Consider the following 230,686-nt stretch of genomic DNA (forward strand, 5'->3'; position numbering starts at 1 on the left):
CGCGATGCGCTCCGGGGCCGACCGTTGATCTTCCACTTCCACAAGCAGTTCGTCCATGGCGCCCCGCTTGCGAGCCGTGAGGCGATACTCGACCACTTCCGGGAAACTGCGAAGAATCTCCTCGACGGCCGACGGAAAGATGTTCACGCCGCGGATGATCATCATCTGATCAGCACGACCGAGCACGCCGCCCTCCAGCAACACGAACCGATTGCCGCCGCTACCGCGCCACGACGGCCGCACCAAATCGCCCGTCTGGTAGCGGATGATCGGCAATCCGTATCGACCAAGCGACGTGAGCAGCAGGCGAGCCAGCTCGCCCTCGCCGGCAGGCCGACCGGTTTCGACCGACTGGAACTCGGCGATGAATTCGCTTTCCAGCACATGGACGCCGCGCCGCTCGGCGTCGGCATACCCCCACGGCCCGACCTCGCTGGCGCCGGCATGGTCGACGACGCGCGCTTGCCAAGCTGCTTCGATCCGCTCCCGCACTGCCGGAATCGATCCTCCCGGTTCGCCGGCGACGATGATCCGCGTGACCGATGACGACGCCAAATCGAACCCGCACTCCGCGGCGACTTCAACGAGGTGCAACGCATAGGTCGGCGTGCAGAGCAGAATCGTCGGCCGGGTTCGTTCGATGAGATCGAGCCGCGCCCGCGAATTCATCCCGCCGCCGGGAATGACGAGCGCTCCGCGCGCGACGAGCGCATCGTGAGCGCTCCAGAATCCGATGAACGGCCCGAACGAAAACGCCAACATCGCGCGATCGGCAACGGTCGTCTCCGCGGCGTCGAGCACGAACTGCCAGCAGCCGATCCACCACCGCCAGTCCTCGGCCGTGTCGTACACCGGCATCGGCCGGCCGTGCGTTCCCGACGTTTGGTGGAAGCGGACGTAACGTTCGATCGGCCAAGTGCGATTGGCGGGCAACTCGTCCGGTTCGCAGTCGGCGATCAGTTCCGCTTTCGCCGTCGTCGGCAGCGCGGCCAGATCCGCCAGCGAACCGAGCGGAAGCGAAACGCCCGCTAACTTATGAGCGTAAAACGAGTTCTCTGCTACGGCGCGAGCGAGCGTTGTGTTCAGCCGATCGAGTTGCAGCATTTCGAGCGACGCGCGATCGAGCGATTCCACCTCTCGCCGTTGTTCAAAATTCAATTCCATGGCCCATTCGCGAGAGTGGTCGATGAATCACTCCGCAGGCAAGCAGGCGAGCGAAGATTCAGTCCGTAGAAACATCTTACCCTGATGAATGGCCGGCGTCGCATGGGAGGCTTGCCCGAGCTGTGAGCGCCCCAGCAGCTTGAACTCGTCGGCCGCGGCGATGCAGACGACCTCTCCCTCGGCGTCAACGCAATAAATACGCTCGCCCGCCGCCACCGGCGACCCGTAGTAGTTGCCGCCGATCCGTTTCGTCCAGGCCGGCTCGCCGTCGACGGCGGAGTAGCACGCCACGACGCCCCGGTCGCTCCACACGAACAGCTTGTCGCCGATCGCAAGCGGCGTCGGCACCTGCGGCAGGCTCTTTTTCAACTCATACGCAATCTCGGGCTCATCGCCATCGCCGGTCGCCGGGCGCACGGCGGTGAGTTGCTTGCCGTTCCCCCCTTCCCCGCTGCCGCTCAGAATCATTCCCGCAGCGAGGAACGGCGAGTTCACGCAGCGAGCCGCGTAGAATTCAGGCAGCTGCCAGACCACGGCTCCATCGGCCGGCGCGAGCGCGGCGATCCCGTCGGCCGAACTGCAGACGACGATCTGCGGCTCGCCGTTCGCGGCTTCGTATACGAGCGGCGTGGCGTACGATTCGGTCCCCGCTTGTCGCGGCCGTCGCCAGCGTTCGTTGCCGGTCGCTGCGTCCAGCCCCGCAATGAAGCTCTCACCCATGTGGTCGTTTGCTACGATCAGCAGATCATCCAGCAAAATCGGCGAGTTACCGGAGCCATGCTTGTAGTCGGCGGCGCCGAGCTCCCGCTGCCACGCCGGCTCGCCCGCATGCGTCACGGCAGCTGCATGGAGCACGCCATCTGCGGTCCACGTGACGTAGATGCGTTCATCGTCGACGGTCGGCGTGCCGGAAGCGTAGCTATTGGCGGCGTGGAGCGAATGCGCTGAAGCGGCGAACTCGCGCTTCCACAGCGTCTCGCCGCTCGCTGCGTCGATGGCGAGCAGCGTCATCGCTCCGGTGGTCGGATCGCCGGCGGTGACAAAGATCTTGTCGCCCCAGCCAACCGGACTGCTATGCCCCTTGCCCGGCAGATCAACGCGCCAAAGGTAGGCTTCCTCGCTCCACTCGACGGGGAACGTCACGTCGGACGCCACGCCCGAGCCGTTCGGTCCGCGGAATCGCGTCCAGTTCTCGCCAGCCTGCGTTCTGCCGCCTAGCGGACCGAAAACCGCCGCTCCGAGCGCGAGCGCTACGACGGCGCGGCCAGCACATCGACTCCAGCTACCGCTCGATCCCATAAAGTTCGATCTTTCGATAGAGAGTCGCCCGACCGATTGCGAGCAGCTTAGCCGCATCAGGGACGTTGCCGTCGCAGCGGCGGAGCGCCTCGAGAATCAACTTCTTTTCCCAAACATCAATCTGCAGCGAATCAAGCTGATCGCCTCCCGAGTCGCGGAGGCCGAGGTCGCGGGGCAGGATTTCATCTTCGTCTGCGAGCACCACGGCGCTGTCGAGCACATTCCGCAGCTGCCTGACGTTGCCCGGCCAGCGATAGCTCAGCAACTTGGCGCGTGCGGCGTCGCTCATCTGCAAATGCGGCCGACCGCGCTCCCGGCGATAGTAGCTGAGGAAGAAATCGATCAGCAGCTCGATGTCTCCCTCGCGATCGCGCAACGGCGGGATGTAGAGCTCGAAGACGCTCAGCCGGTAGTAAAGATCTTCGCGGAACTTTTTCTCGCGGACGTACGTCTGCAGGTCTTGGTTCGTCGCGGCGATCACCCGCACGTCCACGCGAACTTCCTGCGTGGCGCCGACCGGCAGGAAAGGATGGCCTTCCAAAATCCGCAGCAACTTGGCTTGCCCTTCGAGCGGCAGTTCGCCAACTTCGTCGAGGAACAACGTGCCCAGGTCGGCCTGCTGAAAGAAGCCGATGTGGTCGCGATCGGCGCTCGTGAACGAACCCGCCTTATGCCCGAAGAGCTGGCTCTCCATCAGGTCGGCGGGGATTGCAGCGCAGTTCACCGAGATCATCTGCCGATCGGCGCGATGGCTGCCGCGATGAATCGCCCGCGCGACGAGTTCCTTGCCGGAACCGCTCTCGCCGCGCACCAACACGCAGCCCGGCGCGCGGCTGACGCGTTCGATCTTACCCTTGAGCGTCCGCATCGGCTTGCTCTCGCCGATGAGCTCATCGTAGCCCGGCGACGAGCGGACGAGCTGCTTGTAGTCGCTCTGCAGCGAAATGTGGGCTCGCGCCCGCACGAGCGCGATTACCACCAGATTCGCCACCGCAATGATGAAATCAAAATCGGACTGCCTGAAGCGGCCCGCTTCGAGGTAAACGTGAATGGCGCCAACCGTCTGCCGTTCGCCGTCGCGGCTCTTCCGCACGAGCGGCGCGCACACCGCGTCCGCGAAGTGCTCGACCTTCTTCGCCTCGCCGCCCGCCGCTTGGTTGGCAACCCACACGGCATGGCCCTGGCTCAGCACCAATTCGGTGAGATTTTTGTTAAGCGTCACGCGATCGGCCGCTCCGACCGGAATCACCAGCTTCGGCTTGAGTTGATCTTCGTCATCGACCCACAAGAACCCCACGACCGCTGCCTGCGTGCGAACCTTCAGCAGTTCGAGCGAAACGCGAATCACCTCGTCGGGATCGTCGCAGCCCAGGAGCCGAATCGACAACTGGTAGAGCAGCATCAGCTCCTGCACCTGCTCCGGCGTCGGCAGCGCGGCCAACACCTCTTCATTGCTCTGGCGCACGGCGATCGGCAGGTCTTGCACGATCGTCTGCGTCTGCCCGCCGCCGTCGCCCTGCGCCGTCGCCGGTTCGTCGGAGAGGCGGAACTCAAACTCGTTGCTGCCAAGCTTGATCTGGTTCCCGTCCGCCAGCGTCGCATCGGTAATCTTCTGCCCATTGACCATCGTGCCGTTGCGGCTGCCTTGGTCGTCGATCACCCACCGTTCGCCATCCTCGTAATGGATGATGGCGTGGACCCGCGAGCAGAGCGGGTCGGTGAGCGAAATATGGCAGTCGGTGCCGCGGCCGAGGAGCGTGTCGCGCGAGGGATCGAGCGGGAAGTTCGTTCCCGAGTGCTTGCCGGTAAGGATGGTCAGATAAGCGTACACAGCGAAGCCACGCATTCCGTGCGGCGGGAAGAAATTGCCTGCGTCAATCGTAACGGACCGGCGGGGCGTTGGAAACGCAGCGGCCGCGGCGATTCGGGCCGAAAACAGCCGCGAAAAGGCGTTGGAGAAGCGGCGGGAATTCATCGAATCAGCCGACTCAGCCCGCCTTGTGGGAGTCGGCCCTCTCCAGTAAACTCGGTAGCTTCCCTACGGTTCGCCACGGCGAACCAGGATCGGGCTGTAGCTCAGCTTGGCTAGAGCGCTGCGTTCGGGACGCAGAGGTCGAAGGTTCAAATCCTTTCAGCCCGACTCTCTTAAATCTCGCCGAAATAAGAGTTTCTGTTACCTGCCGACGTTCGGCAGTGCGGCGTTTCCCTCAGCCAAAAACGGTAAATACCGTTTGTGGCTCGCTCTAAGGGAGATCCGCATCATGCCGTGGCCAGCTAACCACCTGCCCAAGTACCGCAAGCATCGCGCGAGCGGCCAAGCCGTCGTCACCCTAAGCGGCCGCGATCACTACCTCGGCCCCCACGGGACGAAGGCAAGCAGAGACTTTTACGACCGGCTGATCGCTGAATGGCTTCAGCATCAACGCCAGCCAGTGCCGGAAGGCTCAGACACGATTACCGTCGTCGAACTCTGTGCGCGCTACCTGAAGTTCGCCCAGGCCTACTACCAGAAAGACGGACGCTGCACCAAGGTGACGCCAGCCGTGAAAGCGTGCATCAAATACCTGCGTGCTTGGTACGGTCGAGAACCTGCCACGGAGTTCGGGCCGTTGGCTCTAAAGTCGGTTCGCCAACGAATGGTCGCCGATGGTTTGTCTCGACGATACGTCAACGATCACGTCGCTCGTATCAAGCGAATGTTTAAATGGGCCGTCGCCGAGGAACTGGTGCCGCCCGCAACCTACCAAGCCCTAACGGCCGTCTCCGGCCTGAAACGGGGAAGAACTGAGGCGCGCGAGCCTGCCCCGATCCTCCCGGTAGACGATGCGGCAGTCGAAGCAACGCTGGAACATCTCCCCGAAGTCGTGGCTGATATGGTGCGACTTCAGAGCGTTACGGGGATGCGTCCGGCTGAAGTGTGCATTGTTCGCCCCTGCGACATCGACCGCTCGGCAGACGTTTGGCTCTACCGACCGGCATCGCACAAGACGCAGCATCGCGGGCGAGAGCGAACCGTTTTCTTGGGGAAGACCGCGCAGGCCGTCTTGCTCAAGTACCTGGCCCGTGCAGCAGAAACCTACTGCTTCCGCCCCTGCGACAGCGAGCAAAAGCGCCTGGCCGTTGCTCATGCGAACCGCAAAACCCCGCTCACAGCGGGAAATCGTCCCGGCACTAACCGCAGCGCCAATCCGGCACGGAAGCCAGGCGAGCGGTACGCCGTAGACGCCTATCGCCGCGCAATAACCAGAGCCTGCGAGGTCGCGGAGATTGAGCATTGGGCGCCCAATCGCCTCCGCCACTCGTACGCAACGCGGGTCAGAAAGGAATGCGGCCTCGAAGCGGCGCAAGTCGCACTTGGCCACAGTTCGGCAGATGTGACGCAAATCTACGCAGAACGGGATTTGAACTACGGAATCGAGGTTGCACGACGCATCGGCTGAAATCGCGTCAATTCGGGTAGGGAAAGGCTGCACTCAAGCAGGCGATCTATGGCATCGAAAAAGCGTAAAAAGTCGGACAATGCGCAAGGCATCTACCCCAAGAATATTGAGCTGGCGCCGGAAGTTTTCAGCGAGTTTCGCCGGAAGTTCGCCAGAAAGTCAGCCTTTCCTAACCCGTTAGTTCGCATCAGCGACGATCTCAAACTACTAATCGAAGCCTCTCGGACTGACGACGACGAAGAGTGGCGAGCCTACGCCGCAGCGTCACATGGCCTAACCGCGGCCGATGCCGCAGATCCTGACGTTGTCGCCGACGCAAATCAGGCTTGGGCGCTCTGTCGGGAATCTGCGAGTTTCGCCGAATTGGAATTTCCGCCGGCCGTCGTCGATCAACGAAAACTGTTTGAGTTACTGGAAAAGACGCTGCGATTGGGACGATTGCTGGAGAAATTGCACGTGCGAGCATTTGAAGATGCCGTGCGAGAGAGCAACTCAAGAAAACCGGGACAACGGCGCGCAGCCGCGATCACGAACTCAGCCCATGTCGAGCAACACGACAAGTATCAGCCGCTGGTCAATGAAGCGATGCGAGCCAATGGCATCAAATATACGCCTGCCGCTGAACAGGTCGCCCGCCAGCTAGGCGTCTCCGCGAAAACCGTCTTGCGCCATACGACGAACCCGAATACCCAATCTGCCCCCCGCCCGGAGTAGGTCACCGCTGGGCGTTGTCCTATTTCCTGCCCACTCAATCGATTGCAATCCTCCTTATTCAGTCTTGCGAATAAGAGGCCTGCAAATGTCCGATTACCTGAACGAGACCCGAGTTTCACTTTCTGAACTTGCCACGCGCGAAGGCGTGAATGTCTCCACCGTCTGGCGGTGGACGCTTCGCGGCGTGCGTGGCGTGACTCTGGAAAGCTTCGCCGTCGGGGGCCGGCGCTTCACCACGCTCCAAGCGTTTGAGCGGTTCGTCGAAAAGAGCACCGCTGCATCGCCTAGTCTCGCCAGCGCGGCCCCCAGGCCCTCCACTCACTCGTCTCAGCGCGAAGCCGCCATCCAGGCGGCCGAGAACGAACTCGACAACGCCGGCGTCTAGAGATGCCTCCGACGACAATTTGAGGGAGAGCCGATCGCCCTAGCGCCGGTCATTGCGACGCGGCCAAGGATCGCAGTGAGTCACCGGAGCAGGTGCAGCGTTTTCCGGATGACCGCAGCGGTAGAGTGACGACGAACAAACGCTGAGACCGGCCCGGCGTCGTGGGGGAACCTGCACGCGACGTGAAACCAAGGTGCAGGCGAGTGTCGAGGGCTAAGGGCGGCAACGTCGCTCGATGAGAACCTTGGCCTCCAGCAGCATATCGAACTGCTCTCGCGCCAACAGTTCGTCGCGCAGCTTGCCGTTGAAGCTTTCAACGTAGCCGTTCTCCCAAGGGCTGCCCGGCTCGATGAACAGCGTCTTCACGCCGACCCGAGCCAACCATTCCCGCACCTTCGCCGCCGTGAACTCCGCTCCGTTGTCGCTGCGGATGTAGGTCGGCACTCCGCGGCGGACGAATAGGTCGCTGAGTCGCTCAAGCACGTCTTCGCTCTTAAGGCTGCGAGCCACGTCGATCGCCAGGCACTCGCGAGTATGCTCGTCGATCAGCGTCAGCATGCGGATTGGTCGGCGGTGGCTGGTCCGATCGGCGACGAAGTCGTAGCTCCAGACGTGATCCTTATAGGCAGGGCGCAGCCGCACGCACGATCCGTCGGCCAGCCACAGTCGCTTGCGTTTGGAGTGCTTCTGCGGCACTTTCAGCCCCTCCTGACGCCAAAGACGTTCGACCCGTTTGTGATTGACCGCCCAGCCCTCGCGTCGCAACAGCGCCGTCACCCGACGATAGCCGTACCGGCCGTAGTCGCTTGCCAGTTCGACGATCCGCTTCAGCAGCCGCGGTTCGTCGCTGGGAACGTGCCGCTTCCGCCGCTGCGTGCTGCGATGTTGGCTCAGCACCTGGCAAGCCCGACGCTCCGACACCCGGACGCGTCCAAGAGAATCTCGAACGTGCTCGACCGCCCGGCGTCGTTTCGTCGGGCTCAGAAGTTTCCCGAGGCGGCTTCTTTCAAGATCGCCTTGTCAGGCTCCGCGTCGGCTAGCAGACGCTTCAGCCGGGCGTTCTCTTTCTCTAGCTCTTTGAGACGCTTCGCCTGGTTCATCCGCAGGCCGTCGTGCTCTTCCTTCCAGCGATAGTACGTCTGCTCCGTCACCCCGATCTGCTTGCAGACTTCGGGAATCTTCTTCCCGCGAGCCAGTTCGACTTCGGCCTCACGCAGCTTCGAGATGATCTCTTCCGGCTTGAACTTAGTTCCTCGCGGCATCGGACTGCTCTCCTTCGACTTGCGCCCCAGACCTTGGATTCTCGCTCCAAGCGTGGGCTCTTTTGAAGGGGGCACGTCAGGCCGCACCGGCAAGAATAAAGTGGTCGTATTTCCCGGACAACCCCTTCTCATCCATCGCTCGTGCGATCAGGTTGAAGAATCGAAAGTCGATACAGGTCAGCAGCAGGGCTTCGGCATGCTCATGAGATTTATCGACTTTGATTGAACGAGCGAATTGCTCAAATGGCGACGGCGCCGACGCGAGCGATTTTTTGCCATCGATTGGTTTCGCTTTCTGTCGCAACGAATGCGACACCAGAATGTCCTTCGAACTGCAACGCTGCGGCGCGCCGACTATTCCTTCACCAGGAAGAACTCGAGGGGGCACCATGGTAGACCGTGACGGCCGCTCGTCATGCGAGTGTCGGTATTCATGACCTGCGCAGGGTGTTAAGCAATGCAACTTGTCGTCACTCGCGACGTCCCCACCGCGCGCAATGGAGGCTACCGTTGCGAGGCGAGGTGGAATTCTGCCCAAGGAGCGCGGGGGCCCGGTGCCTTTCGCATACCGCTCCCGTTGCAACTTGTCGACGAAATTGTTGCGCCAATGGCCGATCAGGGCCACGGGATGAAAGGCATCGATCACCGACCGCCTGCTACAACCTACGAACGGCAGGGACTCCCTCCCTCGACCACACAAACACTTAAAGCGATAGATGACACAGCAGCCCAGGAGAGATCCCACTACGTCGTCTACTGGATTTTTCGTTCGCAGGCTCTTTGCTCTGAGGCGCGTAGATGCACTCCTCGACGGAGGCGCGATGCCTCTATAAACTGGATCGATTATAGAAATTTCCCGCCGATGCACCAACCATCTTGAGCCTTCTGCGCCCTCTGGGAGAAACTGCATGGAGATTACAGACCTGCCCTCCGAACCGGCAGTGCGTGAATCAACTGCTGTAATATTCGTTCGGTTGACAATTGGCAGTCTCCTCTTTGCCACGGCGGCAATGAAGATTATTTCCCCCGCCGAATCGGCCACACTCGCCGTCGCATACCGAATCCCATCGCTCCTTACAGCCACGGTCGTACATGTGGAACTGGCGATTGCCGCCCTATTGATATTTGGCTGCTGGACCAGAAAAACGCTGGCCACTTCCGCAGTCATGTTCGGCGTCTTTGGAGCCTTTTCGATCTACCGCGGCTCGATGGGCTATGAGTCTTGCGGTTGCTTCGGATCCCTTCAGGTTAATCCCTGGATCACTGCGACGCTCGACGGACTTATGCTCTTGCTCGCAGCGTGGGGAGCTTGGAAATCTACGCCTAGTCGCCGGAAAGCGATGCCGCCCCGACTCTACCGCGCCAGCGGTGTGTACGCCCTGGCGGCATTATTGGCGGCGGGTGTGCTGAATAGCCCCCCCCCCCCTGGAGGACGTTTTCCGTGAGGTCGGCGGATTAGTCATTCTTGAACCCGAGACGTGGATCGGAAGGCCGTTTCCGCTTGCCGCCCATCTATCGCCCGAAGTTCCACTTGACGAAGGAAGTTGGACGATTCTTATCTACCATCATGACTGCCCCCACTGCCAGGAAGCAGTGCCACAGTATGAACGATTGGCGATGAAAGATCGGAAACGTGGCGTCGCGCTTGTTGAAACACCACCCTACGAATCAGATCACGCAGCGGAAGGAGTTGCGCGCCATGTTCGGCTATCCGACGCCCGCGAGTGGTTTGTTCAGACGCCCGTCGAAATTCAAATTGCCGACGGAATTGTCGTCAGCACTTCGCTCGACCTACCGGCCATAGCAGAGGAGCCGTCGCCCCACTCCGCCATACGCTCATTGGATATTATTGTGTCCAGAAATTCGTTAACCGATTGAGTATAGTGCCGCGTGACCGTTTTCCAGCGGGCTACCAGATTGTAGTAAAAGACGTAATAGATGGCCCAAAGACCGTCGGTGAAGCGGATCTTCTTACCTTGAGCGACGTTGCGTGGAGCGTAAGCAACCGGTACTTCTAGCAGTCGAGCGTTGGTTTGGCTAGCTAGCGCCGTAATTTCGATCTCCATGCCGAACCGCTTGCTAGTGAGAGTCAGTTTTTTAAGAAGGGGGGCTCGAAACGCTTTATAACACGTCTCCACGTCGGTTAGCCGCCAGTGTGTAAAGCAATTGCTGACCGCCGTGATGACCCTGTTGCCCGCGTAGTGCCAGAAAGGCCAATCGCCTCGCGCTGGTCGATGCATGAGTCGGCTACCGTAGACAACGTCAGCCCGACCTAACTGTATCGCCTCAATGAGCCGCGGTATCTCGGTGGCATCGTATTCGAGATCGGCGTCTTGAATGACAATTGCGCCCCCCTGAGCCTCTTCTATGCCTCTTCGCACGGCGGCCGTCTTGCCGGAGTTCGCTTCCAGGCGAATCGATCGAATTCGGTGGTCGGCTCGGGCCGCTTCGGCGATAATAGTTTTGGTCTGATCCGTTGAGCCATCATCTACGACAATTGCTTCCACATCCCCGGGGAGTTTCAGGACTCGCTCCAGCACTTCACCCAACGTCGCCTCTTCGTTGTAAACTGGAATAATGACAGACAGCAGTGTTGATCCGTCGATTGAGCGTGAGGTGAAAGAGTCGTGCGACATGGCGGACTCGGCTGCGGACGACTGGCGCGAAACACTCCCGGCGGCGGAATTCTGCTGCTGGGTAGTCGTACTTCTCGCGCCGATTCTGCGGTTGATTAATGGGGCGGCGGTGACCGACGACCAGTTCTACATTCAAATAGCGTTGGTGACGCTGACGCTCGCTGGGGCGGTTTCACTGCGGATTTGGAATTGCCGCCGCGCCCGGCGAGTATAGTTGATCTCGTGCGTCCAGGCGACCTAATGGTGAAAAGAAATTTACGCGTGATGGAGGCATTAAGATCGATCGCATAGCTGGAAATCGAACTCACGATGCGATAGCTTCGCTGGGAGCACATCTCGTCCGATTTATGTTCGACGCATCGCTCGACCGCACAGCGATTGCGATCCGCGACACGCGGGATGTAGACGAAGCTATTGACTAGGGAACGAGACTACTGATGTTCGTCATTTCGCCTCGCGTCGCTGAGTTTCCCCCCAAGCTCCTTCGGAGTTGGATCGAGGCGGCGGCATTCGTGGCTGCGAAATCAGCTTAGGCCGTGAATTTCCAAGATGCGCTTCATGGAGATTCCGATATTATGGCCCAGCTAAAGTGCGGTTTCGTACGAGAACGGTGCATGATTGGCACGCAACTCCAATCTTAGCGTTCCCCGCCGTCGAGTCTCCAGCGAACTGAATAGCGCCCACCGAGTTTCCGGGGCCTCGAAAACATTGAAAATCGCTTTAACCTGCTTAAAACTTGCACAATTCTTCGGCAAGCCTCTCATCGATTCAGCTATCGCCGCAAATCCTTCTCCCGTCTGAGCGCCGAGACAGCTCTTTGCCATGTACACGTCGCTACATCAGTCGGGACGCGCAGATTGACGCGCCCCCTCAATAGGAGCCGCGCTCGATTGCGAATCTGCCCCCCGAGGCTGTAGCGGTCCAATTTTATCCCCGCAGCCTAGGTTTCCCCTCCAATCGATGAGGGCCACGAGCTCACCGAGAAAGCGCGCAACAAATGGAGAACGCCAATGCGTCCGGTTTGGTAAGAATCGCGAAAAATTCAGCATTCCACAACAAATTGGCTTCTCACCGGCTTAAAGCGATAGTCGCTTCCCTGCTAGGGATCCACACTCTGCTACTTGCCTATGGGGCGGCGGTACATAGCCCAACTTATAATGAGCCGGCGCACCTCGTTGCAGGAATAAGCTATTGGAAGTTTCGCCGATTCGAAGTCTATCGCGTCAATCCGCCGTTAGTACGCCTTATCGCCGCGGTCCCCGCGATATTTGCCGGCTGTCAAACCGATTGGACAAGTTATTGGGAGGGCCCCGCAGCGAGACCCGAGATGGCTTTGGGAAGCGATTTCTGCGATGCAAACGGGCTTCGCACGTGTGAGCTGGTGACGCTCGCTAGATGGGCGTGCATACCGTTCAGCTTGCTGGGCGGATACGTCTGTTTTCTGTGGGGCCGCGATCTATATGGGCCGACCTCTGGGCTTCTCGCCCTTACCCTATGGTGTTTTTGCCCCAATATCCTAGGGCATGGGCAGCTCATTACGAGCGATGTCTCTGCAACAGCCCTTAGTTTGGCAGCATGTTTCTCATTCTGGCGCTGGCTGAAGAAGCCAACATGGCGATTAACCATTTCCAGCGGCGTTATCCTGGGCATTGCAGAGCTATCTAAAACGACGCTAATTGTACTCTACCCCCTTTGGCCTGTGCTTTGGCTGATTTATCGCTGTGCACACCGTGATAAAATTGGCCTACGCATCTGGCTTACGGAGTTTGCAAAACTCTGCGTTCGTGGCCTGATCGGACTGTACGTCGTCAACCTAGGCTACGGCTTTGAGGGGTCTTTCACGCAATTGGGGGATTACACCTTCGTAAGCGAAGCGTTGACCGGCCTCGAGGCGGAGAACGCAAAGACTGGCGGAAATAGGTTTGCGGAGACCTGGGTCGCGGACGTCCCGGTGCCGCTTCCGAAGAATTATGTCTGCGGCATCGACTTGCAACGAAAGGACTTCGAGCACTTTGACAGCCAGTTTTATCTCGCAGGTACATGGTCCAAAACCGGCTGGTGGCACTACTATCTCTCCGCGTTGGCCCTAAAGGTTCCGCTAGGGACATTGATGCTGATTATTGCCGCAACGCTACGTGGGTCACCTGCAAGGCGAGCCGACGAATTCATCCTTCTTGCTCCAGCAACGGTCGTTTTCGCGCTTGTAAGCTCGCAGACTGGCATGAATATGCACTTTAGATATGCGATGCCTGCTCTCCCATTTCTATTCATCTGGGCTAGCCGCCTCGCAGCTGCCGCCTCATTCCTGGGACGGCGGGTCCAGAAATCTCGCGTGCCGCCAAATCTTCTGTCTGTTTTTATTATTTGCGCATTGAGTTGGTCTGTCGCAAGCAGCCTCTTTTGCTTTCCGCACACTCTGGCTTACTTCAATGAAATAACCGGAGGACCTAGGAATGGATGGCAATACCTCACAAGTAGCAATATCGATTGGGGGCAAGACTTGCTCTTGATGAAGCGATGGCTGGAAAGCCACGGCACCGAACTGCCAACGCGATATTTCGTAACCAGCCCGGCACCGCTGGATTTTCTGGATCTGGAAGTAAAGCAAGCTTCGGAAGGGACCGAGGATGCCAACCAATCCCTGCCCCCAGGGCGTTATGTGGTAAGCGCTTGCGAGCTTATAGGTGTCATCGGCGAAAATCATAGATTCCGAGAACTTCGCCAGCGAATTCCAACGGCTCGGGTAGGATACTCCATATTTATTTACGACGTCACCGAGTGAATCTTGTCAGGCGCCGAAAAAATGGTGATCCTCACTCGCACTAGCCGAATTACACCGGGACACTAAAAAGAGCATTTCCGGATTTAGACGCTTTAAGATCGCATGTGCCCGCATTCCGTACGGCCCTTACTAAGCCTGCAGCGCGATACAGCTGTTACCGTGGCGGGTGCCGTCGATGCGAAGCACCAACAGTCCGATTGCAGCTATTGACCGCCACTTCGAGAGTGCTATTCTGTCAACACACTAATAAGATGCGCAATAACGCCATCATGACTCATCCCCGTCGGTACTGAGACTGTCCGATACGAACCTTACACAGGACGGCGCATCGAAGTTAAAGTTTACCGTCTATACCGCAAGATCGAGTGTTCGAGCCATGGGCCCGATGCTTCCTAGCCGTGGACTGTTGGTCAGGACACTTTAAGGCTGATGCTCAAGGTCCTTACTCCACCATACGAAAGGAATCTCCTAATGCGGCAGGTTTACTCGAGAGCAATATTATTAGGTTCATCGCTGTCGGTCGCAGCCCTTGTGTATGCGTGCAGTCCAACAGCGTGGTCATCGGTTTTCGGCGCTGTCACCCAACAGGGCTGCAAAGGCGAGTGCTCAGTCGACTCAATGACTGTGGATGAATGCTTGCATTCACCCGCCCAGAACTGTGATCCTGCCACTGACCCTCACGCCTGCTGCGACGTTTCTCGGTGTACGCGCAACGAAGTGCGTTTTGCTAAATGTCAGGTTGGCAACAACCCTGAGGATCCTTGCAAAATCCACACCGACATGGACGACTGGTGGCGCAAGCTCACCATCCGGCGTGAGGAATGCGCAGACCAGGGCTATTCCAGCTTTGAGTATGTTCCCAATCAGACATGGTGCGTCTGGGATGGCCCTAGTAATGCGCGAGGCGAAACGCCTTGCAAAACTAGTGCTTGTAGCACGGGGCCAATCGTTTCGATTTCGACGTATGCAGGCAGGATGGTCTGCGGCGACTGAGAACCGCTGCCACAATAGGCGCGCAAGGGCTCGACATCCGGCCTCGGCTTATATCGGCCGGTACGTATGAGCGGCAGCTTGATGGCCTCGGGTGGCGGAATGGTCGTTCCTGCCGGAATCCGGCTTGCTCCTCAGTTTACTCGCCATCGACAGAAGGGTAATGACCGCCAGCGATTGCCCTCGCACTTGATACCCGGAACTTGGCGCCCGCTGTCGAAGCTGCCGCGGCGGACAGTGTGCAGTGCTTAATCGCCCTAGCAATTCATTCCTACTGCATCTTTTTTCACGCTAAGTTCATTCAATTATGCCTAGTGAGGCTAATTGACATTGCGGACGACGCAAGAGCGCCGCTTCACTAACAACATAAGCTGCGGTTTGCCAGCGACCGAATGCCTACTAAGTCCATCAGATTTATTGTTGCGGCTATTGGCGTCGCGATTGCATTGCCCTATGAACCAAACGCCATGGGTCAGGGGCGAGGGTCGGAGCCAGCAATCCACGCACTTGACGACAGCACCGTAGACGTCGAGAGCGTATTGCATCACTTGAGACAGTTTGACTCCGTCTTCGTAGCAGGATTTAAGGCCACTGCAATTGAAGACAGGATTGACCGACTTAGCCCTAGGGGTCCCTTCTTTAAGGTGAAAGCCCGTTGGACCTTCACTGCCGAGGCAGACAAAACAGCGTACCTTATGGAGATCGTAGATTACGAAACCCCCCATTATGTGCCGCCTTCCGAGCGGGAGTGGGACACGGATGGAATGCGATTTGGCAATGCTGCGAAACCCGCAGCCGTTGCAGGATCAGATGAGAGTATGGCTGCGACTGTGCGCGCGACGGAATGGGGTTACTGGGGCTCAGATGCTTGCGGAAATCATCAGATCGATCTCTCCCTTCTGGTGTCTAGAGAGGGCCAGAGGCAGGAGGTTGGAAAGCTTTACAACTCCTACGTCTACCCTCCTCGAGATCTCTCGCCCATTATGAATCAGCTGACCTATCAGTGGGCAATGGGCCGATTCTTCTCGGGTAGCATCGACAAGGTCCTGACGGTAGATAAGACTTCTAAGAATCGTCTTCATGTCACTGCGCTGGGTCGAGCTTACTCAGGCGCCAATGGCAAATGGGATCTTGAAATTGAGCCGGCTGCGGCCTGGATCGTGCGAAAAGCCAAGTTCTATGCGGCCGCAAGTCCCGCAGTGGTTTTTGCGGAGATGGCGAATGAGGGCGTCACTTGGAGCGGCTCATACTGCATCCCGAAAGATTCGTACGTCAACTTCCTTGGCCCGCTTGAGGACATGAAGTCATCGCCCGGTGCAACAACGGTGCATCTCGCTTTTGAGCCTGCCGTCGAGGAGTTCGACAGCACGCTGTATAGCCGCTCCCAGGAGGCCGTACTACGGAGCAATGAGCCCAAGCTCACCCTTACGGACGGCCGTGTTTCCCCTGCGATAGTGTCGCAGCCCAACCTGCCAGACTTGAGCTTGGCACTGACTGAAGGCTCGTCAAACGCTGGGCGACAATGGTTTCTGACGGTAAACATAGTAGTAGTTGCCGGAATCCTGGCGGCGATCGCGTATAGAAGATGGTGGAAAAGCGACGGAATACCGCCCGCGTAAAATGGAGAGCTACAGTGATTCGACGACTGATTTTTGCGATCATCGCTGTCGCATGCGTGGCCTCCGCCACGCATGCGATGGATTCAGTGAGCAGCGAAGGAACGTGGCCGACCTCGTGGCCGAAGGAGCTAGAGGGGCTGCGCAAGCAAGCCATTTCCGTCGTGGGCGGCACTGACTGTCGAATTCACCACGAAATCACTTTCGACCAGCGCGATGCATTCGAAGCGGCTTGGCCATTCATCCTCGCACTGAAATCGAAAGGAGCTCCACTGATCATTCTTCGAAGTCCAGACCCGAATATGAGTCGCGCGCTCGAATCTGGTGTAAGGGTTTGGCCCGCCGTACGTAGTGCTCCGAAGAGTGAGGTGGCAACACCGCGAAACCCTAATGCATCGAACATGAGAGCGCGCTGGGCCAATTGCACATTCATTGAACTAGTTGTAGACGGGAAGGTAGTTGACTTGAATCGCATTAGCTTGCCCGCAGATACCCCAATCATCGATCGCCGATTCGACGTCAAGAAAAGAATAGATAAATGAAAAAATACGGCGCTACTGTTGGAATAAATCGCAATATAAGGTGCCACCTTTCTTTTCATCTCATGGTCGCGATAGTGACGATTGCGTGCGCGACCGGTTGTACTCCCTCGCAGCAGGAGAGCCTCTCGGCAGCTAAGCAACTGCAGACGGCGTCGTTGGTCTGTACTGAAGCCACATGGAACTTGGGGGAAGTACTGGTAAAAGGCAAGGCTCTCGACTTCACCCACGTTTTTCATGTCGAGAACCGTTCAACAAAGAGCATTAAGCTTGCTGATGTCCGATCTGATTGCGGGTGCGTAGTCGCCGATGACTACGAATCCGAGATCCCCCCAGGGCATTTTACAGATATTAGCGTCACTATTTCCGTGTTCGGGCCGCCGGGCGGTTTTCGAAAGACGATCATGGTGATAGACGACGACACTTCCCAGCCCCCCTGCGCGCTGTCGATAGTGGGCAGTCGAGCAGTTAGCGACCTTCTCTATTGTTATCCCGCCAAGATTAACTTTGGGAGGATCTGCCGCGGTGATTCGAAAACGAAAGAGATTCTAATCTCACGCTACGACGGCAGTGCGGTCAACTTTAGAACTTTCGTGAGCGACGAATGCCGCCTGAAGATCGACGGCAAACCAACTAGCCTCACGCGGAGCGACGAAATCTTGCGTCGAAATTGCGAATTGATTCAGGTGCCACTAAAACTCGAACTGGATACGGAGCCTGTAGGTCTGTTTAAATCCAAGGCTAGAATCCTCACGGAGTCGACAGACGAGGGCACAGCCGAGCTTGAGATTGAATTGGAGGCTACTATTATCGACAAGGCCACGCCATGGGTTCCGTCTATATTTGTCGGCCGACTACCCGCTGACGAAATTATTGAACGCAGCCTTGTGGCGATCGACGACCTTGAACAGATTCCGCGCATCATCTCCGCTTCGTATAGCGGCGATGCTTCAATGCATACTGAAGTTATCGATAGCAACGACCTCGACTCAACCAAGGCTCCTAGAGTTCGAATCACCCGAATTGGTGTTGGTTCCGGAAATCGCCTGGCCCGCGGGCGACTAACAATTGAAACGTCACGCTCGCCGGACGCGACGCCCGCCGTCGTTGAGATTTCGGCCTTTCTTTCTCCTTAATCTACCGTCCGAAGCTACCTTATTAGTCGTACTTTCAGGATTTTACTATGCGTAATTTGATTAAATGCACTTGCCTCGCTGCCATGCTTTACGCCACAGCAGTTGCCGCCGGAGCCGATCCGTTGCCCAACGCGACCTGCTTGCCCAAACGTACCTGGGCGTGCGCGGAGCAGGGCACGCTCTCTTGCAACTACCAGCAGTCGACTTGCAGCGGCGAATGTAAAACTTGCCTTGGTAATGATACGGTGCCTGCAAAGATGTGCTTCAGAAGCGAAGGCGGCGAATGCCCACCCGCCGCTTCGTATATTTGCGGCCAGCGGTTTGATAATGGCGTTTGCACCGATGTGGAGGGAAACTGCATCTGCGTGAATAACCTGGTCACGGGCGAAGACGGAACCTGCACGTTTTGGTCGTGCAACAATTAGCGTTGCTTGGCTTCTCTTGTCAACATGCTTCAGTTCGTAGGCACTCGCTCAGCAAGGCTGTAGCTGAAGGTTTTTCTGCCGCACCGAGGCCGCCTGCGGCGATTATCGATGGCAACCGGAATGCGTGAGAAACCGCGTCACAACAGCTACTTCTGCCTCAGGCATTAGCCAGCAAGAACCATTCGATCGTTGCATTGGCTATTGATCTCATCGCGCGCTGAAAATCATGCTAGCTACGATTGCGAAAACTGTGAAAGCTTCGAATTTCCGAGTTGCCCGACTGGCTGGGATGCACGCGGCAATCGTATGCACCGCGGCTTCGTCGCTCCTCGCGATGCCGCGCCCATGCGCAGCGCAGATGACCGCTCGGGACTTCGAAAGCTTATCTGAAACAGACAAGCGAGCCGTTCTGACGAGCGTGCTGCGGGAGCGCGAAATAGCAGTAAGAAATGTTAGGGCGAAGTCAATTTCACGGGTTCTCGTGCTGGAATATCGGGGCGATAAGCCTGGCCCCGTGCTTAGTGATAAGGTCGGTCGTTTCGAATGCGAAACTCGTCGCAAAGATGGGAATCGCTGGACGAGCGTCAACTGGTATCTTCCGACATCCGCTCACCCCAACCAGAAGGTTGTCACCTCGATAGACTCTTCCTCCGGCACCGCGCGGTCTGTAGCCGAGCAACATGGCTATGCGGGCATTTACGGCGCGGTCGACACCAAAGAAGACCAACTTGTCCGGTCAAGTCGATTTCAATACTGGTTCGACGGCAATTACGATAGGGCAGCGAACTTTCCAATTAGCTTCCTGCTCAAGAACATTGGGGCTGTCGAATTTGAAGGCACGAGCAGCGATGGCGGCGATATCAAGATATCTCTTCAAGTAGACCTTAAGGAGGGCACTCCTTACCACGATAAACGCACTATCTGGCTCGATCCTCGCAGGGGCTTCATGCCCGTGCGAATGGAGTGGCATTGGGATTTCGAGTCCTCTCCGCCCTTAGACCAGGATTTGACGCTCGAAGTTAAGGCGATGAGCGAGGACAAAGGGGTGTGGTTTCCGACTCATTTCATTGAGACCGTTGTCTCGACACGCTCCATTGAAGAAGGTTTTTGCACTCAATACGAAACGACGGCGAGCGACATTCAAGTCGGGGTCGTGACCGCGGAGGACCTTAAGGTCCACTTCGGCAAGGAGGTGGAAATTCATGACCGAATTACGGGCACGCGAACGAAAGCAGGTAAGGTCATTCAGTCGGGAGACAATCTCACGCCACTAGTCGCCGATGGAGATACTGCTCCACTCCGAACTTGGTGGGTGCCCCTTAATGTCACCCTCATTGCAGTGCTCCTGGCGGCTATTGCATGGCGCAAACTAAAACGCAGCTGATTGGTTACAAGATCTTAGGAAACTGCGATAGTGTTCAAAAAAGGTCTTTGCGTCGTGCTTGTCGGATGCCTGCTAGGTTTTGCCGCGAGATGGGGCGCAATTGCAAAGTATCGGCTAGCTTCGGAAATCAACCCGTCGCACGCAGATTATTACAAAGTGATCTGCGGGCCCATGAGCTTGTCATGCGCGATGGCGCGCCTTGGCGTGAACGCAACCGCGGCGCAGGTGGCAAAAACTTGTCGCGTGACCCCGTACGGTGTTTCCCTGATCGATTTAGCGGACTTCGCAGGCGGGCAGTCAACGATAGCCAACACCATTACAGAGTTAAGTTGGGATGACCTGCGCAATATTAATGGCGTTGCGGTCCTGTTCGTCAACGGCGACCACTACATCTGCGTCGATCCACGAGTCGACAACTCCGACGGGAGCTTAAGGGTCTACGACGGCGACGCTCCTGCTCGATGGTGCTCTAGGACAGAATTGGAGAGAATCTGGACGGGCAAAGCGTTGGTGCTGGAGAAGCGACGTCCAGCTACGCCGAGCGATCGCCCCCAACTAGAATGGGACGAATGCTATATAGACCATGGACTTATCCCCCAGGGCGAAGCCCCCGTCTATGCATTCGAGTTTCACAATCGCGGCTGCCAGGATCTCATAGTTCAAGACATTAAAGTGAGTTGCGGTTGCACCAAGCCGACGCTTTCTCAAAAAAGAGTGGCCCCAGGCGAAACGGCTCGGATTGAAGTCAGCTTAAACCTCGAGGGCCGGGAGGGTCGCGTGCAGCAATCGGTATTCGTCGAGACTAATGACCCGATAATTCCGATATCTCTTTTAAGAGTGGCATGTGCGACTCCCAGGAGAAGAGCGATCTCGACTGAGGCAATGCGCTTCGACGACATCTCGCGGGGCGGTCAACTCAAGCAACAATTTATCGTCGCTGCCCCCGGCTTCGAAGGCATCGAAGTGCGAAATGCAAACTTCAATTTGGAGGGGAACGCGATTTCCGACCGAGACTTGTCTTGCTCAATATCGTGGAAGCCTATCCGTGCAGCAACCAAGATGTTGAGTAGTCGACTGGGATTCGCGGCGACGCCTGGCGACTATTTGATTGAAGTGGCGTTCGAGGCGCGGAACAACTGTCCTATTGAGACTTTCCGCGGTGAGTTAGTAATCACAGTAGACAGCAACGCAGTTCCAGCAACCCATAGGGTTTCCATCGAAGGCAGTGTCGTTCAGGACGCCTACGCGGCCCCGCAGGTGGCCCTCATTACCCTCGGTCCTGGTCCTAATGACGGCGGCGCAGCCGAAATTCGTTTGCGGAGCCGAACGCATAAGAGAATCCAAGTGAATAGGATAAACACGGGAGGCGTTCATGCCTTACAAATTGCGCTGAAGAAAGGAACAGGGGAACGCGAAGCGACGTATGTCGTAAGTACGCGCTTGCCCAAAATACTGCCCGGAGATGTTCCAGTCAGCGGCGAGGTCGTGTTCGAGCTGGAGGGCAATTCGCGGGTGACTGTGCCGGTCACGATATTTCGTGCTCCCGCAATTAAACTTCCGGAAGATCGATCGAATGGGTCGCAAGCTCAGTGACCTGCTACCCAAAAACGAGTCCGTCGGTTAGAAGACTGTGGAGGCGAGATCTGGCCAAGCGTTTTTTGGGAGGATTGGTCATGAAGAAGTCTCAGTTCACGGATCAGCAGATTGCGTTTACCGTTCAACAGGCGGAGGCTGGCATGGCGGTGGAGGAGGTCTGCCGGAAGCCTGGGATCACCCAGCAGACGTTCCACCGCTGGAAGAAGAAGTTCGCGGGCCTAGGCGTCGCCGAGGTGCGGCGTTTGAAGCTACTGGAAGAAGAGAACAAGAAGCTGAAGGCTCTGGTAGCCGACCTCAGCCTCGACAAGCAGATCTTGCAGGACGTCCTGTCAAAAAAGCTTTAAGGCCTGCTCGTCGCCGCGAATTGGTCCGCGAAGCGGAGGCCCGCTACGGGATCAGCGAGCGGAAGGCGTGTCGAGTGCTCGGTTGCCCGCGCTCCAGCCAGCGCTACCGAGTTCAACGAGACGAGCAGGCCGCGTTGAGGATGCGGTTGAGAGAGTTGGCGGCGGCCCGCGTGCGGTACGGCTACCGGCGATTGCACATCCTAATGCAGCGCGAGGGCTGGCAGATCAACGCCAAGCGGGTCTATCGGCTGTATTGCGAGGAGCACCTGGGATTACGGACGCGAACTCCCAAGCGTCGAGTCAGTTGTCGAACGCGAGTCGGTCGACCGGCGGCAGAGCAGATCAACGACTGCTGGGCGATGGACTCCATGGCTGACGAACTGTTCGACGGCCGTCGGATCCGGGTGTTAACGATAGTCGATCACTTTTCACGTGAGAGCTTAGCGATAGAAGTCGGCCAGCGGTTCCGCGGGCAGGACGTCGCTCGCGTGCTCATGTGGATCGGCGCCGAGCGCGGTCTGCCCAAAACGATTCGCGTGGACAATGGAACCGAATTCACCTCGAAGGCGCTAGATCAATGGGCCTATGCCAACAGCGTCCAGCTTGACTTCAGTCGTCCTGGCAAGCCCACGGACAACGCCTTGATTGAATCCTTCAACGGCCGGCTCCGCGCCGAGTGCCTGAATGAAAACTGGTTCTTGTCCTTGGAGGGCGCCGAAGAGAAGATCAGCAACTGGCGGACAGACCACAACGAACATCGACCTCATAGCGTCCTGGGGAACCTGGCCCCCAAGGAGTTCGCTTCAACTTGCCAGGCATGCCTGGCAAGTTGAAGCCCCGCAATTCTTACTTACCTTGGACCAGTTTCTGGTAGCAGGTCAAGCAAGCCAATTCCTAGCGTTCCGACTGGATCAAGATTAGGGTGAAGGTCAAGCATAGAAAGGTTGCGTAAAGCGGAACAATTGAGTTCAATATTCAATACAAATGCAATCGGCCGCGAATAACCTGCGCGTCACGCGGCGATTGCTGGATCGCTCGAACCAATGTCATTGCCTGCTAACATCGGCAGTTATCAAAGTGCTACTTTATGCGTTAAATAGCGGAGCCATCGACTATTTTAAACGGACCCTTCCCTCTCGATTTAGATAAAAGAAAAATTCCATTTCCTCCGCAGGTATCAACCACAACATATTCAGTTGTTTTCGAGAGTTGCTGCTTTCCCCTTTGCGAGGCCAACATCGCCGTGGTCGACAGGTAGTGCATTTACTGCGTGAAGATAGCCGCCCTGATTCAATTTCTCTAGTGATTGATGCCTTTGCAGAAGTTCGCATACTCCTGTGCAACGCAGGCTGAAAATTGCTTCAATACATCCTCTTCTAATTCGTTAATTTTATAAATTAATATGCCGATTCGCCGTGCACTAACGCTGATTGAAGTTCTCGTGGTAATCGCCATTATTGGCGTTTTAATTGGCCTGATTCTGCCAGCCGTGGAAATGTCGCGTGAGTCGGCCCGTCGTACCACATGTGCCAACAATATGCGGCAATTGGGTATAGCCGCCAAGCTCCATCTTGATGCGCACCAGACGTTTCCGACTGGCGGATGGGGCCCAGGATGGATGGGGGATCCAGACGCTGGGTTCGGGACGCGTCAGCCGGGGGGATGGGTCTATAACGTTTTGCCGTTCATCGAGCAACAATCGCTCCGCGAACAAGGAACTCGGCAAGCGCAACAAGAAAAACGAATTGCGATTGCAGCTGTGATGGCTACGCCGCTTGAAAGTTTTACTTGCCCTAGCCGTCGATTGCCTCGGCCCTATCCATTCCAAGGCGATCGAACTTTGAAGAATGCGATAGCTCCGGAGAAATGCGCCAAGAGCGATTATGCCGTCAATTCGAAAGTGTCCTATGAGAAGTCAGAGGTCATCGCCAGTGAAGTGCAGTTGCGCGGTCGAGGCATGAGTAATACGGTTTTTGCCGGCGAGAAGTCCGTCGCTTCGGATCACTACGTCGACGGGGCCGCCGCTGGGGATCAAAGAGCGATGTATCTCGGCGCCTGCGATGACGTCGGTCGAGCGCCCGGTGGAAATCCGCGGCAAGATAGCGGCGGCGGCAGCGGTTTTGGAAGCAGCCATCCGTCTGGATGCAATTTCGTCTATTGCGATGGATCGGTACGCTATATCAGCTACGACGAGTCGTTGGAATAACACAGCCCTGTGAGCCAACTGAGTCGATTGGTCGATTTGCCGGCGAGTAAGCGCAAGGGAGAGTGGAAAATGGCAGGGCGTGAGTTTTCCCGCTTGGAGGAGTGCTACGCACGCGGTTCGCAACTGGCGCATCGTGAGAGGAACTATCCCTACGCGCACGAGCTGTTTACGCAATGCGTTATTGCAGCACCAGGAAATCCTCAATATGCGGACGCGTTCCTGCAGAACCTGCGCCGCCTCTTTCCCCGTAAGCAAAGCCCCGCTTGGCAAGCCATTGCAAAGCGCCGTAACGTTCCGCTCAAGAAGAAGCTGGCGGCAGGCGAATGGGAAGACGCAATGCGACTTGGGATCGACCTCTTAAGGCAAGATCCCTGGAATGTGGACGTTCTACGGGCCATGGCGACGTCCTGCGAGCATCTTCACTGCAACGAGTCCGAACTTGTCTATCTCAAGCAAGCGTTAAACTCGGCGCCTCGCAACGTGGAGGTAAATCGGCATTGCGCTCTTTCGCTAGCACGGATGGGCCAATTCGATCAGGCGATTGCCTGTTGGCATCGCATTGAGTCGATAGCCCCGCGCAATCGAGAGGCCGCCGAAATGATCTCTCGACTCTGCCAAGAACGATTGCGATATCCTGACGGTAAGCCGTCTGTGGCAGACGCTGCTTCTCGCGGTAGTGCTCCGTGCGCTGAAGAAGCGGCGCAAGCCATGGAAATGGCGCCTGTTGTGTTGTCGCCCATCGAAACACTAGAGCGCGCTATTGCCCAGGCCCCAAACGCTTCGGAAAATTATCTCCGTCTTGCAGAGCTTCATGTCGAACGGGGACGCTATCTGGACGCGCAATCGGTCCTCTATCGCGGGATCAGCAACTGCGGCGAAGTCGCTAAGCTGGACGAACTGCTTGAGCTTGTTGGGAAACGCTTGAAAGAACAAGAGATTGAGCGACAAGCTCTGGAGGCGATGCGGATTCATGCGAACGATATCGCTCTCCCAGCCATTCCTTGGCTAGAGCTAACGCTGACTGGAGCGATAGGACTTCTCATACTGCAATTTCTTCCTGACGTTGGAACCAGGATATTGGCTGCGGTAAACGTCGCTCAGTGGAGCCGCGGCACATGGGCGATGGCAAACTTTTACGCGCTCTTCGGCTTACTGCTGGTTCGATATCGAGTGGAACTGACTTCACTGTGGCGAGAGCGATAAGGCCCATTCGTCGGTCTAGAACTGTCCTATCGCATCGACGTTGTAAGCAAGCGCTGTTCTTGTCTGTCGAGTAGCGCAACTACTTGAATTGTGGAAAGCAATAAGTGGATCAGCCGTGATAACAAGAGAACCAGTCGCTGATGACCGAATGGCGCTCACCGTCGTAGCATTGCGGGGATTCACGCTCGTTGAGCTTCTAATCGTTATCGCCATTATCGGGCTCTTACTGCAGCTAACGTTGCCCGCAGTAGAAATGGCGAGAGAGTCTGCGCGCGGCGCAACGTGTCAGAATAATCTTCGACAAACGGCCATGGCATTTCAGCTTCACCACGGAGCTCAAGGGCATTTTCCGTCGGGCGGTTGGGGATTCACTTGGGCTCCTGATCCTGACGGCGGATCCGGAAAAAAGCAACCAGGCGCCTGGGCGTACTCGCTGTTGCCTTATTGCGAACAGCAACAGCTCCATCGGCTTGGGGCGGGAGCCAGCGAGGCCGACAAACGGGGAGCCAACCGACGACGGATTGAAACGCCCGTCGCTATTTACTACTGTCCCTCCAGACGACTTCCGCGAGCCTATCGTATCAACACTGGCATTCCCCATTCGCTTGAGCCGAAGGGCTCTGATCCGTTGGAAGTGGGCGGGCGCATCGACTACGCGGCGAACGGCGGCGGAAAAGGATACCGCTACTGGAAAGCGGGGCCTGAAACGATCGCGGAAGCGGATAGGTACGAGTTCTTCGACCCTGCGGACGGGTTCGGCGTGGTTTACCCGAGGAGCGAGATTACATTTGCCCAGCTCGTCGACGGCTCATCGAATACTTACTTGGCCGGTGAAAAGTCTCTCGACACTAGGCGATATACGGACGGACTCTCATTGGGCGACGACCAAGGGCCGTTTGTGTCTGATGATCGAGACAGCGTGCGCTATGCTGGTCCCGGTTACGCGTTGACTCCCGCGCAAGACGCAGAGGAGGACAACACGACGGCTTTTGGCAGCGCTCATCCGTCCGGATTTTTCATGTCGTTCTGCGACGGATCGGTCCAACGAATTCATTATGACGTCGATTCCGAAGTCCATGCGGCGCGCGCTAATATTGCCGAATGAAGTCTTCTCCTAGATTGCTGTCGAAGTCCTCGCTACAGCAAGTAAAGTAATTGGTTCATCCTAATTCGAGGGACTGCGATTGAATCGGTTAACGCTATTCGTGGTTCAAGCCGGCCTTGGCATCGCTTGGGGATGCCAGGACGTCTCTTTGCTCATCGCCCAGGAGCACGTCATCCCCCATGCGTCATTGTTTGAGGAGGGGGCTTTCAACGTCAATGACGGCGTTCATGCGACAGAGCGGTTCGTCTATCGAATCTTTAAACCGGATGTGAGACATGACGCTGGCGCCAAAGAAAAGTTACCTATGCTCGTGTGGTTTCATGGACACGGCCCCTTAGAGTTTTCAACCAACAACCGCGGGCAATTACTCTATGTTCACGAATGCGTCTTTTCTCAGTTCGAACGACCTTCCGACTGCCGATGCTATCTATTAGCCGTCCAATGTCCCGACGCATCTCGCATGTGGTTCGGCCATCAGGGCGAAGACGGCGGAAAACCGCTCATCGAGCCTGGGGAAGCCGTAGCCCGCATCGTGCAAACCCTCTGTGTAACGGAACCAGTAGACTCCGATCGCATCGGTCTCGTCGGCATCTCAAGCGGTGGCAACGCTGTCTGGGAATTTGCGATGCGTTATCCTGATCTCGTCTCCGCTATTGCACCGACGTCGGCTAGCGGCGGCGACGTTGCTGCGATCGCTCAGATGAAGAAAGTGCCAGTCTGGGCGTTTCATAACGCCCATGATTCTTCCGATCTCAGGGACGGGACGTTAGCGACCCTGTTCGCCCTTCAACAAAATGGCGGAGTCGGCTGGTTTACGGAAGTGCTAGGGAAAGATGTTGATCCGCACAATGCGTGGCGCGAGGCATTTTTGGAGCATGGTCTGTTGCAATGGCTAACGAGTCAGAAGAGAGGTCAAACGCCGCCGCAAAGTCACTGGCAGTTCTGGAAGCATCCCAAGTTCAATTCCCAATGGCTGCTTCCCGCTTGGGTCTTAATAGCCGCGACAATTACGGTCTATGTTGTCTTGATTCGGCGATCTAAAAGGAAAGCCGCGGAGTTGCCCTGGCCGTTTGATAAAGGCTCGGGACAAATGCAAATCGGTTCGCCGCCCGAAAACCGCTAGCATTCAACTAGCGTGCACGCCCGAGAGTTTCACTCTTCAAGAACGTCAAAAGAAACACCTGAAACGCCAGCGCCGACCTGCTTGGGACCAGGAGCGGCGACGATGACGAAGGTATCGCCGGGACTGGCGCCGGCTACGTCAAAGAAACTCATGTCGACGAAGCGATTCGGAGCCAGAATCTTACTGCCGCGCTCTACTCCGCCGACATGTTTCAAGAATACCTGCCCTGGCGAGACATCGACGTTGTCCAGTCCATCTGTCATCACTCCGACGCGAAATCGCTTCGGTACGCCAGAACCAACCGTGAACGACCAGCGATCGCATTTGACGCCAAGTTCAGGGGCATCGCCCTTCATGTCGGGCCCATCCAAGATGCCAATCTTCAAATAAGGAACGACGCTGGTTGCATTCGTTGAATTTTTTACTGGGTAGTTTTTTCCGTCGAACGTATTCCGTCGCTCGCCATGCTGAGAACGTGGATCGTCCACGAGTGCATACGACCAACCGCCAGCCATCCGAGTACACAGGACATCCCAGTGATTAACAAAGCTGGGCAGAGAAGCAATGGTTGGGTAGTCTCGTGAACTACTTAGATGCCCATGCCGCGGCAACTCCTCTATGGCAGCATTTGGAGCGGGGCCTGCGTTTGCGTCCGGAAAGCTGAATCTAGTGGCAAATAAAACATAGCCGTCTTCACCATAGTACCTGTCTCCGTCGCGCTCTATCGCATAGACGTTCTCTTCAGAATTGCTGCGCCACGGGACGATGTTCTCTTGAGGAAAAAGGTAAGTCGGGTAGAGCGTTCCGCCAATGTCTTCGTGAGACCCAACATAAGAAATCGTCGCTCGAGTCTGTGAAGGGCCCTTGATTAACCAACGAATTAGCGCCGGCAGAATTATACCAGAAGTAATGATAACAGCCACGACAATCCGTCCGTTCATTAATCGTCTCCCCGTCCACCTTCTGCACAGCAGGAATAAGAGTAGCTTTAGGCATTTAATAGAATACTGGATTGTCGTATGGGCGACCATCTCCGGATAGAAATGCTGCAAGTAATGCGAAAATTGTGCAGCGTGGTCGAATTCGCAGCATTGAATCGTTGCGGTGGAGGGTCGGGGAGTGACAATTGCTTTTCTGATTGTTTGACGTGCCCCCTTCAAAAGAGCCCGCGATTGGAGCGAGAATCCGGGTTGTGGGCGCAAGTCGAAGGAGAGCAATCCGATGCTTCGAGGAACGAAGTTCAAGCCGGAAGAGATCATCTCGAAGCTGCGTGAGGCCGCGGTGGAACTGGCTCGGGGGAAGAAGATTCCCGAATTCTGCAAGCAGATCGGCGTGACGGATCAGACGTACTACCTCTGGAAGAAGGAGTATGGCGGCTTCCAACCATGACGGTTGGGAGTACCACACTGCTGTCACTTTCGATTTCGCAATCAAGAAATCTCACTGGGAAATTGCTAGCTTGGATTTCACTCTAGGGATGCGAACATTAGATGAATGTCGGTCGAAATAAAGAGGGAAATCTTTGCTTGCAATTTGCACCGCCTGAATCCACTTAGCTTCTAAGAAAACCTCGGCGAGAAACTATTGCATTTTACAATCCGGACATTAGAACTGGTCATTTCTTCTCCGGCTGCATGCTGTGGACGGCCCACTTTCCTTCCGATTTCGAAGCTCGTCGCGCACGATGCCGTTCTATTCGCCGAGTTGCGAGCCACTGAACGACAACGGCAGCAAATCCAGAACTGAAACGCCGGCGACGCAAGCTACGCGACTGTCGCGGTCGAACACAAATGGAATCCCCACTGAAGTACGGTTAGGAGAGCGAGGCACTTAAGCGTAGATCTGGCCGTTTAGGCGAGCAGGAGATCAGGTGAGCGACAGCCCCAATAAATTCATCCGTGCCTTCTCAATGTTGCTAGAAGCCTATGACTATGCGGCAGACACGCAAAGTACCCTTTGGGATTTCGCAGTTCCGATTCGCAGCCTGAAGGAATGTGGACTCGATTGGTCTGATTTCCGCTGGTTGGCGCGCAAAGGCTTTGTTAGGCACGCCCAAGAGGTCACGCTTTTGGGAGACGATGGCAGAGACTTTCGCGCGACTGGCGACCTGACGTTTACCCGTCGCACCTGTTTTGTTTTGACTGAATCAGGGGTGCTCGCCGCGGCCGGTGCTTGCAATAAGCAGCGCAACGCGGATTCGGTGAATGTCTTTTCGAAGAACTTGGTCGCTAAAAGTCGCCGGCCGTTCGCCGAAGACGACGGCCAAGCTGCTGGCCCATCGCTTACGACTCCTCAGCCTCACATCATTCAATGGGACACAAACTCACGCCAGCTTCACATGAACGGCAAGCTCGTGAAGCGTTTCAAGTGGCCAGCTGCAAACCAGGAAGCTTTACTCAATGCCTTTCAGGAAGAACATTGGCCCCAGCGAATCGATGATCCGCTACCACCTCAGACTGACCAGGACCCTAAGCGCCGCCTAGCGGACACGATCAAGTGCCTCAACCGCAAGCAAATCAACCGTCTGTTACAGTTCCACGGGGACGGCACTGGCGAGGGGGTTATATGGGAAGTGATCGAACCCGCATGACCTGCTTGGCCATATCGGCAGGATCGGATTCTTTTCCAACTTCTGTCCGTAGCGGATAGGTCTAGCCATCAGTTTAATACCGCAGTGAGCCTCAACCACCGTCGATCGATCATGCTTCCACCGTGTCCAAGTTCATTCCAAAAGGCATGGGTTGGATTCCAGACCTGCCAGACCCACGCGACTTTACTTATCGAAGCACCGCGGTTCTACCGCTTTTGGTGCGGCTAAATCGCACGCAGAGCGAGACGCTACCCGACGAAGTTGACCTACGTCGGGATGAAGAAGTCGACTACTTCACCGACGTGGAAGACCAGGGGACGCTCAACAGCTCTGCCGCCTTCGCTGTACTAAGCCTGATCGAGTACTTCGAGCGTCGAGTACGTGGCCATACGTTCGAGGGCTCCAAGCTCTTTCTCTACAAAGTTACGCGAAATCTACGACAAAAGCGGCCGGCAAACTGCCTAGGGTCGCATTCTAGGGAGGATACCGGGGCCGATCTACGCACAACTCTCAAGGTGATGACGCGGGTAGGCGCCCCCCCTGAAGAGATCGCTCCCTACGAGATGGAGCGGTTCGATCAGGAACCAAGCGCGTTTCAGTATGCACTCGCCAGGCCGCTGACTGACGTCAGGTATTTTCGACTCGACGAACCCACTCAAGACGCTTCCATTCTGTGGGAAGTGATCACCTCGTTTCTGAGCGCGGGGTTTCCAATCGCTATCGGGTTTCCCGTTCCCACGTCGCTCACCATCGATCCCGATATTCCCTATCGGAGCAGCTTGGAACGTATTCGGGGCGGTCAAGCAGTCGTTGCGGTCGGTTACAGAAAAGATCACCTCGGACGGGGGCAGCATGCGATATTAATTCGCAGCTCATGGGGGAGCCATTGGGGAGACGGTGGGAACGGTTGGCTCCCCTTCACTTATCTGCGAAACCGCATGGCTCGCGACTTGTGGACGCTCATCAGCCCGCGCTGGCTCGAACCCGGCGAACTGCTTCAGCCAACAGTGAGCACAGTACGCTGAATCCGAAGAGTGGCCAAGTCTTGCGTGCGATCTCTGACTTCGACTCACAACGACAGGCGGTGACGCTCGAGCTTTCAGGAATTGACAAAGAATTCATTCCCGTATCGACCCAACTCTCCCCAATCCAATCCCAAGCAGTTCCGTAGTGCCCTCTAGCGCGTCCGCCTATGTTTTGAAGGCAAGGGGATCGTCGCATAAGAAACATGGTTACGGAACGCTGTTATGTCAGGGTCAGCAGCTAGTGACCGGGCGAGAACTGCCGCCAGCGCAACAGCGCCCAGAACGGTCATCTTTTTCGACATCGGCGGAACTTTGGCGTCACCTAGAATTTCGACTGCCGGGACGCTGATTGGCCTCGATGCTGACCCGCAAGTAATCCCCATCCTAGAGCGCCTGCGAAGCCGACAACTGCGGCTAGGGATTATTTCTAACACGCCTCCCTCCGAAACTGCCGATTCAATGCGGAAGGCGTTGACGGATTGCGGCCTCTATAAATTCTTTGACCCGGATTTGCTTGTCTATAGTTCAATTTTTCCACCTTCAGATCCTAATTCTGGAGAGGCGATCAAACCCAAACCCGACCCTTCAATCTTTCGGTATGCGGTCGGGCTGACGGAATTAGAAGCCAACCATTGCGTCTTTGTTGGCGAAGACGCTCTGGAGCGAGGGGGCGCAATAAGCGCGGGAATGCGCGTCGCTCCCGACCCTCGACTTGCAGAAGACGTTCTAGAGAACGTCCCGCTACGCTATCTGCGGATCGGAGCCCCTCAGGGAGAAGAGGGGAACTCGTGGTTTAGCAACCTGCAAGATTTGCCGATTGTCGCGCTGGGGTTACTAGCCGGGAAAGTACTGGCGATCGCGAGCGCAAAAACAGCGGCAAACCTGGACGATGCCGGCTACGACGTCATTCGCTTGGGTGCGCCCAACGCTCCCGACGCAACCGACGTGTATCTCCTGCGCGATGACGCCCGCGTGAACATTGCTGCCGAAGGATTCGCTGCTGCGAAGGATGGGAAAGAGGGATCGTCGAGTCAGTTCTTTGGCGCTTCACGCCACGCAGATGCGGGGCACGACTCGAACGCTGATGCATTTACTGGCAACAGAGAGGGGACGGCTGACGAGCCGTGGAACTGGGTACTCATGTCCGACTACTCGGGATTGCTCGTAGGGATTCCGGCTGGCGAGACCATCGAGAGCTTTCACTTCACGGGTAGTAGGCACGGTCACACTTTAAAGCTGATGCCTTCGCCGCATCGTTTGAGAGAGTTCACGGCCGGCGTCGGGTTTGGACCTGCGACGACGTTCCGTGACCTTCGTTCCGACGAAATTGACCAGCTCTCACAATTGGATGCCGAGCACATTCGTCTTAACCTCGACCGGTTCGTAGGACTAGCCGATGTCGGCGACGGCAATGGACCAATTCGCAGCCGGCACATCAAGCATCCCGATAACCGCCGCGCCGTCCAAGCGCTGGCTGCCGAATTCGAAAATCTGGGCCTCTCCACGCGGTTTCATCGATTCACGCACGAGGGAAGCTCGCTTGATAACGTCGAAGCCGAGCTGCCCGGGATTGACAACGAAATAATCCTAATTACAGCACACTTAGATTCGACCGCTGCAGAGGGAGACGCGATATTCCGCCCAAGCCAGGATGCTGCTCCAGGGGCAGACGATGATGGCAGCGGAGTTGCAGCGGCGCTTTCTCTAGCTCGAATCATATTCGAGAAATCGACGGCGCGCCAGCTTCAGCGAACCGTGCGATTTGTCCTGTTTAATGCCGAGGAGCAGGGACTTGTAGGGAGTCAGGCTTACGCGAGCGAAGCAGCGGACCGTGGAGACCACATCGTCGCTGTCTTTCAGATGGACATGATCGGATACACGGGGGACAACCAAACCTCTCCGCGACCGTTCGAGATTCACATCGGTCATCAAAGCGACGCCATGACGACGGCTTCCCGTCCGCTGGCGGATTTGATCCGCCGGTTCCAACCGTCCGTCGCAACCGACCTCCTGCCACCTCAGGTCTATGACAACACGCACCCACCAGGCGGAGATCCCGCGGCGGGACGCAGCGACCATGCGAGCTTTCATGACCACGGTTACCCGGCCTGTGTCTTGTCGGAGGACTTCTTCGTAGGGCCTGACACGACGTCGCCTGCTCCCCAAGACAACCCGAATTACCACAAGCCCGGCGACACCTCCGTTGAATATGACTACGCCGCACAAATTGCCCGCTGTATCGGCGCGGCAGTATTCGTGATCGCGGACCCCGCAGACGCGGCTGATTCCTTTGACTCACAGTCGTCCTTAGGAGTGCACTCAATGTCTAGCTATTTGAATATTGACAAGGCTCGCGAAGCCCGAAAGAGCAGTTCGTTTGCCGAAGGCCGTTCGACCGATGGGTTTCAAAATTTCCTTTTGAACGACCCGGCCCTGAAGGGCGAGGCCCCCCCGGTCGTTAGCGGCGCCAATTTGCTGACCGGAACCTCACGTCGCATCGTGCTCAATAGACCGGCCGGTTTTGGTATTCCAGAAGACGCCACCCCCGCTGGACGCATCTCGCAGGCGCTGGCTCTCGTCCGGCATATCGATGCCGCTCAAAGTTCGGAAAGTCACGTTGGAAACCGTAGATTTGCTTCCTATTTAGGGGATGATTCGACGACGGAAGACCAGCCCGGAGCGGCTGATTTTTTTGCCGACCCCGTGGTCCAGCAAATCGCCTCGGGAGATCAGTTCGTTTATCTGAACCAGCACTATCGCGGGATTCCCGTCTTCACGATGGCGCGGACGGTTCGGTTTGCCTCGAAGGGTTCGGCGGTGGAACTGACCGGCGACCATGCACCTTACATCTCCCCCAGCCTGGAAGTTCGACCGGCGGTGCCGGCCGCCGATGCTGTACGGGCCGCAGTGCAATACATTTCCGAACATCAGGCGGAAGATGATACTCCCGATGAATATGGCCAACTCCATCCCGCTTCGCAAATTAACCTGCAAGCGTTTTCCCCAGTCGTGCACGCCCGGTTCAGTTCGCCGAGCCAGCCCATCATCTATGAAGCGCAAGGGCTGGGGGCCACGGTGCCCGCAAGTCTAGTCGTGTACATGTCCGGCATCGAAGCTCCGCGTCTCGCCTGGGACATTCTCGTTACGTTGCCGCTCGGGGAACGGCAATATCGAGTCCTAGTTCCAGCCGACGAACAGGACGGGGAATTGCTGTATGTCAGGCAGGTTTCAACCACCATGGGCAAGACTCCAGGCCATGAGCCGGAGCCAAAGGTATGGGCGACGGATGCCGCCGTGGCTGCCAGGACTGCTGATGCAGCGAATACCCCTCAACCTCCCGCCACTCCAAGTTACGCCGCGGCGGCGCCCGCTACTGCGGCAGGAACCGCTGTCAGCGCCGGGGTCTACTTTCCGAGCCCAGCCAGTAGCTCGCTTCAGGACACGAGCTTTCCTCTCGATGTCAGTAAATACCCACTGGGCATCACCACTCCTCCAGCGGCACTGAACTTGTCGTGGGTGGATGCTGGCCAAGCGTACGCAGTGGGCCCGAATGCGATCGCGGTGCGCGGATTCGGCAGTCCGAACCTCCCCTCGAAGCGATTGAAAGGAGATGACAGCGTCACTGGGAAGCTGACGTTTAACTCCAGCGATCCAGTCGATCAGCAACTCGCAAATATCTTCTTTTTCTGCAACTACATTCACGACTTCTTCTTTCTCTTAGGATTCGACGTCGCGGCAGGAAATTTCGAGGGAGATGACGGAGTGATTGCACGGTCGCATCCCGGTCCGGTAGCTGGAACCGCTAACATGCTCACCCATCCCGATCACCAGCGGCCCGTGATGAACATGGGCCTGGTGGCTGGTGTGAACCGACATACGGCTTTCGACGCCGATGTCGTGTTTCACGAATACGTCCACGGCGTCAGTAACCGACTAGTTGGCGGTCCGATGAACGCTCTCGCGCTGGAAGCTGAACAGAGCGGGTCGATGGGCGAGGGCTGGTCGGATTATTTTGCGCTCACCATTCAGAACTACTCGTCCCCGGGCCAGGAACGCACAACGACTGGCGATTGGGTTGTGGATCAGCCAGGCGTCGGCATACGCAGTGCACCGTATGACGACAAATACCATTCCGACTTCGGAGACATGGCCACCGTGTTCGAATTGCAGGAAGTACACAACGCCGGCGAGATCTGGTGTGCGTGTCTCATGCATTTGACTCGCAAGATGGTAACCGCGCTGGGAAACCGCGACCGAGCCTATCGGGAGTGCTGGCAAATCGTGGTGGATTCCTTCAAAGTTTGTCCTGCGAACCCCAGCTTCATTGACGCTCGCGATGCGATTCTGACGGCACTCGAGGGTAGACACACGGCTCAAAAGCTGAATGCGGCCGAGTTTCAGGACTGTCGTAAGGCTGCCTGGACGGCCTTCGCCGGATTTGGGATGGGAGCGAAAGCGCCGAACAATGGCAGCGACTTCGCTAGCGCCATTAGCGACAACCACCTTCCGCAAGACCTGGGCGGGACGGTCGTGGCCCGGACGAAGAAACCCCGACCGAGCGGTTGGACAAGCGCCAAGCCATTGAATGGAACGACTCCGCCCGAAAACAACCTACAGCAAATCCAACGACTTGTTGCTGGTCTTTCGGCCCGCGAAAAAGCGAAGCTGTTTAGCGCACTTAAGGACGCTTGATCGGAATCACGATGAGCCGACGCCGATTCAGCTGTCATCCGTCGGGTCGGACATGAGCGACATCGATCAGATCCGGTCTGCCTGATTGCCGGCGGCGATTGCCCAAGCCTCGTTTCCTTGCAGAGTGGCCAATGTCCAAGTTTGATATTGACGCTAGTTTTGTCAGCGAAGGTCCATCCCGGCAGTCTATCGCTGCCTATCAACATGCGGAGAGCGCTCCGAGTTGGAGCTTGCCGGCTCGCGTGGAGATGGATTCTGATCCCACCTCCCCAGACGCAGCATCGTTCGCCGTCGCTGCCTGGTTCCTAGGGACGAAAGGCGAAAATGTTGACGTCTTTGAGCGAATGATCGTCGAAGCCATTCGCGATCATGTTTATTGGAGGCGAAATTTTCATCCCGGAGATCCCACCTTCATCACGGAGGAGACGAAGGCCCACCCTGGGTACCTGCAGGCGCTGTCGGCATTGAAAGATGCCCACAACGAACTGTTGGCTCAGCTCAAGAAGTCCGTGCCGTTCTTCAGCATGCGATATCAGGGGCACATGAACTGGGATCTGACGCTGCCGGGCATGCTGGGGTACTTTTCGACGATGCTATACAACCCCAACAATGTCGCTTTCGAGGGCTCAGCAGCGACTACCATCCTGGAGATGCTCGTAGGTGATGACATCTGTCGAATGATGGGGTACCAGACCGATATAACGGCGCAAGACGCTGGCAGCCAATCTTTTGACGACTCCTCAGAAAATAGTGCCGCTGCCGCCAGTATCCTGGAAATGTGGCGACGCATTCCGGAGGCTGATCGCAATCAGTTCCTGGAACACATCGCTCAAACCACAACCAACGCAACATCCACTGCAGTTCGTGCGTGGGGACACATCACCTGCGATGGCACCGTGGCCAACATCGAAGCCATGTGGGCCGCACGCAACTTGAAGTTCTATCCTGTATCGCTGCGGACGTTGCTAAGAGAGGCCCGGAATGATCTTGCCTCACCGCTGCGACCCGCGATCGATATGACCGTGGATTTGCCGACAGGGTCTTCGAAAAAGCTTACAGACACATCAGACTGGGAGGTCCTGAATCTGGACGCAGACGTCATCCTAGACCTCTCGGCACAGTTGACCAATACGTTTAAGATTCCTCGGGCAGTGGTCACCGCCGAGTTGGCCAGACAGTCCGTGCAGACCCTTGGTATGGCGGACTTCATGTCCCGCCACCTGCCGGATACTCCGGCGCCCGTTGTCACCGTTCCGGGAACCAAGCACTATTCCTTCCCCAAGGCTGCAGCATTGTTGGGCATTGGCTCGACTCATCTGCTTGATGTCGCCGTCGATGCTGACGGGCGTCAGGATCTGACTGCACTCCGCTCCATTCTAGAGAATTGTGCTGACGAAGGTCGCCCGGTGCTGGCCGTTGTGGCGGTGATTGGTACGACTGAAGAGAGCGCCGTGGATCCGCTGGCAGGAATTCTCGATTTACGCAATGACCTACGGCGTGACCGCGGGCTGAACTTTTCTGTCCATGCGGATGCGGCCTGGGGTGGCTATCACGTGTCGTTGATCAACGAACCGGAAGACGACGCAGGTCTGGCTACACCTGGGTTTGTCCATCCTAACCCGCCGCCCGAGCTCGGGCTGAGTCGGTATGTAACCGAGCAATTCAAGAACCTGAGACGAGCCGACTCCATTACAGTAGATCCACACAAGTCAGGTTATATCCCCTATCCTGCCGGTGCATTGTGCTATCGCAATTCGGCGATGCGCGATCTGGTAACGTTTTCAGCGCCTGTGATCTACCGCGGAGAAGCCGAACCCACCGTTGGAATCTACGGTGTTGAAGGTTCCAAGCCTGGCGCCGCCCCCGCAGCCGTTTATCTGACGCACAAGGTCATTCGCCCTACGAAAGCGGGGTACGGACGGATCATTGGGCAGGCCCTCTATAGCTGCCGGCGGCTCTATGCACGGCTGTTAAATATGTCTCGTCCAGGGGATCCCTTCATCGTAGTTCCCGTTCCCAGGTTGCCCGCCGAGCGTGCGGGCGAGAACGCAGCTGACATCGAAGCCCAACGAAGCTTCGTCCGCGAGCGCATTGATCGGGTCAACAACCAGACGATACGCGACGACAGCGAGGCCATTGATTTACTCATGGAACTGGGCCCAGATCAGAACATCCTTAGCTACGCCTTTAACCTTCGACATCCCAATGGCGATGTGAACGACCAGCTGGAAATCGCCAACAAGTTAAACAAGGGGGTGTATGCCGCACTCAGCCTAAAACCCGGGCAAGACATTTACAGCCAGGGCATGGTGGTCAGTACAACGGACCTCGAACTTGCCACGTACAAAGAGGCATTCTTCACGGACTATACACGCCGCCTGGGCGTGGTCGGCTCGGCAGGCGACCGAATTACTGTCATCCGGTCGGTAGTCATGGATCCTTGGATGACCGAGACCACGCGGGGATCCTTTATTGATGTGCTTGAGACCGAACTCCGCAAGGCCGTGCTCGCCTCGGTTGAGGAGCTTCGTCCATCTCGTGCCCGGGGTTACTAGGTATGCCCAACCGTCGCTTCAAGCTCTATTTTGCCTGGAACTGGGTTGCTGAGAATTCCGCCAAACTCGGAGTCTTGGAACACAGATACCCGACGCTGTTCGAGTTCAGGCGCGAGATATGGCCGCACTACGAACATAATGCAGCTCAAGCAGATCAGGGCGTCCTCGGCTTCATGGAACACGTGGTGTTGTCCGACTTCCAGCACTTTCGCGATGTCATTCGTGACGCGACTGGGAATGATGTTGAGGTGGTTCATCGATACGTCGACAAACTGATTCCATTGACCGAAGAACTGCTTGATTCTACTGACACTTTAATCGTCGTCAGTCTTGATCACTCTTGCACTTCGCAATTACCGACGGCGGCCGAGATTGCAGCGGTAAATAAATTCCTTTCGAGGACCGAAGCGTGCTTGATCGTGAGTCCACACCACGACATCGGTACGATCGGAAGTGACGTTGAGAGTCAGGAAGTCGAACATCGGCATCATAGCGACCAACTTGTCCCGGCCGCGCAGGACATCGGAGGTTATGCCAGATGCTTGCTGGAGGCCATCGGAGTGCCAGTTCGCAATCGATTTGGATTAAATCCTGCGACCACGCCTGAAGGCTCACCAGAGTCGATCATCGTTGCGCCACTCGACGACCTCGGGGTCTTAGCTGACGTCAGTACGTTCAACGCACACCCGCACTTGCCACACCTGGAAATTCGGCCCGGAGCAAAAGGCAAAGTTCGCGTCCTGGCCAAGCAACCGATTAATCCACTCGCAGCGCCGCACCCCTTCTCGCGCATAAACACCCACTTCGACGCGTTGCTTTGGGCGCCGCCCGACGGTGAGCGTCGCGGACAAACCGTGATCTGTGATGCAACTCTGTGGAGCGCCGCTTTTGGAGGACTGGCAAGCCTAGAGACATTGTGGCGCAACTTAGCAAGAATGTAGTGCGAGGCTTTGTCATCGCCAGCTTGGCGCATAAATTTGTTGCGAGCTATTTATCGTTTGCGTGCAATAGCTTACGAAAAATGACATTCTCACGCACAGATCCAAGACACAGCTAGGCTGAGGGCCGCGATGAAAGCGTGCAGCTGTAATTCTTAATCTTGTCGAAAGCCGGGGAATTCAAATCCTGTCGCCACTATCGAGATTGGTTGTTGATTAGGGCCGTCTCGGGTAGGGATGGCCGGGTAACCCTGTATCCTAGGTGGACTGGCGCATCATACGCAGCGGCGAGGATTTGCGCACCCGCTGCATGCGTAAACTCAACGCTCGCCAGCGCACCAACTTATCCACGAAGAACACGCTGAGCGGCGTTGCGCATATCTTCGGCGCTGCTACCCGAGATAGCGTGAAAGCCTCAGAGCGAGTCCTACCAACGTGCGCACCGGGTTGGCGGCGGTGCTAATCGGCATAACCGACATATCGCAGACATAGAGCCGGTCGGTCCCCACCACTTTCAGGTCCTCATCTACAACGGAGGCCGTAGCGAACGGCTGATCGTATCGAGGTCGCGCGGGCATTCGCAGAGAACCAACAGCGTGGTGAACGGTGCCGTAACCGAAGCCCTTGTTGCTTTGGCCATACCAGGCTTCTTCTGCCGGTCGCGCCGGCTGCCCGTTGATGCGGAACTGCGAGAAAATCCGATAGGTGACTTCATTGAGAACGGACCAAATCTCTTCCGGACTTTTGTGCCAGCCGGCCAGCGCCGGGAAGCGCGACTGCGATAGGCGATTGGCGCGTTTTAGATTGTGGAAGACGATTTCCGGCACGTATTGGAACGGAGGCGCTGGCTTCACTTCGTTGTCGTCGTCTAAGCAGTTGCCGAAGCTGAATTTGATGTCAACCCGCGCCACGCCGCCAGTAGGAGCGGGCCCGTCTTCGCTTGGATCGTTCTCCCGCAAGTGCCAATATTCATGGTTGAGATTCATTTCGACATTGAAGGGAAAACGGATCTCGTTTCCATCCCGGATGCCGCGTGAGTAAAAAACGATCTTAGCATGGTCGCCATGATCCAGATTCACGTCGCCAATGCCATCCACGAACGTGGTGACGCCGTCCGTGGTCGGGTGGTCCGTAAAGCCGCGGCCCACGAGTCCTTTCACACTGTCGGACAGCCAAGGAAACATACTAGACCTGCGCAAGAGCTTCGCGCTTTCGACAGAGCCAGCTGCGAGCACTACTTTACCGGCTCGGAGTATTCTCGCCTGACCGGTGACCAGGTTGCGGGCCACGATTGCCAAGTGACTGCCATGATCCTGCACGTCTTCGACGAAGTGTCGAAAGAGAATATGCAGACCGGGGCCATCGCCGTGACTTACGCCCGGAGTCAGACCAACTTGATTGATGAGGAGTTCGGCCGTATTGAAGACCCCCGTGGGCTCCGTAAAGAACTCGTCTTTCGGCGTGCCATCCGCCTGCAGGTACGGCTGATGCAGCGCGCGTGGAGTCTCTTGAATGGAAAAATCGGCGGCGAGCGAGGAACTGCGCAATCGAGAGACAACGGCTTGGGCAACCGCTCCCATAGAGCGCGACTCATTCATCGCATCGCCGGCCTGATTGAGCAGGCCAGCCTGCAGATCCTGGCGAACACGTGGAGGAAAGAAATCGAGTTCCCAGCCTTGAATGGTCGGGATGAGACCTGACCAGAAAATGGACCTCCCCCCAAAATTCAACTGCGGTCGCTCACCCACAAATAGTTCATCTTGATCCGAGCCGCCAGCCTGCCAGAACGTGTCACAACCAAAGTGCTTGGCCAGACTCGCGTTCGGAAAACGGGAAAAGTTATAGACATGCGTGGGATACAGAAAGGATCCCGCTTCAACGACGAGTATGCGCAGCTGTCTGCCGAGCCGTTCAGCTAAGTCGTCAGCTAGAACGCCGCCACCCATTCCAGATCCGATTACGACAATGTCAAAGTCATTTCGATCACTGAGGTACTGCAAGACCAGTCGCTCTCGGGCCGGGGTGTCGACAGCGACAAAGTTGGGGTAGGTCGAAGCTTGAAAGGTCATGACATGCTCCTGTGCCAGGCAGGCATAATCTCTTGAAGTCGCTTACTTAAAACCGCAGAGTGAACGATTCCACGGGGCAATACTGGCCATCGAGCACCAGAGCATTTGCCACCAAATGACCTGGCAAGTTGTGCAGTAAGTCTGGCCCGACATACAACGTCAGATTTCGCGATGCTTCGTAAATGAAGTAACTGGGGCTGAGACCGTTATTATCCTTTCTGGCGACATAGAGCGCGACCTGCCCGGCAGCAGAATGGTTTTGCGAGAAGTAACCGGAGGATAGAGAGGTCTGCTGCTCCAGAACTTCGTAGCGCTCGCCTGGCTGGCGCAGCGTCAGATCCAGTTGAGCCAATGAGGCAGCATCAGAAACATTGTGCACCGCGCCCCAGCCCTGGGCCGGCCCGAAGTAGAAGCGAAGCGTAGTCAGCAACATCTCTTTCTCGCGAGTGTTGCCGCCGCCATCGAGGTCAGTTGCTTGGAGTGCGGCGAGAAAAAACTCATCACGCGGCAACATTATCAGGCCTCTAAGGGAAAAATCCGATTCTGTTCGTCAAATTGCCTTAGCGAGATCTCAATGAGAATACTCTAGTTTCCTGCGGCGCATACTCCGCAGAAACTAATAATTCCTTCGAAGGGGCACGCCTGCCTACTGGCACTGATAGTGGTTCCAAAGAATTGGCGCCCGTTCTCGCAGAAAACATTCTTACGGCATCTGCAATACTCGAGCGATCTACTTCGAGTGCGGCCATCCCGGACCGTTATAGGAAGTGCTGAGCGTTGCAGACTCATTGAACATCGCTGCTATCCCTCCACCGCCCAAACGACGCCGCGCCGACGAGGACAATGTGCTGCAGCAAACCAGCATCCTTGCAGCCCCCAAGCCCTTCGCAGACCACCGCAGGGGTGCACGACGCCCCTACAGACACCGTCAAATGAAGCAAAAACCCCAACCACCCCGCAAATGGGGCAATGGGCAATCCGCGACGAATGCGAGTGATCCTGCAAATGCTCGACCGTCCATTAATAGCTCTTGTGATGTATCTATCTTTCTTGTGAATTCGCTGGACGCACGCGCACGAATCGATACACTACCCTCCCAATCCCCCTAAAGTCGCTGCGCATAGCTTTTTTATTTCCCCTGGGTAGTCAGCCATTTAGCGGTCGCGATTGGATCACGGACCATAGCCTGCGCTGAGCGCGATACGCAGTCTCAGAGGGTGGTTTGCGATATGCGTGCTTCACCATTTATTCTCATTCACGAGCCACTTAAGGAATCGCAATGAGTATCGCAACGCAAATGGCGGCGGTCATTGATCGATGGCGTTCGACGGCCGTTAACGTGCCTAGCCACCAGTCGCATCAGCTGTCCAGCCATCCGGTTGCATGGTGGTTCAACACTCAAAATGCGACAACCGTCGAATTGATGCGGGCTCTCGCCTCGGATACGGCATATGTCACCCCAGGGAATCCCGAGACAAGTCGCATCATCAAGGTATTTCTTCGCAACGACCGCCCGATGGGAAGAACGTTGGCCGGCGACCTCCCTGTCATCCGGCAATGGATCGCTGAGGGGGCGCCGACTGAGCTAGGGGAGGTCGCTCCCGTTGCGCCATCCCCCCCACAGAAGTCGCCGTGCCACTTCCCACGCCGGAGGAGGAAAAACAAGCCTTCCACAAGTTGGTAAACATCGAGAGCTATCCCGAATTTCTTCCCCGAGCGAACGAGATCGCGAGGGCCTATCTAGCGAACGTCGATTACACGCAGGACGAACTTCATACGCCAGGCGCAGCAGCCCCCGGAACGGCCTCGCGGTCTTTAAGCTTTCGTCTCCATATCCTTCCTTGTTTCAGCGACGAAGATATCGAGGTGATGAAAGATTTCGGCCTGGACCTCTCCGACGTTAATCAGGTCGCCGCACGAAGTAGGCAAATACTCGGCAGGCTTAAGGGAACCACTGGCGCGATCATGCCGCCCGCTGATCATGATGGGCCGTGGCCTGAAGAGTGGATTCGGACATTTGAGCGATGGATCAACGAGGGGCATGCGCCATGAAAGAGATCAAAGCCAAGAATCTGTCGGCTCAGATTAACTATAAGGCTGAAGGAAACCCTCCGGGACGCTGCCTTACACTAGCATCTCCAACTGCTACCCCGGGCTTGAGTTCGACTTCAGAGCCGTATGGAAGAGTTTATTCGAGGGCATCGAACTTCACGAGTGCGGCTTGACGGACTTAGGGCACATCGTTGTGCATGTCGAAAGAGATTCGAAAGCCTACAGTGCCGGCGTTCGCGACCTCGACTTGCTGGTTGCCGTCGAGGGCGTCCGCGTCGTGGCATCGGAATCCAGCACGGGAGCTCCCCTTGAGTTTTCGAATGCTCTCGCCGATGTGCTGGAAAAAGTCGGTGCCGAGGTGGAATGCACATTCTTCTCGACCGATAGCGGGACGAGCAAGGTTGTCGCACTTTTCGTTCATCCCATCTTGATTGACGGAGTGATTTCCTCCGACCTCGCGCCTCCCGGGCGTCTCACTCAAGGGCTTTGCTCGCCTTGGTTGGCTGATTATCGAGAATGCGGGTGCTACTATTGGGCGGCAAGTCGTCCCGATTTTGTTAATGCTCGATTGGAAGGAGCCGGTGGAGCGAGCGGAAATAGCTGGATGCAACGTGATCGCACGATCCGAAATCGCCCCGATGCTCGTCCATATCCGAATTCGCCGACTCCAGACCTGACTCATTTCACCTATCAGGAACTCTACTTAGAGTGGCAGAGCAAGCTGAAGTTCGTCGTGCGCGGGCAGGATTCAGAGTGAAATGAATCAGCATACCAGTCATCATCGACCGCTAAAATCCAGCGGCGCGCTTCCGGTTATCAATCCGCCTCCTCTGCCGCCGCCAGCGTCGTTCGAGCTGTTTGCCTACAATCCGCACGTCCATATCTTTGACTCTGAAGGCGGACCACATGCGTATGTCGCCAATCAGTCTCAAGTATTTTCAATCCCGGCGTCTCTCGCAGCCCGCCTGTCAGACCAAACCGATTTCGCCTGCGATCCTCGGGAACTACTCAGTCAAGTAGGAATCTCCTCATTCGCAAACTCCGCCGGCGACGCCGCGACAACGTCCCCCATTCGGTCGCTGTCTCTGGCTGTGGCTCAAAAGTGCAATTTGAGTTGTGGGTATTGTTATGCGCAGGAAGGAAGCTTCGGAGGGCCAGTAGCTTCGATGTCCCCGGACGTTGCGAGAGCGGCCGTCAATCGCCTGCTTGCTACGGCAATGCCCGGCGATAAGTGCCATCTAATATTTCTTGGCGGCGAGCCGCTGCTGGCGCGCGACGTCTTAAGGATGACGACAGAATTTGCCGCTGAGCTTGCCGAACTACGCCGCGTGGCAATTGGTTTCTCGATTACATCAAACGGCACTCTAATCACCCCCGATGACGGTGATTTCTTTGAGAAGCACAGATTTTCTGTAACTATCAGCCTAGATGGATTGGGAAGCGTGCATGACCGGCTACGTCCATTCAAAAGCGGAGCCGGCACTTTTGATCGGATCATGAGCAATATTCAACCGCTGCTCGAGCAACAAGGCGAGATGCAAGTCTCTGCTCGCGTTACGGTTACCCCGCGCAACCTCAATCTCGCTGATACCCTTGTCGGTCTTATCGATCGAGGATTCCATTCCGTTGGCTTCTCTCCAATGCTCACATCACCCACCGGAGTAGATCAAATGGATTGGAGTCATCTTCAGGTGATGCTTGAGCAGATGATCATCTGCGGTAAGGAATTCGAAAGGCACGTTCGCGGCGGCATTAGATTTCCATTTAGCAATATGATGGCCGCGATGGAGGAAATTCATCGAGGTTCGAGCCGCCCCTATCCCTGCGGCGCCGGGATTAGTTACTACGGCGTCTCCGCCGAGGGCGAATTGTCGGCATGCCATCGATTCGTGGGCGATGCAAAGGGAAGCATGGGGAACATCGCGACTGGAGTCGACGCGAGCCTTCAGCGGCAATGGATGACTGAGCGACATGTCGACTCGCAGGAACCTTGCCGGTCGTGCTGGGCTCGCTACCTGTGCGGCGGCGGCTGTCACCATGAAGTACTTCACCGCGGTCGCCCCTCCTGCGACTACATTCGTGGATGGCTTCACTACAGTCTTCAAGCGTACATCCGATTACTTTCTCACGTGCCGGATTATTTCTCGCGCGACCGTTGATCAATGTTAAACGCTGAAGTATGCGTTATAGGCGCTGGGCCCGCTGGCAGCACAATCGCTGCAGAGCTCGCCAAGGCGGGACGCGAAGTCATACTGCTCGAGGCGCATAGGCTTCCACGGCCACGCGTCGGCGAATCCCTGGCGCCGACAATTCTGCCTTTACTTGAGTTCTTAGGAATAAAAGAAGCTGTTGTCGCTTCGCAGTTTCTCCGTCCGCAAGCGACAATTGTGCGTTGGGGCGCACGCTCCCAAACCCGAGAGGTCGAGGGTGACATTCCAGGATTTCAAGTCGATCGCGGAGAATTTGATTCGATCTTGGTGGAGATGTCGCGCCGAAATGGGGTTTGCTTCAGGCAATCGACCCGTGCCTTGACAGCAACTCGCGATGAAAATGGTAGATGGAGAATTCGTGCCGCAGCGGACGGCGTTCTGGAAACGATCAACTGCGACTTTGTTGTTGATGCGGCAGGGCGTAGTTCCTTCTTGCGTAGACAACGACTCAGCCTAACCTGTCCAACCATGGCCATCTATGGCTACTGGCGGGATGCGCAGCTAAGCGGCGATGAAACTCGCATCGAGGCAGGACCTGAACAGTGGTATTGGGGAGCTCCTCTTCCGAGCGGCTGTTTCAATGCGACGGTATTTGTGGATCTATGCCGCATTCGAGCTGCAGACAATCCAGTTACGTTGTACCGAGCGTTGCTATACGAATCGGAGCTACTTAGAGATTGCTTGCGGGGTATCTTAACGGCAGATCCGAGGGTTTGCTGCGCCACGCCCTCCGTCGCGTCAGAGGTCGTAGGCGAGGGATGGATCAAATGCGGTGAAGCCGCTTTTACTATCGATCCACTATCGTCTCAAGGCGTTCAGTCTGCAATTAGCAATGCGATTCAAGCAGCAGCGGTAGTGCACTCCCTTCTCGGTTGCCCAGGCGGTAGTACGGTATTAGCCCGGCAGTTTTACCGTGAGCGAGTGCAAGCAGCCGCATTTCGCAATGCCATGTTCGCGAGTTCGATGTACCGCGAACCAGCTGAAAACTTTCAGACGAGTTTCTGGTGGAGTCGCGCACAAGTTCATGCCCCTACGATTAGTACGTCTGTGGCCAGACTGCCTAGTAGCGAAGATGTTCTCATGTGGTCGACAGATGCTGCCGTGCTGCAAACTCCCGTCATCGACGGTTTCTGCGTCCGTCTGGGAACTGCGGTTGTGCCTCCGGGCGCTAAGCCAGTAGCCTTTGTTGGAACAGTTCCAATTGTTGACCTGCTAGAAATATTGCGATTTCCTCGCATCGCCAAGTCTTTACTGAGCATACTGCGCTCGCGATACGGCTGCCAAGTCGGAAACGAAGTGTATCGATGGTTAATCGAGTCTGGCGTCGTGCGACAAAAGAGCGCGGTCTCTCAGAACACACAGGAACAAAAGAAGGTCAACATAGATTAGTTTGATCTGACGAAACCCGGTGTGCTTGGCTCGGCGAACTGAGTTCGAATCCTGCACAAATGCAAATTCTTTTGCGATTCTGCGTCGAATTGGGACAATTGCTTGATTGCACGCTAGCATGCGATCTTAAATATGAGATTAAATTGAGTTGAGAATCCTGCGAGTGCATTCACCGAAGATAATAAGGTGACACAAGATACCAATTCGTTACGAAAAAGCAGCCGCATGTATATGACGCACTAGCGCCCTTTGAAACAAACATCGACACGGTAGAGGTGATCACTGTCACTGTGCTCTGCGGGCGGTATCTGCGGTTCGCGAAGGGCTACTACCTGAAGAACAGTAGGTGTACCGGGGCCACGCGGGCGATCAAGTCGTCGATCCGCTACCGACGGTCCGTTCGCTGATGTTAAAACGTTTGGCGGCTTGCTTCACTGCAAGCAGTTCCGGCGCTACCTCTCCCTCGCCGCATCGTGGCAAAGCTGCGCTAGCGTCCGCCAGTGCCGCGTGAGCCTTTCGAACGATGGAGCGGGGCCAACGCTCAAGGCCTGGACGACTTCGCGGCAAGATTTCTTGTGCGTGAATGCTGCTGCGCCATCGAAACGGCAACAGCTAGTCATTCCGCGTCGTCCGGCTCACTCTCCCCGGCCCGACGTGAGCCGATATGGCTTCGGTGTAGGCGTCGAGTTCTTTCAGGTTTCAGATTCCCCGTACCGAGGTACGTAGTGCAGACTTCGCGTGAATAGAGATGCAGTAAGCATGCCGACGCCAAATCGGAGCGGTTAAGTCCTCCAATCTCCAAAAATAGGCCGGGATAACCTGAAAACGCACCATCGACGTTGCGAAGCTGACCTAAGCAAGGCTCATAAATAGACTATTCGCCATAATTTTTCCACGAATCAATTAAAGATCTATGCGGACAATATCCGTTTCATCTGCCCGAAATGCCGGAAGTCCATCAAAGTGCCTTCCGCGATGGCGGGCCGACAGGGTAAATGTCCTGGCTGCGGTGATCGTGTGACAGTCCCGCCATTCGAAACGGCCGGCTCTTTCGCTGGCCCACCCGCGACGCCCAAAACGGCGTTGCCGCCGATACCGCCTCTTGCCGCCGCGCCCGTGCATGGGGTCAATCAGCCGCAGGATATCGTCGAACACGTCTCCGCCACTCCCGCGCATCCGCCGGTCGCTGTTCAATTGAACGTCAGCCAAACGACTACTGCTCCATCCAATGCGTTCAGTAGCCTCGGAATCTCATCCCTAATGATTGGCATGCTAAGCCTATTCACGTTTTGCATCCCCCTTGTTGGCATTCTCGTTTCGTTACTGGGGCTTGGCCTTGGAGCCGCCGGGCTAACGATGGCCATCCTCCGCAAGGGGCGCGGAATCGGTTTCTCCATCGCTGGTATCGTACTCAGCGGGATAACCTTGCTTATTGCCTTGTTCTTCATGTTCGTCATGAGTGCAGGCGTCACGGCGATGGATCAGGCGATCAAAGAAGCGGAAGCACGACAACGGGCGCAGCAGAACCAGCGACCTTAACCGGAGTTTCCGCATGTCAGACTGTGCGAACCTCAAAGCTCCTGAAGAGGCAGCTGTTCTTGCTCTTTACAAGCAGACGTACGATGAAACCGTTCGCTATCGTGACTACCCTTAGAAAGTAACCGCTTGGACATTCGCGATACGACTAGGTTCGGTTAAGCTCAGGCCGGTTGACGCCAGTGTAAATCAATGCGAGGTAGATTTAGTTCTCGTTGGCATCTTAGTCGTGGCATTCGTAGCGAGCCAAAACATTCTCCACGGACTGCAGCGGGAGTTTGTTGAATGCCGCCAGCGACTAAGAAAAATTGAGGATCGCTAAATCTTTTATATCCATATCCCAATCATAACTGCAAGACGCTCCTTCCGAGCAGAAGCAAGCTGATTGACTACAGGTGGGAAAATGCAAATGGATACTTCCACGCTTGGACTGCCGTTAACACCGCAACGTTGATCTACTATCTCTGTAGCGTTTGTTGCTAGCTGCCCGCACCGTAGCCACTTCGGGTTCATCGTGACGTAATGGCTAACCTAATCGCTGGCCTTCCCAGCAATTCAGGTAGCAGCCGCCAACGTCGCTAAAGACGCGCATCGCATGTCTTTTCTAGCGCGCCAGGGTGTAACCCAATTCTTGAGACTCTCTGGAGTCGTTTTCGCTGAGTGCAGCGTCGAGACGATCTGAAATACGGACTGGCTGGCTTCGCCGTTGGAATTCACGAACGCGTAGAACAAATTGTCATTCGATAACTCTTCATTCTTCTGGCTTAGCAGCCATTGCCGCTTGCTACCTAGTTCGCCTTCACCTAAATGCCCACGGAGTACGCGCCGTCAGTTGTGGACGCCACTATGTCGATGCCCTGCGCGTTGCGCAGCGCAACAACGGCGAAGTAGGCTCTGCGCGACAACTCGGCAGCGACGAAGTATTGGCCAGACATTCCTAACAGAATCTTCTCTAGACGGACGCCCTGGTGGAACCTCATGCGATTGCGATGCCCCCTGATATCGCAACCTCGTGACGTAGTGGCGTCGCCGCGTAAGCTATTCGCGATTGCTGAGAAAATCCAAGCGAGAATAGCAGAGATTAGATCGCAGGGGTCGATGGGGCTGCAGGGCTCGCTCTGCCCCGCCCTCCCCCGCCGTTGCATCCTTCATCCTCGCAGTTCCGGTCCCCCTGCCGTCTGCTCATTCTGCCAGCTTTTTCCACAGACACGCTTTCCATGACCTTGCATGTCTTCTGCAATCCTCTTCCAGGGCAAACTGAATTATAAAAGGTTGCAGATTGAGGTTCATAGCGCCTAGAAATCTTTTGTACCTCGGCTCGAACTCGACGCAGGGCAGCCGCTTCCGTCTCCACCACCGCCTCGGCCCCAGCAGCGGCGAGGGTTGATGCGACGGCGAAGGCGGGAGGGCGAACAGATCTGCGAGCAGCAAAAACTTGCTTCGCATGCGCTTGATCGCCGCGGTAGTGCGATCTCTTGTGATGCGATGGCGTGGCGAGCATTGGCGCTATCAGGGCGCCATTTTGCCAGTGCAGCGATGCATTGAGATTCGACGTCGAGAGCGAGCACGACGCTCACGAACACTTCACAGACTCTTCATTGGCTGAGAACCCAGCCGCGACTTGCCGGCCCCTACACTCGCTCTCGCCGGTGAATGCTGCATTGGTTGGGCCTGACCATCCTTGATACCCATGGTCAGGACGGGCATCTCGCCGGTTTTTTAAGACATCCTCTCTCCGGGAGCTCGAGATGAAACGTCCGATTCGTCGTTGTGGAGTCGCATTAGCACTTGGGATTTGCCTTGCGCAAGGCGCTCTAGGGGCCGTCTCGTTCACCGGGAGCTATGCGGAAACTTTCGATTCGCTGCCAAGCTCGGGCGCCGCCACCGGGTGGACGAACGACAGCACGTTGCCGGGATGGTCGCTGTTTAAGCGTCCGGCCCCCGGGTCTCCGCTGGCATCGATCACCCCCGGCACTGGCAGCAGCAATGCCGGTGCAATCTACAGCTTTGGCGGCTCGGGCGAAGCCGACCGCGCTTTGGGCGGCGTTGGCTCCGGCGGCACCTACTGGGGCAGCCCGAGCACGAACGCAGTTGCAGGGTGGTTCGCGGTCGCCCTCACCAACGGCACTAGCTCGCTGATCGACTCGGTGACGTTGGCCTTCGACGGCGAGCAGTGGCGCGACGGCGGCAACACCAGCGCTCAAACGATGGTGCTGGAGTACGGCATCGGAGCCGCGTTTGAAGCTGTTACCTGGACCGCGCCGGGTGGGAATTTTGATTTTGTTTCTCCGATTCACTCTGCCGCTGCCGCTTTGAACGGCAACGACCCCGCCAATCGCGTGGCCGGTCTCGGCGGCAGCCTTAGCGGCTTGCCGTGGGGCGTCGGCGAAACGCTGTGGGTTCGCTGGATCGAGAACAACGACGCCGGAAACGATCACGGCCTCGCGGTCGACGACTTTTCGGTGACCTCCTCCGTGGTTCAACCGCCGGCCGACGATGCAGATTTCAATGCCGACGGCACGGTCGACGGGGCGGACTTCTTGGCGTGGCAGCGCGGATTCGGCGCGGGCTCGACGCTCGGCGAAGGGAACGCCAACGGCGACGGCGTGGTCGACGCGGCTGACCTCGAAATCTGGAAGGCTCAGTACGGCCAGTCTTCTGCGACGGTTGCCGTCGGTGCGGTGCCCGAGCCTTCGACGTGCCTGTTGGGCGCGATTGGCTTGGTTGTATCGCTGGGCGTCGTTCGTCGCCGCTCTTAGCAACCCATTGATCCCGCATCTGAAACCCCAATTCAAATTTCCAGCATCGCCTAAACATCTTTGGAAGGGTTTGTCTAATGAAACTAAAAGTTCGGTACGCGCTCGCGGCCCTCGCCGCGCTGGGGCTCGCTGCCCCAGCCACTGCGGCGGTGGTCCACAGCAATCCGATTACAGGTTCCAATCCGGGACTAGTGAGCCCCTACACGACCGGGCAAACGGTGGCGGCTAATTTGTCCGCTTCGGGCATCGGTCATGGTGCGGGCGCCACGGGCACGAGCGCAAACGACCGCTACGCCGCCAACTCCTGGAATACGACTAGCCTCGACAACACGGCGTACTTCGATTGGACGCTGAGTCCATCGAGCGGATTCTCCATCGATTTCGCGTCGCTGACCGGTAATTGGCAGCGGTCGAGCACCGGGCCCAGCTCCTACTCGCTGCGGTCCTCGCTCGACGGCTATGGAGCGGACCTCGTCACGGGCTCCATCGGCGGATCAGGGACGGCCGAAGCTTTCAATCTGAGCTTGGCTTCCGCGACGTTGAACTCCGTCGTTGCTCCGATCACGTTCCGCCTCTACGCCTGGGGGACGACGAACTCCGGTGGAACGTTCAGCATCAACGACTTTTCGTTCGATGCGGCGATCGCCGCCGTGGCGACGGGGAACAACTCGGTCATCACCGGTCCTGTTCCGCAGTCGTTCGGTCGCGTCATGGTCGGACAAACGCCGTCGATCAACTTCAATCTTGCCAAGACCGGCAGCGATGCTACGACCTACGCGGCGACCGCGAACAACAATGGCGTCGTCGTGACTGCTGATGGAGCGATTGCCAGCGGCAGCCAGAGTGAGAACGTCTCGCTACAGTTGCAGAACAACGCCAATGGTTCCGCCAACACCGGCGTCAAAGCGTTCTCCGTGGCAGTCGACAACTTGGCCGCTACGAGCGCTGCCGCCGGTCAAGGCTCGGCAGATCCCAACGATGCAGTCGCCGTTTCAGCGACCGTCGTGGCGAATCGGGTGCTCGCCGCTTCGCAGGTTGACTTGGGAAGCGTCATCGTCGGCGTCGCGACGCCGTCGCAACTCACGACCGTCACCACCACGGGCGATGACAATAACAACACCCGCGTCACGCTCAACGGCGGTTCGGCGACCGATAGTTTCGTTACCGTGGCTGCCGCCGCCACGCAGTTGTTCGACAATTCGGCCGATTCGACGGCTCGGGGCGTTGCCGGAACATTCGCCACGGCTGGCGCCAAAAGCGGTAGCGTCGCCCTTGCTGTGACGGGCGAAGGCCTCGCTGGCGAAGCGGTGCAGAGTGCGGCAGTCGACTACGTCGCTACGGCATTCGATCCCAGCGCCGCCGCCTTCTTGTCGAACGCCGGCACGACGCTGACGCTCGACTTCGGCACGGTACTCCAGGGAAGCGGCGTCCATTCGCTCGGCGACGCGATCTACAACGTCTTGCAGACGCTGGACTACACGGCAGGGCTCGACCTCGACTCAGTGCTCGGCAGCGGCGACCTGAGCGTGCTGTCGGCCGACTTGGTCAGCGGAGCGTTCACGAACCGCGCGGCGGGGCAAACGAACGCCTTCGACTTCTTAGCTTCGTTCGACGGCAATGCTCCGATCGGCACGTACTCGACGACGTACACGCTCGGATTTTCGGACGCCGACGGCATCGCCGGCGCCAGTTCGTTCGGCGCTCAGCAACTGACGCTGCAGTTGACCGGCACGGTCGGCGTTCCCGAACCGTCGACGTTCGTCATGGGACTTGCCGGTTGCGTGGCATTGCTCCGCTGTCGACGGATGCTGGCATAGCCCGCAGTTTCGATTTCTTGAACGCCGCCGCACTCAGCAATGCGTGCGGCGGCGTTTTCTTTAATGCGATTTCCCGCCTTTTTTCGATCAGTGTCTGGCAATGCGCCGATTAGATCATTGCCGCGCACGACGTCGACCGCGTCGACGCCTCACGTTTTGGAGCATTGTAGTTCGCTATGTTCATTTGCCGGTTCCGCGCCATCGTTACATTCCTGGCCCTTGTTTGCTTGACCGCTGCCGCCGCCCACGCGCAATACAATCCGCCGACGACTTACTACAACTCGGCGACCGGCACAGGCGCGACTCTTAAGAGCCAGCTGCAGACCATCGTCAGCAGCATGACCGGCATCAACTACGGCAACGCACGTTATTCCGCGTTAGTCACTGACGCCGATCCGAATGCTTCCGGCAAGATCCTGCTGATCTACAATCGCGCGTCGGTAGCGGCGACGTGGGACAACGGAGCCACTTGGAATCGCGAGCATATTTGGCCGGTGTCTCGACTCGGCGTCGGCGACCCCAGCAATTCGACGACTGGCGTCGCCAGCGATCAATTCAACTTGCGGCCGGCGAATCCGAGTATCAACTCTTCTCGCAGCAATAGCCCGTTCGGCTCCGACAACAGCACCGGCGCCTACGGCTACAACGGGTCGTACTACTACCCCGGCGACTCCGACGCCGGCGACGTGGCTCGCGCCCAGTTCTACATGGCAACGCGCTATAGTCAGCTAACGCTGGTCGACGGATCGCCATCGGGAACGCAAATGGGCGATCTCTCGGCATTGCTGAACTACCACTTTCGCGACGTTCCCGATGCGTTCGAACAACGCCGCAACCATGCGATCTACGGCCTCGCTGGCGAGAACAGCCCCGCCATCAGCAACGCGTATGCACAGAAGAATCGGAACCCGTACGTCGATCACCCCGAGTTCGTCTGGTCGGTATTCGTCGACCAGATGAATGACAGTAGTATTTCGATTCAGGGGGGAACCTCCACGGGCGGCAGCGGATCGGCGCTCGATCTCGACTTTGGTCGCGTCCTCGTCGGGGCCGCCGTTCCCGCCAATCGCTCCGTGACGCTTAACAAAGCCGGCCTCGACGGCACGTACTTTCAGGTGACTTCTACTGGAAATGTCACGAGTTCGCTCACGGGCCGCTACAACGCCTTCCGTAACTCGACGACCGACTCCAAGGTCGTCAGCATCGGCGTGACAGGCGGCACCGCAACTCCCGGCCTCAAGAATGGCCAAGTGACAATCGACAATCTTGACATCACAACGCAAGGCGGCAGCGGCGTCGGCGCCAACGACGCCAACGACGTCATCACCACCAAGCTGAGCGTGCTCGATCACGCCAATCCGTCGTTCAGCGGCGCCAGCGACGTCAATCATCTCACGTATGACTTCGGCACGGTGGCACAAGGGAGCGCCGCCCCTGTGTTCAGATTTGATCTCTTTAACCTGGGCGCCAACAGCGGGTTTACGGCCGGCTTGGATCTCGATGGAGTCAGCGGCGCCGGCAACGGCGCCGCGTTCTCAACGACCCTCGCGAGCTTCACTGCCTTGGCGGCGGCCAACAGCAACAATTTCTCGGCATCGTTGAGCACGTCGACATTGGGGGCGTTCTCGGCGACTTACACGTTGAACTTCTCCGACGAGAATCTGCCCGGCGCTGCGGCACTCGCTCCGCTGACCTTGTCGCTGACTGGCATGGTGGCCGCGGCGACTCAATCGGCGGATTTCAACAACGACGGGATGGTGGATGGCGCCGATTTCCTCGTCTGGCAACGCGGCTTCGGAGGCGCCGGCGGAGCGACCGACGGCGACGCCAATGGCGACGGCCTCATCAATGAGTCCGACCTGATGATCTGGAAGGGACAAGCCGGGGCGGCAACCGCGGTTGCCACGACCGTGCCCGAACCCCAAGCGCTCGTTCTGGCAGTATTCATTGCAGCGGCATTCGCTTGGCCGCATCGCCGGGTAATTCGCGGCGCGGTGCGCTAACAAACCTGCGGTCTCTCCGAATATTGATCGATCTTGGACCATTTTTCGACCTACCGCCTGACACAATTGTCGTGGTAACGCCGCAGTGGTCGCATTCGCGCTGCCGTTTTCAACCGCAGCCGCTCGCGATGCGTACGCCGTGCGGTGCAGACCGCTGCCAAGTCATTCACATTCCAACTCACGATTCGCACAGGCGTTTGGGCGATGGAGAATAGATTGAAAGCCAATCTCAAGAATGCTCACTGCCGCGGCAGCGAGCAGCCCAATTCACACTCAGGATTCACGCTCGTCGAGTTGCTAGTCGTCATCGCCATCATCGGCGTACTGATCGCCTTGTTGCTACCAGCCGTCCAGGCGGCGCGTGAAGCCGCGCGGCGCTCGCAGTGCGCAAACAACATCCGCCAATTGGCGATTGCCGCGCAGGACTATCACGGCGCGAAGAATGAATTCCCGCTTGGCATGGAGATGATGCCCGGGCTGAACACAACCAGAGCGACGATGTTCGTACGGTTGCTTCCCTATGTCGAGCAAAACGCCCTCTACCAGAAATGGGATTTTAACCCAACCGGCTCGGGCCAGTTCCCCTCGAAGAGCATTACCAACAATCTTGCCACATCGCTCGCGGCCACGCTCATTCCGAGCTTTGTCTGTCCGTCGGATCAATTCGCCGAGAACCCCTATCTGATGCCGGGCAGCACCCCGCAAGCCTTCCCTTCGCAAACGGCCGCCGGCGCCGCGATCGGCTACTACTCCGGAACCAGCTACGCCGGCAATTACGGCGAGGGCTCGTACTACACGCAGTATTCGCAGTTCCGCATTCGCCCCAGCGGCATCTTCTTCCTCACGGGACCAGACGCCGCGTTGACCACTGGCCTGCATGTGCTGGCTGATGACCACCGTAATCTCCCGCCGGTGAGAATCGCAGCCGTGACGGATGGAACCTCTTCAACGCTCATGTTCGGCGAGAAGTATCACTACGACGAGTTCTTCGATAGTTGGACCAGCGGCAACAGCGGGTTGAAGATGCACCAAGTCTCCGCCTGGGCTTGGACTGGCGGCATGAAAGGGACAGCTCACATTTTCGGATCATCGGCTGTGCCCATCAACCAAACGGCTCGTCACTACACAAGTTCGCCGAACGATATCCAAGCTCAAGATCGCCGCTTCAACGGCTGGGGCAGCGGGCACGTCGGCGGGGTGACGTTTGCATTCTGCGACAGCTCCGTCCGTTTCATCGCCGACGCGATTGACCAAGTGACGCTCGTCGGGCTCTCTACGCGGGCGGGTGAAGAGATTGTGCAAGCTGGCGCCTACTGATTGAAATTGACTACCCCCACTTGCGAGACGAGCCATGAAACTGGCGGCGCCGCTTGCGAACTTCCGGCAACCATTGCTCATCGCAATAGCGATCGCCGTCTCCTGTGGTTGCGGCGGCCGCGAATACGAGACGGCCGAAGTTGAGGGCATTGTGACGATCAATGGCCGCCCCGGCGACGGGATTCGCATTGAGTACGCTCCAGACGGTTCACAGGGCGGCAAAGGTCCCTCCTCGACGGCGGAGACGGACGATCAAGGCCGCTTCCAATTGCAGTTCTACGACGGCAACGTTGGCTCGATGCAACGAGGCGCCGCCGTCGGCTGGCATCGGATCGTCGTCACCGACCAGCGTCTCGCAGGGTCTGCAACAGGACGCGATCTGAAAATGCGCTTACCCGCAGAATACATGTCAATCGGATCGACCTCGCTAAAGCGCGAGGTGGTTTCGGGCAAGCAGTCGCATGAAATCACGATCCCTTAAGCAAATTAACGAACTTAGTAGGCTCGGCGTTCATTAACAGACTCTTCGCGCAATCGCAACCAAGCGTCGACTACACTCTCTTTAATCTCTCCTTGCGAGGCGGCCCACACTTTATAAGGCTTCCCGAATATGGCGCCGGTAGTGTCTGACAAGACGTCAGCGACAGGAGTTCTTCGTGCTTATGCTTCTGTTCCTGCAACTGGTCGCGTCGAAGCGAATAACGGAAAATTTTCGCACGTGATGCGCGACCAAGAAAGCCTTGACGGGACTGCAGGATATCAACCGTCGATGGCCGAGAGCGAATCCCTGCCTGGCAAATCGGTGCTGTTGGTTGCGTCAAGCTCGCCCGCTCGAACCCACTTTCGTGAATTGATCGCCACAGGCGGATACCGCGTCGCTGCGGTTTCGAGCGCTAACGAAGCATTGCGTTTGCTGCGGATCGAGGCCTTCGCGCTCGCCGTCGTTCACGAGGTCGACGACAAAACGCCATCGAGGCTAAGTCGCGAGATGAAAGCGCTGACCGACGAGGATTTGCGACCGCCGCTGCCGGTGGTGCTGCTCGCTTCGACGTTCGACCCAGACTACGCGGTTCGCTGTCTGCGGGCTGGATCGGACGACTACATCACCGGCCCCCACCTCGAACCACGCGTGCTCCTTGCGAGACTCGAAGCGGTGCTACGCTCCTACCGTCGGCAACGCACCGAGCAAGAACGTGAAAAAAAACAACCGGCCCGCATCGGCGCCATCATGATCGATCCCGAGCGATTTCGAGTCGAAGTCAACGGCAGCGCGGTCGAAGTGACTCGCATTCAGTTCACGCTGCTCTACGCGATGGCCAGCCAACCCGACCGCACGTTCACTCGCCCACAACTTCGAGGAATCATCGCCGAGCTGGGAGGGAATCTCGACGACGGATCGATTAAATCGCACATCCACCACCTGCGGCGGCGTCTGGGAGTCGCAGGACGGCAGATTGAAACGGTGCGCGGCCTCGGCTACCGACTAGTTACTTGACGAGCCGTTATGGTATCCGCCGCTTACTGCAATGTACGCGTTCAGGGCCGGTAATCCCGTCTCCATTCAAGTGAATAAAGCGCCTGGTTCTACACCGCTTAGCAGAAATGCGGATTTTTGAGATGCAGATACGGCAGGTCATGCTGCCCTCTAGGGAGCCATTTACGGCATTAAAAGCACAAACCAGGGCCAGCACATGCCGTGCTAGCCCTGGCGGGCGATGGCTCGACGCGATACATGGCGAACTAATTTCCGCCCATCGAATTTTCAATCGTCTTTTGGATCTTCTCCAAATTAAACGACCCCGGTGTTTGGCTCGGCGGGTATTCCTTCATCGACATCAAAAACTTGCCGCCGAGTTGCTGCATCGGCGCCAACAGGTAGACGCGGTCTAGGAACCAGTCGTTGTAAACAGTGGCGTTGTGTTGAGCCCGTTCGAACGGGTCGCGGCGAAGATTGAACAGGAGCGGGACGCGGAGTTCGGTGAACGGCTCGCGCCAGACGCCGAACGCTTCGCCGCGGTTTTCGAGGAAGACCGCCTTCCAGTCGTCGTAACGCATCGCGACGATTTGGCCGTCGTCGTTGACGTAGATAAACTCGTGCCGCGGCGACTCCTCGACCTTGCCTGTGAGGTAGGCAAGCTGATTGTGGCCGTCGAGATAATTGTGGTACTTGCGGCCGTTGAGCTCAACGCCGTCTCGCACCTTCTTGACGATTTGATCGTCGCCCGCGGCGGCGGCGAAGGTGGGGAGCCAATCTTCGTGGGCGACGATGCCGTTGAGCATCTTGCCTGCGGGGAAGTGATTCGGCCAGCGGACGAAGCACGGAACGCGGTAGGCGCCTTCCCAGTTCGAGTTCTTCTCGCTGCGGAACGGCGTCGTGCCGGCGTCGGGCCACGTGTTGTAGTGGGGGCCGTTGTCGGTCGAGTACATGACGATCGTGTCGTCGGCAAGGCCGAGCTCCTCGAGGTAATCGAGCAGCTGGCCGACGTGGACGTCGTGCTCGATCATACCGTCGGTGTATTCGTCGTTCCCCTTGTGGCGATGCTCGTCGCGCACATGGGTGCGGAAGTGCATGCGGGTGCCGTTCCACCAGCAGAAGAAGGGTTTGCCGGCGTCCTTCTGGCGTTTGATGAAGTCCTTCGCGGCGGCGACTGTTTCGTCGTCGATCGTTTCCATCCGCTTCTTGGTGAGCGGCCCGGTGTCTTTGATCGTTTGGCCCCCTTTGCCGTCGGCCTTGCAGTGGAGCACGCCGCGCGGGCCGTAGACGTCGCTGAACTTGCGGCCGTCGGCCATGATCATTTCGGCGGGGTAGTCTTCGTTCTCAGGCTCTTCCTCGGCGTTGAGGTGATAAAGGTTGCCAAGAAACTCGTCGAAGCCGTGCATCGTCGGCAGATGTTCGTCGCGATCGCCTTGGTGGTTCTTGCCGAACTGACCGGTGGCGTAGCCGTTGCTCTTCATGACGGTCGCCATCGTGACGTCGGTCTTTTGCCAGCCTTCTTTGGCGCCAGGGAGACCGACCTTCGTCATGCCGGTGCGCACCGGGACGCAGCCGCCGATGAAGGCGGCGCGGCCGGCGGTGCAGCTTTGCTGAGCGTAGTAATCGGTAAAAGAGAGACCTTCTTTGGCGAGGCGGTCGATGTTGGGGGTATGGTAACCCATCATGCCGCGGCTGTTGGCGCTAATGTTCCAGGTGCCGATGTCGTCGCCCCAGATGACGAGGACGTTTGGCTTGTCGGCGGCCGAGGCCTGTCGCGCGGCGGCGAGCAGGCCGCAGAGAGCGATGGCGACGGCGACGCAACGAAATGGATGAGTCATTTCGCGTCTCCTTGGTGAACGGTGGCGAGAAGATGGGAGGGAGGCGCGGCTCCCGCTAGCTCAAGAGTGGACTATTCCACAGCGAAGTGCAACTTACGGCGGCGTGAATTCCGGTGTTTTGCCGGCAAGATGAGAAGAAATCCGCAGCCCGCCATACGGAATTGGAGCCGCAGGATGGGCGATCGCCCTAGTAACGAACGCCGACGCCGACGTTGGAGAAGAAGTTAGCCGCGTCGTCGCCCAGGCCCCAACCGACGCGAACGCCGACTTCAAAGTCAGGCGTGACGAGGTAATGGACGCCCGGGCTGACGTACGACTGGCTAAGTTCCTCGGCGCGGCCGTCGGTGTAGATGCCGAAGTATTCGATGTGGGCGTTCCACTGCTCGACGACGTTGCACTTGAGCACTGTCGACGGCGCCCAGCGATCGAAATTGTCGGCCTCGTCGCGACCATCGCCATAGCGAACGGCTGAGTCCCACAGCCAGTCTTCGCCGAGTTCCCAGCCCCAGGCGTACGTGCCGACGAAGTGCGTCGCCGTTTCGACGCCGCTCGTCGGCGTCGCGGCTTGGGCGATGACGACGCTGCGCGGCATCCAACCGTCTTGATCGGTAAGCGCGGCCTTCAGGCCGTAGATGACCTTCGCTTCGCTTTCGGCTTCAGTGGAATCGAAGTCGTCGTCGCCGCCCGCGCCGCCGGAGATCGAGTTCGCGGCGCCGCCGACTTCGTAGTTCGAGCCGATGCGAAACTCAAGCCACTCGTTGACGCCGTAGCGGGCGATCAACTCGGGGAAACTATGCGTCTCGGGGACGCTGCGATTGTCGATGAACGAGTAACCCGATTCCACGATCAACCGCTGAGCGCCGGCGGTGACCGTCGCCGGAGTGAATGAATCGCGATCGGTCTCGATGCGGTCAGATTCTTGCGCTAAACCCACGCGCTGAGTAACCGCCAACGACAAGACGGCAATAATCGCCCAGTTTCGCATGAAACGCGAGCCGTCCCAATTTCGATTCAATCACTTCTGTATACGCAGGTCGTCCTGCTTCGTGGGAGAGCTTCAGTAAATCGACGGCAGGCCGCAGCATTTAACATCGACTCTCGCCAGCGACTTAAGCCGCCTCAAAAATCCAGAGTGCAAGCGGTGAAGCGATGACCTCGGCGATCGAGAATCGCTCGCCGCTGCCGATCAACAGGAAGGCTTCGCAACGCCTTGCGCACCCGTGGGAAATAAGCGTGCTCATAAGGCGGCGCCAACAGCATTGCACTCAGCTCACACGCCGAGTGAATTGCCGTATCGCTCTCGGATAATTTCTTCGGCCAACTCGAAGCGGCGATTGTACGGCCCATGCACCAGAGCCCAGGCCACGCCTTGGCTGCCTAATTGCTCCGCAAAGCGAGTGTGCATCCAGTGGCGAATATGTTCGCCGTCGCGAAATCCGTCTTGCACGAAGGGTACGTCAGGAGGCGTAAGCAAGTAGAGATCAACACGGTCAGCGGCGCCAATGGCATCGACTCGCGCGTCGCGAGCGTGGTAGTACCGTTCGTGCCACGTTCCCGTGGCGAAGGCGTTCGTGTCGCAGACAAGAATGCGGTTGGCGCTGCGCGCGGCGAGGTTTTCACGGCGTTGCTGTTCTTGAGCGATGTCAACAAACTCGTCGTGGCTCCACGACGGCGGCGGATCGTCGAGCGTGCGGCCTGCTAATTTTCGCTCCCAGTGCTCGCGGCCATATTCCGGAACCCAAATCGTGTCGAACCGTTCGGCCAACTGCTGGGCGAGCGTTGTTTTGCCGGTCGATTCGGCGCCAATCAAGACGACACGTCGCACGAAGTGCGCCCGCACGCATGGTTCGAGCATGTCCCAATGTTTTAGCGGATCGCTGCGGACGGCGGTTGCGGAGATCGGAAACGCCGTTCGCTCGCGATCAATCATCACGTGCCGTGAGCCCATCAGCCCGGCATAGACGGGCCCGTAGTCCTCGCTCGTGAAGACAACGTCGGGAGCGCGGCCCAAGTAGCGAATCGTGAAATCAGCCCACTGCTGGCTGTCGTCGTCGAGTTCGTCCGGCACGAGGCGAATGTCGCAGTCAGGGTGAATCTCCTCTAGCCACGCTTTTCGCAGTTCGCCTGGGATTGTTTGCGACGGGTGGGCGGCGACCATTACGATCAGCTGATCAACCTGTCGGCGCGCCGCCTCGATGAGATGCTTGTGACCGCGATGGGGCGGGTAGAACTTGCCCACGATGAAACCGAGCGTCATGGCGAACCGACTCCCACCAGGGGACCGAATTCCGTTTCCGCCGCCGATTCACGGTGGGTCCGTTGCCACGCCCGCCAGCCCATCACTGCCATCGCGAGGAAAATCGCGTAGAGCAGTGCCGTTAGGTAGAGCTCCTTGTACACGTAGAGCGGCACGTAGATCGCATCGACCAGGATCCAGCCGGCCCAACTCTCTAGCCGCTTGCGGTTCAGCAACCACTGCGAAACGAGGCTGAGCGATGTCGTGAGGGCGTCCCAAAACGACGCCGATCCGCCCGCATGATGTAGCAGTCTCCACAGCCCTAACGTGCAGCATGCCGCAAAGATGGCGGTGAGCAACAGCTCACGGTGCGACGAACGCGAGATCCGCAGCGTTGTGCGATTCGCTCCGCCCCGCAACCAAAGCCGCCACCCGACGACGCCGAGGATAAAGTAGATGATCTGCAGCCCCGCGTCGGCAAACAGTCGCGACTGAAAGAAAACGACGCTAAAAGTGGCGACGTTTAAGAGGCCGATTGGAAAGTTCCACACGCTTTCCTTCACCGTGAGCCAGACGCAAACGGTCCCAGTGACGAAGGAAGCCGCCTCTAACCATGTGGCGCGGCCGAGGAGGGCCATCGTCACGGCGAGCGCCGCCGCCGCGGCGCCCAGCGCGATCATGGTGAGGGACTCTTTCGACATCGTTCGCGAACTCGCTCCGCCTGCTGCTAGTGCTCGATGACCGACAGGTATTCCGGCGGAACGTGGTCGGTGAGCCAGATGTCGTTGCCGGTGACGTAGAACTCGCACCCCGCAGCATTCATCCGTGCGGCGTCGACCGCCAGGAGGACCGGTTTGCCATGACGCATCGCTACCTGGATCATCGTCTCTTTGTTCGTCGACAGGTGCACATGATGTCGGTTGCGCTTCATCAAGCCGTCAGCCAAGATCGAATCGAGGTTGCGCGTCGCCGTTCCATGATACAGTACCGGCGGCGGCGCGGTTGGCTCATAACCGAGATCGACTTCCACAGAATGGCCCTGGCGGGCGCGGATTTGCGAACCGTCGGAGCTAAATTCAAACCGCTGCTTCGTACACTCGGCGACGATCGTTTGCAGCATCTCAAGGGCCAGCGCCTTGCCGGCGCGCTCCATCGCGTCGAGCAGGACAGGCACATCGACCCAGCCCCCCTCTTGCAGTTCCAAGCCGATCGTGTCGGGCCGATGGCGCAACACGTAACTGAGACTCTTGCTGATGGGCTTTCGTTGTTTCTCGTTCATTGTTCGTATCCTATGGTTACTTCTAATCATTTTTGTTTGTATTGATTGCCGCGCGCCTGTCGCGCCTCTTGAGCGGCGAACACCCCGGCCCATAGCTTGAGATCAACAGCCGCGCCGTGCGCCGCCAGCCACTCGGCGACATTGGCGAGCGGCGGCTCGTGGATCGTGATCGATTCCGTCCCGTCGCCGCCGCCAGCTTCGACCTTCTGCAAGCCTTCCGCGAGGAACAGAACGATCGACTCGTCGGTCAGGCCGGGCGAGGAATAACCGACGCCCAGTTCAGTCCACCTTGACGCCGCGTAGCCGGTTTCTTCCAGCAGTTCGCGTTGCGCAGCGAGCAGTAGCGATTCTCCCTCTTGCCCCGAAATATCGCCCGCCAGGCCTGCAGGCAGTTCAACCACCTTCCGACCGACCGGCGGGCGAAACTGCTCGACCAAGACGACTCGCTCGTCATCGGTGATGGCCACAATGCCGACCGCCGGGCGTCGCGTGTTGCGCGAGACGAACTCCCAGCCATGGCGTCCGAACATCGTGATGTGGCGGCCGGCGTAGAGAGTCTGCGGCGTCGATTCGTGCGACATAGTTAAAGTCCTGCGATTGGCAACAGCAATTCAGTGGAGTTCACATTGTCTTTGGATCAATTTTCATCTTATCTCCACCCCAGCGTCGCGCATCGCCTCAATCGCCCGCGCGCAGTCCCCAGGCTGCAAATCGACGCCCCGCACGGCGTGCTGAAGCAGGACGACGCGAAAACCGAGGTCGATTGCATCAAGCGCCGTCGCCTTGACGCAATAGTCGGTCGCGAGACCTGCAACGTGAACTTCATCGACGCCACGGCTGCGTAGGTACTCGGCCAATCCGGTCGAACGCCGCCGCGCGTTGTCGAAGAACGCACTGTAACTGTCGACCGTTGGATCGGTTCCTTTCCGAACGACATGGTGAATGTCGGCGTGGTTCAGCTCATTCGACAATTCGGCGCCATGCTCGCCTTGCACGCAATGCGTTGGCCACAGCACTTGGTCGAGATCGCCGAGGCGGACCACGTCGCCGACGCCGCGCCGCGGGTGCTCGGCAGCGAACGATCCGTGATCCGGCGGATGCCAGTCCTGTGTGGCAACCACTAGCTCGTATTGCGGAATCAAGAGATTCACGGCGTTGATCACTTCGTCGCCGCGCGGCACAGCCAGTGCGCCGCCCGGCAGGAAGTCGTTTTGCACGTCAATGATGAGCAGTGCTTTCATATAGCAATTCACCTAGTAAGGTGGGAGCAGACGACGCAGGGCGAGCTCAATAACGACGGCGGCCACGACAAGGTTTCGTCCCAGCGTCGCCGTCCATCGCAGCGACGGAGTTTGCGCCGGAGAGTGAGAAGCGGCTGCTTCGTCAAGCGAGCGTGCGAGCGTCGCCATCCACTCCGTAGTTCGCGGCCACTCGCTCAACCGTGCCACCCAATCTCCCGGCACACCCTCGACGCCGATGTTCGCACCGCAGATAGCGCCCGCAATCGACGCTACCGAATCAGTATCACCCCCTAGTAGTACGGCATTCGTCACGCAGGCCCGCATGTCCGTTGGCGAACTCGCCCAACAGTAGAGGGCCGCCGGGACCGATTGATTGACATATCCCGTGACGCCTCCGATCCAATCTTGCGAGTCGGCAAATTCCTGCGGCGACTCTCCTCGTTCCAGCGCTGCGACAGCATTCGCAATGCGGCGACGAAGCTCATCGCCGGTCGCGTCTTGCGACGCTGCGTGCAGCAATTCCAACGGCGTCTGCTGGTTCCCGTCAATCGTCAAACGGGCGGCCCGCGCCACCAGCAGTGCACCCTCTTCAGCTCTGGGATCTGTGTGCGTCAATCGAGTCGAACATCGGTTCAGTGCAATCAGCGCCTCTGTGCTGCTCGCCACGACGCCCAATATCGCCGAACGCATGGCCGGACCGTTGCCCGCACTGCGAACGCCGCTGTGAGCGGGACCGAATCCGACCAACAGCCGAAGGCATGCCTTGAGCGTCGCAAAGCCAACTCCCACCGGCGCCGTCGCAATCCATCGCTTTAGTTGCTGCGCGAATTCTCGCTCGAACTCCTGTGGTTGGCAGCCAGTTCGCGCCAATGAATAGGCTGCTAGCAGCGTGTGCTCGGTGTCGTCGCTGCAAAACCCCTTGCCGAAAATCAATTCCGGCCGCACCGCGTCGACGCCGTAAAGCCGCGCCGCGCGCCGTCTCGAGAGTCCCTCGCGCCGCAGTCCCGCGGCGTCGCCAACAGCGGCGCCGAGGATGCAACCCAAGATGTGCGAGTAGCGGTCCATGATCAAATCTCGAAGTGAAGCCCCTGCTTCATCAGTCGGTCGTACTTGCGTTTATCGAACCGGTAAAGCCGCGCCGCGCGGTGAGCGACGTCTTTCTCAATCTCGCCCGTCTCTTTGACGAACTCCATCGCCAGCACCTTCTTGCGGAAGTTGCGTTTGTCGAGTTCGCGGTCGAGGATCAACTCGTAAAGACGTTGCAACTGAGTGAGAGTGAATCGCTCGGGCAGGAGTTCAAAGCCAATCGGCTGGTAGCTCACCTTGTTGCGCAGCCGTTCGACCGCTGTCTTCAGGATGTCGGCATGGTCGAACGCCAGTTTCGGTAGGTCGCTCAAACTGAACCAGGCGGCGTTGCGAGCGTCGGTGCTGGCCCGAACCGAGTGCCCGGCGAGATTCACTAACGCATAGAACGCCACCGTGACGACCCGTTCGCGCGGGTCACGCGCGACTTGCCCGAACGTGTAGAGCTGTTCGAGGTAAATGTCGTGCAATCCCGTTTCTTCGTGGAGCTCGCGGCGGGCCGCTTCGTCAAGCGTTTCGTCAACGCGGACGAAGCCGCCAGGAAGCGCCCAAGCGCCGGCAAACGGCTGAAGGTCGCGTTCGATGAGCATCACCTTCAGTTCGTCGTCGTCGAGAGCGAAGACGACGATGTCGACCGTGAGCGCTGGACGCGCAAACTCGTAGGTATGGGTCATCGTCGCCTCCTGAAGCTTTCTTATTGTCTCATCGACACTATTTTGGTGTTTTATTTACACTAAGTCAAGCGAGGAGATAGAGACGTTAGGTTCAGGCTTGAGTAGTCGAGTTCCGAAGAATAATCGAAAGAGTGTCTGCTCGGCTGCTGCCGCTACCTGCCAGCGTCGAGCTCGCGCAGTTCTCGCCGGAATCCGCCCGATAGGATTGGAAAGCGGCACCATGTCTTCGGGTCGAGATTCTTATCATCGACATGGAACGACGGCGCGTAGCGTTCACGCTTCCACTGATTGCGGCACCACAGCTCGAAGAAACGCCGGATCCAGATCACGAGCTGCGGCTGGGCATATTGGGTAAACTCTGCCGCAACGAACGCCAGCACCTCGCCTGGCGAGCGTTTTTCCCCGATCGCTTGGTGCTCGATCGCATCAAGCAGATCGTACGGCATCAGGTCGGTTTCGTCGGTTTGCGATTGCTCGGCAGGGCGCAGCTCCGCCGTCGGCCGCAGTGCATTGACGACCGCCAGTTCAGGGAGGGGGCCAATTCCCACGGGGCCTTGTACCTCGAGCCAACGAAGCCAGCGCCGCAGGAATGCCTTATCGATGCCGGCGATCGGGCTGATGCCTCCGCACGTATCGCCATCCATCGTGGCGTAGCCGACGGCCGCCTCGGAGCGGTTGCTCGTCGCCAGCAGCAGCGCGTTGTTCACGTTGGCCAGCATCCAGACCGACGGGCCTCGCGCGCGAGCCTGAATGTTCTGCAGCGTCACGTCGTCGGTGCTCCACTGGAGCTGCCGGCCAAGCGCCGCTTCGACTTTCGAGCGATAGCTCTGGCAGACATCGTCGACATCGAGTTCGTAGTGCGTGGCGCCAATCGCCTTCGCGATGGCGGCGGCGGCGGAAAGCGTGATCGCGGAGCTTTGCCGCGTCGACTGATACGCGGTCGTGAGCAACCGACCCACGAGCGCGGCGGCGTCAATCTCTGCAGAAATTTGGCTTCTATCGATGCCGAGCAACATCGCGAAGCGCTCGCCGCCAAACTCCTCGAGTCCCAGCCGCACCATGATCGCCACCAGCGCCGCCACAGCCGCCGAATCGGCCCCGCCGCTAAGCGAGACGACGAATCCCTTGGCCCGGCTTTTGCGAAGATAGTCGAATAGCCCCAGCGTGATCGCGCGAGTGAACTCCTCTTCTTGCGACGATTCCGCCGCCTCCCAAGCGGCCGCTCGACTCACCCGCACCTCCGGCGCCGCGTTGTTAAAGGAGAAATCGACCGCAACTGCCGGCTCCGCGTTCAATTCGACCGCCGGCTGAAAGCTGGCCGATTGCGCGCGTCGCATGCGAAGCGCGTCGACGTCGACGACCGCGTCGATCACGCTTACCGGGGCCATCGTCAACCGCGGCCCGCTGACAAGCAGTTCTCCGCTGGCGGCGATGAGCGTATGGCCGTCGTAAATGACGCGGCCCGCCTCGTTGCCCGCCAGGTTGCTGTAAACGTAGCCGACGCCGAACGTCCGCGACGATTCGACCACGAGCTGCCGCCGCGTCGCGTGCTTGCCAAAGGCAAAGTGGCTGGCACTCGGATTCAAAATTAGATCGACGCCGCGCCGCATTAAATGATCGGCGGGACGATCGGCCACCCAGGCGTCTTCGCAGATTTCAAAGCCGATGCGGACGCCGTCGACTTCGAACAACATCTCGCCGACGCGACACTCCTCGCCCGCGAGACGCATCGTCGCCGACTGCCCCGCCGGCCAAGGCTTGAACCACCGCGGCTCGTAGTGCAACCCGTCGCCGGCGAGGCGTTGCTTCGCGGCGACGCCGACCAAGCGGCCATCGACAACCAGCGCGGAGCCATTGAACAAGGCCCCGCCGTAGAGCAGCGGTAAGCCAATCGAAACCGCCATCCCGTGAGTTTCGCCCAGCAACTCGCTGAGCACCTGCTCGGCCATCATCGCGACGGCGTGCGAAAAGAACGCGTCCTCGCAGCCGTAGCCGGTGATGCACAACTCCGGCAAGCAGAGGATCTGAACTTCGCGCTCTCTGGCGATTGCGATCGCGCGACGAATGTTATCGGCATTGCCATCCCAATCGAGCGGCGTCTGGTTGAGCGCAGCGGCAGCGACGCGCAGCAGTTTCATCGTTCTCCTCCGTCGACATGCCGCAGCGGCGCAGCGAATTCGCCGGCAATCGAACGCACCGTGAGAAACACCGAGTTTGCTTGTGCAAGCTTCGACGCCCGCGGATGGCTGTTCGTGGCGATGACGTGCGAAATGACGCCGCTGCGACGAATCTCCGCCAACGCATCGCCGGAGAATAGGCCGTGCGTCGTCACGCAAGCGACGCCGCTGGCGCCAGCGCGATGGTACGCCTCCGCCGCGATCAGCAGCGACCGTCCTGAGCGAATCATGTCGTCGTAGATGACGACTTGCCGCCCCTCGACGTCAGCGTTCATCGCGGTAACCACCGGATGGCCGTCGGCGAGCCGCTTCTTGAACACAAAACTCGCCGGCACGCCAATCTCGTTCGCCAGCGATTCGACCCACTTCGCACGACCGGCGTCGGTGCTCGCGAGAACGAAGCGTTCGCCGCCGAGCTGCTTGATCGCCGCCGTCACCGTCGGCTTGCCGTACACATGCACCGCCCGCAAACCGTTCTCGAAGTAATACTGAATCCCCTCGGCATGCAGGTCCAATAGGAGTAGACGATTTCCCGCACACGCGCGAGGAATGGAAGACAAAAGCTGGGCACGCGTTTTGGCCTTCACGATCTCGCCAGGACGGACGGCGCGATCCATCGTCGCGTAGCCGTAGTAGGGCGCCACGATCGTCAGCGAGCGCGCTCCCTCGTGCACGAGCCCCGACGCCAGGTCGAACAGTTCCAGCGTCTCTGTTTCCGAAATCGTTCCGCCGACTAGCACGACGTTCCGGTCGCATACATCTGACGCGATGCGGTGATAGAACTCGACGTCGTCGAACGTCTTCCGCTCGATGACGCCGATCTCGCCTCCCGTGATTCCCGCTAGCTCGTCACGAAGATACTCGTAGCTGGCCGTTGCGAAGAGTTGCATCATCCCTCCGGAGTTGCGGCAACCTGCGGATCGCGGGCCGCTTGAATCATGGCGTCGCGGCACTCGTGCAAGCCGACGTCGAGCCCCACCGGGTACTCATGCGGGTTCATGAACCGGCGAATCGTCGGATGGAGTCGCTGCAACTCGCCGCGGGCCCGCTCGCGAACGACTTCCAGCGGTTCGCTCTCGGCGACGACGCGGCCGCCGCGAATCACCGGCGTCAGCAGGTCTCGCGAAACTAACGGGGCCGGCATCGACTTCCGCCGCGTCGGATCCTTCGCATCGACCACGATCTGCCGCGGATCGACGCCGCCGAGTTCATCGTAGATCATATCGCCAGTCATGCCGTCGGTCGTTTCGTAGCGTCGCACCTGCAGGATGCCGGGAATGCTCGTCTTGACGACCTGCTCCGAGAGCTTCAGCCGCGGCGCCCATTCGCCCTCTTCGTTCTGCACGGCGCCAAGCTTGTAAACGCCGCCGAGCGCCGGCTGATCGTATGCCGTGGCCAGCTTCGTGCCGACGCCCCAGACCGAGATCTTCGCACCTTGCGCCTTCAGGTTCTCGATGATCCGCTCGTCGAGATCATTCGACGCCAGAATCTGCGCCTGGGAAAATCCTCCCGCGTCGAGAATCTTGCGGGCTTCAATGCTCAGATACGCGAGGTCGCCCGAATCGAGCCGCACGCCCACGAGTTCGTGCCCTTCGCTCCGTAGCTTGATTCCAATTTCGACCGCGCGCCGCACGCCTTCGAGTGTGTCGTATGTATCGACGAGGAACACACAATTGTTCGGCATTGCCTCCGCGTAGCTGGCGAACGCCTCCGCCTCGGTATCGAACGACATCACCCAACTGTGGGCGTGCGTCCCCTTCACCGGAATGCCATACAACTTGCCGGCCAGGACGTTCGAGGTCGCGGCGCAGCCGCCGATGTAGGCGGCGCGACTCGCCGACAGCCCGCCGTCGATCCCCTGCGCCCGCCGCAGCCCGAACTCGACCACCGGATCGCCTGCCGCCGCTTGGCAAACCCGCGCCGCCTTCGTGGCGATCAGCGTTTGAAAGTTGACGATGTTCAGTAGTGCCGTTTCCAGCAGTTGACACTGAAGGATCGGCCCTCGCACACGCAGCAGCGGCTCTTGCCCAAACGCGACCGTCCCCTCCGGCATCGCGTCGACGTCGCAGGCGAGACGGAGTTCGGCAAGGTAGTCAAAAAATCTCGGCTCGAACAGCGATTGGCCATCGTTGCCAACCAAGGTGGCGAGATAGGCAATGTCGTCTGGCTCGAAACGGAACGCCGAGAGATAGTCAATCGCCGGCGCCAGCCCCGCGGCGATGGCATACCCGCCCTGAAACGGCGGCTTCCGGAAGAACAAATGAAAAACCGCCGGCTGGTCCGCACGCCCCTGCTTCCAGTAGCCGTAGGCCATGGTGAGCTGATAGAGGTCGGTCAGCAGCGCTAGCGACGGGTGTGGCATGTTCTGCGGCATGGCGTTGGTCATGATGGTGTATTTATAACACTATCATTCGGCATTACAAGGGTATTTTCTTGAGGCTCGTGCTTCCTGCCCGTCGAAACGACTTGCAGGTCGAAAAAGAACGTTACACCCAACGTCACGCTTGGCGCGTCATGACGACCGCCTGCGCGTCGATGCTTCTACACCTTTTCCGGCGTCTTTACATGGAACTCTCTGTGCGAGCAGATCCAACTCGCCAGCACTGCGCAAACCACGCTACCCAGCAACAGCACCAGGACGCACGTCTGCGTCGTCGGTTGCAGCAAGAGGTCGGGATCATTCCGAACATCGAGTTGCCACGCTTCCGCCGCCATATCCTCCTCGCCGCGCGGGGTCGAAACCTTGTAACTCAACATGCGGTAGGCGATGAGGCGCGTGTAGTAGATCACCGTGATTAGGCGAATCCCAAACGGAAGATTTGCAAGCAGCCCCTCGATGACGGCGATGTAAATGACGCCGACCACCAACGCCCGTTTGGTGAGGAGGCTCACGAGGCCGAACAGACAGCAGTATGCCGTCATCGCGAGGGCGTGCAGACCGGCCGTTTTCACCAAGCGATCGAGCCACTCGCTCGCCGGCGTTTCCGAACCGATGTAAATCGCTGCGAACGTCACGGCCGTAAACACGAGCGTCAGCACGACGGTCGTCGTCACAGTCGCCAACAGCTTGACGAAGTAAATCGCCCCGCGCGGCAGCGGCCGCAGCAGCAGGTAGGTGATCGTCTGATCTTCCTGCTCGTCGTCGACGATGCCTGAGGCGTACAGCAGCGCCACCAACGGCAGTAGCAACTGCGGCATCAGCATCATCGCCAGCATAAATTCCAACCCCTCGGGTGGAACGCGCGACGAAGTGCAGCGCACCAAAATCGCCAGCGCCGCTGGAAGCGAAAACAACAGGCTGATCACCAGCCACCGCTTGCCATGCAAATGTTGCCGCACCGTGAGCGCATAGAGCGCGCTCAGGCCGTTCGCCAGCGTGGCCGCGTAAGAGCGATTCGCAGGCAGAGCAGGTTGAAGCGCGTCGCTCATTTATTCACCAAGTATTTGAAGACGGCTTCGAGGTTGTCGTCGTCCGAGTAAACCGATTGAATCGCCAGGCCGTCGGCCATCGACAGCTCTGGCAACCGACCGTAAAAGGCGTCGGGCGCTCGCGTTTCGACCATTAAGCCGTTCTGCTGCGAGAGGACTCGAATTCCCTCGACGTCTGGCCACTCCATCATCCGCGCCGCCAGCTGCCGATACTGCTCGCACACCAGCACGATGTGATGGGGATGCTTGTCGATCAGGTCGCGAATCTCGCGGACATGCCCCTCGGCGACGAGCCGCCCATGGTTTAGCAAGACGACTCGCGACGTCAGCGATTGCACCTCGTGCAATACGTGGCTGGAGAGGATGACGCTCTTGCCCGCGTCGCTCAGCCGCAGCACGATGTCCATCAAGTCGCGACGAGCCACCGGGTCGGTGCCGGTGAACGGCTCGTCGAGAAATAGCAGCTGCGGCTCGTGGACGAGCGCCTGCGCCATTTTGATCCGCTGCCGCATCCCCTTCGAGTAGCCGCGAATGGCTCGGCCTTGGTGCCGAGTCATCCCCACGGAGTCGATCGTCCGCGCCGCCGCCTCGCGGGCTTCCGCTCGACTCAGCCCGCTCAGCCGCGCGCAGGTGTGGACGAAATCCCAGCCGGTCATCCATTCGTAGAAGCGGTCTTGCTCGGGGCAGAGGCCGATGAAGCGGTTCAGCCGGGCGTTGCCCCACACCTCTTCGCCGAGGACACGAACTGTCCCTTGGCTCGGCCGGAGTTGCCCCGTCGCGATTTGCAGCAGCGTGCTCTTGCCGGCGCCGTTCGGGCCGAGCAATCCCGTCACGCCGGCTGGAATCGTGAGCGTCAACTTGTTGACGCCGATCACGTTTCCATACCACTTCGACAGTTCGTTAAACGCGACGACCGGCGTCATTTCAGGCGATCCAGCGATTTGATGGAACGGTTGAGAGTCCAAGCCGAGACGCCGAAGACCGCCAGCAACACGCCGGCGGACCAGGTCCAGGGATACTGCACGTCGATCGTCCGCAGCCGCGCGATGTCGCGTTCGGGGCCGGGCCGCAGACTGGTCACTTTCTCCCACGCGGCGGACTTCCCCAACATCTCCTCGCCGACGCGAGCGAGATTCAAGGTATACGAAACGAGCGGGCGCCAGTCGGTGCGAGCGGCTTCCAGTTCTTGCTCGACAAAGCTGGTCGGATCCTCGTGGCGGTGCCGGCGAATGGCGTGACGGCGGCCTTCGTGCTCGATTCCTTGCAACACGGCGGACACGACGCCCGTACCGATCCACGCCGCCAGCCAAAACATCGCCACGTAGCGCGAACTGCGCGAGAGGGACGAGAGGGCCAAGATCAACGTCCCGGCGGACGCGGCGATGATTAACCCATAGCCGACGCTCGCCAGCAACAACGGAAACGTCTGCTTCACAATCCCCGCATCGAGACTGAAGAGAATCCCGAGCACGTACGCCGCAACCGCAGGCACGATCGTCACCGCGCCAAGAAAAAAGACAATGACGCCCCACTTGCCGAGAAAGTAATCGATCCGGCGCAGCGGCCGCGACAGGTAGAGCGGCAATGCGTTGTAGCGTAAATCTTGGCTGATAAGATTCGGCCCCACGAGCAAAATGAGCACCATCGCCAGCCGCAACTCGGTGAGCATGAAGTAGCTGTAGGAGAGCGTCCAGACCTCCATCCGATAGGCCCGCGGATCGAGCAGCATCTGCCGATCGAGGAAACCGAGCATAGGGAGAATCGTCTGGATCAACTCCGACTGCTGCTCGACGAGTCCCCAGATGCACACGGCGGTCGCGAGGACGATCGCCGGCAGCCACGCCACGAACAGCGCGAGCTTCAGCCAACGATTGGCAATCGCAATGCGAACGCCATGGCGCGTGATCGCGAGCCACCGCCAAGCATGCCCGGAGAGCGTCCCCGACCAGTGCTGGTACCCTTGATCGAAAACCGGCATCAGGCTTGCTCCAGCGCGGTGAGAAAGACCTCTTCGAGCGTGCTCCGCTGCGGACGCAAATGCCGAATTTGCTCGCCCGCCTCGGCCGCCGTGCGCCAGATCAGTTGCGACGACTCGTGCGCCGGCAGCACGACTTTCAGCACATCGCCCTGCTCTTCCACGGTGCAGGCGGCATTCTGCAAACGCTGTGCGAATGGCGCAAGCTCGCCTTTGACGCGAACCTCGAACGACTGGCTGTGGACTTGCTTCAACTTGGCAATCTCACCCTGAGCAAGCAACTTGCCGCCGGCGAGGACGATGATGTAGTCGCACACCGCTTCGACGTCGGGCAGCAGATGACTGGAGAAGAGGAGACTCATCCCTTTTTGATGCGCCAGGTCGTGAGCTAAGTCGATGATCTCCTGCCGCCCGGCGGGATCCATGCCGTTGGTCGGTTCGTCAAGAATGAGCAACTTCGGATCGTGCACGATAGCCGCGGCGAGTTTGAGCCGCTGCTTCATGCCGGTCGAGTACGATTCAACCTTGCGATAGCGGGCCTCGCCCAAGCCGACGTAGTCGAGCGTTTCATGGGCCCGCTGCAACGCGTCGGTGCGGCTCATGCCGACAAGTTCGCCGGCGTAGGCGACGAACTCCACGCCCTCGGTATGCGGGAATAGACATTCGTCTTCGGGAGCGAAGCCGACCTCGCGGCGAATGTCGAGCTGCTGCCGGCGAAAGTCTTTGCCGAGGACTTGGCCCGTCCCCTCGTCGACTGGGATCAGCCCCAGCAGTGTGCGGATCATCGTCGTCTTGCCCGAACCATTCGGCCCGAGCAACCCGATGGCGCCGGCAGGGACCGCCAACGTCAGATGATTGAGCGCCGTCACCCGGCCGTAGGTTTTCGTGACGTTGGCGAACTCGAACAGCACAGGCAACCCTTGACATAAAGTCGGCGCACGCGGGACCGCCACAGTTTAGCGGTGAATGACAACGCGTCAAAGCGACGGCAATTCGCAGATACTCTGCTTTCGTCGAAGTCCTTCCAGTCTTGCCTCATGCCCAAGATTTACTGGAACACCAGGGCGTGAAACGGAAGTCAGGCGCCTTTCGCCAAGGGCGATGTTCGGCGTTAAACTATTATCTTCCCGCCAGCGGGACTACTCGAGCAATTCTGGCCCGACTCGATGACGGCGGAAGCGTGAATCCTGGGTTTGATCGCCAGCGATGCTCTCGCCACCGTCAGCGGAATTTGGCGGCGAAGAGCTAACCAATGGAGCGAGTCACATGAAGTTCGGACAAGTCGACAATCCAGAGGCGATCGACTTCACGATTCCGCCAGACCATCCCGACACGGCCCAGGCGTTGAAGGCGCCGGCTCCGTCGTTGGATGGCCTGGAAATCCGCATCGGCTGCGCCAAGTGGAACAAGGCGGACCTCAAGAATTTCTACCCTCGGGGCACGAAAGACGAACTCGCGTACTATTCGACGCAGTTTAATTCCATCGAGCTGAACGCGACGTTCTACCGACTGTTCCCGGCCGCGACGTTCGAGAACTGGCGAGCGGTAACGCCGGACGACTTCCGGTTCTTCCCGAAGCTTGAGCAAACGATCTCGCACTTTCGCCGACTCAGGGACGTTGCCGAGGTCGTCGAGCGCAACGTCGCCAATATGTCGCACCTCGGCGAAAAGTTGGCGATGCCGTTCTTGCAGATGCGCGACGATTTCGCACCGAAGGATTTTGATCGCGTTGCAGCGTTCGCCGAAAACTGGACGTACGATGCGCCGCTCGCGATGGAGTTCCGCCACACCAAGTGGTACAACGATCCAGAAGTTTCCAGCAAACTTTACGACTTGCTCGAAGCGCACGGCATTACGAACGTGCTCGTCGACACCGCCGGCCGGCGCGACCTCATGCACATGCGATTGACGACGCCGACCGCGTTCGTTCGCTGGGTTGGCGCGAACGACGCCGAATCGGATCGCGCGCGGCTCGACGACTGGGTCGAGCGGATCGTGAAGTGGAAACGCGCCGGGTTGCAGCGACTCTATTTCTTCGTGCATCAAAACGAGGAGCAAGAATCGCCCGCGTTGTCCGCGCACTTCATTGAACGGCTGAACAAAAAGCTCCGCACTGCCGTGCCGATCCCGCAGACGCTCAAGCCCAAAGAGTTGTTCTGATCAAGCTTGTTCGCCGCGAGTTTGTTAAAGCTGATGCGAGGCAGTTCAAGCCCCCATTTTTCGACCACCCCTCTCGCGGGGGAATCTTGACTTTTGCGCGCCGGCGGGGGGCCCCGATTAACTAGGCGCAAAAGTCTCTTCGTGATTTTTTGGCACGCAGTTTTTCTTTCGACGTTTACCGCATAAAGTAGACGGCGCCAGCTCTAATTGAGTCTCGACTTTTGCACTTCCTGAAGATTCTTTTGACGCGCAAAAGTCGGCGGCGCGGATAACAGCGTCCTTCTATTGATCTGAATTGTCAAAGAGCGTTCGCGCCTCGGCTGGCCTGTTGAGTACGCTTCAACGTCGCAGCGCTAGCAGCACGCTCGTTGCATTTCGACTTTGGTCGCCGTTCGCGTGTCTTCTAGGCTGAAAGGCCAGCGGCCAACTTGCACTCTAGCAGTTCAGCGGAGAAAGTCGCCTGGTGATTTTCGGCCGGGGGCGGGACGCCCCGGCTCGCTTGGGGGAGCGCGGCGCGCCGAAAGAGCGTCTTAAGGCCGCCGTCTGCCTCGACAATTGTCTTTTCACTGCTCCCCATGATCGATCTCGCGCATTCGCTGAGTTTCCCACTGGGCGAACGGGTTTGAGCAACGATCATACTCTTGAACCTGCGGCATGTTTTGCCGCGCGGCGTAGCGAAGGCGCCATCTCTCGTCGCCGAACCGTTATGCCCCACGACAAGAAGCCGTCAGCCGATTCCACATGGCGGCGACGGTACGCGCAGCTGTTCAAAGCGCCCACGGTTAGCTTCGAGTCTGAGAAATTTTTGCAGAGTGCCAGGCGCCTCGTAATTGCCGATTATTCAAGCTCTTACGCAGCCTTCGAGCATGTTTTTGGCAGCCCCGCGGAACAAATTCAAAGAAAAACTGGCTCTCGCGACAGAGGTTTTCTTGAGTCGAGCAATTACTTTTCAGGCGAGCCACTGAATGCGCTTTTAGGCGGCGCAACAAAAGGTCTGTGAATTTGGAAGTCGGGCAGAGAGTTCATCTCCGCTAACGCAGTTCAGGAGCTCACCTTGGCAGATGCCGCAACCAACCCGCCGCGCGGAAATCGCGACGAGCAATACGTTGAATTGCTAACCCGGCACAAAAGCCAGCTATTCCGTTTTGTATTCGCGATGGTGCACAGCCTCCCTGATGCCGAGGACGTGTTTCAGCAAGCGGCCATCACCATGTGGGACAAGTTCAGCGAGTTCGAATTGGGTACGGATTTCTACGCCTGGGCCTGTTCGATCGCTCGCTTCAAGGCGCTGGACCATCTCAAAGCGAAGGGGCGACGGCGGCTCTTGTTTTCAGACGAACTGCTTGAGCTAGTGCCGCAACACGATCACTGGCAGCCCGAGACGCAACAGGCGAGGCTCCGCGCATTGGCCAGCTGCCGCCACAAACTTTCTCCAAAAGACCAACAGCTCCTATTAATGTGTTACAACGGCCGCGAAAGCATTCGCAAATCGGCTGAGAGCGTCGGGCGCCCCGTCGGGAGCGTTTACGACAGCTTGTCGCGGATTCGCCGGGCCTTGTATGCATGCATCGAGCGCACGCTGGCGAGTGAAGGACAATCATGAGCTACAGGCGTGAAGTTACCCGCGAAGCCCAGCGTTGGTTCGACGGCTTGCTAAACGGCACGCTGTCCGACGCGGACGCCGCGCTGCTCGACAAGTGGCTGCTGGAACATCCGGCGGCAATCGAATATTTCCTCGACTACTGCCAACTCCACATCGATCTCGCGATCGACCTGCGGGCCGATCAGGCGCTCGATTCATTCCGCAAGAACCAAGATGCGGTGGCGTCTGCCGCCGGGCAATCGGCGATTGCCATTGCTCCGGTTGGCGGGGCGGGCGGCGCTTCGCTCTTCGGCATGTCGCGTTGGGTCGCTTACGGCATGGCTCTTTGCGCCGCCATGCTCGTCACCGTCGGCAGTCTGGCATGGTGGAGCAATGAGCGCACGAAAGAAAATCGAGCGCCGCTCGACTTCTCGCAACTAGCGACGACGGAAACGCCCTCGATTTCGTCCGTTCAACTCGGCTCGGGAACGACCACGCTTGAGTTGCCGGACATTGGTTCAGTCGTCGTGGAAGGGCCGGCGGACTTTCAGCTGCTCGGCCCGATGCGCGCCCGGTTGAACAAGGGTCGCATCAAGGTTCACGTCAAAAAACCGTCGGGCTACGGCTTTGTCGTCGAAACGCCTGACGGTGAAGTCACCGACCTCGGCACGCAATTCGGTCTCGACGTCGGCAGCCCGACGGGGACGGGTCTGGTCGTCTTCCAGGGTTCAGTCGACCTCCGCCTGGGGCAGTCGCCCGAGATGATTGAAGGATCGCGCGTCGAGCGTCTGTTCGGAGGCGACGGCGTCAGATTCAGCAAGGTGGGCGAACTGAATCGAATCATGTCGGTCGCCACCGGGACTGACGGCACGTTTCGGTTGCTCACAGGCGCGAAGGACGAGTCGTCGGCGATCATCACGAACGTCACCGACAATATCCGCAACGACGGTATGAAGAAGTTCTACGAGATCGTACCCGGGGGCCTGGGCGAAGACGCCCTCGCCTACGTCGATCGTCAGGAACATGAATGGAACGGCCTCACCAGCGCCGGCATGCCCGCGTACCTGCTGGGCGCCGACTATGTGAAGCCGTTCAACAACGACAAGTTCCGTTCAGATATTGAAATTGAAGTGACGCTCAGCAAACCGGCTCGGTTGTTTATCATCTTCGACGATCAACGGGTCGCGCCGCCCGAATGGCTGCGACGCGACTACCAACGATTCGGCGATCGAATCGGGTTGGACATGGGCAAATCGTTCACCGAAAAGGGCGAGGTCATCACCGCACTGGATCGCGCGGTGGGGCCAGGGCAATCTATCGATCAGGCGTTTTCGATCTGGGAACGCAAAGTCCCCAAAGCGGGCCGGATCAAGCTCGGATCCATCGGCTCCGACAAAGTGCTGTCAGCGATGTACGGCATCGCCGCAGTACCGCTCAAGCAAGAGAAAACAGGCCGGGAACAGTGAAGGCGGCGGAGGTCGATCTTGTGCGCGTCGCCATGATCGCTTGAAGAACTACTTCGATTGACTTCAGGGAGATTGACTAATGCTGTGTGTAAACCTAGTTCTCGCGCGCCGTTTGGGGTGCGCAACCTTGCTGAGTTGGGCGTTGGCGCCCAACGCGAGCGAGGCGGCGACGATCACCTATGCGAACCCCGCAGGAGCGCAGAACTTCACCGTCGGCGCCAATTGGGTCGGCGGCGTGGCTCCGGGATCGGGCGACTTGCCAACCATCAATGGCGTCAACGGAGCCGTCAACTATCCGTATGTCAGCAGCGCCGTCGCCGTTCAACGGTTCTTGATCGGCGACCAAGCGGCTGACTCAGGGGGACTCGAAATTCGCACTGGCGGAACGCTGACCACGTCGCTGACTTCGGCACATTACGTCGGCGCCCGCGGCACGGGCATCATGACAATCCAACCGGGCGCCACGGCGAACGTGAATGGCCCGCTGAACATTGGCTGGGGAGATACGGCCGCGCACGGCACGGGCACGGTCAATCAATTGGGGGGCGCCTACAACGGAACGGGCGCCAGCGGAGGGCTGATTCTGGGAGTCTCGGCCGCGGCCGGACCGCTGGCAGCCTCAGTCGGAACTTACAACATGCAAGCAGGAACGATGAACATCGGAAGCTCGCTCGTCGTGGGCCAAGCAGGCATCGGCACGTTCAATATGAGCGGCGGATCCGTGGCGACGGGCAACTTCTTGCAGATTGGGCGGACCGGCACGGGAACATTTACGCAAACGGCGGGATCGCTGACGGTTAATCGCGCGTCGGGAGACACGATGGTCATCGGCGCCGCGGCAGGCGGCGTCGGCAAGTACGAAATCAGCGGCGGATCGCTCAGCGTCACCACGACGACCGGCCCGGCCGTAGTGGCGAACGGCATCGCCGCGGGGACGGCCAGTGGAACGTTCAAAATCGTCGGCAATGGCGCGACTTCGATCGCGATCGCCGGCGACTACAAACAGTATGTAGGCTCGAACCTGGAGCTGACGATTGGCGCGGGCATCACGCCGATTGCGATGACGGGGAGTGCGACGCTCGGCGGAGCGCTGAACGCCCTGTTTTCGTCGTCGCCCAGCATCGGCCAACAATTCACGGTGATGACTTACGGCGGTTCGCTCACCGGGACGTTCGGGACGTTCGACAATGTCGTCGACGGCCCGCTCGGACCAAACACGATTACCTTAAGCCTCGACTACGGCACGGGAGCCAACAGTGCGGTCGTGTTGACCGTGGTGCCTGAGCCAGCGACGGGCGCGCTCGTCGCATGCGGCGCGATCGTCGCCGCGCTAAGTTGTCGGCGAGGAGTTCTCGCCCGGAAGTAATGCGAGCAGGCTCACGAAGAGCCGCTTCATGCAGGGGCAGGAGCCCGACAGAGACCTTGAACGACTGATACCGATTGGCGGCTGCGGCGCCGTGGCTTCCGAACTGCACATTCGGAGTCGCCGCGATGCATGCCGGGGCAGCCGTGCGTCATCAGCCGCACCGCAGTCGCCAATCGATCCGCACGCTTCATTTCGCACTCGGAGATCCTTCATGATTCACGCTTCTCTGCCTAAGATCGGCCGCAAACTTCTCTTGCTCGCCGCCGCGCCGATGGCGTGCGGAGCCGAAGCTTCCCACGCTGCAAACGCCTACTACGGCGCCAACGTAGGAGCGCAAAACTTCATGACGGCCAATTGGGTCGACAACGCCAACGCGCCCGTCGCCGTTCCGGGGTCAGGCGATCTGCCGTACATCAACTCGGTGAATGGCGTGACCGACTATCCCTACATCGACAGCGCGGTCGCGGTTCAACGCTTTCTCATCGGCGAGCTCACCGCCAGCCAGGGCGGATTGGAGCTCCGTAGCGGCGCGAACCTCACGACCTCGGCGACGGGCGCCCACTACGTTGGCGCCCGCGGGACAGGACAGTTGCGAATATTGCCGGGCAGCACGCTCAACATCAACGGCAGCTTGCAGGTCGGTTGGGGCGACGCGACGGGTCGCGGCACAGGAACGGTGACTCAAACAGGCGGAGCCTACAACGGCACCAGCGCGAGCACCGGCGTAACGTTGGGCGTCTCGGCTGTCAGCGGATCGTTCATAACGCCGTCGAACGGCACTTACAACCTTAGCGGCGGCACGATGGACTTCGGCGGGCCGCTGGTAGTCGGGCTCGCCGGCGTCGGCTCCTTCAACATGAGCGGCGGCTCCGTCACCACGAGCAACTACATTCAGGTCGGACGGACCGGAACCGGAACGTTCGTGCAAACCGCGGGAGCCGTCACCGCCATTCGGGCCGCAGGCGATGCGATGGTGGTCGGCGCCCTCGCCGGCGCCAATGGGTCGTACTCGATTAGCGGCGGCTCGCTCAGCATTACGTCGCTGGACGGCACGGGCGGCGTCGTCAATGGCGCCGCAACCGGCGACGCGACAGCCCTGTTCAAGGTGATTGGCAGCGCGCCAACGATCAACTTCAACAATAGCTTCGTGCAAAACGCGAACGCCACGCTGGCGTTCGACATTGGGGCGGGGATTAGCCCAATCGCCGTGACGACCAACGCCACGCTCAACGGGGCCCTGGGCATCAAGTTCACGACGACGCCTTCCGTCGGCCAGCAGTTCACGCTGATGAACTACGGCGGCACGCTGACCGGGACGTTCGCCTCGTTCGACGATATCGTCGATAGCCCGGCCGGCGTCAACAGCGTGAAGCTGACGCTCGACTACGGCGCCGGCGCGGGGAGCGCTATCAAGGTGACGGTGGCTAGCCTGGTCGCCCCGGCGATTCCGGGCGACTTCAACGCCGATGGCAGCGTCAACGGCCTCGACCTCGCCGCTTGGAAGACAAACGTCCCGATCGCGGCGGGCGCCACCGTCGCCCAGGGCGACGCCGACGCCGACGCCGACGTCGACGGCGCCGACTTTTTGATTTGGCAACGCAACTTTACGGGCGCTGGCATCGCCGCCGTCCCGGAGCCTGCCTCGCTGCTCCTTGCCTCCATCGTCGGATTGGCTTTCATCAGCCGTCGTCGGTAGATCAGACGGCCTTCTTGGAAACTTTGCTGCTAAGGAAATACGTGATGAATTGCTCGAGCCATTCACCTTCACTGCGTAGGTCGCGGATTGGCCGAAGAGCGCACGCTGTCGGGTTCACCCTGGTGGAGCTCTTGGTAGTGATTGCGATCATTGGAGTGTTGGTTGCTTTGCTGCTACCCGCCGTGCAGGCGGCGCGCGAAGCGGCGCGACGCTCGCAGTGCAGTAATAACCTCAAGCAAATGGCTCTGGGGGTCCACAACTATATTTCCGCGAAGCGAACGCTTCCTCCCGGAGCGGTCGTGACGGGGGCCTGCTGTTCGGCGTACAGCTACTCGAACTGGGCCATCGAGATTCTCCCGATGATTGAGCAGCAAGCGCTGTACGCCGCCTACGACCAGAGCATGTACAACGACAAGGCCACCAGCATCGAGAATCTCAAAGTCACCCAGACAATCGTCCCAGCGTATTCGTGCGCCACCGATGATGGCGCTAATCAGCTAGAGAAGCCGGTCGCCGGGCCAGGCTCGAGCTTGCAGTACCGCACGAGTTCCTACCGCGGCGTGACTGGCCGCTCCGACAACACGCAAGCCACGGTCTGGTGGGGCGCCCAGTTGGCTGCTCAATCAGGTTCGCTGTTTCCGCTGCCGGACACCTATCGAGGCCCGTTGCATACTGTCGGCAACATTCCTTATCAGGCGGTCAAGCCTCAACAAATCACGGACGGTTTGAGCAACACGTTACTAATTGGCGAGAAAGCCTCGGCCACGACGGGCGCCACCGCGGGGCAGCAGACGTTCTGGGGTTATTCGTACGCCGGGTACAACAAGTCGACCATGCTGCCGCAATCGCGGATGTTGCTTACCGATTTTGAACGCTGCGTTCAGGTTGGCGGCGACGGCGGCGACACGCCGTGCAAAGGGGGCTGGGGGAGCTTCCACGCCGGCGGCTTGCAATTCGCGCTGTGCGACGGATCCGTCCGTCTCATTTCGGACAACATCGACATGAACATCCTCTGCGAAGCCAGTACAATCGCCGGCGCAGAGTCGACGAACATTCCCTAACATTCGCTTCAGACGCCCCCACAATCGCCATGACTTCAGCTTTAGCTATGACTCACTTTCGTTCGCGAACTCTTGTTACCTACGGCTTGACCCTCGGCCTCCTCTCGTGGACCGGCTGCAGCGACGGCTCGTCGCTCGTCGAGGTTCGCGGCCGCGTCATGGAGGGGACGACGCCGGTTGCCGGCGCGAGCGTTACGTACCAGCCGATTGCCAAGTCCGCGGACGACGTCGCGCCAGGCCCGTCGTCGTTCGGCATCACCGATGCGGAGGGACGCTACGATCTGCGGACCATCAAAGAAGACAGCGTCGGCGCCGTGATTGGCTCGCATCACGTCTACATCAGCCTCGACAAAGGTGATACTCAAGACGGAACCAGCCCTCAGCCGAAGCCCGCAGCCGACCGTATTCCGAAAAAATTCAGCGATGGCACGACCGTCGTGGAAATCCCGCCGGCGGGCGCGGCGGACGTCGACTTCGATATCGCCTCCTGAAATTGACGCCAGACGAAATTCGCTCGCAGACTTGCGAGCGGCAAGCAGTCTACGACGCTGTGCACCTTCTGTGAAATGAGATCCTTCTGATGAGCCCGCTGGGTGGTTTTCGATTGGCGGTCGCCGCGTTGGTCTTGCAGTGGAGCGGAACGGCGACGCAGGCAGCGTCCATCTTGTCGACGATGACCTACAAGTCATCGGTAACGAGCGACGCGGGCGGGAAGCTCGACCTGAAGGCGGAGCTGAATTACGAATCGACGCGTTCGGGCGCGCCAATCGCCGTCGTGATGCATGGCTATTCCGGCAGCACCGGCAAAGCGGCCGAGGTTCGTGCGAACGCGCAGCGATTGCGGGACGCCGGGTTCTTCGTCGTTAGCGTCTCGCTCCGGGGCCGCGACGGTTCGGACGGCGTTCGCGATTCAGGCGGCGTGGAGATCTACGACATTTACGACGCCGTCGAGTACGTGAAGGCGACGTACCCCTCGCGCGTGAACGCCGGCAACGTCTCGATCACCGGCTATTCAGGCGGCGGCGGCAACGCGATGTCGGCGCTCACTAAGTTTCCCGACTACTTCCGCGCCGGCTCGTCCTACTTCGGCATGGGCGACTATGGGTATGACGCCGTCAACGGCTGGTACGCTAACGGCTCGGATTCGTCGCACCGCAGCCAGATGGTCGCCGACATCGGCAATCCGGCGTTCAACAACGTCACGATCCAAGATCGCTACCAATCGCGGGCGTCGAATTTGGCTTCCGCCAATAACCCGTACAGCGAGATTCATCTCTTCGTCAATCAGAATGAGCCGACTTGCCCGCCGGTGAATGTCACGACGTACCGCGATACGGCCGTCGCCGCAGCGACCACGCCTGGCGAATTCAACAACATTACGGTGCACATTGGCGGCACGGGACAGTACGTCGACTTCAACAACAACGGCGTGAACGAGGCGTCGGAACTGCAGAACTGGCCGCATGGCTACCCCGACGCCAATCAACAGAATGCAGCCGAATCGTGGTACCTGTCGCGGCTACTGAGCGGCAGTATTCCGCAGCCAGTGCTAAATCTTCAAGACGAGCTGGTGGTGGCCGGCTTCGTCACGACGAAGCGTTTCAGCCTGTGGCTGGGCGACGGCCAGAACTCGGTGGGCGATCTCGCCTACGATCTGACGGGCAACGAATGGTCCTTTGAACTGGGCATCGCGTCCAATGTGAAGACGATTGAAGGCACGCTCAAGGTCGACACCTCGGCCCTCGCCGGACAGCCGCTGGCGGCACGCTTAAATGGCGTCGTCATCGAACAACTCGTGGGCGGGGGTTCGTACCAACTTACCAACTTTGGCGACAACGACGTGCTCACCCTTTCCGTCACGGCGCCGGGCGATTTCAACGGCGACGGCGAAGTTAATGCTGCAGACCTCGACCGTTGGAAGGCAAACTTCCCACTATCCAGCGGAGCTACCGCGAACACCGGCGACGGCGATGGCGACGGCGACGTGGATGGCTCGGATTTTTTGATTTGGCAGGAGCACTTCACCGTCCCGTCCGAGCCGCCAAGCGTCGCGGTCCCGGAGCCGCAGGGCCTTTGGCAGCCCGTTGCGATCGGCGCCTTTGCTGCGATCGCGATGCGGCGTCGTGCTGCAGGACTCGTACTGCGTCGCGCTACGGCCTGACCGTCGCTTTCCGTTAACATCATCTTGAAGAGTACCCAGCGATGCTGCGATCTGTTTCATGCCTTGCTATCTGCGCATTGCTGACCGTGGTAGGCGCTCGCCCCGCCAATGCTGATGACGCTGCGTTCGGCCCAGTGCAAACGCTGACGACCGCCGATAACGTCAGCTTCTCGATCCTCGGAAAGAAGCCGAAGAAACCCGCACCGACGCTCTTTGTCTTCGCGCTGGACGCGCAACGGACTTTGAATAGCGGCGGCTACCGGCAAGCGGCAAACTTTCTCGCCCAGCAAGGCTACGTTTGCGTTTCGCTCGACCTGCCTTGCCACGGAAAGCAGCGTCGTCCGGGCGAAGCTGCGGAGATCAAGGGCTGGCGGCAGCGCGCCGACGCGGGCGAGAATTTCATGGACGAATTCACAGCACAAGCCTCGCGCGTCCTCGACTACCTAATCGAAGAGCAATACGCCGATCCTGCACGGGTCGCCGCCTGCGGAACCTCGCGCGGCGGTTTTTCGGCCTGCCATTTCGCGATTGCGGATCCGCGGGTGAAATGCGTTGCTACGTACATTCCGGTGGCTGATTTGCGCTCCCTTAGGGAGTTTCAGGGGGCCAACAACGCCCCGCTGCTCGCCTCGCTGTCGCTGATCGAGTGCGCGGACAAGTTGGCGAACCGCGGAGTTTGGATCTCCATCGGCGATCGGGACGAGCGGGTGAGCACCGACCGGGCGATTGAGTTGGCGCGAGCGCTCTCGGCGGCGGCCAACGGGCCGTCTCGCAACATCGAACTGCACGTCTCCTCAACTGAGGGGCACTCTACGCCGCCCGACGCGCCGCGGGCCTCGGCCGTTTGGATCGACGGCATTCTTGCCGGAAAGTAGGAAGCATCGGCTTCTTACGCCGCGCTGCGGCTCCATTGATGACATCTCAGACAGCATGATGGCGTGCGCCGACCCGCCGCAGGCTCGAGGCGTAACCTCTATAGAGTGAACCGTGCGGTTCGCGGCGCGCATCGCAACCAATTTTGAGGGCTGGCGGCGCTGGCCACAGCGCACGGCGCGCGGCCTTCGCCTCTGGCGTTCAGTCGATAGCGCCCACTGCGGCAGGCCGCCGAAACTGCCATTAGCTAGCAAAATCAGGGCAAAACTGGGGCCGTTCCCCCAGACTTCTAAACGTGCGTACACCACACGTTTGAACCTTAAGGAGATTTAATGCCACTTCGCCAAATCATTGACTCTAATAATTCCGATTATGACGATAAGTCGGATCGAGTCGACGCGAGGGGCTATCGCCAGGCAAGTAGCTCCGCAAGCGTCGCTCGAACCTTCTGAAGCGGGCGGCAGTAATTGAGAATGGCTAGGCAAGACAGGAAGCCTAGCCGACCTTTGCTCACTCGCGGAAGCGAGTCGAGCCCAATCGACCAAACCATTTAGTTCACCACGGTTGCCGACTGCCGCCCAGCAGGCAACAAGCCAGATCGAACGCCCTATGAAGTTGTCTCCCTACTACGCCGTTAGCCTGGGGCTGATTGTCGCCCTGTCGGGCTGTCATGAGCCGGAGCACCATCACGAAGAAGCTCACAAAATCGTCGTGACGAGCCCGCTGGTGAAGGACGTGACGACGACGCAGAGCTACGTCTGCCAGATTCGCTCGCGTCGGCACATCGAAGTTCGGGCCCTTGAGGGCGGTTACCTTCAAGAGATCAAGGTCAAAGAAGGTCAGTCGGTGAAAGAGGGAGACTTGATGTTCAAGATTCTCCCGACGCTGTATCAGGCGAAGCTCGACGCCGAGATCGCCGAGGCGGACCTCGCGCAAATTGAATTCAACAACGCCAAGAAGCTCTACGAGCAGCACGTCGTCTCGCCGCAGGAAGTGGCGCTGGCGCAGGCAAAGCTCGACAAAGCAAAGGCTCAGGTGCAGTTGGCTCAAGCCGAGCTCAACTTCACCGACGTGAAAGCACCGTTCGACGGCATCGTCGATCGTCTGCACGAACAACAAGGCAGCCTGATCGAAGAGCGAGACATTCTTACGACGCTGTCCGACAACGCCGTGATGTGGGTCTACTTCAACGTCCCCGAGGCGCGGTACCTCGAGTACAAATCCGAAGTAGCTGAAGGGACCGCGCCAGCGCAGGTCGAGTTGATGTTGGCGAACGGCCAGCAGTTTCACGAACCGGGCGTCATCGGCGCCATCGAGGCCGACTTCAACAACACGACCGGCAACATTGCCTTCCGAGCTGACTTCCCGAACCCGACCGGCGTTCTACGGTACGGCCAAACGGGAACCATTTTGCTTAAGCGCGTCGAGAAGGACGCAGTCGTGATTCCGCAACGGGCGACGTTCGAGATTCTCGCCAAGCGCTACGCTTATATCGTCGGAGACGACGGCGTCGTGCATCAGCGCGAGATCGAAGTGAAGAACGAGATGGAGGACATCTACGTCATGAAAGAGGGTATTAACCCGGGCGACAAGATCGTTCTCGAGGGAATTCGGCAGGTTCGCGACGGCGAAAAAGTGGAGTTCGAATTCATTCCCCCGGAAGAAGCTCTCTCTCATCTGAAGTTTAAGGCAGAATAGGCGCCAATCGCGATGTTCGCAAAATTTCTTCACAGACCGGCGCTAGCGATCGTTATCTCGCTGCTCATTGTATTCATGGGCGGCTTGGCGATTAATTCGCTCCCGATTTCGCAGTTCCCGTCCGTCGCGCCGCCGAGCGTCGTCGTCGCGGTCTCGTACCCGGGCGCCAGCGCGAAAGTGCTCGTCGACTCGGTGCTCATCATCCTGGAACAAGCCATCAACGGCGTTCAGGACATGCGGTACATCACTTCCTCGGCCACCAGCGCCGGCGAAGCGACGATCCAAATCGTCTTCGAGCCGGGAACCGATCCAAACGTCGCGGTGTTGAACGTCAACAACCGCATCCAGGCTGTGAAGAACAACCTGCCGCCGATCGTCGAGCGGGAAGGCATCATCGTCATGCAGAACATGGCGAGCATGTTGATGTACGTCAACGTGTATAGCACCGACAAGAAGGTTGATCAGAACTTCCTGTTTAACTACGCGAACGTTAACATCCTGCCGGAAATCAAGCGCATTCAAGGCGTCGGCCGCGCGACGATCCTCGGCAATCGCGCGTATGCAATGCGCGTTGAGCTGAATCTCGACCGCCTGCGGGCTTATAATATCTCCGCCGAAGACGTCATGGAGGCGATTGCCGAGCAAAGCATGATCGGTTCTCCAGGGCGTCTGGGACAGGCGACGGGTCGCACGTCGCAAACGATCGAATACGTGCTCACGTGGGTGGGACGGTACGACAAACCGGAACAGTACGCAAATATCATCCTGCGTGCGAATCCCAAGGGTGAAATTCTGCGGCTCAAGGACGTCGCCACCGTGACCTTGGGTTCTTCGTTCTACGACTTGTATTCCGACATCGACGGCAATCCTTCCGCGGCGATCGTGCTGAAGCAGTCTCCCGGCTCGAACGCCACCGAAGTTATCGAGAAGGTGAAGGAGAAGCTCGAGGAGATCAAAGAAGCGTCGTTCCCGCCGGGAATGAATTTCGAAGTCAGCTACGACGTTTCAAGCTTCTTGGAAGCGTCGATCGAGAAAGTGCTCCATACGCTGTTCGAGGCGTTCGTCCTCGTGGCGTTGGTGGTGTACTTGTTCCTCGGCGACTTCCGCTCGACGCTCATTCCGACGCTTGCCGTGCCGGTATCGCTCATTGGTACGTTCTTTTTCATGCTGACCTTCGGCATGTCGATCAATCTGATCACGCTGTTCGCGCTCGTGCTCGCGATCGGCGTGGTGGTCGACGACGCGATCGTCGTGGTCGAAGCGGTGCATGCGAAAATGCATGAAAAGCACCTCTCGCCCTATTCGGCGACCAAGGAAGTGGTTCACGAAATCAGCGGCGCCATCATCGCGATTACCTTGGTGATGACGGCGGTGTTCATTCCGGTGACGTTCATGACCGGGCCGGTCGGCGTGTTCTACCGCCAGTTCGGTTTGACGATGGCGATGTCGATCGTGCTCTCCGGCGTCGTCGCTCTGACTCTGACGCCGGTGCTGTGCGCGATGTTGCTGAAGCCGCACGATCCGCATAAGAAGCCCTCGCGTAGTCCGCTCGCGATGGTGCTGCGTCTAGTCGACCGCGGCATCGAGAAGATTACCGGCGGCTACGTGGGCATCCTGCAACGGATCGTGTCGCTTCGTTTCCTCACGGTGCTAATCGTCGGCGCCTTCTGCGTCGGCATTGTGATGGTCAATACGGTGCTGCCGACCGGGTTCATTCCGCTGGAAGATCAGGGCATCATCTACGGCATTATTCAGACGCCGCCAGGCTCGACGCTGGAGTACACCAACGCCAAGTCGCATGAATTGCAGAAGGTGTGCGAAGAACTTCCCGAGATCACCTCGGTCTCGTCGCTCGCCGGTTACGAAGTGCTCACCGAAGGTCGCGGTTCGAACGCCGGTACCTGCATCATCAACTTGAAACCGTGGGCTGAGCGGAAGCTGACCTCGAAGCAAATTATCGAGGAGCTCGAAGAGAAGGGTCGCGCCATCTCGAACGTCAAGCTCGAGTTCTACGAACCGCCCGCCGTGCCAGGCTTCGGCGCCGCCGGCGGTTTCTCGCTGAACTTGCTCGACAAGACCAATAGCAACGATTACACGCTGATGGGCGAGGTAACCGACAAGTTCATGGAAGCGCTCTCGAAGCGTAAAGAGTTGAAGGGGCTCTTCACGTTCTTCGCCAGCAACTATCCGCAGTATGAGATCGTCATCGACAACGACGTCGCCATGCAAAAGGGCGTGTCGATCGCCGACGCCATGAACAATCTCTCGATCGTCGTGGGCAGCACGTGGGAACAAGGCTTCGTCCGCTTCGGACAGTTCTTCAAAGTGTACGTCCAAGCCGCGCCGGAATTCCGCCGGATGCCGGAAGATCTTGAAAACATGTTCGTCAAGAACGACGACGGCGAGATGGTTCCTTACTCTGCCTTCATGAAGATTGAAAAGAAGCAGGGACTCAACGAAATCACCCGATATAACCTCTATACGACGGCCGCCATTCAAGGCGCTCCGGCAACGGGCTACAGCAGCGGTCAAGCGATCAAGGCGATTCAAGAAGTCGCCGCCGAAGTGCTGCCGCGCGGGTTCGCCATTGGTTGGCAAGGTCTGTCGTATGACGAGGCGGGCAAGGGCAACACGGCGGTCTACATCTTCCTGATCGTCGTGATGTTCGTGTACCTGGTGCTCGTCGGTCAGTACGAAAGCTTTATGCTGCCGTTGGCGGTGATCATTTCGCTGCCGATCGGTCTGTTTGGTTCGTTCGCCTTTTTGAAGGCGTTGGGCTTGGCGAACGACGTCTACGCCCAAATTGGTCTCGTCATGTTGGTCGGTTTGTTAGGCAAGAATGCGATTCTGATCATCGAATTCGCCGTGCAGCGACGCCAGGAAGGGCTCTCGATTCGAGACGCCGCGCTCGAAGGCGGCAAGCTGCGGTTTCGGCCGATTTTGATGACCTCGTTCGCCTTTATCGCCGGTCTGATTCCGCTCGTTCGAGCGACTGGACCTGGCGCCATTGGTAACCGCACGATCGGCACGACTGCCGTCGGCGGCATGCTCATCGGTACGGTCATTGGCGTCCTCGTGATTCCAGGACTGTACTATCTGTTCGGCATGGTGGCCGACGGAAAGAAACTTATCAGGGATGAACACGATGAACCGCTCAGCGAACTCTTCGAGCGCGAAGGCCATTAAGAAGCGCGTACGCGCCTTGGCGGTTGGCCTGGGCTTCGTGCTGTCGGTGCAAGGGTGCTGCATCCCTGGGCTGCAAAAGGCCCAGCCCGCGGCGCCGTTGCCGTGCGATTTCAACGGCGTTGCCACGCAAGAAAGCACGGCAATGCTCGGCTGGGAAGAATTCTTCAACGACCCGGTGCTCTCCGGCCTGATCGCGCAAGCGATTGCCGGAAACCAGGAACTGAAGATCATCAACCAGAACATTCAGATCGCCAACTTCGAGATTCTGGCGCGGCGCGGCTCTTATCTGCCGTTCGTCGGCCTGCGGACCAGCGCGGACTTGGAGAAGCCTAGCCTCTTCACGCCGCAAGGCGCCGTCGAGGATCAGCTGCAGCCGTTCCCGGGCAAGAACTTCCCCGAGCCGCTGCCGAACTTCCTCGTCGCCGCCGATGTGACGTGGGAAATCGATATCTGGAGAAAGCTGCGCAACGCCCGCGACGCCGCGACGTTGCGGTACCTCGGCACGCAGGATGGTCAGAATTACATGATCACCCGGCTCGTCGCCGAAGTGTCTGAGAACTACTACGAGTTGATGGCGCTCGACAACCGAATGGAAGCGCTCGACCGAACCATTGCCATCCAGCAACAAAGCCTCGACATGTCGCGAAACATGAAAGAGGCGGGCCGCGACACCGAACTAGGCGTTCAACGGTTCCAAGCGGAAGTTCGCAAGAACCAAAGCGAGAAGCTGATCGTCAAGCAGGAGATCATCGAGGTCGAGAACAAGATCAACTTCCTGCTCGGTCGTTTCCCGCAGTACGTCGATCGCGATTCGGCGAAGTTCCTCAATCTCCAATTGCAGGCGCTCAGCGTTGGCTTCCCTGCCCAGATGCTGCAGAACCGGGCCGATATCCGTCAGGCCGAGCGTGAATTGCAAGCCGCCGGGCTCGACGTGCGCGTCGCGCGGGCGCGGTTCTATCCATCGCTCAACCTGCGAGCCGGCGTCGGGTACGAGGCGTTCAACACCCGCTACCTGTTCAACAGCCCCGACTCGCTGGTCTATGGCGTCGGCGGCGACTTGGTCGCTCCGCTCCTCAACAAGAAAGCGATTCAGGCCGACTACCTCACCGCCAACGCCAAACAGTTGCAGGCGATCTACGACTATCAGAGGACCGTGTTGAATGCCTTCACGGAGGTCGTCAACCGATTGTCGAAGGTCGAGAATTACGGCAAAAGCATCGAGATCAAGCGGGAGCAATTGCGAGCGCTTGAAGCTTCAGTCGATAACTCGACGAAGCTGTTCCAGAGCGCTCGCGTCGAGTACATGGACGTGCTGTTCTCACAGCGTGATCTGATGGAAGCCCGCATGGTGCTAATCCAAACGAAGCAACAACAGTTAGCGGCAGTCGTTAACGCCTATCAGGCGCTTGGCGGCGGCGTGGCGCCGGTGACTGGCATACAGATTCCGATCCCGCTGCCGCCGCCGGAGATCATTCTTGAGCAGCCGGTAGAGCTGAAGCCGGCGGAGGAAGTGCTTCCTCCCGCCGCACCGCAACCAACATTGCCTGATCCGGCGACGCCGCTGCCGAACATTCAATTGAAGATCCCCGGCGATCCTCGCGACGCCGCGAAAGATGGCGCCCCCGCCGAACCACTGGCGAAGTGATTGGGGAGCGGCGGCGCCCTCAGGGTTCTCTTGAAGGACGTGGTCGCCGCTGCTTGAGGTTCGCCGCGCCCTGCGGAGTACCATGGGGACATGCCGCCAGATGGTGCGGTTACGCTTCGACCATCGCCGCGCGCACCGAGCGAGCAGCCGCTCGCTTCGGCTGGGCGTATCGAGCCGATTCGATCCGCAACCGCGACGGCTTCGCGGCCCGTGGTACGAAGTAACCGACGACCGACAGGATCCAGTAGATCCCTGCCAGGAACGCGATGCCGTCTAGTTCCGCTTGGTCGAACGACATGACGTGCGTCGTCCAGCGGCATGCAGCGACGACGATGCCGGCGATCAGCGTGGCCAACGCCAAGCTGACGATCGCATCTGAACCTCGATAGAGCGAGAACAGGCGTGATTTGTCGGCAGACATGGCAATCTCCTTAGGTTCGAACGAGCGTTGCCAATTCAACGCTCACTCAATCCTACGATTGCCAACTGAACCTCTTGTGAGCCGCGATTAAGTTCCGCTTCATGTTCGGACTTTCGGCGGGGTTTCTGCGCGGCTTAGCGCCTAAATGTCTGAATGGCGGTCAATTTGGGGGCAGGCGTTTGATTGAAGGTGCAGTCGAACCTCGGGTCGATGCCGCCTGAGTGCGCAGCCCCCGGAATCGAGGTAGAATGCCGCCTTCAGATCTCGACGACGCCGCTGTACTGGTCGCGACGGCCGTTGAGCGTTTGGTTAGAGTTTCCTTCAGGCGGCTTTATGGACGCCCCAAAGAAGAGCTGGCGAATTCGCTTTAGCCTCAAGAGCTTGCTCGTCGTGTTCACTGCGGTGGCGGTACTGGCTTGGTTCTATTGGACCGGACGGTTCCTCTGGCAAGAGGCGAAGCTCGAGCATTCGGTCAAGCAGCTAAAGTGCGGTCAAACCTTTGAAGATGCCATCACAGTGTGTGGGCAGAATCATGTTGCACTGCTAAGCGCAGCGCGCGGCCCTCAAGGAGAGTTGTACGGCTGGATTCGATTTCAGTGGCCCAATGCCACCTACCTTCTCGTCGCGGGCCTGAACCCATCTGCAGATGGAACTTTGGATTCGTGTGAGATTACGTCGATTCGCCTGTATCGTCTTCCACCGGCGCCACACGATTATATGCCTCAAACTGACAGGGGCCGCCGTCAAGCCGCCTTCGATTTGTCGCGTAACGGCAAATCGAAAGACGAAGTTAGGAAGTATGCGTATTGGACCGACTTCCTTGCGGTACTCGTGGGCGAAAGTCCGGACACGCTTGGCTTCCAAGACGAGCTAATTTACTCAGACCCTCCGGCGCAGACGCCCTCCAAATAGCGGCCTTAGGTGCAGCTTCCGAGTTTAGGTGCAAAGCCTTTCTGCGCCGTTGCGAGGCCCGCCGTCTTCAAACTAGGCCAGGCGACGCTTCGCAGCAGTCGACCGACGCGAACCGGCGACGATCAGGCTCGCGACAAGAATCGTCGATAGCGTCGCCGGTTCCGGCACCGCGACCGCGGCCGCCGCGACTGGAGTTGTGCCGAATTGCCGCTGCCACGCGAGGAAGTCGGCGCCGTCGGTGACGTTGTCGCCGTTCGCATCGCCCGCGGTCGTCGTGCCGTAAGCTTGCTTCCAGATATCAAGGTCGGCGGCGTTAACGAAGCCGTCGTCATTGAAGTCCGCAGGCAGCGTCGGCGTCGAACCCGAGAAGGCCCGCAGAATTTGGCCGGCGCCGCCGGAGACGATCTGGAAGTTCCAGCCCACTGGGGCGGTGAACTCCAACCCAAGGTCAGTGATCGTCTGAGCGGTGAGCAGATCGTACGACGTTTGCGTCGGGCTGGCGTTGGCAACGTCGAGGACGAGCTTCGAACCGGCGCTGAACGTCGCGGCGTTGGCGACGTTGACTTGCGAGAGCTGATCGCCCGTTTCAAATTCGAACGCGAGCGTGCCGGAGCCGTTTTCGGTGCTGTTGACGAGCAGATTGCCGAGGACGTCGATCGTCGAGTCGTCGCCGACGACGCGAAACTCGCCGACGCCATTCGGAGCGATGCTCAAACCGGTGCCGCCCGTATTGGCGCCTGCTTTGAACGTTCCGGCGCTAATCTTGTACAAGCCGTTCGCCGGATTGGCCGCCGTTTCGCGGGCGCCAATTGACAATGCGCCGTTGAAGTTGGCTTGCCCGCCGGTTTGGAAGAATCTGCCCGATCCTTGGCGGGCGATGATGCCGCCATTGGCGGAGTTGAGAATGCCGGTTCCGCTCAGATTGTAGGTTGAGTCAGTCGTCGCGCCAGCGGTCGCGTTGTCGGCGACGCGGAAGTCGTTGCCGATGGTGAGCGTCCCGCCTGATTGGTTGGCGACGACGCCCGTCGCCGTGCCGGCGCCCATCAGGAGCCTTCCGGCCACGTTCATCTGCCCGCCCGAAATGTTTAGCGAAGCGCCCGTGCTGGCGCCGCGTCCGACGAAGAAGTTGTTGGTGGTCGTCAACCCGTTGGTGAACGTCCCGCCGGTAATCGTAAAGCTCGACGCATTCCCAATCTTGCTGTTCGAAGTGGCGACTTCAACGGCAGCGTTGATTTGGACCGTGCCCGCATTCAGCGTAAACGATGACGTGGCGGTGGAATCGCCAATCAGCAGCTGAGCGCCGCCGCTCATGGCGCTCACCGTGCCGTTCTCGACGATGAGGTGCCCCTGCTGACCGTTGGTGCTGCCGTAGCCAAGTTGGATGTTGCCGACCGTCGCCGTGAGCGAACCGCCATTGGTAATGCGAACGGTGCCAGTTCGAGTTGCCTGACTGTTCGCATTGCCGATGACAATCAGCCGGTTGGAAGTGACGCTCGTGCCCGCGCCATCGATGACGAGCGTGCCGTTGCGGGAATTTCCGACCGTGAGGCCGGCGTTGTCGGTTCCGGCAGCGCCGCCTAGCAGGTTCAGCACGGCGCCGTTGCTCACCGTCACTTCGCCGGTGCCGCCGCCTGTCGCCTCGTTGTGGCCGATGCGCAGACGGCTCAATTCGACGGTGCCGGGATTCGCTACGCTGGCGACGCCATTGTTGCCGAAGAAGGCGACATCGGCCGACGTGGGCGCCAGGCCAGTCGTCACGCCGTCGGAGTAACTCGCGTCGGTCAGCGTGCCGGTCGTTCCTTGCCAGTAGAGGGTGACGGCCTGCGCAGGCAGCGCGACGAACGCGCTAAGGGCGGCGGCGAACGAAAACTTGACGAGGGCGTTGCTGGCTCTCACGACGGACTCTCCTTGCTGCTCTGACGGACTACGCTTCGACGGTCTGATCAAACTGGAAATGCGACGTCGACCACGAAGCTGACGATTCCCGCGGGAACGCCTCGCTCGAACGGCATTCGAGCAGGGCTGGCGTGCGACGCTCCGGCAGAGCGCCGTGCAGAGAAATCGGGATGCCGCCTAGCTTCGATGGGACAAATGAATGAGTGACGCCGCCTTAAGGCAGGGCCTCGCGGGGAGATCCGAGTGCGATTCCGAGACTCGCCGTCTCGCGCCCTGACGGGAATATTTATCAATCCACGCAGAAAGGTTTCCCCGAATCCTCAACTCCCGAGATCAACGCCCGCCACGACAAACCATAAACCCATGCCACCAAACGACTTACCGGACGCCATCCATTCTCAAATTTTGACGAGAATTTGAGTAACAGCGGAGCTCTTGCGGTTAATCCTAAGTAGTACGGCTGCACGGTCGGGCTGGACGCGGCTTTCGAGGTGGATCGCGGCTACCCGACGGCGGGGCGGCCTGACTGCGGAATGAAGATGGGCGGACTGGTTTGATGCTTCGACGATTGGCACTTTTCGCCGCGTTCACCGCGGGCGCGGCGACCTCGGCCGACGCCGCGATGTTGCGGGTACTCACCTACAACATTCACCACGGCGAAGGGAAGGACGGCGTCCTCAACCTGAACCGTCTCGCGAGCGTCATTTCCGCCGCGAATCCCGACCTCGTCTCGCTGCAGGAGGTCGACAACGACGTTCCGCGGACGAACAACGTCAATCAAGTCGCTCGCCTGGGCGAGTTGACCGGGATGACCAGCTTCTTCGGCAAGGCGCGGAATCTCGACGGCGGCGGCTACGGCAACGGCGTGCTCGTGAAGCCGAGTATTAGCGTCGTCGGCACCGTCAATCGAGCGCTGCCGAATCCCGACAATGTCGAAGCCCGCGCGGTGCTGGAGCTCAATCTATCGGTCGACGCCAACCCGACGACGACCGAGTTTAAGTTCTTCGCCACGCATTTGATGCACGACAGCAGCGCAGGACGAATCGCGTCGGCCGGCTACATCAACGACCTCGTGTCGACTTCCGCCGTCCCATCGATTCTGGCGGGCGACATGAACTTTAATCCTGGCTCGACCGCGTTCAACACGCTCGCGAACCAGTGGACCGACGTCACGAGTATCACCAACTCGGGGAAGAATCGCGCAAACCAAATCGATTACATTTTCACGCGTTCCTCGCTGCAATGGAACGTCGTCACGCGCAGCCAGTTCATCGTCAACGCGACGACGAACGTCGCATCCGATCATCACCCGCTGTTGAGCGTTCTCGAGCTCCTCGACGCAACGCCGACGCTAGTCTGGAACGACAACTCGGGCGCCTCCGTTGCGATGACTGACGGCTTCGCGACGAGTAACGGCAGCCTGGGCGTCGGTTCATTTCCGGTGAGCCCGTGGGAGAGCGGCGTGCCGACGCTCATCGTCGGCTACGGCGGCAAGGCGACGTTCAACGGCAGCGCGAGCCGCACAGTGGGTTCGCTGCGCATCGGCACCGACTTGGCGAGCGGTTTCATCGCCGGCCGTAACGGGGACGGCCTGTTAACGGCAAGCGGCAGCGTCAGCTTGACTCTATCGAACAGTGCGAACACCTCCGGCGATTTGGTCGTCGGCGAAGGGGGCTTTCAAGGGACGCTCAACTGGAACAGCAACGGCACGCTTGAGGCACAGGGGCGACTGCGGGTGGGCGAGTTTGGCAGCGGCGATGTCGTGCAGACCCGCGGAGCGGTGACCTACCGCGCAGGTTTGACGGTAGGCGCCGGCGCCACAGGCAGCGCTCGTTACCGCCTGAGCGGCGGAATGCTGGCGTTGGCCCCAGGCGGCAACGGTGCGTTTGAACTTGGCAGCGACGGCGCCACGGGGACGCTGCGAGTCGAAGGCACGGCAATCGTAACGCATAGCGACAGACTCACACTCGCAGGCGGCGCGCAAGGAGGCGGCGTTGGCCGCCTGGAACTTGTCGGCAGCAGCGCGAGCATGCAGATTGGCGAACTCGCCAACGCAACTGGCGCTGATCGCAGCGAAACGCTGTTTTGGCAAGCTGACGCCGCGGGAGTGACGCCGCTTGTCGTGACGCCGGCTGGAACGACTGCTCAGCCGGTGCAATTGCAGAGTCTGGCCGAATTGACGGCAAACGTCGGCACTGGCGGTTCGCTCTCCGGCGACGGCATCGCACTCGAACTCGACCTGTCGGCCTTCACGATGAGCGCGACGCTCATGCTGATCGACAACCGTACCACCGAAACGATCACCGGCTTTTTCGAAAATGGCTCGACTGGGATGCTGTATGGCGAGGGCGCCGCGATCCTCGGCACCGGTTTCAACGGCACGGTAACAATCACGTACCTCGGCACGAGCGGCGTCGGCTCGGCAGGGAACGACGTCGTGCTGCAACTTACGGCCGCGCCCGCTTCGGCAGATTTCAATGGCGACGGCATCGTCGACGGCGCCGACTTTCTCGTGTGGCAACGCGACTTCGGCGACCCGGCGCGGCTGGAATTGTGGAGACAGACGTTTGGTCAGGCGGCGAGCAGCATCGCCAGTACGGCCGTACCGGAACCGAGTACGTTCGCGCTATGCGTCGCAGCTACCGCTTGCGGCGGATGGCGGCGACGGCGGCGAGGCTGCTGAGTAGCAAGCAGACAGCGGTCGGTTCGGGAACGGCGCCGGCGTTTCGCGTGCTGGCGGTCGTGCCGAACGTCTCTTTCCAAACGGCCAAGTCGGCGGCGTCGACCGCTCCGTCGCCGTTCGCGTCGCCTTGGCCAAGCTGAGCGCCAGTCGCTAGGCCCGCATTCCGCTGCCACTGCAGGAAATCGGCGCCATCGACGATGCCGTCAGCATTGAAGTCGGCGTTGTTGAGCGAGCCGGCGACAAGATTCAGCACGACGTCGTTGCCCGTACCGCCGACGTAGCTGATGTGCACCGTGCCGTTAAAACCAGTTCCGAGCATCGCGGCGCCTTCTTCGTAGAGATCGAGCGAGTCGCCCCGTTCGAAGAAGCCGGTGATCGCTTCGGTGGTGCGGTTGTCGATCAGCATGAGCGTCGCGCTCATCGTGAAGGCCGAGAGATCGAGTTCGAGTGCGATGCCGTCGCCGGAGAGCGAAACGCCCGTACCGGTGTTCGCGGCGACTTCAAGCGGATCTTGCAGCTGGACCTTATTGGCAGCGAGGAAGCCGTTGCCGTCGATCACCAGCGACGCGACGCCGCCCGCGTCGGCTTGCCACTTGATCGCTTCGCTGACGCCCGCTTCGCCGCCAACGGCGTTCTCCAACTGGCCGAACTGCACGTGCGCTTGGCTGCCGATAATTTCCAAGCGTGCCCGAGCGGCGGAGTTCGAGACGTTGCCAATGAAGGCTTCGGCCTGGTGACGGAAGTTGCCCGCTCCTTCGACGCGGAGCGTCCCCTCACCACCGGAGCGACCGATGAGCAAGGCGCCGGCGCCATCGGCGGCGCTCACGGTGCTGCCGCCGGAGACGGTGTACTTGCCAACGGCGCCAAGGTCGGCGCCGATTTGGAGTTCGCCGTCGATCGACACCGCGCCGCCCGATTGAATCACCATGCCGAAGCTGCCGGCGTCGGCGCCGACGACGAGCGCGGCGCCATTGCCGACCATGGCGAGCTTGCCGTCAGCGGCGACAGTGATCGCGCCCGCTCCGCCGCCGCGACCGAGGATAACGTCGTCGTCGGTTTCGACGAGCGCGGAGTTCGCGGCGCCGACGCCGTTGCCGATGTTCAGCACGCCGATCGCGGTAACGTCGCCGACGATGAGTTGCCGATCAGCCGGCCCCGTCGGCCCGCCGCCTGGCCGCAGCGTGCCGCCATTGAGGTTGTACTCGCCGTCGCCGCCTGAGTTGACGCCGATCGCGAGATACTTGAGCGTCCCCGTCGAGGCGCCGCTGCTAACAACGCCGCTATTCTGATTGAACGTGCCGACGCCCCCCTGCCCCACGCGAAACTTACCTTGGGCGTCGAGCGTGCCGTTGCTGTTCCAGTTAACGACGCCGGCATAGCCCCCTTCGCCGACGATGAAGTCGCCGCTGCTATCGGCAGTGCTAGCGACCGTGAGGTTCACGTTTGCGTTCGCGTTGAACGTCCCGTTGCCGTTGCGACCGGCGATGATCGCATCAGCCTGATCGGTGCCGACGCGAATCGAACCGATCGTGCGGCTCCCGTTTCCGGTGAACGTCGCGATGCCGTTGTAACCGAGCACGAGTTCCTGCGTGCCGGTGTTGTACGGGCTAGCCCAAGGGCTGGCGGGCGAAACGCCCACGCCGCCGCTGCCATTGCCTGTTGCAAAACCGTCGGTGATCGCGGTAGCGACGCCGCTGTTGTTGTTCCAGACCAGCGCATACTCTGGGTTGGTCAGCGGCGAAATCGTGATCTCGAACTGGTTTGCCGCATTCGTGCGGTAGAGGTCGAAGTGGGGCGAGTAGGTGCTCACGCGAACCGTTTCGCCGTCGGCAAGGAACTCGAGTACACGCATCCAGCCGTTGCCGGCGTTGGTTTCGAACTGCGAGTTGATGAGCATCTGATGGACATCGTCGCCGGCGTTGCTCTTGTTGACTCGGTAACCAACCTGGTCGCCGCCGATGTGACCGTTGAAGGTCATCTCGAAATTGCCGGAAACTTTCAGCAGCTTGTTCCAAAGATCGCTGCCGTCGTTGCCCCCTTCCATCAGGTAGGACTCGTCGGTGGTTCCCCAGTAGCCGTCGCCGGAATTGATGAGCGAGTGAGTGAGCAGCACGGCCGTCGAGTCGGCGTACTGAGGCTGCTGCGCGATGCTCTTGGCCCAGTCGACGACGTTGTCGCGCGGCCAGAATTCAAGCGAGAAGATCAGCATGTCGCGGCCGTCAGGCGCGGTGAATTCGTAGTAGGCGTTCTGCAGCTCGCCGGGGACCATCGTTCCCTTGAGGATGCCCCCTTGGGTCGGATCGACGAGCGGGTTGTCGGTCGCCTTGAAGTAGGTGTTGAATTTCGTGTCGCGGGTCTCGGAATTGACGAACCCGTAGTCATGGTTGCCGGTCGCCATGATGTACGGCACGACGCCGTTGAGCGTGCTGAACGCATCGCGAGCCGCTTGCCACTGCTGCACGGCGGTGACGCCGTTGGTCGCGGTGCCGCTGTTGCGATTGACGATGTCGCCTTCTTGGAGCACGACCTGGATGTTGAACGCCTCCTTGTTGTCGACGATCCAATCCATCTGCTTCTGCAAAATGTAGGTGTCGTTCGGGCGAGCGACGTAATTTTGCGTGTCGGGGACTACCACCATCGACCAGACGGCGTCGGGCGAGGGGGCGAACTTCGGCTGCGCGGTCGTCGCGACGTAGCCAGGCGAGGCGTGGTTCTCGCTGTCGCCGCCGGAACCGCGCCAGTAGGCGCCGTAAACGCCTTGCGACGAGGGCCGCCAATTAGCGCCCGAGTCGTTCGCCGTGCTGCTGAGGTACTGCGGCAGCACGTAGATGCTGTTGCCGTCGTTGCCGCTCGTGGTGGGCCAACCCGAACCGTCGCGGTAGACGACGGTGTCTTGCACGACGCCCAGGTTGTTGCGGATGGCGATTGTCGCGTTGTTGACGTTGGTGTTCGGATCGTTCGGCAACGCGGGGAAGCTGGAAACTTGCAGCCGGTTCTTGCCGGTTCCCCAATCGGAATCGAACGTCGACGCGCTCGGCGTGAGCACCAGCGCCTGCCCGGCGCCGAGCGTCGTGCCAGTCGGGAACGCCGAGGTCCACGCATTAACCTGCGGCTTGCCAAACTGCCAGCCGCTGAGGTCGATCGACGAACTGCCGGTGTTAAACAGCTCGACCCACTCGCGATTGGCGGAGCCGTTCTGCGGCTCGTACATGATCTCGCTGAGAATGATCGAGCCGCTGGCGGGAGCGAGCAAGCAGAGCGACAGCGCGAGCGCTAAGTAACGAACGCCGAACTTAAGATAGATGCTAATCATGAACGCTCTTCCCGCCAGTGAGCTAACGCTCAAGTTCCACAACATATGATGATCGGAATCGCTGCAGCAGCAACCCGGCCACCATAGCGAGCAACAGGCCGCTTGGTTCAGGGACCGTGGCATTTGCTGGAGTCGCGGCGCCGACCGCGGCCGCGCTGAATTCGCTTTTCCAAATCGCCAGGTCAGCGCCGTCGACAACCCCGTTGCCGTCGGCGTCGCCGGGCGTCGCTTGCCCGTAGCCTCGCTGCCAAGCGAGGAAATCGGCGCCATCGACGTCGCCGTCGAAATCGAAGTCAGCCCGCGAGAACGGCGAAGCGACCAAGCTGAGCACCACGTCGTTCCCCGTACCGCCGACGTAGCTGATCGAGACTGTACCGTGGAACCCCGTCCCCAAAATCTGTTCACCCTGTTCGTAGAGGTTGCCAGTCAGACCATTCTCGAAGAACCCAGTCGCGCTCTGCGTCGTTTGGTTGTTGATGAGCGTGAGCGTGCGGCTCGCGGTGATCGCCGACAGATCGAGCGACAACGCGATGCCGTCGCCGCGGAGATTGCCCTGACCGTTGGCGCCGGTGTTCGCGACGACTTCGATCGGACTTTGGAGTTGCACCCGTTCGACGCCGCCGGATCCGACGATGCTGAGCGGCGTCACGCCATCGGCATCGGCGACCCAGCGGATTGTTTCATCGACGCCGAGCGCGTTTTGCAGCCGGCCGACTTGGATGAAGGCGTCGCTGCCGACGAGTTCGAGCGTTCCCTGCGAGCCCGCGTAGTCGCCGTGGCCGACGTAGATGTTCCCCGACGACGTCAGCGACCCGGTGCCGCTCACCTGCAGCTTTCCGGTGGAACCGGTGGCGGCGATGCGCAACAGCCCTGAAGCCGTAACGGTGCCGCCGCTGAGTTGATACTCGCCATAAGAACCGGCGCCCGTCGCGATCCCGAACATCGCCTGCGTGCTGACGCTGCCGCCGCTTTGCATCACGAGGCCAGTCGCGCCGTTGGCGTTCGCAACGTGGAACTCAGCGTTGCTCCCTTGCAGCACAATGGCGCCGTCGGACTTGACGGTCAGCGTGCCGTCGCCGCCGTCTTGGCCGACAAAGATGTCGTCGCGAGATTCGAACCGCGCCGTGCCAGCAGCGCCTGTGCCGTCGCCGACGTTGACGACGCCGACGCCCCCCGCGGCGCCGATGCGCAGTTGCCGGAGTTCAACGCCGCTCAATCCGCCTCCGGTTTGCAGCCGGCCGTTATTCAAGTTGTAAGTTCCGTGCGAACCAGCGCCGTTGCCGACGCCAGCGAACTTGAGCGTGCCGCCCACGTCGCCCGCCGACACCGTGCCCGCGGTTTGCGTGAAGACGCCAGTGCCTCCTTGCCCAATGCGCAGGCGGCCCTCGATCTTCAACGTGCCGCTGCTCCCCCAAGTGACGGCGCCGTTGTACCCCGCCTCGCCGACGAGCACGTCGCCCGTCTCGCTGCTGCCGGTTGGCACGGCGCCATTGCCGATGGTGAGACTCTTCGAGCCTGAAGCGATGAGCGTGCCGTCGCCTTGGGCGGCGTCGATGATCAACCCAGCATGAGCGGTGCCGACGCGCAAGGATTGAACGCGATCGGTGGGCGAGATCACGGTCGAGTCGTTGAACTGCGCCGTACCGCCGTTGCCCAGGAACAGCGCCTGCCCGCCGTCGCTGAAGGGGCTCGTCGCATTCGGCGCGGGGCCGCCTGAACCATTGCCGGCATTCCACGCTACCGTGAAATTCGCCGTTCCACCCGTCCACGCGAGACCGTCGACGTCGAACACGTTGAGCGTCGTGTCGTATGCGAACGGCAGCGCGTACTCGCTGCTCAGGTAGTTGGCAACGAGGTTGATCTGCCCCACCGAAAGCTGATCGTTGAAAACGACGAACTCGGCGAGTTGGCCGCTGAAGTAGTCGGTCGTCAGCAACGAGCCGCTGGCTGATCGCCCTGTGCCGAGCAGCAGTTCGAGGTCGTTGCCGCTGAAGGTGGTGCTCAGCGTCGTGCTGCCGTTGCCGGTGAACGTGTTGGCCGGCAGCGTACCGTCAACGAACAACTTGGCGTCGGAGTAGGCCTGCCCGTCGTCGACTTGCCACACGACGATGTGAAACCCGGAATCGGCGAGCGGCGTGTCGTAGAGCGACGAACCATCGTTGTAACGGAAGCCGGCGCCGCCATTGGCGGTAGTCGTCGGCGAGTTCGAGACATCGAGGCCGGCGACGCTCCCCGCGGCGCCGTTGCTGCGGCCAATTTGGCCGAGCCGCTCCGCCGTGGCGCCGGAAGTGTCGCTAGTCGTTACAGCGAAGACGGTGATCCCCTGCCCTGGCGTCGGCAACGAGTTGGAGGTCGACGATTGCAACGCATCGTCGCCGTCGAACGTCACCACCGCCTTGCCGTTCAGAGCGCCGGTGGCAAGCGTCGGCCGATTCGCCGCGTTCGCTTGCGACACCGTGCCGTTAAATGAATCGCCGGTGGCTGAATCGCTCCACGCACCGACCGGGGCGCCGTTGCTGAGCGCGGCAAGGTCTTCCGCTTTCAGGCGCACGATCGGCGTCACCGTGTCAGGCAGATTCCGCGACGGGGTCGAGTAGCGAATCGCGAGACCTTGGCTCGCGAGATCTTGCACGACGGCGGGCTGCGAGGTGGCGAGATTGTTCGTCTCGCCGACGTCGTTGGCGAGGTTGTAGAGTTCGGGGGCCGTGCCATCGGCGTTGAGCAGCAGCTTCCAATTGCCCGAGCGAATCGCAAACGCCTCTTGGCCGTTCGCGCCCGCACCGGCGGGATTCGGGTTTACATGGCGATCTTCCGTGCCGCGGTTCATGTCCCAGAAGAGCGGCGTCGTGCGCGTCTGCGACTGGCCGCTGAGCAAGGCCTGGCTCAAGTTCTCGCCATCGAACGCAGCGCCCACCGGTGCGTCGACGCCGGCGATCCCGAGCAGCGTCGGCAACATGTCAGCGCCCCAAATGACGGTGTCGTCGTCGGTGCGGCCCGCGGCGACGTTGCCGGTCCAGCGGGCGATGAGCGGCTCGCGGAAGCCTCCTTCGAACATCGAGCCCTTCGAGCCGCGGAAGGGTCCGTTCGACCCGATGCTGCTCGCATTCGCCCCGACGGCGCCGTTGTCGGCCATCACGAGAATGAGCGTCTCTTCGTCGAGACCTTGCTGGTCGATGTGATCGATCAGGCGACCAATCTGCTCGTCGGCGTATTCAAGGATCGCGAGATAATCGCGCGACTCGGCCGGCAAACTCGGATAGAGGGCGTTGTACTTGGCCTGCAGCGCTGCGGGCGGGACGTGCGGCGTATGCGACTCGTCGAGCCAAACGTTCATGAACACCGGCTGATTCGGATCGGCCGCCTTCGACTGATCGAGAAAGTCGATCGCCCGATCGATCATAAACGTCGCATTGTACTGCCGTTCGAGATAGACGATCTCATCGAGACCGCCACCCGTGCCGCGGGCGTCACTTTGCTGGTTGAGGCCATTAAAATAGTTGCTGGGCCGAGTCGTGACGCCCGCCGCCGTGCCGCCGTACGGTTCCACGTTGATGATGCGATTGCCGAGGCCCTCGAACTGCGTCCAAGCTTCGTCGTAGCCGTAGTCGACGATGCGCGGCGCCGTGACGTTCGTGCCGGCGGTGGTTCCGACTTCGTAGCCAACGTCGCGGCCGCCGCCGAGATGCCACTTGCCGAAGTGGCCGGTCGCATAGCCGCCATCCTGGAACGCGCGGGCCATCGACGGCGACGTGAGCGGCAGGCTGTTTGCGTTGTCGCGCGAGAGATTCGACGCCGAGCTGTCGATGAACGAGTTGATCCCCGACCGAGCTGCGTACTGGCCGGTGAAGAGCGTCGCCCGCGACGGCGAGCAAATCGGCGCACCAGAATAGAACTGGGTGAACTTCAACCCGTCTGCCGCGAGCCGGTCGACGTTCGGCGTTTGCGCGTAGGCGCTGCCGTAGGTCCCGAAGTCGCCCCAGCCGAAATCATCCATGTTGATGATGACGATGTTCGGCGCAGCGGCGTTCGCCCGCGGCATGGCGATCGTCGCGACGGAGAGCAGCAGAAGTATGACGCACCGGGTGATCAACAAGGCATTTCCGCAATGGACGATGGTGACAGGGAGTGGTCTCTAAACGCAGACAACCCCACGTTCGCTTCGCCAGGCTCTCTGCCCCGAGCAGCCTCGACCAAGCGAACGTGGGGAGTCGTTGTCGTCGTCAAAAATAAAACGTGCTTCCGAGCTGACTAGCGGCGAGCACCCCGGCGACGGGCAACGGCGATCAAGCCGAATGCCGCCGATGCCAGAGCGATCGAGTGGGGCTCCGGCACGGCAGCCGCGGCGATCTGCGCCGGGACGCCGAACTGGCCCTTCCAAACGGTGAGGTCGGCCGCGTTAACGGCACCATCGCCGTTCGCATCGCCCTGGGCGAGCGTCGCGCCGCTGTTCACGCCGAAGCCGCGTTGCCAAGCGAGGAAGTCCTTACCGTCAACCTTGCCGTCGCTGTTGAAGTCGGCGTTATTGACGATGCTGCCCACCAGGTTCAGCACGACGTCGTTACCGTCGCCGCCGATGTAGCTGATGTTCACCGTGCCGGCGTAACCGGTGCCGAGAATCGACGCCCCTTCCTCATAGAGGTCGAGCGACGTGCCGTTCTCGAAGAAGCCCGTGACGGCTTCCGCGGTTTGGTTGTCGATCAGCTTGAGGATGCCGCTGCTAGTGAAGGCAGAAAGGTTCAGCTCGAGTGCAATGCCGTCGCCCGAAAGCGTGGCGCCGGCGCCGGTGTTCGCGGTGACTTCGGTGGGATCTTGCAGTTGAACGCTGGCGGCCGTCGGACCAGCGCCGGTGACGACCATCGGCGTGACGCCGTTTGCATCAGCGGCCCAGCGGATGATCTCATTGACGCCTGCGGCGCCGCCGGGAGCGTTCTCAAGTTTCCCAATCTGCAAGCCGGCCTGGCTACCGATAAGTTCCAAACGACCGGTGCCGCCGGTGTTCGTTTCGTTGCCGACGAAGAACTCGGCGCCGTGAGTCACCTTGCCGGTCCCTTCGATGCGGAGCGTGCCAGTGCCGCCTTGCCGGCCTAGCTGGAAGGCGCCCGAACCATCGGTGGCGCTTTCAAACGTGCCGCCGCTGATCGTGTACGAACCGACGCCGCCCACGCCGACGCCGATGCGAACGATGTCGGTCGTGGAAACCGAGCCGCCGGTTTGCACCACCGTGCCGGTGCTGCCGTTGCCGACGTTGAGTTCGGCATTGCCGCCCACGCCGCCAGTGACGCTATCAAGGCGAATCTGTCCGTCCGACTTGACGTTGAGCGTCGCGACGCCGCCGTTACGGCCGATCCACAGATCGTTGTTCGCTTCCAGCAGTGCGGAGCCGGCGGCTCCAGTGCCGTCGCCGACGTTCAAAATGCCGGTCGCTCCCTCGTCGCCAATCGCGGTGACGCGAATCTGCGCGTTGTCGAGCGTGCCCGTCGGCCGGAACTGGCCATTGTTCAGGTTGTACGTGCCGTTGCCGCCAGCGCCGTGCCCAACGGCGAGGAAAGTCCCCGCAGTGCTCGTGCCGCCGCTAACGATGCCTGCGGTTTGCGTGACGACGCCCGTGCCGCCGTCGCCGACCCACAACTTCGCTTCCGCTTCAAGCGTGCCGGTGCTCCCCCAGTTGATCGTGCCGCTCTGACCGCCAGAACCGACGATAATGTCGCCGACGCCGCCCGTGGCGCTCGACTTCAGGCTCACCGAACCGGTCGCGTTCACCGTACCGTTACCATCGCGATTGGCGATGCGGGCCGAGGCCTGATCGGTGCCGACATGCAGCAGCGCGACCGATTCGCTCGTAGCGCCGCTGAGCGCCGCAACGCCGTTGTTGCCGAGGTAGAGTTCCTGCCCGCCACTGAAGGGATTCGCGGGGAACGTGCCGACGCCGTAGTTGCCGTTGCCACTGGCAAAACCGGCGGTGAAATTCGCCGCCGTCGTGTTCCACACGAGGCCGCTCGTCAAACTGCCGGGCGTGGTGGCCTGCAGAACGATGTCGTTGTTGTCCACGCCGCCGTAGTAGTTCAGGTAGAACTGCGTGCCGAGGGCGTTCGTGCCGACCGATTGGCCCTGCGTGTAGTTGCCGAACGTGCCGACCGCCAAGACCGTTGGATCGAGCGAGTTGACGAGCGTGAGGGTGCTGTTCGAGTTATAGGCGTTGAACGAGTTCAGGCTCAGGACCGACGTGGCCCCCAGAGTGAGCCCCTTCGCAGTATCGCCCGCGGTGTTAGTATCGCCTTCGACGATGATCGGCGTGGCGCCGCCAGCGTCGAACGTAAAGTTCAGCGTGCCGAAATTGCCGACGTCGAGCGCCCGCACATTGCTCGTACCGGTCGAGCCGGTGATGTTGTACGCCGCCGCGCGGCTGGGGCCGATTTGCAGGATGCCGTCGGCGTCGAGCGAGCCCCCTTGCTGATTGAAAGCCCCGGCATTGACGACGAACGGCGCCGGGCCGCCCGTGCCGCCGTTCGCTTTGTGGAGCGCGGCGAAGTTGATTTCGAGCCGCCCGTCCGACTTGATGTTGAACGTACCGGTGGAAGCAGTGCTGTGCCCGATCGTAAAGTCGTCCCAAGTGACGAACTTCGCAGAAGCGGCGGCGCCCGTTCCATCGCCCAGGTTAAACACGGCCGTCCCGGTGCCGGCGCCGATGCGAGTGTTGCGGCGAACTTCTTCGCCCAGCGCGGTATCGAGCGCGGCGCCGACGTTCAAGACGCCGTTATTCAGGTTGTACGTACCGGTCGAATTGTTGCCGACGGCGAAGAAGACGCTCGCAGCGGCCGTGTTCGTTCCAGCCTTCACCGTGCCGTTGTTTTGCGTGAACGTTCCCGTCCCGGCTTGGCCGACGCGGAACGCCCCTTCCACCGTAAGGGCGCCGGTGCTGTCCCACACGACGGTTCCGGCAGTCGGTGCATTGCCGCCAATGTAGAACGCCCCGTACGGCTCGGTGGCCGACGTCGCGTATCGGACCAGCAGCGGCGTGTTGCCGGTAACGCGCAGCGTGCCGGCGCCTCGATAGTCGTTCGGGCCTGCGACGTTCGCAGCGCCGGCGTTCGTGCCGACCTGAATCCCGTACACCAGGTTCTCGTAGCCGGCGCCGTTGATCGTCGAAGTCGTGTTGAGCGTCGCCTCGCCGTTGTTGCCGATGTAGAGCACGTTGGCGCCAGGCAACCCTCCTTCGCCGGGATAGGCGAAGGGATCGGTGAGTTGCGCTTCCGCGCTGCCGCTGGTGTACGACCAGGCGTTGGCGTCCTGAAAGTTGCCGGTCGTCTTGTTCCAAATGATGTTGGCGCCCCATGCCTGCGAGCCGCCGACAATGGCCCACGCAGCCGCGAGAGCCGCCGCTTTCTTCGTCCGTTGGTAGTTCATCATGATCCTCCAGCCTGGATTTGGCGCCGCCTGCGGCGCGACGGGGGTAGTGCGTGTCGCACTCGGCGGCCGCCGTCATGCGAAGAGAGTATGATTACGTTGTGCTGCAGATGAGATAGTGAAAAGGGAGCGGCGTTAGTTCGCCGAGACGACTTCATCTCCCGCGCGGCTCGACATCGAGCGCCACGCCATCAGGTCGATGCCGTCGGTGATGAATCTGCCAGAGGCGTCGCACATCGAAACGTGCACGCCGCCGGGGTGATTGCTGCGGGCGCCGAGCGTGAATTGGGCGAAGTTCGATTCTGCTAGCGGCTGGCAAGGGAGCCCCATCTCCGGGCGGTCGATGCACACGCCGACGTCGCTGCCACAACCGGTGGTGTCATCTGGGGCGGCACTTACGGCACTACAGCGCCGGGAATTAGGGACGAGTAGCGTCGAGATTTGGATTGTCGACGCCGCGGGAGTCCAATTGCGAGCACGCCGATCGAGTTCAGCGGCGGCGGTGCCCGATGGAGCTGGAATCATTTCCAGCGAGAGGTAGGTGTTGGAAAGCCCGTCAGTGATGTGCTTCATGGCAATCGGCGCCCCATCGCCATTGGCATCAAGCTCAAATGGACCAGGGCCGCCGATGTTTGGCATGCCCGGAAAACCAGTGCCCGTTGGCGCTGTTTGATTGCTCCAACGAAAGCTGCCCCAGTTGATACCGTAGCTAGTCTTGTAATCGCCGCCCGCATCGAGTCCGGCAGCAAACAGCACCTTCTGCTGTTCTGCCGATGGACATTGGAACGCCGGGTCGGGCTGCTGAAACATCACCATCTGGTCAGCCAGCGTCAACGCCGGATTGAACCGACTCGAGAGCGACGACTGCTCCATGTACGGAAGCAACTGCAGAGGGACTGTTTTATCGCGAGTGCTACCGAAGTCGGTCCCGTTCTTGCCCTTCCGCCCCGCCGCAATCGGCAGATGCCCCATCGCCGACTCGAAGTTCTGCGCCGCCAGGCTGTACTGCCGAATGTTGTTGAGGCACGTCGACCGCCGCGCCGCTTCACGCGCCGCCTGCACAGCCGGCAAGAGGAGCGCCACGAGGACGCCGATGATCGCAATGACGACGAGAAGTTCGACGAGCGTGAAGGCCGCCCGCTTCGGAGAATTGTGCATGCCGCCGCGCGTGTGCTGATCGACGAGAAGTCCCGCATCGCAGTGTTGCCCCACTGCCGACGCCGCTCTCTCTGCTCGCCAAGCTGCTGCCCGGCCTAGCGAATGAGAGGACGCCCCTGCGAGCGACCTGGGAGAACCCTTCCCCCTCCCCGTCTGTCCCGGCGGGGCCGAAGGTCGCTGTTCGGGCTTCGCACACGCCCTTTCGAGAGTAATTAACGGGCCGAGACGGCGGGTTACGCAAAAAATCATCGCTGGGGAGAACTTTTCGGCAGGTTGCGGGGGTCGGCAGCGCCGACCGGCGGGAGGAAGGGTCGCCGCTTCGCAAACAGGGCGCCGGAAACGCTATACTGGCAGCCGGATTCCCGCACATTCACCGAGACTTCACACTTTTTCGCCGAATCGGAGTAACCCCTGGCGGCTTCCCGTTAAGAGACTACAGGACATGGCAAATCATCCGGCGGACCAGTGAATTTGCTGGCGATCCATGAGCGGCGCTCGACCTACTAGCAAATCCGATGCAGCTAACGAGGAACGGGCTCGTTTGGCCGCGCTCTGGGAACAGGCGCGGCCCGCGGTCTTCGCGTACCTCACGGCGACCATCTACGACTTCCACCGCGCAGAAGATCTGCTGCAGGAAGTCGCGGTCGCCGTCGCCACGAAGTTCCACACGTACGAGCCTGAGCGGTCGTTTTTGGCGTGGTCGATTGGCATCGCCCGCAATCGGGCATTGCTCTACTTCCGAGAGCAGGCCCGCGACCGCCAGCATTTTTCGGACGCGACGTTGCAAACGCTGGGCGACGCGGCCGAGAAGTTAGCTCAGGAAGAGGGAAGCCTGAAGCGCGAGGCGCTCCGCCATTGCCTGGCCCGCATCGTCGGTCGGCGGCGGCGGGTGCTCGACTTGCGCTATACAGGCGAACGCTCGATCGCCGACATCGCTGGCGAACTCGAAATGACGGGCAACGCCGTCAAAATTATGCTGCACCGCGTGCGAGCGACGCTCGAGGAATGCGTAACGCGGCGGATTGCTCAGGAAAGGGTGACGCATTGATGCCCCCGAAAGATTTATTCAACGGCTACCTCGACGGCGACTTGAGCGCTGAGCAGTTGCTCACGCTGGAGGATTGGATCGCCGCCGACGCCAACAATGCCGCGACCTTCCTGGAATGGATGGCGCTGCAAACTTGGACCCGCGAGGCGCTGCAAGGCGAACTACTGCAGCAAGTGCTGCAGGAAACAGACCCCGTTAACCGCTTGCCTGCCCCTACGGGCGTTCGCACGGCACGGTGGGGTTGGTTCGCTGTTCTCGCGGCGTCGCTGTTGATTGCAGCGATGGCCTACTCGCTGGGAACGCCCTCTCGAGACGGCGTGCAAGTGGCGGAACAATCCACCGCAACGCCCGAGCAAGCGATTCTCGACGCCATCGACGAATCAGCGCCCGAAGAAGTCGACGCCTCGATCGTCGCGACGCTGACGCACCTCGATAAATGCAAATGGGCTGACAATGCCCTCCCGCTCGATTACGGCCAACAGTTGGAGGCGGGAACCCAAATCAAATTGAACTCCGGCGTTGTCCGCGTCACGTTCGAAAGCGGCGCCGAAGCGGTGCTGCAAGGTCCGTGCGACTTTGTCGTCGACAGCGCGATGCACGGCACGATCCGCAGCGGCGGCGTTGCCGTCACGGCGCCGAAGCGGGCTTATGGTTTCCGCATTCGCTCGCCCAATGCGGAGGTGATCGACCTCGGCACGGTGTTCGGCGTCAACGTCGACGCGAGCGGCGACTCCGAAGTCCACGTCTTCTCCGGAGAAGTTCTGTCGCGGAGCGTCGACCAGCACGATGGACACGAAGGCGAGTTGACGCGTCTCACCGCGAACCACGCGCTAAAGTACAACAGCGACGCCGCAGAACCGAGCAAAATCGCCTCCAACGGCGCGCTGTTCGCTCGCACCGAGCCGGTGTCGGTTCGCAAGGCCGACTACGACTTCTTGCCCGATCGCAGCGGCCTGGCGCTATGGCTGGCGGCCGACCTTTCGGCGCGGCGGCAGGACGGCGACGGGGTCGTGGCGTGGTCCGACATCCTGTTCGGCGACAACGTCACCGCGGAGGACGCCTTCCAGCCGCAACGCGCCGCGCAACCCAAGTTGGTCGCGAACGGCATCAACGGTAAGCCTGCGCTCAGCTTCAACGGCACGAACGAATTTCTCGTCACGACGCCGCTCGAAACGACCGACAACCAAACGATCGTCATGGTCTGCCAGTTCAGCGAGGCCGCCGAGCGTCCGGGACGCAAACGAGGCGGGCAGATTCTCAACTACAACGGCCCGCCGCATCGTTTGGTGAGCAGCACCTACGAACCAGGCGTGCTGCAGATCGGCGAGCCCTTGGACTTCGGCTTCAAGCCGACGAGCCTCGGCGGCAAACTGTTCGCCGGGCGGCTCGACGGCAAGGACGTTTCTGAAGCCGAAATGTACTCGCCGCCGATCGGCGTTGGCGTGCCGGTCGTATTGGTCTACCGCTACGACCTCGACAAGCACCTGGCTTCGCTGTGGATTAACGGCGAGTTGATCGACCAGAAACCCGCACTGCGCCCTGCCGGCGTAACGTCGCGGAAAACAATCGGCCGACATGGATTCATGAAGTTCTTCTTCGCCGGCGACTTGGGCGAGTTGATGATTTTCAACAGCGCCTTGGAAGGCGATGCACTCCGCGACGTCACCGGCTATCTAAGCAACAAGTACAAGATTGAGCTGAAACCGCAACCTGCAGCCTAGCGACGCAATCAAGCGAGCGGCACGCGCATCGAACTGATTCGACGGATCAACTGGCGGTATAGGGCAGCAACTGAAGGGTCGTCGTGTCACTGAGATTCATGCGTTACATTTCGGCCCTGGCTCTCGCCTGCGTCTGCTGCCTTTCTGAAATCGCCGCCTCGCAGGCCGCGGAACCGTCGCGCCCGAACATCGTGATGGTCTACGTCGACGACGCCGGCTACGCCGACTTCCCGTTCTTCGCCGACGATCACCCGCGCACGCCGAACATCGACCAGCTCTGCCGCGAAGGCGTGCGGTTCACGCAGTTTTACGTGAATGCCCCAATCTGCTCGCCGTCGCGCGTCGCGATCACGACAGGTCAGTACCCTTCGCGGTGGGGCATCACGACGTTTATCGCTTCGCGGAAAGAGAACGAAGTCCGCGGCATCCCGAATTGGCTCGACCCCGCGGCGCCGACGCTCGCCCGCTCGCTGCAGTCGGCGGGCTACACGACCGGTCACTTCGGCAAGTGGCACCTCGGCGGCGGCCGCGACGTCGGCGATGCTCCGCTGATCACCGAGTATGGCTTCGACGAATCGCTAACGCAGTTCGAAGGCCTCGGCGATCGTCTGCTGCCCTTGCTTGATGATCACAATGGCGAGAAATTGCGGAAGCTGCAACTTGGCCAAGCAAGTGCGAAGCTCGGTCGCGGCAAGGTCGAGTGGATCAACCGTAGCCAGCAAACGGGCAAGTACGTCGGCCGAGCGATCGAATTCGTTGAGCAGGCCGAAGCCAACGGCAAGCCGTTTTACGTCAACGTCTGGCCCGACGACGTCCACACGCCGCTGCATCCGCCGGAGAAGGTGTCGAGCGATTCAAGCAAGCGCGAGCGCTATCTCGCCGTACTCGAAAACATGGATCGCCAGCTCGCTCCGCTATTCGATCGCATTCGCAGCGACGACAAGCTGAAGAACAACACGCTGATTCTCGTCGCCAGCGACAACGGCTTTGAGCCTGGCGCCGGCCATGGCGGTGAGCTGCGCGGCTCGAAGGGGATCCTTTACGAAGGGGGTATCCGGGCGCCGCTAGTGGTATGGGGACCTGGACTGCTTCATCAAGAAGCGATCGGCGGCGAAAACAATAAGACGGTGATCTCTTCCATCGACGTCGTCACGTCGCTGCTCACGCTCGCGGACGCTTCCCCGCCTGCAGAGACCGCGTTCGACGGTGAAGACCTCAGCGCATCGCTACTCGGCAGCGAGCAGCAAATGCGCAACGGAACCCTCTGCTGGATTCGCCCGCCGTCCGCGAAAAAGAAGCGAAATCCAGGTCGGCCCGATCTGGCGATCCGCGACGGGCAGTGGAAACTGCTCGTGAAATTTAACGGCTCAAATCCCGAGCTGTTTGATATCACGGCTGACCCGTGCGAGCAGCACAATTTGGCGCAGCAGCATCCCGAGCTCGTGGCGTCGCTGACGAAGAAAGTTCAGCGTTGGCGTCGCGACGTTGAAGGGGATGGCCGCACAAAGGTATCTGCGGCTGCTCTTTCAGCATCTTCTTCCGCAACCGCGGCGACTCCGTAGTGTTTAATTCTTGCGACCTCTCGATCGATGACGAGAGCGCCGCAAGATGCTCACTCCCTGAGTCCACACTCGCTTTCCTTCGTCAGGCTTTGCACCCTGCTAGGCGCCATGAAACGCACGTCACTGCTCGTCGCTTCGCTGGTAGTTCTGTCGCTGACGGCGCCAATCGCCGCAGCGGCTGACGCGCCGCCCAACGTCGTCTACTTCCTCGTCGATGATCTCGGTCGCAACGACTGCGGGTTCATGGGCGGCAAAGAAATCAAGACGCCGCAAATCGACGAACTGGCCGCTGCCGGCGCGAAGCTCGACGCCTACTATGTGCAACCAGTTTGCAGCCCGACCCGTGCAGCGCTGCTGACTGGCCGATATCCGATGCGACACGGCTTGCAGGTCGGCGTCGTAAAACCGTGGGCAAAGCACGGACTGCCGCTCGACGAACGCACGATCGCCGACGACCTCAAAGCGGCCGGTTACGCGACCGGTATCTTCGGTAAATGGCATCTCGGCCATTTCTCTAAAGAGTATCTGCCGATGCAGCGCGGCTTCACGCGGCAGTACGGCCACTACAACGGCGCGCTCGATTACTTCACACACGAGCGCGACGGCGGGTTCGATTGGCACAGCGATGGGAAAACCTGTCGCGACGAAGGCTACTCGACCGCGCTTATCGGCGAGAAGGCGGCGGAGTTCGTCGCGCAGAACGCCGGCAAGCGGCCCTTCTTCGCGTACGTACCGTTCAATGCGGTTCACTCGCCTTACCAACCGCCGAAAGGGGGAGTGGATGCCTATCCGGAACTTAAGGGCCAGCGGCGCAACTACGCCGCGATGCTGACCGCCACTGATGCGGCGATCGGCGAAGTCGTCGCCGCCGTCGTTAAGGCGGGCGTCCGCGACAACACGATCTTCATTTTCTCCAGCGACAACGGCGGCCCCAGCCCCGGCCGCATCACCGACAACGGCGCTTACCGCGGCGGCAAGGGAGGCCTGTACGAAGGCGGCGTCCGCGTCGCCGCGTTCGCGACTTGGCCGGGGCACATTAAACCAGGTTCGACGATCACGGAACCGCTCCACGCCGTCGACTGGCGGCCGACGCTCGATAAGCTCTGCGGCGCCAAGCCGACGAGCGACCAGCCGCTCGATGGCCTCGATGTTTCTTCAACGCTCACGGCCGGCGCTCGGTCGCCGCACAAGGCGATCTTGTTGAACACCACGGCATCGGCCAGCGCGATCCGCGCGGGGGATTGGAAGTTGATCGTCCGCGCTGCAACCGCGCTGCCGAACGGCAAAGGGAAAAAGGGCAAGCGAGCCCAGCGCCTCGGCCAAGAGGAAACGGAACTCTTCAATCTGACCGACGACCCCTACGAGCAAAAGAACCTCGCGGCAGAAGAGCCCGCGAAGGTCGCGGAACTGCGCGAGCAACTAGATCGATTCGCGAAAGAAGCTGTCCCGCCGCAAGCGATGCCGAGGCCCGCGTCATACAAGGCGCCGGCAATTTGGGGCGACTTCGGCGGATGATCAATCCTTACTGGCTTTTTCGCAATTTTTCACGACATTTCGAAATAGCGCGAAATTCCCCTCCATTCAAGCTGCTGGACCCTGCATTTATGCGCATTTGGAATAATTTCAGTAAGGCGCAAGTGTCGACGCGCGTCGCCTGCGTGCGATTTGCTAACGCCGCGCGCCGTTTCTAAACGCCTGCGATCGATTAGAATGAAGACTACACCGAACTGGCCGATCACGGCCTCCTCGGGAACAATGGTGACGTGAACGAATCGCGGTTGCGCCGTCTTATCAACCTCTCTCATCGACTCGTTCGCTTCACGCTGACAACTAGCCGCTAGCTTGCTTGGGTGTCATGGTACGTTTTCATCTTGCTTCGATGTCCGTCCGCTCGCATTTTCAACGCAGCCATTGGCCGCTGGGGCGTCACGCGTGGGCGCTAGCGTTCGGTTGGATGATGCTGGCCGCAGCCAGCCACGCTGCGGAAGCGCCGCTGGAATACAACCGCGACGTGCGGCCGATCTTGATCGACGCCTGCATCTCGTGCCACGGCCCCGATAGCGCCTCGCGGCAAGCGGGCCTGCGGCTCGACCGCCAGGCCGACGCCGTCGAGGCGGCGGCAATCGTCCCGGGCGATCCCGATTCCAGCGAAATGATTCGCCGCATCCTCAGCGAGGATGAATCGGAGGTCATGCCTCCGCCGGAAACGAAGAAACATCTCACCGACGAACAGAAGGCGACGCTCGTTCGCTGGATCGAGGAAGGCGCCGAGTACGAGGCCCATTGGTCGCTAATCACCCCGACGCGGCCGACTCCCCCGACCACGGCACAGCAAGCGGACTGGATTCGCAATCCCATCGATGCGTTTGTGCTCGCCAAGCTGCAGGCGGCAGGACTTGCACCAGCTCTCGAAGCCGATCGCCGCACGCTCGCTCGTCGCGTCGCGCTCGACCTCACCGGTTTGCCGCCAGCTCCTGAGCAAGTTGAAGAGTTCATCGCCGATGAATCGACCGACGCCTACGAAAAGTACGTCGACCGGTTGCTCGCCTCGCCGAAGTGGGGCGAACATCGCGGCCGCTACTGGCTCGACGCGGCTCGCTACGGCGACACGCATGGCATCCACATCGACAACTATCGCGAGATGTGGTCGTACCGCGATTGGGTGATCAAGGCGTTCAACAAGAACATGCCGTTCGATCAGTTTACGATCGAGAACCTCGCCGGCGATTTGCTGCCCAAACGCTCGCTCGATCAGCAGATCGGTTCCGGATTTAATCGCTGCAACATTACGACCAGCGAAGGTGGCGCCATCGACGAAGAGTACGCCGTCCTCTACACGCGCGATCGTACCGACACGACCGCTCAGGTTTGGCTCGGCCTGACGGCTGGCTGCGCGGTTTGCCACGACCACAAGTTCGACCCGCTCTCGCAGCGCGAGTTCTACGCGATGTCGGCGTTCTTCAACAACACGACGCAAGCGCCGATGGACGGCAACGTGAAAGATACGCCGCCCATCGTGATGGTGCCGCTGGAAGCCGATCTGCCGCGGTGGGACGAGCTGCAGGGCCTCGTTCCCGCCGCGGAACAAGCCGTCGCCGCTCGCCGCGACGGGGCGCGGCCGGCATTCGACGAATGGCTCGCCAAGTCAAAACGCGAAGACGCCGAGTGCTGGATTCCCTCGTCCGGCCTGCACCTGCTAGCGCCGCTCAACGACGGCGGCGATGAAGTCTCCTACACGCTCGATGGCCAGAAGACTTCGGTCCCGCGCAACGCCACCGTCGAGTGGCGAGACGGTAAGACCGGCGCGAAGGCCGCTTACCTCAACCAAGGTTCCGCGCTCGAGGTAGCGAAAGCTGGCGATTTCGAAGGCGACCGCCCGTTCTCGACCGCGGCGTGGGTCAAGCTTCCCGGCAACGACGCCAGCGGGTCGATCGTCGCCCGCATGGACGACGGCAAAGACTATCGCGGCTGGGACATGTGGGTTGAAGGCCGCCGCGTGGGCGCTCACATTGTTCACAAGTGGCCCGAGAACGCGCTGAAGGCCGTCACCAGCGAAGCGTTGCCGGCAGACGTGTGGGTTCACGTCGCCGTCACCTACGACGGCAGCCGCAAAGCGAGCGGCATCCAAGTTTACGTCAACGGCGAGTTAAAGCCGACGAACGTCCAGGCCGACAGTCTGACGGAAACGATTCACACCGAAGTCCCGCTGAAGGTCGGCCAACGTCACGTCACCTCGCCGCTGTCGGGCGTGAGTATTGAAGACGTTCGCCTGTACGATCGCGCTCTTTCGCCCAGCGAAGCGACCGCCCTCGCCAATGCGTCGCTCTTCGCATCGTTGGTGGCCGCCCCGGCCGACAAGCGCGATGCCGCAAGCGCCGACGCCCTGTTCGGCTGGTGGCTTGCGAACGTCGACGACGACGGCAAACGCCTCGCCGCCGAGCGCGACGCTCTCACCCGCGAGCGAAACGACATCCAGGCCCGCGGCACGATCACCCACGTCATGCAAGAACGCGGCGAAATGGCGAAGGCCTACATTCTCAACCGCGGCGAGTACGATCAGCGGCTCGATGAAGTGCAGCCCGATACGCCGGCGTTCTTGCCCAGCTTCCCCGCCGATTTGCCGCGCAATCGGCTCGGCTTCGCCCAGTGGTTGATTCGCGCCGACCATCCGCTCACGGCGCGCGTCACGGTCAATCGATTCTGGCAAGAAGTTTTCGGCCAAGGGCTCGTCCGCTCCGTCGGCGACTTCGGCGTTTCCGGCGAGTTGCCGTCGCACCCGGAGTTGCTCGACTGGTTGGCGGTCGACTTCCGCGAATCGGGCTGGGACGTGAAGCGATTCTTCAAGCAAATGGTGATGAGCTCCGCCTACCGGCAGAGTGCGCTGACGTCACCGGAGAAATTGGAACTCGATCCCGACAACCGCCTCCTCTCGCGCGGCCCGCGGTTCCGCATGGACGCCGAAATGGTCCGCGACTACGCCCTCGCGGCGAGCGGCCTACTTTCACCGAAGATTGGCGGCCCGAGCGTGAAGCCATATCAACCGCCAGGCGTCTGGGAAGCGGTCGCGATGATCGGCTCGAACACGCGCGACTACCAACAAGATACGGGCGAAGCGCTCTATCGCCGTAGTATGTACACGTTCTGGAAGCGCTCGGCGCCGCCCGCGTCGATGGATATCTTCAACGCCCCGAATCGCGAGCACTGCACGGTCGTGCGCGAGCGCACCAACACGCCGCTGCAGGCGCTCGTCACGCTCAACGATCCACAGTACGTCGAAGCGGCTCGGCAACTGGCCCAGCGAGCGCTGCTCGAAGCGGCGCCCTCGTTCAAGCATCGATTGTCGTTTGTCGCCAGCCGGCTTCTAGCGAGGCAGTTTACGCCGGAAGAACAAACGGTCATCGAACAGAGCCTCGACCAGCTGGCCGAGTTTTACGCCGCCAACGCGGCTGAAGCGGAGCAACTGCTGAAGGTCGGCGAAACGAAAGCCGACGCCAAGGTCCCGCAGGCGGAACTTGCGGCGTGGACGATGGTCGTCAATGAACTGATGAATCTCGACGAGACTCTCAATAAGTAGCGAGCTTTTCTCATGAGTTTTCTGAACGAACTGCGGACGAACGTTAGCCGCCGTTATTTCCTGTCGCAAGGTTCGCACTTGCTCGGCGGCGCCGCGCTCGCCTCGCTCGCAGGAAAGGCGTTTGGTTCGACGGCGGCAGCGCCCGCGCCAGGGCATGGCCTGCATCTGCCTGCGAAGGCGAAGCATGTCATCTATCTGCATATGGTCGGCGGTCCGCCGCAGATGGATCTGTACGACTACAAGCCAGTGATGAAGGACTGGTTCGACAAGGACCTGCCCGAGTCGGTCCGCATGGGCCAACGGCTGACGACGATGACCAGCGGGCAAACGCGGTTTCCGATCGCCCCGTCACGGTACAAGTTCGAGCGCTGCGGCCAATCGGGCGCGTGGGTCGGCGAGCTGATGCCGTGGATGAAGAAGCAAACCGACGACGTGCTGTTCATGCGCAGCATGCAGACCGACGCCATCAACCACGAGCCCGCGATCACGTTCATCCAAACCGGCAACCAGGTGACCGGCCGTCCCTGCCTCGGCTCATGGGCGTCGTACGGCCTTGGTTCGCTGAACGACGACTTGCCGACGTTCGTGGTGATGGTCGCGCGGCCCACGAACACCGAACAAGTGCAGGCGATCTCCGCACGACTCTGGTCCAGCGGCTTTCTGCCGGGCGAACATGCCGGGGTGAGCTTCCGCACAGCCGGCGATCCAATTCTTTACATCAACGATCCGCCGGGAGTGAGTCGCGACGTCCGCCGGACGACGCTCGACGGGTTGAAGACGCTGAACGAAATGAACTATCGCCAACTCGGCGATCCGCAGACGCACACGCGCATCCAGCAATATGAGCTTGCCTTCCGGATGCAGTCGAGCGTGCCCGAGATGACCGATCTGAAGACCGAATCAGAGTCGACGTTCGCCCTGTACGGCGAAGCGGCGAAGACGCCCGGCACGTTCGCGAACACCGCCCTGCTCGCCCGTCGCATGGTCGAACGCGGCGTCCGCTTCGTGCAGATCTACCACAACAACTGGGACACGCATGCGAACGTCGCCGGCCGGCTACCGGACCAATGCCGCGACGTCGATCAACCTTGCTACGGCCTCATCCAGGATCTGAAGCAACGGGGGCTGCTCGACGAAACGCTGATCATTTGGGGCGGCGAGTTCGGCCGTACCATTTACTCGCAAGGCGGACTCTCCGACCAGAACTACGGCCGCGACCATCATCCCCGCTGCTTCACCATGTGGATGGCGGGCGGCGGCGTGAACGCCGGAACCGTCTATGGCGAGACCGACGACTTCTCCTACAACATCGTGAAGGATCCGCTGCCGGTCCGCGACCTCCACGCGACGATCCTACACCAACTCGGCTTCGATCACGAACGCTTCACCGTGAAGCATCAAGGGCTCGATCAGAAGCTAACCGGCGTCCTGCCGGCGCGAGTGGTGCCGGAACTGATTGCGTAACGCAATTAAGCTTCGCAACGCTGGGGACGGAAAACGCGGACTGGCGTCAGAGCGATCCGACCCATCTTTCATACTCATTGCTTTCAGATCCGAAGTAATCAGTGACGATGGCATATGCCCAATCCGAGTCCTCTTCGTGGAGGACGATCGTGAATTGGAATATTCCGTCTGCATTCACATACGCCTTGCCTGAAATTGCACCGGCAAAGTACACGTACAGTCCCTCGACGTCTCCGTCGTCCGTCACCAATCCCGTGATGGTTACCTTGTCGTCATCTCGTACGCTGAGCTGCGAACTGAAACTGACGTATGGACCCTGATTCACGCCTCCAAGATCGACGACATACTTCATGAATGTCGTCTGCCCCGCGGAATCAGTCGCAGTGACGATAATGGTGCTCAATCCCGTGGCGTTAAGGGCGGGAGTCATGTGAAGCACGCCCGTCACGGTATTAATTGACTGGCTCGACCAGATTGATCCGTTCGAAGTCGACGTAATTGTGTAGGTGATGGCGCTATCGGCTGTCTCCGCATCGGCGAAATCGCCCCACAAATCGAACGCAGCGTCAGCGGCATTGGCGTTGATGTTCACCGCCCGCCAGCCCTTCGACGACGGGGCGTCGTCGGAAGCGCCCACCGGCGTCCCGCTGGCGTGGCTCTGAGACAAGTGAGCGTTGATCAGGCTCGCATCGCCTGCGGAGATGCTGCCGCTGCCATCGACGTCCGTTAGTGGAGCGTAACCGCTGGAGGCGGTCGTGAGCCCGCTGCCGGCGGTCGCTGCCGAATAATCCGTCGAATTGACGACGCCGTTCTGATCGACGTCGCCTGGCAGGACGCGAAACTCGAAGGCGAAATCCCCGCCGTTCACGCCGTTCCCGGACGAATAAATGCTGCTCGACGTCGTCCACTCGCCGTCTAAGGCGTTGTCGTTACGATCTCGAACCGGCAGTAACCCGTCGCCGTCGAGTTCCACACGGTAGCCGTTCTTCGGCAGTGCGGCGCTGAGGGTCCATGTCGCGGTCAAGCTTAGCTGGTCGTACTCAAACTTCTCGACGCTGACGTGCGCGACTCCAATGCCGGTCAACGACAAATTGCTGGAGAGGATTTGCACGTCTTCGCTGAATTGGAAGATGAGCTTGTCGATGTTCGTCCACGGCAACGACGCCATCTGCGACGATGAACCAACCGGCACGCTGTATCCGCCATCGCCTAAATGGCTATCGCTCAGATACTCAACGAACCCCGAACTCCAAGCAGTGCTGCCAACCTCGAAATCAACGACCGTCGGAGCGCCTGTAAGCGCCAACCGCTGTTCGAGCGATTCAAATCGCAGTCGCGGCGTCGCAGTGTGCGCGCACGCGCCCCTCAGCCAACTTCTCATGACAAAACTCCACGCCGAGATTCGGCGGCAAGCGGTAAGAAGGCGCGCTCGATGCGACGCCGGTCTACATAGATAGTTGCAACTCGGCGTCGCAACTGCTCATTCAATTTGCGTACGCTCGGGCAACATTACTTGAATTTAAGAATCTGCCGTCTGCGTCGTGCGAGCTTCAGTTACTTGCGAAGTCATCGAGAGCGACGGGCAAAACCAACGATTCACCAGCCGTGCGGGAGCCGCGACGGATGACGCGAATCCAGCGCCGCCTGAAGAGATGCGTTACTGAAGGCCGACCGGCAACAACGATGCCGGTTCGATAGCAAGCTCCACGAAACGCTGGTAACGCTGCTTCGGTTTGGCGATTTGCGAATTGATCGCCAACTCCGAAAATTGAGCAGACGAATGCAAAGGCAGCCACGCCGGCGTGGTCGTCGAAATGCGGTATCCCTGCTCGACAGCCCGTTCCAGACACTTAATCGCCTCGGCTTGCATGGCGGGATCGACGCGAGCTCGCATGCTCAAGAGTCGAGCCGCGTCGACCTGCAGTTTTTTGTCGAGCGGATACTCCTCCGCCAATCGAATCGCAGACATTGCGTCTTCATGCGAAACGCTGGTTATGGAAAGTCCAGAGAGGCTCAGTTGCAGCAAGAGCCTGTTGTAACGAACCGAGGGAGAGTTAGGCAGCGCAGCGCTTGCGCGCGACAATTTCTCTTGAGCGGCGAGCAGTTTATCTTCCGGACTAAGCCGGCCTTGTCCGAGTTGATACGCCAGCGCGAGATTATTCATCACCTCAGGACAATCGCCCGCCAATTTGAACGCTATCTCCCCAGTAGGAATGCCGCCTGAGAAATCATTGAGTTTGCAATCGCAGTACGCGATGTAGGCCGCCGCGACGGCGGAAGGCTGCTGACGATTGACCTTCAAGAAGCATTCCTGCGCTCGCAACGCGTCGCCCGCTCGCAACAAAGCCAAGCCAAGTGCAAATTGCACTGCTGGGGCGTCGGCTTGAAGCATCAGGCTGCGTTCCAACGAAATTCTAGCGTCGGCTAACCGGCCCTCCTGCATCATTGCAATCCCTGCATTGAACAGCCGCGCGTCTTCCGACGGGCGGGATGCGTAGAGCACTCCAGATCCTGCGATCAATGCCGAGAAAGCAATCGTGCAGGCGATCAGCGGACGGCGGCGGCGGCGGGCGGCGCGCTGGAGCCTGCCTCGCGCCGTGAACGCAGCGCCCAGAATATCTGCGAGCGCTCCGGCCGACTGATGTCGCTCCAGGGGATCGAACGCAATGCAACGCTCGACGGCGGCGGCCAACCGAGGGGGGATCGTAGCGTCCAAGGCAAGCAATCGTACAAATCCTTTTCGCTGTTGCTGCAACAATTCAGTCGCTAGGCTGCGCCGATCGCCTGGCGCCGTCGACAATGGAAACGGCAACCGTCCGCTCAATGCTTCGTACAACAAAATGCCAAGCGAAAAGAGATCGGAGCGCTGGTCGTAGGCGGCGTCGCCAAACTCAAGGCCCACCGCCTGCAACTGCTCGGGCGGCATGTAAGGGAGCGTTCCCCCTTTCGCCTCGACGGAGTGGGACAAACTGCCGCTCAGATTAAAGTCCATGAGCAGCGGCGTGCCGTCCCATGACAGCAAGACGTTCGAAGGCTTCACGTCGCCATGCACGACCCCCTGGTCATGCGCGTGAGCGAGCGCCAACGCCAGCCGCCAGCCGACCCACGCGACGCAATCGTGCTTGTCATAAAAACGCGGCCGAGCGGGTGCAGCTTCTGCAACTTCTACGGAGTCAGTGGGACGGCGGGACGCATTGGCGACGGATAATAGCAGATCGCCGGCACGCGCATCTTGGCGAGCATCGGCCTCGATAAACTCACACAACGTGCTTCGCCCTACGAATGGCATGCAAATGTGCGCCAATTTCGTCTGGGGGTCTGACGACGCCGAGTAAATCGGCACGATATTCGGATGCCGCAGCCGGCCGAGCAGGTCGGCTTCCAGCAAGCTATTGCGGGTGAATTTAACGATCACCTGCCGATCGCCGACGCCCGCCTGACGGCACAGGAAGACGCGAGAATGAGCTCCCTTGCCCACTTGCTCCATCAGCAGGAACGCCCCGACGCGGTCGCCCGCCTCCGGCCAGTCGGCCACTTCGCTGATCGCGTGGAACCAGGACTGGCGATTGAAGTAGCCTTCAACTTCCAACTGACGGCAGATCGAGCTACGCAGCGACTCGCCCAAGGGAGTCAGCCACCGCGAGTAATCTTCGATCGACGGCGCATGGTCGACGTCGCTGAAATTAGAGAACCGCTCGATGGCGCGTTCCACGACGAACGAATGATCTTTGTCCGATTCGAGCAGCGTCTGCAATTCCGCGACCACGCGAAGGGCGTCTGCCTCCACGCGAATCGAATCGTAAGATGCGTTCGTCTCCATAGTCTTCTGTCGCCGCTCGGCGCCAATTAATTTAAAGACTTCCTAGAGTTCGACGATGCTAGCTTGAAAGTGATTCGAGGAGCGAATCGAGTGCTCGCCGAACCGTGCTGACGCTAATGTTTAATCGTCCCGCGACTTCTTCGTACGTTAAACCTTGCAATCGCAGTTCGACGATTCGCCGCCCGCGATCGCCTGAGTTATTAATCGCTCGTTGCCAATTCTCGCGCGTGCTGATGATTTCAAGCGGCTCCTGAGCGCGCGCATCGTGCAAGTCGACGTCTGGCCGACTGTTGGCCGCGGCTGTATTGCCGGCGTCCGGTTGCGAGAGCGACTGCTCTCGACCTAAGTCGAACGCCTTCGTCGTCGTATAGTGGCGGTGGGTCTCATACACCTTATATTTAGCCATTCCGGCTAAATAAGCGACCAGCTTCTCCGGCGTCGACGCATCGTCGAACTTGGCTCCTTTGCGAATCAGCGACTTCCAAACCGATTGCACGATGTCGGTGGAATCGACCTTCGAGCGCAACTCAGAGGGCAAATGGCGGCGCACGACGCGCAAAATATTCTTCGAGTATCGCTCAAGCAGCAGCCACACGGCCTCTTCCGAGCCGCGCGCTGCTTCGCGCATCAATTCCTCGAAGGAATCTGTCGTCGACGATGGATCGGTGTCATATGCCATATCCGCACTCAAGTGCAAGGTCGCCAATCGCGGCAGGTCGTCTCAAATTACTAATCAGCTAAGCTCACAAGCATCAATACGTCATCTGCCATTCGCAACTTCGCTGGCAATGTTGTCGTCCGCCGAGGCTTTTCCTCATCCACCATAATGCGTCCCGCCGCAAACGACGGCTTCATTGCAGATCCGAACTCAAGCGACAGGCAACTCATGGCGCCGGACTTCCTCCTTCGTCCCATCCATGTCCCGCTCGATAGTGAATCAACGGATCAAGGTCGTAACTCATGACCTGCACCGAACCGTCGCAATAAACCATATTCGTCCCTGCGGCATGAGCGCTGCCGAATCGATACTGCGCCGAAGTGCTCGAGGCAGGCAGCGAATCGTCCTGGGCGAGCGTTAAGTCGATTCTCGTGTACCGATGGTTGTCTGAGCAAAAGCCCGTAAAAACTGAGTCGTTGTCGCCGATCGATTCGCCCGTCAGGTAGTGCTCTGAATGCAAGTACTTCTCGCCAATCAAGTACGTTTGCGAAGCACCGTCGACAATCCGGCGAAGCTGCGTGCCCGTGCGGGAGAAGGAAATGCCCGTGAACTGCGTGGTGGGGTCGGCGGAATATCCTTCCGGCATCGGCCAGTTGTGAGTGACTTCTGCAGCCAGCGTCCCAGGTCCAGGATCGGACGTGATCAGCGTTGAGCCCGTGCTGATCGCAAAGTCGCTGTGCGCGAATTCCGGGGGTGAGCCAAATGGCTTGATCGCCTTCAAGTACGGGTAGTTGCCAGAAAGGGTAACGGCCTCGGCGCCACGTCGCGTCGGACAGTTAAACATTGGCATCGGTTGAACTAGCCGGGCATGCGCTTCTTCGATGCTGCCGTTCCGCGCCAACTCCCACAGCGGGCGTTGCTCAATGTACGGCAACAGGCTGTATCCCCAACTTCCTGGCTGCCGTAGACCAAATCCACGCGACGGCATGCCCGTCCACTGGAAGCCCCATCCGCCGTGAGGAAAGACTTTTTGGGACTCGTGATACGTCAGCAGCCCGAGCCCCAACTGCTTGAGATTGTTCTGGCAAGACGCCCGCCGACTTGCCTCGCGGGCCGCTTGAACTGCCGGCAGCAACAACGCAATGAGAATTCCTAGGATGGCAATCACCACTAGGAGTTCGACCAGCGTAAATGCAGACCTTCGGCGCACGGCGTATCAGTCCGTTGGGGCGAGTAGCGTGAAGAGACCTCTCATAGTCTTTCACGTTCAACTTCGCCACGCAACGACTACCGCAACTCGTTGCCAGTTAAAGAGTTAACCCCGCCAGCAAAGGCTAGCGAGCAGAGTTAATTCACCATTTAGCCGATTGCATAGCGGCATCGGCGCAGCGAAAGACGCTGATAGATAAAGCGGAAAACGCTTTGGAAACCGCAAGCTGCGGCAACAACGTGCGTCAGCGGAGAACGACGCGCGAAGTCGCCGTTAGCTTCTCATTGCCGATGGGCGACGCGCGGCGCAGCCAGCTTTTGGCCTAATTTCCCGAGCTTTTCACGCCCTGAGCGCAGCCTTCTGGAAAAACAGTCCACCGCGCCGACCCACCCGACGTTGCGAAGGTGGATGGGCCGACGCGGCTTCCTGTGGCTGTATGCTACGGGGCAGCGCAGCACCCAGCGGACAGAGAGCAACTCCAGAAGGAAGCAGAGTGGTCCCTCATTCCAGGTAGTTGCGAAGGCCGATCAGAACTGCTCATCAATTCTCAGAAAATTTTAGAACCGGTGATATTTCTCGAAAAACCGAACCCCAACCCCACAAACGGGGGGCTCAAAATAGCCTCGACAAAGCTTGGTCGGGGCTGGAGCACTATCGCGCAGCAAAAAGCCGGCAGCCGAGTCATCCCCGGCCTCCGGTCGTTAGCTAGCTACAGCAAATTGACCACGCGATCCGCGAGGCCCTTCTCACCAAGCACCACGTTGAGCTTGCCGCTCGCGGCGACTCGCTCCAGGACTTCCAGTTCCCGGAGCCGCATCAGCGTCGGGTTGTCGGCGAGCAGCCGAGCGGTGTTTGCCTGGCTGCGCATCGCGGCGGTTTCCTCACGGCGGACGATCAAGTTGGCCTCGGCCGCCTTCTTGGCCTCGGTCACCTTGTTCATCAGGTCCTTCATCTCGCCCGGCAGGATAATGTCGCGTACGCCCACCGAGACGATTTGCAGACCCAACTCGCCCGCACGACGGCTGACCGCTTCCTCGAACTCGCCGGTGACCGCATCCTTCTCGGTCAAGAACGAATCGAGATCGCGTGTCGCGACAATCGCCCGCAGCGCGAGTTGCGCCTCGCGGTAGAGCGACTGCGTCGCGCCGTCGGCCACCATGATCGACTGCCGCGCATCGACCACTCGGTAAGTGACCACCGCATTCATGCGGAGGGTTACCTTGTCGGCGGTCATGATTTCCTGACCAGCGACGTCGAGGGTCTGCTCGCGCAGGTCGATCTCCGTCACGCGAGCGTCGCCCATGCCGCGCCACCAAGCGTACTGGCCTGGCGGCAAGGTTTCGACGTACTCGCCGTTCTGGAACACGACGCCGACCTTGTAACGGTCCACCGTGCACACGTCGAGCACTTGCGACGCTTGCTGGCTGCGGACAATCACGTTGAAGTCGTCGTGCTGGAAGCGGACCTTCCGCGCGTCGATCACTTCAATGCGCACTTCCTTGAAGCCGGTCCAGTAGGGTACAGGCCCGGCGGCAGGATGTGGCTGAAGCGACCGTCGATCCAGACAAGCGCCCGCTGGTGGTCCTTCAGGTCGACCACTTGCGCACGCCCCGCAAGGGCGCCGCTCTTCACGATCACGTCGAGCTTGTCGTGGCGGATCCACGGCAGTCGCTGCGACGCGACGTCGATGCGGACTTTCTGCAGCGGATCGAAGATCCAGCGGCGGCCCGCATCGAGCAAGCCTTGGAACTCGCCGTCGCGGAAGTGCAGGCCGACTTCGTCGCTGTGGATGTGAACTCGTTTGAACATGATGGCCGCACCTCCTTTCGTGTTGTGACTATGCGGCTGCTCGTCTTCCGTCTTTGACTACTGACTATACAGTTTCGATCAAAAGACGTTTAACACAGAGAGCACAGAGGACACGGAGAAATGTAGTTGATACTCACTATCTAGTTCTTCTCTGTGCTCTCTGTGTCCTCTGTGTTTAAGTGATTGTTTTTCCTACAGGAAATATTGGATGCGTTCCACCGTTAAATGGTTCGCACGATTCTTGAAAACCCCTCGGGCAACGAAGCGGACGATTGATCACGCCTCCGTACGCGGAGCGTCGTTTAAGCAATTGCGACTGCAGCGTCGTTGGCAAGCGTCCGTCGACCTGCTGCGAAGCAAACGCTTCGCAGCGGCGGTCAACCTCTCGCCGGCGTCAAACGCTGCAGACGCGAGTGCGGAATCCACGCACTACAGAGCGTCGGCGGGCGCTGCCGCGATCGCCATCTCGCCGAAGCGAGTACGGCGACGCGCGGCGGATCAATCCATTCGTTCGTTGCCCTCGGGGTTACCTTGACGCTTGCGCGCCTGCTTTGGAGCGAGTTTTCACACTCGCGGTGGGGGTACGGGAGTCGAACCCGTGACTTCCAGAGTCTAAATCTGATGCTCTACCAACTGAGCTAACCGGTGGCGGACGACGCGCCCGTTCGAGCCCATGTTCGGAACACGCTGTGCTAACCGGTTTAATGGAGCGCAGCGCGCCGCTGGTTTCGACGCGTCGGACCTTGCTTGAAGAGACATACAAATCACTTGCAAGAGACGCCGGCGGGAGTCGAACCCGCTCCGAGCTGCGTTGCAGGCAGCCGCCTCACCATTGGGCTTCAGCGTCGATTGTTCGCGCGATCATCAAAGCCACCGGCTCCGCCGGTGGACGAACTGCGAGTTGGCTCCACCTTGCTACGTCCACCGGCGGAGCCGGTGGCTTTTAGTGGGTCGCGAAAAAATCACGTTGGGCCGCCGTTGCCGACGGCCCAACGCGCTAATCAATGAAGGCCACGTGCTGCATGGCCGCAGATTCGGTCTCGGTGTTCATCACCACTAACCGCCAATCGTCGAGCTTGATCGTCTTGTGATCGGGGTGACGAACCTTCCCGCGAACGAACGCGCGGGGGTTGCGTCGCTGGATCACCCAGCCGATCGAACGCAACTCGGGACGACGGCTGATCAACCGCATGTACTCCCGCGGGGTAAGCCCGTTGGGATACGCTCTGCTGACGTACACAGCTTGGCCGCCGTCGCGAACGAGTTCATCGACAATGTGCGGCTTGCCGGCGCCGCGCTGCAGCCGTTCGTTTCGCAAGATGACCGATTCGTTCACCTTGGTTCCCAACGGCAGCGGCACGAAGAACCACTCCCCTTGGCGGACGAACGCCTCGTTGCGGCGACGATTACGCAGCCGCGGCTTGACGCTGCGGCGCGTTTGCTCGGAACGGACGATGTCGGGCTTGAGCGCCTCCATCGCCGTCGCCACGGTCGACGCCGACCGCGTCTCGGGCACGGCGGCGACGAACCAATGCCGCTCGTCGCGACCGCACAGAAACTTGTGCTTGCCCGTGCCGTCAGCCGCCATCAACAGCAGATGGCGACTCGCAGGCTGAACGTCGAGCACAATCAATTCGGCGGGCGTGGGACTTGCCAAAGCGACGTCGAAAAACTCGCCGTCGCCGTCGCGACCAATGTCGATCGAAACGCCATTGGTCCGCAGGCGCCGATGGGCGCCCGCGCTCAGTCTAGCGCGCGCGCCGATCCGGGCGAAGTGCCGTTCAATCGGATGCGCGTTCATGGAACTACTCCAAAAACTAGGATGGGAAAAACTAACCAGTGCCCTCGCCAGGAATTGAACCCGGTCTTCAACCTTCGCAGGGTTGCGTGCGGATCCGGCACACCCCGAGGACAAACTTCTTCTAGCCCCTGGCTCCGCCAGGGGGTCGGCCACGATGAAATATTCTGGCTCCCTCCCCCTTGAGGGGAGGGCTGGGGAGGGGGTGGAACGCTGGTACACGCTGCAGTCACCCCTCCCTAACCCTCCCCCTCAAGGGGAGGGAACTTCAAAATTTTTATTCATATCAATTCAGCTCCCAGTAGAGGAATCGAACCCCTTCTTCGACGTTCGAAGCGTCGCGTGCGACTCCGGCACACTCACTGGGCGTTGGGTTGGGTGGCGAGCCGTAGGTCCCCCGGTTTGAAGAACCGGGGGCTAATTTGGCCGCCTTGTACTCTCAATCCGGCGGAGGGATTTGAACCCCCGTGGGGCTGTTTACAAAACAGCTGCATTGCCGCTCTGCCACGCCGGAACATTTCTCTCAGCAGGTCCGCCAGGATTTGAACCCGGTCCGTCAGTTTTGGAGGCTGACTGCTCTCCCAGGAGCACAGACCTGAAAACCCCGTCGATGCGGCCGGCGCGCCGAACGCACCGACGGGGGACACGATTAACGACTCGACTAACTTTTCAGCGGCACGTTCCAGTACGCTTCGCTGACGAACTTCGACCAACTCTCCAATCGGACTCGATGATCTCCATACGCCGGCCGCCACTCAGGAGACACGGGAACTCGCTTCAGGTTCATCCGCGCTTGCTGCGGCGTGCGGTCGGCCTTGCGGCTGTTGCAGTCGACGCAGGCAAGGACGCAGTTCGTCCAGCTCGAGACGCCGCCGTTAGCGCGTGGGATGACGTGATCGATCGTCAACTCCTCGCTCCCCGGCGTGACGCCGCAATACTGGCACTGAAAGTGGTCTCGCTTGTAAATGTTGCGTCGGCTGAACGCCACCGTCCGCCGCGGCAGGCGATCGAACTCGTTCAGTGTGATCACCTCCGGCACGCGAAACCGGACATTGACGCCGTTCATGCAGCGTTCGTCGTCGCGCGGGCGAAGCTGCGACCAATCGCCCCAGGTGAACGTCTGGTAGTCGGCCGCATCGACCACGCGGGCCGCTTCTTTCCACAACAGCACGAGCGCCCGCGCGACGGTGGCCACGTGGACTGGTTGCCAGTTGCGGTTGAGTACCAGGACTGGTCGCTGCAATGTGTTCATGACATTTTTTTGTGGCTGGGTTAGTAGGTGAGTAAGTGAGTAGGTGGTTAGGTAATTTGCGAACGCCTCGCCGATGAATCGAACATCGTCTTACGATTTAGAAGATCGTTGTGCCGTCCAACACACTCGCGAGGCAGGGTGACCGAGCGGACTCGAACCGCTTGCCGCCTGGTTCACAGCCAGGCCCCTCGACCACTTCGGGATCGGTCACAGCGGAAGGCATGGGATTCGAACCCACACGACCGCTCGCGCAGTCGCACGATTTAGCAAACCGGCCCGACCAGCCTTATTCGGCTACCTTCCGTTTAGTTGTCGTCGCGTGCAGTGGAGCGCCGGGGAATCGAACCCCGATTTCCTGGGTGCAAACCAGGCGTCGTCCCGTTGGACCAGCGTCCCATCGATTTAGTAGTCTTCTTTCAGTAGTCGGAGCGGGAGTCGAACCCGCAGACGCCAGGCTCTCGACCTGGCCGCTTTGCCAATTTGCGTACCCGACTGTGGAGTAGCGAGTCCTGGATTCGAACCAAGCGGAACCGGGCTTATGAGACCCAGCCGGGATGCCTGCCACTCGCTAATGCGTTGCTTCGCGCCGCGGGGTTTGCCCGCGACTAGACGATCTTTAGTGACCAAGGGGAGATTCGAACTCCCACGCCTTACGGCACGACGTTCTGAGCGTCGTGTGTCTGCCAATTCCACCACTCGGTCATGAGCACCCCGTGCCGGAATCGAACCGGCCGTTCCAGGCTGAGAACCTGGCGTCCTACCGATAGACCAACGGGGCATATTAGCTGTGCTTGCCAAAAACCAGTGGGAGGGGTCTCCGACCCCGAAGCGACGATGCGCACCAAATTGGTTCGGGGTGGTAAGCGGTATCGGCGTCGGAGACGCTCCCACAAATAGTCTTGGACTTAGATCTCACTTAAATGAGACGTGAAGGAATCGAACCATTCGTCGCCACCCCGCTTATTTCGTGACAACTGGTTTACAGCCAGTCGCGGGGAACACGTCTCCTTGTGCAGTGGCAAGGGTGGGAGTCGAACCCACAAAGTCGCGAAGGTTTGAGCTTCGCCGCTTTGCCTGTTTGCGTACCTTGCCGCGAGCGCCCTCGATGGGATTTGAACCCACGCTCTCCTGCGTGACAGGCAGGCGTCCACTCCAGGCTGGACCACGAAGGCGTAACGAAGGGGGAAGGCGGAGGGTGGAAGGGAGAAGGGAGAAGGGAGAAGGGAGAAGGGAGAAGGTAAGAGCTCACGCAATCCCCCTTCCGCCTTCCTCCTTCCCCCTTATTTTCAGTAGTCCCGGGTGGACTCGAACGATTGCATAATCCGGTCAAGAAACGCACCTGCCTCAGGAGGCGGTGCGTATTCCGGTGCAATTACGCCTGACGGGCGAGAGGAAGACGCTGACCTCAAGGAGATCGCTATAGCTTGGCCGCAGCTGCGCAGCGAGACTCGTAAGCAATTGCTCGAGATCGTGCGTGGGTCTGCTGCTCTTCATGCTCACAAGGAGCCAAGCTGAGCACTTCGGGTTCGCACAAATTGCAGTAAATTCGATTGCAGTGAGCTGTCAACGGGGTGTGTCGAAATCGGAGTAATGTGGAGCGAGCAGGGGGCTAGCAACCTTTCAGCCTGGGCGACGAGCCCGCGGTGGGTGGCGCCGACGGTTGAGTTGGACGACGAAGAGACCACTAGCGATCAGTGAGCCGGGGCCCAGCCGTTGGGACCAGGGGGGGCTTTGACAACTAGAAAAAAGCAGCCCCGCTGCGGAAGTCGCGAGCCGCGGCGGGGCGAGGATGCGAACTAGCTGTAGTACTCGCTGAACGCTAACTCGACGGCCCCGATGTCCACGGTGTCACCGCCAACACCATCCCAATTCTCGAATCGATCCCAACCGCGTTGATCGAGTTCGAGGGCAATGTTTGTCGCGATGCTGTTGCTGCCCGCATCGATAGCCGCGCTATCGTAGTAGGGTAGATGTACGCGAGTGCCTGCGCTACTGAACTCCAGCGATTTCAACCGGGCAGTCGAACTCCCCGACAGGAGGATGTTGTTAGTCGAGAGCCCGCCACTAGCGCCACTTCTTAGCAGGTTATTGGCGCTCGTGGTTTTTAAGTTGCCGCTAACATCACCGCCGACTAGGTTGTCCGCGATGATGGAGTTTCCTGCATATAGGTAGCGGCCGTTTCCAGCAGGGTGCTGGTAATAAGTGTCGTACACGCCACTTCCCTGCGATGCGGAATTGTCGGTGATCGTGCTGTTGATAATGCGATAGTCGTAGAGATAGGGGTCGTAAATGAAACTGTAGACCCCACCGCCTTTGCTGCTCGCCCCAGATGCCGTGTTTCCTGAAATAGTGGAGTTGATAATGTCGAAACCGTAAAGCGAGTTGTACTGCTCAATTGCAATTCCAGCTCCTGCACCGCTTGCTCCGGTTACGGTGTTATCGGCGACTTCGGATCCAATCACGCGTAAGACGCCGTAAGAGAAAATCCCTCCCCCTGCATTCGAAACGGTATTTCCCACGACTCGCGAGTTACGAATTGTAACAATACCGTCTGCGTATACCCCTCCTCCAGCCAATCCGCCTCCGTCTGTAATCGTTACGCCACTGATGGTTGAAGTCCCAGTTGCAACGATAACGGATTGCTGCGACGTACCGGCAATTGTCAGCTTGTCAGCCCCCGGTCCAGATATGACGGTGTTAGCCACTGACAATGAATCAGGAGCGGACCCGGCGTCAGCGCCGTCAATTGACAGCGTGATAGTCGCCATTCCACCAGCATAGAGCGATGGATCGAAAGAGATGATCTCGCTACCTGCTAGGGCTGTAGCCAGCGCCAGCGCCTCTCGCAGCCGAAGTGAATCAGTTGTTGCTTTAAGCGCAACAGAGTTGTTTCGATCACCGGCATTGCGAACGACTAACGACGTGTTTAACCCAGCTTCGAACGCGCCAATGTCGCGAAAGCCGTCACCGCCGTTGGTTGGCGACAAGTCATATTCGCGAGCGAACCCGCTCCCGCGCTGATCGTAAGAGATCGACCAATCATTGCTGCCCTGATCGATGGCAGGGCTGTTCGTTAGCAGGGCATGCGTTTTCGTCTTCCCACCGTAGTCGCCTAGCGGAGCTAACAGCGGATCAATCCGTGACGTTGGCGTGCCGATGATGTTGCCGGCGCCGCTAAAGGATTGGCCATTCGCTCCAGCGCCTAAGATGTTGTAGCTGCTCGCGGGATCCAGCGCGCCGTGAATGTCTAGCGTTGGTCCCCAGCCAGACAAATTTTGGTTGTTGGCGACGATCGTATTGTGCAGCGTCACTGTTCCACCGGTCTTCCGCAGTCCGCCGCCGTAGTTAGTCGCAGTGTTATTGACGATGGTGCTGTTGACGATTGTCATTACCCCAGACGACTCGACGAATACTCCGCCGGTATCTTGGCCTGCCGTGTTTTCGGAGATGGTCGTATTCTCGATGTACGACGTTGCGCTGTAGGCGCTTATGCCGCCCTCGCCTGCGCTACTGGAGTTTTGATAAATCGAACTGCCGTAAATATTGAGCGTGACCGCTGGGAAGCCTTGAACGCGTATGCCGCCGCCTCGAGTTGCGGTGTTTCCGTGGAACTCGCTGCTGAAGATGGTGACGGAGCCATTGGCGCTAAATAATCCTCCGCCCAATCCCGTACCTGTGGCGTGGTTATCAGTCACGACGACGCTATGAAGCGTAAGATCCTCAGAGGCATTGTAGATGCCAGCGCCGTCGCCATTGACGGCGCCTCCCTTGATCGTCATGCCGCTAATTTGGACGTCGAGCACGCCGGTGCCCGCGACATAGAAGACTCTGCTTGTTCCGTCAGCGTCAACCGTAAGCTTGTCGGCGCCAGGACCAACGATGTTCACGCTGCTATCAACCGCAAGTGCGCTCCCACCAAGAGTGATCTGATCAACCCACTTTGCAAAAACGATCGTGCGTGCTCCTGCGTAACTGGGATCATTAGCCAGTGCAATTGCTTCTCTCAAGCTCAGATCGTGGAAGCTGTAATCACCGTCATCGAGGTCCTCCTCCGTGGTGACAATTAGCGGGCTAACGCCGTTCTGCGCTGCAGTAACAAGAGTTTGCTCCCAAAGTTCCGCGTCCAGTTGATCGATCGCGCCGTTACCATCGAGGTCGCCAGGCGCATAACTATTCGAGAATAGCCCTAAGTTGCTGTTCGTGCTCCCGTTTCCAACACCATCAGCGTTTCCATCCCATATCGGCGGCAAATCATCTGGCGGGCTATCTGCCTCGAAGGCAAATCCATGCGCGTGGACATTCTTTATGAAGCTATAGTTCGCACTGGAAGCCCCATAGCCTCCACTTCCAGCGCCGGCAGTCCCCTCACCACCTGCTCCAAAAGAGTTACTGACGCCTCCTCCCATTGTTATTACATCACCATCTTCAATATCTATTACAAAGTTGACGAAAATATTGGCGCCTGTCGTGGCTAAAGTGTAGGGTTCTCGCCCGTCAATTGCGACAGTGAGTATGCCTGAAGTTTCGTTAACATTTTCATAATAGTTGTGGTACACATCCGCGAAGCTCTCGAACGTTATCCTACCGACGCTTTGCCCGTTCTTATGGATAGTAATATCTGCTCCTTGGTCTAAGTACGCCGAAGAATTAAGGCCGCTTCCTGTCGCCACGCCCAGTCCGATAAGGTACAACGCGCCGTAAAACTTCTTGGCAATCGACGGATTACTATCGTCGAATATGAAACGCCCTCCAATTTCTCCATACGGATAGGACACGCTCAGCCCGCCTCCCATTCCACCTTGGTACGCATTGCCAAGTTGAACAGACTCCATTGACACACTGGGGACTGCAGTCCGATTAGCGCCAGTCACAGGCGAGACGCCATCCCATATTTCAGGAATGATAAATCCCGCGACTTTGGCAAAGGCGTATCCGTAGCCGTCTCCTGACGAAACCGCGTCAGTGTATTCGCGCAGTAGCGTATCGTGTTCCTCCCACGTGTATTCCGAGTCAGGCGCCGCGTTACCTGCCTCGGCTCCCGTGTAAATCTCCGCGCGCATGTCTAGCCCCCAGCTGGAAGCGTCAGTACGAATCCAAGATCCGACGGGTGAGCCGGCCAGCACACGACGCTCCTCAAGGGACTCGTACCCCAATTGCACGAATCGTTGGTCGGGTTTCGCGATTCTTGAAGTTCGGCGGGATACCCTTAGGTCTAGCTTCGCCATCTCCCGCTCCCATGTGCTAAGAAATCTGCGCATTGGTAGCCTTTCACTCTCTGATTGGTGGAAGAAGCAATGTCCGCAAGGCAAGACAAGAAGAGCAGCTGCGGAGCGCGAAGCTTAAGCAGCCGTACATGAGCCGCGTCGGTGGTTGTAGCTCAATCGCATGATCAAATCAACTATTTTTCAGACTTGTTGAGACGCAAATCAGCAGCGTTAAGATCTCGCGACACAAGGACTTATCTGTTTTGCCCAATTACCCGCATCGATGTCGATTGCGTCGACAGCACTGTTGACTAGACAACCCGTATGCCGACCGTCCGGGTGTCCTACCGATGCTCGACCTACGCGCACAGATTGAACAGAGGTGAGCGGCAATTGCTGCAAACCGGTAGATACCGCCTTAGCCGCAAGCCAGACGACAACAATTTAGCTGATTCAGCCTGCGAACCAGCTGCGATTCTCGGCGCCGACTAACCTGTGCCCTCAGTCTGACTTGGGCGGAGAACCCGCGGTGCTCCGCGTGTGCATGGCGCTCGCACTCAATTGCTCAGGAACGTCTCAGGCCTTAAGCACGTGAGCACCGTCGCCCCGGTCATGAAGTTGAGCGTCACGCAGATGACGAATGCATGAATGGTTTCGCCTCTGTACGGAACCCAAACTTGAGATCCCCTTAGTGGCTCAGGTTCGCCAACCGTTATTTCGCCAAGTTGTTCGCCATCGAGCGTCGCAAGATACGTCATTGCTCCACTCTGAACTCGGAGCGGTGCAATTGCAACAGAGGGAGTAGTGCTGATCGGTTCGCGTAACGGCCGTAGATGTCGACCGAGTGAGAAGAAGCGTCGCGCGGCCGCTACCGCACGACGCTTTGATATCTCGCAGAGCCGCAGCTCGGTGTCTGAGTTCGGCAGTAGCCACTGCGATAGACTCACCCTAAGGGTGATGAGCAGTAGGCGCCAGTGCTAATCGGCGATGTTGGTGAAATGCTTTGCAGCAAACAGGTAAGGCGATAGCGGCGGCGAGCTGCTACGAACGTCGTGCATATGGCCGAGGCAGCGGCTGTCGTCTGGGTTGTCAGTAGGCTTCGCGGCCCGCGACGCTAAGCGATTGGTCGCGCATTCAGCGCCCGCGTCGGTGGAGGAGCTCGACGCCGATCGCATTGAATAGGGAATTCGCGTCACCGCACTTCGCGCAGAGTCGCAGCATTCGCTCAAGCCAAGGAGTGCTGCGCTGTCGGATCGCAGCAGGCATCTCGCTTATTTCAAGTAAGAAAATCACGTCATCCTGGCTGAGGCTTTCATCTGTCGCATTTGTTGCAGCCGTCACTAAAGGCATATTCGAACCCGTTAAGGTTGGCGTATTAGAAGACAGAATGGTCGTATGCCGACCCCGCCCAGCGAAGTAGAGAAAAGAAACGGCCGGTTTTATTGCGTCATGCGCATCGGAATCTATTCCCAGCACTAACCGTGCCAACGTCGCATTGCTCTCAGTAGCAGCCACAATTGCCACCGCTCGCATGCGAACCTATCTATCCAGTTCGCAAATGGCAGAATGTCGGAGGGAGTTTCCCAGTAGCTGGAGGCGATCATGGCAACGGCGTACCAACTTGACGGAGTTATCTACAGCATAGCCTCGCATCGTGACTCGCAAGGCCACTTTGCCACTTGGAAGTGCATGACGTGCGGTACGGCGGGCGGTAAGAGCGGGGTTTACGCCGACGAACACGGCGCCGCAGAAGCTGCGCGTTCACTGATTGCGGACCACCAGGCGCGTAACCATCCTACCGCTCATGAAGGCAGGCTGTTTTCCCTGGCTTACGGCAGTCAGGCAGTTATGCCCTTCAGCAGGACGGCGCTCGACGAACTTGCCGAGCATGCTGCGGCAAAGAACGGGCTGCTCGACGTGACTGGATATCTCACCTACGACGTCGACTTCGAAACTTTTTTCCAATTCCTCGAGGGACCGCAGCTGGTCGTCGAAGGACTCATGAACGTGATTAGTGCCGACGCTCGCCATCGGGTGTTGAACGTTGTTCATATCTCCGAAGCGGAGCGACAATTCGCGGCTGCAAGTGCCGCGGCGAAGTTGACTACGGGTCTGAAAGCCGATCCCATGCCCTCAAATGCGGAAAGCCAGCGAATGTTCTCGACGTGGCGAATGAAGCTCGTCACTAGAAACGATTTTGAGGTCATGAACATGGGGGAGATCGTCGCCGACGTTCTAGCATCTATGCGGAAACCTGAATTGGGCGGAGAGTACGTTACCGACGCAATTCTTCAGTTGTCGAATCAGCTCCGAGATCGTGCATCGTTGGCGAGCTTGTGAGGCTGCGAATGCCTGACCTACGCATCATCGCGGGGTGCTGCTTTGAAGTCTTGTACAGCCGTCGCTTCGTCCAAGATCAGTCTTGCAAACCCTTGGACGCGAATGGCAGTGCTGTAACGCTCGGCGTCGGCAAACATGCGCGCCAAGACCAACAGATCGTCGTAGATTCGCGCGGTCGCTTCATGCAAATCACGGTCACTCATTGAACTGATCGCGGTCAACGAAAAAAAGTCGGACAATCAAGCGACCGCCGGTGCCCGGTGGTGCCTTTGGCAGTACGCCGCAAACCAGCAAAAGTCTCGGCGATCAACCCTGCCGCGGTGTCGAAGGTCCAGACACTGCAACTGATAGGCCGAAGCCGTCTGACATGTACGATGCCGTACACGCCACGCGAAGGATGAAGCGGGGGCGGGGCTTGAGGGCTACTTCCCTGATGGTTGGAACTTCCGAGCGCCGTCGATGAACCGCGTCATGTCGCCTTCCGTGATCTGCAGCACGACGTTGCCGAGATCATCCAGGGCCTGTGCTCGCACCGCCCACCGCCGGAGTGCTTAGACATCGAAGGCATGGTGAGAGTCGCGAACGGTTGATGTCGGCGGCCAAGAGCTGGTCGCCGCGTCCTAAAGCCAGGCCGTTGGACCATTCACTCGCCCCGCGGACCTAGCGAATCTGGCGGGGCGCTTATTTTCGACTCAGCCCCCAGACTCCCGGCCGGGGTCAGGCGGGGCGGGACGGCGGGCGTTTAACCAGAGACCGAGTGAGCTTGTCGCAATGATGGCCACTCCAGTCACGGCACAAATTGCCGCATCTGTTCTGGTCGCTCGTCTCAGGCAGTCGACTAAATCGTTGTAGTCGATAGGCTGAATTTTTAGCGATTCATCATACAGTTCGAAGGCCAGATTACTCGCCAATGCGGATGCGAAGGCGTCGGAAACGGCCGCCCAAGAGAGCAGGATAAGTCCGATCGCAAGATTGATGACGAGTACGGCTTTCATGCCCCGCATTCTAACCGCTGGCGCGGGAATGCAATCAGCCGCTTCTCACCCCTCCGCTGGGGGTCGCACACATCCTGGACCACCACCCAGCAATGCGCTTTACAGATTGACGGTATGTTTGTTGCTCAGCCTCCTGGCAGTTAAGCACGACACCACCAGGGGCGTATAGATGGCACGCGACGACAAAAAGAACGCACGTCTGCAACGTAATGGCCCAACTACCGACGCCGAGATCGAGGATCCGGCCAAATCTAAGAAAGTGGCCGAGCGGAAAGTATGGGCCGAACGCCGCAAGTTGCGGCTGCGAGAGAAGCGGCTTTACCCTCCGCGATGACCGCAACGGCCTCGCCGCGAGCGTTACGAGCTCAGGCGCACGCAGTTCGGCGCTCAACGTGTGCCATTGATGAAGTTTGATCTAAGCCGCATCAATGCGAATGAGGTCGCACGGGGCATAGAGAGTGTGAATGCATGAGGAAGAACTTCACCATCCTCGGTATTGCAGGTGTCGCAATCCTCAGTGCCGTTAGCATCGCGTATCTCACTAACTCGCCTTTTCAGTCCCCGGCAACGCTCGCGTGCGCGGTCCTGGGGGCATTTGCGGCAATCATCGCCGAACAAACTTGAATGGCCTTGCCTGTTGGATCTGCTCTGCGGCCTGTCCTGCTAGGCGGCCATGTGCCTGAGTCCGTTCGACGCCAGAGTGTGAAGGGATACCAGGCCTGTAGGCGAGGACCACTCGGTGCGATTAGCGGATGCAAAATTGTGGACGAATTTTGCCATTTGCGGCATGATGGGCGTCGCGCCACTCCTGATCTCGTGGTGGCCGGTGGCAGGTACTGTGGGCTTTTGCGGGCTAGCTGCAATCGCGGCGGCTCTCGCGGCAGCACGCGGCTCATTTATGCGGAATAGCTTGCGGAGGCCGCGTCTGGCCCCGCCCGCCCGGAATCCGGCGGCTAGGTCTGCTTTCGCTGGCGAGCGGCGGGCGAGCCGGTACTAACGATCGCGCAAAGTGCACCTCAACTAGTCCTGGTCAATCCGTCGTAGGCAGGCTGCAATTGCTTTGGAACGCCGAGTGCAGTGTGAGAGAATAGCGGCTCACACCACACAACTGACTTAGGCTGATCATGTCTGACCGCTTCAAGAGCCTCCACCCTGATCCCAGTCAAACAGAAATTGCGCGCTTAGCTGCCGAGATTCGTGCAGGGTGGTCGCAAGGAAAAGAGCGAAGCCGCGCCAGTGCAGAGCCAGTCGGCGCGCCCGTGAAAACGATTTCGGTAGGGCGGACTTCCGGCAAGCCGATGCCGTAGTGATATTTCGCCCCGCCCGTCGCCAGCGGGTATAGTGGGGGGATGCGAACGACCGAATGACAAATTCGCAGTTAGCGTTCTTGCACAATACTCATCTATCGAGCTATCTCAATGTCTGTCAGAGGCTTAATAGTTTACGGCCCAATTGTGCTCTCATTGGTCGTCGCGCTCGTATATCGCTATTCGTACATCGCGAGGCTTTGCAGCATCGCGTTATTGTGTATTCCCTCATTTCTCCATCTAGGTTCCCTGGTGGTTCCGCATCGTCTGCTCGATGAGCAGGTGAGGCGACAGATGGAGGTGCGCGACGAAGGAGACGACGCGCCGAATGAGTACGAGCTTTTGCTTACGGGGATACAAAGGTCTGGTCGGCGTGAATTCAATGTGTTTAGTGCGATTACCTTTGCTTGGGCAATCCTGGCGATCTTACCCGTGCGCCGCAGGGTCGTCGTCGTGGCCTAAGTCGTACCGCGATTGCTTCTTAGAAGTTTGCGGCCGGTGAGCGGGGGCGGTAGAGTGGCGCCGTGATTCCCTTTCATCGAACCACACCACATTCATTCCGCCATTATGTCCCGTTATTTCATTGCAGGCAATTTCTGGCTCGTAGCGGCGTTGCTCATCTTCATTGGGAAGCGTTACGAACGATCTGAGCCAACGATGTACACTGTGTTCGGCGTCGGTCGATATTTTAGTGAAGGCGAGTACACGACCCTCACGCTGGGCACGCTCGCGATAGCAGTTGCTTTTTTTACCGCGGCAGTAGTGTCCTCGCGCCGCCCGCAGGGATGAGCCGCTAGCTGGCAAGTTTCACTTTCTGCAGCTGCTTGATCTGCGTCTCCTGACGAATCGCCTCGGCTGCATCAATGACCAGTCTGGCGAATCCTTGCGTTTGAATCGCTGCTTTGTAATGCTCGGCGTCGGCGAACATCCGGGCGATACCGAGAAGCTCGTCGTGAACGCGCGCGGCAGTGTTCAGAAGATCGTTGTCGTTCATGGCAATGGCAGCAGTCCCAAAGAGAGAGCGTCGGACGATCAAGTGACCGCCCGACGCCCAATGATGCCAATGGCAGTGAGCCGCAAACTGCAGAAAGTCTCGGCGATTCAACCTTGCCGCGGTGTCGGAGGTCTAGGCAATGCAATTGGTAGGCCGAAGTGTTGTGACCTATACGATGCCGTACAGGCAACGCGGAGGGTGAAGCGGTGGCGGGGCATATCAGCCGTTTAGGCTCAACACCTTCGTCGCTGAGCTTGCCGAGCCACCCGATTGCACGCTCCGGCCAACGCCGCAATACAACCTAGCAGAACCGACATCGAGGGCTCTGGCACGACCGCTCCTTCAGGAGCCGCTTTTACGTTGCGCTGCCACACCAGAAAGTCATTTCCATCGGTGTCGAGATCTCCGTCCGCGTCGGCCAAAGAGTCTACACCGAAGGAAGCTTTCCATTGGTTCAAGTCAGTACCATCAACAATTCCATCGCGTGTGAAGTCACCGATCGCCGGCGGGTGATGTGCGGAAAGAAATGAAGTACTGAAGGCGCCCGCGCGGGCGCTATCCCAGGCCATCTCCGCCGCATGGCCGAGATAATCGATGCTGACAACTAACGCAGCTGGTCTGAATTCAAATGAGACACTGTCGTGCAACTGGCTATTAGTGTTGGGGCCTACTAACGAGTAATAAGTGTCTAGAACCTTGTCGACATGCTGAAACGATTCGGCAACCGTGATATAGGATTCGTCGCTGAGCGACGTGCCTCCCAAGTGCGCAGATGCGCCGACGAACCTTTTCCCTGAAATAATCGAGGCAGGAGTCAGTTGCACATGAAATCCAACTGACGCGTCTGATGATGCGCCACCACGACGATCGTCGAACGCGCCGACCACCTTGACCCCGAACGCGCCATTTTGGTCGCGGAACCCGAATATGCCGACATTCTGTGGCAACGGCATGTCTTCCGTTCGTGCATAGGAGAAATCTGAGATGAGTAAATCTCCGACGATGATACCCTCTGTGCTACTTATCCCAATAAGGTCGGACAAGCGAACATCAAACCATGTACTTGAATCTTCGGGTTCGGGAGTTAGGTCGACGAATCCACCATGCGCAGTAGTGCAACTGACGACGAACATGGCTGAGAAGATGGCGATGTATCGGAGAGTAGAGGCCATGGCAAGCTAACCACCTGGACTGGCTGTGAGGCAATTAAGCTAATCTGGTCTGGCCTCATGCGAATTGCAAGCGTTGGCGGGAATCGGTCGCACAGATTGAGCGCTGGCGTCCAAACCCGTAGATACCGCCTTGGCCGCGGAGTCGACCGCCGCGATTCTGCGCCTTCGGCCTGCGCAGCTGCTGCGATTCTCGGCGCCGACTAACCTGTGCCCTCAGTCTGACTAGGGCGGAGAACCCGCGGTGCTCCGCGTGTGCATGGCGCTCGCACTCAATTGCTCAGGAACGTCTCAGGCCGCAGGCACGTTAGCACCGTCGCACCAGTCATGAGGTTGAGCGTCACATAGACAACGAACGCCTGAATAATTTGGCCTCTGTACGGAACCGAGATCTGTGATCCACGCACTGGCTTTGGCTCGCCAACCGTTATTTCGCCAAGTTGTTCGCCATCGAGCGTCGCAAGATACGTCATTGCTCCACTCTGAACTCGGAGCGGTGCAATTGCAACAGAGGGATCGCCAATGATTTGTAAGCTCATGGGTCGTAAAAGTTGACGGTCTACAAGTAGTTTCCGTCCGAATCAGCGCGGGCGTCGGGAACGCGCGAATATCTTTGACAATTGAACCATTAGCCCCGCCGGAGCGACTCGCAAACCCAGGCGGGGCGAGTCCAAAGCGACGTCGGGCGGCGCCATAACGGTTGAATTTCGACGCACACATGCAATGGCATCGCCGATAGTCGTGATGCGGAGCGCGTCATTGCCTGAGATCGCAACGTCAAAGTCCTGTTCTAGGTCGCAAACGATCTCGACAAGATCGAGAGAGTCGACTGTCAGGTCACCAGCGAATGAGCTGGCCAGAGAAACGCGACTTAGAGGTTGATAACCAATCAGCGTCAGACGAGTCTGAAACCATTCAAGTATGGCATCACATGCGCCGCAGCATTGGTCAGCGGTCAGTGTTGCTGCAGCGGCGCCACAGACCGGGCAATCTAACTGGTTCGTGACGACTTCTTGTCGAAGCATTAAAGGTGCTCGAGCATAGTCGCGTCCTGCGATCTAGATCAAGTGACGCTAACTTGCGTTACTTCCGAACTGCATGACTTGCCCCGCACTGAGCAGGATCAGTTACCTGATATTGTGTCCAGCGAATGATACCCAGTGTTGTGCGGAGAGTCTTTTTTATTTGCAGCCGTGATGGAATTTCGCGGCCATTCACAAGATGAAGGAAGTCGACACTCGTGCACTTTGCGCGGCGTTATCAGTGCTATCGCGGGGCGCTGATGCCTAGGCGATGCCGACGATCGAGTTCGACGACGAAGAGTTGGTCACCGGGACCTGAACCCGGCTGTTTTGCCAATTCAATTGCCCCTCGGAATTAGCGAATCTGGCGAGGCGCTCGTTTTTGGCTTAGTCCAGAGCTCCCGCCTGATATCACGGGTAGACTGGCTCATCACACCCCACTCTTCGGAGAGTAGCCATGTCCCTGAGCATCCGCGATTTCAAAGTCTACATGCCGGCGAAGGATTTCAGCCTGTCGAAGAAGTTCTATTCCGCTTTGGGCTTCACACAGTCAGAAGGATGGGGAGGCACGGCAGACTTCGCGCTGAACGGCTTCCGATTTCGCCTGCAAGACTTCTACGTCAAAGACTGGGCCGAGAACTTCATGGTCGTCATTAATGTCGACGATGCCGAAGAGTGGCGGGCGCGGGCGTTGGAGTTGGAAGCTACCGGGGAGTTCTCCGGCATGTCCGTGCGACCTCTGGAGAAAACCGGCGACACGGTGCTGTTTCACGTCCTTGACCCGACTGGCGTCCTGCTCATCTTCGTTCAGTAGCGAGCGACCTTCGCACCGACGCCACGCAATGGGCCAGGCGGAGAGCAGCCGACGCCCTCGGCCCTCGCCGCTTGAGAATGTGTGCATGGCGTCCAGTCGACCAGCGTGGCATGCCGCTGCGGGCCATACGCTGTGCTGAACTGACGCTAGCTAGGCCTACAACGCAATTTCGTCGGAGCGAATGCTCGGCACAGAAATCGCATCCGCACAGCTGTGCTTACTATACACCCGAATCACCGGGCCGAACGGATGGGGCCGCATATGGCGATCGAAAATAAAAGCACGCACGCGTCGTGCTCCAAGTGCGGTGCGATCTACACCCTAAAATCAGTTCCTGCTCACTACCCCGACCGCCAAACGCTAACATGTCGCCGCTGCCAAGCGGTCGTCTTCACCGCCTCTTCAATTGAGTCCTACTGGATTGAACCTCGCGTCGAGGACCTCGATCGATGAACTCCCTTCGATACGCTATGGCGATTGCCTGCTTCGCGGCGAGCGTAGCGTGCTTGGTTCTGTGGGGCAGGAGCTACTGGTACTTTGAAACTTGGTCTCGACTGTCAAGTACGGGCGTACTTTTAAGAATGGAAGACTGCGTGGGATCCGGGCGGGTAAGCCTCTACGACCTGCCAGGCTTCGCTCCAGGTTGGGGATACCACTCGTCAGCTGCATTTGACTCTTCCGTGTATTTCAATATCGACACGGAAGGCGCGTTTGGCTTTCACCAGACCCCGGCAGCGGAGATGCACTTTCCCCTCTGGTATCCTGCCCTCGTCTTCGCACTCGCCGCCCTCTCGGCGGTGCGTCTCGGCCGCCGGTTCACGCTGCGGTCGGCATTGGTGGGAACGAGCGTCGTTGCTGCGTTACTGGGGATGGTGGTGGCGTTGTAGTCGCATGAAAAAGCCCCCGTCGCGCACCGGCACGACGGGGGCGAATTCAAATGCTACTTTTCTGGCTCAACGACGTTGACCTTGCCGGTCCAGGTCACTTCATTGCCGTCACCGCCGTTGGGCGTGTACTTGATCGTAAGTTTGGCTTCGCCAGCTTTCTTTGGCTTAAACAGCACCCATGTATAGCCGCCGCCCATCATGTCTTCGCCTTTCTCGTTGGTGCGAATTCCTTGGACGCGCCCGAGCCGCTGCAATACGCCCTCTGGCTCGGTCTCCACTTTCTTGAACTTCGTGGGTCGGCTGCCAGTGTCGTCGACTTGCAGAATCAGCAGGCCGCCAACGTTAATTTCCTTGGCTGGCGGATCGCTCTTAGCGGCCCCCTCTGGGCTAACAACGGGCATGATGATGGAGTGACCGTTGAAAGCGGCCATACCGCCGCCGTCTGCGGCGTGTTCGGCTACTTCCGCGCCAACTGCTACGCCCGCTTCTGCAGCCTTCCGCAGACGCTCGCGGCGTTGCGTGTTCTGCGCGGAAGCCCGGTTCACGGCAGCAACGAGGCCTACGACCACTAAGCCCGCTACAACTACATTCCTTCGTAACATGGTTTCGCCTCCCTAAAAGGTGCGACGCCAAAGCGGCGTTCGCGAGGCGATAGTGTACACGATTGGCCGATGGGAAATGCGGCGGTTTAGTGTTGTCACGTCAGCATCGCCGATGCCTCGCAGAAAAAGAGAGCGGCGACCGGCGTTGATGAGCTTGCCAGTCGCCGCTCCTGATGGCGGGAACGCCCGACTCGACCCGGTAATGAGCGGGCCGGGGAATCGTTGCGTCGGTCCGCATTGTGGCGGAAGCAGCCCCCCCGCTTCAAGTATAAGGCAGAAATGAAGACGCTTTGACAATCGGCAATCAGGTTCGGTCGCACCTATTGGCACGCATTTAGCGTAGTTTCACGGAGGCAAACCAGCGGCCAAGCGTTCCGCCCTCGCCGTTGCTGCCCGCGACGCGGGGCGGAATGCTAGGTCGATAAACAAACGGGGGAAAAATGAACGCTGCTGTCGCTGCCTACGCGGTCCCACGAATCTTCGCCGAGCTTCCCTATACGCACTCGTGGCTCAAGATTTGTCAGCATGCCGAGCGACTTGACCGCGCTGAGATCACCGAGTTCGATACGAACGTTGAAGGTACTTGGCTGCGTTTTTTCTACCGCGATTACATCTTCTCAATCGGCGAGCGCGGCGCGCGCGTCCAACTAACGGTAAATGACGCCGACTGCCCTACCGACGTGATGCTTGAGGTGAACGAACATTTCGCGGCACTACTCGCGCCGCACCTGCGGCATTGCTAGAACGCCAAGCCTGAGCGGCGGCCCGCTGAGTCTCTGACTGGGGCGGCGGGTCGCCGCCAGTTTATTACTATGACTTTTCGCCGTCGACCTCACCAGGAATACCGAGAGGCAGCAACGTTCGGGCTACCGGTACACGACGAAGAACATTCGGAGCGCGAGCCTACAATCGAAGTAAGCAACCATGACGACGACCGACAATCAAAGGCGGGAGACCTTCAAACTTGAAGGGATGAAGTACGACATTGTCGTTCAGCAGCAGGCTAGCGGTGACTTCGCAGGCGAATGGTATTGTTCAGCGTGCGACCGTGGCGACGTGTGCCCGGTGCGGCAGCCGTCCGAGAAATCGCTGCGACAGTGGACCCGACACTGCATCGCCATTCATCACGCACTTGAGCACATGGAAGAGTAAGGGGGATGCACAATGCCACGCGGCGACAAATCTAAGTACACGGACAAGCAGAAGCGCAAAGCGGAGCACCTCGCCGAGAGCTACGAAGAGCGCGGCGACTCAGCGAAGACCGCGAAGCGCAAAGCCTGGGCGACTGTCAACAAAGACAGTGGCGGCGGCAATAAGAGCGGATCAGGCAGAGGCAAGCCTGACACAAACGAGTCAGCTAAGAAAGGCGGGCGCAAGGGCGGCGCGGCTACGGCTAAGAAGTCTGCTAAAAAGAAGACCGCCAAGAAGAAGGCTGCAAAGAAGGCAACGAAGAAGAAGTCGCCCAAGAAGAAGGCCGCGAAGAAGAAGCCAGCCAAGGGGAAAGGTACGAAACGCAAGGCTAGCAAGAAGTCCTCGTGATAAATTAGCCCCGTGTCGAAGCTGGTTCTTCGAGAGAGGGACTAGTAGACCGGGGCCATTTTATGCGCCGACCACTTCGCGCTCCGTCCTCCTGCGCCTTGCAATCTCACTCGACGGAGACTGCCGTTTTGTTTCGAATGCAGGTGACGCCCACGGCGAGTCCGCATACGATTTGAGACTTCGCTAATGACACATCGCGAGTTTGGAACATGGACTCCTGCATCATTCAGCAAACGTCGCACGCAACGCACAACGGCACCAAGGGGTTTCCTGAAATTGTCGGCATGCTGACTTCTGCAGGCGTTGAATATTACTTCGTTGATTACGCTGCGATGGCCACCACCTTCTACGGAGAAGGATGCGTCGTTAATTCCCCGATCCCTTATGAAGACATGCCGACAATTGCTGACGACCTCCAGGTCGACGAAGTGAGAGCGGCCATTCTCGATAGTCAGCGGCATGGCCAATCACATCGTGACTTTTCGCGACGTGTCATGGTGGCAGGCGTGCAAGGATACTTCGCTTTCTTGCGAGGCCAGCGAATAACTTATCTTGGCAGGCAAGGCGACCAGCATACCGAATGGTTTCCGGGCGCGGGGCCGTCGAAATAGATGCAAAAAGAAAGGCAGGCGGCAATTCTTCCTGCAAGCCTGGCGACGTGCCTCAGCGAAACCGCTGCATCCGGATCGCCGCCGGCCAAACATCCGACGAGATTGCCTCGCCCCGCCGACGTCGCGAATCGCGCGGGGCGCTTTTTATTTAGTCCGCACAGGACTGGAACAGCTCAGCGCAAGTCGCGTCCCCAACTTGTGATAGTGCGACCTCATCAGTCCAGGAATGCGTCAGGCGGTGCAATCCGCATCGACGATCAGCGTTACGACTTCGCAAACGCGGTGGCTTGGTCAAGGAACTCGAGCTTGAACAGATCGTAGAAGACTTTTTTGGCAGCCTCACCGACTGCTTTGCAGGCCTCCGCGGGCGCGAAGACGTGTGCTCTTGACTGGTGCGCGCCGTACAATTCGACCCATTTATCTACGGGAATGAAATGCTCCAACGTATGAGGTTCCAGCTGCCCTGGAGCCTCAATCCACATTTGCTTTGCTTCCGTCATGCCTGGCGGCTGCGGAACATCCAGCCAAACCTTATGAATCGGACACGGCTTGCTTGCTACTTCCCATATGCGCTTTGCGATCTCGCGTCGAATCCTCACTTTCTCCTGCGTATTACCTGCTAGGGTTGCCACCCCTGCGTACAGGTGGTGGGGACTTTCGCCTGCTTCGTTGTGCATGCTCGGTGGAACCGTGTTGCGAGCAATTACCAATGCTTTCTTCCATATCCGACGCTCTCGGATATCGGTGATTAGCGATTTGATGTCATCGTCGTTACAGAGTTCAGGTATCAGAAGCCTGTCATCGGTAAGCCGAAGGAAGTCGACACACGACGTTAGCGTACTACCGCCGACTTTTGCGCCGCGCTCGGTCGCTAATAAAAAAATCGCCCACAGCATGCAGTCGACAGCTCTCACTTTGTGATGATGGTACATCCCGGTGAAGAGCAGCATCTTGTTGAACATCACTTGCGTAAGCGGCGACAACCCGGACAGATGGCCAGCGATGCGTGTTTGCGACTCGCCATCAAAGTTTGCAGTTAGGATTCGGATTGAATGGAAAAGACGGTCCAAATCGACGTGCATCTTCAGGCCACTGAACATCCCGTCGCGCGGCATATAGTCGAGCTTATCCGCGTCGAATGGGCCATGAACGATTTCGCTCATGAACACTTCGCTAGCATCCGTCGTGCCCGTGATCAGTTGTGCTATCTTATCGCAGTTTAATTTTCGCTTGCGTTTTGAGTTAATTCCGCTGACGAAGTTCTGGAATGCAGGCGATTGAACTATCAGTGCAGACAGTATCTCGCCGCCGCCGCTTTGCGAGTACTCAGGATGATCCCGCTGGAATTGCTCCATGTCGGGAAGCGAAGAATAGAATTGTTCGCTCGTGTGCGAGAAAGGGCCATGCCCCGTATCGTGGAGCAGCGCCGCATACCTTACATTGTCTTCGCAACTTGCATCGACACGACCTTCATCGAGCGCAGACGCTTTCAGTGCTGCACACAGTCGCCCGCTCTGGCACAAAACGCCGAGCGAGTGTTCGAATCGCGTATGGTGTGCAGAGGGATAGGTAAGGTATACCGCACCAGTTTGATGCAGATACCTGAGCCGTTGCAGAAGAGGCGTGTCTAAGAGGGCAACCTCGTAGGGCGTTAATTTAAACGTACCCCACAGCGCATCATGAATTATCTTGTGGCTCGCATACGTATCAATCCACGCGACCGTATCGGTGGGCAAATGATCAGCTACAAAAGCGTCAATCTGCTCCTTTAACGGCTGCATCTTTTGATCCAAATGCCTTTTTTAAGCGATCAGCAATAGATTCAACGGCCTTCTGCTGATCGGTCCCTAAAGACGAGAAAATCTGCTGCCCAAATGGGCCAGCCAAATGGGGAGATGTACGGAAATAAGTTTGAGCAGCATTCTCGCGGACGATCGACCCCGCCTGATCCAGTAGTTGCAGCGTGCCCGATAAGACTTCAGAAACGTGATAGTGGCGATGCCAGGCGAATGACTTGAAACGGCCTCCAAACTCTAAGGCGGCTTCATTAAATACCCTCGCGAAAGCGAGGTTGTCGACCATTCGAATTTCCCGGCCAACCTTGTAAAGCGTCGCCATCAGGAGAGTTTCAGGAGTCGCCTGCTCCATTGTGACCATGACCTTCTCCTTAAATGCCGTGGACATAGATGGGGATTGTGGTTTACCGCTGGGCGCGTGTCAAGTGCCGCTAAGAACCTTGGGGCTGTCCTCGTTGCCATCAGCAACAAGCATACCGCGCTACTACGCTCTCAGCCTCAATTCGGCAGACCAGGGCCTTCTATTTATATAGACTGCGGTTGAACTCGTTAAGTTCACCTAGGGTCAACCGCACATCCGATAGAGCGGGCGGGATGGAGGGAGTTTTCTAAATACCACGAGTTTTACGGGCCGAAAAGGATCGGCTAACCCAGCACGGCTGCGGTAGTTTCGCAGCCATACAGGTCCGGTCGCGTTCATAATGTCGTCCACCGAGACCGTTACAACGCCATCGCACAGCCGAAAATTGGCCGCCGCGAGGCGGTACTGGACATCCACGTTGGTGATACGGGCATTGCCCCCGAACTCGATCGCGATGGCGGTGACGTCCAAATCCTCGCCTGGATAGACCAGCCGGTTGTCTTGGCCTCCAAACGATCGCCACGGCGAAAAACGGGAGACGTACAGGGGCGGCAAGCCGTTATTGCCGTTTCCATCCACCCCGTACTCGTAGACGTGATGTGGAGAGTCGGTAACTAACGTCAGGTACGGTGCGACTGCAGCACCACGCCCACTGTTCCGGATAGAGATCGTCGCTAAGTACTGGTAAATGGTTTTCCCACCTGCCTCTCTAGAGCCGTTGCGCTTAACGGTTGCCACAACGCTCAATAATGGCTTGGCTCGGCGTCCGAACATATCTTCGATGTCGAAGTGCTCCATCTTGATGAAGCTCTCGCCGCTACGCTTGTAGTAACGATCCTCGGTCAGCTTGGCCATGTGCGGCCCCGAGTCGCTAGCCGGAACGTAGGTTGCGACAACACCACTTGCGCCGTTTTCTGGGATGGCTTTATGGACCACGCCGTCTACCACTGGATTGGCAGCCTGCGCAGTGAGTTCGTTGAGCCGAGCGACCGCGGCGGTCACGTTGGGTAGTGCAACAATCTTCTGAGCCACGTCAGGTCCGTCGCCGACCTTGCGGGCGTCAACTCCCCAGATACACACACCACCATCGGAGTTCGCGAAACCACTGATCACCTTAGCCAGGTTCTTCCTATCGTCAGCGGAAGTGAACGGCCCTGCTGCTTGCTTGAAGTCGAGGTGTAGATTCTCCTCCTGAACTCCAAGCATGCCCTGGATCTTAGCGAGGTCGAGTGCGTCGAAGTCTGCCTTGTTCATACCAAAAGCCTCGGAATTGGTTTCCGGCAATGGTGACGCCTTGGCAACCAATTCGCAAGCAGTCGACGAAGGACACGAACAGGCGGGCGCAACACTCGACGACGATTCTACTTGCGTCGCATGGCAAAGGTGCGCGATGCATTAGCCGGTGCGAAATTACCAATCATTCGAACTCAAGTAGCGGTTAACGAGCGAATCCTCGAAGTACTCGTTGACCGCTATTGGGCTCTTCAAGCTATCGATGAGTCTCGATAGCCCCGTCTCAGTTACGAACTCGATATGCGACAGCGTCATTGCCAGTATCTCATCTTTATGCTTCCACCGAAGTGGAGCGGAGACGAAGAATGAGATCGCTTCCGAGAGTGTTGGTGCGCCCAATGCCGAACCATGCTCGTCGTAATTGATCGCCCAAAGTCTTCCGTCGGGAACAACTAAGACTGGCATCACGAACGTGAAGATTGGGCTCTCTTCAAGGTTAGCCTCGCTCGATACTGCTAGATCGCTTGATGACGCGATTGCTTGAGCCCATTTTGAGTATACGTCCCCATCTGACGCATTGAATGCGGAACCGTTCCGTGCAACTTGCATGAGATTCTTGCCGGTCGGTCGGTCCTCGCGGTACTTCGTTTCTCGCGGATAGAAACGTAGCACTCTCGCAGTCCTATTGGTGGTTGCAACGACATCGTGAAAGCTTTCATTGCGGGCGCGAGGAACACATTGAATTAACAGTGGGTAGTGGTCGCGTACATTTTTGCATTCGATAGCCAGGCGGAACAGAAATGGACACCGACGGTAGTGACGTTCCTGCGGCCGAATTTGCACTCGAAGGTCGAACTGACGCGACAAGCCGGTTACCGGATCAATGTACGTTCCACCGTGCAGTGGATCGAGTGACTTAGAAGTCAGTAGTCTACGGATCTTCATCTCAAATCCGAAGTCCGATTCATTAGCGACGAACTCTTCAAGGTCCGCTTGGGTGATCGGCTCTTTTGGCATCGGGATCACTCTGCTTCGTCAGCGGGAGGCGGGGTAATTTCACCGGGGACGTACTCATCATCGCCGAGTGTTACGTCTAGAATCAAATTGAACGCGGGCTCGCCTCGCGATACCCTTCCCGCGTTCATTTGAGTGTGGCGAACGAATGAATCCTTACCGCAGCGGATTGTTGGAACGGGATCTGACGCCATGACTGGCTCCTGGGTACGCTCAGCCGAAAGATCACCAATCTCGTCCCTCCGCATGCAGATTGCAAGCTTTTCGGAAAATCGGTCGCACAGGATCGAGCGTGCTGCGTTGCGAGCGGCTGACGTGGCACCGAGTCGGATTCCGCCAAAGCGCCTCACTGAGGCCCTGGGAGCGTCCTGATGTCGATCGCGATTTTCAAGGCTCTCTGAGCCTTCCCGAGGGCGTATCGTTGGCACGCGTCGCGAATCACGTAGAGGTTTTCGAGCGAGAGAGTATCAGCCGTTGCGGGGTTCAGAACGACCGCCTTCGCTTGCGCGAGCAGTTCCCTATCGTCGAATGTATCGCAGAGAACGTTGCGTCCTGTGATTTGAATCCGGCGGGGGTGGTCGTTTCGCTGCATTGGCCTCATGGTGTCAATCGACTTTCTCTGCGTTCCAAACAAGCGTAGCGGTGTCCTTGACCGGCCAGTAGAGCACAATTCGCCCCCCTGATTCATATCGTTCCACTTCGACCGCGATCGGCGCGGCACTCTCTCGCGTGTCAGTGTAGATCCACGCCTCGCCGATCTGCCAGGCGAATGCGTTGGGCAGGCGGGTCATTCGATCTTCTCGCTCCGGCGATGTTCGATCTCTTTGACGGCCTTCGCCGCTTCGGCGTCGTTGGCGGCGATAGCCTTTAGTTCCCTGAACAGCGCCTCCCCATCAGAGTCGAGAAACGTATCGCCGCGAACTTTGAGACGCTGGCGAACTTCGTCGAGGGCCTGATTGGAGCTGGCCATAAGGGACTCGCTGGCGGCTAGTGCGGATAGGGAGTGTACAGCCACTCAACTATGCAAGCGGCGCGCCGATGTAGTTATCGCTCGGAGACGACCCAGATAGCGACCGTCCGGGGTTGTTACTGCAGTTGGAATGCATCTCCAGCGCAAGCGTCCGGAGTTGCGCGAGTGACCATGCTTTCGGCGGAGTCAATCTGGCTTCAAGCGTGCCGGGAGCAGCGGTGGCATTCAAAAAGCAGCGGGTATTGTAAGCAACGCTGCTCACGTGGCTCACGCGTCGCCGACTGGACCAAATGGGCCCTCGAACGGATCGAGATCATCCGCTTCTGACTTCGCCCAGTGGGTCCAAGCTTCGAACGACTTATCTGATTGCCACTGTAGAGTGCCAGCCGCGTGACGTTCCTCTGCGGCTGCCCGGTCAAGAGTCGCTGCGGGCGCTGTTCGGCAACGTTGAGATAAGGGGCCATCCAGCTATCACGTTCAACCACTCAAGGAAGATGTCACTGGTGAAGCCCACTTCACCAGCACTAGGGAAGCGTAGTTCACCAGCACTGGTGAAGTTTCCTGCGCGCCACTGGTGAAGCGTACTTCCCCCATCCCAGAAGGGACCAGAAGGGCTGTCGCCGCTTGAGGCGGCGACGCCTGCAGAAGTGAAGAAAATGCCGCCCCTCCCGACCAGTCTCAACAAGATGATCAAACCGAGATTCCAACTCCTGATCGAAGCCGAGCCGCAAGCCGACGATCCCGACGGCAACCGGCGACTCCGCTTCGCACTCAAAGCCATGCTCCGCCGCCTCGGACTCAGGTGCGTCACTATCACCCCAGCAGAAACCCAAAACACTCAACCCAACCAAGAACGCCATGAACGCCAAGACTGATACCAACGTCGCTCATCGCATCGAGCAACTGCTCGCACGCGTCGCTGGAGTTCGGAGGGGAACTGAATGCGACCGCCCTGTGAAGTTCGACCGTCGCGGTCAGGCTCATGCCCAGCAAGTGGCGGAGGCTGAGCGGACCGCGAATGCGAGATCGATCTCACCAAGGAATCGTGAGGGATGAGAGGTGGGAGGGTTAGTTTCCGGGACCTACCACGTTCAGTCACCAACCACCGCATTTCCATGCCTCACCCATCAACGACCGCCCGGCCACCTGCCCCTCAGCACCGCACCGCGCCTACTGATGCAGAGCGATACCGCAGCACGCTCAAGCCAGGCAGCTTCATACGCGACATCCGCCAACGTTTAGTCCCAATCGGAACCGAACCACCGACCAAACCCCGGCGATTCATCAGAGCCACGCCGAAAGCGCTGCACGTAGCGGTGCGATCCGTCCCCTCCCCCTGCCCGGCTCACGAATGCAGCCGTCATCGAAGCACAACACGACGTCGATGGCAAAGGCTCGCCGCTCGACTCGCAGCACAGCTCGTAGCGTTGGCTCAGCAGTTTTCACCCAGAAAAGGGTCCCCTTGCCCAGTTTGCCAATCTTTTGGATCCCCATGCCCACCCTTTGGACCAGGTTCATATGGTATTAGTCCCGCCTTCCCCAGACCCCATTCCCGAAAACTCTCAAACCGCCTGCAAGCATTGCCAACGCCTATTCACGCCGCGATACGAGCGTGGCCGACCGCAACTGCACTGCAGCGACGAATGCCGCCTTGCTCATCGCCGAGCCACCGGCGGCCAGGCCTTGGCATCATGGCGGTAATCGATACGGAGGCTGGGAGTCTGATTTTCTTCCGCCTGATCTTTCTGGTTCGGCAAGCGCCGGCGCGGTCGGCCTTGCGACTGCCGGCTGGGAGCCGGATTTCTATCCGGCTGATTTAGAGCACTTGGCGCCAAGTCCCCCCGACGACTTCGACTACATCCGCGGCGACCTCTCGCAGCTGGCGGGCTGGAGCAACGCCACGCCGGAACTTCAGGCGAGCATGCGCGAACTGCAGGAAGGGATGCGATTGGCCGCGTCTGTCGCCGATCGCGCTAGCGGTGGGCTGTCAGACAATAATCCGTCGCGTCGCAACGCGATCAATCCATCCGTCGCTAAGCCACCTCTCTCCGTCCCATTTGTTAATCAGCCGAAATTTGAGCCGCTGAGCGACTTCGATCTCCACTCGGCCAACAACCCGTTAAATCCATTTCGGGTTAGCAATCAAGCGGAGTGGGCGAGAGAACCTGAGGCCGCGCTACCGGATATCTCTGGTCCTCTGCAGCACTGGAATCTCAGCGGCTACGTCGATCCGCAACTGAAGAACCCGCCGTCGATGGACTTGCCGAAGGCGATGCTGACGCCTCCGGAGGTACGGGCGTCCACGCTACCTGACATCCGTGCAAGGAATGCCGGCGCTGCGATCGAGTTCGGTATCGCCGCAGAAGAAAATCGGCAGGCCGAAGAAGCGTTCCATACCCCGGAGCCGTCCTCTCAAAAGGACCAGTGGGCTCGAGGGTGGCATCGCGCGCGGTATTACAACAGCCTCCCACTGCCGATCAACACCGACGTTCTAGCCGCCCCCGAGATGCTCGCGAGATACCGCGAGATCAACGAACTGGCGACCGGTGCGCCGCTGCTCGACACTCCGCCTGCCGATCGGGAGATTGCCCAGACCTACATCGACTCGCAGCGAAAGCTCATGGAGGCGAGCGGGATCGACGACCCCGTCCGCTACGTCGCCGAGCGTGAATCCACTCAGGGGCCTCAGAATGTTGTAACGCGCAACCTGTCTGCTGCTCTTAGCGCCGCCAAGGGCACGGCGCAGAACGTCGCCTCCTACTACCTCGATCCGCACGACGACTTCGGCACTGGGCAACAAACTCGCCTGCGGGGCAACCGCGCAGCGTGGCAGGAAGTGGTGGAAGATGCCAAGGACGAGAAGTCCGCACTCCCCAATTGGGCCAACGAGACGGCGCGCGGCGTTTCTCGTGCGGCTCCACAACTGATCGCTGCAGCCGGCGTCGGCGCCGCTACCAAGAATCCAGCTCTTGGGTGGGCCGCCATGCTTGGTCCGTCGAGCGCCGAGACGTTTCAGGTTGCTCGGTCGAACGGAGCCTCTACTGCGCAGGCGGCAGGATACGCTGCAACTACCGCAGCGCTAGAGTATCTCAGTGGCAAGATCGGCGGCAAGGTCGCCAGTAAGCTCGGCCTAAAGACGTTCGAGGAACTGGCGTTCGACGTCGGGAAGAAGAGCGCCGCCAAGTCACTCAATCCGCTCATGGGGGCTGTCGGCGGTTCGTTGATTGAAGGCGGAGAGGAGATCACAGCGAGCTTCGGGCAGGAAGTCGCCGAGTATGTCACCGGTCTGGATGAGAAGATTGTCGATGAATCCACACCGGAAGCCCTCGCTATGTCGTTTGCAGTTGACGCCTGCGCAATCGGCGAACGTACAGCCTGCTGTGAGGCCGAATGTTCGCGCTAAAGTCTCGCCGGCAGTTACCGCACCGCAAGCGAGCAACGCGGCGCCAATTGCCTCGCCGGTGAGCGACGTTGGCGCGGAGTCAGACATCGTCAAGGCGATGTACACCGGCAACTACCTGCCGTACCAGTTCCGCAAGGAAGACCTGCGGAAGATGCTGCAACTACCGGACGGGGCGGCGCGCGTGGAGTTGTGGCAGCGGTTGAATGGGGAGGCGATCGAGCAGACCACTGCAGCTAGGGATCAATCTGCGCCGCCGTAGTTCGTCAGACCGAACGTGGATGGCAGGCAGGTGATACAGGTGCAGTTGCGGTGACGGTGCAAGATAGCGGAGTTCAGGGATGAAGACGCCGCACCCCGATCCGACTGAGGCTGAGATCGCAGAGCTGTGCGAAGAGATTCGTCGCGGCTGGAGTCCAGCGGAGCATCGGAAGCGGATGGCGTGGGCCATCACTGATCCGGTGGTTGTCGCGGAAGTAGAAGTTGACGAGCCGGGCGAATAGCCTAGCTAGCTCTTTGACAATTCGGTGTAGCCCGCGCCGCGCGAGTAGCGTCCCGGCGCGGGCTTTGTACAAGCGGCAAGAATTCGGCAAGTTCATCCGAGCGAGAAGGCCTTATGTGCATAAATAAGCGAGCCAAATCCACATGTTTGATGCCGCAGCATGCAGCTGCTACGATATGCCCCAAGAACAACAAACCAGTGCCAGGATGGACCTCCTTCATGACACGCATTCCTCTTCGCCTTCTCGTCGTAGCTGTCGTCTGCTTTGTCGCGATGCTCGGCAACGCCTTAGCAGAGGTGAGCGTGCGCGGGTACACCCGGAAGGATGGGACCTATGTAAGGCCGCACTACCGCTCTGATCCTGACGGAAATTTCTGGAACAACTGGTCAACGATTGGGAATATTAACCCTCACACCGGTGAGCGAGGCACAAAACGAAGTCCGCCCGCCGGTTACGGCGGCGGTAGCTACACGAGTCGCACTCAATATTCCGAAGACGGCAAGATGTCTTACGCTCCTTCGGTTGAGCCCGTGGCGCCGGTAAAGAGTCCAGAACAGTGGGCCGTCGAGCGCGAAGCAGCCAAGTTAAAGAAGAAAAAGCGAGATGAATCATCTCGCCAAGATGTATCTGCTCAGCTTCTTGCACGTGGCGTCGAGATGGACTGGCAACAGCACACGAGCTTCGAACTTTACAATGCGAAATACCGCGTAGGAATGGCCGACACGCTCAGAGAAGAAGGAGTGCCTGTCGAGTGGAAGAATCTCTCAGCGATAGAGCTGAACGAGATGAAGAATCGCGTCCAGCTCAGTAAGAAGATTAAGCAGTACGGCATAGATGTTGACTGGGAGGAGTACACGGCTGAAGAGCTTCACGACATGATCGGTCGCATTAAGCTGGCAAAGTACATTCGAGAAGTTAGTCCAAGCAAGAAGCGAGTGGACTGGCGCAAGTTCAATGCGAATGAGCTCTCGCGGATGAGCCTTGAGAAATAGTCAGCCGCCGCACTGCCCACAAGCTTTCCCTTCGCTCGCCGAGCAAGCCCGGCCACTCTTCGTGTTGTGATACCATCGGCAACCGGAATTGTGACGCACGTTGCCGTTGGTGTTAAGCCAATGCGCCAGTGATGAAGTGGCAGGCGTCGATGGTGTCAGTGACATTGGCCGTGGCGTCGGCTTCGCTGCCGCCGCGAAGTCGAATTCTCGGACTGGTTCCGCTTCAGCCTCAACTGGCTCTGCACTGCCACCTAGCAACATGCCAAGCCTTAACCCCGCCGCAACCACGCGGTAGCGCGCATGCTCGCCGCTTGCCTTAAGATAGGACGCCGGCAGCCGAATCTTGGCCAACTCGCCCGGCTGTCGAGTTGCTTCAAGTATCTCAGGACAGTAAGCGAATTCTTTCGCGAGCTTGTGGCTTTCCTGTAGCCACAATCCAGCGTCGCCCGGCTCAACCTTCCATAACTCAGGGCGCGCCTTGAGTTCGGCAATCTCCCGCTTTAAGTCGTTGGCGCGATGCTGTCGCCCCAGCAAGTTATCCCAGAGCGAATGTAAGTTGTCGCCCTGTACTAGCGGTATCGAGTTGCCGCCGCGGTCGCCATCGGGAAACCGCTCCGAGAAGAGCGCAGTTGAGTGCATCGGCTGATGCAAGTCGCCAACCAAGTGAAACAGCCAACTGTAGGCCAGCGCCTTCTGGCTTGGCGTTGCATCGCTCGCGATTACCTTGCGGCAGTACGCGATGGCTTGAATGATGTTCCACTCTTCGGCTTTGCCGACAGGCTTCGAAACGAAATTGAAGCCTCTCTCACGTCCAATGGCGATATTGACGTAGTGCCAAGTTGGCATATCAAAGCCGGCCTTGCCCCTCGCAATATCAGGCCATACAGCAGCCTGCTGGAATATCCAGCGATTCTCGTCGACATCAGAGGGCATCTGCTTGGCGAAATCATCATCAAACCGCGGGTGGCGCCGGAGCGTTCTTACTATTTCAGCGCGTGATTGCTCATTCAACTGCTGCCAAGCAATGTCAGCAATCACTTTGTGGCCAAGTGCGTTCCAGGCCGCAGCGTTGGCGGTTGATAGGAGCAGAATGGCAAGTGTGAGGAGGTTACGCATCCCGGTACTATACTTTCGCGTGTCGCGAAATGCGATTGCGGCGGTTAGACGGAGCGGCATGGCCACTGCAGCAATCATCGTCGCAGTTCCGCTGATTTGCCTGTGGGGAGCACTGTGCGTGCTCTCGCTAGTCCCGGCGATATTCAGCAGGAGGAGGGCGCAACCGCTCAAGTCACCTCCCCCGCCACCCGACGGTCATGTCGGCTTAACTTGGCGGGATCTAACTTACTGGCTCCTCTGGTTCTTTCTCTGGCCGATGCTGCTCGCCGTTCAAATTGACGCTTGGCGCAATGGCAGCTAACCCCGCCCGGAATCCGGCGGCTAGGTCTGCTTTCGCTGGCGAGTGGCGGGGGTAGAATGCGGGGATGAGCAGTTCACCGATCTTTCTCGACTTATATGGAATCTGGGATGGCAGCCGATCGCTAACAATTTCGCAGTCGCCTTGCATCGCTCGCCTCAGCTTCGACTTTGAAGGTGCTGGTCGCGAGCTGACGATCGTGAACCCATCGAGCTACTTAGAGGTCGCAAACTTCCTGGACGGCGAATGCTGCCGCATTGCGGTCTTCAATCGCAACGCTGAAGACGGCAACTTCCTAGAGTTCGGCCGCTTTCGTGTCGAGTTCCATACCGAGGACAATCTACTCACTCAGTTTGAGGCAGATGCAGTTACATTTGAGGACCGAGTTTAACAATTCCCCGCCCGTCGCCAGCGGATATAGTGGGTGCATGAAGCAGCGATTCCGAATAAGTCTTAGGCGACTACTAGCTGCTGTTACGATGGCTGCGATCGGATGCTCTATCGTGGCGACGCCGCGTCCAACTCACTTGTCCGGATCGTTACTTGATGCAGCTGATTTCATTCAGTTTGGGGTTGGGTATTCGACCCCGTTTGTCGTGCTGTCGATACTGTTTGGCAGACCTCTGCTATTTCTTGGGCTCGCCGTCAGTATTTTCTTCGTGGCAGTGCTGCTCCTTCCCCTCTTTCTTTAGAAGTTTGCGGCCGGGGAGCGGGGGCGGTAGAGTGGCGGCGTCACAAGAGCCCCGCGTGCGACTAGTGCTATGACTAGCAGGCTTGATACTCTTCGCGTTCTAGCGTCACTGAAAACTCAGCGACAGCTGGTCGTTGACGGAACTCGCGATGAATACCTGCTGCCCGGCGAGTTGCTGAACGACGCGGCGTCATTAGTCGATCTCGTCGAGTCGAAAAGCATCGTTCGTGATCTGACCGCCGAGCAGATCACAGCTATCCTAGAGTTCGGCACAATCCTTCGCCAAAATGCCGGGAAGATCAACGACGGTAGCAATGAGTTCTTGATTGAGCAGGACAAACACTGGCAAGCGATACGCCTCGCCGCCCAGCGTTGCTTCGCCGCCCTGACAGGCGAAGACGTGGAACAGCGACCTCACGCCGCCTGCGCCGCCCGCAGGGATGAGCAGGGCCTTTACGCCGTAGGGTGCGCAGTTGTCGCACTCGTTGCTATTGGGCTCGAAAGCATCGAGCAGCGCGCGAACGCAATGTGAACGGATGCCTTAGTCCTGGGTTAGGCGTCCGCTTGTCGTCGAGCTTTGCATAGTAGCAAGCCCGCTGTACCGCCAATGAATGAACCTAAGGGGAATACATACGGCTTCTAACCTTCCATCGCCGCATCAATTGCTTGACTCTCTTGGTAATTGGAAGCGACTGCAACCCCGGCATGCAACTTGACGTAGATCATCATTACCAGAATCACAGCAACGATTCCAAGCAACGCGCCATAGGTCATATGGCGCCATAAGGACACCGGTAGCAGAAAGTTCAGCGTGCAGAATGTAGAGAGCAGTATGAATGCAGCGAATTCTGCGCGGATTTGCGTGAACATCAGGACTGCGGCTAGTGAAGCCGTATAGAACATCAACGATCTAATCGACCATCGCATGGTGAAGCGGGGGTGGGGCATGGTCATTGTCCGCTATCTTCATCGCTTTCGGGCGGGCAATAAGTCTCGACATACACCTTTTCAGCTTCAGGAAATAGAGATTCGATCTCTCGCTCGTACTCTGTGTCACCACCTTCGTAGGGTGGCCCGACACCCCAGATTTCCGAATAGCCATGTTCGCCGAAAAGAGAGAGTATTCCGGGAGCTCGTACTGCTGGATCTGGCTCGGCCATGAACGCGCCTCGTGCTAGGCAGTCTCGGCGTTCCTGGAGCCAGTTCATCTGGTGCCACATAAAAAGCGAGAGCAACGTCATAGCCGCGAGAAGCACTCGCAGAGCATAGCGAGGCAGCCAGCGGTACTTGGTTCCAACGCTCAGCTGCCTAATCTCGCCCCTCCCCATGCAATTTGCAAGCGTTGGCGGAAATCGGTCGCACAGATTGAGCAGTGACGCGTCCGCGGCAGTTGAGTTCGACGACGAGGCGGCGGTCGGCGATCGGTGAGGCCTGGCGCCAACCGTTGGGACATTAGGGCGAGTGGTAGGAATCGACGATTCCGTGGCGCGGCTGTCAGCTTGCTGAATCGGGCCTCACGGAAACGCGAAACTGTACCACTCGGGGCTTTCGGGCCCGATCTTTGGCAACTCGGTGTAGCCCGCGCCGCGCGAGTAGCGTCCCGGCGCGGGCGGCGACAACTCTCAAGTGCACGCAATGCTGTCGCGCCCAGAACTCAATAAAAGCCATTTTATTTAGAGAAAAACGGCCTGGTTTCGTCTCAGCATAGACACCTTAAGTCATTAACTAGTCAGGGTATATCGCGTCGCGAGATGGCCCTGTGACAAGCCCCAATGCCATTGCCCATAATCAACCGCACAATTATCTTCGCGACTTTGTTGGAACGGTCTAGAATCGTTTGAAAGGGAAGTCAAATGGTATACTTGACAAAAACCGCTGCTAGACTAACTTGGCTGCTGCAGATAATTGGAGTCGCATTAGTTGCCTTTTCCTACGCTCGCATTATCTCGATTGGAGACGAGAATGCCGCTTCATCTTGTTTGTTGATGGCGATGGCGGGCGTAGCAATTTGCTTAGTCTCTCTCGCGGCGTGGTGCATTGCACCTGCATTGCCGAGGACCGAGAAGTCCACTTTTAAGGAGTAAGCTAGGTGCCGACACACGAAGCAGCTTCTCGCTCACGAGATGTTGCCGTGTGGCTCACACTTTGCCTTATCAGTGAAGCGCTCCCTGTCTTCTTAGTCTTAGTCTTCCATCTAGTTGGAGATTCCCCACGAACGCTGAGGGAAATTCTGGGCTACACGAGCCTGACGATGCTAGCAGTCGCGATTCTCGCGGCATCGTTGTGCGACCTAGTCATGGAACGGCATTACCATCGTCTCGGGCGGATGCAGATCCTTCTGCTTTTCGCGGCGGGAATGGTCGCATATACCGTGATTGCGGTGGCGATGCGGCTTGAACTCAACGAGTACCGAGTCCAAGGGTCGCAGTTTAAATTAGAAAAAATTCAAATACACATATGGGGCATTGAGATTCTGCTGATTGTCGCTATATTCTGTGCGGCTGCTTTCGCTAAAGCGTGGATGCTCGCGCAGCCTGATGACGATGGCACAGGAGCCCTCTCATGGCAAACCCCGCCTCAGCCCGCTCAAGGTCCGACTCAGGGCAACCCGCCAGGCCGCGAACTGAGCGGGGCAAAGATGCCGCCTCAGAAAGGTTCGAGACGGTCAAGACGGTCGAGACGTTCGGAAGGTCCGAACATTCCGAGGTGAACGCACGGAAGCAGTCTTCGCGTCTCGTGCCAGTTTGTGTTGCAGCCGCAATTGTCGGTTTAATGTGCGTCGGAATGGCTGTTCCGGCCGCATTATTCCGGGCATCGTCGGCGGAAGAATTTGCCGCTGTGCACCAGAAATCGCTAGCGGAGTGCGAAAAAGAACTCGCTGGGCTGAGGACAGAGAAAGACGACGCAAAGGCAGAGTTGGCACGAGCACAGTTCACTCATCAGTCGCAATTGATTGCGGTTAGCAATGCTTACACGTCGGCTCTTGCGGAACTCAACGCGCTGCGCGTTTCACGAAGTGGTTTGCAACATGCGAACGGACGCCCAACGCCCGCGCTCGTGGATGATGGCGTGAGGCCGGCGATCTACGAGAGCCCGCGAGTGGAGCACAAGTCCGCTAAGCCTGTGTTGGACCCGGTCAAGAATGCACCGACACCGAGACCGCTATCGGACTCGCCGGATGAAGTGCGGACTGCGAATCGTTCCAATTCCGAAAAGGCCGGCCCCGTTGCCGATCGAACGCCGTTGCTACAGGGAATCGTATTCGCTCACGATGGTGTTTGGTGGTTCCAGAAGTCGGATGGCTCCTGGCACTTCCATAGCGGCGGCAAATGGCATCGTGTTCGTGCACCCAAGATTACCAGTGCGGCTGCAGCTGTAGCAGCACTCAAGTCGAACGCATCCGGTGAGCGGCACTCAGCGGGCTTTCGCGGCGTTACAGCTGAAGCAATGAGCAGTGCGGGCGGAGGTGTTCAATCGCAGGCGATCGGAGGACCTGTTCGAACAGGTCAACGTTGTTGCGACAAGTGCGATCGACCAGTCCAGCTCTGTGGTTGTCCTTAGAGACAAATGTTGAGACGGCGCGATCGATTGAATCTAGATCTTGACGCAAGGCTCGGATAATCGCGCAGTGCATCGCTAGAACAGCGTTCCGATCGGCTCGACCTCGAGCGACCCGTCCGCCAACGGCCGCATCAACTCATCGAGCGGCCCGCGCTCTTTGATCTCCGGATTGAGCCAGCGAGCGTACTCGGCTTCGGTCTGCAGGATGACCGGCATGCGGTGGTGACCGACGCTGCGAACCTCTTCGTTCGGCTCCGTGGTTAGCAGCGTGCAGGTGTAGATCTCGCCGTCGTCGCCGTGCCACGTCTCCCAAAGGCCGGCGAAGGCGAATGGCCGCTGGTCTGCGAAGCTGAAGTAGTGTTTCTTCTCTTCGAACTTCTCAGCCGGCAGTAGGCAGCGGCGAGTCTTGAACGCAGAGCGGTACGTTGGCTTCGTGTCGACCGTCTCACTGCGAGCGTTGAAGCATTGGCGTTGGAACGCCGCACGCTTGGGCTGCTTGTCTGAGGGCTTCCACCACGTCGGCAAGAACCCCCACTCGCAGACGTCGAGACCCCGCTCGCCGTCGTCGCCGAGGCGGATGACCGGGACCTGCTTGAGGGGGTAGAACCCGCCGCCGGGGATGCTGCTAAGGGCGATCTGGCGCAGGTTCGAGCGGATGCTACCGTCCAACAGATTGAACAGCTGCTGCAAGTGCCGCTCACGACCCAGAGGGCCGTCGCCCAGCGTTTGGGCATATGCACGGATACGGTGTTGGCCGTGTCAAGAGGGCTTCACTACCAGCAGCTTTCTTCATTCGGAAAGTCCGTCCGCATTTGCCAAGGCACGCCAAGGCCTCAAACTAAAACCCGCAATCCTACACTCAAGCAAATCTACCGCTACTGCGAGGAGATTCGTGGGACGTGGAGCCCACAGGAAATGGAGCAAAGATACTGTGGCCCAAATTATTGGACGGTGCCAACCTCTCGCACGCACTCCGAGGCCGCATAGTGGACGCCGCGAAATGCCACTGAGACTGCCATCGAGACGACGCTAGTGCAACGTTCTTTGGATACTCCGTGCTCTGCGGCGGGAATTCGCCTTGCACAACCGGGTTGATTCAGCAAAATGATGTTCGTCAGCGCTTCGCTGGCCCGTGCCTAAGAAACACGGTCAATGAGTGGAGACAGTGCGATGATAGCAACATCAGGCCGAAGGCCCGCGCGCGTAGGTTGTCATTCAAGCTTTGATCCGGATAGCCGGGGAGCGAGATGGCGACGGGGGATCCACTCCCCTTTCTTACTGCGTTCGCGGGCCTTCGGCCTTTTAGAGCGCCGTCGGATTGTCGCAGCGCCCAGCCGGGGCGTTGGCCCACTGGGCGTCTCTTCTATGCCGGCAGCGCCATGGAAGGACTCTCATGGCCGCATCTCTTTTCCCGGCGAGTCATCGCCCCGTCGTGTCGTGGTTCATCCGCACCCATGAGTCGCTGAGCATTCGCTGGCATCGATCTCGGCAACGCAAGCGAAGTACTATCTGCCCAATCTGCAGCCCGCAGCTTGAGCAGCAAGCCGCCCAGCTATTGAACGCCGGCTTCTATCAAGCCTCGGTAGCGTCGAATCGCCTGCGGCTCGAGCTGATCGCCGTCGCGTACTACAAGGAAGTCGTCCGGGCGTTGCACAAGAAGGAAACCTCTCGCGAGCGAATCGGCTTCGGTTGGGTCGTCGATCAATTGCTGGAGTTCGAAGAGGTCATCCACGTCATCCGAATTCCGTCGCGTCCTTCGTGCCGTAGTGGTTCTCTCCCTTTCGTTTCTTAGAGGTCTTACGAGCGAGTGGCTTCGGCGAGAGTTGCACTCGCACCGCCTCGATTAAAAGTCGAGTATGCTGCTGTTGACACCACGAAGCCTTTTGTGGCTCGCGATGTCATGTTTATTTTCTTGACTCATGCGACGTTCCCTTCTGGAGTGGTAGCCCTGCGAATCGAACGCAGCGCCACGCGCTTATCAGACGCGTTTGAGCGACCAGCTCTCGACTACCTGAGGAGGGTTCAGGTGTTAGGGTTCAGAGTTCAGGAAATGCACAGAAAACTCTTCCTTCCTGAACCCTGAACCCCGACCACTGAACCCTCCAAACGCCCTGTGGGGGATTCGAACCCACCCTCTGCGGCTTGAAAGGCCGCCATCCTCAGGCCAATAGACGAACAGGGCTTGTTAACAATCGCTTGCTTCGTTTCTGCAGTTCGTTATGCGTGCGCGCACCGTGAGCGCAGAGTGGGCTGGGAGGCGCTCGAATCCTCGTCTGCGGTTCTTCAGACCGCCGCTAGACCGTCTCAGCTACCAGCCCGCGAGTTGCCGTGGGAGCATCCGTGCGCCGCGAGCCAACGAAAAAGGCCCGGCGTCGCAGCGACGCCGGGCCTTGTGGCTCTATCAAAAGAGTTGGCCAAGCGTCAGCAATGCCCTTTACCGGCGAGCGCGTATTGGGACCGTTCGTTCGGCTGTTCGCCAAACGTCGGGCCGACGATATTCGCCGCGAGCATCGAAAGGTGTTGACTGGGCCGTAACATGGAAAGCATTTCTCCTATCCGAACTATACCCGATAAAGTCGAAGGGCGTCGTTCTGATAGATATAGATGTCGGTTATTGGCGAAAGTTCGCGCACTTTTCTTGCGAATGTCAGAAAAAGTTCGCACCAAGCAGCCGCCGGTCAACGACCGGCCGGAGTGACGATCGCAAAGCCTGTCCGATCAACAACGGAAATACGTTCACCACGAAGAGCACAAAGGGCGCGCAAGAAGGCACGAAGTCACTTCAATCGATTTTCCCCTCAGTGCTGGCTGCGTTTTACGTTGCAAGCGATTTAGCGGCCGGCCAGCTCAACGGGGAACGGGGGTGGTCGGTTCATTCGCCCTCATTTTGCCCCGAAAATCAAGCCAGAATGCTCTTGACCGCCTCCGCGGCCAACCTCCCCTCGGCGCTCGTCGCGGAGTTTAGTAGCTTGGGCAGTCTATGACGCACTCAAACGCCGATCCTGAAGTTCAATCCCGCCTCAAGTTGGCGGTCTCCGCCGCCCGCGCCGCCGGCGCCATCACGCTCAACTGGTTCCGCCAGTCGACGCTCGACGTCGAACGCAAAGGCGACGGCTCGCCCGTCACTGCGGCCGACCGCGCGTCGGAGACGCTCCTGCGCGAGCAGATCTCCGCACAGTTCCCCGACGATGCGATCCTGGGCGAAGAATTCGGCGAGAAGCCGGGCACCTCGCCGTACCGCTGGGTGCTCGACCCGATCGACGGCACAAAGAGTTTTATTGCCGGCGTGCCGCTCTACACGACGCTGGTTGCGGTGATGAAGGACGATCAACCGCTCATTGGCGTTATCTACTCGCCGGCGACTGAAGAAATCGTCTACGCCGCGACGGGCGGGCAAACTTGGTTCGCCATCGGCGACGGAGAACCGGTCGAAGCTCGCGTCTCGTCGACCGAGCGTTTGGCCGAAGCGACCTTCGTCACCACTGAAGTCGGCAAGTACAGCCGCCTCGGCAAGCAAACGGTGCGCGACGTTTACTCGCAACTCGAAAAGTCGTGCCGCCTGTCGCGCACGTGGGGCGATGCGTACGGGTTCATGCTCGTCGCCACCGGCCGGGCCGACGTGATGGTCGACCTCTTCATTAGCTTGTGGGATGCGGCGGCGCTGAAGCCAGTGATCGACGGCGCCGGCGGGCACTATTCCGATTGGCGCGGCGAGCCTTCGGTACACACCGGCAACGCGGTGGCGACCAATCGGCATTTGGCTGGCACGGTGCTAGGGTTGACGCGCGAGGCGTAAGGCTAGATGAGCGCGGGGTGCCACTGGCATCCTGCCAGTGCTGAAGTGGGTACTCGCTCGGCGCCTCTCACTGGCAAGATGCCAGTGGCACACACGTCTAATTGCCCACCTACGCTCACATGCCGGTGATGATTCTTTCAGGCTGATCCCACCCGACGCCAGTCGACTTCACATAGTTGAGGTAGTGGAACACCCCCGGCGCCACGATCAGCAGGCTGTCGAAGCGATCGAGCAGTCCGCCATGGCCAGGGATGAGCGTCGACATATCTTTCACGCCCAAGTCGCGTTTGATCGACGAGATCACTAGGTCGCCGCACTGGCCGAGGATGCTGATCATCAGCCCGAGCATCACAAGATGCGGCCAGTAGTTCACCGTCGTGCCGCGGAAGACCCAAGCTCCGAGCAGTGCCGCGAGCAGCGTCGTCAGCAGCACCGCCCCCACAGCGCCGGCGATCGTTTTGTTGGGGCTCGTGTTCGGTAGCAGTTTGCGGCGGCCGAACTTCTTGCCGCACAGATACGCGAACACATCATTGAGTTCGGTGCAAATCAGCAGCCACAGCAAGATCGGCCGGAAGAGCGGATCGTTCGCGATGTACGCGAGATGCCCCAGGCTGATGCCGAACAGGGCGAACCCCACGATCGCGACTGCCGTGCGGCGGATGTATCCCTGCGGATTGTCGGGAAGCAAGCTGCCGACGACGACAAGCCCGATGCCAAACGCCCACGACGCGGTGAACAGCCCCATCCAATGATCGACGAGGGCGAAGTACGTCACCAGGATGCCGAGAACGACCGACGCACACTCAATACGAGATTCGTCGAGCTGCGTCGCGCGGGCGAATTCGCGGAAGCAGAACAGGCTCAGCAGCAGAAAGAAGCCGTAGACCCACGCGGCGCCAAGCAGGATCGGCACGACCATCGCCGCGGCGAGGATGTACCACGATCGTGTCCGCGCGATCAGCTCGCGGTAGGTGTCGTCGCTGAGCCGTCCCTGCCGTTTGCGAACGCGAATCAAAATCGACGCGGCGATCAAACCGATGACGATCACGGCCACCAATGCGACGGTGGCGGGGTGATCGAAGGCATGCGACGGATCGAACAGGCGGTCGTTGACGCTCATACGGAACCAGTTTTGAGGAAGGTCGCAGCCCGGGCGAGACGGCGCACCGCCGTCGCCAGGCAGCCGATGATGACGAGGCCGAGTGCGATGCGAACTTCGCTCCACGGCAACCGCCACGCGAGCGGGGAGAACGCCAACCACGCGCCGAGCACGGTAACGATCGCCATCCGCTGCGGCTTCGCCATCGGCCCGCAGAAATCGTTGGGGGCGCCGAGCGAACGGGCCATCGCCCGCACATAGGCGACGAACACCGCCAACAGCGCCGCCAGATAGCCGAGGGCCGGATCGCCGCCCGCAGCATAGCCGAGCCCGATAAAAATCGCAGCGTCGGAGACGCGATCGGGAACTTCGTTGTACAACTCGCCGGTCCGCGAAGCGATTTGCCGGCCCACCGCGACCATGCCGTCGAACAGATTGCAGAGCAATCGCACCTGGCACAGCAGCGCGCCGACGAACCACAGCGCTCGCGCGACTCCTTCATTCGCGTGGCTCGTCGCGGCAAACGCCACGCCCGCCGCCGACGCGGCCACCATCCCGAACACCGAGATCCCGTTCGGCGAGGCGCCGATCTTAATGAGCCACGCGGCTACACGGGCCGCCCAGCGGGTGTCACGGCTGGCAATCGGCCGACGCTCCGTCGGTTCGTACGGCGTTTCGCTCATCAAGATTTCCATCCCAACAAGAACATGCCGGCAATCAGCACAAGCATTCCCAACACGTTGACGGCCGAGATGGTCGCCCCTTCGAACCGCCACGCGATCAGCGCCGCCCAGATGAACGTCGACGCGTAGATGGGGTACAGCACCAGCAGCGAGCCCCCTTGCTTGAACGCCGCGACGAACAACACCATCACGGCGATGTAGCACGCCACGCCGCCGGCGAGCTTCGCGTTGAGCAAGTAGCTCAGCCACCCGCTATTCGCCGCGGCGGCGCCGCTCTTGTACAGAAACTGCCCCACGGCGCCGAGGAACGCGGCGACGATGAAGCAAATGATGCTGGTCAGGGGAGTCGCGGCAGGCACAGGCGGAAATCCAAGTTGCGGGGCCGGCTCATCATCGGCCGGAGCGAGTTTCGCGGATAACGCGGTCGCCATTCTGAACTTGACTCAATCACTTGGGAAGTGGATTTTTAACAGCAGCCCAACGAATACGCCAAGAACAGCGAGCCAGCGAGCGATGGGCTACAATTGAGATACACTGAGTTGCCCGCCGCCAGCGATTGAGAGCCCCGCGAAATGTGGCCGAACGCCGACGAAACTGAACAGCTGCTCCATGGCGCCCGCGAGGGGGATCGTGCCGCCGTCGACCGGTTGATGGAGCGGCATCGGCAGTCGCTGGAGCGGATGGTGCGCGGCCGGCTCAATCGCGGCTTGGCCCGCCGCGTCGACGCAAGCGACGTCGTGCAAGACGCGCTCCTCACTGCGAGCCGGCGGTTGGCGGATTACGTTCACGATCCGAAGTTGCCGTTCCATGCGTGGCTGCGGCAGATCGCCCGCGATCGGCTGGCCGACGTCTATCGCCGTCAGCTAGCCGACAAGCGGAGCGTCGCCAACGAGCAATCGGTCGGCGGCGAAGGAACGAGTATGCTCCCGCCGGCGGCGCTGGTGCGCGACGCTGAGTTAACTCCGGCCGCGGCGATGCTGCATCGCGAGTTTGCCGAGCGGTTCAACGCTGCCGTCGAGACGCTTGCCGAGGCCGACCGCGAGATCATCTTCATGCGGCATGCTGAGCAGCTGACAAATAGCGAAGCGGCGGAACTGCTCGGCCTGAGCCAACCCGCGGCGGCGATGCGGTACTTGCGAGCGCTCCGGCAGTTGAAGTCGATTCTCGGCGATACGCCTTCGCAGTGGTAGGAAGCAATCGCCGCATGAGTTCACCGGCAAACAAACCAGATCCCGCGCCCGATGATCGCGACGAGCGACTCGCCGAGTTGATGGAGTCGCTACTTGCCGCGGCGCGGGCGGGGCAGTCGGTTGATCTCGAAGCCACAGCCGCGGCCCATCCCGACCTTGCCGACGAGCTGCGCGAATTGTGGGGCGTCGCGGCACTCGCCGAAGAGTTCCAAAGCGAGTCGGACGCCACCGCGCACTGGGCAAGTGCGCCAAATGCTGCGGCAGGAAAGCCGTGGCCGACGCGCAGCGGCATCCCGCTCGACGGCGACTTTGGCGACTACGAGTTGCTTGAGGAACTTGGCCGCGGCGGCATGGGGGTCGTCTATCGCGCGCGGCAGCGGAGTCTCGACCGCATCGTCGCACTGAAAATCGTGCTCCGCGGCGCCACGGCGAGCCTCGCCGACCTCGCCCGCTTCCGCGGCGAAGCCGAGACCGCTGCCCGGCTCAATCACCCGAGCATCGTGCCGGTGTACGAAGTCGGCCAGCATGGCGACCTGCCCTACTTCACGATGCGATACGTCGCCGGCGAGACGCTCGCCCAACGCGTCGCCGCCGGACCGCTGCCGCCGCGCGAAGCGGCCCGGTTGCTCGCGCCGATCGCCCGCGCCATCGCGGCCGCTCATCAACAGGGCGTGTTGCATCGCGACCTCAAACCGTCGAACGTCCTCATCGACGAACAAGCGGAGGCGTACGTCAGCGATTTTGGTTTGGCGAAACGACTGACGCCGGCGAGCGATGACGGCGATCGGCCGCACGACGCGCAACTGACGCAAACGGGCGCCATCCTCGGCACGCCCGGCTACATGAGCCCCGAGCAAGCGGCCGGCAGTCGCGGTTCGATCGGCCCGGCGTCGGACGTTTACAGCCTTGGCGCCATTCTCTACGCGACGCTCACCGGCCGGCCGCCGTTTCAGGGGGCGACGCCCGTCGACACGGTGTTGCTCGTGCTCGAACAAGATCCCGTGGCGCCGCAACTGCTCAACCCGCGGGTTGATCGCGATCTCGAAATGATCGCGATGAAGTGTTTGCAGAAGCCGGTCGAGCTACGGTACGCCTCGGCCGGCGAGTTGGCCGACGATCTCGAAGCCTATCTCGCCAACGAACCGATCGCCGCACGGTCTGGACGCTTCTCCGGCATCATCACCCGCGCGTTTCGCGAAACGCATCATGTCAGCATCCTCGAGAATTGGGGACTGCTATGGATGCTCCACGCAGCGGTGCTACTGGTGCTCTGCATGATCACCAACGGCTTTCAACTCGCTGGCGTCACCTCGCGGTGGCCTTACATCGCGCTGTGGACGATCGGCCTCGGCAGTTGGGCGGCGATCTTTTGGAACCTCCGCCATCGCAGCGGGCCGATCACGTTCGTCGAGCGGCAGATCGCCCACGTATGGGCCGGCAGCATGATCATCGACGCGTCGATGTACGTCATCGAATGGCAACTCGGGCTGCAAGTACTCACGCTCTCGCCGGTGCTCGGCCCGGTGAGCGGCGCCGTGTTCCTCATGAAAGCGGCGATGCTGTCGGGCAAGTTTTACGTCCATGCCGCGGTGCTATGCCTCACCGGCCTGGCGATGGCGTGGCTGCAAGTGCAGACGGTGATGCCGAACCTGGGGCTCACGCTGTTCGGCGTGGTGTCGGGGGTTTGTTTTGCGCTGCCGGGATGGAAGTACTGGCGGCAGGTGCGGCGGAGGGAGCGGTGATCAGCGGGTGGCATGTCGTCGCGAAGCGTCGACATGTAGCACCACGATACATTCTCTACGAAGGCTCAACATGCTCACCCCTGAGGGGCGAGAGCATGGCATATCTCCAATGATGAGGTCCCCTCCCCTCAAGGGGGAGGGAGCCAGAACTTTCAAAAAGTCGTTGGCCTCGCGTCGGAACAGAATTTGAACTGAAGTCACGCGCTCCCCCATTCAGCATTTAACCTCCTCTTCCCGCCAAGCGCTCACCTCCGACAACCCCTGCACCGCGGCCGCGATTTGCACGACGAGTTCCTCGGCCCGCGCCGCCGGCGCCCCGCTGAACTTCGCCAGGTGAATCATCGTCACCAACTCGCGCACCCACGCGAGCGTGCCGATCAGATCGGCATGCAGTTGCTTCCGTAGCTCGGCCAACTGCCGCAGGTTCTCGCGGCGGACCTCTTCGCTGTGCCGCGCGGCGCCAATTTCCGCGGCGGCCGCGGCGAGTGGATCAACGTGCGCGGCCGTCTCGCCGAGCAGCCGATCAAGCTGCCGGATCCGCTCCGCTTGCGCTCGCCACGCCGAACGAAGTTCGACCAGCCGCCGCTCTTCGCAGTTGAGCACATCCTCGGCCCAACCATCGAGCCCCTGCAGCGCGGCGTCGAGTTCGGCTTCGACTTGCGCGATCGCCGCGGCCAACGCATCGCACTCAATGGGCCCGTCGCTCTCTTCGCGAGGCGCATTACTTCTCGCTTCTTCTTCGCCCCCCTGCCCCGCCGACAACAACATCGGCAAGTAAAATGGCCAGAAGAGGCACGCCGAGCCAAGTCGCATGGCGAGTGCGACGCCAAACGATTCACGAACAGATTCGCCGTCGTCGTCGCTGTTAGGCTTGCCCTGTTGCAAGTAGCTCGCCACCGCGACGACGACGCCGAACACCAAATAAAAAATCGTCGTTTCAAGGAGTAACATGGCCCGCCGCCTCCCGCATCGCGCGGAGTTCTTCTTCAACGTCGACGTCGAACGTATCGTCGCAATCGCCGACGCCAAGCAGTTCTAACAGCGCTTCGGTCTCGGCCTCAGATTGCTCGACCTTCGCACAGATTCGTTGGAATGCATTGATCGCGTCGCCGCCGTTCGCCTCGGTCGGCAGCGCCGCGACGAATTTCCGCCGCGCGACGGCCGCCCGGTTGCGGGCCGAGATCTCGGCCAATCGTCGCCGCGCTTCGGCCAGCTTGAGTCGCATCGCGGCGACCTGGCTGCGCAACCGTTCGCTGAGCTCTTCGGCAGAAGCCGTTTGTTGCGCCAGCGCGTCGGCAAGTTGCGTGTGCTCGATCTTCCGCCGCAATTCGCGTCGGGCTGCCGCTTCGTCGCCGCGCGCGAGGGCCAGCTCCGCCGTGCGCACCCGCTGCGCGATCGACTGTTGTTGGTCATGCAACTGCCGGGCAAGCAGCTTTTGATGGGCGATCGCCCGCGCGGCGCCATCCATCAACTGGCCGAGCGCCGTTTCCATGTCGCGGACCGCTTGCCGCAACAGCTTTTCGGGATCTTCGCACTGATCGATCAAGTCGTTAAGGTTCGCCGAGAGCAGGTTGCTCATCCGTTTGAGTAGTCCCACGAATTAATTCCTTATATCTTTCGATTGCCTGAATTAGAAAACTTCAACACAGAGGACACAGAGAGCACAGAGGAAATACATCCGTATTTATCAGAATCTTTCGCATTTCTCTGTGTCCTCTGTGCTCTCTGTGTTGAATGCATTCAGCTTGGTGAACCCGTCGACCACTAAGCTCGCGACAGCGTTTCCCAAATCGTGTAAATCATCACCGGCACCACCGCCGTGTAGCAGGCCGACCACGACAGCACGAGCCGTCGCAAGAAGCATTCGCGGCGAGCCCGACGGTCGGCGGCCATCGTGTCGCACAGCGGCGCGAAACCCTGGTACAACGCCACCGTTCCCCACAGCCCGGCGATGAACGGCAAGATCAGCCCGAGCCACATGGTCGCCGCGAGGGCGAGCTCGCCGCCGCCGAAGATGACGATCCCCATCGCGAAGGCGACGTAGATCGGCAAGATGCCGACGAGCGCTACCGCCGCCACCGCCTTCGACTTCACCGTATGGAGCACGACCTCGAGCATTGTCATCCGCACGCCGGCGAGCAGGCAGTAGAAGTAGAGACTCGGCAAGCAGACCGCGCTCGCGGCGATGAGGCCGAAAGCGTACGCCGTCACGAGCGCCGCCGCTTCGCCGTTGATCCATGGGCCGAACTTGCCCCATGTCGATTCGATCGATGCGAACTGCAAGAGCGTCGACCGCGGCGAATCGAGCCACGTCGGTAGCGAGGTCAGGCTGGGCCAGCAATCCGTCGCCGTGAAAACGAGTGACATCGCGAGCCCGTACAGTACAAACCCGGCAAGCGAAATCGCCAACAGCCGCGGCAACATCACCGGCGTCGCCGCCGGCACGCGGAGGGCTTGGTAGAGCCGCCGCCGATCCTTCAGCACGAGTTCAATCAACGCAAGCAGCGTTAGCTCGCGCGGCTCGATCGGCCGCGGCGGCGTGGGCGGTTCGACGACTTCGACTGCACAGAATTCACTTTCAGTTAGTCCCGCACCTCCCGCCGCCGGGGTTCGCAATGTGGAGTCACGACCCCGACGACGGGCGTCCAGAAGTTGTTCGGTGGTTTGCATTTTTTTATGCCTTTATTTTTGGTTGCACGCGAACTGAAGTTGTCAGTTGTCAGTTGCCAGTTGTCAGTGGGCAGTGGGCAGTGGATGAACACTTCGCCCTTTCACTACGCCTTCGCTAGAACTCGAACAGCCCGAAGAAGAAAAACAGCTCGCCGCCGATCGCTCCGACCAGCAGCAGCCACCACACCGGCGTCACATGCTGCGGTTCGAGCCGTGCCATCACGCGGCGGAAGACGTCGATCATCGCCACGCCGACGCCGGTGAAGACGACGAGGTTCACCGCCAGCACGAACCCCGCGTGCGGGATCGTCGCCGTGAAGAACCAGTTGATCGGGATCGACGCGATCATCGCGAGGCCGCCCCAGCTAACCGTCACGAGCGCCGCGAGCAACGTGCTGCTCGCCGAGAGTCGCGAGCCCGACAGGCTGTTGAGGATGTACAGCGCCGGCAGCGGAATCGCCCACGCGATCCCCGCCGAGAGGGTACAGATGAACGCCTTGAAAAAGATGTCGCCGGCGCCGCCGAGCAACCCCATCGTCATCCCGTAGGTCAGCGTTCCGGCAATCGCCGTCGTGAGCAGCGCCGCCCACACCGGCCAGCGATAATCGCTCCGTCCTTCGTTCCAAACGACGGCAAATTCTTCCGGATCGCGGAGGGCGAGTCCGACGTGCGCGATCCCGGTTTGGAGATGTCTGCGAAACATGGCTTGGTTTCCTGAGTGGCTGGTTCATGCCCAAGCAGGAAACCGCGACAAGCGGCGAGGATTAACCGCAGAAGGAAAAAACTTTGCCAGTACCCCCAACCGCCCACATCACGTGGCGATCAAATGGCCACTTAGTCGATGCAACATCATGGCGACTTGCGGAACTTTGCGGTTTCTTTGCGGATGCCTTATTATTCTTCGCTCAGGACAGGTACCATAAGAGTTCCATGGTAGAAATAGCTCCTTGCGGCCAGGCGGGACGAGGTCTCCGCTGATACGTCGGTTTGCAGGTTGTGTTCAGGGTTTGTATGTCGACCAAACAAGTTCGCCGTCCGCTGTTCCGCCTCGCTCCGCTCAGCCGACGATTGGCATTGGAACCGCTCGAAGCGCGTCAGCTGCTGGCGAGTGATTTTCAGTTGCTGAAGGACGTCAACACGACGCCGGCGGCCATTGGGTCGGATCCCGCAAATATTGTGGAAGTCGGCGCGCTTGCCTTCTTCACGGCATCGACGCAAGCGAACGGCGTCGAACTCTGGAAGAGCGACGGCACGGCGGCGGGAACTGTGCTCGTGAAGGACATTTTCCCAGGGCTTACGGATTCTTCTCCCGCCTCTTTGACGAACGTAAGCGGGACGCTCTATTTCACGGCGCTCGATGCAACTGGAGGCCGTGAATTATGGAAGAGCGACGGGACCGAAGCGGGAACCACCCGCGTGAAAGATATTCGGCTTGGCCCGGATGATTCGACTCCTCGCCTCCTGACCAACGTCGGCGGAACGCTCTACTTCACAGCCAATGACGGCACTGGCGGCGTCGAACTTTGGAAGAGCAACGGAACCGCGACGGGAACCGTCCTCGTCAAAGACATCCGCGCCGGCGCGAGCGATTCCTCGCCCAGCGCCCTAACAAACGTCAACGGCACGCTCTACTTCGCCGCCAACGACGGAACTAGCGGCATTGAACTTTGGAAAAGCAACGGCAGCGCGGCGGGGACCGTTCGCGTCAAAGATATTCGCGCAGGTTCGATATCCTCCGGAATAGACAAACTGACGAACGTTGGAGGGACGCTCTACTTTGCCGCCTCCGAAGGATCTAGCGGAGTCGAACTCTGGAAAAGCAATGGAACCGACGCGGGCACGGTTCGCGTCAAGGACGTCACCTCCGGCGCGACTAGTTCTTCTCCCAACAACTTCGTCGACGTCGGAGGCAAGCTTTACTTCACTGCCTACGACGGCGCCAACGGCGGCGGCGTGTGGAAGAGCGACGGCACCGAGGCGGGAACCGTCCGCGTGGCAGGCGGCGTTCCAGGAGCTAATTTTACCAATTTTGGTAATCTCCGAAACGTCGGAGGGACGCTGTACTTTGTCGCCAGCGGCCAAGATAGTGGCGTCGAACTCTGGAAAATCGACGGAACGAACGCCGGGACCGCGCCTATTTTGGATATTAGGCCAGGTTCAGCCAGCTCTTTCCCAAAATATTTAACGAACGTGGCTGGGACGCTGTTCTTCACTGCCAACGATGGCACGAGCGGCGACGAACTGTGGAAGAGCGACGGAACCACGATTGGGACCACCCGCGTCAAGAACACCCCGGTAGCAGCAGAGGGTTCCCGCACTCCTTCGCTACGAGCCGTCGGGGGACTGCTCTACTTTTCGGCCAACGACGGCATCAATGGCCGCGAGCTTTGGATAAGCGATGGTTCTGCTGCGGGAACCGTGCCCGTCAAAGAGATTCGTTACGGCTCGATGGGCTCGACCCCCGGAAATCTGACAAAAATTGGACAGACGCTCTACTTCACAGCGAACGACGGCACGAGCGGCGAAGAACTCTGGAAAAGCGACGGGACCGCTGCCGGCACGGTACGAATCAAAGACGTCAATCCCGGAGCGTTGGGATCTTCGCCTAGCCACTTAACCGAGGTCGGAGGAACGCTCTACTTCACGGCCGACGACGGGACCAGTGGCCGCGAACTTTGGAAGAGCGACGGAACGGAAGCGGGAACCGTTCGCGTGAAGGACATTGCGGCGGGCTCGCTTGCGTCGCTTTCTGCGTCCTCGAACACCTTTCTGGTGAACGTTGGCGGGGTGCTCTACTTCACGGCCAGCGACCCGAACTTTGGCATGGAGTTATGGAAGAGCAACGGCACTGCGGCCGGGACGACCAGAGTCAAGGACATCAACCCCGACTCGGACTCCTCTCCTGCGCATCTGATCAATATGGGAGGAACGCTCTATTTCACCGCCAACGACGGATCGACAGGCCGAGAGCTTTGGAAGAGTGACGGCACTTTGGCCGGAACTGTCCGCGTGAAGGATATCCGCGCAGGGGCGCTTGGTGCGTTTGGGTCGACCTTCTTAAGCAAGCAGAATGTCCTAGTAGAAGTCGCTGGCATTCTTTACTTTAATGCCGACGACGGGGCAACCGGCCGCGAACTTTGGAAGAGCGACGGAACGTCTGCGGGTACAGTGCGAATTAAGGATATCGAGCCTGGCGTAAATGGTTCTTCACCCGCCAACCTTACAAAAGTAGGGGACACGCTCTATTTTTCCTCCTCCGGAAGAGTCAGCGGCTATGGCCTCTGGAAGAGCGACGGGACCGAATCCGGCACTGTGATCGTGATTGATAGCCACGTCGATAACCTTGCTTCCAACCCTCGCTATTTGACAAATGTAGGCGGGACGCTCTACTTCGCCGCTTATGACGGTCCCGGCATTGACGATGTGCCGAGCAACGTCGAGCTCTGGAAGAGTGACGGAACCGAAGCCGGAACAATCCGCATTAAGGACATCCACGCTGGATCGCTTCCTTCCTATCCCGCCAGCCTGACCAACGTGGGCGGGAGGCTCTACTTCACCGCCGATGACGGGGCAAGCGGCCGTGAGCTTTGGACAAGCGACGGCACCGAGGCGGGAACCAAACTGGTTCATGATTTCGCCCCCGGCGAACCAGGCAGCGATCCTGCCAGCATCGTCGCAGTCAACGGCCGGCTATTCGTCGTCGCCACGACCGAATGGTATGGCGGTGAAATCTGGGTCGCCAATCTCGCGGAGCCCCCGCTCGCCGGCGACTACAATCGCGACGGAGTCGTCAACGGGAGCGATTTCCTAGCATGGCAACGACAGTACGGCTCGCAGGCGACTCCGCTCGGCAGCGGGGCCGACGGCAACGGCAACGGCAGCGTCGACGCGGGCGATCTCACAATCTGGAAGCAGAATTTCGGCGCGACGGCTCCGTTATTAGCGACGTCCGCCGCTCCTTCAGTCGCCAACGACAGCGCGGCAGTCATGGCGATGGAGCCAATGAGCAATGAGGCACTCGCCAAAGAGGATTTCGCCAGCCCGCGGCCGGCAAGCGAATTCGCACCCGCTGAAGCGTCCGCCGTCGACGCGTTCTACGCAAGCGGCGATCTAATGCACCTGTTCAGCGACGCCCGCTCGGAAGCGTGGGGGCGGAAGAAGAGGCTCGGCAGCAGGCTTCGAATGGGTGCATAGCAACTGTCGAATGAAGCAGTGCGCGGCGAGACGATGATTTCGAGAGCAAACTCTTCAGGCGAGTTGTTCGAAACCGCCGATGCACGCAGATGATTTTTATCTGCGTCTATTTCCGTTCATCGGCGGTTTCTTTTGCACTATTTCCGCGAGTTCCCGCCAGCCGCGGGTCGTCCAAATCAAGCCGATACAACATCTGGTTGTACTCGTACCGCGGCGTCGGCTGCGGGTGGTCGGCGAAGAGCGTCGTGTAGGTCCCTTCGAACAGCAGCACCGGCGACTTCGCGTCGGTCAGTTCGGCATGGAGTCGCGGGTTATAGAACGTGTAGTTGTCGTGCGACAGCACCTTCGCCGCGGGGCCCCAGGGGCCGGTCGGGGCGTCGGCCTCGGCGTACCACACTTCGCCGAAGGCGGAAGGCTTGCCGAAACGCTCCATGAAGATGGTCACCCAGCGGCCGCGGAATTCGTTCCACGCGATCGAACCGGTGTGGGGCGTCACGTCGGCGCCGTCGATCGACTTGATCGAGCGTTGCGGTTCGAGTCGCTCCCACTGCGCGGCGTCTTTCCAACCGGCAAACGTCGCCGGGCAGCGGAAGTTCGGCAGCGGATTGCCGAACAGCAGCCATTCTTTCCCGGCCTCGTCGCGCCAGAACGCGGGATGCCCGTCGGGCATCAGCGGCCGCTCGGGGGTCGCGTCGCTCTTCGTCCAAACTTTGCGGAGCGGCTCGAATCGCTCCGCATCATCATCCCAAACGCAAACGCCCGCTTCGTACGCATCGAGCGGCGGCTTGATCTTCAGGTACGTCGCGACGAGCTTCGGCGGCCGGTCGCCGTCGGGCAGGCTCACGTAACCGCCGATCCACGTCGGCCCGTCGCCCGGAAAATTGGCGACGCCGCGTGGCACGCCTTTCTCGTTGCGGAAGTAGTCGTACTCCAGCGCGATCGGCGGCTCGAACCGCTTCAGCGGTCTGAGCGAAGTGGTGGCACTCGTACTATCAAACACCCCCAGCGGGTAGAACGGTAAATCGGTGTCGCCCCACAGCCAGAACCGCCGCCCGCGATGATTCGCGACTTGCACCGTATCGCACCCGAAGACGCCCGACTCTTTCCAATCGCGACGTTCGCCAAGCTGCTGGCTCTCAGCAAAGATGCCGCCGCCGGTGAGCCGCCCGAGTCGCTTGGCGATAATCGACCGCTCAACCTCGATGCGAATCGTCTCGCCGGCCTTCGGCGTCACGCGGACGCCGCGCGAGCCGAACCCGTCGGGCCGTACGCCGTAGCCATGGCCCGCGACGCCGAACCAAATCTCACGGCCGAGCAGATCGGGCTGGTCAACCGCGATCAGTCCGGCATTGTCGGTCACCAGGACGATGTCGCTCGTCGTCCGCAATTCGACGAGCGGTACCGGCCAGCCGTTTTCTTTGTCGACGACTTCGATGCGACATGGCGCCGCTGCTATCGCAGCCTTCGCGACCAATAACGCAAGCATTCCCCCCGTTAAACGCATCGCCCCACAGCGTCTTGCCGCCGTTTTCATAACCGCTATCGCCTCGCCGGTGACTGCTGGCTGTTTCTTCGACATGCGGCCATTGTAACCCCGAGCACGACCGAATCCGGCGCAACAGCGAGCTCTTTTCGGCAGCCAAAAAACAGCATTTCACGCCACTCATGACAACCATTCTCCTTGTCCGCTTAGCCAGCCAGCGGCGATTCTGATAGACTGCACGACGCCGTGGTGGTGATTTCGCACAACTGCCCGGCCCACGCGACGAATCATGAGGCGGCCCTCATCCCTCGTCGCGTCCCCAGTTCGCGCTGCGTACGACGCGCAGCGTCTTCGCGCATGAGATGCGCACACCAACCTACCAGTTCCAATCCGCGTGCTATCGTCGACGCAAACCACGATCGTGTCGCGAGGCAGGCCTTGATTGTCACCATTCGTAGGAGACTCTTCATGTCATTCACCACTTACCGTTTGAACCATTCGCTCTCCCGCCGCCTGCTCTATGCGGTGGTTGTCGCCGCCAGCGCGATCGCTCCGCTCTCGGCCAGCGCCGCCGAAGTCGCCTACTGGCGGCATGAAGAAGGGGTCGCCGGCCAGCGCGTCCCCGATGGCCCGAACACGGTGCTCGACGCTTCGGGCAACGGCAACCACATGCAAACCTTCTCGTCGGCAGCCGCGCCCTTTACGGCGGCGACGTACACGACCGACGTGTCGCCGCTCGCCCTCCGCAGCGGCGCCCCCAACTTGCTGTCGCTCGACTTCGGGCCGAATCCCTCGCAAGGAACTGACGACGGCGGCGGCCAGAACGATGACAACTACACGGCCGGCAAGCCCGTCCAAGAGCAGTACTTCAGCACCGTCACTTACGAGCTCGCGTTCAACATGAACGCCGTCGGCGGCTACCAGGCCCTGTTCGGTAAAGATGGCAAGCCGCTCGATAGTCCCGTCCCGCCGCTGAAATTCCTCGTCCGCGGCGACGACTTCCCCGGCGGCGTGCTCAATCAACTCTTCGTCGAATGGATCGACGGCAACGGCGTCATCCACAACCTCGCGACGCACGAAACGGTCGTGGCGGGCGAATGGAACCATGTCGCCTTCACGCTCAACGCGACTGATGCGCAACTGTGGGTCGCCGGAGAAACGGGCAATTACGTCCTCAAAGATTCGATCACTGGCGGCAGTTTCGCGAACGGCCTCGGCGAGGTAATCGTCTTCGGCAATACCTCGTATACGATCGGCCGCGGCATGTTTGACAACAACGTCACCGACTGGGCCAACGCGAAGATCGACGAGGTTCGCATTAGCGACGCCGTGCTGACGCCTGATCAGTTCCTATTCGTCCCCGCTCCGGCGGCCGACGCCGACTTCGACGGCAACGGCGTCGTCAACGGCGCCGACTTCCTCATCTGGCAGCGCGGCTTTGGCCCGTCGGGCACGCCGACCACCGGCGACGCGAACGGCAACGGCACGGTCGACGCAGCCGACCTGGCGATTTGGAAAGCCCAGTTCGGCGGCGCGCCGAACGTGAGCGCCGTCCCCGAACCGGCGACGCTGGCCCTCGGCGCTATGGGCATTGGCGTGATGGCCCTCGCCGCCCGCCGCCGAAGCTAGTGGATGAAAGCCACCGGCTCCGCCGGTGGACGATGTACCGGCGAACTGAAACGAACTACGTCCACCGGCGGAGCCGGTGGCTTTGATGCCGTTCCGCTCGCTGTCCTCTACGGCCAACCGCACCGCCGCTCCCGCCGATCGTTTGTCCGCGCGGGAGCGGCGGTCTATCGTAAGGGAATCATGATCCCCCCTGCCCGTCGCGCCGCCGCACTCCGCTCCGCCTGTCGTTCGTTGCGATTCGAATCGCTCGAAACACGGCAAGTCCTCTCGGGCTCCGGGCTCACCGCGCAATACTTCCACAACGAAAATCTCACCGGACTCGCCTTCGAGCGCGTGGAGCAACCCAACTTTGTGTGGGGGACGACTCCGCCAGCGCCGGGCGTCGATCCCACGGCGTTCAGCGCACGTTGGTTCGGGCGAGTCGAGGCGACGAGTACCGACACTTACACCTTTCACACCGTCAGCGACGACGGCGTCCGCGTGTGGGTCGACGGCCAACTGCTGATCGACGACTGGAACGTCCAAGGCTCGCGACTCGAGTCGGGCGCCATCGCGCTGCAAGCCGGCCAGCAGTACGACATTCAGGTCGAGTACTTCAACGTCGCCGGCAACTCGACATTCCGGCTACAGTGGTCGAGCCCCAGCCAAACGCGACAAAATATTCCGGCGTCGCAACTCTACGCGAGCCCGTCGGGACTGCTCGGCGCCTACGCCGACTCGTCCGGGAATGTGATCGAGCGCGTCGACCAAACGATCGACTTCGATTGGGGAACCGGGACGCCAATCGTCGGTATTCCGGCCGACGGCTTTGGAGTCACTTGGACCGGCTTCGTGAGGCCCGACTTCAGCGACGCCTATCAGTTTCGCATCACGAGCGACGAGCGCGTACGGCTCTGGATCGGCAACGAACTGCTGATCGACAACTGGACGCCCCATCCCGTCGCCGTCGATCTCGGCGCTAAGCAACTCGAAGCGGGCAAGTGGTACGAGATCCGCATCGAGTACGGGGACGTGACCGGGCAAGCGGAGATCGAACTGGCGTGGCAAAGCGACCGACAAACGAACGGCGCGTTTGAAGCGGTTGCCGCCGACCATCTAAGCGCCGCGAAGCCCGCGCAACTCACCGCGACTAATCCGCTCGGCCCCGGCCAAGATCCGTTCGTCATCCAGTGGGAGGGGCAATACCTGCATGTCCGCTCGGCCGGCAACGGCGTCTGGATCGATCGGGCCGAGCATCTCGAAGACATCCATCCGAGCGACCCGGCGAGCGTCAGCAAGAAGGTGTGGACGGCGCCCGCCGGCACGAATTACTCCGGCCAAATCTGGGCGCCCGAGCTCCATCACATCAACGGCAAGTGGTACATCTACGTCACCGCTTCCGATGGCGTTAATAACTCCACGCATCGGATGCACGTCCTCGAACGCGACGCCGCCGATCCATTTGGGGCGTTTGTCTACAAGGGGCAACTCGCGGCGACGACCGATCGCTTCGCCATCGACGGCACCGTGCTGCAGTGGGCCGACAAGCTCTACTTCATCTGGTCGGGTTGGCCCGGCACGGTCGACGGGCAGCAGAATCTCTACATCGCCGAGATGTCGAACGCCTGGACGATCAGCGGCGAGCGAGCGGTGCTCTCCGTGCCGACCTACAACTGGGAGCGTTTTGGCCTGCCGATCAACGAGGGGCCGCAAGTCCTCATCCATGAGGGGAAGCTCCACATCATCTACTCCGGCAGCGGCTACTGGCGGGACGAGTACGCGCTCGGCCGGATCACCTACAACGGCGTCGGGCCGATCATGAGCGCCAGCTCGTGGGTGAAGTCGCCGACGCCCGTCTTCAAACAAGCGGGCGACATCGTCGGCACCGGGCATGCATCGTTCGTGAAGTCGCCTGATGGAACCGAAGACTGGATCGTCTACCACGCCCACCACGATCCGAACAACTGGCAAGACGACCGCGACATTCTCATTCAGCAGTTCACCTTCAATGCCGACGGCACGCCGAACTTCGGCACGCCGATTCCGAAGACGACGCCGGTCGTCGTCCCCTCCGGCTACGTCGATCCTGAACGGCCCTTCGTCGCCGGCGACTTTGATGCGAGCGGCATCACGAACGCCGCCGATCTTGCGGTGTTCAAAGGTTCGTTCGGCCAAACGATCACGCCCGGCATCTCGGCCGACGCGGACGGCAACGGCATCGTCGACGGCGCCGACTTTTTGTATTGGCAGCGGAACTACGGCGCCCAAGCGACGGCAACGGTGGCGGTGGCGTCGACCGCTTCAACGGTCCCGGCAAGCAGCGCAGCTTCAACGCCAGCGGCAATCATCGCCGAAACCCCAACCTTCACTCCGCCAAATCCCGCGCCGCACACAGCCCGACTCTCTGGCGATGAACTCATCGACTCAGCATTCGCCGCCAACGCATACGGCCCAGCACTATCGCTGCAAACACTTGAGAGCAAAAATTCGACGCCGCAGGCAAATGTCGAAGAGTCCATTCGACAGCGCGGCGATTCGGCTGTTCACGCTTCGCACTCCATCGAGCCAAATCCCACCGACGACAAGCGACGCCGGCACGCCCACCACGCGCCAGCCTCCCCAGAGCAAAATGCAGAAGCGCCGGACGCCCCGCCGGAGCCCGCCGACTCGCTTCACTTCCCCGACTTGTGGTCCGCCAGCGAGTCGTAAATCGGCGGCTCGCGCAACACCGTCGCCGCGAGCATCGCCCCAAAGCAGGCGGAGAGCATCGGCAGCAGCAACGTAAAATTGCCAGTCATCTCGATCACCAGCACGATGCCGGTGAGCGGCGCTCGCACCACCGCCGTAAAGAACGACGCCATGCCGACGACGCCGGCCGAGGCGGGGTGCGATTCGATCGTCGGGAACCAGCCGCCGACAATCATCCCGTAGATGACGCCGATTTGCGTGCCGACGGCGAGCATCGGCGCGAACAGCCCGCCCGGCGTGCGGGCCGCGTACGACACCGGCCCCAGCACAAACCGCACGACAAGCATTCCAAAGAGCAATCCGACCGGGAACGTCGTCGTGAGCGTTTGCTCAGTGAGGGCTTCGCCGCCACCGACCCAATTGGGGGCGAACCATGCCAGCGCGCCGACCGACGCGCCAATCGCCGCCGCTTGCAGTTCGACGGGCACGCGCGTCAGCTTCGCGCCGAACGTGAGCGACCCTAAAATCGCGCGGCAATAAGCGACGCCCGCGATGCCGGTGATCAGCCCTAACCCCAGGAAGAAGAAGATCGCCCCCGTGCCGGGGTAGCGCGGATCGTGCAAGGTAAAGTCCGGCCCCTGCCCTAAAATGAGCCGGCTCACGGCAATCGCACTCGCGGAAGCGCCGAGCGTCGCGATCGACGATCGCGTTTCAAATCGCCGCAACAGCTCCTCGATGACAAACACAGCGCCGGCGATCGGAGCGTTGAACGCCGTCGCCAATCCGGCCCCTGCGCCCGCCGCGAGCAGCGTCAAGCAATCGTCAACGTTGCGACGGCCGACGCGACCGATGAAGTGGGCGATGCTCGCCCCCATTTGCACCGTCGGCCCTTCGCGGCCGAGCGCGAGCCCCGCGCCGATGGCGAGCACGCCGCCGATGAATTTTACTGGGATTAAACGGAGCGGCGCCTGCGGCTTCCGCTTGTTCAGCACCGCTTCCACATGAGGGATGCCGCTTCCCGACGCCTCGGGCGAGAACCGCCGCACGAGCCACGCCGCCAGTCCCGTCGCCGCCGCGCCGGCGACCACGAGCACCGCAAGCCCCAGCCACTCCTCGGCTTGGGCCCAATCGGCAAGCGCGTTCCGCTGGCGGTCGGCCCATTCGAGCGATCGGCGAAACAGCGCGCCCATCAATCCCGAGGCGCTCCCCACGACCAGCGACAACGCAGCCAGCGGCGCGAGCCCCGCGGTCGCGGCGCTAGATTCAGTCGAGTCGGCGGATTTCAGCGGCGGCGGCAAAAGAGTGTCCTGTGGCGATGCGAGAAGATAGCAAATCGTCGCCGCCGCGGTTACCCGAGTTGTGCCGCTCCGCCCCGTTCTGCCGCCGGGGAGCGTAGGCGAAGGCTCGCCGATCGCGGTCTACTGCCAGCCGGCGCTAACGGCACGCCGGTTGCGGAACCTCCGTCCGGGAAAGCGGCAACGGAGCAGAACGATGGATTTGGCCGAACTGTTTAAGCGAACCGAGCGAATTCTCGCTGCCAACGAGCAGTTACGGCTGAAGCTGAAGCAGACGCTTTCACAGGCCCAGCGATCGCTCAACCAACACCCTGACCCCCAAACGGCCGCGCGAATTCCTGACGACTGGGGAAAAAAACCGAACCACGCATCGTCTGACATCCCGCACCTCGCCATCGACGACGCGCCTCCGCCCAACTGACGTCGAGGCGGCCCGGCACGGAGGTTGGGCCTCCTCGGCGACCTTTCTCGGACGCATCCGCTTTTATTGTCTAAGCTACCGCAAGTTTTTCGTTGAACTGTTTGACGTTACGCAGCCAATTGCCGGCTACCAGCTATACTTCTCGATCGCTCCCGCGAACTCTCTCTCCACCATTCCAACGCTCTTCGGAGGATATTCCATGAACGCTTACCGCTCCGCTGCCCTCGGTCTGCTCGTCACCGCCGTCGCCGCCAGCACGCTGATCGCACAAGAAACGAACGAACGCCGCGAGAAAATCCGCCGCGCCGTCGGGGCTGCGGCCGAAGTCGCCGAAGGCCTCATCGAGCAAAACGCCAACACGGCCGTGCCGGCGGTCGATGGCCGTGTGATCATCTTGAAGCGGGTCGAAAAGAAAGACGAAGCCCTCGCCACGGAGCCGCAAGAAATCAACGCTGGCGGGCTGGTGATCGTCGAAGTCCCCGACACGCAAAGTCACCCGACCGAAGTCGCCGAGCCAACCGTCACGCCGGCCGAGGCAGCGCAATCGTTCGGCAAGGTCCGCGGCATTCGCACGAACAACGCCGGCCAGCCGATGATGGGCGGCGGTTACACGTGGTTCTTGTTCAAGACGCTCGCCCCCGGCAAGGCGGCAATCAACGTGAAGTACACCCCCAACGGCGGTGGCGATCCGGTCGATCAGACGTATCAGGTAAACGTCGTCGCAAAGTAAAGTTAAAGACAGGAAGATTTTCAACACAGAGGACACAGAGATCACAGAGGAATGCAAAAGGGAACTAAGTTGCAAAATTGCCCTCTTACTTGGTTCTTTCTCTGTGTCCTCTGTGCTCTCTGTGTTGAAATCTCTTTCTTTTACTTTCCCCTCACTCTTCATAGTGCGAAACGTCATTCCACAACTGAATGACCGGCTCGTTCACATTGTGCTCGTATCCGAGCGCACTCAAGCTCGCCGTCGCAAGCGTGAACAACTCCGCATGCTGCGGCGGCAGTCCGATCCACCGCGCCCCGAGCATCCGCGTGAAGTGCCCGCTCGAAAATAGCAGCACGTTGCCCCCTGCCGCGCGAGCCCGCTCCAGCACGCGATCCGCGCGAGCCGCCACTTGCTCCGTCGATTCCCCCCCGGGGCAACCATCGCGATAGATCCGCCAGCCCGGTTGCCGCGCGACGATCTCGGCATTCTTCAGCCCCTCGTACTCGCCGTAGTCCCACTCGACGAGATCGCGATCAACCGTCGCCACGCCGCCAAAGCCGGCCAACTCGCACGTCCGCGACGCCCGCACGAGCGGACTCGTCCACACCGCCGCGAACTCCAGCTTTTGCAACCGCGCGCCCAATCGTTCGGCGTCGTATTCCCCCTCCAGCAACAGCGGAATGTCGGTCAGCCCCGTATGCTGCCCCGACTTGCTCCACGCCGTCTGGCCGTGACGAGCAAGGTAAATGATCGGCAACTTCGCACTCATGCTTGTCCTTCCAATGGTCTCTTGCTCGCGAGCACACCCTCTCAGCTGGCTGCGTTCAGTAATATCTCACGCAAAGGCGCAAAGGCGCAAAGGGAAATACCAAATCGTTCGCTTGCGTTCTTTGCGCCTTTGCGCCTTTGCGTGAGACTATTCATTCTCCAACTCATGGCGGCTTGCGGTGAAAGCACGTTGTAGCCCCCAGAACCAGTCATTTCCACCGTTTGGCCGCTTTTTGAGCCCCCTTTGACGAGTCGCAATTCGTAACCTAGCCTTTCCGGTCGAAGCGGACGCAACGGTTCCTTCGTCATTGGCCGCACAATCTACGCGTGCCGACGCACGCCCAATTCACTTTCGTCACCCGAATCGCGAGAAGAACTATGGACAGCCCCACCGCCAACGTCCCCGGCCCGTTCCGCACCGTCATCGCCGCTGAAGTCGAAACGCTTCGCCATCATTGGAAGTGGTTCCTCGCCCTCGGCATCGGCATGGTCGTCCTCGGCACGATCTCGCTCGGCTGCTCGGTGCTGACCACCGTCGTCGCCGTCGTCGCCTTCGGCTTCTTGATGATCGCCGGCGGCATTGCCGAAATCATCAGCGCCTTCTGGGCCGGCAAGTGGAGCGGCACGCTCATCCACTTGCTCATCGGCATCCTCTACACCGTCGTCGGCATCATGATCGTCGACACGCCGCTGCAAAGCGCCGAACAGCTGACGCTGCTGCTGGCGTTCTTCCTCGTGATCAGCGGCATCCTCCGCATCGTCTTCGCCCTCAGCGAACAATTCACCGGTTGGGGTTGGGTGCTGCTCAACGGCGCCGTCACCCTGATGCTCGGCATGTTGATCTACAAAGGCTGGCCCGAATCGGGCCTGTGGGTCATCGGCCTGTTCATCGGCATCGAAATGATCTTCAACGGCTGGGCCTGGATCATGCTCTCGCTCGCTCTGAAGCCGCGTGACGTGAAGTAAGCGGAAGAGTTCGCCGAAGATTGAAAATCAAACGGCCGGCAGCGCGACGTGCGCTGCCGGCCGTTGTTTTTTGATTTGTCAGTTGTCCGTGGTCAGTTGTCAGTTGCTAAATGCGAAAACACTTGAAGGCAGCCTACTCTCTCGCCAGCAACAACTGACCACGGACAACGGACACTAGCGCTCAAGAAGCCCGCCGCCCCATGCGATCATGCTCCAGCGCCCGCTTCAGCGCCTCGCGTTCGCGATTGATTTCATCCGCCGTCCGCACGCCGAGTCGCCGCAGCACCGGCAGCGGCGGGCACCAACCCTGAATCGCATGCTGCAACAGAAACGCTGCGATCACCGCCGGCACGGCGAAAAATCGCTTGTCGACAAACGCCCCTAGCGCCGAACCGACCAAGATGGCCGTTGAGGCGTTCGTCTCGAGCAGCCGCTCGATGTCCCACTCGCGATCGAGCTCTGCCAACCGCTCGCGAATCGCCGCCGGCCCCGCCGTCATCGTCCGGGCGATGCTAGCGTCCGTTTGCCGCCGAATCTGCTCATTCACATGGGCCGCCGTCTGCTGCGGCACGCGGTCTACGGTGGAGGGGATCATGGCTTGGCTCCCGCTGACTGAAGGTGGAGGAGATCAGCCAGATTTTCGGAGCAAGCGGCATGCCAAGGGACGGGTTGTCAGTTGTCCGTGGTCAGTTGTCAGTTGCTAAATACGAAACATGGAAAGGCAGCCTGCCCCCTCGCCAGCAGCAACTGACCACTGACAACGGACCACTGACTATTTCCGCTCCTCCGCCTCCTGCCGCCGAATCGTCTCCCGCAGCCGCTCTCCAAACGTTTCATCGAGCGGCGTCGTCTCCATCCACGGGTCGACGCGGAACGCCCGGCGGGCTTGTTCGAACGTCAGGTCGGTGTCGATGTACCCCAGGTTGAACGCCGTGCGATCAGAGAGCCCTGTCAGCAGCACCTGCAAATCGTGCGGCAGCGAATGCCCGCCGAGTCGCCGCAGGTGCATCAGTATCCGCGTCATGCAGTTGTTCCAGATGAGGTTGTAGAACTCCGGCTTCTCCTCGAGTTGATGAGCCCCTTCCATCATCGACTTGAAAATCGCCTGCATCCGTTCCGGCGTCGCCCGCGCCGGGTAAAAGAAGACTGGCGTTTTCCAAATCTTGCCGCGCAGACCCACGACGTCGCGTTCATCGCCGACGACGTACATCAGTTGCAGTTGGCGGAACATCGACGGAATCAACTGGTACGGCTGCCCCAATCGCCGCCGTCCTTCCACCGACACGGCCACCGTCTGCCCATCGGAGAAACCGAAACAAACGAACACATGCGCCACCGCATCGAGCCCCGGCATCGGCGCCACGACGTAGTACATCGAGTTCAGTTTCGAGAGATCGTACGTTCGGTCGTAGAACCCGGGCGTGAAATCGGTTCGCGAGCGCCAAGTAAAATTCCGCACGTTCTGGACGTGAATCTTGTCGCCGTCGATCTCGACGATCGGATGCCGCGCCTGCTCCGGCGACCATTCGACGTTCGTATCGGGCGTGACGAAGCCGAAGTAGTAGATTGCAATGGCCGCCGCCGCAACGAGCGCTGCGCTCGTCAGCCGCTTCTCCGGCCAACTCTTGCGAAACCATTGCCACAGTCGCAACGGCTCGCGTCGCGCGAACCAGAAGAGCGCGACCACCGCCGCCGCCAGCGCGCCCGTGAACCATTTTGATCCCGGCCCGGTGAAGTAAATCGCCAGCGCCGACCAAATGCCGAGGAACCACCAGCCGAACCCGCAAGCGAACCGCCCGCACCACGCGAAGGTCTTTCGGACGAATGCCATGCGAACCCAATTTCTGTTAGTCCCAGGAAGCGATCATGCGATTTCCGCGGCGATCTCACGGCCGCTCGACCGATGTTCTAGATGGTATAATGCTGTTGGCGGCGTGACTATTCCATCAGGAGCAGGTTCCGATGACGATCAAAACTCAGGCAATTTACGCGGGCGGTTCGCTGCAGTTGCAGCAGCCGCTTCCTGTGCCGGATGGAACGGAAGTGCAGATCAACATTCATCTGGAAGCTCCCTCCACCGTTGCGAACGACCCACTCGCCGCAGTGATTGGAATCGGCGAAGGCCCCGCCGCCGGCGACGTATCTGCAAAACACGACGACTATCTTTACGGCACGCCATGAGCAATCTGGTCTTCGTCGATACCTGGGCCTGGCTGGCGCTTGCCATGCGGAAGGACCAGTTTCATGAAGCCGCTAAACGACGTCACGCCGCATTGATGACGGATGGTCGATCTTATCTGACAAGCGATTACGTCCTCAGCGAACTCGCCACGCAATTGTACCGGTCGCTCCCGGCCGCCGAAGCGGAGCGATTCTTCGCGGTCGTACTGAAATGTTGCGACGACAACGTTTACAGGCTGGAGCCAATCACGCCGGATCGATTTCGTGCCGCTTGGCGTTTACGTCAGCAATTCGCCGACAAACCGCGTATCTCGTTCGTCGATCTCGCCTCGATGGCAGTCATGAAGGAAATGGGCGTCACCGATGTCTTCACCGGCGACGCCCATTTTGCGCATGTGAACTTGGGGTTCACAATTCTCGATTAGTAGGCGAAGAGCGATAATTTAAACCCGCCTACCCTACTCACTTCACTCCTTCATATCCCTCTTCAACCCCGACCGCGTCGCTTGCACCGCCAGAGGATCGTCGGGCCACGCATGCTTCGGGTAGCGCCGCCGCAGCTCTTTCTTCACCTCGGGGTAAGTGTTTGCCCAAAAGCTCGCGAGGTCGGCCGTCACCTGTTGCGGGCGGCGATTCGGACCGAGCAAGTGCAGCAGCACGGCAACGCGGCCACCGCCGATGCGGGGCGTTTCGCGCACGCCAAAGAGTTCCTGAATTTTCACCGCCAACATCGGCGGTCGGCCTGGCTCGTAGGTCAGCGGATGCCGATTGCCGTTGGTGAGTTCAAACTCCCGCGGCGCCAGGCGTTCGATCTCGGCAATCCGCTCGTAGCCAACTTCTTGCTGCAGCCGCGAGAGCCAATCCGCCGTGCGAATATCGTCGAGCGACCGCAAGCCAATGCAAACTTCCGGCAACATCGCCGCGAGTTCTTCGGCATCGAACCGCGGCAATTCCAACTCAGGTAGCGATTCCGCCAGCCAGCGAACCCTCGCAAGAAAACTCCCTGCCGCGGAATCGGATGGCGGCAGAAATCGATCGAGCTGCGGACGCGCTTCTCGCGCCAATATCTCGCCGGCCGCCACGCGATCGCTGATCGCCACCGGCGTCTCTTCGAGCAGCAGATCGCTCCAGTAGGTTCGCGAGCGGGCTTCGACTTGGCCGCGCGTCGGGTTGTAAAACAGCTCGTCGCGAGTCTCCAGCAGTTCTTCCGGCAACCACTCTCGCTCGACGGCGGACGCTGATCGCGCCCGCGCTTCGCCGCCAGCGTCGTTGAGGTCAATCGCCAGCAGCAGCGTCTCGCCCCGCACACGCGAGCCGCCGTCGAGCCGCACGCCGCGGCCGCCGACCATCGTCGCCCGATCTTGCGTCCCGCCGCGGAGCTTCGCGAGCCGGTCGGGAAACGCTTCGAGCAGCGCCTGCATCAAACTCAACTCGGGCGTTTCGCTGCGTGGCGCGAGTTCCCTGTCGACGAGCCGGTAAAGCTGCTCCGCCGAACGGAGCACATTGCGAGCGCCGCCATGGTGAAGTTCCAGTGCCGGATCGGCGAGCCGCATCCCGCCGTGGAATGCCTGCAACGCCACGACGCGATCGACCACGTCCGACCGCGTTCGCACCGACTGGTGATCGCGCGGCCCGCGCCGCCCTTGGTCGGCCGTGCGAAACGGATCGCGTTCGGAAAGGAGGGCCGCCGCGATCGACGTTTCACGCAGCACGCCGTGATGTGCTCCAGCGAGCAGCAACCGCCCCAAGCGTGGATGCGCCGGCAAGCGGGAGAGTTCCTTACCGAGCGGCGTCACGCGATTCTCCGCATCGATCGCCCCGAGCATATGCAACAATCGCCGTGCGTTCTCCAACGCTTCGCTCGGCGGCGGATCGAGCCATGGAAACTCTTCGCTCTCCCCCAACACGAGCAACTGCAACAGCGGCTCGGCGAGATCACTGCGAAGCGCCTCGGGAATGTCGGCCTCAGGGCGATGCCGATGCGACGCCTCTTCCCACAACCGCCAGCAAACGCCCGGCGCCGTCCGCCCCGCGCGGCCCGCCCGCTGCTCGGCCGAAGCTTGCGAGATCGGCGTCAGTTCGAGTCGCGGCAGCCCGGTCGCCGGCGCGACGCGCAATTGACGCACTTGCCCAGAATCGATCACCGCCGTCACGCCCGGAATGGTCAGCGACGTTTCAGCAACGTTCGTCGAGAGGATAATCTTCCGCTGCCCCGTGTCGAGCAGCGCCCGATCTTGCTCCTCCGGCGGCAAATCGCCGAACAACTTGAGTAGCGCAAAACCTTGCCGATCCGCCAGCGACGCGAGCGCCGCCTCGCAGCGCATGATCTCGCCTACGCCCGGCAGGAACACGAGCAGATGGCCGTCGGTATCGCGTAGCGCTTCGGGCACGGTAGCCGCGACGAGGTCGGGCAGTTCGCGCTGCTCGCCGCGGCGTTGGTAGCGGACGCTTACCGGGAACCGCCGCCCCTCGGCATGCACGATCGGGCAATCGCCGAGCAGCTTTGCCACCGGCTCGGCGGCGAGCGTCGCACTCATCACGACGATCCGCAGATCGGGCCGCAGCGTTTGTCGCACACGCAACAGCAGCCCCAGCACGAGATCCATCTCGATCGTCCGCTCGTGGAATTCGTCGAGCACGACGGCGCCGATCCCCTCGAGCGAAATATCATCAAGCAACCGCCGCAGCATGATACCGGTCGTCTCGACGACGAGCCGCGTTTCGCGACTGACGCAGGCGTCGAAGCGAACGAGATAGCCAACCTCGCCGCCGACGCGGCTGCCGCGAAGCCGCGCGATTTGCCGAGCGACCGCCCGCGCCGCCAATCGCCGCGGCTGAATGAGCGCTACCTTTTGCCCCGCCGGCAGATCATCAAGCACCGCCGCCGGCACGAGCATCGTCTTGCCTGAACCTGGCGGCGCCGTCACGACGACGGCTCCGCCCCGCGACGCCTCGACGATCCGCGGCAACGCGCTCGCGACCGGCAACTCGGCCAGCCAGTCAACAAAGGGGGAGTCGGGCATGGGGTGGACGAATCGAAGCGGAGGACAATTCAACAAGCGAACGCTATCAGTGGGGCAGATGCTTAGGTGAGTAAGTGATCGAAGGTTCCACCTACTCACCTAAACACATACTCACTCTTTTCCCTCCTCACTCACCTCTTTCCCCCCAACTCCTTCACCCTAATCTTCCGAAACGCCACCGGCCCGTGGTCGCCTTGCAGCATTAATCCGCCCTCGGCGACTTCAGGTTCCAGATTCCAAGCGGCCCCGGTCGGATGTTTGAGATCGACCTGCTCGTGAACTTGCTTGCCGTTGAGCACGACGTTCTCGAACCGCGCGTTCGTCACCTTCTTGCCGGCGGCGTCAAACCGCGGCGAGTAAAACGTCAGCGTCAGCGTCTGCCACTCGCCGGCCGACTTGGCGGCGTTCTCGCTCGGCGCGATTCCTTCGTCGATGTGCGCGTATGGCGGGCCGAGCTTCGCCCGCGGATAAACGCCGCCACACATGTCGCCCGTGAGTTCCTTCATCGCCGCCGTGTCGCGAATCTGAATCTCATACAACCCGTTGAGCTTCACCCCAGCGTTCGAGCGCTCGGGAATCATGAATTCGCACTCCAGCTGCACGTCTTTGAACGGTTGCTTCGTGTGAAAGTTCACCCCGTCGCCGTCGCTGACGAGCACCCCCTCGCCTGGCTGCGTGACGAGCCGCCGCGGCTGCTTAGCGTCTTGCTTTGCATCGCCGACGATCGTCCAACCGCTCCGTTCGCTTTGCCAAGCGTCGAGCGCCGGTCCGTCGATCAGTTCGATCCACCCCTGCGCGGTCGAATCGTCCGCACGCCCGGCCGAGATCACCAGCAGCAGCCAGGCGCACCCGGCAAGCAGTGAACGAAATTGCAACATGAGAAGCCCTTTGCTTGGCGGCCGGAGCCGACTCGTGACGTGCCACGCCCCGCCATGATGGCGGAGCCGAGCAGAAGAACGCCGATTATGACGGATTTGCCGGCAACTTTCGACCATCTCGGCGCCCGAGCCAAACCTAAAATTGCGTAATCCGCCGCAGTTCGCTGCGGCGCGATTCGACGCGGCTCGCGTCGCCCCTGCCAGCCCCGCCCGCACGCTCCCGCCATGAATCGCCGCGCCTTCACGTTCTGGTTCAGCTTCGGCCTGTTCACCATCGCCGATCGACTGCGAGTCTACGGCCTCGACGAACTCGCCGCCGCCATGATGCGCGATGGCGCCAAGCCCTCGACGACGCTGCCGACCCATTGGCGGCTTGCCGACAACGGCGTCTGGCGATGGTTCGAACGCGAAACATTCGTCGACGGCGCGTGGCGGCTCAGCGGCGTCACGACGCCGATCCGCATGGAGACGGGCGAACCGGCGCCCGCGAACGACGGCTACCTGGCTTATGAACTCGTTCCAGCCGAGGTGCTGCGCCACAAGCCGACGCTCAAAGCTGAAGAAGCAATCGCCGCTGGCGAAAAGCTAGAAGACGGCGCCGAGCCAACAGACGCGGCGACGAAATCTGCCGACGTCGCGCCCCCCGCCCCGTCCGACGATCACGAAGAACACGAGCCGAGCGAAAAGCGCCGCGCTCGCCACGGCCGACCGCCGAGCAAGTGGCTCCGCAGCTTGCACGCCGACGAACTGAAGATCTGGCTCAAAACGATCGAAGTCCCCGAAGCCGATGTTAGCGGCATGACGTTTTGGGAGCATCTCACCCGCGACCATGCGTTCGATCCAGTGCACATCGAGGAGCTCGATCAGGCAGAACAAGCCAAGCTGCATGCCGCGGCGCATTACGGGTACTAGCCCCGGGCTCCGCCCGGGGGTCGGTTTCCATTTCGAAAAACTTACCCATGAGGTCCCCTCCCCTTGAGGGGGAGGGTTAGGGAGGGGTGACGGCAGCGTGTACCAAGATTCCACCCCCTCCCCAGCCCTCCCCTCAAGGGGGAGGGAGCCACAACATTTAGAATAGTGGGACGCTCGCTTGAACAAGCTTTTGCCAAACTACGTTCGTTATTCTCTCGGAACTATCTCAACGATCTTCGTGGCGAACGCCGTTCTATTTTCACTGCGAGCCCCTGCCGCCGAGCCGCAACCGCTGCCGGCCGTCGTCGCCATCGACGTCCTGCTCCACCCTGACCGAACGATGCTCGCCGCCGCCGCGAAGGCGAACGAAGAACTCCGCGGCGATTACCCCGCCGGCTTCTCGCTCGACAAACTCCACACGCCCCATATCTCGATGATTCAGCGCTTCGTGCGGCGGGACGACCTCGCACAGATTGAGGCGGAACTCGAAAGCGTCTTCGCCTCTGCCAAACCGACCGCGATCGAACTCGAAGCGACCGGCTACTACTCGCTCCCTGTCGGCGAACTCGGTCTCGCCGGCATCGTCATCGAGCCGACGAGCGAGCTCCGCGACTTGCAGGACCGCATCATCGCCGCGGTGGAACCGTTCGCCGTCAAAGGCGCCGCCGACGCATTCGTACCCTCCGCCGACAAAGCCCCCATCGCTCCGTCGATCGTCGACTACGTCAACGGCTACGTCCCCGAGCGGAGCGGGAAGAACTTCAACCCGCACGTAACCGTCGGCCTCGGCAAGACGCCGTTCGTCAAGCGGCTGATCGCGGCGCCCTTCCCCACGTTCACATTCCGCGTCACGGGGGCCAGCGTCTACCACCTCGGCAACTACGGCACGGCCGCCGTGGAACTCTGGTCGCCAGACGACAAGCCGGTCGCTAAGTAAGCAACTCGTCCGATGGGCGCTCTTCGCTCGTCCGCGCCGCAAGCACTTGTCCAGCGCTGCCGAAGCCGCGGTAAATCGCTGCAACCTGCGAGCCCGTCACGACTTGGCAGAGCCAGGCTACCGGTCTGCCTGCAGTTTCGGCATAAGGTTCGCTCTCCTAGAATGCAGGACGCCAGCACGAGACAAGCCATAGTTAAGTGACAGGAGTGAGCAGCGATGGAAACTAAACATAACCTCCGCGAACAAACGATCGAGAAGGTCCAAGACCTGATTCAGATCAACATCGATAGCCAAAAGGGCTTCTGCGAAGTCGCCGACAAATTGAAAGACAAGCAACTCGCAGCGCTCTTCAAACAGCTGGGCGATGAACGTCGTACGAATACAAGCGAGCTTCAACAAATCGTGAATTACAACGGCGAGAAGCCGCAAGACGACGGCTCGTTCGCCGCCACTGTTCATCGGGCGTGGATTGACGTCCGCGCCGCCATCAACGGCGGCGACGCAAGCGTCATCCTCAACGAAGCCGAGCGCGGCGAAGACGCCATCAAAGAAATGTACGAAGACGTGCTGAAAGAGACGGCTGGCTCGGCCGTCAACGACGTGCTGACTCGACAGTATGCGAAGGTGAAGGCAGGCCACGACAAAGTTCGCGACCTGCGAAACGCCTACGCCCATGCGTAGGACCCTTCGCCCTCGCATGCGGCATGAGCCGAAGCGGCGGAAGATGAGACCGTCGCTTCGGCCAAGCTAAATCATCGTGCGCCGAGGGTGACTCAACCTGCTATCGAGTCGCCCTCGGCTATCGCGTTGCGAAATAGAAATAGTTAGCCGGTACGCATTGCCGCTACAAAACGCATAGCCCGCAGGTCAGCGCGGCCGGCGTCCTGAACTGTCGCCGTCATTCGACGCCTCACGCCGCTCTTGCGAAAAGTGCGGCGGAATCACTTGAGGCGGCGTCGTATGATTGTCGCTGATCGTCGATGCTACGACGAACTTCACCATGTAGCCGAAATCCTCTTGGTCGAACGGCTTCGTGATGTAAAAGTCGCAGCCTGCGCGACGGGCGGCTTCCTCGTCTTCCTTCATGGCCCGCGCCGTCACGGCCCAGATGGGCGTGTTGCACGTCGCCGGGTGGGCGCGCAACCGCCGCGTCGCTTCCAAGCCATTCATTCCCGGCAGCCCGATATCCATCAGGATGAGATCCGGCGGACTGTGCGCCGCAAATTCCAGCGCTTCCTCGGCCGATGGAAACGACACCAACTGCGCAGCAACCCCTTCAAACGCGAAGATGTCTTCAATCAGTAGGGTGTTGTCGTCGTTGTCTTCAATGAGCAGTACAGTCTTCATCACTTAGCTCAAACAGGCGGTTGCAGGCTGGCTTCGTGGGCTTGCCGGTGGTGGAAAACGTCGTCAGTGCGAGCGGTCGATTCGTAGTTAGTTGGTTCAAGCATCGGCAGCGGCCTGCTCGGTACTGAGCGTCGGCTGCAACGCAGGCGGTTCAGGTTCTTCCTCAAGTTCGATCGTTCGCGGCACGACCAGCGCGAACGTGCTGCCCGCGCCCGGTTGGCTATCGAGCGTAATCTCGCCCTGCATCGCCGACGCGAACGTCGCACAAATCGCGAGCCCGAGTCCGGTCCCCTCAGCGTGACGTCCCGAGGAATGGACCTGCTCGAAGTTCTCGAAGATGCGACTCTGATCCTGCGGCGGAATGCCGATGCCCGTATCCGACACCGCGAAGATCCAGTTCTCCTCGTCGGATCGCGCCGCAAGCGTGATGACGCCGGCATCGGTGAACTTCACCGCATTGGCCAACAAATTGAGCAGCACTTGCTTCAGCTTCGTCCGGTCGAGCAGCGGCGTCCCCAAATCGTCCGGCACGACGACGGTAAATTCCACGCCAGGCCGCTTCTGCAACAACGGCTCGGTCATCGCAATCAGCTCGTCGAACAGTTCCGCAACGTCGACGGGCTCCATCATCAGCGCTTGCTCACGCGCCTCGGCCTTCGCGAGATCGAGCACGTTGTTGACGAGCGCCAGCAGGTGCCGTCCGCTCGCCGCGATCCGCTCGATGCGATCGCGCTGATGATCATCGAGGCCATGAGCGCCAACGTGCCGCAGCAGGCCGGTGGAAAAGCCGATGATCGAATTCAGCGGCGTCCGCAATTCATGGCTCATGTTGCGCAGGAACGTCGCCTTCGCCATCGCCGCGGCCTGCGCCGCCTCCGCCATCTCGGCGAGGGCTCGATTCGAACCGGCAATGGCCTCGACATGCGCTAGCAGTTGCTTCTTCGACTCACGCTCCTCCGTGATGTCGCTCGCCGACCCGGCCATCCGGTAGGGTCTTCCCGCCGCGTCCCACGCCGCCTGCCCGCGAATCCGCACCCAAATCCACCGATTGTGCAGCGTGAGGTAACGCAGGGTGACGTCGTACGGCACGCGGTCTTGGCAGTGGGCGTCAATCGCCGCCCGCACCTCGGCCACGTCGCTGGAGTGGACGCGCGTGAACCACTCTTCAACGTTCAGCTTCTCGTCGTCGGCCGGGAAGCCAAAAATCTCACGGTAGCGCGCCGAGGCGAAGAAGCCGGCTTGATCCGTGCGCCATTCCCAAATCCCGTCTTGCGACGCGCCTACGGCGAGATCGAAGCGCTGTTCGCTGTCTCGCAGAGCCGCCGCCGCCCGTTCCGCCTCCGCCGTTTGCCGCGACGCCCGCTGACGCATGTTGATCGCCGCTGCCAGCAACAATGCGCTCAGCAAGCCCTTAGCCAGCGCGAGATCAGGCGTCTTCGAGTAGTGGAGCGCCTCGGTTTCCGGCGTAGGCCAAACCTTGAAGCGCCAACCGAGTCCGCGGAGCTTGAGCACGGTCGATTCCACGACAGCGGGATCTACCGTCGCTTCGTCGGCGCTGGCGAAAATGGTTTGCTCGCCTTGCTCGACGCTGAAGCTAAAGGCGTCGTGCCGGCGGTCGGCGGCCAGGCCCCCCAGGATCGTGTCGATACGAAACACCGCCGCGATGTAGCCGGTCACTTGGCCCGCTTCGTCGATGGTCGGCAAGTAGCCGATGAACCCCGATTCGCCGTGCATCAGCGTCAGCACGGGCGTGAACGCAAACTGCCCGGTCTCTCGCGAGCGCACAACCGCGTCATGCCGCGGCCCCGGCGGCAGCACTTTGCCGAAGACGTCGTCGCGCTCGTTGGCGGCGGCGCAAACCCAGGCGATCCTCAACTCGGGGTTAATCCAGTTGATCGCCACGATGCCGCCGAAGTCTTCGAGCAACCGCCGCGCATCTTTCCGCTGTTGCGGTCGATCGAGCACTCCCCAGCGATCGGCGAAACGATCGATCGCCTGCAGCCGCGACTGAAGTTGTTCGCGAACTTGCATTCGCAAGCCCGCCGCCGCCACAGCCGTCGCCCGTCGCAGTTGCAGCGTTTCGTTGTCGACCAATTCCCGCCACACGAGCACGCTGGCCGCCGCTAGTGCGAACGACGCCGGATAAGCGAGCCACGACGATCCGGCCGCCGCCGCTTCCCGATAAGCCATCGCCACGACGACGCTTCCTAACAAAAACAAGCCGACCGCCGTCGTCAGCGCCATGCCGGTGGTAAGTTGCCAGCCGACGCGCAAATCAGTCCCCATGACGTAGCGACTCAACGCCACAAGCGCCAGCATGCAGACGACGATCCCTGCCAGCGAAGCCGCGGCGACGTCGAACCGCGGAAAGTTTCGCGCCAAGATCGCCATGCTTAGCAACATGAAGCAGAGCGCCACCCCCAACGCCATCCGGCCGCCGCCGACGCGCTTGATCAACGCCTCGCTCGGCTCGTGCAGCAGCGTCTCCATGCCAACGGACGCCCCGCTGGCGACTTCGACGAAGTGCAGCGCGCTGAACGCCAGCGCCGCTCCCGCTAGCCAGTTCGCCGACTGCCGCCGTTGCGTCACGCTGCAGAAAAGCGCGGCGCCGCTCAACGCGAACATCACCGCCGTATTGAATCGCAACGTCGGCCCTGGATTGGCCAACCGCAGCAGATCGGCATAGCCTGCCAGCCAGGCGATCATCATCGTCGCGCCGAGCGACATCGCCAGCGCGGCGACGACAAGAGCGCTCCATTCCACCGGCGAGTAACGTCGAAGCGGCTTCATGGCGAGATCGATGAAGGAAGATCGACCAAACGAAGCTGCGGCGCTGGTCGACGACTCGGCAAGACGACACGATTTTGGCGGGACCGTAGCGGCCAGTTTTCGTATATTTGGCGGTTATCCACTAGAGAACTTTTGCGCAATCCGAACGCTACAATGGGCTCGCCGCTTCCGAAAACGAGGGACAGCGCCCCTCTCCCACCTCACCCATCACCGCCGAGAAACGGACGATGAAGGCCTTCCAATACGAATCTTTCAGCCTCGATGGCCTGAAACGGGTCGACCTCCCCGAGCCCCAGCCCGGCCCCTACGAGGTCGCGGTGCGGTTTCGCGCAGCCTCGCTCAACTACCGCGATTTGCTCTTTGCCTGGGGCGTTTACAACCCCAAAGCGAAATTCCCGACCATTCCCCTCTCCGATGGCGCCGGCGAAGTGGTCGCCGTTGGCAGCGAGGTGACGCGCTGGAAAACTGGCGATCGCGTCTGCCCGATCTTCACCCAAGGCTGGCTTGAAGGTCCCTACAACGCCGCGAAGGCCGGCACCACCCTCGGCGGCGGCGACCTCCCCGGCGTCCTCCGCGAGATCGGCGCGTTCCACGAACAATCGCTCGTTCGCATCCCCGACTACCTCTCGTTTGAAGAAGCCGCCACGCTCCCCTGCGCCGCGGTCACGGTCTGGAACTCACTTGTCGTCTTCGGCAATCTCAAAGCGGGCGAGACGGTCCTCACGCTTGGCACCGGCGGCGTCTCGATGTTTGCGCTGCAGCTCGCGAAGCTGCATGGCGCCCGCGTTATTTCCACCAGTAGCAGCGACGAGAAGTTGGAGCGTGTCCGCGCGCTAGGTGCCGACGAAACGATCAACTACAAAACGCATCCCGCCTGGGAGAAAGAAGTCCTCCGCCTCACCGACGGCGTCGGCGTCGACCACGTCGTCGAAGTCGGCGGCGCCGGCACCATTAGTAAGTCGATCGCCTCGGCACGCATCGCCGGCAAGATCGGCGTCATCGGCGTCCTCGCCCAAGGCGAAGGCGTGAACCCGATGTTCCTGCTGATGAAGACGCTCGCGCTGCAAGGCATCTTCGTCGGCTCGCGCGAGATGTTCGAACATCTCAATGCCGCGATCACGACGGCGCAGCTGAAGCCGGTGATCGATCGGACATTCCCCTTCGACGAAGCCGTCGAGGCGTTGCGGCATATGGAAACGGGTTCGCACTTCGGGAAGATTGTGCTGAAATACTGAGGGCTGAGTTCGCAGCCGCCGGTCAACGACCGGCCGGAGCGCTCCTACGAAGAACGAACCACAAAGGCACGAAGTGCACGACGGGATTCAGAGGAGACAGGAGTCCGCGAATCAGCGTGAATGAGCAACTTGGCGATTCAACCTATTCGCGAAAACTACCCTTCGCAGAAAAAACAGCCCCGACCTAGCTAGGTCGGGGCTATTTGCGATGATTCGCGTGATTCGCGGTTACTTCGCTGCTTAAGAATTCCGTTGTGTTCGTCGTGCCGTCGTGGTTAAAAATGCGACGCGGATAATGTTTCGCTCCGGCGGGTCGTTGACCCGCGGCTACCTCGCTTCATTCCAACCTTGGCGCCTATGCTGTTCTACCTCAGCACTTGCTTTGGCCTCGCGCTGATCTTCCTCGCTCTGTACGACGCGTTTGAAACGCTCGTCCTGCCGCGGCGCGTCACGCGGCGGTTGCGGATCGCGCGGGTTTACTTCCGCGTCACTTGGACCGCTTGGCGCCGGCTCTGCGATCTGCCGCGTACGGGTCGTACGCGCGAAAGCCTCCTCAGCATCTTCGGCCCGCTATCGCTGTTCGGGTTGTTCATCTGCTGGATGCTGCTCATCGTCACCGGCTTCGCGCTGCTGCATTGGCTGGGCCACACGCTCACGCCGCCGTCGAATCGCGACTTCCGCCAATGCCTTTACCACAGCGGCGAAACCTTCTTCACGCTCGGCTACGGCGACGTCACCCCCGTGACGTATGTCGGCAAGCTGCTCGCCGTCTCGGAAGCGGGCATCGGCTTCGGCTTCATGGCCGTGGTGATTGGCTATCTGCCAGTGCTTTACCAAGCCTTCTCCAATCGCGAACGCAACATCACGCTGCTCGACGCCCGCGCCGGTTCGCCGCCGACGGTGTACGAACTGTGGCGACGCCTCGGCTCCACGGGTGAACGGATCGAAACCGATCGCTTCCTCGGCGAGTGGGAAATCTGGTCGGCGGAATTACTCGAAAGCCACCTGTCGTTCCCGGTCCTTTGCTACTACCGTTCGCAACACGACAATCAATCATGGCTCGCCGCGTTGGCGCTCGTGCTCGACGCTTCCTCGCTGCTGCTCGTGCATGGCCTCGAAGGTTCGCGATTGCGAGCAAGGCTGACATTCGCGATGGCACGCCACGCGGCGGTCGACATGTGCCTGGTGTTCCAACTCCCGCCGCACGAGCCGCGGGTGGAACGACTTTCCGATGAAGAACTGCGCCGCTCTTTTAGCCTCGCCCATCGACCGCTCAGCGACGAGCAAATCACGCAGCTTCGCGAACTACAGGCGATCTACGAGCCGTTTCTCCAAGCGATGGCCGACTACTTCCGCCTCTACTTGCCGCGGTTCATTTCGGATCGGCCGACTGCTGACAATTGGCAAACGAGCCCCTGGACGACTCGGGCGCCTCATTTGGATGAACTCTCGGGGGAGAGCTCGGCGGCGAGCGAGCATTTTCGTTAGGCGGCTCGTTGAGGCGCAGCGCGAAGTGGGTGTCGCTCCGGCGGGTCGTTGACCCGCGGCTACTAGCTCCTTTCAAGTTTCTGCGCTTGAACGCCGATCAGGGGGCAAGGCGTGTGCGCTGACGCGCACCTTGTCTGCTAGCACGAGATCGGGGGAGCGTCGGCATGTCGGAACAATCTTCGCGCAGTTCGCTGTTGGCTTCCGGCACTGTCATCGCGGCGCTCATCAGCGGCGTCACCGCACTAATCACGGCGCTGCTCCCGTGGTTCTTGCCTGACCGCAGCCAGCCTGTCGCACCGGTTGAACCTGCCGCCATCGCCGCGACTCGCGACGTGCCGGCAACGCACGGAGCGCCGAACTTCACCATCGGCGCCTGGACGATTACCTCCAGCGTCGACGACGAGGGCAACGACTACGCCGGCAGCACGCTGCGGTTCCTCTCGCAGCACGACCTCGGCGACCGCATCGAGGTGACCGGTTTCTTCGAGTGGCGCCTGCAGCAGCAAACGCTCGGCCGCGAGCAAGTCACCGCCACCTACGATCCCGCAACGCGGCAGCTCTACATCGAGGGGAAGTACACCGATAACCCCGAGATCCTCGCCCCCGGCTCGTTCTCGGCCGAGGTTTCGGCAGATGGCCGGCAACTTCTCAACGGCCGGTGGGGCAACGTCCCCGGCGAGCGAGTCGGCGTTCTCGGCACGTGGGAAGCCCGCCGCTAGCCCCGGGCTCTGCCCGGGGGTCGCTCCCCATTCCGGGCCGGCTCCGTCGCGCGTAGTGCCGCCCCCGGGCAGAGCCCGGGGCTAAAAATCCCGCCAGGAGTTGCGGCAAGCTCTAGCCGCACGCACGCCTGCCATAACGTAAACACCCTGGACATCCTATTCCCACGCCACTTTCGGCCAGTTCGCAGGGCAGTTTGAGAACCTTTCCGCTCCCCAAACGTGGCGTTCCACACCGTTTCGGCTTATCATAAATATTCACCCCTCGCTGAGGCGCGACGGGCGACTTGGAACGCCGCTTGGCTGCGCGACCGCTGTCGCGATCAGAAGCCAATCTTCTCTCCATTGACGACGACAACGAGGAACAGATGAAGCAATTCGTGTCCCGAGCTCTCCTCGCGGGTGCGCTCGCGTGCCTGCCCGCCATCGCGACAGCCGCGAACTACGACGAATCGGTCAACGGCGACATCTCTGGCGTCCCCGCCGCTCCGACGACGATCGCCTTCACCGAAGGCGCCAACGTCATCAAGGGAACCGCCGGCACGCCCGCCGACTACGACGTCATCAGCTTCACCATCCCCGACGGCCATCAACTCTCGTCGCTCTACCTCGACGCCTACTCGAACCTGGGCTACCAATCGTTCGTCGGCCTGCAGAACAGCGCGACCTGGACGACCGGTCTCGGCAATCTGGTCGTCGGCGAAACCTTGATGGGATACGCCCTCTACGACGCCGGTCTCGTCGGCACCAACCTCCTCGCCGACATGGGCGTCAACGGCGCCGGCTTCGGCTCGGGCTTCACCCCGCCTCTTCCCAGCGGCGCCTACTCGTTCTTGATTCAAGACACGACCAGCCCGTTTAGCTACCAATTCACCTTCAACGTCACCGCCGTTCCGGAACCGGCCACCATCGGCCTCGCCGCTCTCGGCCTGCTGGCGATCGCGCGCATCCGCCGCCGCTAACGACGAGCGACGTTTGACATCGCACCGCGTAACTGCCGCGAACGCTGAAGTACCGCAAAACGCCAATAGCCCCGACCTAGCTAGGTCGGGGCTATTTTTTCGCGCGAAGCTTTTAATTCATCGCAGCCGTCGTTCAAATTTGTCCCTGCCCGCCGTCGGCGAACAGTTCGACGCCATTGACGAAGCTACTCTCGTCAGACGCCAAGAACAGCACAACGTTCGCAATCTCCTCCGGCGTCCCGGCACGACCTGATGGCGCAGCCTCGGCGGTTGAAGCTTCCATCCCGCGAATTTGCTCGTCCGTCAGCTTCAAGCTGTTCTTGTAGCCAGGCGTCACGACGGTGCCGGGGCTGACGACGTTCACGCGAATCCGCCGCGGCTTCAAGTCGACAGCCCAACCACGCGCGAACGACCGCACCGCCGCCTTCGTCGCGGAGTAAACGCTAAACGCCGGAAAGCCTTTGATCGATACCAACGAAGCGTTGAGCACAATCGAACCGCCGTCGCTCATCAACGGCAACGCCTTCTGCACCGTGAACAGCAACCCCTTCACGTTCAGATTGAACAGCGTGTCGAAGTGCTCCTCAGTGATCTCTCCCAGCGGCGCGAATGCGGCCGTGCCGGCGTTCGCGAAGACGACGTCGAGCCGCACTTTCTGTTCTTTGATCGTTGCGAATAACCGATCGAGATCCGCAAGCTTCGAGGCGTCGCTTTGCACGGCGGTGACGTTCGAACCGATTTCCTTCACCGCCGCATCCAGTTCCGCCTGACGCCTGCCAGTAATGAAGACATAGGCCCCTTCCGCGACGAACCGCTTGGCGGTCGCGAGCCCCAGCCCGCTGTTACCGCCCGTGACGAGGGCGACTTTGCCCTGCAATTGCTGTGGCATGGGAATGCTCCTCATTCGCGCAACTGCTCTCCCCCCGCTGAATCACAAGAGGAGAGCGCTGCGATTGTTGATCTCGAGAAAACGGCCGCGGCTCGAATCAAGTAAACCCGCCGCCGACGCGAATCTCTTCGCCAGTCACCCAGCCCGATGCGCTCGAAGCCATGAATGCAACCACCGGCGCGACGTCGCTCGGCTGGCCAATCCGACCAAGCGGCGTCTGAGCTTCCGTCAACTTGCGGAACTCGCCGTCATGGGCCGTGATGTTTGCAGCCGTCGTCCCTTCCGTCTCGATCATGCCGGGATTGACCGAATTGACCCGAATGCCGCGCGGGCCAAGTTCTTTCGCCAGCGAACGCGTGACGGCATCGACCGCCGCCTTCGTCGCGCTGTAAACGGCCGTTTGCGGCAACGCGGTCGTCGAGACGATCGAGCTGATATTGATAACGCTGCCGCCGGAGCCCATCAACTTCACCGCTTCTTGCGTCGCAAGCAGCAGCCCCAGTACGTTCAAGTTGAATTGCTTGTGGAAGTGCTCGGGCGTGATCTCCTCAATTCCTGCGAACTCGTAGATGCCTGCGTTGTTCACCAAGACGTCGACCTTGCCATACGCCTTCTTCGCTTCTGCGAACAGCTTTACCACGTCGGCCGGATCGGCGACGTTGGCGCCGACCGCCACCGCTTTGCCTCCCTTGCCCGTGATGTCGGCGACCACCTTGTCGGCGCCCGCCTTGCTGCTCGAGTAATTGACGACGACCGCGGCGCCCTGGGCCGCAAGTTCACGGGCGATCTCGGCGCCAATCCCTTTTGAGGCGCCAGTGACGAGAGCAACTTTACCGGCAAGCGTAGCCATGGGAGGAATCCTTAAGCGAGGCGGATGTGAAGGTGGGTAGTTGAACGTGTGGACGAAATAAAAGCCACCAACTTCGTCGATCAACGGCCGCTGTGGGGAACGTGGCGGCCTTCAGGTAGGTTTTCGATTGACCGACGAAGCTGGCTGGCACTGGACGATTGGTTCGTCTGGAGCTGGTTACGCAGCCGGTTCGCCAAGTGTTCTGTACCGTTCAGTAAAAAATATCCCGTGCGCCATTTGACTGCAAGTGCTATAATTTACTGATCGGTAAAAAAGGAGCATTCCCATGGCCGCTGGCAGACCCCGCAGTTTCGACGCCGACAAAGCGCTCGATCGGGCGATGCGCGTCTTCTGGCGCCGCGGTTATGAGGGCGCCTCGCTCCCCGAGCTGACCAAGGCGATGGGCATCAACCGCCCCAGCATGTACGCCGCCTTCGGCAACAAGGAAGCCCTCTTCAAGAAAGCGGTCGACCGCTATCTCGAAGAGCCGGCCGCCCACCTGGCCGCATGCCTCGCCGCCCCCACGATCGCCGAAGTCGCCAAGCGGCTGATCCTCGGCGCCGCCGAACGCTTGGGCTGCCCCAAAAACCCTCGCGGCTGCCTCATCATGAACGGCGCTCTCGCCTGCGGCAAAGAGTCCGAAGCGATCCGCCGCGACTTGGTCGCCCGTCGCGGCGAGCACGATCAAGCGATCCGCGCCCGCTTCGCGCAAGCGGCCGCCGCCGGCGAACTCCGCAAGGGCGTCGATCCCGACGCCCTCGCGCGTTACGTCTCGATGGTGATGCAAGGCCTCGCCGTGCAAGCCGCCAGCGGCGCCACGCCCGAGCAACTCCGCAGCGTCGCGGAAGTCGCGCTCGCCAATTGGCCGAAGTGAAAACTTAAAATCTTCTTCATCTTCGCGTTTTTTCGCAGATATCACGGCGCACAAGCAATCGCTCGACCGTCGAACGCCGAGCGCCATTGGGGTATAGTAGCGCTTTACTCCCATTGAACCGGAGGCCGACGACGATGCCTGCCGTGCTCGCCCCTCTTCGCACCGCGTGCTGCTTTCTCGCCTTCGCCGTCTGTTGCGCCGCGTGTGCCCCTGCCGGCGAGTTCAACCCGACGCTCAGCATCGGCGACGCCGCCCCCGCCTGGGAGAAACTCCCCGGCGTCGACGGCGAAGAACATTCGCTCGCCGATCTCGATCCCAAGCTGCCCGTCATCGTCGTTTTCATCTGCAACAGCTGCGACGTCGCAGCCGACTATGAAGACCGCATCATCGCCTTCGCCGAGAAGCACCAAGACGATGCCGCCGTCGTCGCCATTTGCGCAAGCGCCAAGCCAGCCGACGCCCTCCCCCGCCTCCGCGAACGGGCCGAAGCGAAAAAATTCCCGTTCATTTACCTACACGACAAGTCGCAACAAATCGGCCAAGCCTACGGCGCCAACTACACGCCCGAGTTCTTCCTGCTTTCCGCCGGCAAGCCAGACGAGCGCCGCATCGTCTACATGGGCGCCATGGACGACAGCACCTACGCCGACCAAGTGAAGGCGAACTACCTCGAACCCGCCCTCGCCGCGCTCCAAACCGGCAAAGAACCAACCACCAAAGAAACCGCCCCCCGCGGCTGCCGCATCAAGTATCCGCGCAAGAGAGAATAGAGGTCGTACGCCAAAGGCCAGTAACTCCGCCCGCCTCCATTCCCTTCAGCATTCCGCATTCATCCTTCAGCATTCGAACAATGATCCACTTCACCAAACCACTCCTCGTCGCGATCCTCCTCGCCATCCCCCCCGCCGCCCACGCCGAAGACCTCATCGGCCTCTTCCTCTCCTGGCAGCAAGATCCCACGACGACGATGACCGTCACCTGGGTCGACATCTACGCCCACAGCAGCCCGACGATTCTCTACCGCAAATACGACGGCAAGCCTCACTCCGCCGAAACCAAGTGGCAAAAGGCGACGCCCGCCGCGCAATCGACCGTCGGCCCCACGACGCTCCAGCTTCGCCGCACGAAACTCACCGGCCTCGAACCCGGCACGCGCTACGAGTTCGGCATCGGCGACAAGACCGAAGACGTCACCCACTTCTGGCGGTTCGACACGATGCCCGAGAAGCTCACCGAGCCGCTCACCTTCGTCGCCGGCGGCGACATGATGCATAGCCGCGAACTGCTCGACGACATGAATCGCGAGATGCAAAAGCTCGATCCCGACTTCGCCGTCCTCATGGGCGACATCGCTTACGAAAACGGCGTCTACGGCACCCACTGGATCGACTGGCTGCAGTCGTGGCGCCGCTACAGCGTCGGCAAAGAAAAGCGGCTCATCCCGCTCGTCATCGGCATCGGCAACCACGAAGTGAAAGGCCACTACAACGGCCGCATCCCGCAAGACGCCCCCTACTTCTACAGCATCTTCGCGTTGCCGGGCGAGCGCTCGTACTACGCCCTCGACTTCGGCAAGTACCTCTCGCTCGTCATCCTCGACACGCAGCACACGCAACCCGTCATCGGCCCGCAAGCCGACTGGCTCGGCAAAGCCCTGGCCGAACGCGGCGACCAGCAGTTCCTCATCGCCGGCTACCACTTTCCGGCGTTCGGCACGGCGAAGGGCCCGAAAGACGGCGGCGCCATCGACGCCCCGCTCGCCCTCGACCTGCAAAAGCACTGGGTCCCCAGCTTCGAACGCTACGGCATGACGGCCGTCTTCGAGAATGACCACCACACGTTCAAACGGACCCACCGCATCCGCAATCGCCAGCGCGACGACGAGAACGGCATCCTCTACCTCGGCGACGGCTGCTGGGGCGTCGAACCCCGCCCCGTCCCCAAACCAGGCGCCGCCTGGTGGCTGGCGAAGGCCGAATCCCGCAACCACCTCTGGCGCGTGGAACTCGACCCGAACGGCGAAGCGAAGTTCGAAGCGATCGACGCCGACGGCAAGGTGTTTGATGAGACGGAAATCGAAACCCCACGCACCAAACCGGTGGAGTAATTTCCCCCTCCTTCGAAGGGAGGGGAGCAACCGAGCACGCTCGCCAGTGGCGAGCGAGCGCAGGGCGGTAGTCCCCCGGACTGAGTCGCTTCAGCGACCAGTCTGAACCCACGCGCGCCCCTCCCACTCGTCCCCTCGCCCCATGAACACCCTCGCCCGCATCCTCATCGCTCTCGCCCTCTCGGCAATCCTCGCCGCCATCGCTGCCCCGGTTCTCTCTCACCCCCTCTTCCTCAGCAGCCAGCGCGACGCCCTCCGGCTCGGCCTCGTCGTCTTCGCGATCGCCGCGGCTATCTCTCTCCCGCTACTCCTCGCTCTCGGCCGCAAGCGTTAGGGTAATCGCCTTAACAATCCGTAGCGATCCGCCCACTCCAACGTCGATAGCACGCAAGATATGGTGCCGGCCCTGTCGCCTTGCGCATCGCGCTCCCTACACTGCCGAGATCACTCCTGGAGCCAAGTGCCATGGAAAAGACGAACGAAATGACTGCCGCCAACGCCGTCCCGCCGCTCCATTTTCCCCCTGCGACGCTCGCACGCACCTATGAAGCGGTTACTCCCTATCTCAGCTCTTACACCCGACAGGTCCACTGCTCTGCGTATCAACTCGCCAAAGCAACGCGTCTAGGCTACGAGGGAACTCAACACCTCATCATGGGCATCCTCTCCTCAGAAAGCCCGATCATGCGCGAGGTGCGGAGCGAGTTCATGGTCACTGCCGCAGACGTCTGGACCAGTCTCCGCGAGATGTTCGAGGACGATGGATTTGTGATGATGTGCAATCGGCCGCCGATGACGCCGCGCTGCAAACAGATCTTTTACGCCGCGTTCCAAACCGCACACGAGGCTCACCGCAAGGCCCGCGTCGCCGACTTCCTGGTCCACTTCTTCGACGACTCCAGCGGCGACGTCCCCCACGACGGCTACGTCCTCGGCGTCCTCGCCGACTTCGACCTCACGCAGGCAGCCGTGGTCTCCTTCATCCGCTCGCGCGAACACCTCGAACCGCCCATGCCGCCCGATCCACCGGCTCCGCCCGCCCCGCGTCCCGAACCGCGCGTCTGGAAATCCGCCACCGACCGCTACGCCGACTGGCGCATCCGCCTCGCCGCGACGCAGGAAGATCCGCCTGCATCTCAAAAATAAATCTGAAACCGCGTCCAAAACAAATTGCTGTGATGCTGCATCCCCCCCGGCCGGTACGGAATCGGCTGGGCGAACATCGCATGCTGCCAATCGAAGTAGATCTTCGTGAACTTGTTGAGATACCAGTTCACCCCCGAGTCGATCGTCTTCACATGCCCGGTCCACTCGTTGCGATCGGCGAAGCCCCCTGAAAAGATCTCGTCGCCGACGGTGAATTCGTCGTAGCGAGACTGCACTTCGATCGCTCCAAGGCCCCGTTTCTCGTCGCGCAAATCGAACGGGTGGAGCGGCTCGACGAACGTCCGCCGCGTCAGTTCCTCGCCGGTCAGGAAGTAACCGAACTGCGCGTGCCACCCATGCGTCGGCACCCGCAGGTACGGGTCGTCGCCGACCGAGTAGCTGTTGTACCCCGTCTCCCACCCGGTCATCAGCGTCAGCTGCTTGTAGTACAACGCCGAGTGGACGTCCCACAAATGCCGCGGCCCACGCTCGCGCACGTCGTCGTTCAGTTCTAAGAACCATGGCGCCGCCTCGTCGGCCCCTTCGCTGTCGGTCGCGTTAAGCGACGTCCAAAACTGCCGCGGCCGCGGCGCCTGATCTTGAATGCCGTAGGCCATCGAGCCGCCGACGTTCCAATACTTCAGCGCCGGCAGCTCTTCGTTATCTTGCAGCGGCCGCAGGTTGAGATACGCCAGCACGTCCTTGTCGGCGTTGAAATCGTAGTACTGATTCCGCGGCCCCGCCGACAACGCCACCGCGTACTCTCCCTTCTCATCCCCGCGCTCGCCATGCAGCATCAGCGCCCAGTTGCGATTGTAACCGTAGTTGATCGCAAACACCGACCGCTCGGGCGTCGGCAAGAATTGGTTGCTCAGCGCGTACCAATCGTACGTGTACGGCACGCGAAACCGGCCCACGCGAAATTGAAATCGCGAGTCGTAATTGAAATTGAAATAGGCGTCGAGCAAGTTGAGATCGCCCAACCCCTTGTTCACCGATACGCTGTACTCGATCGGCTCAGTAAGACTGCCGTTGAAGTAGAGCCGCATCCGCGAGGTGTAGAATCCGAACTGATTCACCGGCTCCGAGTCGTTCTGCTCGTATGCCCGCACGTCGAGCTGCGTTTCGTTGTGAAACGCCATGTCGAACTCGCCGTCGTGCGTCGTCCACTTAAAGCCTTCGCCGAACGTCGACGCCGTCCGCTGCTCCCCCTCGGCCGGCTCGGGCTCGTCGCCGCGAATGTCATCAGGCTGGTCGTCGAAACTCCACCGCGAACTCGGCCCCTGCCCGATCGGCCCGCCCCCGTTCGCAAACGCGCCTTCGCCGCCGCTGCCGGACGACCGGTCGAGCGCATCGTCCAGCGACGCCGTCATCGCCTCAACCTGCGACCGCAGCCGCTGGTTCTCGACGATCATTTCCTCATGCTGCGTCGCGAGCGCCGCATGATTTTGCTCAAGCTGCTGCAGCCGCGTTTCCAGCGAGACGACCGCCGGCGCCGTGGTGTCGATGGCGTTGCTGACCGACGCCGCATCCTCGGCAAGCGCGCCGCCGACTCCGAGAGCTAGCCATGCTGCCAAGAAGCAGCCAATCAATTGCTGGCGCCCGCGAATACGCATTCATGTCCCGAGAAGAGTGATGAGTCCCAACGCTCGACTTATCGGTCCACACTTGCGCGCCAGCCAGCAAACGCCCCGTTGCTGAGCTCGATTTTATGTTCGCTGCGCGTAGTCTTACAGAAGCGTAAGCTTCGCTCGCTAGCAACAGCGCATGCTGTTGGGCTCTTCACACCAATGTGGTCGAAGGCCCTATCCTCAATGCCGCGGACTGCGTCGCTTCAGCGACCAGTCTGAACCCGCGCACTACTCAATCTCGCTCTTGAGATTGCTCGCTTCGCGCTCCATCTTCCCCACATACTCGCCCTTCTGATCGAGCGAGTCGCTGATCTCGCGGCTACGGTCCGACGACAGCAGCGAGCCCGAACTAGGCGGCGGGGTCTTGCACCCAGCGAGAGCCAAAATCAGAAAGCAGGGGGTGAGCAGTTTGAGCATTGGGATACCAGCGGGCACAGCCGTGGCTGCGGAGAAGCCAAGCTAGATACGATTTTCGGCCACCACGGTCAACGCCACCCGGCGCCAGCGTCGGGCTACAGAGACTTACCACAACGACACGAAGAGCACGACGAATTGCAGACAATCGCTACTCGCACTCCTCGTCGTGCCTGCTGTGTCGCCGTGGTTAAATTCCAACTTTTGTGTTGAAACTAGGCCACCAATTATGCCATGCTCAATCCCACGCGGCGGCGATGGTGCGCATGCTCTGCGCTCGCTCGACGCAGCTCCGTGAGCATCCGTTCTTTGACAACTTCACCCGCACTACGACTGTCGCCGCCATCGTGCTGATGTCGCGTGATGTCGCGTTTGGTCGCTTAGTGTCGCCTCGCGACACGTGACAAGAGCGGCCGTCCGCCGCAACGCGTTCCACAGAAACGACTTAACCACGACGCCTTAGTGTCGCCTAAAATCGCGTTTTCGCTCGGAGCCGACGCGACAGGCGACACGACATCGCTCGCGACACGAGCCAGCCGCTTAGTAAACCGACGCGGCCGGCGGCTCACTTCATCAACTGCTGAATCCCCTTCATGAGGACCCCTTCGACGCTCGGCGCCACCCGCGACGCCCGGTCGCTCGTTTCGTAGCCCCCCTGGGCATACGAATCGTGCAGGCCGATGTAGCCCGAGCCGTAGTCGCCGTACGCCGCAACGCAGACTTCCGCATCGGGCCGCAGCCCTTGAGCCGCGAGTTGGTACTCGACGAACAGTTCGCCCGGAAGGTGGAGCAAATCGACCTCGCCGATCCGCAGCCGACCGAGCGTCACCTGCCGCCCCGCTTCGCACTCGCGCAGAAACTGCAGATGCCGCACCGCCTGCAGCCGGTCGAACTCGGGCAGTTTTTTATCCGCGATCGTCGCCGTGAGTTCCTCCGCATTGAGATGCTTCCCCGGCGGCAACGCGATCTGCTCGGTCGACCAATCGATTACCGTCGCGTCGTCAATCGGCTGCTTCTCGCTCGACTCCCACGCCGCCGCCATTCCCGCCGCGAGTCGCTTCGCAAGTTCCGGCCGCATCTCGGGCGTGCCATTGTTGTACTTCCCGGCGCCAATGTTCCCGCCCGCCCCGTTGAAGTGAACGTGCAGCGGCCCCGGCACGGCTTCCTCGCGCAGTGCGCGAGCCATCCCCGGGAAGTCGGCGTTCACGCGTCCCTTGCCGTAGTAGCTCTGCGGATGCGTCGCGTAGTAAGTGAGAATCGCGATTGGTTCATCCCCATTCCAGAACCCAATCGCGCGGGCCTGCGGATCGATGATTCCCTCGGGCTGCGCGACCGCTTCCGGATCGGTGCACGCCGTATAGCGCACCCATTTAACTTTTCCGTCTGGGCCGAGGCAGCGACGATTCGAGCCAACCCGCTCGACTTTCCCGCTGCCATGGCTTACATGCGTCACCGGCACAACCTTGCCGGTCGCTTCCTTCACCGCAGCCGCCGTACGAGCAATCGCTTCCCGCGCGAAATCGACGTTGAAAAGCTTCCCGCCTAGGCCGTACTCGCTCGCGAGCCGGTCGGCGCCGAAATCGCACCCCGGTGCATCATGTTGGTGGAGGGCATGAATCGCCACCCGCTCGGGCGTCGTCCCCGCCGCAGCGGCAATCGCTTCCTTGAAAGCGTCTTGCCCGTCGTTGCCGACGCCGACCCAATCAAGCGCCACGAGCACCACCGGCTGCTCATCTTTCGGCACAAGCACAACGCCCCGCGCGGTGAGCGGCCCGTCGATCGCCACGGCCGGATCGCACAGCGCATCGCACAACGGCGTCCCAATCGGCGGCGTCACATCAACCTTGAACGTCCCAACTGAAAGCCGCGGCGCCGCCGCATTGGCCCCCGCCGCCACCATCATCGCACCGACCAGCGCTATCCAATATCGCATACCACCTCCACAAAGCCGCGACCGGTGGTCGCGGGCATTTACACGTTACCAACGCCCACTCACAACTCACTCCGCAAATAAGCAATCAGATCCGCCATCCCCTGCACATCAATCTCGCGCTCAAACCCTTCCGGCATCAACGACAACCCAGTCGATTCCATCACATCGATGTCGGCCCGCGGCACCGTCTGCGTCGCCTTCTCCGCGCCGGTGAGCGTCACCGTGCTCGCCGTCTCCGCCGAGACGACGCCGCTGTGCGCCAGCCCGTCGACGGTCACGATGTTGTACTGAATGAACTTGGGGTCAACTTCGCGATTGGGATCGAGCACATTCACGAGCAGCGCCTCCGGCGTCCGCGTGACGACAGTCGCGAGGTCGGCGCCGACTTCGGTTCCAAATCCTTCGCGACGATGGCAGACCGCACAATTCTTTCGGAAGATCGCCCGCCCCTGCTCCGCGTTCCCCGCCAGTTGCGGCGCCTCGCGATACGCCTCCAGCACATCGGCTCGCGACGAAACGCCGCCAGCCAGCGCCTTAGCCGCCCGCTCGCGCACCTCGGCATCGGCATGCGTGGTGAGCCGCTGCGTCGTCGACGGATCAAGATCCCGCGGCGAAAGTTGTTCGCTTTCGATCGCCGCCACCAGCGCCGCCGCCGTCGCCGGCCGCGCGAGCAGCAGTTCCGCCCCCTGCAGCCGCAACGCGGGACTCATTCCTCGCCAAGCGGCAACGATCGGTTCAGCGATCGCTTGCTCATCGAACCCGCCGAGCGCCGCCAGCGCCGCCGCCTGCACCTCCTGCGGCTGATGCGGGGCGATCAACTCGCCAAGCAGCGGCACCACCGTTCCGAACTTGCCCATGCCGAGTTGGTTGATCGCCGCAACTCTCGCACTCGCTTCTGCATCGCCGTCAGCCGCCACTTGCAACGCGCTCGCAAGCATCGCCTCAACCAATGGCTCCATCGCTTCAACGCGATCGATCATCTCGCGCCGAACCTCAGCGGCCCGCCCCCCCGCGCCGCGCAGCGCGGCCGCCAACAAATCGCTCGCAAGCGATTGGTTCAATTTGCCGACTGCTTTAACATCCCTCGCCAACGATCGCAGTTCGTATTTTTTGCCACGAGCGCCAATCTGGCGGGCGAGTTCCGTGAGAAACCCTCTGCCAGCCGCAGTCGAGACGAATTCTTGGTCGGCAAGCAGCTTATGCAAGATCGCGTCGCTGCAGAGTTCGAGCGAACTTTGCACGGCAATTTGCATGTCAGCGTTGTCAACGTCGCGCTTGGCAATCTCCGCGAGCGCATCCATCCGCGCGGGTTCGCGGCAATCGCCCAGCGCGATGGCGACGCGATATCGCACGTTGAGCGCCGGATCATCGACCATTGCGATGATCGCCTCCTCCAGCAGAGGGCAACTGGACGAATGATTAACGTGATCCCGCAGCCGATGACTTGCCAGCCGCACGGCATGTTCGCGCATCTCGGCGTCGGCGTCTGCCAGCAACGTCGTCAGGTCGCTCACGAGCAACTGACGAGCATCGTGCAGTCCATAGAGAGCCAAAAGCCGTCCTTCAATCGGCGCAGCCTTGTCATTCAGCAATTTCGCAAGCTCATGCGAGGCGGCCAAATCTTGACGACGACTCAACAACCGCGCCGCCGTCGTACGATGCCAACCGTTCGGGTGCCTCAGCATCGCCACCAACTCCGCCGTCGTCTTCGCATCGCCCGGCAAGGCGCGCGAATACTGCTCACGCCGTTGCTCGTCCGTCCGGTCAGCGCGAATCGTTCGATACAACCGCCCTTTGTCGCGCCCGCTCGTGAGATCGAGATGCTGCTTGATAATCGGCGGCAAACTATCAGGATGCTCGATCACCTCGCGGTACATGTCGAGGATGTATAGATTGCCGTCGGGCCCGTTGGCGAACTGCACGGGACGGAACCAAATATCTTTCGACGCCACGAACTCCCGCTCCGGCGTCGCCCGCCGCGCGACCAGCGCGATATCGTCGCTCGCCGACTCAAGCGTCTTGCGATGGACCAGATTGCTCCCCACATCGCCGACGAAGGCGTTGCCGCGATACTCCGCCGGCCACGCATCGCCGGTGTAGATCGTCACGCCGGTCGCACTCGTGAAGTAACCAGCCGGCCGGCCGCCTCCCTCGACAATGCCGGGGACGATCCCCTTCGCCCGCAGCCGCGTGCGGATCTCGCGCCACGGCTCGACCGGGCTAATGCGAAAGACGTCGGCCGTCGGCCCCTCGACCGCGATGCTCCGCAGCGACGACGGTGCGTTGAGATACGGGTTGCGCGACAGGTCGGCATCTTCGTAGACAATCTGCTGGATATGGTTGCTGTTGTTGCATGTGAACTCACGCCCCAGCGGATCGATGAAGTAACCATGCTGGCTCGCCCCGCTCTCGGCGCGGATGTCGAGCGTCTTCGGATCGAACGAAAAGTTCCGCCCGCGGAGCACCAGCGGCTCAGCGTCAGGCTGATCGCCCCGCCGCAAATCGGCCCCGCAGCTGCTCACCGCGACGTGAATCCGGTTATCCAAACCCCAACGAAATGAATTCAGTAATCCCTGAACGTTATGCGTCCCAAACCCCGTGAACACGACCTTCCGCACCTCGGCTCGGCCATCGCCGTCGGCGTCCTTCAGGTACAGAATCTCCGGCGGCGCCCCCACGAACACCCCGCCGTCGTAGCAAAGAATCGCCGTCGGCCAGGCGAGTCCCTCGGCATAGACGCTGCTTTTCTCGAACCGGCCGTCATGGTCGGCGTCCTCCAGCACGCGAATGCAGCCGAGCATATCGTCGGGGTTCTCGCTGTAGCCGAGCATCTCGACCACGAACATCCGGCCATGCTCGTCGAAGTCGAGAGCGACCGGGTCGGTCGTCGCCGGCTCCGCAGCGGCCAATTCGAGGGCAAAACCAGGCTCGATCTCGAACGATTCGAGCGCCTTCTCCGGCCCGAGCGGCGCGATCCGCGGCAGGTCGCCCGAGTAATCTCGATCGATCGAATCATCCGCAGCGGCCGCCGCGACTGGGCTGGGCGACTCGGCCGACGCTGGCTGGGAATAGGCCTGAGCCAACAACAGAGCCAGCAACAAATGACGGAAAAGTGCATTCACCATGCCCCACAGCTTACATCGCGTCACCGCCGGCGACCACCTGCCGCTCGCCCTTTGCTACCAAACTTCCCGCTCGGCCCCGTTTTCAGGAATTCCTCCGCTCACCACCGTCTTGAAACGAGGGATGCTGTCCGAAAGCACGGAATCTCCTTGGCGGGCGTCAGCAAGTGCCGGCGTTCGCAATCGGACCTAATCGCCGGGAATTCCACGTTGACGCATCGACTTTAAACCACTCGCAACATGGCTCAATCGATGGCCTAATGAATCGCCAACAGGCGGTAAGGCCGCTTATAATTACGAGACTATGCCACACTCTCCTCTTGAGCGCGATCGCGCTCCCCAACGGCGTTGGCGGCGGTTCTCGTGCAAACTCGCGCGGCTGGCCGGCGTTTTGCTGGTCGCCACGCTCTGCCCTGCCACGCGCGGCGCCGAGCGAAAGATCGACTACAACCGCGATGTGCGGCCGATCCTCTCCGAGAACTGCTTCGCCTGCCACGGGTTCGACGAGGCGGGACGCCAAGCCGATCTGCGACTCGACGAAGCCGACTCGGCCCTGGCCGATCGCGACGGCCTGCCGGCGATCGTCGCCGGCGACGCCGAGGCGAGCGAAGCGTGGCGGCGGATCGCCAGCGACGATGAATTGGAAGTGATGCCGCCAGTCGACTCGCATCGCGAGCTCACGGCCGAGCAAAAGGGAATCTTGCGTAAGTGGATCGACGAGGGCGCCGTCTACGCGAAGCACTGGGCGTTTATCCCGCCGGTAAAAGCGCCGCTGCCTGAAGTAAAGCCTGCCGATTGGCCCCGCAACGAGATCGATCGGTTTGTGCTGGCACGTCTAGACGCGGAAGGCCTCCAGCCATCGCCCGCCGCTGACCGGCGGATGGTGATCCGCCGGCTATTTCTTGATCTGACGGGATTGCCGCCGGGCGCGGAGGAAGTCGAAGCATTCGTCGCCGACGAGCGGCCCGACGCTTACGAGCGTCTGGTCGATCAGCTGCTCGCCAGCCCCCACTTCGGCGAGCGGATGGCGCTCGAATGGCTCGACGCGGCCCGCTACGCCGACACGAATGGCTTCTCGATCGACGGCGGCCGGCACATGTGGGTGTGGCGCGACTGGGTGATCAGCGCCTTCAACGAGAACATGCCGTACGACCAGTTTCTCTACGAGCAACTCGCCGGCGATCTCATCCCCAATCACTCCGACGATCAACTTGTCGCCAGCGGGTTCCAGCGGAACAACATGGTGACCCACGAGGGGGGCACGATCCCCGAGGAGAATCTCACCAACTACAACGCCGATCGTGTGAAGACGCTCGGCGAAGCGGTGCTAGGACTCACGCTCGGCTGCGCCCAGTGTCACGATCATAAGTACGATCCGCTCACGCAGCGGGAGTACTACCAGTTCTTCGCCTACTTCAACACGCTGAGCGACATCGGCCTCGACGGCAACGCGGGCGTCAATCCGCGGCCTTATTTCCAAGCGAAGACGACGCTGCCTGACTCCGAACTGCCGGCGCTACGTGGCCGAATTGCGGAACTCAAGCAGGCGCTCGCCGCTCCCGACACCGTAGCCATCGAAAGCTGGGCCGCCGAGCAGCGTGCCAAGCTCGCCGCGCGCGGACGTGACTTCGCGGTGAAGCCGGCCAAGCTGCTGAAGATGAGCGCCCCGAATCGCGGTTTTGGCTTTGGCGTCGAAGAAGACCGCTTCGCGCGGGTGACGCAGCCCGAGGGGATGGTGGCGTACGACATGTCGCTGGAACTTCCGGCGGACGATCGTCCGATGACGGGCTTACTGATCGTCTTCCATCACGACGACAAGGCGCCGGGTGGCGGCCGCGGGCATGGCAAGATGTACTCGCCAGAAGCGGGGGCGCCCGACCAGGGGACGTTCGTCGTCACGTCGTTCTCAGCGAGCGTCGACGTCGTGCCGGGCGATCAGATCAACCTCCACCGCTTGCTCGACGCGAAGCAAGTAACGGCTAACTCGTGGCGGGACGATTACCGGCCTGAGCATGTGCTCAACACTCTCAACGACAATGGTTGGTCGCCAAAGATTGCCGTCACGGGACCGGCGCACCTGACCGTCACCTTTGCCGAGCCGATCTTTGCGAAACAGACGCCGTATCTCACCGCGCAGGTGAATTTCGGGCACGGCAACGCGCTCTCCGCAGCAAAGTTTGAATTCGAGGCCATGTACGGCGAAGACCCCGACAGCGACCTCCCCGCCGAGGTGATCGCCGCCGTTAACCGGAGCGTGAACGACCGCAGCGACGCCGATCGAGCACTGCTCGCAAAGTACTACGCCGAGCATGGCGCGCCCGCCGCGCGGCAGCGGGTCGAACTCGCCAACCTTGAAGAGCGCGTTCGCGTACTGACGGAAAAATTCTCGACGATGGTGATGGATCAGGCCGAAACGCCGCGCGAGACGTTTATTCTGGAGCGTGGCAACTACGCCGCTCCGACTGAAAAGGTGACGCCTGGCACGCCTGCCGCGCTGCCGGCGCTGCCTGAGGGCGCCCCAGCAAATCGGCTGGGCCTCGCCCAATGGGCAACCATGCCGAACAACCCGCTCACCGCGCGTGTGGCGGTCAATCGCTTCTGGCAAACGCTGTTCGGCACGGGCATCGTCAAGACGACAGCCGACTTCGGCGCTCAAGGCGAATGGCCGAGCCATCCCGAGTTGCTCGATTGGCTCGCGGTCGACTTCATTGAACATGGTTGGGACGTGAAGCGGCTCGTGCGGCAGATCGTCACCTCGGCGACCTATCGCCAAACCTCTGCAGCCAGCGAAGAGCTGATCGCGCGCGATCCGGCAAACCAGTTGCTTGCCCGCGGGCCGCGGTTCCGCTTGTCGGCCGAGTTCATTCGCGACGGCGCACTGAAGACGAGCGGCCTGCTCGTCGATCGCGTCGGCGGGCCGAGCGTCAACCCGTACACGCCGGGCGACCTGTGGCGCGAGATCAGCCACTACGGCAGTTCGCCGGCGACGTCGCAGGCGTTCGTGCAAGATCACGGCGAGAAGCTGTACCGCCGTTCGCTTTACACCTATTGGAAGCGAACCGTCCCGCCGCCGAATATGGCGGCGTTCGACGCCCCCAATCGCGAGATCTGCACGATCCAACGGGCCTCGACGACGACGCCGTTGCAGGCCCTCGTGATGCTCAACGACGTGCAGTTCGTCGAAGCGACCCGAGCGCTCGCGGAAAGGATGATTGGCCACAGCGGCGACGACGCCGCGCGGCTGCGGTGGGGATTTGAAGAGTGCACGTCGCGGGCTCCGACGGATGAGGAGTTAGTGGTGCTTGCCGAAATGCTGGGTCGCGAACGTTCGCGTTACGCCGCCGATGAACCGGCCGCGAAGGCATACCTCGCCGGCGGCGAGTCGGTGCGCGACGAGCAGATCCCGCTGGCCGAGCATGCCGCGTGGTCGCAAGTGGCGTCGTTGATGATGAACCTCAGTGAAGCCGTAACGAGGAATTAACGTGATCGATCCATCTGAAGAATTCGCACGGCACATTACGCGGCGCACCTTTCTTGGCGGCGCGGCGGGGACGCTCGGAACGGCAGCACTCGGCTCTTTGCTCGCGGGACATGCGGGGAGCACGTTCGCGGCGGCGGCGGGCGGCATCGCGACCAACTCGTTGGGGTTGCCGCACTTCGCGCCGAAGGCGAAGCGCGTGCTCTGCCTCTTCCAATCGGAAGGGTTCTCGCACGTCGACTTGTTCGATCACAAGCCGAACCTCACCAAATTCCACGGCAAAGAAATCCCGCCGTCGGTCAAGGGCGAGCAACGGCTCACCGGCATGACCTCCGGCCAGTCGGCATTTCCGGTCGTCGCGCCGCTGTGGCCTGGGCGGAAATGCGGCCAACAGGGAACGTGGATGAGCGACCTGCTCCCCCACATGCAAACGATCGCCGACGAGATGTGCATCATCAAGTCGATGCATACCGAAGCGATCAACCACGACCCGGCGATTACGTACATCAACACCGGCAACCAACAGCCAGGCTACGCGAGCATGGGGGCGTGGATGAGCTATGGGCTCGGCAGCCTCAACGAAAACCTGCCGACGTTCATCGCGATGGTGTCGCAAGGCTCGGGCAAGAATCCAGGACAGCCGATCTTCTCGCGACTGTGGGGGAGCGGGTTCCTGCCGTCGTCGCATCAAGGCGTCGGCCTGCGGCCTGGCGCCAACCCGGTGCTTTACCTCAAAGATCCGCCGGGGACGAACCGCGAGCAACGACGCGCGATGCTCGACGACCTCGCCCATCTCAATCACCTGCGGGCGCGTGAGCTGGGCGATCCTGAAACGCTCACACGGATTAACGCCTACGAGATGGCGTTCCGCATGCAAACCTCGGTGCCGGAACTGACCGACACGAGCGACGAATCACCCGAGACGCTCGACTCGTACGGCCCGGAGGTCGCGAAGGCAGGAAGCTATGCGGCGAATTGCTTGCTTGCGCGGCGGCTGTTGGAGCGCGACGTGCGGTTTGTGCAGTTGTTCCACCGCGGGTGGGATCAGCATATCGCCATCCAGAAGCAACTGCCGAACCAGTGCAAAGACGTTGATCAACCGACGGCCGCGCTGATCAAAGACTTGCGGCAACGCGGGCTGCTCGACGACACGCTGGTGATCTTCGCCACGGAGTTTGGCCGCACGGTGTTCAGCCAAGGGCGGCTGGGAGATCCGGGGATGGGGCGCGACCATCATGGCCGCTGCTTCACCGTGTGGCTTGCGGGCGCCGGCGTGAAGCCGGGTATGGAGTACGGCAGCACCGACGACTTCTGCTACAACATCGCCGAGAACCCGGTCCACCTACGCGACCTGCATGCGACGATCTTGCATTGCCTCGGGATCGATCACGCGCGGCTGACGTACAAGTTCCGCGGGCTCGATACGAAGCTAACCGGTGTGGAAGAGGCGCATGTGGTGAAGGGGATATTGGCGTAGCGGAAGCTACATCCCCCTAGCCCCTGGCTCCGCCAGGGGGTCGGCCACTATGCCGGTCGACATCACCGCGCGTTATGCCACCCCCGCGCGGAGCCCGGGGCTAAAAGAACTGTGCAACTCACAATCACTGCGCGTAGGCAGTTTGATTCCGCCGCGCTAGCGCATCGGCACGCCCTTCCTTGGCCGAGTTGCGGAACTCCGCCAACGAATCCTTCAGCGCCGGGTCGCGCCGCACTGCCTCGTCGAGGTCGGTGATCGCGCGATCCCAGTTCTCCATCATCAGGTACGCCTCGCCGCGGATGGCGTACATGCCGGCGTCGGTCGGATTGCTGTGAAGGGCGTCGGTCGCCGACATCGCCGCCCGATTCGGGCTGCCGAGGCTCAAGAACGCGCGAGCTTGCAAGCGGTTCACTTCGTTCGACGTATCGCCGTTAGCTGCAGCGGTTTGAAAATCCTCGAGGGCCGTGTCGGGGAAGCCCATCGCCAGGAGCGTCTCGCCGCGGTGGAGGTAGGCCTCGGTTTGATCGGGATCGAGCGTGATCGATGCGGTGAATTCGATGATCGCCTGGTCGTTCTCGCCGCGGACCTGCAGCTCGCGAGCTCGCGCGTAATGTTCGTCGGCCCCGCTGATGACCGGCTTGGCAACGGTTTGTTCAATGATCTCGACTTCAGCCACCTGGGGCTTGAGCGCCTCTTGCTGCTCGTGGAACACAAATTCGGGGGCGATCGCTTCGGCGCGGGCGAGCTTCTCCTCGGAGGCGGTCGTGGCGCCGTCGTCTTGCAGGTCGCGACTCCAGCGATAGTAGGCTTCGCCGAGCTTCGGCGTGACGATGGCGGCGAGCGCGGGATCTTCGACGAGCGTTTGCTCAAGATCGGCCACCGCTCGATCGTACTGCCCGCGCTTCAAATAGACCAAGCCGCGCGTGTGGTACGCGGCCGCGTTGTGCTGATTGAGCCGGATCGCTTGCGTCGCGTCGCGGAGGGCGTTGAACCGATCGCCTAACTCCATGTAGGCGACGGCGCGTTGTTCGTAGCCGGCCGGGTTGTTCGGTGCGAATGCGATCGCGTCGCTGAAGTCGTCCTTCGCCGTGTCGGGGAATCCCATCCGCAGGTAGGCGATGCCGCGCTTGCGGAAGAGTTCGGCCGAGGCGGCGTCTCCCGTCGGCGGTTGCACCGCGGCGTTTGACGATTTGAGCGCCATAGTGAACTGTTCGACGGCTTGCTGATAGTCGCCTTGTTCTAGCAGCTTGCTGCCTGCCGCAGACTGCTGGGCGGCCGCGGCGAGTGCGCTGTCGTCGACGGCTGCCGGCGCTGGAGTGGCAGTCGTCGCGGCGGGCGGAGTGTTCGGAGCAGCAGGCTGAGCGGCGGTTTCAATCGGCGACTGCGAGCAACCGCTGCCAAGCGGAAGCATCAGCGAGAGACCGAGAGCGGCACCAATGGATCGACGAGTCGTGAACATAAGACGCCTTCGACAGGCAAGCGACGAGTGAAGAGAAGGAGGTCGCTTCAATATACCTTTCATTTCTGGTGGAGCGCGAGATTGGCCGGGCAATCGTCACAATCAGCTTCTCAAGCGTGAAGCGGGCCAATTTGCAACGAGTTTGCCGGCTGAATGCTCGCGGCGGGCCGCCTGGCGCCGCTCACCCCGGGTTTTTCAAGAACCGCTTCGCCGCGTCGGTCAGCTCTCGGAGTCGCTGTTCCAGTTCGCCAACCGCGGCAGCGCCGTCCGGCATCGATCGCGCCGACGCCATATGCTCGAGCCGCGAGGCGGCGGCCGCCATGTCGCCCGCGCTGAGCGTGGCGGCGAGTCCCTTGAGGCTATGAGCGGCGCGATGGAGCGCCGGCAGGTCGTTGCGCATCACTGCCTGACGCACCTTCTCGTAGAGCGGCGGCGCATCTTCCAGGAAGATGTCGATGATCGCCCGCAGCAGCTCGCGGTCGCCTGCGAGCCGGCTGAGGGCGTCGTCAACGTTCATCGGAGACGGCGGCGAGTCGCTATCGTCTCGTAACGACGCGATGCTGCTCATGGTTCTGTCCTAAGGCTTGGCGTCCCGACTCGCCGGCACATGCGACGTCGCTGCGGCGTGCGTCGAGTCTCGACTGAATTTCACCCCCGCGATGGCATTGGAAGCAAACTCCGTTCCGTCGTTGCGGCCAGAAGAGCTGACGAATCGGAGCTATGTAACGGTTGTAGATCGTTCGCCTGCGCCGGTGCGCGTTCGTAGTGGAAGCCGCGCGGCCGATTCGTCGAGTGGACGACCAACGTGCAATTCGTCGCGAGCACGCCTAAAGGCCTATTTTACCGCACGAAATGGCATTGGCACATCACTTGCGTTCCGATTGTTCGTCTGGCAGTCAGCCGACAAATCATCTTCGCCGCTTCCGCCGCTCGGGAAACTCGTCGTGCAACCGAGTAGCAGCCGCAGACGGCGACGTTCAATGACACTGGAGAGAGACCATGAAACGTCAACATTCATCATCGCGTCCGAAGCCGCAACTGAACCGCGCGGGCAAGATCAAGTACGGCATCTTTGCCTGGTTGCTGGGTCTACCGCTGCCGATCATCATTCTCGCGCTGTTCTTCCGCGGCTGCGACTTCTAGTCGCGCCGACGGAAAACTTGCTCACTAAGAACATTTCCACTCGGGAGGGAGCCATGAACTGGGATCAAGTCGAAGGCAACTGGAAGCAAGCGAAAGGACGCATCCAGCAGCAGTGGGGCAAACTAACCAACGACGACGTCGACACCATCAAGGGGAAGCGAACCGAGTTGGTGGGTAAGCTTCAAGCCCGTTATGGCTATGCTCGCGAGCGAGCGGAGGAAGAGGTTGAAAAGTTCTGCACTACGTGCGATTCGGCGAGCGGCTGAGCCTGGTGTTAATCAATCTAGGCGCTCGCAGTGATCGCCGCCATAAAAAACTACTCGAAAAGGAATGGTGTCATGTCACTTAAATTTACTTCACGACTATTCGCGGCTGGACTGACGCTGGCGTTCGTTGGTTGTCAGGAATCGACGACTCGCAGCGACGTGGCCGACGCTCAAGCAGAGCTCCGCGACCAGCAGCACGACGTCGCGGAAGCTCAGCACGACGCCGCGGAGGCAACGGCTGATGCACAGCAAGAGGCCGACGAAACCCGCCATGAGGCGATGAAGCCCGTGCTAGATGCCGACGCCGACGCTGCGGAAGACGTGGCGGAAGCGCAGCAAAACGTTGCCGACACGCGTGCTGAAGGCAATGCGGAGATTCGTGATGAACAGAAGGACGTTAACACGGCTGCGGCCGATCTGCAGAAGAAGGAAGCTGAACTGAATGCGACGCAAGCTCGCGATGGCTTCGCTAAGCAGGTTGATCAGCAACTCGCTCTGGCCGACGAGCGAATCGCTCAGCTTGAAGAACGTCACGATAACGCCGAAGGCGCTGACGCTGACGCGATCGCCAAGCAGATTGACGTGCTAAAAGCTCAGCGTGATCGCGTCAAGGAAACGAACGACGACCTGAAGGGTGAAGAGCTGATGAAGTGGCAAGACCACCAGCGCAACGTCCAGCAAGAAGTGAGCACGCTGCAGCAGCTGCTCCAAGAGAATAAGTAATCGCAGCTAAAGGTTTGCGAGTGTGAGGCGTCGGCGACTTCGGTCGTCGGCGCCTTTTTTGTTGCGACAAGTAAATGCTGGAATTTACTGCCGACCACTCAACGATGATAAATCTGAGGTCCCCTCTTAATGGGGAGGGTTGGAGAGGGGTGACGACGGCTGGTACCAGGGTTCCACCCCCTCCCCCCGCCCTCCCCCTCAAGGGGGAGGGAGCCGCACAATTTCTCTTGAGAGGCTCGCCGTGGACCAAGCTGCAGAGACTGTGACAAGAAGCTGACTACCCAGCCTTCTCCGCCAATTGCGGTCGCGCAGCGATCGCCCGCACGCGTTCCACCGCGGCGGCGAGCGTCGTCGTGATGTCCGACTGGTCGTCGGCCAACCGGCGGCGAATTGCTTCGCTGCGGTCGCCGCCCCAGTAGCCGATCACGATCGGCAGCTGCGGGTATCGATCCCGTAATCGCCGGCAGAGCAACCGGCTGCTGCGGCTCGGAAGCGGCGGGACGCTTGAGAGAACGACCAGATCGACCTGCAACATCTCGACAGATTCCACGAGTTCGCTCGTGAGCGCCGAGATAGCAGCTCGCTCGACTTCGCAACCCTCTTTTCTCAGGAGCTGCGCGAGCATCACGGCGCTGATGTCGTCTGCTTGATCGCGGAGTGGAATGCATAGAACTCGCAACGGACGACGCTTGGACGCCTCGTCGATGACTTCCGTTTGCTCAGCAGGCGTCTGCTTCGCATCGATCTCGCCGAGCTCGTCCACCAAATCACGCGCCGTCTCTAGCACTAGCACAACTTGGTCGTCATGCAGCCGGCCGGAGTGGCGATCATCCTCTGCCAAGATTAGCGCAGGGATTACAGCCTGATCGTAGGCATCTGCGAGCGAACCGTTCGTCAGCAGCGGCGTGGCGAGCTCCTCGGCTTCGTCGCAGTCGCCAGCAAGGAGGCGCTGGTAGATCTTCTCAGGCGGGAGCATCGACGAGTGGTCCCCCAACAACACGGCGAGAAAGTGTAGCGCGGGGATATAGCGGGCCATTACCACAACGCAAACAGTCAGCGGCATAGCGAGCACCAGGCCAATCGTCCCCCAAATCCAGGTCCAGAAGATCGCCGCCACAATGACGCCGACGCCGGAGACGCCGGTGCTCCGGCCGTACAACATCGGTTCGGCGACGTTGTTGACGAGCAGTTCCAGAACCGCGAACAACGTGGCCACCATGAGCGGCTCCGTCCAACCTTGCGACGTAGCAATCGACACCCCCAGCGGCATGATCGCCGACATCCACGGGCCGATGTACGGTAAGAATCGCAGCGAGAAACTGAGAACGCCCCAAGTGATCGCACTCGGGACGCCGATCGCTGCGAGCCCCAATCCAACCGCGAGACCGTACCCGGCGTTGATCAAAAACTGCATCCGCAGATACTTGCTGACGCGCTCGGTGACGTCGGTGAGCGCTTCGGTCGAGGCATGAAGATTCGAGGCCCCGAAGAGTTGCAGTAACCGATTCCGCTGGTCTTCCCGTTTCAGCAGGATGAAGATCACCAGCACGATTGCGATGCCCGCGGTCGTCAGCGGCGCCACGAGGGGCCCCAGCCAATCGCGGACTTGCCCGAGCGGCGAAGGCGGCATGCCCACGACTCGCACATCGACGGGTTCCCCGCCGCCGTTTAGTTTGGCATCGGGAGAATCATCGAACTCCCGTTTCACGCGAGACCAGAGCCCTCCTTCGGCTGTCGCTGTGGGCTCCTTCCCGTTCGGCTGATTTTCACCAGGCCGAGTCGCTTCTCCCGTCGCGTCCGGAGTTGCCGGTTTCGGGGCCGCCTCATCTTGGCTCAACTTCTCCGTGACCTCGTCGATGACGTCGCTGAAGTTAGCCAGCATCGGCGAATCAGGTCGCAGATCCTCAACCCGCTTGATGATCTCGTTTCGCCAGCGCGGGAGCTGCTCATTCAAGTCGAGCAGTTGGCTGGTCACCACCCAGCCGAGGACTCCCAGGACGACGAACGTCACTCCCACGACGGAAATCACGGAGAGAATCCGCCCGAGTCCCCACCGCTCAAGGCGGTCTGCCAGCGGCGTCAGCAGAAAGCTGAGGAAGATCGCCAGCGCCAGCGGCAGCAGGATCTCCTTCGCGACGTGCAGCGCTGCGATCGCCACCACGATCGATGC

The 230,686-nt window shown here is 60.1% G+C and carries 180 protein-coding genes, 15 tRNA genes and 2 pseudogenes (2 of these 197 cut by a window edge); 100 read left to right on the forward strand and 97 right to left on the reverse strand.

Going from position 1 to position 230,686, the window contains the following annotated elements; genetic code table 11:
* The 3 genes in view from PLANPX_RS22560 to PLANPX_RS22570 are tightly spaced (at most 27 nt apart) and all read right to left on the reverse strand, a layout consistent with a single transcriptional unit that may run on beyond the window.
* Positions 1 to 1,164, reverse strand: partial view of a phenylacetate--CoA ligase family protein gene (locus tag PLANPX_RS22560; protein WP_152100911.1) — the 5' portion only. It extends 126 nt beyond the left edge of the window; the window shows 1,164 of its 1,290 coding nt (coding positions 1-1,164); the start codon lies at positions 1,162 to 1,164; its stop codon lies off the left edge, out of view.
* A gap of 27 nt (positions 1,165 to 1,191) precedes the next feature.
* The gene (locus PLANPX_RS22565; protein ID WP_172992259.1) at positions 1,192 to 2,463 is read right to left on the reverse strand and encodes a PQQ-binding-like beta-propeller repeat protein; all 1,272 of its coding nucleotides are present in this window, start codon (positions 2,461 to 2,463) and stop codon (positions 1,192 to 1,194) included.
* Entirely contained in the window at positions 2,447 to 4,309 is a 1,863-nt protein-coding gene (locus tag PLANPX_RS22570) for a sigma 54-interacting transcriptional regulator (RefSeq protein ID WP_172992260.1), read from the reverse strand. Before PLANPX_RS22570 ends, PLANPX_RS22565 begins: the two co-directional genes overlap by 17 nt.
* Positions 4,310 to 4,528: 219 nt before the next feature.
* On the opposite strand from PLANPX_RS22570, the gene PLANPX_RS22575 reads away from it, so the two are divergent.
* From PLANPX_RS22575 to PLANPX_RS22590, 4 genes are all read left to right on the forward strand, one after another.
* A tRNA-Pro gene (locus PLANPX_RS22575) sits at positions 4,529 to 4,603 on the forward strand.
* A gap of 121 nt (positions 4,604 to 4,724) precedes the next feature.
* On the forward strand, positions 4,725 to 5,903 hold the full coding sequence (locus tag PLANPX_RS22580) for a tyrosine-type recombinase/integrase (RefSeq protein ID WP_152100913.1): 1,179 nt from the start codon (positions 4,725 to 4,727) through the stop codon (positions 5,901 to 5,903).
* A 363-nt stretch (positions 5,904 to 6,266) separates the two neighbouring features.
* Complete coding sequence (locus PLANPX_RS22585; protein WP_152100914.1) at positions 6,267 to 6,617, forward strand: hypothetical protein; 351 nt, start codon at positions 6,267 to 6,269, stop codon at positions 6,615 to 6,617.
* Between the two features lie 85 nt (positions 6,618 to 6,702).
* On the forward strand, positions 6,703 to 7,002 hold the full coding sequence (locus PLANPX_RS22590; RefSeq protein WP_152100915.1) for a DUF1580 domain-containing protein: 300 nt from the start codon (positions 6,703 to 6,705) through the stop codon (positions 7,000 to 7,002).
* A 231-nt stretch (positions 7,003 to 7,233) separates the two neighbouring features.
* On the opposite strand, the pseudogene PLANPX_RS22595 reads toward PLANPX_RS22590, so the two are convergent.
* Both PLANPX_RS22595 and PLANPX_RS22605 read right to left on the reverse strand, forming a co-directional pair.
* Positions 7,234 to 8,264: pseudogene (locus PLANPX_RS22595) on the reverse strand (IS3 family transposase); the annotation flags it as partial.
* Positions 8,265 to 8,340: 76 nt separating this feature from the next.
* Positions 8,341 to 8,910, reverse strand: coding sequence for a hypothetical protein (locus PLANPX_RS22605; RefSeq protein WP_152100918.1), 570 nt, complete (start codon positions 8,908 to 8,910; stop codon positions 8,341 to 8,343).
* Between the two features lie 262 nt (positions 8,911 to 9,172).
* On the opposite strand from PLANPX_RS22605, the gene PLANPX_RS22610 reads away from it, so the two are divergent.
* The gene (locus tag PLANPX_RS22610; protein WP_152100919.1) at positions 9,173 to 9,709 is read left to right on the forward strand and encodes a MauE/DoxX family redox-associated membrane protein; all 537 of its coding nucleotides are present in this window, start codon (positions 9,173 to 9,175) and stop codon (positions 9,707 to 9,709) included.
* 306 nt (positions 9,710 to 10,015) lie between these two features.
* Here PLANPX_RS22610 and PLANPX_RS22615 read toward each other — a convergent pair whose 3' ends face one another.
* Complete coding sequence (locus tag PLANPX_RS22615) at positions 10,016 to 10,900, reverse strand: glycosyltransferase family 2 protein (protein ID WP_152100920.1); 885 nt, start codon at positions 10,898 to 10,900, stop codon at positions 10,016 to 10,018.
* Here PLANPX_RS22615 and PLANPX_RS22620 point away from each other — a divergent pair.
* The 12 genes from PLANPX_RS22620 to PLANPX_RS22675 all read left to right on the forward strand — a co-directional run bounded on the left by PLANPX_RS22620 (position 10,899) and on the right by PLANPX_RS22675 (position 27,349).
* Positions 10,899 to 11,114: a hypothetical protein gene (locus PLANPX_RS22620; RefSeq protein ID WP_152100921.1), complete on the forward strand. Its 216-nt coding sequence runs from the start codon at positions 10,899 to 10,901 to the stop codon at positions 11,112 to 11,114. The genes PLANPX_RS22615 and PLANPX_RS22620 overlap by 2 nt on opposite strands.
* 783 nt (positions 11,115 to 11,897) lie before the next feature.
* Positions 11,898 to 13,682 carry an ArnT family glycosyltransferase gene (locus tag PLANPX_RS22625; RefSeq protein ID WP_152100922.1) on the forward strand — a complete coding sequence of 595 codons (1,785 nt, stop codon included), beginning with the start codon at positions 11,898 to 11,900 and terminating at the stop codon, positions 13,680 to 13,682.
* A 1,382-nt stretch (positions 13,683 to 15,064) separates the two neighbouring features.
* Entirely contained in the window at positions 15,065 to 16,291 is a 1,227-nt protein-coding gene (locus tag PLANPX_RS22630) for a hypothetical protein (RefSeq protein WP_152100923.1), read from the forward strand.
* 14 nt (positions 16,292 to 16,305) lie between these two features.
* Positions 16,306 to 16,830, forward strand: coding sequence for a hypothetical protein (locus PLANPX_RS22635; RefSeq protein ID WP_152100924.1), 525 nt, complete (start codon positions 16,306 to 16,308; stop codon positions 16,828 to 16,830).
* Positions 16,827 to 17,963: a DUF1573 domain-containing protein gene (locus PLANPX_RS22640; RefSeq protein ID WP_152100925.1), complete on the forward strand. Its 1,137-nt coding sequence runs from the start codon at positions 16,827 to 16,829 to the stop codon at positions 17,961 to 17,963. Before PLANPX_RS22635 ends, PLANPX_RS22640 begins: the two co-directional genes overlap by 4 nt.
* Before the next feature lie 651 nt (positions 17,964 to 18,614).
* On the forward strand, positions 18,615 to 19,772 hold the full coding sequence (locus PLANPX_RS22645) for a hypothetical protein (RefSeq protein ID WP_152100926.1): 1,158 nt from the start codon (positions 18,615 to 18,617) through the stop codon (positions 19,770 to 19,772).
* A gap of 30 nt (positions 19,773 to 19,802) precedes the next feature.
* Entirely contained in the window at positions 19,803 to 21,365 is a 1,563-nt protein-coding gene (locus tag PLANPX_RS22650) for a DUF1573 domain-containing protein (RefSeq protein ID WP_152100927.1), read from the forward strand.
* Between the two features lie 80 nt (positions 21,366 to 21,445).
* Positions 21,446 to 22,545, forward strand: a protein-coding gene (locus tag PLANPX_RS22655; protein WP_152100928.1) for an IS3 family transposase whose coding sequence is annotated in 2 segments (ribosomal slippage) — positions 21,446 to 21,698 and positions 21,698 to 22,545 — 1,101 coding nt in all. Because the reading frame shifts where the segments join, the coding sequence is not laid out codon by codon here.
* Positions 22,546 to 23,114: 569 nt separating this feature from the next.
* On the forward strand, positions 23,115 to 23,918 hold the full coding sequence (locus PLANPX_RS22660) for a DUF1559 domain-containing protein (RefSeq protein ID WP_152101973.1): 804 nt from the start codon (positions 23,115 to 23,117) through the stop codon (positions 23,916 to 23,918).
* Between the two features lie 9 nt (positions 23,919 to 23,927).
* The gene (locus PLANPX_RS22665) at positions 23,928 to 25,121 is read left to right on the forward strand and encodes a tetratricopeptide repeat protein (RefSeq protein WP_152100929.1); all 1,194 of its coding nucleotides are present in this window, start codon (positions 23,928 to 23,930) and stop codon (positions 25,119 to 25,121) included.
* A 148-nt stretch (positions 25,122 to 25,269) separates the two neighbouring features.
* Positions 25,270 to 26,226: a DUF1559 domain-containing protein gene (locus PLANPX_RS22670; protein ID WP_152101974.1), complete on the forward strand. Its 957-nt coding sequence runs from the start codon at positions 25,270 to 25,272 to the stop codon at positions 26,224 to 26,226.
* A gap of 100 nt (positions 26,227 to 26,326) precedes the next feature.
* Positions 26,327 to 27,349, forward strand: a complete 1,023-nt coding sequence (locus PLANPX_RS22675; protein ID WP_152100930.1) for a hypothetical protein — start codon at positions 26,327 to 26,329, stop codon at positions 27,347 to 27,349.
* 29 nt (positions 27,350 to 27,378) lie between these two features.
* On the opposite strand, the gene PLANPX_RS22680 is transcribed toward PLANPX_RS22675, so the two are convergent.
* Entirely contained in the window at positions 27,379 to 28,290 is a 912-nt protein-coding gene (locus PLANPX_RS22680) for a hypothetical protein (RefSeq protein ID WP_152100931.1), read from the reverse strand.
* Between the two features lie 280 nt (positions 28,291 to 28,570).
* Here PLANPX_RS22680 and PLANPX_RS22685 point away from each other — a divergent pair.
* From PLANPX_RS22685 to PLANPX_RS22710, 6 genes and pseudogenes are all read left to right on the forward strand, one after another.
* Positions 28,571 to 28,726, forward strand: a pseudogene (locus tag PLANPX_RS22685) (transposase); the annotation flags it as partial.
* 493 nt (positions 28,727 to 29,219) lie between these two features.
* Positions 29,220 to 29,939, forward strand: coding sequence for a hypothetical protein (locus PLANPX_RS22690; protein WP_152100933.1), 720 nt, complete (start codon positions 29,220 to 29,222; stop codon positions 29,937 to 29,939).
* Positions 29,940 to 30,061: 122 nt separating this feature from the next.
* Positions 30,062 to 30,964: a C1 family peptidase gene (locus tag PLANPX_RS22695; protein ID WP_152100934.1), complete on the forward strand. Its 903-nt coding sequence runs from the start codon at positions 30,062 to 30,064 to the stop codon at positions 30,962 to 30,964.
* Positions 30,965 to 31,423: 459 nt separating this feature from the next.
* Positions 31,424 to 35,656 carry a M20/M25/M40 family metallo-hydrolase gene (locus tag PLANPX_RS22700; protein WP_152100935.1) on the forward strand — a complete coding sequence of 1,411 codons (4,233 nt, stop codon included), beginning with the start codon at positions 31,424 to 31,426 and terminating at the stop codon, positions 35,654 to 35,656.
* A gap of 131 nt (positions 35,657 to 35,787) precedes the next feature.
* Positions 35,788 to 38,211 carry a pyridoxal-dependent decarboxylase gene (locus tag PLANPX_RS22705; RefSeq protein ID WP_198421801.1) on the forward strand — a complete coding sequence of 808 codons (2,424 nt, stop codon included), beginning with the start codon at positions 35,788 to 35,790 and terminating at the stop codon, positions 38,209 to 38,211.
* Between the two features lie 2 nt (positions 38,212 to 38,213).
* Positions 38,214 to 39,152, forward strand: a complete 939-nt coding sequence (locus PLANPX_RS22710) for a hypothetical protein (RefSeq protein WP_152100936.1) — start codon at positions 38,214 to 38,216, stop codon at positions 39,150 to 39,152.
* Between the two features lie 389 nt (positions 39,153 to 39,541).
* Here PLANPX_RS22710 and PLANPX_RS22715 read toward each other — a convergent pair whose 3' ends face one another.
* Positions 39,542 to 41,218, reverse strand: coding sequence for a GMC oxidoreductase (locus PLANPX_RS22715; protein WP_152100937.1), 1,677 nt, complete (start codon positions 41,216 to 41,218; stop codon positions 39,542 to 39,544).
* Between the two features lie 46 nt (positions 41,219 to 41,264).
* Positions 41,265 to 41,732 (reverse strand): hypothetical protein, encoded by a 468-nt coding sequence (locus tag PLANPX_RS22720; protein WP_152100938.1) that lies wholly within the window; start codon positions 41,730 to 41,732, stop codon positions 41,265 to 41,267.
* Positions 41,733 to 42,850: 1,118 nt separating this feature from the next.
* Here PLANPX_RS22720 and PLANPX_RS22725 point away from each other — a divergent pair.
* From PLANPX_RS22725 to PLANPX_RS22775, 11 genes are all read left to right on the forward strand, one after another.
* A complete protein-coding gene (locus PLANPX_RS22725) occupies positions 42,851 to 43,270 on the forward strand; it encodes a hypothetical protein (protein WP_152100939.1) in 420 nt (139 codons plus the stop codon).
* A gap of 169 nt (positions 43,271 to 43,439) precedes the next feature.
* A complete protein-coding gene (locus PLANPX_RS22730) occupies positions 43,440 to 44,027 on the forward strand; it encodes a hypothetical protein (protein ID WP_152100940.1) in 588 nt (195 codons plus the stop codon).
* A 1-nt stretch (position 44,028) separates the two neighbouring features.
* Positions 44,029 to 45,429 (forward strand): radical SAM/SPASM domain-containing protein, encoded by a 1,401-nt coding sequence (locus tag PLANPX_RS22735; protein WP_152100941.1) that lies wholly within the window; start codon positions 44,029 to 44,031, stop codon positions 45,427 to 45,429.
* Positions 45,430 to 45,432: 3 nt separating this feature from the next.
* Positions 45,433 to 46,869, forward strand: coding sequence for an NAD(P)/FAD-dependent oxidoreductase (locus PLANPX_RS22740; RefSeq protein WP_152100942.1), 1,437 nt, complete (start codon positions 45,433 to 45,435; stop codon positions 46,867 to 46,869).
* Between the two features lie 1,356 nt (positions 46,870 to 48,225).
* Complete coding sequence (locus PLANPX_RS22745; RefSeq protein ID WP_172992262.1) at positions 48,226 to 48,408, forward strand: hypothetical protein; 183 nt, start codon at positions 48,226 to 48,228, stop codon at positions 48,406 to 48,408.
* A 1,745-nt stretch (positions 48,409 to 50,153) separates the two neighbouring features.
* On the forward strand, positions 50,154 to 51,164 hold the full coding sequence (locus PLANPX_RS22750; protein WP_152100944.1) for a PEP-CTERM sorting domain-containing protein: 1,011 nt from the start codon (positions 50,154 to 50,156) through the stop codon (positions 51,162 to 51,164).
* A gap of 77 nt (positions 51,165 to 51,241) precedes the next feature.
* Positions 51,242 to 52,981, forward strand: a complete 1,740-nt coding sequence (locus tag PLANPX_RS22755) for a beta strand repeat-containing protein (RefSeq protein WP_152100945.1) — start codon at positions 51,242 to 51,244, stop codon at positions 52,979 to 52,981.
* 176 nt (positions 52,982 to 53,157) lie between these two features.
* On the forward strand, positions 53,158 to 54,984 hold the full coding sequence (locus tag PLANPX_RS22760; RefSeq protein ID WP_152100946.1) for an endonuclease: 1,827 nt from the start codon (positions 53,158 to 53,160) through the stop codon (positions 54,982 to 54,984).
* A 216-nt stretch (positions 54,985 to 55,200) separates the two neighbouring features.
* On the forward strand, positions 55,201 to 56,301 hold the full coding sequence (locus PLANPX_RS22765; protein WP_172992263.1) for a DUF1559 domain-containing protein: 1,101 nt from the start codon (positions 55,201 to 55,203) through the stop codon (positions 56,299 to 56,301).
* Between the two features lie 34 nt (positions 56,302 to 56,335).
* On the forward strand, positions 56,336 to 56,782 hold the full coding sequence (locus PLANPX_RS22770) for a hypothetical protein (RefSeq protein ID WP_152100948.1): 447 nt from the start codon (positions 56,336 to 56,338) through the stop codon (positions 56,780 to 56,782).
* A gap of 240 nt (positions 56,783 to 57,022) precedes the next feature.
* The gene (locus PLANPX_RS22775) at positions 57,023 to 57,796 is read left to right on the forward strand and encodes a response regulator transcription factor (protein ID WP_172992264.1); all 774 of its coding nucleotides are present in this window, start codon (positions 57,023 to 57,025) and stop codon (positions 57,794 to 57,796) included.
* Positions 57,797 to 58,041: 245 nt separating this feature from the next.
* Here the strand turns inward: PLANPX_RS22775 and PLANPX_RS22780 are convergent, their stop codons facing one another.
* The 16 genes from PLANPX_RS22780 to PLANPX_RS22855 all read right to left on the reverse strand — a co-directional run bounded on the left by PLANPX_RS22780 (position 58,042) and on the right by PLANPX_RS22855 (position 74,618).
* Complete coding sequence (locus PLANPX_RS22780; RefSeq protein ID WP_152100950.1) at positions 58,042 to 59,613, reverse strand: arylsulfatase; 1,572 nt, start codon at positions 59,611 to 59,613, stop codon at positions 58,042 to 58,044.
* A 187-nt stretch (positions 59,614 to 59,800) separates the two neighbouring features.
* On the reverse strand, positions 59,801 to 60,598 hold the full coding sequence (locus PLANPX_RS22785; protein ID WP_152100951.1) for a transporter: 798 nt from the start codon (positions 60,596 to 60,598) through the stop codon (positions 59,801 to 59,803).
* A 285-nt stretch (positions 60,599 to 60,883) separates the two neighbouring features.
* Positions 60,884 to 61,870, reverse strand: a complete 987-nt coding sequence (locus PLANPX_RS22790; protein WP_152100952.1) for an AAA family ATPase — start codon at positions 61,868 to 61,870, stop codon at positions 60,884 to 60,886.
* Positions 61,867 to 62,550, reverse strand: coding sequence for a nicotinamide riboside transporter PnuC (gene pnuC / locus PLANPX_RS22795; RefSeq protein WP_152100953.1), 684 nt, complete (start codon positions 62,548 to 62,550; stop codon positions 61,867 to 61,869). The genes PLANPX_RS22790 and pnuC overlap by 4 nt, the downstream gene beginning before the upstream one ends.
* Before the next feature lie 26 nt (positions 62,551 to 62,576).
* Positions 62,577 to 63,128, reverse strand: a complete 552-nt coding sequence (locus tag PLANPX_RS22800) for an RNA 2'-phosphotransferase (protein WP_152100954.1) — start codon at positions 63,126 to 63,128, stop codon at positions 62,577 to 62,579.
* Positions 63,129 to 63,154: 26 nt separating this feature from the next.
* Positions 63,155 to 63,709, reverse strand: coding sequence for an NUDIX hydrolase (locus PLANPX_RS22805; protein ID WP_152100955.1), 555 nt, complete (start codon positions 63,707 to 63,709; stop codon positions 63,155 to 63,157).
* Between the two features lie 63 nt (positions 63,710 to 63,772).
* Positions 63,773 to 64,369, reverse strand: a complete 597-nt coding sequence (gene pncA / locus PLANPX_RS22810; protein WP_152100956.1) for a bifunctional nicotinamidase/pyrazinamidase — start codon at positions 64,367 to 64,369, stop codon at positions 63,773 to 63,775.
* Positions 64,370 to 64,381: 12 nt separating this feature from the next.
* Positions 64,382 to 65,434, reverse strand: a complete 1,053-nt coding sequence (locus PLANPX_RS22815; protein ID WP_152100957.1) for an ADP-ribosylglycohydrolase family protein — start codon at positions 65,432 to 65,434, stop codon at positions 64,382 to 64,384.
* Positions 65,435 to 65,436: 2 nt separating this feature from the next.
* Positions 65,437 to 66,126 carry an NUDIX hydrolase gene (locus PLANPX_RS22820; protein ID WP_152100958.1) on the reverse strand — a complete coding sequence of 230 codons (690 nt, stop codon included), beginning with the start codon at positions 66,124 to 66,126 and terminating at the stop codon, positions 65,437 to 65,439.
* Positions 66,127 to 66,278: 152 nt separating this feature from the next.
* Positions 66,279 to 68,264, reverse strand: coding sequence for an NAD(+) synthase (nadE, locus tag PLANPX_RS22825; RefSeq protein ID WP_152100959.1), 1,986 nt, complete (start codon positions 68,262 to 68,264; stop codon positions 66,279 to 66,281).
* On the reverse strand, positions 68,261 to 69,196 hold the full coding sequence (locus PLANPX_RS22830) for a ribose-phosphate diphosphokinase (RefSeq protein WP_152100960.1): 936 nt from the start codon (positions 69,194 to 69,196) through the stop codon (positions 68,261 to 68,263). Before PLANPX_RS22830 ends, nadE begins: the two co-directional genes overlap by 4 nt.
* A complete protein-coding gene (locus PLANPX_RS22835) occupies positions 69,193 to 70,689 on the reverse strand; it encodes a nicotinate phosphoribosyltransferase (protein ID WP_152100961.1) in 1,497 nt (498 codons plus the stop codon). Before PLANPX_RS22835 ends, PLANPX_RS22830 begins: the two co-directional genes overlap by 4 nt.
* 155 nt (positions 70,690 to 70,844) lie before the next feature.
* The gene (locus PLANPX_RS22840) at positions 70,845 to 71,732 is read right to left on the reverse strand and encodes an ABC transporter permease (protein ID WP_152100962.1); all 888 of its coding nucleotides are present in this window, start codon (positions 71,730 to 71,732) and stop codon (positions 70,845 to 70,847) included.
* Positions 71,729 to 72,655 (reverse strand): ABC transporter ATP-binding protein, encoded by a 927-nt coding sequence (locus PLANPX_RS22845; protein WP_152100963.1) that lies wholly within the window; start codon positions 72,653 to 72,655, stop codon positions 71,729 to 71,731. The genes PLANPX_RS22840 and PLANPX_RS22845 overlap by 4 nt, the downstream gene beginning before the upstream one ends.
* Positions 72,652 to 73,710, reverse strand: a complete 1,059-nt coding sequence (locus PLANPX_RS22850; protein WP_152100964.1) for an ABC transporter permease subunit — start codon at positions 73,708 to 73,710, stop codon at positions 72,652 to 72,654. The genes PLANPX_RS22845 and PLANPX_RS22850 overlap by 4 nt, the downstream gene beginning before the upstream one ends.
* A complete protein-coding gene (locus PLANPX_RS22855; protein ID WP_152100965.1) occupies positions 73,710 to 74,618 on the reverse strand; it encodes an ABC transporter ATP-binding protein in 909 nt (302 codons plus the stop codon). Before PLANPX_RS22855 ends, PLANPX_RS22850 begins: the two co-directional genes overlap by 1 nt.
* A gap of 355 nt (positions 74,619 to 74,973) precedes the next feature.
* Here PLANPX_RS22855 and PLANPX_RS22860 point away from each other — a divergent pair, with 355 nt between their 5' ends.
* The 13 genes from PLANPX_RS22860 to PLANPX_RS22920 all read left to right on the forward strand — a co-directional run bounded on the left by PLANPX_RS22860 (position 74,974) and on the right by PLANPX_RS22920 (position 92,601).
* Entirely contained in the window at positions 74,974 to 75,867 is an 894-nt protein-coding gene (locus tag PLANPX_RS22860) for a DUF72 domain-containing protein (RefSeq protein ID WP_152100966.1), read from the forward strand.
* Positions 75,868 to 76,489: 622 nt separating this feature from the next.
* Entirely contained in the window at positions 76,490 to 76,867 is a 378-nt protein-coding gene (locus tag PLANPX_RS22865; protein ID WP_152100967.1) for a hypothetical protein, read from the forward strand.
* 54 nt (positions 76,868 to 76,921) lie between these two features.
* Positions 76,922 to 77,470, forward strand: a complete 549-nt coding sequence (locus tag PLANPX_RS22870) for a sigma-70 family RNA polymerase sigma factor (protein WP_172992265.1) — start codon at positions 76,922 to 76,924, stop codon at positions 77,468 to 77,470.
* The gene (locus tag PLANPX_RS22875) at positions 77,467 to 78,915 is read left to right on the forward strand and encodes a FecR family protein (protein ID WP_152100969.1); all 1,449 of its coding nucleotides are present in this window, start codon (positions 77,467 to 77,469) and stop codon (positions 78,913 to 78,915) included. The genes PLANPX_RS22870 and PLANPX_RS22875 overlap by 4 nt, the downstream gene beginning before the upstream one ends.
* Before the next feature lie 142 nt (positions 78,916 to 79,057).
* Positions 79,058 to 80,281 (forward strand): hypothetical protein, encoded by a 1,224-nt coding sequence (locus PLANPX_RS22880; RefSeq protein WP_152100970.1) that lies wholly within the window; start codon positions 79,058 to 79,060, stop codon positions 80,279 to 80,281.
* A 211-nt stretch (positions 80,282 to 80,492) separates the two neighbouring features.
* On the forward strand, positions 80,493 to 81,977 hold the full coding sequence (locus tag PLANPX_RS22885) for a PEP-CTERM sorting domain-containing protein (protein ID WP_152100971.1): 1,485 nt from the start codon (positions 80,493 to 80,495) through the stop codon (positions 81,975 to 81,977).
* Positions 81,978 to 82,114: 137 nt separating this feature from the next.
* The gene (locus PLANPX_RS22890; protein ID WP_232536221.1) at positions 82,115 to 83,038 is read left to right on the forward strand and encodes a DUF1559 domain-containing protein; all 924 of its coding nucleotides are present in this window, start codon (positions 82,115 to 82,117) and stop codon (positions 83,036 to 83,038) included.
* Between the two features lie 47 nt (positions 83,039 to 83,085).
* Positions 83,086 to 83,529, forward strand: coding sequence for a hypothetical protein (locus PLANPX_RS22895; protein WP_152100973.1), 444 nt, complete (start codon positions 83,086 to 83,088; stop codon positions 83,527 to 83,529).
* Between the two features lie 89 nt (positions 83,530 to 83,618).
* Complete coding sequence (locus PLANPX_RS22900) at positions 83,619 to 85,199, forward strand: alpha/beta hydrolase family protein (protein WP_152100974.1); 1,581 nt, start codon at positions 83,619 to 83,621, stop codon at positions 85,197 to 85,199.
* Positions 85,200 to 85,240: 41 nt separating this feature from the next.
* Positions 85,241 to 86,074, forward strand: a complete 834-nt coding sequence (locus PLANPX_RS22905) for an alpha/beta hydrolase family protein (protein WP_152100975.1) — start codon at positions 85,241 to 85,243, stop codon at positions 86,072 to 86,074.
* A 607-nt stretch (positions 86,075 to 86,681) separates the two neighbouring features.
* On the forward strand, positions 86,682 to 87,770 hold the full coding sequence (locus tag PLANPX_RS22910; protein WP_152100976.1) for an efflux RND transporter periplasmic adaptor subunit: 1,089 nt from the start codon (positions 86,682 to 86,684) through the stop codon (positions 87,768 to 87,770).
* Positions 87,771 to 87,782: 12 nt separating this feature from the next.
* Positions 87,783 to 90,956 carry an efflux RND transporter permease subunit gene (locus PLANPX_RS22915; RefSeq protein ID WP_152100977.1) on the forward strand — a complete coding sequence of 1,058 codons (3,174 nt, stop codon included), beginning with the start codon at positions 87,783 to 87,785 and terminating at the stop codon, positions 90,954 to 90,956.
* Positions 90,916 to 92,601: a TolC family protein gene (locus PLANPX_RS22920; RefSeq protein WP_232536223.1), complete on the forward strand. Its 1,686-nt coding sequence runs from the start codon at positions 90,916 to 90,918 to the stop codon at positions 92,599 to 92,601. Before PLANPX_RS22915 ends, PLANPX_RS22920 begins: the two co-directional genes overlap by 41 nt.
* Positions 92,602 to 92,710: 109 nt before the next feature.
* On the opposite strand, the gene PLANPX_RS22925 is transcribed toward PLANPX_RS22920, so the two are convergent.
* Positions 92,711 to 93,022 carry a hypothetical protein gene (locus tag PLANPX_RS22925; RefSeq protein WP_152100979.1) on the reverse strand — a complete coding sequence of 104 codons (312 nt, stop codon included), beginning with the start codon at positions 93,020 to 93,022 and terminating at the stop codon, positions 92,711 to 92,713.
* 333 nt (positions 93,023 to 93,355) lie between these two features.
* Between PLANPX_RS22925 and PLANPX_RS22930 the strand changes: the two genes are divergently transcribed.
* Positions 93,356 to 93,934, forward strand: coding sequence for a hypothetical protein (locus tag PLANPX_RS22930; protein ID WP_152100980.1), 579 nt, complete (start codon positions 93,356 to 93,358; stop codon positions 93,932 to 93,934).
* A 72-nt stretch (positions 93,935 to 94,006) separates the two neighbouring features.
* On the opposite strand, the gene PLANPX_RS22935 is transcribed toward PLANPX_RS22930, so the two are convergent.
* On the reverse strand, positions 94,007 to 95,830 hold the full coding sequence (locus PLANPX_RS22935) for a beta strand repeat-containing protein (protein WP_152100981.1): 1,824 nt from the start codon (positions 95,828 to 95,830) through the stop codon (positions 94,007 to 94,009).
* Between the two features lie 556 nt (positions 95,831 to 96,386).
* Here PLANPX_RS22935 and PLANPX_RS22940 point away from each other — a divergent pair.
* Positions 96,387 to 98,513: an endonuclease/exonuclease/phosphatase family protein gene (locus PLANPX_RS22940; RefSeq protein WP_152100982.1), complete on the forward strand. Its 2,127-nt coding sequence runs from the start codon at positions 96,387 to 96,389 to the stop codon at positions 98,511 to 98,513.
* Here the strand turns inward: PLANPX_RS22940 and PLANPX_RS22945 are convergent.
* The 4 genes from PLANPX_RS22945 to PLANPX_RS22960 all read right to left on the reverse strand — a co-directional run bounded on the left by PLANPX_RS22945 (position 98,470) and on the right by PLANPX_RS22960 (position 110,388).
* Positions 98,470 to 101,826, reverse strand: a complete 3,357-nt coding sequence (locus tag PLANPX_RS22945; protein WP_172992266.1) for a lamin tail domain-containing protein — start codon at positions 101,824 to 101,826, stop codon at positions 98,470 to 98,472. The two genes, PLANPX_RS22940 and PLANPX_RS22945, sit on opposite strands and share 44 nt — an antisense overlap.
* A gap of 22 nt (positions 101,827 to 101,848) precedes the next feature.
* A complete protein-coding gene (locus tag PLANPX_RS22950; RefSeq protein ID WP_152100984.1) occupies positions 101,849 to 105,919 on the reverse strand; it encodes a sulfatase-like hydrolase/transferase in 4,071 nt (1,356 codons plus the stop codon).
* Positions 105,920 to 106,074: 155 nt separating this feature from the next.
* Complete coding sequence (locus tag PLANPX_RS22955; protein WP_152100985.1) at positions 106,075 to 109,233, reverse strand: dockerin type I domain-containing protein; 3,159 nt, start codon at positions 109,231 to 109,233, stop codon at positions 106,075 to 106,077.
* Between the two features lie 132 nt (positions 109,234 to 109,365).
* Positions 109,366 to 110,388, reverse strand: a complete 1,023-nt coding sequence (locus PLANPX_RS22960; RefSeq protein ID WP_172992370.1) for a DUF1559 domain-containing protein — start codon at positions 110,386 to 110,388, stop codon at positions 109,366 to 109,368.
* A 541-nt stretch (positions 110,389 to 110,929) separates the two neighbouring features.
* On the opposite strand from PLANPX_RS22960, the gene PLANPX_RS22965 reads away from it, so the two are divergent.
* From PLANPX_RS22965 to PLANPX_RS22990, 6 genes are all read left to right on the forward strand, one after another.
* Positions 110,930 to 111,436 (forward strand): sigma-70 family RNA polymerase sigma factor, encoded by a 507-nt coding sequence (locus PLANPX_RS22965; protein ID WP_172992267.1) that lies wholly within the window; start codon positions 110,930 to 110,932, stop codon positions 111,434 to 111,436.
* The gene (locus PLANPX_RS22970; protein WP_152100988.1) at positions 111,436 to 113,157 is read left to right on the forward strand and encodes a hypothetical protein; all 1,722 of its coding nucleotides are present in this window, start codon (positions 111,436 to 111,438) and stop codon (positions 113,155 to 113,157) included. Before PLANPX_RS22965 ends, PLANPX_RS22970 begins: the two co-directional genes overlap by 1 nt.
* A 98-nt stretch (positions 113,158 to 113,255) precedes the next feature.
* Positions 113,256 to 114,719 (forward strand): sulfatase, encoded by a 1,464-nt coding sequence (locus tag PLANPX_RS22975; RefSeq protein WP_152100989.1) that lies wholly within the window; start codon positions 113,256 to 113,258, stop codon positions 114,717 to 114,719.
* A 108-nt stretch (positions 114,720 to 114,827) separates the two neighbouring features.
* Positions 114,828 to 116,234 carry an arylsulfatase B gene (locus PLANPX_RS22980; protein WP_152100990.1) on the forward strand — a complete coding sequence of 469 codons (1,407 nt, stop codon included), beginning with the start codon at positions 114,828 to 114,830 and terminating at the stop codon, positions 116,232 to 116,234.
* Between the two features lie 364 nt (positions 116,235 to 116,598).
* Positions 116,599 to 119,793 (forward strand): DUF1553 domain-containing protein, encoded by a 3,195-nt coding sequence (locus PLANPX_RS22985; protein WP_198421802.1) that lies wholly within the window; start codon positions 116,599 to 116,601, stop codon positions 119,791 to 119,793.
* A 12-nt stretch (positions 119,794 to 119,805) separates the two neighbouring features.
* Positions 119,806 to 121,257 (forward strand): DUF1501 domain-containing protein, encoded by a 1,452-nt coding sequence (locus PLANPX_RS22990; RefSeq protein WP_152100991.1) that lies wholly within the window; start codon positions 119,806 to 119,808, stop codon positions 121,255 to 121,257.
* Between the two features lie 46 nt (positions 121,258 to 121,303).
* Here PLANPX_RS22990 and PLANPX_RS22995 read toward each other — a convergent pair whose 3' ends face one another.
* From PLANPX_RS22995 to PLANPX_RS23095, 21 genes are all read right to left on the reverse strand, one after another.
* Positions 121,304 to 122,638: a dockerin type I repeat-containing protein gene (locus PLANPX_RS22995; RefSeq protein WP_152100992.1), complete on the reverse strand. Its 1,335-nt coding sequence runs from the start codon at positions 122,636 to 122,638 to the stop codon at positions 121,304 to 121,306.
* Positions 122,639 to 122,914: 276 nt separating this feature from the next.
* On the reverse strand, positions 122,915 to 125,077 hold the full coding sequence (locus tag PLANPX_RS23000; RefSeq protein ID WP_152100993.1) for a serine/threonine-protein kinase: 2,163 nt from the start codon (positions 125,075 to 125,077) through the stop codon (positions 122,915 to 122,917).
* Between the two features lie 58 nt (positions 125,078 to 125,135).
* Complete coding sequence (locus tag PLANPX_RS23005) at positions 125,136 to 125,756, reverse strand: RNA polymerase sigma factor (RefSeq protein WP_152100994.1); 621 nt, start codon at positions 125,754 to 125,756, stop codon at positions 125,136 to 125,138.
* A gap of 205 nt (positions 125,757 to 125,961) precedes the next feature.
* Positions 125,962 to 126,945 carry a DUF1559 domain-containing protein gene (locus PLANPX_RS23010; RefSeq protein ID WP_152100995.1) on the reverse strand — a complete coding sequence of 328 codons (984 nt, stop codon included), beginning with the start codon at positions 126,943 to 126,945 and terminating at the stop codon, positions 125,962 to 125,964.
* A gap of 709 nt (positions 126,946 to 127,654) precedes the next feature.
* Positions 127,655 to 128,440, reverse strand: coding sequence for a slipin family protein (locus tag PLANPX_RS23015; RefSeq protein ID WP_198421803.1), 786 nt, complete (start codon positions 128,438 to 128,440; stop codon positions 127,655 to 127,657).
* Positions 128,425 to 128,754 carry a hypothetical protein gene (locus PLANPX_RS27840; protein WP_198421804.1) on the reverse strand — a complete coding sequence of 110 codons (330 nt, stop codon included), beginning with the start codon at positions 128,752 to 128,754 and terminating at the stop codon, positions 128,425 to 128,427. Before PLANPX_RS27840 ends, PLANPX_RS23015 begins: the two co-directional genes overlap by 16 nt.
* A 775-nt stretch (positions 128,755 to 129,529) precedes the next feature.
* Positions 129,530 to 129,601: transfer RNA gene (locus tag PLANPX_RS23020), tRNA-Cys, on the reverse strand.
* Between the two features lie 150 nt (positions 129,602 to 129,751).
* A complete protein-coding gene (locus tag PLANPX_RS23025; protein WP_152100996.1) occupies positions 129,752 to 130,555 on the reverse strand; it encodes a hypothetical protein in 804 nt (267 codons plus the stop codon).
* A 439-nt stretch (positions 130,556 to 130,994) separates the two neighbouring features.
* A tRNA-Thr gene (locus tag PLANPX_RS23030) sits at positions 130,995 to 131,066 on the reverse strand.
* 13 nt (positions 131,067 to 131,079) lie between these two features.
* Positions 131,080 to 131,149 (reverse strand) — tRNA-Trp (locus tag PLANPX_RS23035).
* A 64-nt stretch (positions 131,150 to 131,213) separates the two neighbouring features.
* Complete coding sequence (locus PLANPX_RS23040) at positions 131,214 to 131,804, reverse strand: HNH endonuclease (protein ID WP_152100997.1); 591 nt, start codon at positions 131,802 to 131,804, stop codon at positions 131,214 to 131,216.
* A gap of 137 nt (positions 131,805 to 131,941) precedes the next feature.
* A tRNA-His gene (locus PLANPX_RS23045) sits at positions 131,942 to 132,015 on the reverse strand.
* A 2-nt stretch (positions 132,016 to 132,017) separates the two neighbouring features.
* Positions 132,018 to 132,107: transfer RNA gene (locus tag PLANPX_RS23050), tRNA-Ser, on the reverse strand.
* Positions 132,108 to 132,129: 22 nt separating this feature from the next.
* A tRNA-Ala gene (locus PLANPX_RS23055) sits at positions 132,130 to 132,200 on the reverse strand.
* Between the two features lie 24 nt (positions 132,201 to 132,224).
* Positions 132,225 to 132,298 (reverse strand) — tRNA-Leu (locus PLANPX_RS23060).
* A 126-nt stretch (positions 132,299 to 132,424) separates the two neighbouring features.
* Positions 132,425 to 132,506, reverse strand: a tRNA-Leu gene (locus PLANPX_RS23065).
* A gap of 5 nt (positions 132,507 to 132,511) precedes the next feature.
* Positions 132,512 to 132,582, reverse strand: a tRNA-Glu gene (locus PLANPX_RS23070).
* A gap of 238 nt (positions 132,583 to 132,820) precedes the next feature.
* A tRNA-Leu gene (locus tag PLANPX_RS23075) sits at positions 132,821 to 132,896 on the reverse strand.
* 5 nt (positions 132,897 to 132,901) lie between these two features.
* Positions 132,902 to 132,976 (reverse strand) — tRNA-Asp (locus PLANPX_RS23080).
* A 624-nt stretch (positions 132,977 to 133,600) separates the two neighbouring features.
* A complete protein-coding gene (locus tag PLANPX_RS23085; protein ID WP_152100998.1) occupies positions 133,601 to 136,927 on the reverse strand; it encodes a choice-of-anchor Q domain-containing protein in 3,327 nt (1,108 codons plus the stop codon).
* A 1,058-nt stretch (positions 136,928 to 137,985) separates the two neighbouring features.
* Complete coding sequence (locus PLANPX_RS23095; protein ID WP_152100999.1) at positions 137,986 to 138,183, reverse strand: hypothetical protein; 198 nt, start codon at positions 138,181 to 138,183, stop codon at positions 137,986 to 137,988.
* A 427-nt stretch (positions 138,184 to 138,610) separates the two neighbouring features.
* On the opposite strand from PLANPX_RS23095, the gene PLANPX_RS23100 reads away from it, so the two are divergent.
* The gene (locus tag PLANPX_RS23100; protein ID WP_152101000.1) at positions 138,611 to 139,348 is read left to right on the forward strand and encodes a BLUF domain-containing protein; all 738 of its coding nucleotides are present in this window, start codon (positions 138,611 to 138,613) and stop codon (positions 139,346 to 139,348) included.
* A gap of 17 nt (positions 139,349 to 139,365) precedes the next feature.
* Here PLANPX_RS23100 and PLANPX_RS23105 read toward each other — a convergent pair whose 3' ends face one another.
* Together PLANPX_RS23105 and PLANPX_RS23110 are read right to left on the reverse strand one after the other, a co-directional pair.
* Positions 139,366 to 139,587, reverse strand: coding sequence for a hypothetical protein (locus tag PLANPX_RS23105; protein WP_152101001.1), 222 nt, complete (start codon positions 139,585 to 139,587; stop codon positions 139,366 to 139,368).
* 453 nt (positions 139,588 to 140,040) lie between these two features.
* The gene (locus tag PLANPX_RS23110; protein WP_152101002.1) at positions 140,041 to 140,343 is read right to left on the reverse strand and encodes a hypothetical protein; all 303 of its coding nucleotides are present in this window, start codon (positions 140,341 to 140,343) and stop codon (positions 140,041 to 140,043) included.
* 169 nt (positions 140,344 to 140,512) lie between these two features.
* On the opposite strand from PLANPX_RS23110, the gene PLANPX_RS27535 reads away from it, so the two are divergent.
* Positions 140,513 to 140,677, forward strand: a complete 165-nt coding sequence (locus tag PLANPX_RS27535; RefSeq protein ID WP_172992269.1) for a hypothetical protein — start codon at positions 140,513 to 140,515, stop codon at positions 140,675 to 140,677.
* Between the two features lie 1,766 nt (positions 140,678 to 142,443).
* Here the strand turns inward: PLANPX_RS27535 and PLANPX_RS23115 are convergent.
* From PLANPX_RS23115 to PLANPX_RS23130, 4 genes are all read right to left on the reverse strand, one after another.
* Complete coding sequence (locus PLANPX_RS23115) at positions 142,444 to 142,644, reverse strand: hypothetical protein (protein ID WP_152101003.1); 201 nt, start codon at positions 142,642 to 142,644, stop codon at positions 142,444 to 142,446.
* A gap of 233 nt (positions 142,645 to 142,877) precedes the next feature.
* Positions 142,878 to 143,816, reverse strand: coding sequence for a hypothetical protein (locus PLANPX_RS23120; RefSeq protein ID WP_152101004.1), 939 nt, complete (start codon positions 143,814 to 143,816; stop codon positions 142,878 to 142,880).
* A 269-nt stretch (positions 143,817 to 144,085) separates the two neighbouring features.
* Complete coding sequence (locus tag PLANPX_RS23125; RefSeq protein WP_152101005.1) at positions 144,086 to 144,286, reverse strand: hypothetical protein; 201 nt, start codon at positions 144,284 to 144,286, stop codon at positions 144,086 to 144,088.
* Positions 144,287 to 144,394: 108 nt separating this feature from the next.
* Positions 144,395 to 144,838, reverse strand: a complete 444-nt coding sequence (locus tag PLANPX_RS23130; RefSeq protein WP_152101006.1) for an acyl carrier protein — start codon at positions 144,836 to 144,838, stop codon at positions 144,395 to 144,397.
* Between the two features lie 454 nt (positions 144,839 to 145,292).
* Between PLANPX_RS23130 and PLANPX_RS23135 the strand changes: the two genes are divergently transcribed.
* The gene (locus PLANPX_RS23135; RefSeq protein WP_152101007.1) at positions 145,293 to 145,649 is read left to right on the forward strand and encodes a hypothetical protein; all 357 of its coding nucleotides are present in this window, start codon (positions 145,293 to 145,295) and stop codon (positions 145,647 to 145,649) included.
* Between the two features lie 680 nt (positions 145,650 to 146,329).
* A complete protein-coding gene (locus tag PLANPX_RS23140) occupies positions 146,330 to 146,536 on the forward strand; it encodes a hypothetical protein (protein WP_152101008.1) in 207 nt (68 codons plus the stop codon).
* Between the two features lie 53 nt (positions 146,537 to 146,589).
* Here PLANPX_RS23140 and PLANPX_RS23145 read toward each other — a convergent pair whose 3' ends face one another.
* On the reverse strand, positions 146,590 to 146,937 hold the full coding sequence (locus PLANPX_RS23145; RefSeq protein WP_152101009.1) for a hypothetical protein: 348 nt from the start codon (positions 146,935 to 146,937) through the stop codon (positions 146,590 to 146,592).
* Between the two features lie 9 nt (positions 146,938 to 146,946).
* On the opposite strand from PLANPX_RS23145, the gene PLANPX_RS27540 reads away from it, so the two are divergent.
* The 5 genes from PLANPX_RS27540 (at position 146,947) to PLANPX_RS23165 (ending at position 149,288) form a co-directional block, all read left to right on the forward strand.
* Positions 146,947 to 147,108 (forward strand): hypothetical protein, encoded by a 162-nt coding sequence (locus PLANPX_RS27540; RefSeq protein WP_172992270.1) that lies wholly within the window; start codon positions 146,947 to 146,949, stop codon positions 147,106 to 147,108.
* A 470-nt stretch (positions 147,109 to 147,578) separates the two neighbouring features.
* The gene (locus PLANPX_RS23150; RefSeq protein ID WP_152101010.1) at positions 147,579 to 147,881 is read left to right on the forward strand and encodes a hypothetical protein; all 303 of its coding nucleotides are present in this window, start codon (positions 147,579 to 147,581) and stop codon (positions 147,879 to 147,881) included.
* A 181-nt stretch (positions 147,882 to 148,062) separates the two neighbouring features.
* Complete coding sequence (locus tag PLANPX_RS23155) at positions 148,063 to 148,290, forward strand: hypothetical protein (RefSeq protein WP_152101011.1); 228 nt, start codon at positions 148,063 to 148,065, stop codon at positions 148,288 to 148,290.
* A 12-nt stretch (positions 148,291 to 148,302) separates the two neighbouring features.
* Positions 148,303 to 148,677 carry a plasmid stabilization protein gene (locus PLANPX_RS23160; protein WP_152101012.1) on the forward strand — a complete coding sequence of 125 codons (375 nt, stop codon included), beginning with the start codon at positions 148,303 to 148,305 and terminating at the stop codon, positions 148,675 to 148,677.
* A gap of 209 nt (positions 148,678 to 148,886) precedes the next feature.
* A complete protein-coding gene (locus tag PLANPX_RS23165; RefSeq protein ID WP_152101013.1) occupies positions 148,887 to 149,288 on the forward strand; it encodes a DUF1398 domain-containing protein in 402 nt (133 codons plus the stop codon).
* Between the two features lie 263 nt (positions 149,289 to 149,551).
* On the opposite strand, the gene PLANPX_RS23170 is transcribed toward PLANPX_RS23165, so the two are convergent.
* The 6 genes from PLANPX_RS23170 to PLANPX_RS23195 all read right to left on the reverse strand — a co-directional run bounded on the left by PLANPX_RS23170 (position 149,552) and on the right by PLANPX_RS23195 (position 154,662).
* A complete protein-coding gene (locus tag PLANPX_RS23170; protein ID WP_152101014.1) occupies positions 149,552 to 151,069 on the reverse strand; it encodes an HD domain-containing protein in 1,518 nt (505 codons plus the stop codon).
* Complete coding sequence (locus PLANPX_RS23175) at positions 151,044 to 151,472, reverse strand: hypothetical protein (protein ID WP_152101015.1); 429 nt, start codon at positions 151,470 to 151,472, stop codon at positions 151,044 to 151,046. Before PLANPX_RS23175 ends, PLANPX_RS23170 begins: the two co-directional genes overlap by 26 nt.
* A gap of 177 nt (positions 151,473 to 151,649) precedes the next feature.
* Positions 151,650 to 152,699 carry a helix-turn-helix domain-containing protein gene (locus PLANPX_RS23180; RefSeq protein WP_152101016.1) on the reverse strand — a complete coding sequence of 350 codons (1,050 nt, stop codon included), beginning with the start codon at positions 152,697 to 152,699 and terminating at the stop codon, positions 151,650 to 151,652.
* A gap of 156 nt (positions 152,700 to 152,855) precedes the next feature.
* On the reverse strand, positions 152,856 to 153,695 hold the full coding sequence (locus PLANPX_RS23185) for a hypothetical protein (protein WP_152101017.1): 840 nt from the start codon (positions 153,693 to 153,695) through the stop codon (positions 152,856 to 152,858).
* Positions 153,696 to 154,297: 602 nt separating this feature from the next.
* On the reverse strand, positions 154,298 to 154,483 hold the full coding sequence (locus tag PLANPX_RS23190) for a hypothetical protein (RefSeq protein WP_152101018.1): 186 nt from the start codon (positions 154,481 to 154,483) through the stop codon (positions 154,298 to 154,300).
* Positions 154,480 to 154,662 (reverse strand): hypothetical protein, encoded by a 183-nt coding sequence (locus tag PLANPX_RS23195; protein WP_152101019.1) that lies wholly within the window; start codon positions 154,660 to 154,662, stop codon positions 154,480 to 154,482. Before PLANPX_RS23195 ends, PLANPX_RS23190 begins: the two co-directional genes overlap by 4 nt.
* Before the next feature lie 1,612 nt (positions 154,663 to 156,274).
* On the opposite strand from PLANPX_RS23195, the gene PLANPX_RS23200 reads away from it, so the two are divergent.
* The 4 genes from PLANPX_RS23200 (at position 156,275) to PLANPX_RS23210 (ending at position 159,557) form a co-directional block, all read left to right on the forward strand.
* Positions 156,275 to 158,065 carry a hypothetical protein gene (locus tag PLANPX_RS23200; protein ID WP_152101020.1) on the forward strand — a complete coding sequence of 597 codons (1,791 nt, stop codon included), beginning with the start codon at positions 156,275 to 156,277 and terminating at the stop codon, positions 158,063 to 158,065.
* A complete protein-coding gene (locus tag PLANPX_RS23205) occupies positions 158,043 to 158,324 on the forward strand; it encodes a hypothetical protein (RefSeq protein ID WP_152101021.1) in 282 nt (93 codons plus the stop codon). Before PLANPX_RS23200 ends, PLANPX_RS23205 begins: the two co-directional genes overlap by 23 nt.
* 79 nt (positions 158,325 to 158,403) lie before the next feature.
* The gene (locus PLANPX_RS27545) at positions 158,404 to 158,565 is read left to right on the forward strand and encodes a hypothetical protein (RefSeq protein ID WP_172992271.1); all 162 of its coding nucleotides are present in this window, start codon (positions 158,404 to 158,406) and stop codon (positions 158,563 to 158,565) included.
* 218 nt (positions 158,566 to 158,783) lie between these two features.
* Positions 158,784 to 159,557: a hypothetical protein gene (locus tag PLANPX_RS23210; RefSeq protein WP_152101022.1), complete on the forward strand. Its 774-nt coding sequence runs from the start codon at positions 158,784 to 158,786 to the stop codon at positions 159,555 to 159,557.
* On the opposite strand, the gene PLANPX_RS23215 is transcribed toward PLANPX_RS23210, so the two are convergent.
* Entirely contained in the window at positions 159,558 to 160,673 is a 1,116-nt protein-coding gene (locus tag PLANPX_RS23215) for a S1/P1 nuclease (RefSeq protein ID WP_232536224.1), read from the reverse strand.
* Positions 160,674 to 161,038: 365 nt separating this feature from the next.
* Here PLANPX_RS23215 and PLANPX_RS23220 point away from each other — a divergent pair, with 365 nt between their 5' ends.
* Together PLANPX_RS23220 and PLANPX_RS23225 are read left to right on the forward strand one after the other, a co-directional pair.
* Positions 161,039 to 161,362: a hypothetical protein gene (locus tag PLANPX_RS23220; RefSeq protein WP_152101024.1), complete on the forward strand. Its 324-nt coding sequence runs from the start codon at positions 161,039 to 161,041 to the stop codon at positions 161,360 to 161,362.
* A 472-nt stretch (positions 161,363 to 161,834) separates the two neighbouring features.
* On the forward strand, positions 161,835 to 162,194 hold the full coding sequence (locus PLANPX_RS23225; protein ID WP_152101025.1) for a hypothetical protein: 360 nt from the start codon (positions 161,835 to 161,837) through the stop codon (positions 162,192 to 162,194).
* Between the two features lie 107 nt (positions 162,195 to 162,301).
* On the opposite strand, the gene PLANPX_RS23230 is transcribed toward PLANPX_RS23225, so the two are convergent.
* The 3 genes from PLANPX_RS23230 to PLANPX_RS23240 form a co-directional block, all read right to left on the reverse strand.
* Positions 162,302 to 162,616: a hypothetical protein gene (locus PLANPX_RS23230; RefSeq protein WP_152101026.1), complete on the reverse strand. Its 315-nt coding sequence runs from the start codon at positions 162,614 to 162,616 to the stop codon at positions 162,302 to 162,304.
* The gene (locus PLANPX_RS23235) at positions 162,613 to 162,822 is read right to left on the reverse strand and encodes a hypothetical protein (protein ID WP_152101027.1); all 210 of its coding nucleotides are present in this window, start codon (positions 162,820 to 162,822) and stop codon (positions 162,613 to 162,615) included. The genes PLANPX_RS23230 and PLANPX_RS23235 overlap by 4 nt, the downstream gene beginning before the upstream one ends.
* Positions 162,823 to 165,298: 2,476 nt before the next feature.
* Positions 165,299 to 165,913: an SOS response-associated peptidase gene (locus PLANPX_RS23240; protein ID WP_172992272.1), complete on the reverse strand. Its 615-nt coding sequence runs from the start codon at positions 165,911 to 165,913 to the stop codon at positions 165,299 to 165,301.
* Positions 165,914 to 166,616: 703 nt separating this feature from the next.
* Between PLANPX_RS23240 and PLANPX_RS23245 the strand changes: the two genes are divergently transcribed.
* Complete coding sequence (locus tag PLANPX_RS23245; RefSeq protein ID WP_152101029.1) at positions 166,617 to 167,015, forward strand: hypothetical protein; 399 nt, start codon at positions 166,617 to 166,619, stop codon at positions 167,013 to 167,015.
* A gap of 16 nt (positions 167,016 to 167,031) precedes the next feature.
* Here PLANPX_RS23245 and PLANPX_RS23250 read toward each other — a convergent pair.
* The 3 genes from PLANPX_RS23250 to PLANPX_RS23260 form a co-directional block, all read right to left on the reverse strand.
* Positions 167,032 to 167,104, reverse strand: a tRNA-Lys gene (locus PLANPX_RS23250).
* 226 nt (positions 167,105 to 167,330) lie between these two features.
* Positions 167,331 to 167,405 (reverse strand) — tRNA-Glu (locus tag PLANPX_RS23255).
* A 64-nt stretch (positions 167,406 to 167,469) separates the two neighbouring features.
* Positions 167,470 to 167,541 (reverse strand) — tRNA-Phe (locus PLANPX_RS23260).
* A 662-nt stretch (positions 167,542 to 168,203) separates the two neighbouring features.
* On the opposite strand from PLANPX_RS23260, the gene hisN reads away from it, so the two are divergent.
* Complete coding sequence (gene hisN, locus PLANPX_RS23265; protein ID WP_152101030.1) at positions 168,204 to 169,019, forward strand: histidinol-phosphatase; 816 nt, start codon at positions 168,204 to 168,206, stop codon at positions 169,017 to 169,019.
* A gap of 115 nt (positions 169,020 to 169,134) precedes the next feature.
* Here hisN and PLANPX_RS23270 read toward each other — a convergent pair whose 3' ends face one another.
* Genes PLANPX_RS23270 through PLANPX_RS23280 form a run of 3 tightly spaced genes read right to left on the reverse strand, consistent with a single transcriptional unit; the run spans position 169,135 to position 171,232 of the window.
* Positions 169,135 to 170,139: a phosphatidate cytidylyltransferase gene (locus PLANPX_RS23270; RefSeq protein WP_152101031.1), complete on the reverse strand. Its 1,005-nt coding sequence runs from the start codon at positions 170,137 to 170,139 to the stop codon at positions 169,135 to 169,137.
* On the reverse strand, positions 170,136 to 170,801 hold the full coding sequence (locus tag PLANPX_RS23275) for a CDP-alcohol phosphatidyltransferase family protein (protein WP_152101032.1): 666 nt from the start codon (positions 170,799 to 170,801) through the stop codon (positions 170,136 to 170,138). Before PLANPX_RS23275 ends, PLANPX_RS23270 begins: the two co-directional genes overlap by 4 nt.
* Positions 170,801 to 171,232 carry a hypothetical protein gene (locus PLANPX_RS23280; RefSeq protein ID WP_198421805.1) on the reverse strand — a complete coding sequence of 144 codons (432 nt, stop codon included), beginning with the start codon at positions 171,230 to 171,232 and terminating at the stop codon, positions 170,801 to 170,803. Before PLANPX_RS23280 ends, PLANPX_RS23275 begins: the two co-directional genes overlap by 1 nt.
* Positions 171,233 to 171,373: 141 nt before the next feature.
* Here PLANPX_RS23280 and PLANPX_RS23285 point away from each other — a divergent pair, with 141 nt between their 5' ends.
* Positions 171,374 to 171,991 (forward strand): RNA polymerase sigma factor, encoded by a 618-nt coding sequence (locus tag PLANPX_RS23285; protein WP_152101033.1) that lies wholly within the window; start codon positions 171,374 to 171,376, stop codon positions 171,989 to 171,991.
* Positions 171,992 to 172,005: 14 nt separating this feature from the next.
* On the forward strand, positions 172,006 to 173,733 hold the full coding sequence (locus PLANPX_RS23290) for a serine/threonine-protein kinase (RefSeq protein WP_152101034.1): 1,728 nt from the start codon (positions 172,006 to 172,008) through the stop codon (positions 173,731 to 173,733).
* A 213-nt stretch (positions 173,734 to 173,946) separates the two neighbouring features.
* Here the strand turns inward: PLANPX_RS23290 and PLANPX_RS23295 are convergent, their stop codons facing one another.
* From PLANPX_RS23295 to PLANPX_RS23310, 4 genes are all read right to left on the reverse strand, one after another.
* Positions 173,947 to 174,684, reverse strand: coding sequence for a hypothetical protein (locus tag PLANPX_RS23295; protein ID WP_152101035.1), 738 nt, complete (start codon positions 174,682 to 174,684; stop codon positions 173,947 to 173,949).
* Positions 174,671 to 175,330: a PspA/IM30 family protein gene (locus PLANPX_RS23300; protein WP_152101036.1), complete on the reverse strand. Its 660-nt coding sequence runs from the start codon at positions 175,328 to 175,330 to the stop codon at positions 174,671 to 174,673. Before PLANPX_RS23300 ends, PLANPX_RS23295 begins: the two co-directional genes overlap by 14 nt.
* A 167-nt stretch (positions 175,331 to 175,497) precedes the next feature.
* On the reverse strand, positions 175,498 to 176,403 hold the full coding sequence (locus PLANPX_RS23305) for a hypothetical protein (protein ID WP_152101037.1): 906 nt from the start codon (positions 176,401 to 176,403) through the stop codon (positions 175,498 to 175,500).
* A gap of 115 nt (positions 176,404 to 176,518) precedes the next feature.
* Positions 176,519 to 177,106, reverse strand: coding sequence for a hypothetical protein (locus PLANPX_RS23310; protein WP_152101038.1), 588 nt, complete (start codon positions 177,104 to 177,106; stop codon positions 176,519 to 176,521).
* 308 nt (positions 177,107 to 177,414) lie between these two features.
* Between PLANPX_RS23310 and PLANPX_RS23315 the strand changes: the two genes are divergently transcribed.
* On the forward strand, positions 177,415 to 180,597 hold the full coding sequence (locus tag PLANPX_RS23315; RefSeq protein WP_152101039.1) for an ELWxxDGT repeat protein: 3,183 nt from the start codon (positions 177,415 to 177,417) through the stop codon (positions 180,595 to 180,597).
* 106 nt (positions 180,598 to 180,703) lie between these two features.
* Here PLANPX_RS23315 and PLANPX_RS23320 read toward each other — a convergent pair whose 3' ends face one another.
* Positions 180,704 to 182,083 carry a hypothetical protein gene (locus PLANPX_RS23320; RefSeq protein ID WP_152101040.1) on the reverse strand — a complete coding sequence of 460 codons (1,380 nt, stop codon included), beginning with the start codon at positions 182,081 to 182,083 and terminating at the stop codon, positions 180,704 to 180,706.
* A gap of 465 nt (positions 182,084 to 182,548) precedes the next feature.
* Between PLANPX_RS23320 and PLANPX_RS23325 the strand changes: the two genes are divergently transcribed.
* Positions 182,549 to 183,709 carry a LamG-like jellyroll fold domain-containing protein gene (locus tag PLANPX_RS23325; protein ID WP_172992273.1) on the forward strand — a complete coding sequence of 387 codons (1,161 nt, stop codon included), beginning with the start codon at positions 182,549 to 182,551 and terminating at the stop codon, positions 183,707 to 183,709.
* A gap of 3 nt (positions 183,710 to 183,712) precedes the next feature.
* Positions 183,713 to 186,397, forward strand: a complete 2,685-nt coding sequence (locus tag PLANPX_RS23330; RefSeq protein ID WP_152101042.1) for a PA14 domain-containing protein — start codon at positions 183,713 to 183,715, stop codon at positions 186,395 to 186,397.
* Here PLANPX_RS23330 and clcA read toward each other — a convergent pair.
* Positions 186,361 to 187,674, reverse strand: coding sequence for a H(+)/Cl(-) exchange transporter ClcA (clcA, locus tag PLANPX_RS23335; protein WP_198421806.1), 1,314 nt, complete (start codon positions 187,672 to 187,674; stop codon positions 186,361 to 186,363). The genes PLANPX_RS23330 and clcA overlap by 37 nt on opposite strands.
* A 193-nt stretch (positions 187,675 to 187,867) precedes the next feature.
* Between clcA and PLANPX_RS23340 the strand changes: the two genes are divergently transcribed.
* Both PLANPX_RS23340 and PLANPX_RS23345 read left to right on the forward strand, forming a co-directional pair.
* Entirely contained in the window at positions 187,868 to 188,092 is a 225-nt protein-coding gene (locus PLANPX_RS23340) for a hypothetical protein (protein ID WP_152101043.1), read from the forward strand.
* Between the two features lie 199 nt (positions 188,093 to 188,291).
* Complete coding sequence (locus PLANPX_RS23345; protein WP_152101044.1) at positions 188,292 to 188,822, forward strand: hypothetical protein; 531 nt, start codon at positions 188,292 to 188,294, stop codon at positions 188,820 to 188,822.
* Between the two features lie 151 nt (positions 188,823 to 188,973).
* Here PLANPX_RS23345 and PLANPX_RS23350 read toward each other — a convergent pair whose 3' ends face one another.
* The gene (locus PLANPX_RS23350; protein ID WP_152101045.1) at positions 188,974 to 189,570 is read right to left on the reverse strand and encodes a histidine phosphatase family protein; all 597 of its coding nucleotides are present in this window, start codon (positions 189,568 to 189,570) and stop codon (positions 188,974 to 188,976) included.
* Between the two features lie 377 nt (positions 189,571 to 189,947).
* Between PLANPX_RS23350 and PLANPX_RS23355 the strand changes: the two genes are divergently transcribed.
* Positions 189,948 to 190,535, forward strand: a complete 588-nt coding sequence (locus PLANPX_RS23355; protein WP_152101046.1) for an HdeD family acid-resistance protein — start codon at positions 189,948 to 189,950, stop codon at positions 190,533 to 190,535.
* Positions 190,536 to 190,716: 181 nt separating this feature from the next.
* Here PLANPX_RS23355 and PLANPX_RS23360 read toward each other — a convergent pair whose 3' ends face one another.
* Together PLANPX_RS23360 and PLANPX_RS23365 are read right to left on the reverse strand one after the other, a co-directional pair.
* Positions 190,717 to 191,130, reverse strand: a complete 414-nt coding sequence (locus PLANPX_RS23360) for a DUF2892 domain-containing protein (protein WP_152101047.1) — start codon at positions 191,128 to 191,130, stop codon at positions 190,717 to 190,719.
* A gap of 177 nt (positions 191,131 to 191,307) precedes the next feature.
* Entirely contained in the window at positions 191,308 to 192,366 is a 1,059-nt protein-coding gene (locus PLANPX_RS23365; protein ID WP_152101048.1) for a DUF4105 domain-containing protein, read from the reverse strand.
* Positions 192,367 to 192,497: 131 nt separating this feature from the next.
* Between PLANPX_RS23365 and PLANPX_RS27550 the strand changes: the two genes are divergently transcribed.
* Positions 192,498 to 192,716: a hypothetical protein gene (locus PLANPX_RS27550; protein WP_172992275.1), complete on the forward strand. Its 219-nt coding sequence runs from the start codon at positions 192,498 to 192,500 to the stop codon at positions 192,714 to 192,716.
* Positions 192,713 to 193,141, forward strand: coding sequence for a type II toxin-antitoxin system VapC family toxin (locus PLANPX_RS27555; RefSeq protein ID WP_172992276.1), 429 nt, complete (start codon positions 192,713 to 192,715; stop codon positions 193,139 to 193,141). The genes PLANPX_RS27550 and PLANPX_RS27555 overlap by 4 nt, the downstream gene beginning before the upstream one ends.
* A gap of 42 nt (positions 193,142 to 193,183) precedes the next feature.
* Here the strand turns inward: PLANPX_RS27555 and hrpB are convergent, their stop codons facing one another.
* The gene (gene hrpB, locus PLANPX_RS23375; RefSeq protein WP_152101050.1) at positions 193,184 to 195,739 is read right to left on the reverse strand and encodes an ATP-dependent helicase HrpB; all 2,556 of its coding nucleotides are present in this window, start codon (positions 195,737 to 195,739) and stop codon (positions 193,184 to 193,186) included.
* A 131-nt stretch (positions 195,740 to 195,870) separates the two neighbouring features.
* Positions 195,871 to 196,617: a 3-keto-disaccharide hydrolase gene (locus tag PLANPX_RS23380; protein ID WP_172992277.1), complete on the reverse strand. Its 747-nt coding sequence runs from the start codon at positions 196,615 to 196,617 to the stop codon at positions 195,871 to 195,873.
* 225 nt (positions 196,618 to 196,842) lie between these two features.
* Here PLANPX_RS23380 and PLANPX_RS23385 point away from each other — a divergent pair, with 225 nt between their 5' ends.
* The 3 genes from PLANPX_RS23385 (at position 196,843) to PLANPX_RS23395 (ending at position 199,147) form a co-directional block, all read left to right on the forward strand.
* On the forward strand, positions 196,843 to 197,529 hold the full coding sequence (locus tag PLANPX_RS23385; protein ID WP_172992278.1) for a hypothetical protein: 687 nt from the start codon (positions 196,843 to 196,845) through the stop codon (positions 197,527 to 197,529).
* Between the two features lie 238 nt (positions 197,530 to 197,767).
* Positions 197,768 to 198,466 carry a 2'-5' RNA ligase family protein gene (locus PLANPX_RS23390; RefSeq protein WP_152101053.1) on the forward strand — a complete coding sequence of 233 codons (699 nt, stop codon included), beginning with the start codon at positions 197,768 to 197,770 and terminating at the stop codon, positions 198,464 to 198,466.
* Between the two features lie 216 nt (positions 198,467 to 198,682).
* The gene (locus PLANPX_RS23395; protein ID WP_152101054.1) at positions 198,683 to 199,147 is read left to right on the forward strand and encodes a PA2169 family four-helix-bundle protein; all 465 of its coding nucleotides are present in this window, start codon (positions 198,683 to 198,685) and stop codon (positions 199,145 to 199,147) included.
* Positions 199,148 to 199,333: 186 nt separating this feature from the next.
* Here the strand turns inward: PLANPX_RS23395 and PLANPX_RS23400 are convergent, their stop codons facing one another.
* On the reverse strand, positions 199,334 to 199,813 hold the full coding sequence (locus PLANPX_RS23400) for a response regulator (RefSeq protein ID WP_152101055.1): 480 nt from the start codon (positions 199,811 to 199,813) through the stop codon (positions 199,334 to 199,336).
* Positions 199,814 to 199,909: 96 nt separating this feature from the next.
* Positions 199,910 to 202,603 (reverse strand): ATP-binding protein, encoded by a 2,694-nt coding sequence (locus PLANPX_RS23405; RefSeq protein WP_152101056.1) that lies wholly within the window; start codon positions 202,601 to 202,603, stop codon positions 199,910 to 199,912.
* 227 nt (positions 202,604 to 202,830) lie between these two features.
* On the opposite strand from PLANPX_RS23405, the gene PLANPX_RS23410 reads away from it, so the two are divergent.
* The 4 genes from PLANPX_RS23410 (at position 202,831) to PLANPX_RS23425 (ending at position 207,004) form a co-directional block, all read left to right on the forward strand.
* Complete coding sequence (locus PLANPX_RS23410; protein WP_152101057.1) at positions 202,831 to 203,838, forward strand: zinc-dependent alcohol dehydrogenase family protein; 1,008 nt, start codon at positions 202,831 to 202,833, stop codon at positions 203,836 to 203,838.
* A 357-nt stretch (positions 203,839 to 204,195) separates the two neighbouring features.
* Complete coding sequence (locus tag PLANPX_RS23415; RefSeq protein WP_152101058.1) at positions 204,196 to 205,326, forward strand: potassium channel family protein; 1,131 nt, start codon at positions 204,196 to 204,198, stop codon at positions 205,324 to 205,326.
* 164 nt (positions 205,327 to 205,490) lie between these two features.
* Entirely contained in the window at positions 205,491 to 206,045 is a 555-nt protein-coding gene (locus PLANPX_RS23420; protein ID WP_152101059.1) for a hypothetical protein, read from the forward strand.
* 377 nt (positions 206,046 to 206,422) lie between these two features.
* A complete protein-coding gene (locus PLANPX_RS23425; protein ID WP_172992279.1) occupies positions 206,423 to 207,004 on the forward strand; it encodes a PEP-CTERM sorting domain-containing protein in 582 nt (193 codons plus the stop codon).
* A gap of 133 nt (positions 207,005 to 207,137) precedes the next feature.
* Here PLANPX_RS23425 and PLANPX_RS23430 read toward each other — a convergent pair whose 3' ends face one another.
* Positions 207,138 to 207,893, reverse strand: a complete 756-nt coding sequence (locus tag PLANPX_RS23430) for an SDR family oxidoreductase (protein WP_152101061.1) — start codon at positions 207,891 to 207,893, stop codon at positions 207,138 to 207,140.
* Positions 207,894 to 207,990: 97 nt separating this feature from the next.
* Positions 207,991 to 208,743 (reverse strand): SDR family NAD(P)-dependent oxidoreductase, encoded by a 753-nt coding sequence (locus PLANPX_RS23435; RefSeq protein ID WP_152101062.1) that lies wholly within the window; start codon positions 208,741 to 208,743, stop codon positions 207,991 to 207,993.
* A gap of 286 nt (positions 208,744 to 209,029) precedes the next feature.
* Between PLANPX_RS23435 and PLANPX_RS23440 the strand changes: the two genes are divergently transcribed.
* The 5 genes from PLANPX_RS23440 to PLANPX_RS23460 all read left to right on the forward strand — a co-directional run bounded on the left by PLANPX_RS23440 (position 209,030) and on the right by PLANPX_RS23460 (position 212,870).
* Positions 209,030 to 209,617 carry a TetR/AcrR family transcriptional regulator gene (locus tag PLANPX_RS23440; protein WP_152101063.1) on the forward strand — a complete coding sequence of 196 codons (588 nt, stop codon included), beginning with the start codon at positions 209,030 to 209,032 and terminating at the stop codon, positions 209,615 to 209,617.
* 134 nt (positions 209,618 to 209,751) lie between these two features.
* On the forward strand, positions 209,752 to 210,387 hold the full coding sequence (locus PLANPX_RS23445; RefSeq protein WP_152101064.1) for a redoxin domain-containing protein: 636 nt from the start codon (positions 209,752 to 209,754) through the stop codon (positions 210,385 to 210,387).
* 80 nt (positions 210,388 to 210,467) lie between these two features.
* Positions 210,468 to 211,724, forward strand: a complete 1,257-nt coding sequence (locus PLANPX_RS23450; protein WP_152101065.1) for a purple acid phosphatase family protein — start codon at positions 210,468 to 210,470, stop codon at positions 211,722 to 211,724.
* Between the two features lie 142 nt (positions 211,725 to 211,866).
* Positions 211,867 to 212,058, forward strand: coding sequence for a hypothetical protein (locus PLANPX_RS23455; RefSeq protein ID WP_152101066.1), 192 nt, complete (start codon positions 211,867 to 211,869; stop codon positions 212,056 to 212,058).
* Between the two features lie 131 nt (positions 212,059 to 212,189).
* Positions 212,190 to 212,870, forward strand: coding sequence for a hypothetical protein (locus PLANPX_RS23460; RefSeq protein WP_152101067.1), 681 nt, complete (start codon positions 212,190 to 212,192; stop codon positions 212,868 to 212,870).
* Here the strand turns inward: PLANPX_RS23460 and PLANPX_RS23465 are convergent.
* A complete protein-coding gene (locus PLANPX_RS23465; protein ID WP_152101068.1) occupies positions 212,861 to 214,486 on the reverse strand; it encodes an OprO/OprP family phosphate-selective porin in 1,626 nt (541 codons plus the stop codon). The genes PLANPX_RS23460 and PLANPX_RS23465 overlap by 10 nt on opposite strands.
* Before the next feature lie 243 nt (positions 214,487 to 214,729).
* On the reverse strand, positions 214,730 to 214,918 hold the full coding sequence (locus PLANPX_RS23470; RefSeq protein WP_152101069.1) for a hypothetical protein: 189 nt from the start codon (positions 214,916 to 214,918) through the stop codon (positions 214,730 to 214,732).
* A gap of 263 nt (positions 214,919 to 215,181) precedes the next feature.
* Between PLANPX_RS23470 and PLANPX_RS27560 the strand changes: the two genes are divergently transcribed.
* Positions 215,182 to 215,319 (forward strand): hypothetical protein, encoded by a 138-nt coding sequence (locus tag PLANPX_RS27560; RefSeq protein ID WP_172992280.1) that lies wholly within the window; start codon positions 215,182 to 215,184, stop codon positions 215,317 to 215,319.
* Positions 215,320 to 215,480: 161 nt separating this feature from the next.
* Here the strand turns inward: PLANPX_RS27560 and PLANPX_RS23475 are convergent, their stop codons facing one another.
* Together PLANPX_RS23475 and PLANPX_RS23480 are read right to left on the reverse strand one after the other, a co-directional pair.
* The gene (locus PLANPX_RS23475) at positions 215,481 to 216,848 is read right to left on the reverse strand and encodes a hypothetical protein (protein ID WP_152101070.1); all 1,368 of its coding nucleotides are present in this window, start codon (positions 216,846 to 216,848) and stop codon (positions 215,481 to 215,483) included.
* A gap of 59 nt (positions 216,849 to 216,907) precedes the next feature.
* The gene (locus PLANPX_RS23480) at positions 216,908 to 219,973 is read right to left on the reverse strand and encodes a PVC-type heme-binding CxxCH protein (RefSeq protein WP_152101071.1); all 3,066 of its coding nucleotides are present in this window, start codon (positions 219,971 to 219,973) and stop codon (positions 216,908 to 216,910) included.
* A 301-nt stretch (positions 219,974 to 220,274) separates the two neighbouring features.
* Between PLANPX_RS23480 and PLANPX_RS23485 the strand changes: the two genes are divergently transcribed.
* Both PLANPX_RS23485 and PLANPX_RS23490 read left to right on the forward strand, forming a co-directional pair.
* Positions 220,275 to 223,451, forward strand: a complete 3,177-nt coding sequence (locus PLANPX_RS23485; RefSeq protein WP_152101072.1) for a PSD1 and planctomycete cytochrome C domain-containing protein — start codon at positions 220,275 to 220,277, stop codon at positions 223,449 to 223,451.
* Between the two features lies 1 nt (position 223,452).
* On the forward strand, positions 223,453 to 224,925 hold the full coding sequence (locus PLANPX_RS23490) for a DUF1501 domain-containing protein (protein ID WP_232536225.1): 1,473 nt from the start codon (positions 223,453 to 223,455) through the stop codon (positions 224,923 to 224,925).
* 124 nt (positions 224,926 to 225,049) lie between these two features.
* Here the strand turns inward: PLANPX_RS23490 and PLANPX_RS23495 are convergent, their stop codons facing one another.
* Both PLANPX_RS23495 and PLANPX_RS23500 read right to left on the reverse strand, forming a co-directional pair.
* Complete coding sequence (locus PLANPX_RS23495; protein WP_172992281.1) at positions 225,050 to 226,384, reverse strand: tetratricopeptide repeat protein; 1,335 nt, start codon at positions 226,382 to 226,384, stop codon at positions 225,050 to 225,052.
* Positions 226,385 to 226,565: 181 nt separating this feature from the next.
* Entirely contained in the window at positions 226,566 to 226,952 is a 387-nt protein-coding gene (locus PLANPX_RS23500; RefSeq protein ID WP_152101074.1) for an Hpt domain-containing protein, read from the reverse strand.
* A 431-nt stretch (positions 226,953 to 227,383) separates the two neighbouring features.
* On the opposite strand from PLANPX_RS23500, the gene PLANPX_RS27565 reads away from it, so the two are divergent.
* From PLANPX_RS27565 to PLANPX_RS23510, 3 genes are all read left to right on the forward strand, one after another.
* The gene (locus PLANPX_RS27565) at positions 227,384 to 227,527 is read left to right on the forward strand and encodes a hypothetical protein (protein WP_172992282.1); all 144 of its coding nucleotides are present in this window, start codon (positions 227,384 to 227,386) and stop codon (positions 227,525 to 227,527) included.
* A gap of 53 nt (positions 227,528 to 227,580) precedes the next feature.
* The gene (locus PLANPX_RS23505) at positions 227,581 to 227,793 is read left to right on the forward strand and encodes a CsbD family protein (RefSeq protein ID WP_152101075.1); all 213 of its coding nucleotides are present in this window, start codon (positions 227,581 to 227,583) and stop codon (positions 227,791 to 227,793) included.
* Positions 227,794 to 227,865: 72 nt separating this feature from the next.
* Entirely contained in the window at positions 227,866 to 228,516 is a 651-nt protein-coding gene (locus tag PLANPX_RS23510) for a hypothetical protein (protein WP_152101076.1), read from the forward strand.
* A gap of 277 nt (positions 228,517 to 228,793) precedes the next feature.
* On the opposite strand, the gene PLANPX_RS23515 is transcribed toward PLANPX_RS23510, so the two are convergent.
* A protein-coding gene (locus PLANPX_RS23515) for an AI-2E family transporter (protein WP_152101077.1) crosses the window boundary here: on the reverse strand, positions 228,794 to 230,686 show its 3' portion. It continues 51 nt past the right edge of the window; 1,893 of the gene's 1,944 nt are visible here — the last part of the coding sequence; the start codon falls outside the window, past its right edge; its stop codon occupies positions 228,794 to 228,796.

The organism is Lacipirellula parvula, assembly GCF_009177095.1.
Lineage (GTDB): Bacteria > Planctomycetota > Planctomycetia > Pirellulales > Lacipirellulaceae > Lacipirellula > Lacipirellula parvula.

Bases quoted from the DNA above. Each gene is read 5' to 3' on its own strand.
- PLANPX_RS22565 (WP_172992259.1), bottom strand. From the start codon at position 2,463: ATGGGATCGAGCGGTAGCTGGAGTCGATGTGCTGGCCGCGCCGTCGTA.
- PLANPX_RS22570 (WP_172992260.1), bottom strand. From the start codon at position 4,309: ATGCGTGGCTTCGCTGTGTACGCTTATCTGACCATCCTTACCGGCAAG.
- PLANPX_RS22580 (WP_152100913.1), top strand. From the start codon at position 4,725: ATGCCGTGGCCAGCTAACCACCTGCCCAAGTACCGCAAGCATCGCGCG.
- PLANPX_RS22590 (WP_152100915.1), top strand. From the start codon at position 6,703: ATGTCCGATTACCTGAACGAGACCCGAGTTTCACTTTCTGAACTTGCC.
- PLANPX_RS22610 (WP_152100919.1), top strand. From the start codon at position 9,173: ATGGAGATTACAGACCTGCCCTCCGAACCGGCAGTGCGTGAATCAACT.
- PLANPX_RS22620 (WP_152100921.1), top strand. From the start codon at position 10,899: ATGGCGGACTCGGCTGCGGACGACTGGCGCGAAACACTCCCGGCGGCG.
- PLANPX_RS22615 (WP_152100920.1), bottom strand. From the start codon at position 10,900: ATGTCGCACGACTCTTTCACCTCACGCTCAATCGACGGATCAACACTG.
- PLANPX_RS22625 (WP_152100922.1), top strand. From the start codon at position 11,898: ATGGAGAACGCCAATGCGTCCGGTTTGGTAAGAATCGCGAAAAATTCA.
- PLANPX_RS22630 (WP_152100923.1), top strand. From the start codon at position 15,065: ATGCCTACTAAGTCCATCAGATTTATTGTTGCGGCTATTGGCGTCGCG.
- PLANPX_RS22640 (WP_152100925.1), top strand. From the start codon at position 16,827: ATGAAAAAATACGGCGCTACTGTTGGAATAAATCGCAATATAAGGTGC.
- PLANPX_RS22645 (WP_152100926.1), top strand. From the start codon at position 18,615: ATGCTAGCTACGATTGCGAAAACTGTGAAAGCTTCGAATTTCCGAGTT.
- PLANPX_RS22660 (WP_152101973.1), top strand. From the start codon at position 23,115: ATGCCGATTCGCCGTGCACTAACGCTGATTGAAGTTCTCGTGGTAATC.
- PLANPX_RS22670 (WP_152101974.1), top strand. From the start codon at position 25,270: ATGGCGCTCACCGTCGTAGCATTGCGGGGATTCACGCTCGTTGAGCTT.
- PLANPX_RS22680 (WP_152100931.1), bottom strand. From the start codon at position 28,290: ATGAACGGACGGATTGTCGTGGCTGTTATCATTACTTCTGGTATAATT.
- PLANPX_RS22700 (WP_152100935.1), top strand. From the start codon at position 31,424: ATGCGGAAGGCGTTGACGGATTGCGGCCTCTATAAATTCTTTGACCCG.
- PLANPX_RS22705 (WP_198421801.1), top strand. From the start codon at position 35,788: ATGTCCAAGTTTGATATTGACGCTAGTTTTGTCAGCGAAGGTCCATCC.
- PLANPX_RS22710 (WP_152100936.1), top strand. From the start codon at position 38,214: ATGCCCAACCGTCGCTTCAAGCTCTATTTTGCCTGGAACTGGGTTGCT.
- PLANPX_RS22715 (WP_152100937.1), bottom strand. From the start codon at position 41,218: ATGACCTTTCAAGCTTCGACCTACCCCAACTTTGTCGCTGTCGACACC.
- PLANPX_RS22720 (WP_152100938.1), bottom strand. From the start codon at position 41,732: ATGTTGCCGCGTGATGAGTTTTTTCTCGCCGCACTCCAAGCAACTGAC.
- PLANPX_RS22735 (WP_152100941.1), top strand. From the start codon at position 44,029: ATGAATCAGCATACCAGTCATCATCGACCGCTAAAATCCAGCGGCGCG.
- PLANPX_RS22740 (WP_152100942.1), top strand. From the start codon at position 45,433: ATGTTAAACGCTGAAGTATGCGTTATAGGCGCTGGGCCCGCTGGCAGC.
- PLANPX_RS22745 (WP_172992262.1), top strand. From the start codon at position 48,226: ATGGCCATCCTCCGCAAGGGGCGCGGAATCGGTTTCTCCATCGCTGGT.
- PLANPX_RS22750 (WP_152100944.1), top strand. From the start codon at position 50,154: ATGAAACGTCCGATTCGTCGTTGTGGAGTCGCATTAGCACTTGGGATT.
- PLANPX_RS22755 (WP_152100945.1), top strand. From the start codon at position 51,242: ATGAAACTAAAAGTTCGGTACGCGCTCGCGGCCCTCGCCGCGCTGGGG.
- PLANPX_RS22760 (WP_152100946.1), top strand. From the start codon at position 53,158: ATGTTCATTTGCCGGTTCCGCGCCATCGTTACATTCCTGGCCCTTGTT.
- PLANPX_RS22770 (WP_152100948.1), top strand. From the start codon at position 56,336: ATGAAACTGGCGGCGCCGCTTGCGAACTTCCGGCAACCATTGCTCATC.
- PLANPX_RS22775 (WP_172992264.1), top strand. From the start codon at position 57,023: ATGCGCGACCAAGAAAGCCTTGACGGGACTGCAGGATATCAACCGTCG.
- PLANPX_RS22780 (WP_152100950.1), bottom strand. From the start codon at position 59,613: ATGACTCATCCATTTCGTTGCGTCGCCGTCGCCATCGCTCTCTGCGGC.
- PLANPX_RS22785 (WP_152100951.1), bottom strand. From the start codon at position 60,598: ATGCGAAACTGGGCGATTATTGCCGTCTTGTCGTTGGCGGTTACTCAG.
- PLANPX_RS22790 (WP_152100952.1), bottom strand. From the start codon at position 61,870: ATGACGCTCGGTTTCATCGTGGGCAAGTTCTACCCGCCCCATCGCGGT.
- pnuC (WP_152100953.1), bottom strand. From the start codon at position 62,550: ATGTCGAAAGAGTCCCTCACCATGATCGCGCTGGGCGCCGCGGCGGCG.
- PLANPX_RS22800 (WP_152100954.1), bottom strand. From the start codon at position 63,128: ATGAACGAGAAACAACGAAAGCCCATCAGCAAGAGTCTCAGTTACGTG.
- PLANPX_RS22805 (WP_152100955.1), bottom strand. From the start codon at position 63,709: ATGTCGCACGAATCGACGCCGCAGACTCTCTACGCCGGCCGCCACATC.
- pncA (WP_152100956.1), bottom strand. From the start codon at position 64,369: ATGAAAGCACTGCTCATCATTGACGTGCAAAACGACTTCCTGCCGGGC.
- PLANPX_RS22815 (WP_152100957.1), bottom strand. From the start codon at position 65,434: ATGGACCGCTACTCGCACATCTTGGGTTGCATCCTCGGCGCCGCTGTT.
- PLANPX_RS22820 (WP_152100958.1), bottom strand. From the start codon at position 66,126: ATGACCCATACCTACGAGTTTGCGCGTCCAGCGCTCACGGTCGACATC.
- nadE (WP_152100959.1), bottom strand. From the start codon at position 68,264: ATGAAACTGCTGCGCGTCGCTGCCGCTGCGCTCAACCAGACGCCGCTC.
- PLANPX_RS22830 (WP_152100960.1), bottom strand. From the start codon at position 69,196: ATGATGCAACTCTTCGCAACGGCCAGCTACGAGTATCTTCGTGACGAG.
- PLANPX_RS22835 (WP_152100961.1), bottom strand. From the start codon at position 70,689: ATGACCAACGCCATGCCGCAGAACATGCCACACCCGTCGCTAGCGCTG.
- PLANPX_RS22840 (WP_152100962.1), bottom strand. From the start codon at position 71,732: ATGAGCGACGCGCTTCAACCTGCTCTGCCTGCGAATCGCTCTTACGCG.
- PLANPX_RS22845 (WP_152100963.1), bottom strand. From the start codon at position 72,655: ATGACGCCGGTCGTCGCGTTTAACGAACTGTCGAAGTGGTATGGAAAC.
- PLANPX_RS22850 (WP_152100964.1), bottom strand. From the start codon at position 73,710: ATGCCGGTTTTCGATCAAGGGTACCAGCACTGGTCGGGGACGCTCTCC.
- PLANPX_RS22860 (WP_152100966.1), top strand. From the start codon at position 74,974: ATGAAGTTCGGACAAGTCGACAATCCAGAGGCGATCGACTTCACGATT.
- PLANPX_RS22875 (WP_152100969.1), top strand. From the start codon at position 77,467: ATGAGCTACAGGCGTGAAGTTACCCGCGAAGCCCAGCGTTGGTTCGAC.
- PLANPX_RS22885 (WP_152100971.1), top strand. From the start codon at position 80,493: ATGATTCACGCTTCTCTGCCTAAGATCGGCCGCAAACTTCTCTTGCTC.
- PLANPX_RS22895 (WP_152100973.1), top strand. From the start codon at position 83,086: ATGACTCACTTTCGTTCGCGAACTCTTGTTACCTACGGCTTGACCCTC.
- PLANPX_RS22900 (WP_152100974.1), top strand. From the start codon at position 83,619: ATGAGCCCGCTGGGTGGTTTTCGATTGGCGGTCGCCGCGTTGGTCTTG.
- PLANPX_RS22905 (WP_152100975.1), top strand. From the start codon at position 85,241: ATGCTGCGATCTGTTTCATGCCTTGCTATCTGCGCATTGCTGACCGTG.
- PLANPX_RS22910 (WP_152100976.1), top strand. From the start codon at position 86,682: ATGAAGTTGTCTCCCTACTACGCCGTTAGCCTGGGGCTGATTGTCGCC.
- PLANPX_RS22915 (WP_152100977.1), top strand. From the start codon at position 87,783: ATGTTCGCAAAATTTCTTCACAGACCGGCGCTAGCGATCGTTATCTCG.
- PLANPX_RS22920 (WP_232536223.1), top strand. From the start codon at position 90,916: ATGAACCGCTCAGCGAACTCTTCGAGCGCGAAGGCCATTAAGAAGCGC.
- PLANPX_RS22925 (WP_152100979.1), bottom strand. From the start codon at position 93,022: ATGTCTGCCGACAAATCACGCCTGTTCTCGCTCTATCGAGGTTCAGAT.
- PLANPX_RS22930 (WP_152100980.1), top strand. From the start codon at position 93,356: ATGGACGCCCCAAAGAAGAGCTGGCGAATTCGCTTTAGCCTCAAGAGC.
- PLANPX_RS22940 (WP_152100982.1), top strand. From the start codon at position 96,387: ATGCTTCGACGATTGGCACTTTTCGCCGCGTTCACCGCGGGCGCGGCG.
- PLANPX_RS22945 (WP_172992266.1), bottom strand. From the start codon at position 101,826: ATGATTAGCATCTATCTTAAGTTCGGCGTTCGTTACTTAGCGCTCGCG.
- PLANPX_RS22955 (WP_152100985.1), bottom strand. From the start codon at position 109,233: ATGATGAACTACCAACGGACGAAGAAAGCGGCGGCTCTCGCGGCTGCG.
- PLANPX_RS22960 (WP_172992370.1), bottom strand. From the start codon at position 110,388: ATGCACAATTCTCCGAAGCGGGCGGCCTTCACGCTCGTCGAACTTCTC.
- PLANPX_RS22970 (WP_152100988.1), top strand. From the start codon at position 111,436: ATGCCCCCGAAAGATTTATTCAACGGCTACCTCGACGGCGACTTGAGC.
- PLANPX_RS22975 (WP_152100989.1), top strand. From the start codon at position 113,256: ATGCGTTACATTTCGGCCCTGGCTCTCGCCTGCGTCTGCTGCCTTTCT.
- PLANPX_RS22980 (WP_152100990.1), top strand. From the start codon at position 114,828: ATGAAACGCACGTCACTGCTCGTCGCTTCGCTGGTAGTTCTGTCGCTG.
- PLANPX_RS22985 (WP_198421802.1), top strand. From the start codon at position 116,599: ATGTCCGTCCGCTCGCATTTTCAACGCAGCCATTGGCCGCTGGGGCGT.
- PLANPX_RS22990 (WP_152100991.1), top strand. From the start codon at position 119,806: ATGAGTTTTCTGAACGAACTGCGGACGAACGTTAGCCGCCGTTATTTC.
- PLANPX_RS22995 (WP_152100992.1), bottom strand. From the start codon at position 122,638: ATGAGAAGTTGGCTGAGGGGCGCGTGCGCGCACACTGCGACGCCGCGA.
- PLANPX_RS23000 (WP_152100993.1), bottom strand. From the start codon at position 125,077: ATGGAGACGAACGCATCTTACGATTCGATTCGCGTGGAGGCAGACGCC.
- PLANPX_RS23005 (WP_152100994.1), bottom strand. From the start codon at position 125,756: ATGGCATATGACACCGATCCATCGTCGACGACAGATTCCTTCGAGGAA.
- PLANPX_RS27840 (WP_198421804.1), bottom strand. From the start codon at position 128,754: ATGTTCAAACGAGTTCACATCCACAGCGACGAAGTCGGCCTGCACTTC.
- PLANPX_RS23025 (WP_152100996.1), bottom strand. From the start codon at position 130,555: ATGAACGCGCATCCGATTGAACGGCACTTCGCCCGGATCGGCGCGCGC.
- PLANPX_RS23040 (WP_152100997.1), bottom strand. From the start codon at position 131,804: ATGAACACATTGCAGCGACCAGTCCTGGTACTCAACCGCAACTGGCAA.
- PLANPX_RS23095 (WP_152100999.1), bottom strand. From the start codon at position 138,183: ATGCGATCGGCGTCGAGCTCCTCCACCGACGCGGGCGCTGAATGCGCG.
- PLANPX_RS23100 (WP_152101000.1), top strand. From the start codon at position 138,611: ATGGCAACGGCGTACCAACTTGACGGAGTTATCTACAGCATAGCCTCG.
- PLANPX_RS23110 (WP_152101002.1), bottom strand. From the start codon at position 140,343: ATGAAAGCCGTACTCGTCATCAATCTTGCGATCGGACTTATCCTGCTC.
- PLANPX_RS27535 (WP_172992269.1), top strand. From the start codon at position 140,513: ATGGCACGCGACGACAAAAAGAACGCACGTCTGCAACGTAATGGCCCA.
- PLANPX_RS23115 (WP_152101003.1), bottom strand. From the start codon at position 142,644: ATGAACGACAACGATCTTCTGAACACTGCCGCGCGCGTTCACGACGAG.
- PLANPX_RS23120 (WP_152101004.1), bottom strand. From the start codon at position 143,816: ATGGCCTCTACTCTCCGATACATCGCCATCTTCTCAGCCATGTTCGTC.
- PLANPX_RS23125 (WP_152101005.1), bottom strand. From the start codon at position 144,286: ATGACGTATCTTGCGACGCTCGATGGCGAACAACTTGGCGAAATAACG.
- PLANPX_RS23130 (WP_152101006.1), bottom strand. From the start codon at position 144,838: ATGCTTCGACAAGAAGTCGTCACGAACCAGTTAGATTGCCCGGTCTGT.
- PLANPX_RS23135 (WP_152101007.1), top strand. From the start codon at position 145,293: ATGTCCCTGAGCATCCGCGATTTCAAAGTCTACATGCCGGCGAAGGAT.
- PLANPX_RS23145 (WP_152101009.1), bottom strand. From the start codon at position 146,937: ATGCCCGTTGTTAGCCCAGAGGGGGCCGCTAAGAGCGATCCGCCAGCC.
- PLANPX_RS23150 (WP_152101010.1), top strand. From the start codon at position 147,579: ATGAACGCTGCTGTCGCTGCCTACGCGGTCCCACGAATCTTCGCCGAG.
- PLANPX_RS23155 (WP_152101011.1), top strand. From the start codon at position 148,063: ATGACGACGACCGACAATCAAAGGCGGGAGACCTTCAAACTTGAAGGG.
- PLANPX_RS23160 (WP_152101012.1), top strand. From the start codon at position 148,303: ATGCCACGCGGCGACAAATCTAAGTACACGGACAAGCAGAAGCGCAAA.
- PLANPX_RS23165 (WP_152101013.1), top strand. From the start codon at position 148,887: ATGGACTCCTGCATCATTCAGCAAACGTCGCACGCAACGCACAACGGC.
- PLANPX_RS23170 (WP_152101014.1), bottom strand. From the start codon at position 151,069: ATGCAGCCGTTAAAGGAGCAGATTGACGCTTTTGTAGCTGATCATTTG.
- PLANPX_RS23175 (WP_152101015.1), bottom strand. From the start codon at position 151,472: ATGTCCACGGCATTTAAGGAGAAGGTCATGGTCACAATGGAGCAGGCG.
- PLANPX_RS23180 (WP_152101016.1), bottom strand. From the start codon at position 152,699: ATGAACAAGGCAGACTTCGACGCACTCGACCTCGCTAAGATCCAGGGC.
- PLANPX_RS23185 (WP_152101017.1), bottom strand. From the start codon at position 153,695: ATGCCAAAAGAGCCGATCACCCAAGCGGACCTTGAAGAGTTCGTCGCT.
- PLANPX_RS23190 (WP_152101018.1), bottom strand. From the start codon at position 154,483: ATGACCCGCCTGCCCAACGCATTCGCCTGGCAGATCGGCGAGGCGTGG.
- PLANPX_RS23195 (WP_152101019.1), bottom strand. From the start codon at position 154,662: ATGGCCAGCTCCAATCAGGCCCTCGACGAAGTTCGCCAGCGTCTCAAA.
- PLANPX_RS27545 (WP_172992271.1), top strand. From the start codon at position 158,404: ATGAAGACGCCGCACCCCGATCCGACTGAGGCTGAGATCGCAGAGCTG.
- PLANPX_RS23210 (WP_152101022.1), top strand. From the start codon at position 158,784: ATGACACGCATTCCTCTTCGCCTTCTCGTCGTAGCTGTCGTCTGCTTT.
- PLANPX_RS23215 (WP_232536224.1), bottom strand. From the start codon at position 160,673: ATGCGTAACCTCCTCACACTTGCCATTCTGCTCCTATCAACCGCCAAC.
- PLANPX_RS23220 (WP_152101024.1), top strand. From the start codon at position 161,039: ATGAGCAGTTCACCGATCTTTCTCGACTTATATGGAATCTGGGATGGC.
- PLANPX_RS23230 (WP_152101026.1), bottom strand. From the start codon at position 162,616: ATGACCATGCCCCACCCCCGCTTCACCATGCGATGGTCGATTAGATCG.
- PLANPX_RS23235 (WP_152101027.1), bottom strand. From the start codon at position 162,822: ATGGCCGAGCCAGATCCAGCAGTACGAGCTCCCGGAATACTCTCTCTT.
- PLANPX_RS23245 (WP_152101029.1), top strand. From the start codon at position 166,617: ATGGCCGCATCTCTTTTCCCGGCGAGTCATCGCCCCGTCGTGTCGTGG.
- hisN (WP_152101030.1), top strand. From the start codon at position 168,204: ATGACGCACTCAAACGCCGATCCTGAAGTTCAATCCCGCCTCAAGTTG.
- PLANPX_RS23270 (WP_152101031.1), bottom strand. From the start codon at position 170,139: ATGAGCGTCAACGACCGCCTGTTCGATCCGTCGCATGCCTTCGATCAC.
- PLANPX_RS23275 (WP_152101032.1), bottom strand. From the start codon at position 170,801: ATGAGCGAAACGCCGTACGAACCGACGGAGCGTCGGCCGATTGCCAGC.
- PLANPX_RS23280 (WP_198421805.1), bottom strand. From the start codon at position 171,232: ATGGCGACCGCGTTATCCGCGAAACTCGCTCCGGCCGATGATGAGCCG.
- PLANPX_RS23285 (WP_152101033.1), top strand. From the start codon at position 171,374: ATGTGGCCGAACGCCGACGAAACTGAACAGCTGCTCCATGGCGCCCGC.
- PLANPX_RS23290 (WP_152101034.1), top strand. From the start codon at position 172,006: ATGAGTTCACCGGCAAACAAACCAGATCCCGCGCCCGATGATCGCGAC.
- PLANPX_RS23295 (WP_152101035.1), bottom strand. From the start codon at position 174,684: ATGTTACTCCTTGAAACGACGATTTTTTATTTGGTGTTCGGCGTCGTC.
- PLANPX_RS23305 (WP_152101037.1), bottom strand. From the start codon at position 176,403: ATGCAAACCACCGAACAACTTCTGGACGCCCGTCGTCGGGGTCGTGAC.
- PLANPX_RS23310 (WP_152101038.1), bottom strand. From the start codon at position 177,106: ATGTTTCGCAGACATCTCCAAACCGGGATCGCGCACGTCGGACTCGCC.
- PLANPX_RS23315 (WP_152101039.1), top strand. From the start codon at position 177,415: ATGTCGACCAAACAAGTTCGCCGTCCGCTGTTCCGCCTCGCTCCGCTC.
- PLANPX_RS23320 (WP_152101040.1), bottom strand. From the start codon at position 182,083: ATGCTTGCGTTATTGGTCGCGAAGGCTGCGATAGCAGCGGCGCCATGT.
- PLANPX_RS23325 (WP_172992273.1), top strand. From the start codon at position 182,549: ATGTCATTCACCACTTACCGTTTGAACCATTCGCTCTCCCGCCGCCTG.
- PLANPX_RS23330 (WP_152101042.1), top strand. From the start codon at position 183,713: ATGAAAGCCACCGGCTCCGCCGGTGGACGATGTACCGGCGAACTGAAA.
- PLANPX_RS23340 (WP_152101043.1), top strand. From the start codon at position 187,868: ATGGATTTGGCCGAACTGTTTAAGCGAACCGAGCGAATTCTCGCTGCC.
- PLANPX_RS23345 (WP_152101044.1), top strand. From the start codon at position 188,292: ATGAACGCTTACCGCTCCGCTGCCCTCGGTCTGCTCGTCACCGCCGTC.
- PLANPX_RS23350 (WP_152101045.1), bottom strand. From the start codon at position 189,570: ATGAGTGCGAAGTTGCCGATCATTTACCTTGCTCGTCACGGCCAGACG.
- PLANPX_RS23355 (WP_152101046.1), top strand. From the start codon at position 189,948: ATGGACAGCCCCACCGCCAACGTCCCCGGCCCGTTCCGCACCGTCATC.
- PLANPX_RS23360 (WP_152101047.1), bottom strand. From the start codon at position 191,130: ATGATCCCCTCCACCGTAGACCGCGTGCCGCAGCAGACGGCGGCCCAT.
- PLANPX_RS23365 (WP_152101048.1), bottom strand. From the start codon at position 192,366: ATGGCATTCGTCCGAAAGACCTTCGCGTGGTGCGGGCGGTTCGCTTGC.
- PLANPX_RS27550 (WP_172992275.1), top strand. From the start codon at position 192,498: ATGACGATCAAAACTCAGGCAATTTACGCGGGCGGTTCGCTGCAGTTG.
- PLANPX_RS27555 (WP_172992276.1), top strand. From the start codon at position 192,713: ATGAGCAATCTGGTCTTCGTCGATACCTGGGCCTGGCTGGCGCTTGCC.
- hrpB (WP_152101050.1), bottom strand. From the start codon at position 195,739: ATGCCCGACTCCCCCTTTGTTGACTGGCTGGCCGAGTTGCCGGTCGCG.
- PLANPX_RS23380 (WP_172992277.1), bottom strand. From the start codon at position 196,617: ATGTTGCAATTTCGTTCACTGCTTGCCGGGTGCGCCTGGCTGCTGCTG.
- PLANPX_RS23385 (WP_172992278.1), top strand. From the start codon at position 196,843: ATGAATCGCCGCGCCTTCACGTTCTGGTTCAGCTTCGGCCTGTTCACC.
- PLANPX_RS23395 (WP_152101054.1), top strand. From the start codon at position 198,683: ATGGAAACTAAACATAACCTCCGCGAACAAACGATCGAGAAGGTCCAA.
- PLANPX_RS23400 (WP_152101055.1), bottom strand. From the start codon at position 199,813: ATGAAGACTGTACTGCTCATTGAAGACAACGACGACAACACCCTACTG.
- PLANPX_RS23405 (WP_152101056.1), bottom strand. From the start codon at position 202,603: ATGAAGCCGCTTCGACGTTACTCGCCGGTGGAATGGAGCGCTCTTGTC.
- PLANPX_RS23410 (WP_152101057.1), top strand. From the start codon at position 202,831: ATGAAGGCCTTCCAATACGAATCTTTCAGCCTCGATGGCCTGAAACGG.
- PLANPX_RS23415 (WP_152101058.1), top strand. From the start codon at position 204,196: ATGCTGTTCTACCTCAGCACTTGCTTTGGCCTCGCGCTGATCTTCCTC.
- PLANPX_RS23420 (WP_152101059.1), top strand. From the start codon at position 205,491: ATGTCGGAACAATCTTCGCGCAGTTCGCTGTTGGCTTCCGGCACTGTC.
- PLANPX_RS23430 (WP_152101061.1), bottom strand. From the start codon at position 207,893: ATGCCACAGCAATTGCAGGGCAAAGTCGCCCTCGTCACGGGCGGTAAC.
- PLANPX_RS23435 (WP_152101062.1), bottom strand. From the start codon at position 208,743: ATGGCTACGCTTGCCGGTAAAGTTGCTCTCGTCACTGGCGCCTCAAAA.
- PLANPX_RS23440 (WP_152101063.1), top strand. From the start codon at position 209,030: ATGGCCGCTGGCAGACCCCGCAGTTTCGACGCCGACAAAGCGCTCGAT.
- PLANPX_RS23445 (WP_152101064.1), top strand. From the start codon at position 209,752: ATGCCTGCCGTGCTCGCCCCTCTTCGCACCGCGTGCTGCTTTCTCGCC.
- PLANPX_RS23450 (WP_152101065.1), top strand. From the start codon at position 210,468: ATGATCCACTTCACCAAACCACTCCTCGTCGCGATCCTCCTCGCCATC.
- PLANPX_RS23455 (WP_152101066.1), top strand. From the start codon at position 211,867: ATGAACACCCTCGCCCGCATCCTCATCGCTCTCGCCCTCTCGGCAATC.
- PLANPX_RS23460 (WP_152101067.1), top strand. From the start codon at position 212,190: ATGGAAAAGACGAACGAAATGACTGCCGCCAACGCCGTCCCGCCGCTC.
- PLANPX_RS23465 (WP_152101068.1), bottom strand. From the start codon at position 214,486: ATGCGTATTCGCGGGCGCCAGCAATTGATTGGCTGCTTCTTGGCAGCA.
- PLANPX_RS23470 (WP_152101069.1), bottom strand. From the start codon at position 214,918: ATGCTCAAACTGCTCACCCCCTGCTTTCTGATTTTGGCTCTCGCTGGG.
- PLANPX_RS27560 (WP_172992280.1), top strand. From the start codon at position 215,182: ATGCTCTGCGCTCGCTCGACGCAGCTCCGTGAGCATCCGTTCTTTGAC.
- PLANPX_RS23475 (WP_152101070.1), bottom strand. From the start codon at position 216,848: ATGCGATATTGGATAGCGCTGGTCGGTGCGATGATGGTGGCGGCGGGG.
- PLANPX_RS23480 (WP_152101071.1), bottom strand. From the start codon at position 219,973: ATGGTGAATGCACTTTTCCGTCATTTGTTGCTGGCTCTGTTGTTGGCT.
- PLANPX_RS23485 (WP_152101072.1), top strand. From the start codon at position 220,275: ATGCCACACTCTCCTCTTGAGCGCGATCGCGCTCCCCAACGGCGTTGG.
- PLANPX_RS23495 (WP_172992281.1), bottom strand. From the start codon at position 226,384: ATGTTCACGACTCGTCGATCCATTGGTGCCGCTCTCGGTCTCTCGCTG.
- PLANPX_RS23500 (WP_152101074.1), bottom strand. From the start codon at position 226,952: ATGAGCAGCATCGCGTCGTTACGAGACGATAGCGACTCGCCGCCGTCT.
- PLANPX_RS27565 (WP_172992282.1), top strand. From the start codon at position 227,384: ATGAAACGTCAACATTCATCATCGCGTCCGAAGCCGCAACTGAACCGC.
- PLANPX_RS23505 (WP_152101075.1), top strand. From the start codon at position 227,581: ATGAACTGGGATCAAGTCGAAGGCAACTGGAAGCAAGCGAAAGGACGC.
- PLANPX_RS23510 (WP_152101076.1), top strand. From the start codon at position 227,866: ATGTCACTTAAATTTACTTCACGACTATTCGCGGCTGGACTGACGCTG.